Annotated in this window: 213 protein-coding genes, 4 tRNA genes, 2 rRNA genes and 1 pseudogene (2 of these 220 only partly in view); 141 read left to right on the top strand and 79 right to left on the bottom strand. The window is 71.3% G+C overall.

Annotated elements, in window-relative coordinates:
• The 10 genes from BSL84_RS18875 to BSL84_RS18920 all read left to right on the top strand — a co-directional run.
• Positions 1–2,186, top strand: a 23S ribosomal RNA gene (locus tag BSL84_RS18875); it begins 938 nt to the left of the window's first position.
• A gap of 79 nt (positions 2,187–2,265) precedes the next feature.
• Positions 2,266–2,382 (top strand): 5S ribosomal RNA (rrf, locus tag BSL84_RS18880).
• Positions 2,383–2,513: 131 nt separating this feature from the next.
• The gene (locus BSL84_RS18885; protein ID WP_075970792.1) at positions 2,514–3,167 is read left to right on the top strand and encodes an HAD family hydrolase; all 654 of its coding nucleotides are present in this window, start codon (positions 2,514–2,516) and stop codon (positions 3,165–3,167) included.
• A 43-nt stretch (positions 3,168–3,210) separates the two neighbouring features.
• Positions 3,211–4,443: an MFS transporter gene (locus BSL84_RS18890; protein ID WP_075970793.1), complete on the top strand. Its 1,233-nt coding sequence runs from the start codon at positions 3,211–3,213 to the stop codon at positions 4,441–4,443.
• On the top strand, positions 4,415–5,563 hold the full coding sequence (locus BSL84_RS18895) for an acetoin utilization protein AcuC (RefSeq protein WP_037662667.1): 1,149 nt from the start codon (positions 4,415–4,417) through the stop codon (positions 5,561–5,563). Before BSL84_RS18890 ends, BSL84_RS18895 begins: the two co-directional genes overlap by 29 nt.
• A 99-nt stretch (positions 5,564–5,662) precedes the next feature.
• A complete protein-coding gene (locus tag BSL84_RS18900) occupies positions 5,663–6,493 on the top strand; it encodes a phosphatase (RefSeq protein WP_030029591.1) in 831 nt (276 codons plus the stop codon).
• A gap of 114 nt (positions 6,494–6,607) precedes the next feature.
• On the top strand, positions 6,608–6,817 hold the full coding sequence (locus tag BSL84_RS18905; protein WP_008738568.1) for a helix-turn-helix domain-containing protein: 210 nt from the start codon (positions 6,608–6,610) through the stop codon (positions 6,815–6,817).
• A 142-nt stretch (positions 6,818–6,959) separates the two neighbouring features.
• Positions 6,960–7,058 (top strand): 30S ribosomal protein bS22, encoded by a 99-nt coding sequence (locus BSL84_RS18910; RefSeq protein WP_003948845.1) that lies wholly within the window; start codon positions 6,960–6,962, stop codon positions 7,056–7,058.
• Between the two features lie 95 nt (positions 7,059–7,153).
• A complete protein-coding gene (locus tag BSL84_RS18915; protein ID WP_030029592.1) occupies positions 7,154–8,230 on the top strand; it encodes an NAD-dependent epimerase/dehydratase family protein in 1,077 nt (358 codons plus the stop codon).
• Positions 8,230–9,249, top strand: coding sequence for a lysophospholipid acyltransferase family protein (locus BSL84_RS18920; protein WP_075970794.1), 1,020 nt, complete (start codon positions 8,230–8,232; stop codon positions 9,247–9,249). Before BSL84_RS18915 ends, BSL84_RS18920 begins: the two co-directional genes overlap by 1 nt.
• A 66-nt stretch (positions 9,250–9,315) precedes the next feature.
• On the opposite strand, the gene BSL84_RS18925 is transcribed toward BSL84_RS18920, so the two are convergent.
• The 3 genes from BSL84_RS18925 to BSL84_RS18935 form a co-directional block, all read right to left on the bottom strand.
• Positions 9,316–10,524, bottom strand: a complete 1,209-nt coding sequence (locus tag BSL84_RS18925) for a DUF5667 domain-containing protein (protein WP_030031484.1) — start codon at positions 10,522–10,524, stop codon at positions 9,316–9,318.
• A 235-nt stretch (positions 10,525–10,759) separates the two neighbouring features.
• Entirely contained in the window at positions 10,760–11,578 is an 819-nt protein-coding gene (locus BSL84_RS18930; protein WP_045323617.1) for an ECF subfamily RNA polymerase sigma factor, BldN family, read from the bottom strand.
• Positions 11,579–11,972: 394 nt separating this feature from the next.
• Positions 11,973–12,905 (bottom strand): HAD family hydrolase, encoded by a 933-nt coding sequence (locus BSL84_RS18935; RefSeq protein WP_045323616.1) that lies wholly within the window; start codon positions 12,903–12,905, stop codon positions 11,973–11,975.
• 176 nt (positions 12,906–13,081) lie between these two features.
• Between BSL84_RS18935 and BSL84_RS18940 the strand changes: the two genes are divergently transcribed.
• The 7 genes from BSL84_RS18940 (at position 13,082) to BSL84_RS18970 (ending at position 20,836) form a co-directional block, all read left to right on the top strand.
• Complete coding sequence (locus tag BSL84_RS18940; protein WP_030033557.1) at positions 13,082–13,360, top strand: glutaredoxin family protein; 279 nt, start codon at positions 13,082–13,084, stop codon at positions 13,358–13,360.
• Positions 13,361–13,632: 272 nt separating this feature from the next.
• Positions 13,633–14,442: a redox-sensing transcriptional repressor Rex gene (locus BSL84_RS18945; RefSeq protein ID WP_045323615.1), complete on the top strand. Its 810-nt coding sequence runs from the start codon at positions 13,633–13,635 to the stop codon at positions 14,440–14,442.
• Positions 14,439–16,121: a glutamyl-tRNA reductase gene (locus tag BSL84_RS18950; RefSeq protein WP_075970795.1), complete on the top strand. Its 1,683-nt coding sequence runs from the start codon at positions 14,439–14,441 to the stop codon at positions 16,119–16,121. The genes BSL84_RS18945 and BSL84_RS18950 overlap by 4 nt, the downstream gene beginning before the upstream one ends.
• Positions 16,118–17,086 (top strand): hydroxymethylbilane synthase, encoded by a 969-nt coding sequence (gene hemC, locus BSL84_RS18955; protein WP_045323613.1) that lies wholly within the window; start codon positions 16,118–16,120, stop codon positions 17,084–17,086. The genes BSL84_RS18950 and hemC overlap by 4 nt, the downstream gene beginning before the upstream one ends.
• Complete coding sequence (locus BSL84_RS18960) at positions 17,083–18,750, top strand: uroporphyrinogen-III synthase (RefSeq protein ID WP_045323612.1); 1,668 nt, start codon at positions 17,083–17,085, stop codon at positions 18,748–18,750. Before hemC ends, BSL84_RS18960 begins: the two co-directional genes overlap by 4 nt.
• A 156-nt stretch (positions 18,751–18,906) precedes the next feature.
• Positions 18,907–20,481, top strand: a complete 1,575-nt coding sequence (locus tag BSL84_RS18965; RefSeq protein WP_107484819.1) for an ankyrin repeat domain-containing protein — start codon at positions 18,907–18,909, stop codon at positions 20,479–20,481.
• A gap of 28 nt (positions 20,482–20,509) precedes the next feature.
• On the top strand, positions 20,510–20,836 hold the full coding sequence (locus BSL84_RS18970) for a hypothetical protein (RefSeq protein ID WP_075970796.1): 327 nt from the start codon (positions 20,510–20,512) through the stop codon (positions 20,834–20,836).
• Here BSL84_RS18970 and BSL84_RS18975 read toward each other — a convergent pair.
• Both BSL84_RS18975 and BSL84_RS18980 read right to left on the bottom strand, forming a co-directional pair.
• A complete protein-coding gene (locus BSL84_RS18975; RefSeq protein ID WP_030027038.1) occupies positions 20,814–21,062 on the bottom strand; it encodes a DUF397 domain-containing protein in 249 nt (82 codons plus the stop codon). The two genes, BSL84_RS18970 and BSL84_RS18975, sit on opposite strands and share 23 nt — an antisense overlap.
• Positions 21,059–21,883, bottom strand: a complete 825-nt coding sequence (locus tag BSL84_RS18980; protein ID WP_030027037.1) for a helix-turn-helix domain-containing protein — start codon at positions 21,881–21,883, stop codon at positions 21,059–21,061. The genes BSL84_RS18975 and BSL84_RS18980 overlap by 4 nt, the downstream gene beginning before the upstream one ends.
• Before the next feature lie 176 nt (positions 21,884–22,059).
• Here BSL84_RS18980 and BSL84_RS18985 point away from each other — a divergent pair, with 176 nt between their 5' ends.
• Together BSL84_RS18985 and hemB are read left to right on the top strand one after the other, a co-directional pair.
• Positions 22,060–22,467: an ATP-binding protein gene (locus BSL84_RS18985; protein WP_107484916.1), complete on the top strand. Its 408-nt coding sequence runs from the start codon at positions 22,060–22,062 to the stop codon at positions 22,465–22,467.
• A gap of 42 nt (positions 22,468–22,509) precedes the next feature.
• A complete protein-coding gene (hemB, locus tag BSL84_RS18990; RefSeq protein ID WP_030027035.1) occupies positions 22,510–23,511 on the top strand; it encodes a porphobilinogen synthase in 1,002 nt (333 codons plus the stop codon).
• A 13-nt stretch (positions 23,512–23,524) separates the two neighbouring features.
• Here the strand turns inward: hemB and BSL84_RS18995 are convergent, their stop codons facing one another.
• Positions 23,525–23,896, bottom strand: coding sequence for a hypothetical protein (locus BSL84_RS18995; protein ID WP_045323608.1), 372 nt, complete (start codon positions 23,894–23,896; stop codon positions 23,525–23,527).
• Between the two features lie 100 nt (positions 23,897–23,996).
• Between BSL84_RS18995 and BSL84_RS19000 the strand changes: the two genes are divergently transcribed.
• From BSL84_RS19000 to BSL84_RS19040, 9 genes are all read left to right on the top strand, one after another.
• Positions 23,997–24,602 (top strand): hypothetical protein, encoded by a 606-nt coding sequence (locus tag BSL84_RS19000; RefSeq protein WP_075970797.1) that lies wholly within the window; start codon positions 23,997–23,999, stop codon positions 24,600–24,602.
• Positions 24,603–24,619: 17 nt separating this feature from the next.
• Positions 24,620–25,195 carry a hypothetical protein gene (locus tag BSL84_RS19005; protein WP_075970798.1) on the top strand — a complete coding sequence of 192 codons (576 nt, stop codon included), beginning with the start codon at positions 24,620–24,622 and terminating at the stop codon, positions 25,193–25,195.
• Positions 25,196–25,563: 368 nt separating this feature from the next.
• Entirely contained in the window at positions 25,564–25,953 is a 390-nt protein-coding gene (locus tag BSL84_RS19010) for a WXG100 family type VII secretion target (RefSeq protein WP_030027031.1), read from the top strand.
• A 23-nt stretch (positions 25,954–25,976) separates the two neighbouring features.
• Positions 25,977–26,282, top strand: a complete 306-nt coding sequence (locus tag BSL84_RS19015; RefSeq protein WP_030027030.1) for a WXG100 family type VII secretion target — start codon at positions 25,977–25,979, stop codon at positions 26,280–26,282.
• A complete protein-coding gene (locus BSL84_RS19020; protein ID WP_075970799.1) occupies positions 26,282–28,081 on the top strand; it encodes an RNase A-like domain-containing protein in 1,800 nt (599 codons plus the stop codon). The genes BSL84_RS19015 and BSL84_RS19020 overlap by 1 nt, the downstream gene beginning before the upstream one ends.
• Positions 28,082–28,097: 16 nt before the next feature.
• The gene (locus BSL84_RS19025; protein ID WP_030027026.1) at positions 28,098–28,688 is read left to right on the top strand and encodes a hypothetical protein; all 591 of its coding nucleotides are present in this window, start codon (positions 28,098–28,100) and stop codon (positions 28,686–28,688) included.
• Positions 28,689–28,731: 43 nt separating this feature from the next.
• Positions 28,732–29,031, top strand: a complete 300-nt coding sequence (locus tag BSL84_RS19030) for an RNase A-like domain-containing protein (protein ID WP_037918680.1) — start codon at positions 28,732–28,734, stop codon at positions 29,029–29,031.
• A gap of 12 nt (positions 29,032–29,043) precedes the next feature.
• On the top strand, positions 29,044–29,700 hold the full coding sequence (locus tag BSL84_RS19035; protein ID WP_030851864.1) for a contact-dependent growth inhibition system immunity protein: 657 nt from the start codon (positions 29,044–29,046) through the stop codon (positions 29,698–29,700).
• Positions 29,701–29,866: 166 nt separating this feature from the next.
• Complete coding sequence (locus BSL84_RS19040; protein ID WP_030027023.1) at positions 29,867–30,139, top strand: DUF1876 domain-containing protein; 273 nt, start codon at positions 29,867–29,869, stop codon at positions 30,137–30,139.
• 47 nt (positions 30,140–30,186) lie between these two features.
• Here the strand turns inward: BSL84_RS19040 and BSL84_RS19045 are convergent, their stop codons facing one another.
• On the bottom strand, positions 30,187–30,945 hold the full coding sequence (locus tag BSL84_RS19045) for an ABC transporter permease (RefSeq protein WP_045324392.1): 759 nt from the start codon (positions 30,943–30,945) through the stop codon (positions 30,187–30,189).
• Positions 30,942–31,919, bottom strand: a complete 978-nt coding sequence (locus tag BSL84_RS19050; RefSeq protein ID WP_075970800.1) for an ABC transporter ATP-binding protein — start codon at positions 31,917–31,919, stop codon at positions 30,942–30,944. Before BSL84_RS19050 ends, BSL84_RS19045 begins: the two co-directional genes overlap by 4 nt.
• A gap of 101 nt (positions 31,920–32,020) precedes the next feature.
• On the opposite strand from BSL84_RS19050, the gene BSL84_RS19055 reads away from it, so the two are divergent.
• Positions 32,021–32,812: a TetR/AcrR family transcriptional regulator gene (locus tag BSL84_RS19055; RefSeq protein WP_075970801.1), complete on the top strand. Its 792-nt coding sequence runs from the start codon at positions 32,021–32,023 to the stop codon at positions 32,810–32,812.
• A 535-nt stretch (positions 32,813–33,347) separates the two neighbouring features.
• Here BSL84_RS19055 and BSL84_RS19060 read toward each other — a convergent pair.
• From BSL84_RS19060 to BSL84_RS19075, 4 genes are all read right to left on the bottom strand, one after another.
• On the bottom strand, positions 33,348–34,109 hold the full coding sequence (locus BSL84_RS19060; protein ID WP_075970802.1) for an alpha-ketoglutarate-dependent dioxygenase AlkB: 762 nt from the start codon (positions 34,107–34,109) through the stop codon (positions 33,348–33,350).
• Positions 34,090–35,283 (bottom strand): hypothetical protein, encoded by a 1,194-nt coding sequence (locus BSL84_RS19065; protein ID WP_075970803.1) that lies wholly within the window; start codon positions 35,281–35,283, stop codon positions 34,090–34,092. Before BSL84_RS19065 ends, BSL84_RS19060 begins: the two co-directional genes overlap by 20 nt.
• Positions 35,284–35,765: 482 nt before the next feature.
• A complete protein-coding gene (locus BSL84_RS19070; RefSeq protein ID WP_075970804.1) occupies positions 35,766–36,011 on the bottom strand; it encodes a DUF397 domain-containing protein in 246 nt (81 codons plus the stop codon).
• A complete protein-coding gene (locus BSL84_RS19075) occupies positions 36,008–36,832 on the bottom strand; it encodes a helix-turn-helix domain-containing protein (RefSeq protein WP_075970805.1) in 825 nt (274 codons plus the stop codon). The genes BSL84_RS19070 and BSL84_RS19075 overlap by 4 nt, the downstream gene beginning before the upstream one ends.
• Here BSL84_RS19075 and BSL84_RS35545 point away from each other — a divergent pair.
• Positions 36,831–37,004, top strand: coding sequence for a hypothetical protein (locus BSL84_RS35545; protein WP_420718784.1), 174 nt, complete (start codon positions 36,831–36,833; stop codon positions 37,002–37,004). The genes BSL84_RS19075 and BSL84_RS35545 overlap by 2 nt on opposite strands.
• 125 nt (positions 37,005–37,129) lie before the next feature.
• Here BSL84_RS35545 and BSL84_RS19080 read toward each other — a convergent pair whose 3' ends face one another.
• Positions 37,130–37,927, bottom strand: a complete 798-nt coding sequence (locus BSL84_RS19080; protein WP_030028038.1) for a VOC family protein — start codon at positions 37,925–37,927, stop codon at positions 37,130–37,132.
• An 85-nt stretch (positions 37,928–38,012) separates the two neighbouring features.
• Here BSL84_RS19080 and BSL84_RS19085 point away from each other — a divergent pair, with 85 nt between their 5' ends.
• On the top strand, positions 38,013–38,291 hold the full coding sequence (locus BSL84_RS19085) for a hypothetical protein (protein ID WP_051873144.1): 279 nt from the start codon (positions 38,013–38,015) through the stop codon (positions 38,289–38,291).
• Positions 38,292–38,340: 49 nt separating this feature from the next.
• Here BSL84_RS19085 and argS read toward each other — a convergent pair whose 3' ends face one another.
• Positions 38,341–40,110 carry an arginine--tRNA ligase gene (gene argS / locus BSL84_RS19090; protein ID WP_030028041.1) on the bottom strand — a complete coding sequence of 590 codons (1,770 nt, stop codon included), beginning with the start codon at positions 40,108–40,110 and terminating at the stop codon, positions 38,341–38,343.
• 242 nt (positions 40,111–40,352) lie between these two features.
• Here argS and lysS point away from each other — a divergent pair, with 242 nt between their 5' ends.
• On the top strand, positions 40,353–42,092 hold the full coding sequence (lysS, locus tag BSL84_RS19095) for a lysine--tRNA ligase (RefSeq protein WP_075970806.1): 1,740 nt from the start codon (positions 40,353–40,355) through the stop codon (positions 42,090–42,092).
• 87 nt (positions 42,093–42,179) lie between these two features.
• Here lysS and BSL84_RS19100 read toward each other — a convergent pair whose 3' ends face one another.
• From BSL84_RS19100 to BSL84_RS19110, 3 genes are all read right to left on the bottom strand, one after another.
• Positions 42,180–43,499: a DUF2637 domain-containing protein gene (locus tag BSL84_RS19100; RefSeq protein ID WP_045321424.1), complete on the bottom strand. Its 1,320-nt coding sequence runs from the start codon at positions 43,497–43,499 to the stop codon at positions 42,180–42,182.
• 132 nt (positions 43,500–43,631) lie between these two features.
• A complete protein-coding gene (locus tag BSL84_RS19105) occupies positions 43,632–44,399 on the bottom strand; it encodes a DUF3558 family protein (RefSeq protein WP_045321423.1) in 768 nt (255 codons plus the stop codon).
• 113 nt (positions 44,400–44,512) lie between these two features.
• A complete protein-coding gene (locus BSL84_RS19110) occupies positions 44,513–45,418 on the bottom strand; it encodes a hypothetical protein (protein WP_075972153.1) in 906 nt (301 codons plus the stop codon).
• 190 nt (positions 45,419–45,608) lie between these two features.
• Between BSL84_RS19110 and BSL84_RS19115 the strand changes: the two genes are divergently transcribed.
• Positions 45,609–46,802, top strand: coding sequence for an RtcB family protein (locus tag BSL84_RS19115; protein WP_075970807.1), 1,194 nt, complete (start codon positions 45,609–45,611; stop codon positions 46,800–46,802).
• Between the two features lie 134 nt (positions 46,803–46,936).
• Here BSL84_RS19115 and BSL84_RS19120 read toward each other — a convergent pair whose 3' ends face one another.
• The gene (locus BSL84_RS19120; RefSeq protein WP_030029775.1) at positions 46,937–47,701 is read right to left on the bottom strand and encodes an SDR family NAD(P)-dependent oxidoreductase; all 765 of its coding nucleotides are present in this window, start codon (positions 47,699–47,701) and stop codon (positions 46,937–46,939) included.
• Positions 47,702–47,763: 62 nt separating this feature from the next.
• Positions 47,764–48,099 carry a YnfA family protein gene (locus BSL84_RS19125; RefSeq protein WP_030029774.1) on the bottom strand — a complete coding sequence of 112 codons (336 nt, stop codon included), beginning with the start codon at positions 48,097–48,099 and terminating at the stop codon, positions 47,764–47,766.
• A gap of 116 nt (positions 48,100–48,215) precedes the next feature.
• On the opposite strand from BSL84_RS19125, the gene BSL84_RS19130 reads away from it, so the two are divergent.
• Positions 48,216–48,719 (top strand): hypothetical protein, encoded by a 504-nt coding sequence (locus BSL84_RS19130; RefSeq protein WP_234363482.1) that lies wholly within the window; start codon positions 48,216–48,218, stop codon positions 48,717–48,719.
• A 68-nt stretch (positions 48,720–48,787) separates the two neighbouring features.
• On the opposite strand, the gene BSL84_RS19135 is transcribed toward BSL84_RS19130, so the two are convergent.
• On the bottom strand, positions 48,788–49,516 hold the full coding sequence (locus BSL84_RS19135) for a Mut7-C RNAse domain-containing protein (RefSeq protein ID WP_030029772.1): 729 nt from the start codon (positions 49,514–49,516) through the stop codon (positions 48,788–48,790).
• 61 nt (positions 49,517–49,577) lie between these two features.
• The gene (locus BSL84_RS19140; RefSeq protein ID WP_030029771.1) at positions 49,578–49,994 is read right to left on the bottom strand and encodes a winged helix-turn-helix transcriptional regulator; all 417 of its coding nucleotides are present in this window, start codon (positions 49,992–49,994) and stop codon (positions 49,578–49,580) included.
• 146 nt (positions 49,995–50,140) lie between these two features.
• On the opposite strand from BSL84_RS19140, the gene BSL84_RS19145 reads away from it, so the two are divergent.
• Complete coding sequence (locus BSL84_RS19145; RefSeq protein WP_075970808.1) at positions 50,141–51,037, top strand: NADP-dependent oxidoreductase; 897 nt, start codon at positions 50,141–50,143, stop codon at positions 51,035–51,037.
• A gap of 111 nt (positions 51,038–51,148) precedes the next feature.
• On the opposite strand, the gene BSL84_RS19150 is transcribed toward BSL84_RS19145, so the two are convergent.
• Entirely contained in the window at positions 51,149–52,159 is a 1,011-nt protein-coding gene (locus tag BSL84_RS19150) for a quinone oxidoreductase family protein (RefSeq protein ID WP_075970809.1), read from the bottom strand.
• 513 nt (positions 52,160–52,672) lie between these two features.
• On the opposite strand from BSL84_RS19150, the gene BSL84_RS19155 reads away from it, so the two are divergent.
• The 5 genes from BSL84_RS19155 to BSL84_RS19175 all read left to right on the top strand — a co-directional run bounded on the left by BSL84_RS19155 (position 52,673) and on the right by BSL84_RS19175 (position 57,513).
• On the top strand, positions 52,673–53,056 hold the full coding sequence (locus BSL84_RS19155) for a peptidase inhibitor family I36 protein (RefSeq protein WP_158879852.1): 384 nt from the start codon (positions 52,673–52,675) through the stop codon (positions 53,054–53,056).
• A 71-nt stretch (positions 53,057–53,127) separates the two neighbouring features.
• Positions 53,128–54,072: a hypothetical protein gene (locus tag BSL84_RS19160; RefSeq protein WP_159393532.1), complete on the top strand. Its 945-nt coding sequence runs from the start codon at positions 53,128–53,130 to the stop codon at positions 54,070–54,072.
• A gap of 7 nt (positions 54,073–54,079) precedes the next feature.
• Entirely contained in the window at positions 54,080–55,579 is a 1,500-nt protein-coding gene (locus BSL84_RS19165; protein ID WP_075970811.1) for a peptidoglycan-binding domain-containing protein, read from the top strand.
• Positions 55,572–56,246, top strand: coding sequence for an ABC transporter ATP-binding protein (locus BSL84_RS19170; RefSeq protein WP_075970812.1), 675 nt, complete (start codon positions 55,572–55,574; stop codon positions 56,244–56,246). The genes BSL84_RS19165 and BSL84_RS19170 overlap by 8 nt, the downstream gene beginning before the upstream one ends.
• 40 nt (positions 56,247–56,286) lie before the next feature.
• Positions 56,287–57,513 carry an ABC transporter permease gene (locus BSL84_RS19175; RefSeq protein ID WP_075970813.1) on the top strand — a complete coding sequence of 409 codons (1,227 nt, stop codon included), beginning with the start codon at positions 56,287–56,289 and terminating at the stop codon, positions 57,511–57,513.
• 33 nt (positions 57,514–57,546) lie between these two features.
• Here BSL84_RS19175 and BSL84_RS37040 read toward each other — a convergent pair whose 3' ends face one another.
• From BSL84_RS37040 to BSL84_RS19260, 17 genes are all read right to left on the bottom strand, one after another.
• Positions 57,547–58,728: an NADase-type glycan-binding domain-containing protein gene (locus BSL84_RS37040; RefSeq protein ID WP_234363483.1), complete on the bottom strand. Its 1,182-nt coding sequence runs from the start codon at positions 58,726–58,728 to the stop codon at positions 57,547–57,549.
• An 875-nt stretch (positions 58,729–59,603) separates the two neighbouring features.
• Entirely contained in the window at positions 59,604–60,176 is a 573-nt protein-coding gene (locus BSL84_RS19190) for a phage tail protein (RefSeq protein WP_045321416.1), read from the bottom strand.
• Positions 60,173–62,146 (bottom strand): putative baseplate assembly protein, encoded by a 1,974-nt coding sequence (locus BSL84_RS19195; protein ID WP_075970814.1) that lies wholly within the window; start codon positions 62,144–62,146, stop codon positions 60,173–60,175. The genes BSL84_RS19190 and BSL84_RS19195 overlap by 4 nt, the downstream gene beginning before the upstream one ends.
• Positions 62,146–62,568 carry a GPW/gp25 family protein gene (locus BSL84_RS19200; RefSeq protein WP_030028903.1) on the bottom strand — a complete coding sequence of 141 codons (423 nt, stop codon included), beginning with the start codon at positions 62,566–62,568 and terminating at the stop codon, positions 62,146–62,148. Before BSL84_RS19200 ends, BSL84_RS19195 begins: the two co-directional genes overlap by 1 nt.
• Complete coding sequence (locus BSL84_RS19205; RefSeq protein WP_030028902.1) at positions 62,568–62,885, bottom strand: PAAR domain-containing protein; 318 nt, start codon at positions 62,883–62,885, stop codon at positions 62,568–62,570. Before BSL84_RS19205 ends, BSL84_RS19200 begins: the two co-directional genes overlap by 1 nt.
• Positions 62,886–62,936: 51 nt before the next feature.
• Positions 62,937–64,754 carry a VgrG-related protein gene (locus tag BSL84_RS19210; protein ID WP_030028901.1) on the bottom strand — a complete coding sequence of 606 codons (1,818 nt, stop codon included), beginning with the start codon at positions 64,752–64,754 and terminating at the stop codon, positions 62,937–62,939.
• Positions 64,751–65,479, bottom strand: coding sequence for a LysM peptidoglycan-binding domain-containing protein (locus BSL84_RS19215; RefSeq protein ID WP_030028900.1), 729 nt, complete (start codon positions 65,477–65,479; stop codon positions 64,751–64,753). Before BSL84_RS19215 ends, BSL84_RS19210 begins: the two co-directional genes overlap by 4 nt.
• Positions 65,480–65,591: 112 nt before the next feature.
• Positions 65,592–66,017 carry a phage tail protein gene (locus BSL84_RS19220; RefSeq protein WP_030028899.1) on the bottom strand — a complete coding sequence of 142 codons (426 nt, stop codon included), beginning with the start codon at positions 66,015–66,017 and terminating at the stop codon, positions 65,592–65,594.
• Between the two features lie 34 nt (positions 66,018–66,051).
• The gene (locus BSL84_RS19225) at positions 66,052–69,099 is read right to left on the bottom strand and encodes a hypothetical protein (protein ID WP_075970815.1); all 3,048 of its coding nucleotides are present in this window, start codon (positions 69,097–69,099) and stop codon (positions 66,052–66,054) included.
• A gap of 4 nt (positions 69,100–69,103) precedes the next feature.
• Entirely contained in the window at positions 69,104–69,262 is a 159-nt protein-coding gene (locus BSL84_RS36575; RefSeq protein ID WP_167344733.1) for a DUF6760 family protein, read from the bottom strand.
• Positions 69,259–69,756: a zinc-ribbon domain-containing protein gene (locus tag BSL84_RS19230; protein ID WP_030032001.1), complete on the bottom strand. Its 498-nt coding sequence runs from the start codon at positions 69,754–69,756 to the stop codon at positions 69,259–69,261. Before BSL84_RS19230 ends, BSL84_RS36575 begins: the two co-directional genes overlap by 4 nt.
• Positions 69,753–70,193 (bottom strand): phage tail protein, encoded by a 441-nt coding sequence (locus BSL84_RS19235; protein ID WP_030031999.1) that lies wholly within the window; start codon positions 70,191–70,193, stop codon positions 69,753–69,755. Before BSL84_RS19235 ends, BSL84_RS19230 begins: the two co-directional genes overlap by 4 nt.
• A gap of 85 nt (positions 70,194–70,278) precedes the next feature.
• A complete protein-coding gene (locus BSL84_RS19240) occupies positions 70,279–71,844 on the bottom strand; it encodes a phage tail sheath family protein (protein ID WP_075970816.1) in 1,566 nt (521 codons plus the stop codon).
• Between the two features lie 205 nt (positions 71,845–72,049).
• Positions 72,050–74,179 carry an AAA family ATPase gene (locus BSL84_RS19245; RefSeq protein WP_420718785.1) on the bottom strand — a complete coding sequence of 710 codons (2,130 nt, stop codon included), beginning with the start codon at positions 74,177–74,179 and terminating at the stop codon, positions 72,050–72,052.
• Positions 74,176–74,886 (bottom strand): DUF4255 domain-containing protein, encoded by a 711-nt coding sequence (locus tag BSL84_RS19250; RefSeq protein WP_030033413.1) that lies wholly within the window; start codon positions 74,884–74,886, stop codon positions 74,176–74,178. The genes BSL84_RS19245 and BSL84_RS19250 overlap by 4 nt, the downstream gene beginning before the upstream one ends.
• On the bottom strand, positions 74,883–78,029 hold the full coding sequence (locus BSL84_RS19255) for a DUF11 domain-containing protein (protein WP_075970817.1): 3,147 nt from the start codon (positions 78,027–78,029) through the stop codon (positions 74,883–74,885). Before BSL84_RS19255 ends, BSL84_RS19250 begins: the two co-directional genes overlap by 4 nt.
• A 245-nt stretch (positions 78,030–78,274) precedes the next feature.
• Positions 78,275–79,006 (bottom strand): helix-turn-helix transcriptional regulator, encoded by a 732-nt coding sequence (locus tag BSL84_RS19260; RefSeq protein WP_078848871.1) that lies wholly within the window; start codon positions 79,004–79,006, stop codon positions 78,275–78,277.
• Between the two features lie 187 nt (positions 79,007–79,193).
• On the opposite strand from BSL84_RS19260, the gene BSL84_RS19265 reads away from it, so the two are divergent.
• Positions 79,194–80,561, top strand: coding sequence for a hydrolytic protein (locus tag BSL84_RS19265; protein ID WP_234363484.1), 1,368 nt, complete (start codon positions 79,194–79,196; stop codon positions 80,559–80,561).
• Between the two features lie 312 nt (positions 80,562–80,873).
• Here the strand turns inward: BSL84_RS19265 and BSL84_RS19270 are convergent, their stop codons facing one another.
• The gene (locus BSL84_RS19270) at positions 80,874–81,329 is read right to left on the bottom strand and encodes a hypothetical protein (protein WP_376505318.1); all 456 of its coding nucleotides are present in this window, start codon (positions 81,327–81,329) and stop codon (positions 80,874–80,876) included.
• A 295-nt stretch (positions 81,330–81,624) separates the two neighbouring features.
• Here BSL84_RS19270 and hemL point away from each other — a divergent pair, with 295 nt between their 5' ends.
• The 8 genes from hemL to BSL84_RS19310 all read left to right on the top strand — a co-directional run bounded on the left by hemL (position 81,625) and on the right by BSL84_RS19310 (position 89,948).
• The gene (hemL, locus tag BSL84_RS19275; RefSeq protein WP_030026252.1) at positions 81,625–82,947 is read left to right on the top strand and encodes a glutamate-1-semialdehyde 2,1-aminomutase; all 1,323 of its coding nucleotides are present in this window, start codon (positions 81,625–81,627) and stop codon (positions 82,945–82,947) included.
• Positions 82,944–83,648 (top strand): histidine phosphatase family protein, encoded by a 705-nt coding sequence (locus BSL84_RS19280; protein WP_030026254.1) that lies wholly within the window; start codon positions 82,944–82,946, stop codon positions 83,646–83,648. Before hemL ends, BSL84_RS19280 begins: the two co-directional genes overlap by 4 nt.
• A 199-nt stretch (positions 83,649–83,847) precedes the next feature.
• A complete protein-coding gene (locus BSL84_RS19285; RefSeq protein ID WP_075970820.1) occupies positions 83,848–85,083 on the top strand; it encodes a hypothetical protein in 1,236 nt (411 codons plus the stop codon).
• 78 nt (positions 85,084–85,161) lie between these two features.
• A complete protein-coding gene (locus BSL84_RS19290) occupies positions 85,162–85,788 on the top strand; it encodes a TlpA family protein disulfide reductase (RefSeq protein ID WP_075970821.1) in 627 nt (208 codons plus the stop codon).
• Positions 85,789–85,792: 4 nt separating this feature from the next.
• Positions 85,793–86,566, top strand: a complete 774-nt coding sequence (locus BSL84_RS19295; protein WP_037660637.1) for a cytochrome c biogenesis CcdA family protein — start codon at positions 85,793–85,795, stop codon at positions 86,564–86,566.
• Positions 86,567–86,579: 13 nt separating this feature from the next.
• Entirely contained in the window at positions 86,580–88,328 is a 1,749-nt protein-coding gene (resB, locus tag BSL84_RS19300; protein WP_045321405.1) for a cytochrome c biogenesis protein ResB, read from the top strand.
• The gene (gene ccsB, locus BSL84_RS19305; RefSeq protein ID WP_045321404.1) at positions 88,325–89,407 is read left to right on the top strand and encodes a c-type cytochrome biogenesis protein CcsB; all 1,083 of its coding nucleotides are present in this window, start codon (positions 88,325–88,327) and stop codon (positions 89,405–89,407) included. Before resB ends, ccsB begins: the two co-directional genes overlap by 4 nt.
• 25 nt (positions 89,408–89,432) lie before the next feature.
• Entirely contained in the window at positions 89,433–89,948 is a 516-nt protein-coding gene (locus tag BSL84_RS19310; RefSeq protein ID WP_030026264.1) for an SRPBCC domain-containing protein, read from the top strand.
• Positions 89,949–89,997: 49 nt separating this feature from the next.
• Here BSL84_RS19310 and BSL84_RS19315 read toward each other — a convergent pair whose 3' ends face one another.
• Positions 89,998–90,462, bottom strand: coding sequence for a MarR family winged helix-turn-helix transcriptional regulator (locus tag BSL84_RS19315; protein WP_030026266.1), 465 nt, complete (start codon positions 90,460–90,462; stop codon positions 89,998–90,000).
• A 114-nt stretch (positions 90,463–90,576) separates the two neighbouring features.
• On the opposite strand from BSL84_RS19315, the gene BSL84_RS19320 reads away from it, so the two are divergent.
• Positions 90,577–90,942: a cupin domain-containing protein gene (locus BSL84_RS19320; protein ID WP_234308351.1), complete on the top strand. Its 366-nt coding sequence runs from the start codon at positions 90,577–90,579 to the stop codon at positions 90,940–90,942.
• A gap of 42 nt (positions 90,943–90,984) precedes the next feature.
• Here the strand turns inward: BSL84_RS19320 and BSL84_RS19325 are convergent, their stop codons facing one another.
• Positions 90,985–91,329: a PLD nuclease N-terminal domain-containing protein gene (locus BSL84_RS19325; RefSeq protein WP_030026269.1), complete on the bottom strand. Its 345-nt coding sequence runs from the start codon at positions 91,327–91,329 to the stop codon at positions 90,985–90,987.
• A gap of 90 nt (positions 91,330–91,419) precedes the next feature.
• On the opposite strand from BSL84_RS19325, the gene BSL84_RS19330 reads away from it, so the two are divergent.
• The 4 genes from BSL84_RS19330 (at position 91,420) to BSL84_RS19345 (ending at position 94,936) form a co-directional block, all read left to right on the top strand.
• Positions 91,420–92,877: a menaquinone biosynthesis decarboxylase gene (locus BSL84_RS19330; RefSeq protein ID WP_045321402.1), complete on the top strand. Its 1,458-nt coding sequence runs from the start codon at positions 91,420–91,422 to the stop codon at positions 92,875–92,877.
• Positions 92,874–93,347, top strand: coding sequence for a hypothetical protein (locus BSL84_RS19335; protein WP_030026272.1), 474 nt, complete (start codon positions 92,874–92,876; stop codon positions 93,345–93,347). Before BSL84_RS19330 ends, BSL84_RS19335 begins: the two co-directional genes overlap by 4 nt.
• Positions 93,347–94,267, top strand: coding sequence for a menaquinone biosynthesis prenyltransferase MqnP (gene mqnP, locus BSL84_RS19340; RefSeq protein WP_030026275.1), 921 nt, complete (start codon positions 93,347–93,349; stop codon positions 94,265–94,267). The genes BSL84_RS19335 and mqnP overlap by 1 nt, the downstream gene beginning before the upstream one ends.
• Before the next feature lie 99 nt (positions 94,268–94,366).
• Positions 94,367–94,936, top strand: a complete 570-nt coding sequence (locus BSL84_RS19345; RefSeq protein ID WP_045321428.1) for a Uma2 family endonuclease — start codon at positions 94,367–94,369, stop codon at positions 94,934–94,936.
• Between the two features lie 16 nt (positions 94,937–94,952).
• Here BSL84_RS19345 and BSL84_RS19350 read toward each other — a convergent pair whose 3' ends face one another.
• Positions 94,953–95,558 (bottom strand): rhomboid family intramembrane serine protease, encoded by a 606-nt coding sequence (locus tag BSL84_RS19350; RefSeq protein ID WP_030026278.1) that lies wholly within the window; start codon positions 95,556–95,558, stop codon positions 94,953–94,955.
• 86 nt (positions 95,559–95,644) lie between these two features.
• Here BSL84_RS19350 and BSL84_RS19355 point away from each other — a divergent pair, with 86 nt between their 5' ends.
• Positions 95,645–96,349, top strand: a complete 705-nt coding sequence (locus tag BSL84_RS19355; RefSeq protein ID WP_037660640.1) for a UbiX family flavin prenyltransferase — start codon at positions 95,645–95,647, stop codon at positions 96,347–96,349.
• Here BSL84_RS19355 and BSL84_RS37485 read toward each other — a convergent pair.
• On the bottom strand, positions 96,346–96,480 hold the full coding sequence (locus BSL84_RS37485; RefSeq protein ID WP_257857992.1) for a hypothetical protein: 135 nt from the start codon (positions 96,478–96,480) through the stop codon (positions 96,346–96,348). The two genes, BSL84_RS19355 and BSL84_RS37485, sit on opposite strands and share 4 nt — an antisense overlap.
• 122 nt (positions 96,481–96,602) lie before the next feature.
• Between BSL84_RS37485 and BSL84_RS19360 the strand changes: the two genes are divergently transcribed.
• The 5 genes from BSL84_RS19360 to BSL84_RS19380 all read left to right on the top strand — a co-directional run bounded on the left by BSL84_RS19360 (position 96,603) and on the right by BSL84_RS19380 (position 101,098).
• On the top strand, positions 96,603–97,058 hold the full coding sequence (locus tag BSL84_RS19360) for an Lrp/AsnC family transcriptional regulator (RefSeq protein WP_030026281.1): 456 nt from the start codon (positions 96,603–96,605) through the stop codon (positions 97,056–97,058).
• Between the two features lie 61 nt (positions 97,059–97,119).
• Positions 97,120–98,283: an aminofutalosine synthase MqnE gene (gene mqnE, locus BSL84_RS19365; protein WP_030026283.1), complete on the top strand. Its 1,164-nt coding sequence runs from the start codon at positions 97,120–97,122 to the stop codon at positions 98,281–98,283.
• A 112-nt stretch (positions 98,284–98,395) separates the two neighbouring features.
• Complete coding sequence (locus BSL84_RS19370) at positions 98,396–98,920, top strand: GNAT family N-acetyltransferase (RefSeq protein ID WP_075970822.1); 525 nt, start codon at positions 98,396–98,398, stop codon at positions 98,918–98,920.
• 133 nt (positions 98,921–99,053) lie between these two features.
• Entirely contained in the window at positions 99,054–99,365 is a 312-nt protein-coding gene (locus BSL84_RS19375) for a DUF4229 domain-containing protein (protein ID WP_030026286.1), read from the top strand.
• A 392-nt stretch (positions 99,366–99,757) separates the two neighbouring features.
• Positions 99,758–101,098 (top strand): dicarboxylate/amino acid:cation symporter, encoded by a 1,341-nt coding sequence (locus tag BSL84_RS19380; protein WP_045321399.1) that lies wholly within the window; start codon positions 99,758–99,760, stop codon positions 101,096–101,098.
• Positions 101,099–101,216: 118 nt separating this feature from the next.
• On the opposite strand, the gene BSL84_RS19385 is transcribed toward BSL84_RS19380, so the two are convergent.
• Genes BSL84_RS19385 through BSL84_RS19405 form a run of 5 tightly spaced genes read right to left on the bottom strand, consistent with a single transcriptional unit; the run spans position 101,217 to position 104,012 of the window.
• Positions 101,217–101,537, bottom strand: coding sequence for a hypothetical protein (locus tag BSL84_RS19385; protein ID WP_045321398.1), 321 nt, complete (start codon positions 101,535–101,537; stop codon positions 101,217–101,219).
• A 3-nt stretch (positions 101,538–101,540) separates the two neighbouring features.
• Positions 101,541–101,879: a hypothetical protein gene (locus BSL84_RS36150; RefSeq protein WP_075970823.1), complete on the bottom strand. Its 339-nt coding sequence runs from the start codon at positions 101,877–101,879 to the stop codon at positions 101,541–101,543.
• Entirely contained in the window at positions 101,852–102,172 is a 321-nt protein-coding gene (locus BSL84_RS19395; RefSeq protein ID WP_051873369.1) for a hypothetical protein, read from the bottom strand. Before BSL84_RS19395 ends, BSL84_RS36150 begins: the two co-directional genes overlap by 28 nt.
• On the bottom strand, positions 102,169–103,572 hold the full coding sequence (locus BSL84_RS19400; protein WP_052680488.1) for a hypothetical protein: 1,404 nt from the start codon (positions 103,570–103,572) through the stop codon (positions 102,169–102,171). Before BSL84_RS19400 ends, BSL84_RS19395 begins: the two co-directional genes overlap by 4 nt.
• Positions 103,569–104,012 (bottom strand): hypothetical protein, encoded by a 444-nt coding sequence (locus BSL84_RS19405; RefSeq protein ID WP_234308349.1) that lies wholly within the window; start codon positions 104,010–104,012, stop codon positions 103,569–103,571. The genes BSL84_RS19400 and BSL84_RS19405 overlap by 4 nt, the downstream gene beginning before the upstream one ends.
• Before the next feature lie 157 nt (positions 104,013–104,169).
• Between BSL84_RS19405 and BSL84_RS37055 the strand changes: the two genes are divergently transcribed.
• Positions 104,170–104,805 carry a hypothetical protein gene (locus BSL84_RS37055; protein ID WP_234363659.1) on the top strand — a complete coding sequence of 212 codons (636 nt, stop codon included), beginning with the start codon at positions 104,170–104,172 and terminating at the stop codon, positions 104,803–104,805.
• 42 nt (positions 104,806–104,847) lie between these two features.
• On the opposite strand, the pseudogene BSL84_RS37795 reads toward BSL84_RS37055, so the two are convergent.
• Positions 104,848–105,339 (bottom strand): annotated as a pseudogene (locus BSL84_RS37795) (DUF397 domain-containing protein); the annotation flags it as partial.
• 1,193 nt (positions 105,340–106,532) lie between these two features.
• Here BSL84_RS37795 and BSL84_RS19420 point away from each other — a divergent pair.
• On the top strand, positions 106,533–107,099 hold the full coding sequence (locus BSL84_RS19420; protein WP_030031381.1) for a DUF4291 domain-containing protein: 567 nt from the start codon (positions 106,533–106,535) through the stop codon (positions 107,097–107,099).
• A 199-nt stretch (positions 107,100–107,298) separates the two neighbouring features.
• Entirely contained in the window at positions 107,299–109,173 is a 1,875-nt protein-coding gene (locus BSL84_RS19425) for an AMP-dependent synthetase/ligase (protein WP_030031379.1), read from the top strand.
• 34 nt (positions 109,174–109,207) lie between these two features.
• Here BSL84_RS19425 and BSL84_RS36155 read toward each other — a convergent pair whose 3' ends face one another.
• Together BSL84_RS36155 and BSL84_RS19430 are read right to left on the bottom strand one after the other, a co-directional pair.
• The gene (locus BSL84_RS36155; RefSeq protein WP_159393533.1) at positions 109,208–109,375 is read right to left on the bottom strand and encodes a hypothetical protein; all 168 of its coding nucleotides are present in this window, start codon (positions 109,373–109,375) and stop codon (positions 109,208–109,210) included.
• 1,422 nt (positions 109,376–110,797) lie between these two features.
• Positions 110,798–111,394, bottom strand: a complete 597-nt coding sequence (locus tag BSL84_RS19430) for a dihydrofolate reductase family protein (RefSeq protein WP_075970826.1) — start codon at positions 111,392–111,394, stop codon at positions 110,798–110,800.
• A 407-nt stretch (positions 111,395–111,801) separates the two neighbouring features.
• Here BSL84_RS19430 and BSL84_RS35560 point away from each other — a divergent pair, with 407 nt between their 5' ends.
• Entirely contained in the window at positions 111,802–113,493 is a 1,692-nt protein-coding gene (locus tag BSL84_RS35560; RefSeq protein WP_107484822.1) for a lytic transglycosylase domain-containing protein, read from the top strand.
• A 170-nt stretch (positions 113,494–113,663) separates the two neighbouring features.
• Here the strand turns inward: BSL84_RS35560 and BSL84_RS19440 are convergent, their stop codons facing one another.
• The gene (locus BSL84_RS19440) at positions 113,664–113,867 is read right to left on the bottom strand and encodes a cold-shock protein (protein ID WP_007265804.1); all 204 of its coding nucleotides are present in this window, start codon (positions 113,865–113,867) and stop codon (positions 113,664–113,666) included.
• Between the two features lie 237 nt (positions 113,868–114,104).
• Here BSL84_RS19440 and BSL84_RS19445 point away from each other — a divergent pair, with 237 nt between their 5' ends.
• The 4 genes from BSL84_RS19445 to BSL84_RS19460 all read left to right on the top strand — a co-directional run bounded on the left by BSL84_RS19445 (position 114,105) and on the right by BSL84_RS19460 (position 118,997).
• Positions 114,105–114,968 carry a menaquinone biosynthetic enzyme MqnA/MqnD family protein gene (locus BSL84_RS19445; RefSeq protein ID WP_030030007.1) on the top strand — a complete coding sequence of 288 codons (864 nt, stop codon included), beginning with the start codon at positions 114,105–114,107 and terminating at the stop codon, positions 114,966–114,968.
• A 311-nt stretch (positions 114,969–115,279) separates the two neighbouring features.
• Entirely contained in the window at positions 115,280–117,061 is a 1,782-nt protein-coding gene (locus BSL84_RS19450; RefSeq protein ID WP_075970827.1) for a serine/threonine-protein kinase, read from the top strand.
• Positions 117,062–117,138: 77 nt separating this feature from the next.
• Positions 117,139–118,338, top strand: coding sequence for a cyclic dehypoxanthinyl futalosine synthase (gene mqnC, locus BSL84_RS19455; protein WP_030031269.1), 1,200 nt, complete (start codon positions 117,139–117,141; stop codon positions 118,336–118,338).
• A gap of 14 nt (positions 118,339–118,352) precedes the next feature.
• On the top strand, positions 118,353–118,997 hold the full coding sequence (locus BSL84_RS19460) for a hypothetical protein (protein ID WP_075970828.1): 645 nt from the start codon (positions 118,353–118,355) through the stop codon (positions 118,995–118,997).
• On the opposite strand, the gene BSL84_RS19465 is transcribed toward BSL84_RS19460, so the two are convergent.
• Both BSL84_RS19465 and BSL84_RS19470 read right to left on the bottom strand, forming a co-directional pair.
• On the bottom strand, positions 118,963–119,343 hold the full coding sequence (locus tag BSL84_RS19465) for a response regulator transcription factor (protein ID WP_030031271.1): 381 nt from the start codon (positions 119,341–119,343) through the stop codon (positions 118,963–118,965). The two genes, BSL84_RS19460 and BSL84_RS19465, sit on opposite strands and share 35 nt — an antisense overlap.
• Before the next feature lie 54 nt (positions 119,344–119,397).
• The gene (locus BSL84_RS19470) at positions 119,398–120,306 is read right to left on the bottom strand and encodes a DUF3152 domain-containing protein (RefSeq protein WP_045322788.1); all 909 of its coding nucleotides are present in this window, start codon (positions 120,304–120,306) and stop codon (positions 119,398–119,400) included.
• A gap of 352 nt (positions 120,307–120,658) precedes the next feature.
• On the opposite strand from BSL84_RS19470, the gene BSL84_RS19475 reads away from it, so the two are divergent.
• Together BSL84_RS19475 and BSL84_RS19480 are read left to right on the top strand one after the other, a co-directional pair.
• Complete coding sequence (locus BSL84_RS19475; RefSeq protein ID WP_030037343.1) at positions 120,659–121,351, top strand: demethylmenaquinone methyltransferase; 693 nt, start codon at positions 120,659–120,661, stop codon at positions 121,349–121,351.
• 23 nt (positions 121,352–121,374) lie between these two features.
• Entirely contained in the window at positions 121,375–122,286 is a 912-nt protein-coding gene (locus BSL84_RS19480) for a glutaminase (RefSeq protein WP_030037342.1), read from the top strand.
• Between the two features lie 55 nt (positions 122,287–122,341).
• Here the strand turns inward: BSL84_RS19480 and BSL84_RS19485 are convergent, their stop codons facing one another.
• Positions 122,342–122,911 (bottom strand): GNAT family N-acetyltransferase, encoded by a 570-nt coding sequence (locus tag BSL84_RS19485; protein ID WP_030037341.1) that lies wholly within the window; start codon positions 122,909–122,911, stop codon positions 122,342–122,344.
• A gap of 98 nt (positions 122,912–123,009) precedes the next feature.
• Between BSL84_RS19485 and BSL84_RS19490 the strand changes: the two genes are divergently transcribed.
• Positions 123,010–124,293 carry a geranylgeranyl reductase family protein gene (locus tag BSL84_RS19490; RefSeq protein WP_030037340.1) on the top strand — a complete coding sequence of 428 codons (1,284 nt, stop codon included), beginning with the start codon at positions 123,010–123,012 and terminating at the stop codon, positions 124,291–124,293.
• A 32-nt stretch (positions 124,294–124,325) separates the two neighbouring features.
• Here BSL84_RS19490 and BSL84_RS19495 read toward each other — a convergent pair whose 3' ends face one another.
• Together BSL84_RS19495 and BSL84_RS19500 are read right to left on the bottom strand one after the other, a co-directional pair.
• Positions 124,326–124,595, bottom strand: a complete 270-nt coding sequence (locus tag BSL84_RS19495) for a hypothetical protein (RefSeq protein WP_030037339.1) — start codon at positions 124,593–124,595, stop codon at positions 124,326–124,328.
• A gap of 228 nt (positions 124,596–124,823) precedes the next feature.
• Positions 124,824–125,654, bottom strand: coding sequence for a C40 family peptidase (locus BSL84_RS19500; RefSeq protein WP_030028255.1), 831 nt, complete (start codon positions 125,652–125,654; stop codon positions 124,824–124,826).
• Positions 125,655–126,433: 779 nt separating this feature from the next.
• Here BSL84_RS19500 and BSL84_RS19505 point away from each other — a divergent pair.
• From BSL84_RS19505 to nuoN, 14 genes are all read left to right on the top strand, one after another.
• Positions 126,434–126,793 carry an NADH-quinone oxidoreductase subunit A gene (locus BSL84_RS19505; RefSeq protein ID WP_030028256.1) on the top strand — a complete coding sequence of 120 codons (360 nt, stop codon included), beginning with the start codon at positions 126,434–126,436 and terminating at the stop codon, positions 126,791–126,793.
• 15 nt (positions 126,794–126,808) lie between these two features.
• Entirely contained in the window at positions 126,809–127,363 is a 555-nt protein-coding gene (locus BSL84_RS19510) for a NuoB/complex I 20 kDa subunit family protein (RefSeq protein WP_030028258.1), read from the top strand.
• A 62-nt stretch (positions 127,364–127,425) separates the two neighbouring features.
• Positions 127,426–128,109, top strand: coding sequence for an NADH-quinone oxidoreductase subunit C (locus BSL84_RS19515; protein ID WP_030028259.1), 684 nt, complete (start codon positions 127,426–127,428; stop codon positions 128,107–128,109).
• Positions 128,109–129,449 carry an NADH-quinone oxidoreductase subunit D gene (locus tag BSL84_RS19520; RefSeq protein ID WP_030028260.1) on the top strand — a complete coding sequence of 447 codons (1,341 nt, stop codon included), beginning with the start codon at positions 128,109–128,111 and terminating at the stop codon, positions 129,447–129,449. The genes BSL84_RS19515 and BSL84_RS19520 overlap by 1 nt, the downstream gene beginning before the upstream one ends.
• Complete coding sequence (gene nuoE / locus BSL84_RS19525) at positions 129,446–130,201, top strand: NADH-quinone oxidoreductase subunit NuoE (RefSeq protein WP_030028261.1); 756 nt, start codon at positions 129,446–129,448, stop codon at positions 130,199–130,201. Before BSL84_RS19520 ends, nuoE begins: the two co-directional genes overlap by 4 nt.
• Positions 130,201–131,577, top strand: a complete 1,377-nt coding sequence (gene nuoF / locus BSL84_RS19530) for an NADH-quinone oxidoreductase subunit NuoF (protein WP_075970830.1) — start codon at positions 130,201–130,203, stop codon at positions 131,575–131,577. The genes nuoE and nuoF overlap by 1 nt, the downstream gene beginning before the upstream one ends.
• Positions 131,574–134,078 carry an NADH-quinone oxidoreductase subunit G gene (locus tag BSL84_RS19535; protein ID WP_075970831.1) on the top strand — a complete coding sequence of 835 codons (2,505 nt, stop codon included), beginning with the start codon at positions 131,574–131,576 and terminating at the stop codon, positions 134,076–134,078. Before nuoF ends, BSL84_RS19535 begins: the two co-directional genes overlap by 4 nt.
• Complete coding sequence (gene nuoH / locus BSL84_RS19540; RefSeq protein WP_030027724.1) at positions 134,075–135,427, top strand: NADH-quinone oxidoreductase subunit NuoH; 1,353 nt, start codon at positions 134,075–134,077, stop codon at positions 135,425–135,427. Before BSL84_RS19535 ends, nuoH begins: the two co-directional genes overlap by 4 nt.
• A gap of 3 nt (positions 135,428–135,430) precedes the next feature.
• Positions 135,431–136,033: an NADH-quinone oxidoreductase subunit NuoI gene (gene nuoI, locus BSL84_RS19545; protein WP_030027722.1), complete on the top strand. Its 603-nt coding sequence runs from the start codon at positions 135,431–135,433 to the stop codon at positions 136,031–136,033.
• Positions 136,030–136,836, top strand: coding sequence for an NADH-quinone oxidoreductase subunit J (locus tag BSL84_RS19550; RefSeq protein ID WP_030027721.1), 807 nt, complete (start codon positions 136,030–136,032; stop codon positions 136,834–136,836). Before nuoI ends, BSL84_RS19550 begins: the two co-directional genes overlap by 4 nt.
• The gene (gene nuoK, locus BSL84_RS19555; protein ID WP_030027720.1) at positions 136,833–137,132 is read left to right on the top strand and encodes an NADH-quinone oxidoreductase subunit NuoK; all 300 of its coding nucleotides are present in this window, start codon (positions 136,833–136,835) and stop codon (positions 137,130–137,132) included. Before BSL84_RS19550 ends, nuoK (BSL84_RS19555) begins: the two co-directional genes overlap by 4 nt.
• 9 nt (positions 137,133–137,141) lie before the next feature.
• Entirely contained in the window at positions 137,142–139,037 is a 1,896-nt protein-coding gene (gene nuoL / locus BSL84_RS19560) for an NADH-quinone oxidoreductase subunit L (protein WP_030027719.1), read from the top strand.
• A 1-nt stretch (position 139,038) separates the two neighbouring features.
• The gene (locus BSL84_RS19565; protein ID WP_075970832.1) at positions 139,039–140,631 is read left to right on the top strand and encodes an NADH-quinone oxidoreductase subunit M; all 1,593 of its coding nucleotides are present in this window, start codon (positions 139,039–139,041) and stop codon (positions 140,629–140,631) included.
• On the top strand, positions 140,628–142,283 hold the full coding sequence (gene nuoN, locus BSL84_RS19570) for an NADH-quinone oxidoreductase subunit NuoN (protein ID WP_045322793.1): 1,656 nt from the start codon (positions 140,628–140,630) through the stop codon (positions 142,281–142,283). Before BSL84_RS19565 ends, nuoN begins: the two co-directional genes overlap by 4 nt.
• A gap of 67 nt (positions 142,284–142,350) precedes the next feature.
• Here the strand turns inward: nuoN and BSL84_RS19575 are convergent, their stop codons facing one another.
• The 3 genes from BSL84_RS19575 to fahA all read right to left on the bottom strand — a co-directional run bounded on the left by BSL84_RS19575 (position 142,351) and on the right by fahA (position 145,163).
• A complete protein-coding gene (locus tag BSL84_RS19575) occupies positions 142,351–142,965 on the bottom strand; it encodes a Uma2 family endonuclease (RefSeq protein ID WP_030027715.1) in 615 nt (204 codons plus the stop codon).
• A 125-nt stretch (positions 142,966–143,090) separates the two neighbouring features.
• Positions 143,091–143,705 carry a hypothetical protein gene (locus BSL84_RS19580; protein WP_030027714.1) on the bottom strand — a complete coding sequence of 205 codons (615 nt, stop codon included), beginning with the start codon at positions 143,703–143,705 and terminating at the stop codon, positions 143,091–143,093.
• Between the two features lie 234 nt (positions 143,706–143,939).
• Positions 143,940–145,163, bottom strand: a complete 1,224-nt coding sequence (gene fahA, locus BSL84_RS19585; RefSeq protein ID WP_030026973.1) for a fumarylacetoacetase — start codon at positions 145,161–145,163, stop codon at positions 143,940–143,942.
• Between the two features lie 141 nt (positions 145,164–145,304).
• Here fahA and BSL84_RS19590 point away from each other — a divergent pair, with 141 nt between their 5' ends.
• Positions 145,305–146,123, top strand: a complete 819-nt coding sequence (locus tag BSL84_RS19590) for an HAD family hydrolase (RefSeq protein WP_075970833.1) — start codon at positions 145,305–145,307, stop codon at positions 146,121–146,123.
• Positions 146,124–146,169: 46 nt separating this feature from the next.
• Here the strand turns inward: BSL84_RS19590 and BSL84_RS19595 are convergent, their stop codons facing one another.
• The gene (locus BSL84_RS19595) at positions 146,170–148,176 is read right to left on the bottom strand and encodes a CocE/NonD family hydrolase (protein WP_075970834.1); all 2,007 of its coding nucleotides are present in this window, start codon (positions 148,174–148,176) and stop codon (positions 146,170–146,172) included.
• Between the two features lie 240 nt (positions 148,177–148,416).
• On the opposite strand from BSL84_RS19595, the gene BSL84_RS19600 reads away from it, so the two are divergent.
• The 4 genes from BSL84_RS19600 (at position 148,417) to BSL84_RS19615 (ending at position 151,600) form a co-directional block, all read left to right on the top strand.
• Positions 148,417–149,427 (top strand): polyprenyl synthetase family protein, encoded by a 1,011-nt coding sequence (locus BSL84_RS19600; RefSeq protein WP_030026971.1) that lies wholly within the window; start codon positions 148,417–148,419, stop codon positions 149,425–149,427.
• 240 nt (positions 149,428–149,667) lie between these two features.
• Complete coding sequence (locus BSL84_RS19605; protein ID WP_030026970.1) at positions 149,668–150,879, top strand: LolA family protein; 1,212 nt, start codon at positions 149,668–149,670, stop codon at positions 150,877–150,879.
• A gap of 104 nt (positions 150,880–150,983) precedes the next feature.
• Positions 150,984–151,187, top strand: a complete 204-nt coding sequence (locus BSL84_RS19610) for a ribbon-helix-helix domain-containing protein (RefSeq protein WP_225884906.1) — start codon at positions 150,984–150,986, stop codon at positions 151,185–151,187.
• Positions 151,184–151,600, top strand: a complete 417-nt coding sequence (locus tag BSL84_RS19615) for a hypothetical protein (protein ID WP_234308470.1) — start codon at positions 151,184–151,186, stop codon at positions 151,598–151,600. The genes BSL84_RS19610 and BSL84_RS19615 overlap by 4 nt, the downstream gene beginning before the upstream one ends.
• 81 nt (positions 151,601–151,681) lie before the next feature.
• On the opposite strand, the gene BSL84_RS19620 is transcribed toward BSL84_RS19615, so the two are convergent.
• From BSL84_RS19620 to BSL84_RS19650, 7 genes are all read right to left on the bottom strand, one after another.
• Entirely contained in the window at positions 151,682–152,998 is a 1,317-nt protein-coding gene (locus tag BSL84_RS19620; protein WP_030026967.1) for a M28 family metallopeptidase, read from the bottom strand.
• Between the two features lie 234 nt (positions 152,999–153,232).
• Entirely contained in the window at positions 153,233–154,177 is a 945-nt protein-coding gene (gene rarD, locus BSL84_RS19625) for an EamA family transporter RarD (protein WP_037660968.1), read from the bottom strand.
• Positions 154,178–154,346: 169 nt separating this feature from the next.
• Positions 154,347–155,426: a 2-oxoacid:ferredoxin oxidoreductase subunit beta gene (locus tag BSL84_RS19630; protein WP_030026965.1), complete on the bottom strand. Its 1,080-nt coding sequence runs from the start codon at positions 155,424–155,426 to the stop codon at positions 154,347–154,349.
• A complete protein-coding gene (locus BSL84_RS19635) occupies positions 155,419–157,362 on the bottom strand; it encodes a 2-oxoacid:acceptor oxidoreductase subunit alpha (RefSeq protein WP_030026963.1) in 1,944 nt (647 codons plus the stop codon). Before BSL84_RS19635 ends, BSL84_RS19630 begins: the two co-directional genes overlap by 8 nt.
• A 151-nt stretch (positions 157,363–157,513) precedes the next feature.
• Positions 157,514–158,173 carry a response regulator transcription factor gene (locus tag BSL84_RS19640; RefSeq protein ID WP_030026962.1) on the bottom strand — a complete coding sequence of 220 codons (660 nt, stop codon included), beginning with the start codon at positions 158,171–158,173 and terminating at the stop codon, positions 157,514–157,516.
• A 359-nt stretch (positions 158,174–158,532) separates the two neighbouring features.
• Complete coding sequence (locus tag BSL84_RS19645; RefSeq protein ID WP_045322796.1) at positions 158,533–159,834, bottom strand: sensor histidine kinase; 1,302 nt, start codon at positions 159,832–159,834, stop codon at positions 158,533–158,535.
• Between the two features lie 434 nt (positions 159,835–160,268).
• Positions 160,269–161,450 carry a sensor histidine kinase gene (locus tag BSL84_RS19650; protein ID WP_030037399.1) on the bottom strand — a complete coding sequence of 394 codons (1,182 nt, stop codon included), beginning with the start codon at positions 161,448–161,450 and terminating at the stop codon, positions 160,269–160,271.
• A 147-nt stretch (positions 161,451–161,597) separates the two neighbouring features.
• Here BSL84_RS19650 and BSL84_RS19655 point away from each other — a divergent pair, with 147 nt between their 5' ends.
• The 13 genes from BSL84_RS19655 to BSL84_RS19715 all read left to right on the top strand — a co-directional run bounded on the left by BSL84_RS19655 (position 161,598) and on the right by BSL84_RS19715 (position 173,857).
• Positions 161,598–162,005, top strand: coding sequence for an NADH-quinone oxidoreductase subunit A (locus BSL84_RS19655; protein WP_030037398.1), 408 nt, complete (start codon positions 161,598–161,600; stop codon positions 162,003–162,005).
• A complete protein-coding gene (locus BSL84_RS19660) occupies positions 161,996–162,589 on the top strand; it encodes an NADH-quinone oxidoreductase subunit B (RefSeq protein ID WP_045323938.1) in 594 nt (197 codons plus the stop codon). Before BSL84_RS19655 ends, BSL84_RS19660 begins: the two co-directional genes overlap by 10 nt.
• Positions 162,586–164,010 (top strand): NADH-quinone oxidoreductase subunit C, encoded by a 1,425-nt coding sequence (locus BSL84_RS19665; RefSeq protein WP_075970836.1) that lies wholly within the window; start codon positions 162,586–162,588, stop codon positions 164,008–164,010. The genes BSL84_RS19660 and BSL84_RS19665 overlap by 4 nt, the downstream gene beginning before the upstream one ends.
• On the top strand, positions 164,007–164,975 hold the full coding sequence (locus BSL84_RS19670; RefSeq protein WP_030033145.1) for a complex I subunit 1/NuoH family protein: 969 nt from the start codon (positions 164,007–164,009) through the stop codon (positions 164,973–164,975). Before BSL84_RS19665 ends, BSL84_RS19670 begins: the two co-directional genes overlap by 4 nt.
• On the top strand, positions 164,975–165,586 hold the full coding sequence (locus BSL84_RS19675; protein ID WP_045323939.1) for a NuoI/complex I 23 kDa subunit family protein: 612 nt from the start codon (positions 164,975–164,977) through the stop codon (positions 165,584–165,586). The genes BSL84_RS19670 and BSL84_RS19675 overlap by 1 nt, the downstream gene beginning before the upstream one ends.
• A gap of 14 nt (positions 165,587–165,600) precedes the next feature.
• Entirely contained in the window at positions 165,601–166,200 is a 600-nt protein-coding gene (locus BSL84_RS19680) for an NADH-quinone oxidoreductase subunit J (RefSeq protein WP_107484918.1), read from the top strand.
• Positions 166,200–166,571 (top strand): NADH-quinone oxidoreductase subunit NuoK, encoded by a 372-nt coding sequence (nuoK, locus tag BSL84_RS19685; RefSeq protein ID WP_030031732.1) that lies wholly within the window; start codon positions 166,200–166,202, stop codon positions 166,569–166,571. The genes BSL84_RS19680 and nuoK (BSL84_RS19685) overlap by 1 nt, the downstream gene beginning before the upstream one ends.
• Positions 166,568–168,628, top strand: a complete 2,061-nt coding sequence (locus BSL84_RS19690) for an NADH-quinone oxidoreductase subunit L (protein WP_075970838.1) — start codon at positions 166,568–166,570, stop codon at positions 168,626–168,628. The genes nuoK (BSL84_RS19685) and BSL84_RS19690 overlap by 4 nt, the downstream gene beginning before the upstream one ends.
• A gap of 38 nt (positions 168,629–168,666) precedes the next feature.
• A complete protein-coding gene (locus tag BSL84_RS19695) occupies positions 168,667–170,220 on the top strand; it encodes a complex I subunit 4 family protein (RefSeq protein WP_030029553.1) in 1,554 nt (517 codons plus the stop codon).
• Entirely contained in the window at positions 170,217–171,761 is a 1,545-nt protein-coding gene (locus BSL84_RS19700) for an NADH-quinone oxidoreductase subunit N (protein WP_107069732.1), read from the top strand. Before BSL84_RS19695 ends, BSL84_RS19700 begins: the two co-directional genes overlap by 4 nt.
• 206 nt (positions 171,762–171,967) lie before the next feature.
• The gene (gene htpX / locus BSL84_RS19705) at positions 171,968–172,831 is read left to right on the top strand and encodes a zinc metalloprotease HtpX (protein WP_030029556.1); all 864 of its coding nucleotides are present in this window, start codon (positions 171,968–171,970) and stop codon (positions 172,829–172,831) included.
• A complete protein-coding gene (locus tag BSL84_RS19710) occupies positions 172,828–173,220 on the top strand; it encodes a YccF domain-containing protein (protein WP_030029558.1) in 393 nt (130 codons plus the stop codon). Before htpX ends, BSL84_RS19710 begins: the two co-directional genes overlap by 4 nt.
• Before the next feature lie 112 nt (positions 173,221–173,332).
• Complete coding sequence (locus tag BSL84_RS19715) at positions 173,333–173,857, top strand: SMI1/KNR4 family protein (RefSeq protein WP_030029560.1); 525 nt, start codon at positions 173,333–173,335, stop codon at positions 173,855–173,857.
• Here BSL84_RS19715 and BSL84_RS19720 read toward each other — a convergent pair.
• From BSL84_RS19720 to BSL84_RS19730, 3 genes are all read right to left on the bottom strand, one after another.
• Entirely contained in the window at positions 173,841–175,076 is a 1,236-nt protein-coding gene (locus BSL84_RS19720) for an APC family permease (protein WP_045323946.1), read from the bottom strand. The genes BSL84_RS19715 and BSL84_RS19720 overlap by 17 nt on opposite strands.
• A gap of 86 nt (positions 175,077–175,162) precedes the next feature.
• Positions 175,163–176,590, bottom strand: a complete 1,428-nt coding sequence (locus BSL84_RS19725; protein WP_030030283.1) for a SulP family inorganic anion transporter — start codon at positions 176,588–176,590, stop codon at positions 175,163–175,165.
• A gap of 221 nt (positions 176,591–176,811) precedes the next feature.
• On the bottom strand, positions 176,812–177,300 hold the full coding sequence (locus tag BSL84_RS19730) for a YajQ family cyclic di-GMP-binding protein (RefSeq protein WP_030030284.1): 489 nt from the start codon (positions 177,298–177,300) through the stop codon (positions 176,812–176,814).
• A gap of 292 nt (positions 177,301–177,592) precedes the next feature.
• On the opposite strand from BSL84_RS19730, the gene BSL84_RS19735 reads away from it, so the two are divergent.
• Positions 177,593–177,674: transfer RNA gene (locus tag BSL84_RS19735), tRNA-Tyr, on the top strand.
• A gap of 161 nt (positions 177,675–177,835) precedes the next feature.
• Positions 177,836–178,234: a DUF3574 domain-containing protein gene (locus BSL84_RS19740; RefSeq protein WP_051873278.1), complete on the top strand. Its 399-nt coding sequence runs from the start codon at positions 177,836–177,838 to the stop codon at positions 178,232–178,234.
• A 73-nt stretch (positions 178,235–178,307) separates the two neighbouring features.
• Here the strand turns inward: BSL84_RS19740 and BSL84_RS19745 are convergent, their stop codons facing one another.
• Together BSL84_RS19745 and BSL84_RS19750 are read right to left on the bottom strand one after the other, a co-directional pair.
• Positions 178,308–178,964, bottom strand: coding sequence for an SDR family oxidoreductase (locus BSL84_RS19745; RefSeq protein WP_030030286.1), 657 nt, complete (start codon positions 178,962–178,964; stop codon positions 178,308–178,310).
• 47 nt (positions 178,965–179,011) lie between these two features.
• Positions 179,012–180,286 (bottom strand): amidohydrolase family protein, encoded by a 1,275-nt coding sequence (locus BSL84_RS19750; RefSeq protein ID WP_199838735.1) that lies wholly within the window; start codon positions 180,284–180,286, stop codon positions 179,012–179,014.
• Between the two features lie 355 nt (positions 180,287–180,641).
• On the opposite strand from BSL84_RS19750, the gene BSL84_RS19755 reads away from it, so the two are divergent.
• The 10 genes from BSL84_RS19755 (at position 180,642) to BSL84_RS19800 (ending at position 186,429) form a co-directional block, all read left to right on the top strand.
• Positions 180,642–180,714 (top strand) — tRNA-Thr (locus tag BSL84_RS19755).
• A gap of 48 nt (positions 180,715–180,762) precedes the next feature.
• Positions 180,763–180,835, top strand: a tRNA-Met gene (locus BSL84_RS19760).
• A gap of 88 nt (positions 180,836–180,923) precedes the next feature.
• Positions 180,924–181,088 carry a 50S ribosomal protein L33 gene (gene rpmG / locus BSL84_RS19765; protein WP_007265873.1) on the top strand — a complete coding sequence of 55 codons (165 nt, stop codon included), beginning with the start codon at positions 180,924–180,926 and terminating at the stop codon, positions 181,086–181,088.
• Between the two features lie 139 nt (positions 181,089–181,227).
• Positions 181,228–181,680 carry a MaoC family dehydratase N-terminal domain-containing protein gene (locus tag BSL84_RS19770; RefSeq protein ID WP_030030445.1) on the top strand — a complete coding sequence of 151 codons (453 nt, stop codon included), beginning with the start codon at positions 181,228–181,230 and terminating at the stop codon, positions 181,678–181,680.
• 1 nt (position 181,681) lies between these two features.
• Positions 181,682–182,110 carry a MaoC family dehydratase gene (locus BSL84_RS19775; RefSeq protein ID WP_030030444.1) on the top strand — a complete coding sequence of 143 codons (429 nt, stop codon included), beginning with the start codon at positions 181,682–181,684 and terminating at the stop codon, positions 182,108–182,110.
• 133 nt (positions 182,111–182,243) lie between these two features.
• Entirely contained in the window at positions 182,244–182,813 is a 570-nt protein-coding gene (locus BSL84_RS19780; RefSeq protein WP_030030443.1) for a TetR/AcrR family transcriptional regulator, read from the top strand.
• Positions 182,814–182,896: 83 nt separating this feature from the next.
• Positions 182,897–184,345, top strand: coding sequence for an MFS transporter (locus BSL84_RS19785; RefSeq protein WP_075970840.1), 1,449 nt, complete (start codon positions 182,897–182,899; stop codon positions 184,343–184,345).
• 116 nt (positions 184,346–184,461) lie between these two features.
• Entirely contained in the window at positions 184,462–184,860 is a 399-nt protein-coding gene (locus BSL84_RS19790; protein ID WP_030031344.1) for a DUF3291 domain-containing protein, read from the top strand.
• Positions 184,857–185,996 (top strand): UDP-N-acetylmuramate dehydrogenase, encoded by a 1,140-nt coding sequence (locus tag BSL84_RS19795; RefSeq protein ID WP_267886700.1) that lies wholly within the window; start codon positions 184,857–184,859, stop codon positions 185,994–185,996. The genes BSL84_RS19790 and BSL84_RS19795 overlap by 4 nt, the downstream gene beginning before the upstream one ends.
• A 61-nt stretch (positions 185,997–186,057) precedes the next feature.
• A complete protein-coding gene (locus tag BSL84_RS19800; protein WP_234308619.1) occupies positions 186,058–186,429 on the top strand; it encodes a hypothetical protein in 372 nt (123 codons plus the stop codon).
• Here the strand turns inward: BSL84_RS19800 and BSL84_RS19805 are convergent.
• Together BSL84_RS19805 and BSL84_RS19810 are read right to left on the bottom strand one after the other, a co-directional pair.
• Complete coding sequence (locus BSL84_RS19805) at positions 186,419–187,438, bottom strand: adenosine deaminase (protein ID WP_030031341.1); 1,020 nt, start codon at positions 187,436–187,438, stop codon at positions 186,419–186,421. The genes BSL84_RS19800 and BSL84_RS19805 overlap by 11 nt on opposite strands.
• Before the next feature lie 353 nt (positions 187,439–187,791).
• On the bottom strand, positions 187,792–189,018 hold the full coding sequence (locus BSL84_RS19810; RefSeq protein ID WP_030026641.1) for a pyridoxal phosphate-dependent aminotransferase: 1,227 nt from the start codon (positions 189,016–189,018) through the stop codon (positions 187,792–187,794).
• Between the two features lie 193 nt (positions 189,019–189,211).
• Between BSL84_RS19810 and BSL84_RS19815 the strand changes: the two genes are divergently transcribed.
• The 11 genes from BSL84_RS19815 to BSL84_RS19870 all read left to right on the top strand — a co-directional run bounded on the left by BSL84_RS19815 (position 189,212) and on the right by BSL84_RS19870 (position 203,543).
• Positions 189,212–189,284: transfer RNA gene (locus tag BSL84_RS19815), tRNA-Trp, on the top strand.
• A gap of 106 nt (positions 189,285–189,390) precedes the next feature.
• On the top strand, positions 189,391–189,672 hold the full coding sequence (gene secE / locus BSL84_RS19820; protein ID WP_030026642.1) for a preprotein translocase subunit SecE: 282 nt from the start codon (positions 189,391–189,393) through the stop codon (positions 189,670–189,672).
• A gap of 83 nt (positions 189,673–189,755) precedes the next feature.
• Positions 189,756–190,664 carry a transcription termination/antitermination protein NusG gene (gene nusG, locus BSL84_RS19825; RefSeq protein ID WP_075970841.1) on the top strand — a complete coding sequence of 303 codons (909 nt, stop codon included), beginning with the start codon at positions 189,756–189,758 and terminating at the stop codon, positions 190,662–190,664.
• A gap of 184 nt (positions 190,665–190,848) precedes the next feature.
• A complete protein-coding gene (rplK, locus tag BSL84_RS19830) occupies positions 190,849–191,283 on the top strand; it encodes a 50S ribosomal protein L11 (RefSeq protein ID WP_030026644.1) in 435 nt (144 codons plus the stop codon).
• Between the two features lie 90 nt (positions 191,284–191,373).
• Positions 191,374–192,102: a 50S ribosomal protein L1 gene (gene rplA, locus BSL84_RS19835; protein ID WP_030026645.1), complete on the top strand. Its 729-nt coding sequence runs from the start codon at positions 191,374–191,376 to the stop codon at positions 192,100–192,102.
• 205 nt (positions 192,103–192,307) lie between these two features.
• Positions 192,308–193,171: an LppX_LprAFG lipoprotein gene (locus BSL84_RS19840; protein ID WP_075970842.1), complete on the top strand. Its 864-nt coding sequence runs from the start codon at positions 192,308–192,310 to the stop codon at positions 193,169–193,171.
• A 112-nt stretch (positions 193,172–193,283) separates the two neighbouring features.
• Positions 193,284–194,195, top strand: a complete 912-nt coding sequence (locus tag BSL84_RS19845) for a hypothetical protein (protein ID WP_159393534.1) — start codon at positions 193,284–193,286, stop codon at positions 194,193–194,195.
• Positions 194,196–194,465: 270 nt separating this feature from the next.
• Positions 194,466–194,996 (top strand): 50S ribosomal protein L10, encoded by a 531-nt coding sequence (rplJ, locus tag BSL84_RS19850; protein WP_030026650.1) that lies wholly within the window; start codon positions 194,466–194,468, stop codon positions 194,994–194,996.
• 111 nt (positions 194,997–195,107) lie between these two features.
• On the top strand, positions 195,108–195,494 hold the full coding sequence (gene rplL / locus BSL84_RS19855; RefSeq protein WP_030026651.1) for a 50S ribosomal protein L7/L12: 387 nt from the start codon (positions 195,108–195,110) through the stop codon (positions 195,492–195,494).
• Positions 195,495–196,059: 565 nt separating this feature from the next.
• On the top strand, positions 196,060–199,542 hold the full coding sequence (gene rpoB, locus BSL84_RS19865; RefSeq protein WP_030026653.1) for a DNA-directed RNA polymerase subunit beta: 3,483 nt from the start codon (positions 196,060–196,062) through the stop codon (positions 199,540–199,542).
• 101 nt (positions 199,543–199,643) lie between these two features.
• Positions 199,644–203,543, top strand: a complete 3,900-nt coding sequence (locus tag BSL84_RS19870; RefSeq protein WP_030026654.1) for a DNA-directed RNA polymerase subunit beta' — start codon at positions 199,644–199,646, stop codon at positions 203,541–203,543.
• A 98-nt stretch (positions 203,544–203,641) separates the two neighbouring features.
• Here BSL84_RS19870 and BSL84_RS19875 read toward each other — a convergent pair whose 3' ends face one another.
• On the bottom strand, positions 203,642–206,131 hold the full coding sequence (locus BSL84_RS19875; RefSeq protein WP_234363485.1) for a YfhO family protein: 2,490 nt from the start codon (positions 206,129–206,131) through the stop codon (positions 203,642–203,644).
• 368 nt (positions 206,132–206,499) lie between these two features.
• Between BSL84_RS19875 and rpsL the strand changes: the two genes are divergently transcribed.
• The 4 genes from rpsL (at position 206,500) to tuf (ending at position 210,861) form a co-directional block, all read left to right on the top strand.
• Entirely contained in the window at positions 206,500–206,871 is a 372-nt protein-coding gene (gene rpsL, locus BSL84_RS19880; protein WP_007265893.1) for a 30S ribosomal protein S12, read from the top strand.
• A gap of 2 nt (positions 206,872–206,873) precedes the next feature.
• Complete coding sequence (gene rpsG / locus BSL84_RS19885) at positions 206,874–207,344, top strand: 30S ribosomal protein S7 (RefSeq protein WP_007265894.1); 471 nt, start codon at positions 206,874–206,876, stop codon at positions 207,342–207,344.
• 39 nt (positions 207,345–207,383) lie between these two features.
• On the top strand, positions 207,384–209,516 hold the full coding sequence (gene fusA / locus BSL84_RS19890; protein WP_030026471.1) for an elongation factor G: 2,133 nt from the start codon (positions 207,384–207,386) through the stop codon (positions 209,514–209,516).
• A gap of 151 nt (positions 209,517–209,667) precedes the next feature.
• On the top strand, positions 209,668–210,861 hold the full coding sequence (gene tuf / locus BSL84_RS19895) for an elongation factor Tu (RefSeq protein ID WP_030026472.1): 1,194 nt from the start codon (positions 209,668–209,670) through the stop codon (positions 210,859–210,861).
• A 175-nt stretch (positions 210,862–211,036) separates the two neighbouring features.
• Here tuf and rfbC read toward each other — a convergent pair whose 3' ends face one another.
• Both rfbC and rfbA read right to left on the bottom strand, forming a co-directional pair.
• Complete coding sequence (gene rfbC / locus BSL84_RS19900; RefSeq protein WP_045322747.1) at positions 211,037–211,636, bottom strand: dTDP-4-dehydrorhamnose 3,5-epimerase; 600 nt, start codon at positions 211,634–211,636, stop codon at positions 211,037–211,039.
• Positions 211,633–212,508: a glucose-1-phosphate thymidylyltransferase RfbA gene (gene rfbA / locus BSL84_RS19905; RefSeq protein WP_030026474.1), complete on the bottom strand. Its 876-nt coding sequence runs from the start codon at positions 212,506–212,508 to the stop codon at positions 211,633–211,635. Before rfbA ends, rfbC begins: the two co-directional genes overlap by 4 nt.
• 81 nt (positions 212,509–212,589) lie before the next feature.
• Between rfbA and rfbB the strand changes: the two genes are divergently transcribed.
• The 11 genes from rfbB to rplC form a co-directional block, all read left to right on the top strand.
• Complete coding sequence (gene rfbB / locus BSL84_RS19910) at positions 212,590–213,567, top strand: dTDP-glucose 4,6-dehydratase (RefSeq protein ID WP_030026475.1); 978 nt, start codon at positions 212,590–212,592, stop codon at positions 213,565–213,567.
• Complete coding sequence (rfbD, locus tag BSL84_RS19915; protein ID WP_030026476.1) at positions 213,564–214,487, top strand: dTDP-4-dehydrorhamnose reductase; 924 nt, start codon at positions 213,564–213,566, stop codon at positions 214,485–214,487. The genes rfbB and rfbD overlap by 4 nt, the downstream gene beginning before the upstream one ends.
• Positions 214,484–215,818: a lipopolysaccharide biosynthesis protein gene (locus BSL84_RS19920; RefSeq protein WP_199838736.1), complete on the top strand. Its 1,335-nt coding sequence runs from the start codon at positions 214,484–214,486 to the stop codon at positions 215,816–215,818. The genes rfbD and BSL84_RS19920 overlap by 4 nt, the downstream gene beginning before the upstream one ends.
• A gap of 68 nt (positions 215,819–215,886) precedes the next feature.
• A complete protein-coding gene (locus BSL84_RS19925; protein ID WP_030026478.1) occupies positions 215,887–216,576 on the top strand; it encodes a glycosyltransferase family 2 protein in 690 nt (229 codons plus the stop codon).
• Positions 216,573–216,989 (top strand): DUF2304 domain-containing protein, encoded by a 417-nt coding sequence (locus BSL84_RS19930; RefSeq protein WP_030026479.1) that lies wholly within the window; start codon positions 216,573–216,575, stop codon positions 216,987–216,989. The genes BSL84_RS19925 and BSL84_RS19930 overlap by 4 nt, the downstream gene beginning before the upstream one ends.
• Before the next feature lie 5 nt (positions 216,990–216,994).
• Positions 216,995–217,894: a glycosyltransferase family 2 protein gene (locus BSL84_RS19935; RefSeq protein ID WP_075970844.1), complete on the top strand. Its 900-nt coding sequence runs from the start codon at positions 216,995–216,997 to the stop codon at positions 217,892–217,894.
• Between the two features lie 32 nt (positions 217,895–217,926).
• The gene (locus BSL84_RS19940; protein ID WP_030026481.1) at positions 217,927–219,735 is read left to right on the top strand and encodes a hypothetical protein; all 1,809 of its coding nucleotides are present in this window, start codon (positions 217,927–217,929) and stop codon (positions 219,733–219,735) included.
• Between the two features lie 140 nt (positions 219,736–219,875).
• Positions 219,876–222,479: an N-acetylmuramoyl-L-alanine amidase gene (locus BSL84_RS19945; protein WP_051873052.1), complete on the top strand. Its 2,604-nt coding sequence runs from the start codon at positions 219,876–219,878 to the stop codon at positions 222,477–222,479.
• Between the two features lie 88 nt (positions 222,480–222,567).
• Positions 222,568–223,689, top strand: a complete 1,122-nt coding sequence (locus BSL84_RS19950; RefSeq protein WP_045323410.1) for a hypothetical protein — start codon at positions 222,568–222,570, stop codon at positions 223,687–223,689.
• Between the two features lie 475 nt (positions 223,690–224,164).
• The gene (gene rpsJ / locus BSL84_RS19955; protein WP_003948644.1) at positions 224,165–224,473 is read left to right on the top strand and encodes a 30S ribosomal protein S10; all 309 of its coding nucleotides are present in this window, start codon (positions 224,165–224,167) and stop codon (positions 224,471–224,473) included.
• Between the two features lie 14 nt (positions 224,474–224,487).
• Positions 224,488–224,731 carry the beginning of a 50S ribosomal protein L3 gene (gene rplC, locus BSL84_RS19960; RefSeq protein WP_007265899.1) on the top strand. Its footprint extends 401 nt past the window's final position, so only the first 244 of its 645 coding nucleotides appear in the window; the start codon lies at positions 224,488–224,490; the stop codon falls past the right edge of the window.

A 224,731-nucleotide genomic window follows, 5' to 3' on the forward strand; every position in this document is an offset into this window, starting at 1 on the left:
CAGCGTCGTGTGTTTCTTGCCGGAGGTAGAGCACTGGATAGGCGATGGGCCCTACCGGGTTACTGACCTTAGCCAAACTCCGAATGCCGGTAAGTGAGAGCACGGCAGTGAGACTGTGGGGGATAAGCTCCATGGTCGAGAGGGAAACAGCCCAGAGCATCGACTAAGGCCCCTAAGCGTACGCTAAGTGGGAAAGGATGTGGAGTCGCAGAGACAACCAGGAGGTTGGCTTAGAAGCAGCCACCCTTGAAAGAGTGCGTAATAGCTCACTGGTCAAGTGATTCCGCGCCGACAATGTAGCGGGGCTCAAGCGTACCGCCGAAGTCGTGTCATTGCAGCAATAGGGCCAACGCCCGCTGTGATGGGTAGGGGAGCGTCGTGTGCCGGGTGAAGCAGCAGCGGAAGCTAGTTGTGGACGGTTCACGAGTGAGAATGCAGGCATGAGTAGCGATACACACGTGAGAAACGTGTGCGCCGATTGACTAAGGGTTCCTGGGTCAAGCTGATCTGCCCAGGGTAAGTCGGGACCTAAGGCGAGGCCGACAGGCGTAGTCGATGGACAACCGGTTGATATTCCGGTACCCGCTTTGAAACGCCCAATATCGAATCAGGCGATGCTAAGTCCGTGAAGCCGTCCTGGATCCTTCGGGTGAAGGGAAGTGGTGGAGCCGACGAACCAGACTTGTAGTAGGTAAGCGATGGGGTGACGCAGGAAGGTAGTCCAGCCCGGGCGGTGGTTGTCCCGGGGTAAGGGTGTAGGCCGAGGGGTAGGCAAATCCGTCCCTCATACAAGGCTGAGACCTGATGCCGAGCCGATTGTGGTGAAGTGGATGATCCTATGCTGTCGAGAAAAGCCTCTAGCGAGTTTCATGGCGGCCCGTACCCTAAACCGACTCAGGTGGTCAGGTAGAGAATACCGAGGCGTTCGGGTGAACTATGGTTAAGGAACTCGGCAAAATGCCCCCGTAACTTCGGGAGAAGGGGGGCCATTCCTGGTGATCGGATTTACTCCGTGAGCTGGGGGTGGCCGCAGAGACCAGCGAGAAGCGACTGTTTACTAAAAACACAGGTCCGTGCGAAGCCGTAAGGCGATGTATACGGACTGACGCCTGCCCGGTGCTGGAACGTTAAGGGGACCGGTTAGTGACCTTTCGGGGTTGCGAAGCTGAGAACTTAAGCGCCAGTAAACGGCGGTGGTAACTATAACCATCCTAAGGTAGCGAAATTCCTTGTCGGGTAAGTTCCGACCTGCACGAATGGCGTAACGACTTCTCGACTGTCTCAACCATAGGCCCGGTGAAATTGCACTACGAGTAAAGATGCTCGTTTCGCGCAGCAGGACGGAAAGACCCCGGGACCTTTACTACAGTTTGATATTGGTGTTCGGTTCGGCTTGTGTAGGATAGGTGGGAGACTTTGAAGCCCCAACGCCAGTTGGGGTGGAGTCGACGTTGAAATACCACTCTGGTCGTGCTGGATGTCTAACCTCGGTCCGTGATCCGGATCAGGGACAGTGTCTGATGGGTAGTTTAACTGGGGCGGTTGCCTCCCAAAGGGTAACGGAGGCGCCCAAAGGTTCCCTCAGCCTGGTTGGCAATCAGGTGTTGAGTGTAAGTGCACAAGGGAGCTTGACTGTGAGACCGACGGGTCGAGCAGGGACGAAAGTCGGGACTAGTGATCCGGCGGTGGCTTGTGGAAGCGCCGTCGCTCAACGGATAAAAGGTACCCCGGGGATAACAGGCTGATCTTCCCCAAGAGTCCATATCGACGGGATGGTTTGGCACCTCGATGTCGGCTCGTCGCATCCTGGGGCTGGAGTCGGTCCCAAGGGTTGGGCTGTTCGCCCATTAAAGCGGTACGCGAGCTGGGTTTAGAACGTCGTGAGACAGTTCGGTCCCTATCCGCTGTGCGCGTAGGAATATTGAGAAGGGCTGTCCCTAGTACGAGAGGACCGGGACGGACGAACCTCTGGTGTGCCAGTTGTCCTGCCAAGGGCATGGCTGGTTGGCTACGTTCGGGAGGGATAACCGCTGAAAGCATCTAAGCGGGAAGCCTGCTTCAAGATGAGTATTCCCACCTCCTTGAGAGGGTAAGGCTCCCAGTAGACGACTGGGTTGATAGGCCAGATGTGGAAGCCCGGTAACGGGTGGAGCTGACTGGTACTAATAGGCCGAGGGCTTGTCCTCAGTTGCTCGCGTCCACTGTGTTAGTTCTGAAATAACGAACGGCTGTGAGAACACCAGCATGTTCAGAATTTCATAGTGTTTCGGTGGTCATAGCGTTAGGGAAACGCCCGGTTACATTCCGAACCCGGAAGCTAAGCCTTTCAGCGCCGATGGTACTGCAGGGGGGACCCTGTGGGAGAGTAGGACGCCGCCGAACAATCATTGTGGGAAAGCCCCGCACCTTCTGGTGCGGGGCTTTTCTGCGTTCACGGGCCGGTCGGGTGACCCGCTACCGGGGTGGGCACGGCGGAACCGCTCGGCATCCCCTTTCCTCCGTAATGTGGGTGTATGGGCTACGACCTCGTCATCTTCGACAACGACGGCGTGCTGGTGGACAGCGAGCCGATCGCCAACACCGTCCTCGCCGGGTACCTGACCGAGCTGGGGCACCCGACCACGTACGAGGAGTCGGTCCGCGACTACATGGGAGCCTCCGTGCGCCGTGTGCACGAGCTCGTCCTGGAGCGGAGCGGGGAGCGGCTGCCGGCGGACTTCGACGAGACGTTGCACGCACGGATCTGCGCCGCGTTCGAGCAGGAGCTGAAGCCCGTCCCCGGCGTGGAGGAGATCCTCGGTGCGCTGACCGCCCACGGCATCGGGTACTGCCTGGTCTCCGCGAGCGGCCACGAGCGGATCCGGGTCGGGCACCGGGTCGCCGGCCTCGACGGGTGGTTCGAAGAGGAGTGGATCTTCAGTGCGGACGACGTGGGCCTCGGCAAGCCGGCGCCCGACCTCTACCTGCACGCCGCACGGCACATGGGCGTCGAGCCCGCCCGGTGCGCCGTCGTCGAGGACAGTCCCCGCGGGGTCCGGGCCGCCGCGTCCGCCGGGATGGACGTGTACGGGTACACCGCGCTGCTGCCCTCGGACGAGCTCCCCGGCGCCACCGGCTACTTCGGCGACATGATGCAGCTCCCGCTGCTCCTGCAACTCCCCGTGTGATCTCTCTACCCACGGGTAGTGCCGAGGCCTACGCTGACCCGCCATGACCGATGATGTGCGGCTGCGCCGCGGCCGCGGCGCGCTGGGGTTCAGCTTCTTCGTCCAGGGCGTCACCTTCGCCCTGCTCGTCACCCGGATCCCGGCCATCCAGGACCGGTACGCGATATCCGACGGGCTGCTGCCCGTGTTCCTCGCCGCCGTCCCGGTCCTTGCGGGCGTGGCGAGCGTCGGCACCGAGCACCTGGTCAAACGGGTCGCGCCGAGTGTCGTACTGCGGTGGGCCCAGCCGCTGGTCCTGCTGTCCCTGCTCGGGGTGGGCGCCGGCGAGCGGCTGTGGCACGTGGCAGTCGCCCTGGGGGCGTTCGGCCTGTCGGTGGGGGCGCTGGACGCCTCGATGAACATGCTCGGGGTCAGCCTGCAGCGGGCGTACGGCCGCAGCATCATGCTCGGCTTCCACGCCGCCTACAGCCTGGGCGGGATCCTGGGGGCGTCGGCCGCCTGGTACGGGGCGCACGCCCAGCTGGGCCTCCTGGCCGGCTACCTGCCGGCGGTGGCCGTGCTGCTGCCGCTCGTGCTCCTGGGCAGCCGCCACTACGCCGACCGGGCGGACCGCGCCGCCACGGACGCCCAACCGGAGAAGGGGCTCGGCGCCGGGGGGTTCGCGCTGCTGCTGCCGCTGTGCCTGGTCATGGCGTGCGCGTACATCGGGGACTCGACGGTGGCGAACTGGAGTGCCAAGTACCTCCAGGACGTGCTCGGGAGCTCGGAGCAGACGGCGACCGTCCCCTACAACGTCTACATGGTGACGACCCTGGTGGGCCGGGCCGTCGGGGACCTGGGTGTGCGGCGGTTCGGGGCCGTGGCCGTGGTGCGCGGCGGGACGCTGGTCGCCGCCTCCGGGTTCGCGGTCGTGGCGGCGGCACCCGGGGTGTGGACGGGGATGCTCGGTTTCACGCTGCTGGGGATCGGGCTGTGCGTGATCGTGCCGCAGACGTTCGCGGCCGCCGGGCGGCTGTTCCCGGGCGCCTCCGACACGGCGGTCGCGCGGCTGAACATCTTCAACTACGTCGGTTTCCTGATCGGTTCGCCACTCGTCGGCGCGATCGGGGACGCCTGGAGCTACCGGGGCGCGATGCTCGTGCCGATGGTCCTCGTGCTGGTCACGCTGTTCCATGCCCGCTCGTTCGGACCGCGGGAGGCCCGATACGGTGTCGACCATGAGCGGCGAGCCGGTGACCGGGCTGTTGATGTGGGACGAGGCGGTAACGGGGTATGACTTCGGGCCGAGCCACCCGATGGACCCGGTGCGCCTGGCGCTGACCATGGGCCTGGTGCGCGCCTTCGGGCTGGACCGGGCGCTGGAGGTACGGGCGGCCCCCGCGGCCGGGGAGTCGACGCTGAGGCTCGTCCACCGGGAGGACTACGTCGCCGCGGTGCGGGAGGTGTCCGCCGACCCCGGTGTCGCGGACGGCTCGTACGGGCTGGGCACGATGGACGATCCGGCCTTCCGGGGGATGCACGAGGCGTCCGCGCTGATCGCGGGGCAGTCCGTGGCGGGCGCCGAGGCGATCTGGCGGGGTGAGGCCGGGCACGTGGTGAACTTCGCGGGCGGGCTGCACCACGCGATGCCGGGCGGCGCGGCCGGCTTCTGCGTGTACAACGACGCGTCGCTGGCCATCGCCCGGCTGCTGGAACTGGGCGCGGAGCGGGTGGCCTACGTGGACGTGGACGTCCACCACGGGGACGGTGTGCAGGCCGCCTTCTGGGACGACCCGCGGGTGCTGACCGTCTCGCTGCACGAGCATCCGAGGACGCTGTTCCCGCAGACCGGCTGGCCGGAGGAGACGGGCGGGACGGCGGCGGAGGGGTCGGCCGTGAACGTGGCGCTGCCGGCCGGGACCGGTGACGAGGGGTGGCTGCGGGCGTTCCACGCGACGGTGCCCGAGCTGCTGGCGGACTTCCGGCCGCAGGTGCTGGTGACCCAGCACGGGGCCGACACGCACTTCGAGGACCCCCTCGCCCACCTGGCGGTGTCCCTGGACGCCCAGCGGGCCGTGCAGGAGGCCTGCCACGACCTGGCGCACGAGTACGCGGACGGGCGGTGGCTGGCACTGGGCGGCGGCGGGTACGCGGTGGTGGACGTCGTACCGCGGTCGTGGACGCATCTGGTGGGGATCGCCGCGCACCGGCCGGTGGATCCGCAGGCGGCGGTCCCGGCATCGTGGCGCGACGAGGTGTACGCCCGGACACGGCAGGTGGCGCCGGGGCGGATGACCGACGGGCGCAGTCCGTCGTGGCTGGACTGGGAGGCGGGCTACGACCCGGCGGACCGTACGGATCAGGCCGTTCTCGCGACGCGCCGGGCGGTCTTCCCGCTGCGGGGCATGCTGGCCTGATCGCGGGGGGCGGGACGGCAGTGATGCATCGTTACGCCAACTGTGGGGCTGTTCGCCGGAATTGATGACCCGACAGGTGCGGTGGGGGAGCATCGGAGGGTGTTGAGCACCGGCGCGCTGCGTGCGCATCTGCTGGCCGCCCGGTTGGCCGGGCCGATCGCCACCTCCCGGGAGGAGAGCCTGCGCAGCTACCGGCTGTTCGCGGCGCGGGACCCGCGGGTGCTGCTGGGGCTGGACCCCGAGCGGGGCTGGGGCGAGGGCGAGCTGCTGCGGCTGATGGCGGACAAGTGCGGTGTCTCGGCGGACCCTTCGCACGTCAGCGGGCCGGACGTGATCGATCCTGAACGTACGGTGGCGGCGCTGGAGGCGTTCGCGGGGCGGTTGCGGGAGGCGGTGCGGGCCCGGTCGCACGTGCTGTTCGGGACGGGTCATCCGCATCGGCTCCTGGGCTTCTACGCCGGTTTGGCGGAGGCGATGTCGGCGGCGGGATGTGTTGTCCTCACCCCGGCGCAGGGGGCGTGTGTCGACATGGCGACCCGGTTCGGCGTACGCACGCACTGCATCGCCTACGTACGGGGGGTCGCACTGGTGCGGGAACCCGGCGTGCGGGCGCCGGGGAGTGCGACCGGCGTGCACAGCCATTCGCCGCTGCCGGTTCGGCTGGCGCTGGGGGCGCTCGCGGAGGCCGGGGGGCCGCTCCCGGACCTGGTGGTCGGGGATCACGGTTGGGTCTGCGGCGCAGGTCAGCTCGGCGTGGAGGCGATCGGGCTGGCGGACACGGACGATCCCGCGCTGTTCGTGGGGGAGGCCGAGGGGCGGGTCTCGGTGGCCGTTCCGCTTGATGACGCCGTGCGATCGGACTACTACCATCCGCTTGCCCGGTTCGTGTTGGGCCGGGCGAGTCTGACGGGGCGACAGGAGTGGCCGTAGCTCCTCTTCCCCACTCGTATCACGCGCCCCTACTCTGGGGAGTGAGCGTGCGACGACGAGGAGTAACCGGAGGGGAAGCCGGTGCCCGTCATGCGCGGAAGGTCAAGGTGTGTCATGGCTGCTGGCGAGAGGCCTCTCAGTGAGGTTCAGTTCCTGACCGTGGCGGAGGTCGCCTCGGTGATGCGAGTGTCGAAGATGACCGTGTACCGGCTGGTGCACAACGGTCATCTGCCCGCAATCCGGGTGGGCCGGTCCTTCCGGGTCCCCGAGAACGCGGTCCACGAGTACCTCCGAGAGTCCTATGTGGGGGTGGAGTCGGCCTGAGACTGACGGCTCCCGACACCTTCGTAACCCCTGGGAAGCACTCGGATTACGGGCTCGGAGCTTGGGCGGGTAGGCTAGGCCGACGTAGGTCGTGTGGGCCCAGACGCCCCGCACCAGTGAAGAGAAGTGAGCGAGGGTAGTCGTGGGCTCTGTTATCAAGAAGCGGCGCAAGCGGATGGCTAAGAAGAAGCACCGCAAGCTGCTCAAGCGCACCCGCGTCCAGCGCCGTAACAAGAAGTAAACGGCAGCTGTACGTGTTCTCCGCAGCCCCTCCACCATCCTTGGTGGAGGGGCTGCGGTGCAGCCGGGTACTTCTTCGAGGGAGGCGCTGAGCTCGTGGGGAAGGTCGTACTCGTCACCGGGGCTGCCCGGCAGCTGGGCGGCCGCTTCGTGCGCCGCATCCAGCGCGACCCGGAGGTCGAGCGGGTGATCGCGGTGGACGCCGTGGCACCGCCGCACCGGCTGGGGTCCGCGGAGTTCGTCCGTACGGACATCCGGCAGTCGTCGATCGCCAGGGTGCTGGCCGAGCACGCCGTGGACACGGTGGTCCATCTGGCGGTCACCGGCGGCCGGCCGGTCGCGGGCGGCGCGCACAGCGCGGTCAAGGAGACCAACGTCATCGGGACGATGCAGCTCCTCGGCGCCTGCCAGAAGTCGCCGACGGTAAGCCGTCTCGTGGTGAAGTCCAGTACCAGCGTGTACGGGGGCACCCCGCGGGATCCGGCCGTCTTCACCGAGACCACGCAGCCCAAGTCGCTGCCGTCGGGCGGTTTCGCCAAGGACGCCGCCGAGGTCGAGGGCTATGTACGGGGCTTCGCGCGCCGGCGGCCGGACGTCGCGGTGTGCGTGCTGCGGTTCGCGAACATCCTGGGCCCCTTCGCCGATTCGGCGCTCGCCGAGTACTTCTCCATGCCGGTGATGCCGACCGTGCTGGGCTACGACCCGCGGCTGCAGTTCGTGCACGAGGACGACGTGCTGGAGGTGCTGACGCTGGCCGCGCGGGAGCCCCGGCGTGGAACGCTGAACAGCGGGACCTTCAACATCGCGGGTGACGGCGTACTGCTGCTGTCGCAGTGCTCGCGGCGGTTGGGGCGGCCCACGCTGCCGCTGCTGCTGCCCGCGCTCACCTGGGTGGGGTCCGCGCTGCGGGCGGTCGGGGCCACCGACTTCTCACCCGAGCAGATGCGGCTGCTCACGCACGGCCGGGTCGTGGAGACCACGCAGATGCGCGAGGTCCTCGGCTTCGAGCCGCTCTACACGACCACCGAGACCTTCGCGGACTTCGCGCGCAGCCGCGGCAACGGGCTGCTGCCGCCCGAGCGGGTCGGGCGGGCCGTGGACCGGATGGCGGACATGCTGGACGCGCAGGGCCCGCGGGACGACGTCGAGACGGTTGAGGGAGCGAGACGATAGTGGCGGACGCCAAGGTCATTCCGTTCGACGAGGACCGGCCGCGCCGGCGGATGCCCCGACGGGTGCGGTCCGTGCCGCCGCCCGAGCCGGTCGCGCAGGAGCCGGCGCTGCGGGAGCCGGTGCCGGGGGAGCCGGCCGCTTCCGGGGCGGAACCGGAGGCGGCCCCCGCGGGGCGCGGTGACGGCTGGGACCGGCGGATCGCCGGCGGGCTGGCGTTCCTGCGGCGGCGGGTCACCGGCGAGTACGAGGTCGACGACTTCGGCTACGACAAGGAGCTGACGGACCAGGTCCTGATGTCCCTGATGCGGCCCCTGTACGAGAAGTACTTCCGGGTCGAGGTCAAGGGAATCGAGAACATCCCGGCCAAGGGCGGTGCGCTGATCGTGGCGAACCACTCGGGGACGCTGCCGCTGGACGGGCTGATGCTCCAGGTGGCGGTGCACGACCACCACCCGGCGGAGCGTCACCTGCGGCTGCTGGCGGCGGACCTGGTGTTCATGCTGCCCGTGGTCAACGAGCTGGCCCGCAAGGCGGGACACACCCTGGCGTGCGCGGAGGACGCGCAGCGGCTGCTGGAGGCCGGGGAGCTGGTCGGTGTCATGCCGGAGGGCTTCAAGGGGATAGGGAAGCCGTTCGGGGACCGGTACAAGCTCCAGCGGTTCGGGCGCGGCGGGTTCGTGTCGACGGCGCTGCGGGCGGGCACGCCGATCGTGCCCTGCTCGATCGTGGGGGCCGAGGAGATCTACCCCATGGTGGGGAACGCGAAGACGCTGGCGCGGCTGCTGGGGATCCCGTACTTCCCGATCACGCCCACCTTCCCGTGGCTGGGGCCGCTCGGGGCGGTGCCGCTGCCGACGAAGTGGACGATCCAGTTCGGGGAGCCGATCCCGACGGACGGGTACGCCGCGGAGGCGGCGGAGGACCCGATGCTGATGTTCAACCTGACGGACCAGGTGCGGGAGCAGATCCAGCACACGCTGTACAAGCTGCTGGTGCAGCGGAGATCCGTCTTCTTCTGACGGGTTGCAGTGACGTGCGGTGGTGGGCCGGGGCGCTGCCCCGGCCCACCACCGTTCCGCCTGCTGCTACTCCGCGTCCTCCGCGTTGAGGCCCAGACCCGGGAGGAGACCCGGAAGCAGGGGCGGGAGGGTGATCTCCGGCTTCGGATTCGTCGGGGTGCCCGCCGAGGGCTGCGCCGACTGTCCCGCGGGCGGGTTGAGCAGGTCGCCCGTACCGCCGAGGAGGCCGCCGTCGGCCGGGGGCCGGGTGCTGCCCGAGGGGGACGGGGCGGGGCTGCCGCCGGACGGTGTGCCCGCCGCGGGGCTGGACTGCTGGGCACCGCCGGGAGCTTCCGGCTTGGCGGGGGAGCCCGACGAGCCGGCGCCGCCGCGGCTCTGCTCCGGCGCCTTGGGGAGCAGGCTCTGGAGCGGCGCCACGTCTTCGTCTATGGCCTGGAAGACCGAGTCCACCTCGCCGCCGACGTCGGTCAGCTGCACGGGCAGCTTCTCGCGCAGCTTGCCCCACGTGTCGCGGTGGGAGCGGGAGAACGACGACAGCGTCTGGATCGGGCCGAGTGAGCCGTCCCGGTCGTAGGCGGCCTGAAGGAGGCGGTGGCCCTCCTCGGCGTCGTGCTTGACGCCCGAGAGCGCCCGCCGGATCGCGCCCAGGGACTCGTGGTCCAGGCTGCCCGTCCGACCCCGCTCCATCAGCCTGCGGGCCTCCGACAGGCGGTTGGAGGCCCGGTCGAGATAGAGCTCTCCGCGCTCGGCGTCGTCGTCGGCCATGCCCAGCTTGAGGTCCTCCATGCCCCGCTTCACGGGGTAGAGGTGGTCACCGGGCAGGGCGTCGGAACTGGCAGCGGCCACTCCGCTGAAGGCCCCCGCGGCCACACCCACGGTGAGGCCGCCCGCTGCGATGCCCTTGGACCAGCGGGAGCGGGGCCGCAATTTCCGGAGCGGGGTCGCCCGGTGGGCGCCGCGGCCGGTCCGCTGCTCGGGCACCAGAGGGTCCGAGGCGGCACCGCCCCCGGCCCTCTCCTCCAGCACCATGGCCTCCATGGCCGCAACGAGCTGCGCTCGCTGCACCACTTTGACCTCGGGGTCCAGCACTGGGCGCGGCATTCGTTCGCCGAGCACGCTCGCCAGGGCCAACAACCGGTCGTGGTCAGCAGATTCGGCAGGTGCCTCGGACTGCTCGGCCGCCGGGTCCGGTTCCGAAAGGTCGGATGGGTTCCGATCCTCCAGGGCCTGGGCGAAGGCGTTCGCCCGCCGGTGCGGGGTCACGTTCGCGATCACTGGCGGCACCTCCTCTCGTCATGACGATCGACTCCCCAAGGTGTCCGGAAGGTTGCCTTCCTTGAGCACACCCACACTTTCGAGTGAGCGGCTTCAGTCAGGGCGTGTCCACAGGGAGCCTGCATTCCGCACAACGAGCGTCGCGGCAGTTGGGTTACGGACGAAGGATGATCGGACCACAGCGTCATCGAGGGGTCACCGGATGTGAGGTCGGGTGTGTTGTCTGGGCGGTCCGTCAGCGGGCGTCTTCGGGGAGGAGGCGGGCCAGGGTGCGGACCGCCCGGTACTGCAGCGTCTTGATGGCGCCTTCGTTCTTCCCCATCACCCGGGCCGTCTCGGCGACCGAGAGGCCCTGCAGGAAGCGCAGGGTCACGCACTCCTGCTGCTGCGGATTCAGTTTCCGTACGGCCTCCAGCAGGGCCGCGTTGGAGAGGGACTCCAGGACGGAGTCCTCGGGGCTGCGCTCCACCTCGTTGGCGTCGAGCATCTCACCGGTGGTCACCTCCAGCCTGAAGCGGCTGGACTTGAAGTGGTCCGCCACCAGGTTGCGGGCGATCGTCACGAGCCAGGCGCCGAAGTCGCGGCCCTGCCAGGTGAAGGTGGAGATGCGGCGCAGGGCGCGCAGGAAGGTCTCGCTGGTGAGATCCTCCGCGGTCGCCTTGCCGCCGACGCGGTAGTAGATGTAGCGGTAGACCGTGTCGCTGTACTGGTCGTAGAGGCGGCCGAAGGCCTCGGCCTCTCCGGCCTGGGCGCGTTCGACCAGGTCCATCATGCGGGCCTGGTCGCTGTCCGCCAGGGGGCGGCGGGGGGCGGCCTGGGTGCCCGTGCCGGCTGCGCCGCTGGAGCCGCCGGCGGCCGGGCGCCCTCGTCTGCCCACCGTCGCCCCGCCGTCGGTCAGGGCGTAGCAGGGACCGGCCGGGCCGAGGCCGGCAGGAACCGCGGCGGCGAAGGCGGGGGCGGTGTACGCGGTGGGGACGAAGCCGCGCAGGTGGTCGAGGACCGTTGCGCGCAGCTGAGCCAGGCCCGAGGCGTCAACCCCGACAGGTGGGTACACGGGACTCCCAGAGGCAGAGCTTCCATCACGTGCAGTGCGGGACCGTTCATCCGTCGTGGCGACAGATGGCCGGTGGCATGCGTTTGAGGAGAATAACGCTTCGTACAGGCAGCGCTACACCCAGTTGCTCAAATCACCGGTTCCGACACTTCTGTTGCGTGTCGAGGGCATATTCAGTCGCGGTTGGTGATCGATTCTTGATCGCTTGGGTACGCGGAATGGACGCTTCCAAGGGGGCCTGCGACCGAGTGGGGCAGGGCGGAGTGCCGCGCCCGGGGCGCGGGTAGGGGTGACGAATGCCCGGGGCAGGGGCGGGGGCCGGGGAGGGTGTGGTGCCGGGCGGCCGGGGGCGCGGTGCGGGGCGCCGTGTGGCCTGGGCCTGGGCCGGGAGCGGCTACTTGCGGCGCCGGTGCATGGCGACGGCCGCGGCCGCGCCGCCGGCGATGGCGCCGACTCCGGCCGCCGCCGGGACGCCGACCTTCACGGCCTTGCGGCCGGTCCGATAGTCGCGCAGCCGCCAGTCGTTGGTCCGGGCATGCTTGCGCAGTTTTGTGTCGGGATTGATCGCGTACGGATGTCCGACCAGTGACAGCATCGGGATGTCGTTGTGCGAATCGCTGTAGGCGGCGCAGCGTTCGAGTTCGAGGCCCTCGGCGGCGGCCAGGGCGCGGACCGCCTCGGCCTTGGCGGGGCCGTGCAGCGGCTCGCCGACCAGGCGGCCGGTGTAGACGCCGTCGACGGATTCGGCGACGGTGCCCAGGGCGCCGGTCAGACCCAGTCGGCGGGCGATGATCGTGGCGGTCTCCACCGGGGCGGCGGTGACGAGCCACACCTTCTGGCCGGCGTCGAGGTGGGCCTGGGCCAGGGCGCGGGTGCCCGGCCAGATCCGCTCGGCCATGTACTCGTCGTAGATCTCCTCGCCGATGGCCATCAGCTCGGAGACCTTGTGGCCCTTGACGATGGACAGGGCGCTGTCTCGGGCGTCCTGCATGTGCTCGGGGTCCTCGACCCCGGCGAGCCGGAACCAGGCCTGCTGCCAGGCGAAGCGGGCGAGTTCGCGGCGCCGGAAGAACTCCCGCTTGTAGAGGCCGCGGCCGAAGTGGAAGATCGCGGCGCCCTGCATGACGGTGTTGTCGAGGTCGAAGAAGGCGGCGGCGAGGTCGTCGCCGGCGACCGGGAAGACGGGCTCGGCTGCCGGAGCCTCTGCGGCACCGGCGGTTTCGGCCAGCGCGGTCTTGCGGGCGGCTTCGGCAGAGGCCTCTCCCGCCAGCACGCTGCGTGCTGTGGCGGAGCGCCTGCGAGGGGAGAGCCATCCGGGAGCGGCCATGACGCGAGCATAGCCACTGTGTTCGGGAGTTCCCGAACCGGTGGGAAACGGAGGCGTCAACTCTGCGCGGCGCCGCCGGGAAGCAGCCCCGCCGCCCCGCCGGGCGCGGCCTGCGGCTCGGGCGGGTGCCGGGCAGGCGCGGCCGGCGGGGCGGGCGGGCGCGGGAGAATGGGGGCATGAGCCCTTTGTTGCGCCGTAAAGAGAAGAAGAGCCCCGGTGAGCGCATGGTGACGCTCATCGGGAAGCCGGGGTGCCACCTGTGCGACGAGGCCGAGGAGGTCGTCGCGACGGTGTGCGCCGAGACCGGTGCGCGGTGGGAGAAGAAGGACATCTCGCAGGACGAGGAGCTCTACCGGCTCCACTGGGAGCAGATCCCGGTGGTCCTGGTTGACGGCGAACAGCACACCTTCTGGAGGGTGAACCCCGACCGGCTCCGGCGGGCATTGGGGGGCTGAGCCTCTTCCCGGTTACCATCATGGGCGATTTGTGGGGTCTGGGGGCGTATCTGTGAGGAGTGTGCACGGTTTTGCCCCCTTTGGTATTTGAACGGGTTCGGCGCGGCTTCGGTTCCGTGATGGGGCGCCGATGTCGCGTGACCCCGGTCACTTTGGTCGGACAAAGCGGACACAATCTTTGTGCACGCGTTCACAAAGGCATAGCCTGCTGTCGACGGGGCGGTCCTGGGACAAGAGGCCGCCTGCAGCCCCGCTCATCCCGCAGGAGCATCGTGGCAACTGGCCGAACTCACCGACCGGCGACCCGCAGCCGAGGTATTCCCGAGGCCACTGTCGCCCGGCTTCCGCTGTACTTGCGTGCCCTGACCGCGCTCTCCGAGCGATCGGTCCCCACGGTGTCCTCCGAGGAGCTCGCGGCCGCGGCCGGAGTCAACTCCGCCAAGCTGCGCAAGGACTTCTCGTACCTGGGTTCCTACGGCACCCGCGGCGTCGGCTACGACGTCGAATACCTCGTCTACCAGATCTCCCGCGAGCTCGGCCTGACCCAGGACTGGCCGGTAGTGATCGTCGGTATCGGTAACCTCGGCGCCGCCCTCGCCAACTACGGCGGCTTCTCCGCGCGCGGCTTCCGCGTGGCCGCGCTGATCGACGCCGACCCGGCCATGGCCGGCAAGCCGGTCGCCGGCATGGCCGTCCAGCACACCGACGACCTGGAGAAGATCATCGAGGAGAACGGCGTCTCCATCGGTGTCATCGCCACGCCGGCCGGCGCCGCCCAGCAGGTCAGCGAACGGCTGATCGCCGCCGGTGTCACCTCCATCCTGAACTTCGCCCCCACCGTGCTGTCCGTGCCCGACGGCGTCGACGTACGCAAGGTCGACCTCTCCATCGAGCTCCAGATCCTCGCCTTCCACGAGCAGCGCAAGGCCGGCGAGGAGGCCGCCGCGGCCGCCACCGAGCCCGGCTCCACCGCGGGCGGCGCGGCCCCCGCCGCGGCCGTCGTCCCGCCGGCCGGGCGCACCGCCGCCGAAGCGCGCAAGGGCGGCCCCGACGGAGACGTCCCGGCGGTGATGCCGGCATGAGCCTGCTCGTCGTCGGGCTGAGCCACCGCAGCGCACCCGTGAGCGTGCTGGAGCGCGCCTCGCTGTCGGCCGACGCCAAGACCAAGCTGCTGCACGACACCCTCGCCGCCGAACCGGCGACGGAGGCGACCGTGCTCGCCACGTGCAACCGCATCGAGCTGTACGCGGACGTGGACAAGTTCCACGCCGGCGTCGCCGAGCTGTCCACGCTGCTCGCCCAGCACAGCGGTGTCGCGCTGGAGGAGCTCACCCCCTACCTCTACGTGCACTACGAGGACCGGGCGGTGCACCACCTGTTCTCGGTGGCGTGCGGACTGGACTCGATGGTCGTCGGCGAGGGGCAGATCCTCGGCCAGATCAAGGACGCCCTCGCACTGGGCCAGGAACTGCACTCCGCCGGCCGGCTGATCAACGACCTGTTCCAGCAGGCGCTGCGGGTCGGCAAGCGGGCGCACTCCGAGACCGGCATCGACCGCGCCGGCCAGTCGCTGGTGACCTTCGGGCTGGAGCAGCTCGCGGTGCGCACCCCGGTCGCCGAGTGGGCCCACGGCAAGCGGGCCCTCGTCATCGGAGCCGGATCGATGTCCTCGCTGGCCGCGGCGACCCTCGCCCGGGTCGGCGTCGCCGAGGTCGTCGTGGCGAACCGCACCGCCCAGCGGGCGGAGCGACTCGCGGAAATTCTGGTTGCCTCAGGCACGGGTGTGCGGGCTTCGGCCATCCCGATGGCCGAGGTCGCCGACGAGCTGACCCGGGTCGACGTGGTCGTCTCCTGCACCGGGGCCACCGGGCTCGTACTGACCGCCGACGACGTGCTCGCCGCCGTCGCCTGGGACGCCGCCCCCGACCCCGCACCCCACCCGCCGGCCGGGCCGGAGCCGACCGCCGCCACTCCCGCGCCGGCGGGGCTGGACGCCGACGTGCTCGCCCGGCTGGTCGCCGCGGCAGCAGCCGGCGGCCGGATCGCGGACGCCGGGGCCGCGCGGACCATCACCGCCGCCCCGGAGGCCGACGGGTGCCCCGTGGGCCCCGACGGACGCTCCGCGCTGACCGGCGTCGACGCCAACTCCCTCGAACTGCACGGCACCTGGGCCGACCAGGGCGAGGCCGCCGCACAGCGGCAGCCCCGCAGGAGCGCCCGTACCCACACCGACGCGACCGCCGTCCGTCTCGCGCTGCTCGACCTGGCCATGCCCAGGGACATCGACGCGGCCGTGCACCGGATCCCCGGCGTCCGCCTCGTGGACATAGAGTCCCTCGCGGAAGCCTCCGCCGACGCCCCCATGGCGGCCGACGTCGACGCCGTACGCGGCATCGTCGCCCAGGAGGTCGCCGCCTTCGGCGCGGCGCAGCGGGCCGCCCACATCACGCCCACCGTCGTCGCCCTGCGGGCCATGGCGGCCGAGGTCGTGGCCATGGAAGTGGCCCGCCTCGACGGACGGCTCCCCGACCTCGACGAGCGACAGCGCGCCGAAGTCACCCAGACCGTGCGCCGCGTCGTGGACAAGCTCCTCCACGCGCCGACCGTGCGCGTCAAGCAGCTCGCCAGCGAGCCCGGCGGCGCCGGGTACGCCGAAGCGCTGCGTGAACTCTTCGACCTCGACCCTCAGACGGTTGCCTCCGTCAGCCGGGCGGACGCGGCCGATCCGAAGAACGACGACGACCCAGGACGGGCATCATGAACACACGTCCCGACCAGCCGCTGCGGCTCGGTACGCGGCGGAGCAAGCTGGCCATGTCCCAGTCGGGGCACGTCGCCGACGCGGTCCGGGCGATCACCGGCCGACCCGTCGAGCTCGTGGAGATCACGACCTACGGCGACGTCTCGCGCGAGCACCTCGCCCAGATCGGGGGCACCGGCGTCTTCGTCACCGCGCTGCGCGACGCGCTGCTGCGCGGCGAGGTCGACTTCGCCGTGCACTCGCTGAAGGACCTGCCGACCGCCCAGCCCGACGACCTTGTCATCGCGGCCATGCCGCGGCGCGAGGACGCCCGCGACGCCCTCGTCGCCCGCGACGGCCTGACCTTCGAGCAGCTGCCCGACGGCTCCCGCATCGGGACCGGCTCGCCGCGGCGCACCGCGCAGCTCAACCACCTGGCGCGCTCGCTCGGGAAGCGGATCGAGACCGTCCCGATCCGCGGCAACGTCGACACCCGCATCGGCTTCGTCCGCGACGGCGAACTCGACGCCGTCGTCCTCGCCGCCGCCGGCCTGAACCGGATCGGCCGCGGCGACGAGGCCACCGACCTGCTGTCCGTCGACAGCATCCTCCCCGCCCCCGGCCAGGGAGCCCTGGCCGTGGAGTGCCCCGCGTCCTCCACGGACCTCATCGCCGCGCTCGGCCGGCTCGACGACCCGCACACCCGGGCCGCCGTGACCGCGGAGCGTTCTCTGCTCGCCGCCCTGGAGGCCGGCTGCAGCGCACCCGTGGGCGCGTTCGCCGACCTGCTGGCCGACGGACGGAATGTCAATGAAATGCGCCTGCGCGGCGTCGTCGGAACCCTCGACGGCTCGACGCTGGTGCAGCTGTCCACCACCGGTCCCGTGCCCCAGTCGTACGACGAGGCCATGGCGCTCGGCCGCGAACTCGCGGACGAGATGCTGGCCAAGGGCGCGGCCGGTCTGATGGGGGAGCGATCGCTTTGAACCCCTCAATTCCGACCACCTCCGCTTTTCCGGCCGTCGCCGCCCACGGGCGGGTCACCTTCCTCGGCGCCGGCCCGGGCGACCCGGGTCTGCTGACGCTGCGCGCCGTCGAGGCGCTCGCCGCCGCGGACGTACTGATCGCGGAGCCCGAGGTGCTCGAAGTCGTACGGACGCATGCGCGCGCGGGTGTCGACACGCCGCAGCTGACGGTAGCTGACGAAATGTCAGCAGCCGCCGGGGTCCCGGTGATCCGGGACGCGGCCAATCTTGTCATGGAGGCCGCACGCTCCGGCAGGCGGGTCGTGCGTGCCGTCACGGGCGACCCCGGACTCGACGGCAACGCCGCCGAGGAGATGCTCGCCTGCGCGACGGAGGGGATCCCCTTCGAGGTGGTGCCCGGCGTCGCGACCGCCGTCGGCGTACCCGCGTACGCCGGTGTCCCGCTGCGCGACAAGCAGGGCGCGGACGTGCGGTTCGTCGACGCGAAGACCGCCTCGGCGCGCTGCTGGAGCGAGGCCGGCACCAGCGACGGCACCCTCGTCGTCTCCGCCACCCTGGAAACCGTCTCGGCCGCGGCCGCCGAGCTGGTGAGCGCCGGGCGCAAGCCCGACACCCCGCTCACCGTGACGGTCTCCGGCACGACGACGCGGCAGCGCACCTGGTGCGCGACCCTGGGCACCATCGCCCAGGTGTTCAAGCAGGGCAAGGTGCTGCCCTCGCCCGAGGGCGCCCGCCCCGTCATATGCGTGGTCGGCGAGCACGGCGCCGCCGCGCGCCGCGAGGACCTGTCCTGGTTCGAGTCGAAGCCGCTCTTCGGCTGGCGCGTCCTCGTACCGCGGACGAAGGAGCAGGCCGCCTCGCTCTCCGACCAGCTGCGTTCCTACGGCGCGGTGCCGCACGAGGTGCCGACCATCGCCGTGGAGCCGCCGCGCACCCCGCAGCAGATGGAGCGCGCGGTGAAGGGCCTGGTGACGGGCCGCTACGAGTGGATCGCCTTCACCTCGGTCAACGCCGTGAAGGCCGTCCGCGAGAAGTTCGAGGAGTACGGGCTCGACGCGCGCGCCTTCGCGGGCATCAAGGTCGCCGCGGTCGGCGAGCAGACCGCGGCCGCACTGGTGGACTTCGGCGTCAAGCCCGACCTCGTCCCGAGCGGCGAGCAGTCCGCGGCCGGGCTGCTCGACGACTGGCCGCCGTACGACCCGGTCTTCGACCCGATCGACCGCGTCTTCCTGCCGCGGGCCGACATCGCCACGGAGACGCTGGTCGCCGGGCTCATCGAGCTCGGGTGGGAGGTCGACGACGTCACCGCCTACCGGACCGTGCGCGCGTCGCCGCCGCCGGCGGACACGCGCGAGGCGATCAAGGGCGGCGGCTTCGACGCCGTTCTCTTCACGTCGTCCTCGACCGTCCGCAACCTGGTGGGCATCGCGGGCAAGCCGCACAACGTGACCGTCATCGCCTGTATCGGCCCGGCGACGGCCAAGACCGCCGAGGAGCACGGCCTGCGGGTCGACGTCCTCTCCCCGGAGCCGTCGGTGTCGAAGCTGGCGGAGGCCCTCGCCGAGTACGGCGCGGCCCGCCGCGAGGCGGCCAAGGCGGCCGGCGAGACCGTCTTCCGGCCGAGCGAGCGCCGCCCGGGCGCGCGCAGGCGTCGTACGACGTGAGCGGCTTAGGTGGCCGGACGCGGTCCGAAGCAGTGGTCGAGGGGCCCGGGTGCACACGCGCCCGGGCCCCTCGCGCGTAATCCCGTTGTGCGGGCGGTCCCGGCCCGGTGAGGATCACCGCCGGACGGTACGGGTGACGGGGTGACGGGGGAGCGGATGACGGACCGGGACGCACGGCTGGCGGCGGCGGTACGGGCGGGGGACCTCGCGGAGGTCCACGGTGTGCTGTGGGCGGGGGCGGACCCCGGCACGGCGGGGGAGGACGGTCTGCCCGTGCTGGGTACGGCGGTGACCGCACCCGGCCCGGGGATGGCCGAGGCGCTGCTCGGGGCCGGAGCCCCGCCGGACGCGACGGACGCGCAGGGCCTGCCCGTGCTGTACGCGGCCGTGGCCGCCGGGAACGTGGAAGTCGTCCGAGCCCTGCTGCGGGCCGGAGCCGCCCCGGACCCGGCGGACGGGAGCGGGCTCCCGGTGCTGTGCACGGCCGTCGCGGAGTTCGAGCACCGGATCGTCGAAGCCCTCGTGGAGGCCGGCGCCGACCCTGACCGGGTGCTCCCTGACGGCACGACCCCGCTGCTGCGGGCCGTCGAGGGCGGCTCCCCGGCCACGGTCACGGCGCTGCTGTGGGGGCAGTCTCTCCCGGCGACGGAACTGCCCCTGGCGCAGCCGGTGCGCGAGCGGCTGCTCGCCGCGGCCCGCCACTGGTACGAGACGGGCGCGGAGGCGGAACTGCGCCGCCGCACCGGCGCCACCGGCCCGGCGAAGACCTCGACCGTCGACGACGACTGGCACGAGGTCGAGCAGATCACGCTCGGCGGGCGGACCGTCCGCGCCGGACACGGCGCCGTCCTGACCACCCTGGAGGCGGCCTTCGGCGTCCCGACCCCGCTGACGGAACTGGTGGCCCGCGCCATCCGGCACCCGGACCCCCGCCATGTGGACTGGGCCGAGTCCAGCACCCTGCTGGGCAGACGCTCCGACGAAGAAGTCCGGGAACTGGTGACGTCCCTGCGGCACCATCCGTCCTCCGACCATCGGCGCTTCGCCGCCGACGTGCTGGCGTCCCGCCAGTACTTCCTGAACGGCACGGCCTACCCGCACCACGAGGACGACCGCGACTTCCTCGCCGCCTGGGCGGAGACGGAGACGGAAGCCGTGGTCCTCGCCGAGGTGCTCCGGGCCCTCACCGAGCACGCCGAGGAACACCCCCGACTGGAGGCCATCGGCCTCCGGCACGCCGGCCACCCCGATCCGCGGGTGCGCCGGACGGTGTCCGACTGCCTCTGGTGGCCCGACCGGCACCTGACGGTCGAGGCCGCTGCTGCGCTACGGGCCCTGACACACGATGCGGATGCCGAGGTGCGCTTCCAAGCCGCGCTGATCCTGGTCGGGGACGAACGCCAAGACCCGGACGGACCCCGGGCTGTCGTACGGGACCTGGTCCGCGACCCGCACAGCCCGATGCGCGGCGGAGCCGCCGAGGCCCTGGCCGACTCCGACGACGACACGGCCGACGCCACGGAGCTGCTGCTGTCTCTCCTGGACACCGACGACCGCATCCTGCGCCTGGTCGGAGCCTACGGCCTGGCCCGGCGGGACGACCCTCGCACCCCGGAGGCGTACGCGCGGGTGGAGGAACTCGGCCCGATCCACCTGCCCGACCACCGGGCGAACGCGCTCGAAGACTGGCTCGGACGCAATGAGGCGTTGCCCCACGGGGGGAACGGATGACGGAGGGGGACGCCGCATTGCGGCGGCGGTGTTCGCGTACGGGGTCGCCGGGGCACTGGTCGCGGCAGGCGCCGACCCGGACCAGCGACTGCCGGACGGCACGACCCCGCTCCTGCGGGCGATCGAGGCGTCCGAGGCTGCTTGCGCCACCGCTCGGGGCGCGGACCGCGCGCCGGAGATCACCGAGGCCCAGGACGTCCGGCTCAGCGCCGCCTACGGCCTGGCCCTGCGCGACGACCCGCGCACGGTGGAGGCGTACGCGCGCGTGGGCCGCCTGGACCGCCCGGAGTGCGAGCACGACCCCCGGGCGGACGGCCTGTGGCGCTGGAAGCTCAGGAACGAACCCAGCCCGTGAGCCCGGCCCAGGCGGCGGGGGCGAGGGTGAGGACGGGCCCGTCGGTGACCTTGGAATCCCGGACGTGGACCTGCTCGGCGGCGCAGGTGCAGGCGGCGACCTCGACGCAGGCCCCGCCCTCGTCACCGCTGTAGGAGGACTTCCGCCAGGCGAAGGCGGCCTCCAGGCAGGCCCCGCCCTCGTCGCTGCTGTAGCTGGACTTGAACCACTTCAGTGGGGTGCTCATGCCTCTCCTAGCAACCGGTCCAACAGGTCCTTCGTCTCGGCGAAGTTGAGGGCCTGTGACCGCAGCATCGCATACTTCTGGGAGAGGATGCTGACCTCGTTCGGGTCCCTGACGAGGAAGCTCCCGCGCTGGGTTTCCGAGTAGGCGAGGTGCTGGAACTCAGGTGTCTCCAGCACGATGAAGGGGCCTGCGAGGCCTGCGTGGGCGGTGAGCCCGAGGGGCAGCACCTGGAGGGAGAGGGCCGGGCGGTCGGCGCAGGCGCGCAGGTGCCGGAGCTGCTCCCGGTGGACCTCGTCCCCGCCGATCCGGTCCCGCAGGGCCGCCTCCCAGACCACGAAACTCAGGGTGGGCGGGACGGCGCGGCGCAGGATCTCCTGGCGCTTCATCCGGTGCGCGGTCTGCAGCTCTATCTTCTCCTCCCCGACGAAGGGGACGCGGCAGCCGAGGACGGCGCGGGCGTAGGCCTCGGTCTGGAGCAGCCCCGGAACGGTCAGGGTGTCGAACCACGACAGCGCCAGGGCCTCCGCCTCCCGCGCCATGTACTCCTCCGCCCAGGCCGGGACCATGTCCACCTCGGGGAGGCGGTTGGCCGCGACCGCCAGGAGGCCGGGCAGGGCGAGGGCGCGGTCCATCTTCTCGGCGACGTTGGGCATCAAGGTGCGCCTGCCCTGCTCGATGGAGGCGATGGTCTCGACGTCCATGTGCAGCGCCTCCGCGAAGGCGCGTTGGGTCAGTCCTCTGGCGATGCGTGCGGAGGCGACCTGAGCGCCGACCATCTTCATCGCCGTCTCGTTGGGCCGTGGCCTCTTGCGTGGTGGCATGTCCCTTGAACTCCCCGCCGTTGTGCGAGAGATACCCGTGCCGACTCGTACTCATCAAGGAGTACGAGTGGCGCGACTCCTCCACGCTAGTCACGCAGGGCGACGATCGGCGGGTGAATGTGGAAATCCAACCGGCTTTGCTGCGCGAGCGGTTCTATCCCCGCAGCCGCCAGACTGTGCGTCCTGCCAGGGAGTTCGCGGCAGAGACATTGCACGCGTGGGGTGTCACATGCCGCCACGACGAGGTGTTGCTCTGCGTGAGCGAGCTGGCGACCAACGCCCTGCTGCACGGCGTCCCGCCCGGCCGCGGCTACCGGCTGCGGATGCTGAGGTTCGAGGGGGTCGTACGGGTCGAGGTGCACGACAGCGGCGGCGGCCGGCCGCGCATCGGGCGCGGGAACCGGAGCGCCGAGGGCGGTCGCGGGTTGCTGCTGGTGGCGGCGGTCGCGGACCGGTGGGGGACCATGCCGCGCGTGCCGGGCAAGGTGGTGTGGTGCGAGTTCGCCGTCGGGGCGGACGGGGAGGTCGGGGAGGGAGGTGAGGGCAGGGCGGTCGGCGCGGGCGGGCCGCCGGACGGGCTCTAGGCTTGGTGCGACTGCTGTCGAAGCTCGAAGAGGCGACTGAAGATGAGCGCGTACGGATCCTTCCCCGGTTCGCGGCCCCGCCGGCTGCGCACCACCCCGGCGATGCGGCGGATGGTCGCGGAGTACCGGCTGCACCCCTCGGACCTGATCCTCCCGGCCTTCGTGCGCGAGGGCATCAGCGAACCCCTCGCCATCTCGGCGATGCCGGGCGTGGTCCAGCACACCAGGGACACGCTGCGGAAGGCGGCCGTGGAGGCGGTCGAGGCGGGCGTCGCGGGGATCATGCTCTTCGGCGTCCCGGCGGACGAGAACAAGGACGCGCTCGGTACGGCGGGCACCGAGCCGGACGGCATCCTGCAGGTCGCGATCCGCGACGTGAAGGCCGAGGTCGGCGACGACCTGGTGATCATGTCGGACCTGTGCCTCGACGAGTACACCGACCACGGCCACTGCGGCGTCCTCGACGACAACGGCCGCGTCGACAACGACGCGACGCTGGAGCGCTACGCCGAGATGGCGCAGGTCCAAGCGGACGCGGGCGTCCACGTGGTCGGCCCGAGCGGAATGATGGACGGGCAGGTCGGCGTCATCCGCGACGCCCTCGACGAGACCGGGCACGAGGACGTCTCGATCCTCGCCTACACGGCGAAGTACTCCTCCGCCTTCTACGGCCCCTTCCGCGAGGCCGTCGCCTCCTCCCTCCAGGGCGACCGCAAGACGTACCAGCAGGACCCGGCGAACGCCCGCGAGTCCCTGCGGGAGCTGGCCCTCGACCTGGAGGAGGGCGCCGACATGGTGATGGTCAAGCCGGCCGGCCCCTACCTCGACATCCTCCACCGGGTCGCGGAAGCCGTGGACGTACCGGTGGCGGCGTACCAGATCAGCGGCGAGTTCGCGATGATCGAGGCGGCGGCGGAGAAGGGCTGGATCGAGCGCGACCGCGCCATCCTGGAGACCCTGCTCGGCATCAAGCGCGCGGGCGCGGACACGATCCTCACCTACTGGGCGACCGAGGTCGCGGGCTGGCTGCGCGAGACCCGCTGACGCTCCCTTCGCCCTACGGCCAGTCGACGAGGCCGTGGAAGACGGCGAAGTCGAGGACGACGGCGGCCGGGGCGGCCACGGCCAGACACACCCTGGCGGCGGCATTGCCCCGCCGCCAGGGCAGCGCCCACGCGGAGAGCAGCACGACCAGGACCACCACCAGGCCGAACCCGAACACGGGGAAGGCGAGGTTGTAGGAGGCGTCGAACCGGTCACTCACCTCGTCCCCGCAGGAGTCGCAGGCCATCGGAGCCAGCCCGACGAAGAAGAACGCGACGGCCGCCATCGGCAGCGTCAGCAGGGTGGAGACGAGCGGCGCGACGAACGCGCGCGGGTGCCGGTGTCCGGGGTCGGGGTCATGGCTCCAGTGAACTCGGCGACGCACGCCTGAACATGAGTGCCCGTACTCAGGCGCGCGGCTGCGCGGTCTGTGAACCTCATAGGCATACGTGCGCACTTGGCACGTCGATACCGAGAGGTTCTGTATGCAGGCTGAGCACCTGTCCGCCGTCGACCAGGTGTCCTGGGAAGCCACTATCCGGCACCTGTACGAGGACGCGTTCACGTTCAGTGCGACCGGCCCGCGCGCGCACGAGGACTGGCGGGCCGACGTGCTCGCCGTCATGGCGCGCGCCGTCCCCGACCCGCGTGGCTGGGCGGGGCTCGATGACACAGCGAACGAGCGCTCTCAGGAACACCCGGACTTCCCGTTCTGCCGGCCGGCCGTCAGGGACGATCCGTCCCGCCCGCTCACCCCGGCCGACATCGGGGAACGGTTGCACGAGATCAACCGTGCGAGTGCCGAAAACCTCCTGTTGGCGCTCACCGACGGCGGCTGCACCCTGCGGAACCTCGAACGGTTCACCGAGAGCTTTGACGAGCTGCAGGACATGGCCCGCACCATCCTCGCCCGCTACGGGGACACGTGCACGTGCTACACCAACGTAACGGTCGGCGCGCGCAAGGACGACACGCTGGACTTTGGGGCGTCCCACTGGGGCTACACCCCGATGACCTTCTACTGGGAGGACGCCGGCCTGGTCGTCGTCTCCGACACAGAGGTCGGGTTGTTCTGGACCTTCGCCTGCTGAGCCGAAAGGAGAAATCCATGCAGACACGATCCACCGATGCCGCCACCTGGGAAGCAGCGCTGATACGGCTCCTGGAGGAGGTCTACACCTTCGCTTGGAGCGGGCCTCGGTTGCACGAGGACTGGGCCGAGGACGTCTGCGCCGTCATGGAGCGGTCGGTCGCCGACCCACGGGGGTGGGCCGTCCTGGAAACGCACACGCACAAGGTGGGACGGGAGAGCGGCTATCCCTCTTATCCATTCCATGCGCTGACTGTCGAGGAATTGCGGGCCGGGCTCCGGCCGATCACGGCCGGCGCCGCCGTCGAGCTGCTCGCCTCGCTTGCGCAGGAATGGTTCTTCGAGAGCAACCCGGTCCGGTTGAGGGAAGACCGGGACATGGTGCTCTCGGACGCCCGGACCCTGCTGGACCGCTTCGGCCCGGACGCGGCGTTCTGGACGTCTTCAGATCTGGCCCGTACCTGCGACGCGCCCGACTTCCTGGCACGGGAGCTCGAAGGCGGCCACATTTTCACCGACTACATGATGGATCTCGGCCTGGTCGCGGTGTCCGCGGACGAGGTCGGCGTCTTCTGGTCGTTCAACGCGCTGTGAGCGTGGGGCGGTGAATCGGCCGCTACGCGCTCCTCGACGACCGCGTCTGCCTCTCATCTGAGCTGACAGGGGCAGACCGGGCGGGCGGAAGGCTGATTCATCGGCCGGTTCGGAAGGCGCGGGCGAGCCGGCCGGAAGCCTGAGTAGCACGGCTTCCCGTGAGACCGGGTCGGCCACACCCAGATCCCCGGCTTGCAGCAAGAACCCTTCGAGCGTCGACGTGTCAAGTACGCATGTGGGCCTGTGAGGTTCACGCCGTCTCTGGCCGACACGCCTGAGTACGCGCACTCAGGCGTGCAGTTCGACAATATGCGAACCTCTAGGCAGTACGTACGAATTCGGCACGGCAGTGCCGGCGAGGGGTGGACATGCAGGACAGCGATCTGAGGGTTTCGGAGGACGGCCTCACCCGGCTCGCTGACGACCTGGACAAGATGCAAGGCCATCTGGAACGGCAGATCCGCGACATGGACCGGGTGGTCGACAGCATCGCGGCCGGCTGGCAGGGTCCCACGGCTACGGCCTACCGCTCCTTGCATCGGGGGGCGGCAGAGGACGCCGTGCGGATCCGGCAGGTGCTCGCCCTCCTCGAAGAGGCCACCCGGGCCGCTCGTGACGGCTTCACAGCCCAGGAACTGGAGATCCTGGCCGCGTTCAAGCAAGTGCAGAGCCAGGAGGACGTGGCGGCGTCCGCCGAGGAATTGACCGTGCCCGACCAGGCTCCAGCGGCTCCGCAGAGCCGTCTGCAGGACATCTGAGAGCAGCGAGGAACAGCACCACCATGTCGGACGACGACCGTATAACCGTCGATTTCGCCACCCTGCAGCGCCTTTCCGGCGACCTGGAGGAGATCCTCAAGAACCTCAACGAGAAGCTCGACCTGCTCTATGAGCGCACCAAGAAGGCCGTTCTGAGCTGGGACGGTGAAGCCCGGCAGGCCTTCATCGACGAGCTCGACAAATGGGATCGCTCGGCCCAGGACCTCAAGGCCGCGCAGGCCTGGCTCCACGAGGTCGTGGTCAAGGGACACCTCAACTACGCGGCGGCGAACAAATCCGTGCTCCAGGGCTGGGGAGGCGGTGCCTGATGGCCGGCCCCACCCCGGGCCCCACCCCGGCGCAGCCGCCTGCCGGAGGCGGCAACATCGACGTCAAGCCGTCGAGCTTGTGGACCGTCTCCGGCCGGGTCGCCGGTCAGCAGGACCCCATGATGCGAGGTGGGAACACACTCGTGCAGGAGCTGCAGAAGTACCCGGACGCCGGTGGGGCGGGCACCAGCGCCGAGAAGTTCGCGCAGGCCTACAAGAAGATAGGCAACCGCTGGCTGGAGGTGTTGGGCAAGAGCGTGGTCAGCATCGGGGGTGTCGCCGTCGGCTTCACGGAGACCGCCAACGCCTACACCAAGGCCGATGCGGCGGCCCACCCCAAGCCCGGGAAGGCCGCGGAGCAGCGCCCCCTGCCCACGGTCATCGACAAGGACCCCAAGTTCGCCAGCGTCCCCGACATCAAGTGGGGTGATGACGACGGCGGAGACGACCTGATCCGCGGCGCGATGGAGGGCATACCGGAGATCGTCCGGGATGTTCTGCAGCCCGCCGCGAAGAACATCTTCCGCGTCGGCAAAGTGGCGGACGTCCACCCCTTCCCGCAGCAGCACTACCTCAACTCGCACTGCCACAGCTGGATGAACGCCTCGACCGTCCCGGGCAACACGGCGGCCGAGCTGACGAGCATCATCGGCACCATCACCAACCACGGCCGGGCCGACTGGGAAGCCGCCATGCGGACGTTCTGCAGTGCGCTGTGGGGCGCGACGGCCTGGGGGCAGTCCGGTCCGTCCCGGCACGGCTACCAGTGGGCGCACACCACCGGCCCGCACGGGGCACAGGTGGCCACGGGCAGTCAGCCGGTGATGGCCGTCCTGGCCGACGTGGCGATCAAGATCAGCGACTGTCTGCGCGAGTATGCGGAAGCCGCCGTCGAGCTGAACCACGACATCTCCGAAGAGCTCAAGCGAGCCATGAAGAAGGCCGCCATGAGCATCATCGACGACCTGGAGAAGGCCAAGGAGAAGCCCAGTCTCAAGACCATCGCCGGCGCCGTCACCAGCGTGGCCAGCGGGGCGGGTGGCGCCGTCGGGCTCCTGCTGAAGTTCGACGTCAACACGGTCCTGAACCTGGACAAGGCCAAGCTCAACCGGATCGTGGACGAGTACACCGGCATCGTGGACGGCCTCACCACGCGCATGGAGGCGCTCCAGAAGGTCCTGGACGAAGCGCACATGAGTGCCCCGAAGTTCGAGGCCGGCGTAGCCCGCGCCCACGGCTTCGGCGCCCGGTCCCTGGAGGACTTCAAGAGCACCTCGCAGACCTGGCTGAAGATCGACTCGGCCACCGGCAAGTACGTGTTGGACTTGGCGGCCAACGAATACATGGCCGACGGCCACACGCTGGACAAGCACGTGGGGAAGACGGACGAGCAGCTGGCGCAGCGCCTGCGCGACCAGCAGGATCCACCTACGAACGCCTGGCCTCACGGGAAACCGACGATGAGAGCCTCCTCGGCCTTCCCGAACTATCAACGGGCACAAGAGCTCACCCAGTACAACCTCAACCACAACGCTGCAGCGATCGATGCGTGGATCAAGGGTCCGCCGCCACCGCCCCAAAATGACGTGAGGACCTTCACGGCTACGGCGCCCAACGGCGAGATCAGCGGCCGCAGCGTGAGTAAGCAGCCGACCGACCCGACCGAACCGCTGTCGGGTTACAAGCAGGGTGGCCTACTTGCCAGGGCCGAGGAAGTGACAGGTATCGACACGAGGATCAGGTACGACAGCAACCGAAATCCTCCCTTCACCGTCATGACGTCCATGCCCAGCAAGTGAGAAAGGCTCTTCGAATATGTCCATCGACCAGGCGTCCTGGGAAGCGGCGGTACGGCACCTCTATGAGGACGCGTTCTCGTTCAGTGCCACCGGTCCGCGTCAGCACGATGACTGGCAGGTTGACGTGCTCGCCGTCATGCAGCGCGCCGTTCCCGACCCGCGTGGCTGGGCCGGGCTCGACGACACCGCGAACAAGCGCTCTCAGGAGCACCCCGACTTCCCGTTCTGCCGTCCGTCTTTCAGGGACGATCCGTCCCGCCCCCTCACCCCAGCCGATGTCAGGGAACGTTTGTACGGGATCGACCGTGCGAGCGCCGAGAACCTCCTCCTCGCACTCACCGACGACGGCTGCACCCTGCGGAACCTCGCAAGGTTCACCGAGAGCTTCGACGAGCTGCAGAACATGGCGCGCACCATCCTCGCTCGCTACGGGGACACGTCCACCTGCTACACCAACGTCAGCCATATCGGACGCATCGGCACGCTGGACTTCACGGCCGCGACCAGCCACGGCTGGTCGCCGATGACCTTCTACGGGGAGGATTCCGGCCTGGTCGTCGTATCCGAGGCCGAGGTCGGTCTGTTCTGGACATTCGGTGACTACTGAGCGCGCCTTCTGGTCGTTCAACGCGAATTGAGACAATGATCCGATGCTGACCCGATCCGCCACCTACCCCGACCGGGAGACCGCACAGTGGGCCACCCAGCAGGTGGTGACCGCCAATGAGCAGGTCATCCACCGCTGGCTCGCCCAGGGAACGCGGGCCCGACTCACCATCGAGGCCGCCTGGCCGTCCCGTGAGGAGCCCGTCGGCCGGGTGCAGTTGGAGGCCATGCTCCTTGCCGGACAGGGGCCCGTCGACGTCCGCGCCGCCCGCGTCGTCCTGCGTCGCGAGCCGGACAGCCCGTACGGATTCGTCGTCCAGACCACCGTCCCGTTCTACCTGTAGAGGCAACCGACCGTGCCCATGAAGCCCCTCGAACACGACCGGCGCTACGGCGAGCTCGATCAGGTGATGCGTGCCTACCTCGGCCAGCAGGGGGAGGACACGGCCGAGCGTCGCAGCCCTGCGCTGGACGCCTATCTGCGCCACACCTGGCACACCCGCCCCTGGGCGATCGCGGAGGCGGAGCGCCAGCTGCGCGAGTACAGCCGGAATCCTCCGGGGCGCCTGCGGATCGACCTCGGCGAGTTCTACGCCGTCCCCGACGTCGGGATTCCGCAGGCCGCGATCGGCGACTGGCTGCTCGTGCTCGCCGACCACCTCAAGCAGAGCGTCGAGGACGGCGAGGTGCCCCCGCCGGCGATCCCGCAGACGCACTGGGAGTGGCACGCGCGGTTCCCGGAGGCCGCCCAGCTGCTGGGCGGCTGGTTCTCGCAGGACATCGTCGACGAGTTCCCCGACCACGAGGCTGCGGTCGCGGACTACGCCGCCACCACCGACCCGCAGCTCGTCGCCCGTCTTGTCGGTGAGCTCCACGAGCTGATCGCCCTCCCGCTGGACGAGGGCGACTACGCCCTGGCCGCGGCGGAACTCGGCATGGAGGTCAACCCGCCCGAGCCGTTCTCGTACGGGGCGTGGTTCCAGTCGGTGGCGACCAGCCTGGCCGGCGGCTGACCAGCCCGAAGAACCGCCGTACGCGGCTTCGATGCTGCCCGGCCGTGCCGCCGGCCTGCCGATTTCGCCTGCCCCCCGTACCGCCGGCCCGGTGTGGTTCCGGTCGCGGGCGTCGGGGCGTAGGCGCACTCTGGAGGGAACGGGTGACCCCTGGAGGTGATGCACCATGGCCACGCTCGTCGGGTGGCATGTGGAGCTCGAATTCACCGAGGAGGGCCACCGCACCAGTGCGGCGGCCCTGGTAAGGCTCGGGGACGGCTCCGAGATCAGGGCGCGGGGCTACGCCTTGCGTCACCCCTCCGACCCGGAACAGATGAGGGTCGGGGAAGAGATCGCGGGTGCTCGTGCGCTCATGGATCTCGCGCAGCAGATGTTGCAGAAGGCCCACTCGGAGATCGACGAGGCGACGGGCCGTCATTCATATCCGCTCAACCGCTGAGCGGCGGGCGGACCACCGGCCCGCTGAGGGGCTCCTGCCGGAGCCGCTCAGCGGGTCCTGCCGCGGAACAGGACGCCGGCCAGGGTGACGGCCGCGGCGGTGATGCCGGCGCACCAGGCCAGCGCCGTCCAGGGGGTGCTTCCGGCGGGCTGCGCGAGGAGCAGTGCGCGCAGGGACTCGATCACCGGGGTCAGCGGCTGGTTCTCGGCGAAGCCGTGCAGCCAGCTCGGCATGGTGTCGATCGGGACGAAGGCGCTGGACGGGTACGGCAGGAACATCATCAGGAAGGTGAAGCCGCCCGCCGCCTCCGGCGTCTTCGCGAGCAGCCCGAGCGCGGCGGCCAGCCAGGAGATCGCCGTGATGTACGCCAGCAGCAGGCCGGCGGCGGCCAGGAAGGCGGCCGGTCCGGTCTGGGGCCGGAAGCCGATGGCGAGGGCTACGGCGAGGACGAGGGTGGTGGAGAGCAGGTTGCGCAGGACGGAGGCGGCGACGTGCCCCGCCAGGATGGGGATGCCGCCGATGTCGAGGGTGCGGAAGCGGTCGATGACACCGGTCCGCATGTCGTCGGCGACGCTGACGGCGGTGGAGGCCGCGCCGAAGCCCGCGCAGAGCAGCATGGCGCCGGGGACCACGTACGTCACGTACTCCGTGCCGGTGTCGATGGCCCCGCCGAAGAAGTAGACGAAGATCAGCATCAGCATGACGGGCAGCATCAGCGCGGCGATCAGGGCGTCCGGGCTGCGGCGGCTGATGCGCAGGCTGCGGCCGGCGAGGGCGAGGGCGCTCACGGGGGTGGCGGCGGTCATCGGTCGGCTCCCGTCAGGGTGAGGAACACGTCGTCGAGGGTGGCGGTGCGGACGGCGAAGCGGTCCACGGTGGTGCGGTCGGGGTCGAGTTCGTCGAGCAGGGCGCGGACGTGGCCGGCGCTCCCGTCGGTGGCGACGCCGAGCGTGAGCTCGTCCGGGGCGAGGTGGACGGCGCGCGGGGCCAGGGCGTCGTAGGCGGCCTGTGTGGTGAGGGTGAGGTCCAGCCGGTGGCCGGCGACGCGCGCCTTGAGCTCGGCGGGCGTCCCCTCGGCGGCGATCCGTCCGTCGGCGAGGACGACGACGCGATCGGCGAGCCGGTCCGCCTCCTCCAGGTACTGCGTGGTGAGCAGCACGGTCGTGCCGTCGGCGCGCAGCTCCCGTACGAGTTCCCACAGGTCCTGGCGGCTGCGCGGGTCGAGGCCGGTGGTCGGCTCGTCGAGGAAGATCACCTCGGGTCGGGAGACGAGGCTCGCGGCGAGGTCGAGGCGGCGTCGCATGCCGCCCGAGTACGTCTTGGCCGTGCGCGCGGCGGCGTCGGCGAGTCCGAAGCGGGCGAGGAGCTCGTCGGCTCGAACGCGGGCGGCGCGCGGGGTGAGCCCGCTGAGCCGGCCCATCATGCGGAGCGTTTCGGCGCCGGTCTGGAGTTCGTCGACGGCCGCGAACTGTCCGGTGAGGCTGATGCGTTCGCGGACGCGCGCCTGTGCGGTGGCGGTGTCGTGGCCGGCGACGCGGGCGGTGCCGGCGTCGGGCGCGGTGAGGGTGGCGAGGATCCGGACGGTGGTGGTCTTCCCGGCGCCGTTGGGGCCGAGGAGGGCGAGGACGCTGCCGCGGGGGACGGCGAGGTCGATGCCGTCGAGGACGCGGACGTCGCCGTAGGACTTGGTCAGACCGGTGGCCTGGATTCCGAGGGTGTCGGCGCCGGTGGCGCGGGGGCCAGGTGCGCCGGTGACGCGTCCTGAGGCGTGCGTGGTCATGAGGGATGTGCTCCCTTCTCCCTCTTCTGCGTATGCCTTACGCTCTTCTGTGTAAGTAATACACAGAACTAGGATGGGGGTCAATCGAGGAGTGGGCGGTCATGGCGGAAGAGGACGACGAAGGCGCCGAGAACGGCGGTACCGGGCTTCCGGCCAGCCTGGAAATGGCCTGGGGCCTGCGCGAACGCCCCGGCAAGGGGCCGCGCCCCACGCTCACGCTGCCGCGCATCGTGGAGACGGCCGTGACACTGGCCGCCCGTGAGGGCATCGACGCCGTCTCCATGGGGCGGGTGGCCAAGGAGCTGGGCGTCTCGACGATGTCCCTCTACCGGTACGTCACGGCCAAGGAGGAGCTCTACATCCTCATGTCGGACGCGGGCGTCGGCGCCCCGCCGGCGCTGCCGCCGGAGGCGGCGGGGTGGGGCTGGCGCGAGCTGCTGACGCAGTGGGCGTACGCGCAGCGGGCCGTCCTGATGGCCAACCCCTGGATTCTGCGTATCCCGATCACCGGGGCGCCGGTCAGCCCGAACCAGCTGGCCTGGATGGAACGCGGGCTCGCGGCGCTGGCGGGCACCGGCATGAGCGAGGGCGAGAAGATCTCGACGATCATCCTCATCGGCGGCCTGGTCCGCAACGAGGCGACGATGGCCGCCGACATGATGGACGCCATCATCAAGTCGGGAGTCTCACCGGACCAGGTCCTGGGCCAGTACGTACGCACGCTGCGGCTGATGACCGCCCCGGACACCCACCCGGCGGTGACGCGACTGCTGGAGTCGGACGCCTTCACGGGCTCCGACGAACCGGACTTCCAGTTCGGCTTCGGCCTCGGCCGCATCCTGGACGGCCTGGCGGCCCTGGTCGCGGGTCGGGAAGGGGCGGGGGAGGGCTGAGGGGGAGGGGGGAGGGCTTAGGGGGCGGGGCTTCGGGAGGTGGGGCGGTGGCTTCGAGGGGGCGGGAGCCACCCCGGGCGGTGTCGGTGAGGTTCTGGGGGTTTCCCGTCAGTCCCATCGTCTCTCCGCGTCGGGCCGGCCCGTCAAGGGCGCTCCCGTTGGTCGCGTCGCTATGCGAGGGCCTTCGGCCCCCCTTGACCGACCGTCCCGCCACGGAAATCCGAAAGACTGCCGGGAAGCCCCCAGAGGAACGGGCCGGCCATCCAGAGACACCCAAGGCGGTCGGCGCCGCGCACCCGGAGCCAGGAGCGCCCCAAATCGCTACGCGCTCCCGAAGGATGGCGCCTGCGAGTCCCTGGGGCTGGGCATAAGCCGCCCCAGATCGCTACGCGCTCCTCGATCACGCGTCCGCAAGCCTCTTGGGCTGGACATAGGCCGCCAGCGATCGCTACGCGCTCCTCGTCGACCGCGTCCGACCCGCCGAGTGTGTGCGGCTGCCCTGGCACGGGTGGACTTCGCCTCGGGCGTCACCCCCTCAGACGGGCGGCAGCAGGTCGCTTTCGCTGACGGTGTAGGTGAGGGAGGGGTACAGGAAGTCGGTTTCGTGGTTCTCTCGGCGCCGAAGCCGGTAGAACTCGCGGCTCTGATCCTCGTCGGCCAGCGTGAGGCGCCCGCCCTGGGGGAGATGTGCGTGTCCGTCGTGGAAGCGAACGAGGGTCTTCGACGTACGGAACGTCACGCCCAGCCATTCGTTCTCCGCCGCCGGAGCATCCAGCACGATCTTGTGCTTGAGCCGCCGGTTCGAGGCCACGGAAAAGACGACCACGCTGTGGTGGCTGAGGGGCAAGTCGAATGTGGCGTCGGACTCCTTGGATTCGAAGACCAGCTTCCTTGGCGGGCCGGCTTCGGGGTGCCGGTAGCAGGAGAAGACGGCGATGAAGGAATCGTCGGCCAGATCCAGGGCCTGGTCGGAATGGCTGCCCATGGTTCGGTAGGCGTTTGTGTAGCTCTCGATGAGAGCATTGTTGAAACCGACCGGGAGGGCCGCACGCTCTTGGATCTGTTGCGCCAGCCATTCGTGCACCGGGCTGAAACGCTGGGTCGGATTGCTGTACCGAGTGGTGGTGCGTACGAGGGGCGTACCGTGCTCGTCGGCCCTCGTGAGCGTGCCACCTCGGCGGCCCTTTCCCACGTCCTCCCAAGGGGCCGACTCGGACAGTTCCGCAAAGAGGTTCCGCTCGAATGAGAGGGCGTACGAGCTGACCTCGTCCGTAATCCTAGGCGCGGGGGGCAACATAGTCTCCCGAGTTCATGCTGAAGAGGAACTTGTCGCCGTAGTCGATGAAGGACGCAGTCCTGTTCTCCTCGGCGTACAGCCTGCGCAGCTCGTCCATGCCCTCCGGCGTCGGCGGCCCCAGTTCCACCAGATCGTCAGCCTTCTTGACAAATGTCCGGCCGTCCTTGTGGACGGCTTCGGTGCTCGAACAGCGCACCACGTATCCCAGCCGCGTCGGGAGCGCCTCGGCGTTCAGGGTCGAGGGTCGGATCTCGTGCGTATACAGGCGGTTGGTGGAGAGCGGCATGAAGAATACAGAGCCGGGATAGAGGGTCAGCGTGAACGAGGAGGGCAAAGCGCCCGCATCGTCCTTGAGGCGGAAGTGGAGTCTGGTCAGCCCGCTGGTGCGCTTCAGGCCGTAGTCGAAAACATCGTCCGCCATGGGCTGCAGTTTGTCGAGCCCGTCATAGAAGGTGCAGAAGGCCATGATGCCGTTATCGGGCATGTCTTTGGTCTTGTCGGCATGGGCCGATATCTTGGCCTTGGACTGTTTGCGCTCAGCCGTGGCGAGCGTGTTGTGGTAAACCTGCGCGAGAACGTGATTCAGCGGCGCATGGTTCCGGAAAGCGGAAGCCGCCTCACGGTTCAGAGCGTCGACGATTTCCGTGTCCGTCGCACGAAATCCCTCGGTCGGCCCCGACAGATTCGTCGAGCACCGGAGCAGACGGAAATGCAGCGCGTCCCCGTCCTGCGTGACGGGAGTCAGATAGATTCCGCTGCGACGGGCCGTGCCGGGCTTGGTGGACTCCGTCAGTGACTGGAAGGCGTGCTCCGCCTGGATCCGTCCGAAGTGATCTGCGTCAAGGTCGAAGAAGCGGCGGTAGTACACGCCGACGCCGTGCACCCGGACAGGAACCCGGCCGCCTTCGACGACCGTCCAGGGCTGGTCCGGCCCGTAACCACGAGACAGCTCCCGGATGACGAACACCCTGGCAGCTGAACGAAGCCGTCCGCCGTCGACCCCTGACACATCGCCACACATGTAGACGGTCCTGTCCGCGATGTCCGCCGAGGCGAACTCCGCAGGCGTGATCGTGGTCCCGAAGAAGTCCCTGATCAGGTCGTGGTCCCACAGCGTCGAAGGCGCAACCAATATGTTGCTCGCATCGTCGATGCGGGCTTCTGTCGGGTACATCAACGGCACCTGTCCTTCGCAGAGATGGATGTGTCCTCGAACATCGTCTCTCAACCAGCCCCGGACGGGCCGCAGTCGCGTGATCGAGGAGCGCGTAGCGATCTGGGGCGGCCTATGTCCAGCCACAGGGGTCCGCTGACGCCGTCCTTCAGGAGCGCGTAGCGATTTGGGGCGTACCCGGCTCCCGCTGCGCGGCGCCGACCTGCCCGAGGGATGTCTCGATGGCCGGCCCGTTCCTCTGGGGGCTTCCCGGCAGTCTTTCGGATTTCCGTGGCGGGACGGTCGGTCAAGGGGGGCCGAAGGCCCTCGCATAGCGACGCGACCGGAGGGAGCGCCCTTGACGGGCCGGCCCGACGCGGAGAGACGATGGGACTGACGGGAAACCCCCAGAACCTCACTGATCCTGGTCAGGAGCATCCCGCCCCCGTGCCGCCGCTGCGGGTCGAGGCACGCCTCCGCTGTCTGCCGCCCCTGGCCGGGGCCTATCGAGCGAGCCAGCCCGTCAGTGCCGCCCAGCTCGCCGGGGCGAGGGCCAGCACCGGACCGTCCTGGACCTTCGAGTCCCTGACGTGCACGGTGTCCGGGCCGGTGGCCACCTCAAGGCAGGCGCCGCCTTCGCTGCCGCTGTACGAGGACTTGCGCCAGCTCAAGGCGACCTCAAGGCAGGCGTCGCCATCGCCGCCGCTGTAGCTGGACTTGAACCACTTCAGTGCGGTCGTGGCACTCATGTCTCTCCTGCCAGGCGGTCCAACAGGCCACATGTCTGCTCGGTGTTGAGGGCCTGAGTCCGCAGCATCGCATACTTGCGCGCCAGGATGCTGACCTCATCTGGGTCCGAGGTGAGGTGGCTGCCGCGTTGGGTTTCGGTGTACCCGTGGTGCTGATGGTTCGGAGTTTCCAGGAGGATGAACGGGCCGTCGAGAGCGGCGTGAGAGGTCCGTCCCAGCGGCAGTACCTGGAGGCTCACGTCTGGCAGGCCCGCGCAGGCGCGGAGGTGGCGCAGCTGCTCCGCGTACACCTCGTCACCGCCGAGCCGGTCGCGGAGTACGGCCGCCCACACCACGAAGCTCAGTGTCGGCGGGGTGCTGCGGCGAAGGATCTGCTGGCGGGCGAGGCGGCGGGTGGTCAGGGCCTCGATCTCCGCCTCCGGGTGGGCGGGGACGCGGCACCGGAAGACGGCCCGGGCGTAGGTCTCCGTCTGGAGAAGGCCTGGTACCACCTGGTTGTCGAACCAGGAGAGCGTGATCGCACGGTGCTCAAGGTCCATGTACTCCTCCGCCCACGGCGGGGTTGCGTCGATCACCGGCATGCCGTTGGCTGCCAGCGTCAACAACCCCGGCAACCCCAGGTGCTGGTCCATCAGCTCGGCGACGTTCGGCATCAGGGCGCGCCGCCCTTGCTCGATCGACGCGATCGTCTCCGCGTCCAGGCGGACCAGTTCGCCCAGTTGTCGCTGGGTCAGGTTCTTGGCGATGCGGCCGGCGGCCACCTGCGAGCCGACCATCTTCATGGTCGTCGCGTTCGGCCGTACTCGTTTCCTCGGTGGCATGACTGCGAACTCCCCGCCTGTACACGTGGGCTACCCCGTGCGGACCCGTACTCATCTCGTCGGGGCGCTCGCCGACGACTGGGGTGTGGTGGGCAGGTCGCCCGGAAAGATCGTCTGGTGTGAGTTCCGGCTCGGATGCGGAGGCTTCGCCGGGGCCGGCCGGGAGGTGTGACTTCGGCGGGCCCTGGCACAGAGCCCAGCGCAGAACGCACCGCACACCGCACACCGCACACCGCACCCCCCCGGACCGTCGGAAGCGGCCGGGGGTGTGCGGCTCGGGGTGCGGAGCCTCGTGCGTCAGGCGGGCTGTTCCGGCGCGGTCGCCTTGATCACCGAGAAGACGCCGCCCTGGGGGTCGGCGAGGACGGCCATACGGCCCGCCACCATGTCGAAGGCCGGAGCCATGACGCTGCCTCCGGCGCGCTCCGTGGCGGCCTGGATCTCGTCGACGTCGTCGACGTGGAAGTACGGCATCCAGTGCGGCGGTACGCCGTCCGGCAGGTTGGCGAGGTCCATCATGCCGCCGACGGCGCGGTCGCCGACCTTGAACTCGGTGTACTCGCCGGCGCCGGGCATCTGGGACTTGGCCGTGGTGACGGGGAGGATCGAGGTGTAGAAGGCGGCCGCGGCGGGGACGTCGCCGGTGTTGAGTTCGCTCCAGATCAGGGCGCCGTGCTCGTTGACGATGCCCGCGCCGTCGAAGGTGCCGGCCTGCCACAGGCCGACGGCGGCGCCGGTCGGGTCGGTGATCACGGCCATCCGGCCGAGGTCCATGACGTCCACCGCGCCCAGCATGACCGAACCACCCGCGTCGGTGACGGACTTGAGGGTGGAGTCGATGGAGTCGGTCGCCAGGTACGTGGTCCACGCGGTCGGCGGCATCGGGTCGGGCACGGTCCCGTCCGGGTTCATCGCCTTCATGATGCCGGCGACGGGCTTGCCCTTGAGGAGGCAGACGGAGTATCCGCCCTGTTCGGCCGGTCCGACCTCGCCCTGCCAGCCGAAGAGGTCGCAGTAGAAGTCGAGGGCCGCCTGCTGGTCGGGGACCATCAGGTCGATCCAGCACGGGGTGCCGGGCTTGTAGGGGCCGTTCATGTCGGGCACGGATGCCTCCGCTGAGGGATGGGGAAGGACGCGCCGTCCCCTACCCGGGCCCTACGACCCGAATCGACCCGTTCGGGTGACGGCGGCGGTCGGCGGCCGGCCCGCCTACTACGAGGCCGGTGACCTGCTCCGCGCTGTCTTCCCCTACTGGGCGGCACACGATGCGGTGTGGGCCGAGACGGAAGCCCTCCAGCGGCAGCTCGCGGACGCGGGTGCGCACCAGTGCGCGAGCCCCGTGGACCTGCTCGTGGCCGTCATCGCGCGGCAGCACGGGCTGACGGTCCTCCACCAGGACGCCGGCTTCGAGACGATCGCCAAGGTCACGGGCCGGCCGGTACGGCGCATCCTCGGCTGAAACGGAGCTGCTCCCGGCCCGAAGGCCGGGGGCAGCTCCGTCGCACCGGTCAGAGCTTCTCGGGGGTGCGGATGCCCAGGAGGGACATGCCCTTCGAGAGGGTGCGGGCCGTCAGCTCGCACAGGAACAGGCGGTTCTCGACCTGCTCCGGAGTGTCGGCCTTGAGGACCGGGCACTCCGAGTAGAACGACGTGTACAGCGACGCCAGCTGGTACAGGTACGCCGCCAGCTTGTGCGGGGCGTGCTCCGCGGCCGCCTCCGCGATCAGCTCGCCGAAGGCGTCCAGGTGCAGACCCAGCGCCCGCTCGGTCGGGGCCAGCGCCACCTCCGGGTGGGCGGCCGGGGTCGCGTCACCGGCCTTGCGCAGGATCGACTGGATACGGGCGTACGCGTACTGGAGGTACACGGACGTGTCACCGTTCAGCGAGACCATCTGGTCCAGGTCGAACTTGTAGTCCCGGGCGGCGGACGTCGACAGGTCGGCGTACTTCACCGCGCCGATGCCCACCTGGGCGCCCCGCTCGGCGATCTCGGCCTCCGTCAGGTCCTGGGCCTTCTCCCGGACCACGGCCGAGGCACGCTCGATCGCCTCGTCCAGCAGGTCCACCAGCCGGACCGTCTCGCCCTCACGGGTCTTGAACGGCTTGCCGTCCTTGCCGAGGACCGTGCCGAAGGCCAGCTGTACGGCCTTGACGTCGTCGTTCAGCCAGCCCGCCCGGCGCGCCGTCTCGAAGACCATCTTGAAGTGGAGCGACTGCCGCGCGTCGACCACGTAGATCAGCTCGGTGGCGCCGAGGTTGGTCACGCGGTCGCGGATCGCCGACAGGTCGGTGGCGGCGTAGCCGAAGCCGCCGTCGGACTTCTGCACGATCAGCGGGGTCGGGTTGCCGTCCGGGCCCTTGACGTCCTCGAAGAACACGCACAGCGCGCCGTTGGAACGGACCGCGACGCCCGACTCCTCCAGCAGCTTGCACGTCTCGACCAGCATGTCGTTGTAGCCGGACTCGCCGACCACGTCCGGGTCCTGGATGTCCATGTCCAGCTTGTTGAAGACCGAGTAGAAGTAGATCTTCGACTCGTCCACGAACCGCTGCCACAGCGCCAGCGTCTCCGCCTCGCCCGCCTGGAGGTCCACCACCCGGGCCCGGGCCCGCGTCTTGAACTCCTCGTCGGAGTCGAACAGGGCGCGCGAGGCCTTGTAGAGGCGGTTCAGGTTGGACATGGCCTCCTCGCCGGAAGCCTGCTCGTCGTCCCCCGCCGACTTGTGGTCCAGCTCGTGCGGGTGCTCCAGCAGGTACTGGATGAGCATGCCGAACTGGGTGCCCCAGTCGCCGATGTGGTGGCGCCGGATGACCTTCTCGCCCGTGAACTCCAGGATCTCCACCATCGCCGCGCCGATCACGGCGGACCGCAGGTGCCCGACGTGCATCTCCTTGGCGACGTTCGGCTGCGCGTAGTCGATCACCGTCGTGCCGGCGGACGCGTTCAGCGGGACGCCGAGCCGGTCGTCGGCCGCGCGGGCCGCCAGCGTCGAGACGATCGCCGAGTCCGCGACGGTGATGTTCAGGAAGCCGGGGCCCGAGACCTCGATCTCCTTGATCAGGTCACCGGCCGGGATGCCCTCGACCACGGTCGTGGCCAGCTCGCGCGGGTTGGCCTTGGCCTTCTTCGCGAGCGCCAGGATGCCGTTGGCCTGGAAGTCGGCCCGGTCGCTTCGTCGCAGCAGCGGGTCGGCGCCACCGGCCTCCGGCAGCGCGGAGGCGAGGGCGTCGGCGACGCGCTGGTTGACGGACGAAGCGAGCGAAGGGACCGAGGCCATGAGCTGCCGTTCCTGTGAGGTTCTGAGGTTCTCTACCGGGGTCGTGCTGGGTCGTGCTTGGGGTCGTGCCGGGGTGCTGCTTGGTTCGTACTCCGTCGGACTTGGGTCTTCCGACAAGAGCCGAGTATCCCACGCGGCCGCCATCCCTTTCGCGGGATATCACTGGGTGGAAGCAACCCCAAAGTGACCCGTTCCGTCTGGGAGAATGGCCGAAGCCAGCATTCGAGATAGAAGGACGTGTCGTGGCTCAGAGCGCGCAGAGCAGCACCGAGACCGACTGGGTCTCCCGTTTCGCGGACGATGTCATCGCCGAGGCGGAGCGCCGAGCCCCGGGCAAAGCAGTGGTCGTCGCCTCCGGCCTCTCGCCCTCCGGCCCGGTCCACCTGGGCAACCTGCGCGAGGTCATGACCCCGCACCTGGTCGCCGACGAGATCCGCCGCCGCGGCCACGAGGTCCGCCACCTCATCTCGTGGGACGACTACGACCGCTTCCGCAAGGTCCCCAAGGGCATCCCCGGCGTCACCGAGGAGTCGCACGCCCGGCACATCGGGCGCCCGCTGACCGCCGTCCCCGCCCCCGAGGGTTCCGCCTACCCGAACTGGGCCGAGCACTTCAAGGCCGCCATGGCCGAGTCCCTGGCCGAGCTCGGCGTCGAGTACGACCCGATCAGCCAGACCGAGCAGTACACCACCGGTGTCTACCGCGAGCAGATCCTGCACGCGATGAAGCACCGCGGCGACATCGACGCCGTCCTCGCCCAGTACCGCACCAAGGCCAAGCCCGGCGGCAAGAAGCCCCAGCAGAAGCAGGTCGACGAGGCCGAGCTGGAGGCCGCCGAGGGCTCCGGCGCCGCCGCCGAGGACGACGGCAGCGCCGGCGAGGGCGGCTACTTCCCGTACAAGCCGTACTGCGGCCAGTGCGGCAAGGACTTCACCAAGGTCACCTCGTACGACGACGAGACCACCGAGATGACCTACGTCTGCACCGAGGACGAGTTCACCGAGACGGTCAAGCTCAGCGAGTTCAACCGCGGCAAGCTCGTCTGGAAGGTCGACTGGCCCATGCGCTGGGCCTTCGAGGGCGTGATCTTCGAGCCCTCCGGCGTCGACCACTCCTCGCCCGGCTCCTCCTTCCAGGTCGGCGGCCAGATCGTCCACATCTTCGGCGGCGAACAGCCCATCGGCCCGATGTACGCCTTCGTCGGCATCAGCGGCATGGCCAAGATGTCCTCCAGCAAGGGCGGGGTCTTCACCCCCGGCGACGCCCTCAAGATCATGGAGCCGCAGCTCCTGCGCTGGCTCTACGCCCGCCGCAGGCCCAACCAGTCCTTCAAGATCGCCTTCGACCAGGAGATCCAGCGCCTCTACGACGAGTGGGACAAGCTGGAGGCCAAGGTCGCCGACGGCTCCGTACTGCCCGCCGACGCCGCCGCCCACAGCCGCGCCGTCCGCGTCGCCTCCCACGAGCTGCCGCGCACCCCCCGCCCGATGCCCTACCGCACCCTCGCGTCGGTCGTCGACATCACCGCCGGACACGACGAGCAGACCCTGCGCATCCTCTCCGACCTGGAGCCGGACAAGCCCCTCACCTCCCTCGACGAGGTACGGCCCCGCCTGGACCGCGCCGAGAACTGGATCACCACCCAGGTCCCCGCCGACCAGCGCACCCTCGTACGCGAGGACCCCGACACGGAGCTGCTGACCTCCCTGGACGACGAGGGCCGCGAATCCCTGCGCCTCCTCCTCGAAGGCCTCGACTCCCACTGGTCGCTCGACGGACTCACCACCCTCGTCTACGGCGTCCCCAAGGTCATGGCCGGCCTCGAACCCGACGCCAAGCCCACCCCCGAGCTCAAGGTCGCCCAGCGCACCTTCTTCGCACTGCTCTACCGGCTCCTCGTCACCCGCGAGACCGGGCCGCGCCTGCCCACGCTGCTCCTCGCCGTCGGCGCGGACCGCGTGCGCAAGCTGCTCGCCGTCTGACACCCCGCCGCCGGAGGCGCACATGCGCGAGGGCCCGCACCCCGAGGGGTGCGGGCCCTTGCGCATACCGGTGTCGCCGGCCTGCCACTACGCGGGCTCGGCCTCACGGTCCTTGTGGTGCTGCTGACGGAACGACGAGATCATCCGCCGCAGCAGAGAACCACTACGCGGGTGCGTCACGCCGTAGCGGTCCGCCAGCATTATGTCGAGGGCCTCAGCGGTCGGATAGTCCTGCGTCTCCTCGGCCAGCGCACAGAACACCTTGTACGCGATCTGCGCGAACTCGACCTCGTCCGGAGAGTCCACCACCGGCACCTGCTCCGGGAACTGCCCGTCCGCCGCCGCCTCGTGACGCGGCTCCGGAATCGGAAGCTGCTGCGCCTGCGGCTCCTCCGGACCCATCGGGGGCAGAACCGGCGTCGGCTCCAGTCCCTCCACGTACTGCGGGTTGTAGCCACCCTCGTACGCGGCCTGCGGGGCCTTCGGAGCAGCGAACCAGGCACTGTTGTGGGCCGCCGGCATCGCCGTCGGATCCACCGCGAACGCCGGCGGGACATGGGCGGCGACCGCCCCGGGCGCACCCTGCTGCACAGCAGACTGCGGAGCCTGGACCGGCTGCTGCGCCTGGGCCTGGAGCGGGTCGGCGGCGCCCGCCGCCGACACCTCAAGCGCCGGAGCCGAACCCGCGAGCTGCTGCTCCAGCGGCGGCAGCACCGCCGGATCGATCCCCGTCGCCGCCAGCGCGTCCGGGGCGGTCTGCGAGAGCGGCACACCGATCCGCGCCAGTTTCAGCGGCATCAACGCCTCCACCGGCGCCTTCTGCCGCCAGAACCGCCCGTACCGCGCCTGCAGCCGCGCCTGGTAGATCAGCCGGTCCTGCTCCATGCCGATCGCCTGCTCGTACGAACGCAGCTCCCACAGCTTCATCCGTCGCCACAGCTTGAACGTCGGCAACGGCGACAGCAGCCACCGCGTGATGCGTACGCCCTCCATGTGCCGGTCCGCCGTGATGTCGGCGATCCGGCCCACCGCGTGCCGGGCGGCCTCCACCGTCACCACGAACAGGATCGGGATCACGGCGTGCATGCCGACACCGAGCGGATCCGGCCACGACGCCGCACCGTTGAACGCGATCGTCGCCGCCGTCAGCAGCCACGCCGTCTGACGCAGCAGCGGGAAGGGGATCCGCATCCACGTCAGCAGCAGGTCCAGCGCCAGCAGCACACAGATACCGGCGTCGATACCGATCGGGAACACCAGGGAGAAACTGCCGAAGCCCTTCTTCTCCGCAAGTTCGCGCACCGCGGCATAAGACCCCGCGAAACCGATACCCGCGATGACGACGGCTCCGGCGACCACGACACCGATGAGTATTCGGTGCGTACGAGTCAGCTGCATCGCGGCCACCCGCGATCCCCTCCCCTAGTCGAGCACAAACCGAGCGCTTACCGCGCCTTTACACAGCCGCGGCAGGCACAGCGTACGGGTGACTCGAAGTCAGCGCCCCAGGAGGCCCCGCCCCGAGATCCGCCGCCGCTCCTACTGGGGCTGGGGGGACTCCGGCTGCGGCTGCTCCGCCGGCTTGTTGGCCGTACCGATCGAGGCCACGGCCTCCTTCGCCGCCGTCAGCGCGTCCTGCAGCAGCTTCGCCTGGTCCGGAGCACCGGCACCCTCGTACGCCGCACCGTTGTAGTCGAGGGTGACCACCACGTTCTGGGAGCGCGCGACCACCGTCGTGTTGAAGAAGTCGACGTCCTTCTTCACCGAGTAGACGACCGACGTGCCCTGGTCGCCCAGGCCCTCGACCGGCTCGGCCTTCACGTTCTGCGCACCCTCGGTGGCCTTCGCCGCCTCGACCTGCTTGCCGTACTGCTCCTCGGCCCGCTTGTTGGCGCTGCCGAGCGACGCGTGCGAATCCGTGCGGAAGAAGGACAGCGACAGCCAGCGGTACTGCGAGCCCTTCAGGCCGTCCTCGTCCAGACCGTTCCAGGAGCAGCTGGCGCGGGTGGCCAGGTCGTTCGACTTGGTCGCCGTGCCGTTCTTGTCCTTCGCCTCCGGCACGAGCGTTTCTATCGTCGCCGTCTGGATCGCCTTGCAGGGATCCGGGAGCGCGGCGAACGCCGCCTTCTCCAGCTCCGGCTTCTTCGCCTTCTCGCCAGGCTTCGAAGAAGCGGACGAACCGGACTTCTTGTCGCCCTTCGAGGCCGAGTCCTTGCCCGAGTCGGAGGAACACCCGGCCACGGTGAGGATCACCGGGACGGCTGCGCAGGCGAGAACGCGGGTGAGGCGCGAGGCTGATCGGTGCATGGTTCCTTCAGTGCTCAGGGGGTCTTCTTCGGACACGGGACCCGGTCAACGGTAGCCCGATCGGGTGCCGGACTGCTGTGCGGGCCGTCACGCCGGAGCGCGGCGCGCACCGCTCACTCGTTGAAGCGGTCGACCAGCGCCAGCGCCAACTGCCGTGCTTTGTCCTGGATTTCGGCGCTCGGCGGGACCGTTCCGGGCAGGGCCGGCTGCACGCTGTACTCGACCTTGACGATGACATTCGAGGTACGGAACACAATCCGCACGGTGCGCGACTGCGCGGCCGTGGCCCCGGCGGGGCTCAGCTTGTCGTCCAGGAAGGCCTCGGTGCCGAGGCCCTCCAGGACGCGCGAGCCGAGCTCGGGCTGGGAGGACGGGCTCGCGCCGGGGGCCGGAGTCCCCGCGGCCGGCGCCCCGGCGGACGGCGCGCCGCTCGCGGGCGGTGCGGCATTCGCGGGCGGTGCGGCATTCGCGGGCGGAGGGGAGGAGGCGGGCGGATTGGCCGGATTGGCCGGATTGGCTGCGCCAGGGCCGGGGGTGGTGGCCGGCCCGGGGAAGGGCAGGTGGGCGTCCGTGAGCAGGCGTACGTAGACCTGCTTGGCCTTGTCGTCGTCGCTGGTGGTGGCCCGGTCGTAGGAGACGACGCGCTCGAAGCCGACCGACAGCAGCCGGGTCTCCTCGGGGGTCTGCGCCGTCCAGCGGCAGCCGACGTGCCGGTCGCCGTCGTAGGAGGAGTCGGCGACGCCGGCGTACAGCTGGTCGAGCTGTTCGGGGGTGAGTCCGTCCGGTTCGGGGAGCATGGCCTTGAGCTTCTTGCTGTCGGCGGCCGCCCGGCAGGGTGCGGGCAGGCTCCGGTACTTGCCCGGCTGGGCGGGTGCGGCGGTGCCGCCGCCGGCCTTCGAGTCGCTGGTACCCGCCCCGTCGCCTCCGCCGGTGCACCCGGTCAGGCCGGCCGCACCGGCCGCGAGCGCGGTGAGCATCGCGATGCCGGGCAGGACTCGCCGTACCGCTTTGCGCTGCACGTCCACTGGCTCCCTTCGACCGGCGGGCCCCCCGACGGTCAGGAAAATGCGTTGCCGCGACTTGGGCGCGGCTGGACACAATGTCTATCGCACACGCTGGTGCTGGCGCCGGTCCCCTGTCGTCTTTGGGATCAAGAGCGAGGCTTTTGCGTAATCTCACCTTTCTGTTGGTTTCGGGGGATTGATCCTTATGTCGTATGTAGAGGTACCGGGGGCGCAGGTCCCGATCCGGATGTGGACGGATCCGGCGTCGGTCGAGGCGGGGGCGATGCAGCAGCTCCACAACGTCGCCACCCTGCCGTGGATCAAGGGTCTGGCCGTCATGCCGGACGTCCACTACGGCAAGGGCGCCACGGTCGGCTCGGTCATCGCCATGAAGGACGCGGTCTGCCCGGCGGCGGTGGGTGTGGACATCGGCTGCGGCATGTCGGCGGTGAAGACGTCCCTGACGGCGAACGACCTCCCGGGCGACCTCTCCAAGCTCCGCTCGAAGATCGAGCAGGCGATCCCGGTGGGGAACGGCATGCACCGAGAGGCGGTGGATCCGGCACGCCTGTACGGGTTCACCGAGGCGGGCTTCGGGGACTTGTGGGAGCGCTTCGACTACGTCGCGGATGCGGTGAAGTTCCGGCGGGATCGCGCGATGCGGCAGATGGGAAGCCTTGGCCAGGGCAATCACTTCTGTGAAGTTTGTATCGATACATCCGGTTCGGTGTGGCTCATGCTGCACTCGGGCTCAAGGAATATCGGCAACGAGCTGGCTGCCTTCCACATCGGCGTTGCCCGCGGGCTGTCCCACAACCAGAACCTCGTCGACCGCGACCTGGCGGTCTTCCTCGCGGCGACGCCCGAGATGGAGGCGTACCGCAACGACCTCTTCTGGGCTCAGGAGTACGCGAAGTACAACCGGGCCGTGATGATGAGCCTGTTCAAGGAGGTCTTCCGCAAGGAGTTCCGCAAGGCCAAGGTCTCCTTCGACCGGGAGATCAGCTGCCACCACAACTACGTGGCGGAGGAGCGGTACGACGGCATGGACCTGCTGGTCACCCGCAAGGGCGCGATCCGCGCCGGCAGCGGTGACTACGGGATCATCCCCGGTTCGATGGGCACCGGCTCGTACATCGTCAAGGGGCTCGGCAACGAGAAGTCCTTCAACTCGGCCTCGCACGGTGCGGGCCGGAAGATGAGCCGGACCGCGGCGAAGAAGAAGTTCTCGGCGCGGGACCTGGCGGAGCAGACCAAGGGCGTCGAGTGCCGTAAGGACTCGGGCGTGGTGGACGAGATCCCGGGTGCGTACAAGTCGATCGAGCAGGTCATCGACCAGCAGACGGACCTCGTCCAGGTGGTGGCCAAGCTCAAGCAGGTCATCTGCGTCAAGGGCTGAGGCCCAAGGCCCGGGCGCGGCTGCAGGGGGAGTGGAGGGGCCCGGACCGATCACGATCGGTCCGGGCCCCTGCATGTGCATCAGCCCGCGGTGCCGTCGAGGAGGAGGCCGACGGGGACATCCAGGGCCGGGGGTCAGAGTTCGCGGTGGACCTTGGTGTTGGAGGCCTGGGCGCGGGGGCGGACCACCAGGAGGTCGATGTTCACGTGGCTGGGGCGGGTCACGGCCCAGGTGACGGTGTCGGCTACGTCGTCGGCGGTGAGGGGTTCCGCGACGCCCTCGTAGACCTTCTCCGCCTTCTCGGCGTCGCCGCGGAAGCGGGTCTTCGCGAACTCGTCGGTCTTGACCATGCCGGGGGCGATCTCGATGACGCGTACGGGCCGGCCGACGATCTCCAGGCGGAGGGTCTCGGCGAGGACGCGGGCGCCGTTCTTGGCGGCGACGTAGCCGGCGCCGCCCTCGTAGGTGGCGTGGCCCGCGGTGGAGGAGAGGACCACGACCGTGCCGTCGCCGGAGGCGGTGAGGGCGGGCAGCAGCGCCTGGGTGACGTTGAGCGTGCCGATGACGTTGACCTCGTACATGGTGCGCCAGTCGGCGGGGTCGCCGGTGGCGACGGGTTCGGCGCCGAGGGCGCCGCCGGCGTTGTTGACGAGGACGTCGCAGCGGTCGAGGGAGGCGGCGAGGGCGTCGACGGCGGCGCGGTCGGTGACGTCGAGCGCGTGGGCGGTCGCGGCGTGGCCGGCCTGGGTGAGCTCGGCGGCGAGGGCTTCGATGCGGTCCTTGCGGCGGGCGGTGAGGACCACGTGGTAGCCGGCCGCGGCGAGCTGCCGGGCGGTGGCCGCGCCGATGCCGCTGCTCGCACCGGTGACTACGGCGGTTCGGGTGGCGGCCGTGCTCATGTGCGGGCTCCTCGGTCGTTCGTACGGGCGATTACCCGCCAGCATAGGCGCGGGCGGCCGGGTCAGCGGCCGCGTGGGGCGTACATGATCACGGCCATTCCGGCGAGGCAGACGAGGGCGCCGACGATGTCCCAGCGGTCGGGGCGGTAGCCGTCGGCGACGGCGCCCCAGGCGAGGGAGCCGGCGACGAAGACGCCTCCGTAGGCGGCGAGGACGCGGGCGAAGTCGCCCTGGGGCTGGAGGGTGGCGGCGAAGCCGTAGAGGCCGAGGGCGATCACGCCGGCGCCGATCCAGGCCCAGCCTCTGTGTTCGCGTACGCCTTGCCAGACGAGCCAGGCGCCGCCGATCTCCAGGAGGGCGGCGAGGGTGAAGAGGGCGATGGAGCGGGCGATCAGCATGGCTCAAAGGTTTGCATGGCAGATGGGGGTGGGCGCGCCCTCGTTCGTGTGATGGTCCGACCGGTGGGGGGTGGTGCGGGGCTAGCCTCCGCGCGAGACGCGAGGAGGTGGTGGCGGTGCGCCGTGTCGCCGTACGGAGTGTGGTGGTGGCGGGGTTGCTGGCGTGCGGGGCGGGAGTGCCCGGTCCGGCGCAGGCGTCGGCGGGGGCTCCGGCGCAGGTGTCGGCGTGGGCGGGGCCGGAGGCCGATGTGTCGTACCACGGCCGGGTCGCCTTGTCGGGGGCGCGGTTGCGGGTGTGGCTGGTTCCGGAGAACGACGGGCCGGCGGCGCTGCCGAACGCGACGCTGCGGGTGCGGCTGTCGGCCGACCTGGCGGACCGGCAGCAGCTGGCGCAGGGCTGTGCGCGGGCGGGTCTGCGTGAGGTGGTGTGCGAGACGGGGCCGCTGCCGTCGCACGGGCGGGGACGGCACGTGGGGTTGGCGCTGGAGCTGCGGGAGCGGGTGCCTGAGGTGGCGGTGCGGGTGGACACCTGGTGGAACGGTGGCGCGACGGACCGGAACCACGCGAACGACGATCACGTGGTGCTGGCCCTGGACACGGGTGACGCCTACGCCTTCTGAGGGCTGTCGCCGCCTTGTCACGCCTTGTCGCCGCCTTCCGGAGCGGGCGTCCGCCCGGGTCGCTCGCGTCAGGCGGTGCCGAATTCGACGAGTGCCTCGTCGACGATCCGCTCCAGGCGGGCGTGGTGGGCGCCGCGCCAGTAGACGCGCTCGCATTCGGTGCACTGGGCGAAGACGTCGTAGGAGCGGTGCGTGCCGTGTTCGAGGCGGTCGCCGACGCTCTCCTTGTCGGCTTCGTGGAGGGGCCCGTTGCAGGCGGTGCAGCGGGTCCACGGGGCGAGGGCGGGGGCGAAGCGGCTGAGGACGTCGCGTAGTTGCTCGTCGGGATTGTCGCTGTAGACGTAGGCGCCGGCGAAGATCTCCCGGCGCCGGAGCAGTCCGCGGTCGCGGGAGAGCAGGACGCGCCGTTCGGCGGCGGAGCGGGTGGCGAGGGCGGGGTCGCCGATGTCCTCGTTCTCGTAGGCGGCGTCGACACCGAGGAGGCGCAGGCGGCGGGCGAGCGTGCCGAGGTGGACGTCGAGGAGGAAGCGGAGGGGGGCGCCGGGGACGTGCTGGGGGCGTTCGACGCCGAGCACCTCGACGTTCTGGCCGTCCTGGGGCACGTAGGAGGTGGCGACCTCCTGGCCGTCGACGAGGAGGCGGCCGACCTCGGTGAGCGGGACCCCGGCGGATTCGACGACGTGGCCGAGGCTGGAGGCGCCGTCGGTGGCGGTCGGTACGCGGTCCGTGCGCCGGCTGGGCGGGGCGAAGAGGCGCAGTTCGGGGGCGAGGGTGAGCTGAATGCCGGGTCCGTTCACCCTGCCAGCATGCCATTGCGGGGTGGGGGGCCGCGCCTGAATTCGGGGCGCCTTACGCGCCTCAGGCGTCGGCGGTGGACCGGTCGTAGGCGGCGCGGTGGGCGTTGACCTCGTCGAAGTGGTTCTCGGCCCACGTCTTCACGGAGGAGAGCAGGCAGCCGAGGCTGCTGCCGAGGTCGGTGAGGCGGTAGTCGACGCGGACGGGGACGGTGGGTGTGACGTGGCGGGTGACGAGGCCGTCGCGTTCGAGGGAGCGCAGGGTCTGGGTGAGCATCTTCTGGCTGACGCCGGGGATCCTGCGGCCGAGGTCGCTGTAGCGCATGGAGCGGTCGTCGGCCTCGCCGAGGGCGCTGACGATGAGGCCGACCCACTTGTCGCTGATGCGGGCGAGGAGCTGGCTGGTCGGGCACTCCCTGAGGAAGGCGTCGTAGGCGGTACGGGCTTCCTCGCGGCGGGCTGCGGCGGTGCTGGTGGCCATGGGTCCCCACTTCCAGGTCCGGTACGCACCTTGGAGTGCGTACTTACGAAAAGAGAGTACCTCTCCCTAGGTTAGTGGTCATCAGAACGGCGCGGGGAGCGCCGGCCGAGAGACGCAGAACGGGGAGAGCGATGAGTGAGCGGACGATGCTGGCGGCCGTGGTGACCGGTTTCGGCGGCCCGGAGCAGGTCGGCCTGGAGCAGGTGCCGGTGCCGCGTCCCGCGGCCGGGCAGGTGCGGATACGGGTCGCCGCGGCGGGGCTCAACCCGGTGGACGGCGCGGTCCGCGCCGGGGTCTTCGGCGGGGCCGGGCAGCGGCTCGGCCTCGGCTGGGACGTGGCGGGGGAGGTCGACGAGACGGGCCCCGGCGTGACCGGCTGGAGCCGCGGTGACCGGGTGGTGGGCCTGCACTACGGCCCGGTGAAGCCGCTGGGCACGCACGCGGAGTACGTGGTGCTCGACGCCGGCGCGGTCGCCGCGGCACCGGCCGCGGTGGACGTGCCGACCGCGGCGGCCCTGCCGCTGGCCGGCCTGACCGCGGCCCGGGCCGTGGACCAGCTGGGGCTCGCGCCCGGCTCGTCCGTGCTGGTCACCGGTGCGGCCGGCGTGGTCGGCGGGCTGGCGGTGCAGCTCGCGGCGCGGGTCGGCCTGGTGGTGACGGCCCTGGCGGGTGCGGGGGACGAGGAGCTCGTACGGTCGCTGGGCGCGGCTGCCTTCGTCCCGCGCGGCGGGGCTCCGGACGGGCCGGTGGACGGGGTCCTGGACGCGGCCGTGCTGGGTGGTGACGCGCTGGCCCACGTCCGTGACGGCGGGGTCTACGTCGGCCTGATCCCGAACCACGCCCCGGCGGCGGAGCGCGGCATCCGCATCGAGGAGCAGGAGGTCGCCGCGGACGGTGAGCTGCTGGCCCGTCTGGTGTCGCTCGTGGACGAGGGTGCGCTGACCCTGCGGGTCGCGGAGGTCTTCCCGCTCGCCGAGGCGGCGAAGGCGCACGAGCGGCTGGCGGTGCCGGGCGTGCGCGGCCGGATCGTCCTGACGCCGTGACGGGGCCGGCGGCCCCACCCGCAGGCGCCGGTGGCGGCTCGGGTGGGGCATGCCGGGCGGGCATGCCCTCGACGTCTCGGTCTCCGGGATCCCCGACCTCGTCACCCGCGATCAGGTGTGCGTCCCATCGCGGCGTCCAGCAGCGGCCGCATCGGGTAGGAGGAGCAGCTTGCCGGTGGTACGCCGAGCCTCCAGATCGCTGTGGGCCCGGGCGGCCTCGGACAATGCGTAGCGGCCCGTCACGGTGACCTCAAGCGCCTTGGAGCGAACCCACTCGAACACATCGGCGGCCCGTCGGAGCAGTTCGGACCGATCGGCGATGAAGTCCCCGAGGCTGGGCCGGATCAGGGTCAGCGAACCGCCGTGGGCGAGCCGCATCGGATCGAACGGAGGCACGGCACCACTTGCCGCGCCGAAGAGCACGAGGTGGCCGCGGGTTCGCAGGCCGGCGAGGCTCGCGTCGAAGGTGTGCGCGCCGACGCCGTCGAAGACAACCGGCAGTCCCTGACCGCCGTTGAGCCGCCTCACCTCGGCTGCGAGATCGTCGACTGCGGAGGGAACGATCACCTCGGCGGCCCCGGCACGCTTCGCCAGCTCGGCCTTCGCCGTGGTCGACGTCGTGCCGATCACCCTGCCGCCGAGGTGGGTGATGAGCTGGGTCAGAAGCAGCCCCATGCCACCGGCAGCCGCATGCACGAGCACCGTGTCGCCCCCCTGAACCGGGTAGGCGTCCTTGACGAGATAGTGCGCGGTCATGCCTTGGAGGAGCACGGCGGCGGCTGTCTCGAAGCCGATGTCGTCGGGCAGCGGCACCAGCCGGGAGGCGTCCACGACGGCCCGCTCGGCATACGAGCCGGGGATCTCCACCCAACCGACCCGGTCCCCGACTGCGACGTCGGTGACGTCGGGTCCGACTTCGACGACCGTGCCGGCGCCCTCGGTGCCCGGGGTGAAGGGCAGCGGGAGGCTGTACCGGCCTTCGCGGTGGTAGACGTCGAGGAAGTTGACCCCGGATGCGGCGACCTCCACGATCGCCTCGCCCGGACCCGGCCGCGGCTGGTCCACCTCGGCCTCCTGCAGCACCTCGGGACCGCCCACTTCGTACACCTGAATCGCTCGCATGGCCCTCCAATGTCGGCTCATCCCCCACCAACCCCGTTGACGGCACTCCGATTCCCGAACCCCCGTACGGAGCTGCCGACGTACGACGGGCTGCGCGCCGCCGAGGCCAAGGGGCAGCAAGGGCGGGCGCCGCCCCGCGGTTGCGGCCACGAAACCGACGGGGTTCCCCGAGGCCGGGCGCCGAGATTTTCTTGCGCATGTTCGTCGGTGGTCCGGGTGGTGCGGATCCGGACAGTGTCCGCCTGGGGTGCTCCGCCGTGCTGCGGGTGCGGCTGACCTGCGCCGGGCCCTTGGCCGGGGTGCGGGGGGCGCGCCGAAATGGAGGGCCGCCAGGCCGGATATCGAACACTGAATGATCAATTCCAAGTGCCAACAATCGCTGTGGCAAAGGGAATTGACCTTTGACTTCCGATCGGCGTGGCCTAGCCTGGCTCTCAGCCGACCGGGGGGAAGGGCTTCGGCTGCCCTGCCCTCTCACTGCATCAGTCACCACCCGACGAGGGGGAGTAACGAGTGCTCAGTAAGAGGATTTCGGCCGGATTCATCGCGATGGCGGCCGTCGCCGGCGTCGTCGCCGCGGCACCGTCCGCATCGGCCGTGGACCGTACCTGCTACGACGGCAATTTCTGCATCTACAAGGACCGGGACTACTCCACCAACAACTCGATGTACCGGACGAAGTACGAGTCCGCGCGCTGGGACATCGACATGCCGGCCGTGTACGAGGCCGACAGCTCCTGGTGGAACCGGCGAGGTCAGTCGTCCAAGACCTACGGCGGTCGCTGGATGTCGCTCGGCGTCGAGATCTGTCTCATTCCCGGTGGTTCCGTGAACTACTACTGGGACGCCAACGACGATGGTGCGAGCAACACGCTGAACGACGGCTCCCGCTGCTGACCATCGCTCGAAGGCCGGGCCGCCCCCGCAGCGCGGGGGCGGCCCGGCCGCACCTTCGGAGGACACGGACATTGAACAAGCGCATCCGGGTTGTGACGGCGATCGCGGTGGCGGCGGTGCTGACGGGCTCCGTCTCCGCCTGCTCGGAGGAGTCCCCCAAGGACATGGAGACGGCCCGCAGGGCCCAGGCCGCGCTCGACAGTGCGAACGAGGCGCTGGAGCAGGAGCGTGAGGCCGAGACCAAGCTGATCCGCAAGTGCATGAACGACCAGGGTTTCAAGGTGTTCCCGTCCGACGGCGCCAACAGCAGCAAGGCCGGCAAGCGCAGCGAAGACCTCACCCCGACGCCCGAGACCGCGCGCACCGTGGGCTACGGCGCCGATCCGCGCCGTTCGGACAACCAGAAGACCCAGGAGGTCGGCGACGACTTCGACGCGCTGCCGGAGGACGTCAAGCGGGCCCACAGCATGGCCATGGACGGCTACGTCGACAAGCCCGAGGGCGGGGTCGAGTTCGACTTCGGCGGTGGCAAGGTCATGGTGCCGTCGAAGGGCTGCCGCGGCGAGACCCTGAAGGCCGTGTACGGGGACGTGAAGGAATACCTGCGGCTCAACTGGACGGTGTACAACACCGTGAAGCAGGACAGTGCGCACATTCTCGCCGACGACGACGCCTATCAGAAGGCATTGTCGGAATGGGCTTCCTGCATGAAGGCCGGTGGTTATCCGGAGATTCCGACTCCCGAGAAGGCCAGGGAGGCGGCGCTTTCGCATTACGCGAATGTCGCGGACGGCGATACAGTCGCCCTCGACAACGCGCAGCGCGCTGAGATCAAACAGGCCACCACTGATGCCGATTGCGGTACGAAGGTCGGGCTCAACACGAAGGCGCGGGAGGCCAAGAGCAAGGCGTCCGCCGATTCGCTGGTGAAGCACGAGGCGGAGATCACCGCCTGGCTGGAACTCGTCACCAAAGCCAAGGGCAGGGCACAGGAACTACTGCGAGAGACGTCGTAACACCGTGATGAGCCTTGAACACCCCGAAGGGGCCCAGGAGGCCGAGCCGTCCGGCGGGCGGGCCCGTCACCGGTCCAGGCGGGGCCTCGTCATCGCCGCCGCCGTCGTGGTGCTGTTCGGAAGTTCCGGATCGGTCTGGTGGATCGCATCCCAGGCCAGAACACCCGAGCAGCGTGCCTCGAACGCCGCCGCGCCCCCGCCTTCGCGGATCACGGGGAAGGTCTCCGACGAGCAGCTCGTCGAGAAGATGGACCTGACCGGGAAGGTCGAGACGGCCTCCCGGACGACCGTCACCGGCACCATGCCGCAGGGCACGAGCCGCGCGGTCGTGACGGGCCTGCCCGCGACGGCGGGCAAGAGCCTGAAGGCCGGTGCGGTCGTCGCCGAGGTGTCGGGCCGCCCGGTGCTGCTCCTGCCGGGCCGCTTCCCCGCGTACCGGGACCTGAGGGCGGGCGACAAGGGCCCCGACGTCCGGCAACTGCAGCGCGCGCTCAAGCCCCTGTACGGGACGGCCGTGAGCGGAACGTACGACCGGGCCACCGTCGAGGCGGTGCGCAGGCTGTACGCGGCGGCCGGGTACGAGGGGCCGTCCGGACAGGGGCAGGGCGGCGGCGCGAGCGGCGGCGGCGCGAGTGCCGGCTCGGCCACCGGCCGGCCCGCCGGCGGCGCCGCCCCCCGCGGCGGCGCGGAGACCGACGGCGGCACGGGCGCGGCCCCCGCCGCGAACGGCGCCCCGAGCGCGGCGCCCGACAGCGGCTCCGACGCGCCGCCCGCCGCCGGACCGGCCAAGCCCGGTGAGACGCTGCCGGCCGCGGAGGTCGCGTACGTCGGCACCCTCCCGGCCACGGTGGTGCAGGTCACCGCGGCGGTGGGCGACGCGGCCGACAAGCCGCTCGTCGTCCTCGGCAGCGGCGGCCGCCAGGTACGGGCGCCCCTCACCGCGGACCAGCGCACCCGCTTACGCGACCTGCCGAACGACGCGGTCATCCGCTTCGGCACCGGCCCCTACGCGGGGCGGGAGGGCAGCCTCGGCTCCCTCACCGGGGTCCCCGACGCCAAGGGCGGCGGCGACCAGCAGGGGAACGCGAAAACGGGCGGGCAGGACGGCGGTGACACGTCCGGCACCGCCGGCACCACAGGTACGGGCACCGCGGGAAGCGGCGGCGGGGCAGGCGGCGGGACACGGCACGAGGCGCTGTTCGTCCCCAGCGGCGCGGAGGCCGAGGAAGGGGCGGTCCAGCAGATCAGCGTCGAGCTGCGGCGCAGCCCCAAGGGCGCGCTGACCGTTCCGGTGTCGGCCGTCTGGACCGACCTCGGCGGCTCGTCCACGGTCACCGTCACCGAGAACGGCAAGGAGCGCAACGTCCCCGTCGAGGTGCTGTTCACCCATGACGGCCTCACCGCCGTCAACGCGATCGACTCGAACCTCGGCGCCGGCCAGAGCGTCGTCCTCGTGCGCCGCGGCAAGGCGGCGGACAGCTCCGACGGGGGCGGCGGCGATGACTGATCCGGCCCCCGTCATCGAGATGGCCGGCATCGCCAAGACGTACCCGGGGCCGCCGCCCGTGCGCGCGCTGACCGACGTCACGCTGACCATCAGGCCCGGCCGGCTCGCCGCCATCGTCGGCCCGTCCGGCTCGGGCAAGTCCACGCTGCTGAGCGTGCTCGGGCTGCTCGACGTACCCACCCGCGGCCGGTACCTGCTGGGTGGAAGGGACACCACCGACCTGTCGGAACGGGCTCGCACCGCCCTGCGGGCCTCGACGCTCGGCTTCGTCTTCCAGGCCTTCCACCTGGTCCCGCACCTGACGTGCGTACAGAACGTGGCCCTTCCGCTCGTCCACCTGGGCGTGCCCCGCGCGGCGCGGCGGCCGCAGGCCGTGGCGGCCCTGGAATCCGTGGGCCTCGGGCACCGGCTGGACGTCAGACCCACCACGCTGTCCGGTGGCGAGCGGCAGCGCGTCGCCGTCGCGCGGGCGATCGTCCACCGGCCGGCCGTCGTGCTGTGCGACGAGCCCACCGGCAACCTCGACACCGCCAACTCGGCCCGCGTCATGGACCTGTTGACAGGACTGGTGGCGCAGGACCGGGCCGTCGTCGTGGTCACGCACGAACCCGACGTGGCGGCCCGCGCCGACCACGTGTTCAAGGTGGTGGACGGCCGTGTTTCGTAGCCGCGGGACGCGTGAGCCGTCCGACGGGGAGACGGGGCGTATGGAGCGGAAGGCGGCCCCCGCCGCTCCGCGGACGTCCGCCGTGGACCTGCTCGTGCAGGCCTTCCTGGCGCTGTTCGGCCGCCGGTTCCGCACCCTGCTGACGATGGTGGGCATCTCCGTGGGGCTGGCCGCGGCACTCGCCACGCTCGGTATCACCGCCAGCGCGGCCGGTGCCGTGTCCGACCAGTTCGACGCACTCAAGGCGACCCGGGTGACGGTCAAGTACCCCTCGGAGCCCGTCGCCGGGATCCGGCCCCGGCCCGACGGCGGCGACACCGAACGGGTCCGGGGCCTCAACGGGGTCCGTACCGCGGGTCTGCTCAGCAAGGCCGGTGAACAGCCGGTGGTCTCCCGCCTGCGGTCGGGCACGTCGAACGACCTGCCCGAGGGCACGGTGCTCGCCGCGCAGCCCGACGCCCTGCTGGCCATGTCGGCCGAACTCACCCAGGGCCGGTGGTTCGACACCGGGCACGATGCGCGGCGGGAGCGGGTGGCCCTCCTCGACACCGCAGCCGCGTCCCGGCTGACCGTCGACGGCGGCGCCGGCAACTCCGTGATCCACCTCAACGGCGTCCCGTTCAGCGTGGTCGGGGTCTTCCGCGCCCCCTCCGGAGACACGAACCTCACCGGTTCCGTCGTCGTCCCCTACTGGGCCGCCCTCCAGGACCCGGCCGGGCTGGGCTTCGCCCCCGCGGAAATGATCATCCGTACGGATCTGGGCGCCGCCGACCAGATCGGCGCCGAAGCCCCCTTCGCCCTGGCCCCGGGCGCCCCGGACAAGCTCGTCGCGCTCGTGCCGCCGGACCCGCGGTCCCTGCGCCAGGGCGTGGAGTCGCAGACCCGGGCGCTGTTCCTGGGACTGGCCGCCGTCTCCCTCGGCGTGGGCGCGCTCGGCGTCAGCAACACCGCCTACGTGTCCGTGCTGGAGCGCCGCTCCGAGATCGGACTGCGCCGTGCCCTCGGCGCCTCCCGGAGGGCGGTCGCCGGGCAGTTCTGCATCGAGAGCGGGCTGGTCGGGCTCGCCGGCGGGGTCGTCGGCACGGTCCTGGGCATCCAGATCACCGCGGTGACGTGCCTGGCCAAGGACTGGCTGGTGGTCCTCGACCCCGCCCTCACGTCGGCGGGGCCGCTGGTGGGCCTCGTGGTGGGGCTGGCCGCAGGGCTGTACCCGGCCCTGGCGGCCGCCCGCATCCTGCCCGCCGAGACGCTTCGGGCGGGCGTGTAGGAGGGGCGGTGCCGCGTCGGCGGTGCTCGTGCTTCAGCCGCGCTGGAAGAACTCCACCTCCGCCAGGGCGAGATGGTGCTGCGGTGCCGAACCGGCGGGCTCCTGGAGGGTCAGCCGGACCGTCGCGACATCGCTGATGCCGGTGGGGAAGGTCTGCGGACCCGGCTTGTCGCTGAGGTGGAGCTCCTTGTGGACCGTGGTGCCGTCCCGGTCCGTCACCTCCATGTCGATCCGCAGCGCCCGGCCCTGCCTCGCGTACTCCTCGGGGGCGGGCGAGGCGCCGTTCGTGACGATCACGGCGACCAGGCGGAACGGCTTGCCGAAGGTGTACGTCGCCGAGGCGCCGGGGCCGGGCGCGGCCCAGTAGCGGTTGCTGAGGCCGTCCGTGCTCTGGCCCACGGGGTGCCCGGGGAGTTCGGCGCCGGCCTGGGCCCGGGTCGGGGTGACGGCCTTGGCCTTGCCGAGCTTGTCCAGGGTGTCCTGCACCAGGTGGCGTCCGGCGGGCAACAGCAGGAACCCGGCCGCGCCGAGCGCCAGTACGACTGCCAGCACCACCAGGAAGCGGACCAGGCGGCCGGAGCCGGCGCGGGTGCGGCGGCGCAGTGGCCAGACGGTGCGCCACCACGGCAGGGGTGCCGCGACGGTGGTGGGCGTCAGCGGTGTCGCACAGCGGCGGCAGAAGCGCCGGTCGGGCGGGTTCGGCGTGCCGCAGGCAGGGCAGGGCGCGCCGGTGACGTTGTCGGCGGCGGGGAGGGGACGGACGACGGGGCGCGGCGCGGCGGCCCTGGCGGGCAGCACCGGAGCCGGGGACGCCGCCGCCGGGTGCACGGGCGGCACCGGTCCGCCCCCGCCCGGGGCCTCCGCCGCCGGCCCGGGGGCCACCGGTCCGGTCCCGCCTGCCCGTTCCGGGCTGAGGGACTGATCCGCCGTGGGGGTGTCCGCCGCCGGCCCGGGGGCGGCCGCGGGTGCGGGTGCGGCCCGGTCCGCCGTGCGGGCTTCCGGGGCGGGCGGGCTCGGCCGCCTGAGCACCCGGGACAGCCACCGGTTCGCGGCGGCGGCCGCGGGCGCGCCGGGCTCCGCCCCGGTGCTCGTGGGGGAGTCGGAGGAGCCGTCCGGCTCCGGGACCTCGCCGCCCTGTGCGTCAGCCTCCCGGGCTGCGGGCCGTTGGGGAGTACCACCGTGCGGACCGCCCTGGGCGGCGGCCGCACCGGGCATACCCTGCCGGGGCGCGTCGCCCGAAGGCGTTGCCTCCTGGGCGGTGCCCCGTCGGGCCGTGGCGCCCGGGGCCGTGGCGCCCGGGGCGGCGGCCGCACGGGCGGCCGCGCCAGGCGCGCCCTGCCGGGGCTCGCCGCCCGAAGGCGTTGCCTCCCGGGTGGTGCCCCGTCGGGCCGTCCCGCCCGCCGTGGGGTCTTCCGGGGGCGCCCCGCCCGGAGCCGTGGCCTCATGGGCGGTGGCTTCTCGGGACGTGCCCTCCGAGGCCGTGTCCTGCCGAGGCGTGCCGGTCTGGGGCGCGGCGGCCCAAGAGGTGGCCCTCTCATGGGTGCCCTGGGGGGCGGCCGCCTCGGCGGTGTCTGCCCGGCGCGTTCCGCCCGGGGCGGCGGGTTCGCCGGGTGTTCCGCCCGGAGGCGTCGCTTCCGGGGCCGTTCCCCGTGGAGCGGTTCCGCCTGGCGTGGCGCCCTCCGGGGCCGGCCGTCCCGGCGTGGGGTCTTCCGGGGGCGCACCGCCGGGAGCCGTGCCCCCATGAGCGGTGTCCTCCTGGGCCGTACCGCCCGCGGCCGTGGCTCCATGGGCGGTGGCATCCCGGGACATGCCTTCCCGGGGCGCGCCCTGCCGAGGGGCGCCGGTCCGGTCCGTGCCGGTCAGGGGCGCGTCGGTCCGAGGGGTGGCCCCCAGGTCCCCCCGCGGCGTGGGCTCCTGGCGGGGCACGCCCGGCCGAGGGGCGTCGCCTTCCGGGAGGTCCGGGAGGTCCGGGGCGGTCCGGGGTGCGCGGCGGGCGGGGGAGGACCAGTTGAGGTACGCGCCGCAGTGGGGGCAGAAGTCGTCTGTCGGGGCGGTGGACGCCCCGCAGGAGGGACACGTGCGCATCGCCGTCAGCTCCCTTCGGCCGTGGGCGGCCCGGGCAGGATCTCCACCCGGCACGCCGTGTGGACGGGGCACAGGCTGTGGACGAGGGCGCGGACCCGGTCCGCGTCCACCTCGTACGCGGCGCCCGGGCCGCGCGGCCACACCCGTACGAGGACTTCGCCGGCCGGTGGCGGGGGCGGCTCGGAGCCGGCCGTGCGGGACCAGACGGCCGTGCCGTCGCCGCTGACGTCGGCGGACACGCCGAGGACCAGGCGCAGGGCCTCGACCAGGCCGCGCCGGGTGCCGCGCCACCGGTGGAGTTCCACCGCGCGGGCCACCGCCTCCCGCCGCAGGGCGGTCGGCCAGTCGGGGTCGTCCGCGGCGCCGACCCAGCCGGCCAGCCAGGCCAGGAAGTCGGCCGGGGCGAGCCGGGGGTCGAAGTAGGAGGGCAGGTTGTCGAGGGTCGTGAACACCGGGGCCAGGACGGTGTCCAGGCCGGCCGTGAACCGCTGGGCGAAGTCGTCGTCGGCGTACAGGGCGGGCAGTTGCCCGCCGATGGGGTGCCGGCTGGGCAGGCCGGGTACGGCGGCCCGGCTCATGCGCCCGCCTCCGGCTCCGTCACGACGACCTGGTGCTGGTAGGAGAAGACGAGCGTGCCCGTGCCGATGTCGACGCGGTCGACGGGGGCGCCGCGCCGTCCCGTGATCGGGTCCGCGGCGAACATCCGGATGTCCTCCACGAGGACGTCCCCGATGGCGCGTTGCAGCACGCCGAACACCTCGCCGTACTGCACGGGCCGCCCGAACGGCCAGCCGGTGCCGTCGGGTCCGCCGTGCAGCGGGTTGAGGTGCCGGTACAGCGCGGCGAGTGCCGCGTCGCGGACCCGGTCGGCGTCCGCGGCGGGTGCCGCCAGCCGGGCGACGACGGTGATGCCCTGGTAGACGGGCGGTTCCACGACGAGGTTGGTGCCGATCAGGCGGCGTTCGCCGAGGGTGTCGGTGATCGCGGTGAGGACCTGGTCGGAGGGGATCAGCTGCTCGAAGCGGAGCCGGTCGCCCTCGTCGGCGACGGCGTCCGGCACGACCAGGACCCGTACCGATCCGGCGCCGCGTCCGCCGTCCGTGGCGGGTAGGCAGCGGACGCGGCGTACGGAGGGTGCCGCCCGCCGGGCGAGGATCTCGTAGTCCTCGGCGGTCACGGCGCGTTCCTGCATGCGCAGGGCTTCCGGGGCGCGCAGCTTGGCGTTGTCGACGGTCTCCCCGGCGACGCCGCCGCGGGCCGCCTCACGGTTGGCGACGCGGGCTACGTACGGGACGGAGCTGCGCAGTACGGAGATCGCGCCGCGGGAGACGTTGCCGGCCGGGCCGCCGCCCGTGCGGTAGCGGGTCACGCGGATCCGGGAGCCCTTGGGCGGTACGGCGCCGCAGGCGCGCAGGGTGCCGTCGGCCTCCCGCAGGACGGGCGGGAAGGAGAACTCGCCCGTGGTGGCGTCGACGCGGACGTGCCGGTCGTCGGGTGCGGAGCGGCCGAAGTGCTCGACGACGTCCCAGCGCTGCCAGCCCGCGGGGGAGGACACCTCCACCACCGGGGGTTCCCCGTCGAGCAGTACGGGCGGCCGGCCGAGGCGGAAGCTCTGCCCGGCCACGCCCTCCGACGCGCCGAGCGGTACGTCGGCCACGCGCTCGGCGTGTTCCACGGTCATGGTGCCGCCGACGGTGAAGACGGAGGCCTCGCGGACGGTGGGGGACTCGGAGTAGAAGGGCTGGCCCGGCTCGGGCTCGGTGACCCGGCAGCGCAGCCAGCCGGCGCGGGTTCCGCCGATCACGGACGCGGTGTGTCCGGCGGGCACGTAGACGATGATCTCGCCGGGCCGGTTGAGGCCGCCGGTGCTGTCGGAGTCGGTGGCGCAGCGCTGCCAGCGGCCGCCGTCCCAGGCCTCCCACACCAGCGGGGGCTGGCGCGGGTCGACGCCGACGCCTTCGACGCGGCTGTCCAGGCGTACGGCGACGACGCAGCGCGGCACGGCTGTCGGGAGGCCGAAGAGCAGGGCGTCACCCGGTTCGGGCGTCGCCTGGAAGCACGGTATGTCGCGGCCTTCGGTGAGGGCGCCGGTCCGGTCGGCGGGTTCGCCCGCGCGGGGCGCGGTGACCAGCCTGGTCAGTTCGCTGGGCAGGATCCGCAGGTCGTCGGTGGTGGCGAAGACGACGGCTTCCCCGGTGTCGCCGGCCGAGGTCGTCACTTCGGTCGCCACCTCGGTGCCCGCGGGCAGGGTGACGGTGTCGGGCTGGGGGGCCGACAGCCAGAAGTCGACGTCGGCGGTGGCCGCCGACGGCGGGTACAGCTGGATGCCCAACAGGTCCAGGAAGGCCAGGTAGTTCTTGTCCGGGACCCGGTTGAGCCGGTACAGGAGCTGGTCGACGAGGTAGGCGAAGGTCTCGATGAGGGTGACGCCCGGGTCGGAGACGTTGTGGTCGGTCCACTCGGGCGCGCGCTGCTGCACGTACCGCTTCGCCTCGTCGACGAGCTGCTGGAACCGTCGGTCGTCCAGGTTGGGGGAGGGCAGGGCCATCAGTCCGCGACCATTTCCTCGGTCCCCTCCTCGGAGGGGATCGTGTAGAAGGGGAAGACCAGGTTGCGCCGGTCGTTGGTGGTGCGCACCGTGTAGTGCACGTCGATGTAGAGGGTTCCCGCCTCGACGGCGTCGAAGGCGACGACGACGTCGTCGACGGTGATCCTCGGCTCCCAGCGCTCCAGGGCCTCGCGGACCTGCTGGGCGACGCGGCCGGCGGTGTCGCCGTCGCCGGGGGCGAAGACGTACTCGTGGATGCCGCAGCCGAAGTCGGGCCGCATGGGGCGTTCGCCGGGGGCGGTGCCGAGGACGAGGCGGATGGCCTCCTCCAGTTCGCGTTCGCGGTCGACCATGGCGATCCCGCCGGTGGGTCCTACGCGCAGCGGGAACGCCCAGCCGCGGCCGATGAACCGTTCGCTCATCACATGCCTCCGATCAGGACGTCCATGGCGCCGGTGAGGACCTGTGCGCCGCATGTGGTCTGGTCGCGGGCCCGGGCGGCGGGCAGTCCCCCGATGAGGACCGTGCCGGAGGTGAGGGCGGCCGGGTTGGGGACGATCACGTTGGCCGGGCCGAGGGCCGCGTGCGGCGGTACGACGCACACGTGCAGGCTGCCGACGACCGCGGCGGGCCGGCCGCCGATCAGCACCGTGGCCACCGCCGCGGCGGCGCCGGGCGGCGGGGTGGCGAGCCGGCCACCGTGGTTGGTGGGGTCGCCGGTACGGGCTGCGGCTGGCATCGGGGGCTCCTCGGGGACGGCGGTCGTGGTGCGAAGGGCGGACGGGCAGGGTCAGTTGATGCGGATCAGGCGGGCCTTGAGGACGGCGAGCAGCCCGCCGTCGACGGTGACGTCGGAGGTGCCGGACACCTTCACCGACCGGCCGCCGATGCGGACCCCGGCGGTGCCGTCGATGTCGACCTGCCGGCCGGAGACCTTCACGGTGCCCTTGCGGGCGTCCAGGGTGATGCCGTCCTTGTCCAGGAGGACGGAGGTCAGCGGCCGGCCCCGGCCCGCGTACACGGTGAGCTCGATGCGGTCCCGGCGGTCGTCCATGCGTACTTCGAGGCGCTCGTCCCCGGTCACCAGCCGCAGCCCGGAGGGGCCCGGGGCCGCCGCGTCCAGCAGTTCCACGCGGTGGCCCGAACGGGACACGATCGAGCGGCGGTTGACCTTGCCGCTGGTCTTGTCGACGAGCGGGACGTCGTGTGGTGAGGGCTGGTCCACGCCGTTGTAGAGGCCGCCGATGACGTACGGGCTGTCGAGCAGGCCCTGTTCGAAGCCGACCAGCACCTCGTCGTTGACCTCGGGGCTGACGACACCGCCGCCGCCCTTGCCGCCCCACTGGACGGTACGTACCCAGTCGGTGGTGTAGGTGTCGTCCAGCCAGGGGAACTTCAGGCGGACGGCACCGCGTTGGGAGCCGTTCGGTTCGCGTACGTCCGTCACCACGCCGATCGCGAGGCCCGGGATGCGCCCGCCGCGCGCGGGCACGCCGGCGCCGGCCACCAGGCCCGTCAGGGAGCGGTCCGGACTGGCGCTGACCCACACGGTGGTGCGGAAGCCGCCGTGCGGCTCCAGGACGTGCTGGACGGCGGTCGCCGTGTACCGGCCGGAGAACGCCTGCCCGACGTTGCCGAGGGCGACCGGCTTGCCGGCACGCAGCAGCGGGTTGCCCTCGGCGACCGCCTCCAGCTCGCCGAAGCCGGAGCTGATCTGCGCGGCGGCCGCCTTCGCGACCGCCGTCGTCTCGGCCTGCGTGCGGTAGGGGGTGTCGGTGACGGCCACGGCGGCCGCCCCGAACCGTGCGGCGGTCTGCGGGCCGAGGCCCGGTACCACCGTGTCGCTGACCACGGACGGCTGCTCGGCGACGAGCGGCCGCTTCGTGGTCACGTCCCAGCCGCGTACCTGCACCTTGGAGGCGCCGTCGGCAGCCGTCAGCGCGGCCCGCAGGGCGAGCAGGTTGCGCCCGTACTCCAGGACCATCGGGTCGCGGACCGCCGACGTCGAGGGGGCGGGCGCCCCGGACGCCTGCACGGGCCGGGTGAACTGGAGCAGGCCCTTGTCGTCGACGCGTACGTGTGCGCCGCTCTCGCCGGCGAGGTACTGCAGGAAGTCCCAGTCGGAGACGTTCGCCTGGGACAGCTGCTTGTAGGTGACCGGCGCGGCCTCCACCTTCCCGACGGCGAGGCCGGCGCCGGCGGCCACCTTGCGGACGATGGCGGCGGCCGTCATGTTCCGGTAGGCCACCACCTTGCGGCCGCGCTGGAGGCGGTGCGCCTTGGAGTAGGCGCGTACGACGGTGAACGAGCCGGTGCGGTCCCGGTCGATCTCCAGAGCAGTGACCTCACCGTTGAACAGCCGCTCCCGGGACTGTCCCTTCACGGTGGCCACCGACACCCGCAGCGGGGTGCCGATGGTGACGCCGGTGGCGCGCAGGAACTCGTGGTCGGGGTCGCGGTAGGTGAGCACCGCGGTGTCGGGCAGGCCCACGTTCTCGTCGACCACGCAACTGACCAGCTGTGCCGCCCAGATCTGCGGCAGTTCGCCGGGGGCTTCCACGATGGGGTCGGCCGCGAAGGACCGCCCGCCGGGCTCGGACCCGCTCACCGCTGTTCCTCCTCGCCGTACTGGTCCCGTACACCCGGTACGACGATCTCGCTGCCGGGGACCAGGGCCATCGGGTCGTCCATGCCGTTGGCCTCGGCGATGACCCGCCAGGCCGTCGCGTCGCCGTACTCGCGCCAGGCCAGCATGGCCAGGCTGTCGCCCGCCACCACGGTGTGCGTGCTGCGGGCGGTGCGTGAGCCGGAGGTCGGGTTCTGGCCGGGCGGGTCGACGCTCGCCTCCTCGATGGACAGCGAGCAGGTGGCCCGCAGCGGCTTGCCGTCCACGTCGAAGAGCGTGTACGACACCGACAGGTTCGACAGGACCCCGTCGAAGGAGGTCGTGCGCGCGCTGCCCCACTCGAAGCGCACCCAGGGGCTCGCCGGCTTCTTGCGGCCGAGGCTGGCCGGGGTCGGCACGCACGCCTTCATCAGCTTCTCCACGGCCTGTTCCACCGAGTTGTCGTGGGTGGCGGTGGCGTCGAGGAACACCTCCAGGCTCAGCGTGCGCGGGCCGCTGCCCACGAACTCGGGCAGCGCCGACTGGCCTGCCATCCGGGACGGGGAGCGCCGCCATTCGGTGGTCTTGCCCAGTTGCAGCGTCGACGGGTTGAACTGCAGGTCGAGCCGGGCGATCGTGCCGCCCGGCTTGGCGCCGACCGAGGCCGGGGGCTCCTTGAGGGTGAGCTGGGCCCGGGCGCGGCTGGCGCGTGATGCCGAGGAGGCCATGCCGTGTCCTTCCTTCCGGGGCGGCGGCGAACGGTACGAGGGGAGGGGGCGGGGGAGAGGGGGCCCGGCGGTCAGGAGCCGGAGGTCGGGAGCCGGGGGTCGGGAACCGGGGTCAGGAGGGCAGCAGGCCCGCGTGGGCGATCTCCAGGGTCTCCACGGCCGCCGCGGAGTTGGCGGGGTCGAAGGACGGCCCCTGCCAGCGCACCGGGACGATCCCGAAGACCTGCCAGCTGATGATCCGGCTGAGGTCGGGCCGTAGCGCCACGATCTCGCCGTCCTTCGGCTCGACCCGTCGCAGCGTCTCGTCCAGCCAGCGGCCGATCTTCGCCGTGTCGGCGGTGACGGGCCGGGTGAGGGTGATGTTCGACCAGGTCACGCGGCCGGGCAGCTGCCACGTGAAGCCGTTGTTGCCGCCCTCGGCATAGCTCTCCATCTCGACCTCGGCGCCCATCCCCGAACAGGTGTGGAAGGCGCCCAGGTCGTCGCCGCCGATCGCCAGCCGGAAGAACACGCTGGTCGCGAAGATGTTGTCCGTCATCGGTCCGTCGTCCGTTTCTCGTTCGTACGTGGTCTCAGCGGCGGCCGTCGAAGGGCCTGCCCGCGCGTTCCCGGCCGCGCCGCAGCTCGGTGCGCAGGAGGCGGGCGACCGGGTCCAGCAGACGGCGCGCCAGGTCGTCCAGGTCGAGGTCGGCGCCGCCGGACGCGGCCGCGTCGCGCGCACCGTCCGGCCGGCCGGCCGTGGTCCCGCCGGGGTGGGCGCGGGCCGGGCCGAGCGGGCCGGAGCCGGTCCGGCCGCCACCCGTGTCCCGCTGCACCGGGGGCGGCGGGGCGGTCGGAGGCAGGGGTACGGGGACGGGTGCCTGCGGGGAGGCGGCCGGGGCCGAGGACCGGGGCCGTACGACGGGCACGGATCCGGCGACCGGAGCGGCGGGCGCCGGCTGGACCACCAGCGGGGACGTGTACGGACCGGTCACCGGCAGGGGGGTTGCGGTGGCGCGGGCCGCGGCGGCGGGCGCCGGCCGTACGGCGTGCGCGGCGTGCACGGCGTGGGCGGGACGGGGGCCGGGGCCCGGCGCGGGGGTGCGGGCGGCGGGTGCCGAGGCCCGCTGTACCGGCTGCTGCGGTGCCGCGGCGGACGCGGCGGACGCGGCGGACGGGGCGGACGGGGTGGCCCAGCGCGCCGGGACCACGGGGCGGCTCGCCGGACGGGGTGCGGCGGCGGGTGCGCTCCCCATGCCGGCCGCGTCCTGGGTGCCGAGGGTGAGAGGGCGCGCCGCCAGCAGCTGGAGGGACGCGGGCGCCCCACGGGCCGCGCCCGCCCCGGCGACGGCGCGGGCGGCGACGAGCGGGACCGGACCGGAACGCCGCGGAGAGGCGGTGGCCCGCTGCACGGGCGGCCGCGCCCCGGCAGGCCCCTTGGCGGCCGACGGCGCGGTGGGCGCGGCGGGTACGGCGGCACGCGCGGGCATCGACGGCAGGGGCGCCCCGAGTCCGCTGCGCACGCGCGGCCCGCTCGGCGGGTTCGCCGGTACGGCGGTGGGCGGGAGCTGGGTGAGGGGTTCGCCGAGGGGCGCGCGGGTGCGCATCCGCTGGGCGGGCGCCGCTGCTGCCGGGGCGCTGCTCGGGGCGGGGTCCGCCGGGCGTTGGGCGGTGGGCAGGGCGGCCGGGGCCGGTGTCGCCGCCGGGGCGGGAGTCACCGGTGCGGCGGTGGGAGGGAGTTGGGTGAGGGGTTCGCCGAGGGGTGCGCGGGTGCGCATCCGCTGGGCGGCTGCCGGTGCCGGCGGGGTTTCGGTGTGCGGCGCGGGGGTGCGCTGTGCCGGCGACCCCGGAGTCGGCGCGGTGGCCGCGGGTTCCGTGTGCCGCTGCACGTGCGGCAGGGCCGGGGCCGGGGCGGGAGTCACCGGTGCGGCGGTGGGAGGGAGTTGGGTGAGGGGTTCGCCGAGGGGTGCGCGGGTGCGCATCCGCTGGGCGGCTGCCGGTGCCGGCGGGGTTTCGGTGTGCGGCGCGGGGGTGCGCTGTGCCGGGGACCCCGGAGTGGGCGCGGTGGCCGCGGGTTCCGTGTGCCGCTGCACCTGCGGCAGGGCCGGCGCCGGGGTGGCCGCCGGGGCGCTCGCGGTGGGGTCCGCCTGGCGCTGCACGGTCGGCAGGGCCGGGGCCGGGGTGGCCGCGGTGGGGGTCGGCGGAGTGACTGCCGACGGGGTGCGGTCGTGCGGCGTGGGCGGAGCTTCGCCGAGGGGAGCGCGGGTCCGCATCCGCTGCGCGGGCGGCTCGGCAGGAGCCGGGCTCGGCGGCGCGGTGAGCGGCGAGCCGGTGCGCTGGAGCGGCGCGTCCGCGGCGGCCGGGGCCGCCCCTGAGGGTTCCGCCTGCCGCTGCACCGTGGGCATGGCCGGTGCCGGAGGCGTCGCGACAGGGCTCGACGGCGGTTCGGCGGGCGGGAGTTCGGGCAGCGGGCTGCCGAGCGGGGCCCGGGTCCGGGCGCGCTGCACGGACGCGTCCGGGAGGACGGTGTCAGGGGCGGCGCTGGGGGCGGTGCCCGGCGTGGCGGAGGGGCGTACGGCGGGCACGTGGCGCCGGGGCGCGGCGGGGACCCGCGCGGTGGTGAGTGTCCGGCCGACCGGGCGCGGCCGGACCGTCGTGGCCGCGCCCTCGCCCGTACGCCCGGCCTGTGCCTGCGTACGGGCGGCAGTGCGCTGGACCGGTGCGCCGGCCGGGCCCTCGGCGGATGCCCCGGGGACCACCGCGATACGGCGGACCACGGGGAAGGACGCGGGCGTGGGCGCGGTGCGGCCGGTCTGGGCAGAGGGGGCTGTGGCCCGCTGTACGGCGGGTGCGGACGCCCCGAGCGCGGCCGCGGAGCGGGTGGCCGCGAGGTCCCGCGTACCGGACGCTGCCGACGGCCGACCCGGCGCCGCGGCGCCGCGAGCCACGGACGCGGCGGTGCCGGATGTGGACGGGGTCTCCGGATCCGGCGACGTTACGGGCCGGCCCGGGCGTGACGCGGGCGGGCCGGCGTCGGGGCGGGCGACGGCGCGCGAGACGACGGGACCCGGTGCGCCGCTGTTCGCGTCGTGGCCCGCGGCCGGGGTCGGCCGTACGGCGTCCGGGGCGGACGCCGGCGGGCTCGGCGAGGCCGCGCCGGGGCGCGTACGGCGCGAGATGTGCGGCGGGTGCTGGGCGTGCCGCGTGTCGCGTGCCGGTGCCGGCCCGTGCCCGGCCCCGGGCTCCGGTTCCGCGCCGGGCGCGGTGGGCAGCGCCCGCAGCAGCAGCGGGCCGCCGCCGCTGTGGGTGGGGCGGGCGGTGGCGGGGCCGGCGACCCCGCGGACGAGACCGGCCGGGGCGGACGGCAGCAGGCCGTGGCCGAGCCCGGTGTCGAACGACGGGTCGCGCCACGCGGCCAGGCCGGATCGGAAGGCGAGCCCGTCGCTGACGCCGGCGGCCGACCGCGAGACGGTCAGCGCGGGTGGCGCGGTCATCCGCCAGCCGCCGTCCCAGTCACCGGGTACGGCGGCCGGCACACCGGCGCCGGCGGCCCCGCCGGCGTCCGGGGCCGTCACCGCGGCCGCCGACGCCCCGGGGTCCGGCACGGCGGCGCGCCGGCGCAGCCTGTCCCGCCATGCCATCTGCTCAACCGCCTTCGTTCACACGGGTGTTGATACGAGCTATCTCGGTGACCCAGTCCTGCCGCTCGCCGTGGGTCAGGTCGAGGATCTCGTCGCGCCGCCAGTGGAAGTGGTAGGCGATGTACGCGATCTCCTCCCGGAGCCGGGGGAGCGCGTACGTCACGATTCCCCCAGGCGCCCACCGGAGAGGTCGACCTCGAAGCCGCCGTCGCAGTGCGGGCAGGTGACCGCCGCGCGGGTGTGGCCCTCGCTGTTGACCCGCCGGTAGAAGTCCTGGAGGAACGCCACGTCGGTCGCGTACATCCGCTCGACGATCCCGGCGTGCACGTCGGTGACGGTGCCGAGCCGGGTGATCACCTGGCTCAGCAGCACCACGCTCAGGTACGCCGGGTTCTCCTTGACCCGCAGGTCGATCTGCGGGCGGAGCTCGTCGCGCGCGGTGGCCAGGCGCATCGCGCCGTGCCGGTGCACCGTGCCCGCGTCGTCCACGTAGCCGCGCGGCAGCTCGAACTCGAACTCCGTGCGCAGCCCGTGGTCCTCACGGGGGGCCGGAGCGGCGGCGGCCGGGGGAACCGCCGCCTGCTCCGGGGTCTGGGCGGGCGCCGTGACCTGGAGGATCTCCTCCAGGCTGCCCGCGGTCACGGTACGGCGCCTCATTCGACGATGATCTCCTCGAACACGATGGTCACGGACTCGGTGGCCGCGGCGGACTCGCCGGCCTTGAGGGAGGGGCCCTCCCACTTGGAGGCCCAGCCCTGCATCAGCTGGATGCGGCGGATGGTCGCGCCCGTGGAGTCCTTGATCTCGATCGTGAGGTTCTGCCGTGCGGTGTCGACGGCGCCGTTGTTGAGGGTTTCCTTGATCCACTTGGTGAACTCGCTGCTCTTGTCGAGTCCCCGGGTGATCGTGACCTCGCCCGCCTGGCGTGCGCCGGGCTGCTTGCGGATGATCTGCTTGCCCTCCGCGCTGACCTGGCGGACCTCGACGACCTCTTCCTCGACGGTCAGGCCGCTGATCTCCTGGATCGACTCGACCAGGTAGCCGCCGAGCTGCACGCCGAAGATATGGGTGGAAAGAGCATCGCCCTCTGCCATGACTGTTCTTCACCTTTCCTTGCTGCTGCGCTGCTTCTGGTCCGGCCGGCGCCGGCGCCCGTGCCCGTCTCCGTGTCCCGGACGGTCACTCGTCGACGAGGCTGGTGCTGTCGGAGAACTGCGCCAGCCGGAACACCACGAACTCGGCCGGCTTGACGGGCGACACGCCGATCTCGCAGACGACCCGGCCCTGGTCGATCGACTCCTGCGGGTTGTTGTCGCGGTCGCACTTGACGTAGAACGCCTCCGCCGCCGTCCGGCCGAACAGGGCGCCACGGCGCCACTCCTCCGTCAGGAACGCGGTGACGTTGCGCCGGATGCTGGACCAGAGCCGGTCGTCGTTCGGCTCGAAGACCACCCACTGGGTGCCCAGGAGGATGGACTCCTCCAGGTAGTTGAAGAGGCGGCGCACGTTCAGGTAGCGCCACGCCGGGTCGGAGGAGAGGGTGCGCGCGCCCCAGATCCGGATGCCGCGGCCGGGGAAGGCCCGTACGCAGTTCACACCGATCGGGTTGAGCAGGTCCTGCTCGCCCTTGCTCAGCCGCAGCTCCAGGTCCACCGCGCCGCGGATCACCTCGTTGGCGGGAGCCTTGTGCACACCGCGCTCGGCGTCGCTGCGCGCCCACACGCCGGCGATGTGGCCGCTCGGCGGGACGGTCGTGTTGCGGCCGGCGGCCGGGTCGAAGACCCGCACCCACGGGTAGTAGAGGGTGGCGTAGCGGGAGTCGTAGCCCGCCTCGTCGTTGCGCCAGGTCCGCACCTGCTGGGCGGTCAGGCCCGGCGGGGTGTCGAGGACGGCCACCCGGTCGCCCATCTGCTCGCAGTGGGAGATCACGGCGAGCTGTACGGTGCGCACGCCCTCGGAGTCGATGTCGCCGCGCTCGTAGGCGCTCATCAGGTCGGGAACCGCGACCATGGTGATCTCGTCGATGGTCTCCAGGCCGGCGAAGCCGGTCCGGGCGCCCGCGTCGCCGACGTACTCGGCCGGGTCCAGCCGGGACACGGCCGTACCGCCGGTCGCGGCGGGTACGGCGGGCAGGGCGTCGGGCACGGCCAGGCTCTGGACGGCCGGCCGGGTCTGGGCGGCGGACCGCTGCTCCGTGACCTCGATCAGCTTGGAGGCGCGGGCCTGGGTGACGAGGTAGCCCTTGACGTTCTTGCGGGCGGAGGCCTCGAAGGTCTCCGCGACCTGCTCGCCCTGGCGGACCAGGAGCTTGAAGCGGTCCTCCGGCGGGTTCTCCCCGTCCGCGTCGGCGATCTCCACGGACACGCCGGTGACGCCCGGACGCGCCGTGATCAGGAAGCCCCCGAGCTCGACGGGCTCCGCCGCGCGGGGCGGGGGGACCGCGCCCGCGGCGGCCGGCCCGGCGGAGGCGCCGGCGCGGTCGGATCCGCCGACGCGGACGACGTACGCGGCGCCACCGCCGTTGGCGAAGTAGCCGTAGACGGCGTGGGGCAGGTAGGCGCCCTCGGTGAAGCCGCCGAAGTGCTGCGAGTACTGGTCCCAGCTGGTGACCAGCGTCGGTTCGTGGAAGGGCCCGCTCTGGGCGAACCCGACGAACGCGGCGACGGCGGTGCCGACCCCTTCGATCGGGCGAGCACCGGACTGCACCTCCTCCACGTACACGCCCGGGGTGAGGTACGTCGGCATGCTCGCTCCTTCGTCACGGCTGACAATCAGGTCCGGTCACAGCCTCGTGCGCGGGCGACGCCGCCGGCAGGGGCGTGCGGACCTGGTCAGGGGCAAGTGCGCTGCCCTCGTGGTCGTTCCGGCCGGGCCGGCCAGGCAGCGCCCCCACCCCCCGCGCACCCCGTCCGATGGCCGCCGGCACGCCCCGGCATGCCCCGGGCGGGGCTCACACGTCCGTGACCTGGCCCAGGTACGGTCCGAACTCGCCCTCCAGGACCAGGCGGCCGAGCTTGCGGTACTCCTGGGCGACGGCGGTCACCACCTGGCGCATGGTCAGGGGCCCGTCCGACGCGGCCGCGAAGTAGGCGGCCGTCACCGCGCAGGACCGGATCGAGCCGCCGGCCAGATCGAACCGGGTGGCGCAGAAGCCGAGATCGACGTCGTCGGCCCGGGGCAGCCGGTCGCCCAGGCAGCGTTCCCACAGGGCCCGGCGCTGGGCGGCGTCCGGCACCGGGAAATCGGCGATCACGTCGAGGCGGCGGGTGAACGCCTCGTCGAGGTTGGCCCGCAGGTTGGTGGTCAGGACGGCGATGCCGTCGAAGGACTCCATCCGCTGGAGCAGGTAGGCCGACTCCATGTTGGCGTGCTTGTCGTGGGAGTCCTTCACGTCCGAGCGCTTGCCGAAGATCGCGTCGGCCTCGTCGAAGAGCAGCACCGCGTTGACCGCCGAGGCCTCCGTGAAGATCCGTTCGAGGTTCTTCTCGGTCTCGCCGACGTACTTGTCGACGACCGTGGACAGGTCCACCACGTACAGGTCCATGCCCAGGTCGGCGGCCACCACCTCGGCGGACATGGTCTTGCCGGTGCCGGAGGAGCCCGCGAACAGGGCGATCACCCCGCGGCCCCGGCCGCCGCCGGGGCGCATGCCCCACCGGCCGAGGACCTGGTCGCGGTGGCGTGCGCGCACCGCGAGCTCGCGCAGCCTGCGGTGGGTGGGAGCGGGCAGCACCAGGTCGTCCCAGCCGACGGCGGGCTCCACCCGGCGGGCGAGGCGGGCCAGGCCCGCGCCGTTCTGCGCCCGTACGGCGGCGCGCAGGTCCGCGGGGGAGACGGGCCGGCCGTCGAGCGCGGCGGTGCGCGACGCCGTGTCGGCGGCGCGTCGCAGCTGCCCGGCGTCGAGGCGGTGTGCGGACACCGACCGGGCGAGCATGTCCGCCCCGCCTCCCTCTCCGTGGTTCCCGTGCTCGGCGGCGGCCCGTTCCAGTGCGTGCCGCCAGCGCACGGCCTGCCGGTCGGGGGAGGGGGCGGCCACCGTCAGGGAGACGGGGGTGGCGGGTGCCCAGGCCGGCTCCCAGCCGCTCGCGCCGTGCGTGAACAGGGGGATGCCGCTCAGTGCCGTGCACAGTGTGCGCAGTACGTGCGCCCGTTCACCGGGATGGTCGGGCAGCTCCTCCAGCGGCCCGAGCAGCACACCGGCGCCCAGCAGCCGCGCCTCGCGGGCCGCGGCGCGGGCGAGTGCGGGCAGGGCGCGGGCGTGGCGGGTCAGCGCCGACGGGTCCAGGACCAGGGGGTGCAGCCCGCGGGCCCGCAGTGCGGCGGCGGCCAGCCCCTCGGGGTCGCCGCCACGGGCGCGCAGGTGGACGTGGCCGGTGCCGCCGGCGGCCGCGGCGGCGGCCCGGTGCAGTTCCTCGGGGTCGACAGCCGGGTCGTCGGCGGCCTCGCCGAGCACCTCGGCCAGCTGGGGATCGGGCGCGCGGTCGCCGAGCAGGTGGGCGGTGACCCGGTCCGGTACGGCCAGCACCCGCGACAGGGGCGGCCGTTCGGGTTCGGTGACCTCCAGCAGGCCGCCCGCGACGAGCGGTGCGCCGGGCGCGAGCCGGAACCGTGCGGCGGGCGCCTGGCCGAGGCCGCACAGTTCCAGGGCGAGCCCGACGGTGGGCCGGCGGCGCGTCAGGTCGTCGTTGAGGTAGCCGTAGAGCCGTTCGAACCGGGCGTCCAGGTCCGGGGCGAGCGCCACCAGCAGCAGGTCCACGTCCGGCGGCTCCAGGCCGAAGCGCGTGGCGAGCACGTCGAGCGGTGAACCGGGCGGCGGCGGGCCGGCCGCGGCGAGCGCGGGCAGGTCGGCGGCCGGTTCCCCGTCCAGGAGCCGGTCGACCGCCTCGGGCGTGAGGTACTGGCCGCGGTAGGGGTCGTCCGGGTCGGGGTCGGCGGCGCGCCGCAGCCGCACGGCCAGCCGGACCCGTTCCTCGACGAGGCGGAGCCGCGTCCACAGGTAGGGGAGTTCGCCGTCGGCGGTCCCGTCCCGGTCCGGGCCGGCGGCCTGCTCCGGGGCCGGGGGGTGCAGGGTGTGCGTCACGGCTGGCGTTCTCCTCGTCGCCGGCGGGCGGGGGCACCGGGCCGTTCCCGGGACCCGCCGAAGCCTTCCGGCCCGGTCGCGCCGAGCTCGACGTAGCGCAGCCGGCGCGGACTCCCGCCGGCGTCCCCGTCCGGCTGGGCCTGCGGTACGGAGTCCACCACCAGGCCCTGGGTGACCGGCTGGGCGGTGACCCTGTCGATGCCGGCCAGCGGTGCCTTCACGCGCAGCCCGAGGGACGGCTTGAGTTCGCCGCCGAGCGCCGACCACACGTCGGAGGCGGCCGGCGCGTCCATCCCGGTGCCGCCCGCGTCGACGTCCACGAGCAGGCCGAGGTCGGCGAGGGTGCCGGTGAGCAGGCGCGGCGGCAGCGTGTCGGTGCTCACCAGGCAGGCGAGGACCTGCGACAGCAGCCGGTGCTCGTCCTGCGGCCGTCCCGCCCAGGCGGTGACCAGGTACGTCAGCTCGAACCAGCGCGGCGGTGTGCGGCGCGCGACGACGAAGCCGTCGGCGTCGTACACCACGCCCGTGCCGCTGCCGCGCCGGGTCGGGTCCTCCCGGATGTCGTACAGGAACACGCAGACGGTGGGGGCGCTGCGGCGGGCCGCCCAGTCCCGGGTCGGCGCGTCGAAGACGACCTCGACGCCCGACGCCTCCAGGCCCGACTCCGCCAGCAGCCGGCGCAGTCCTTCGTCGACCTCGTGGATCACCGGCGGGCCACCTCGTCGGGCGGCTGCACCGTGCCGTTGACCACGAGGAAGTCGGTCTGCACCGGGGAGAAGCCGGGACCGCTCGCGGTGATGACGCGGGGGCCGGTCTGGTCCTTGGCGAGGATCAGCAGCTGGCCGATGAAGGTGCCGTCCGCCTGGGGCACGGTCGGTGCGGCCGCCGCGGTGATGCCCGGCTTCCACGCGAACCGCACCGGCGTGCCGGGCGGGAAGTCCTCGCCGCGTACCGAGGTGACGAAGCCGGGCCTGCCGATCGGCGGGACCGCGACGATACGCGGCTGGAGGATGCGCAGCTGCTGCCGGGCGGTGTTGTCGCCCGGGTCGGCGTCCGTGCCGGTGGTGGTGAGGGTCGCGGTGATCTCGGCGGTGAGCGCCTTGTCGGGGCTGAGGACGACCCGCAGGACGGTGCGGGCGCCCGGCGCCAGATCCGGCAGTGCGCACGTCCAGTTCCGGTCGCAGCCCGGCGGCGGCCCGTCGTGGGGGACGCCGCCGGGCAGGCCGATGCGCAGCCGCAGGCCGGTGGCCAGGGCGCTGCGGCCGTTGGCGACGGTGTACGTGGCGACGACGCGGCCGCCGACGTAGCCGGGGTTGGGCTGCGCGGTGATGCTCACGCCGGGGCCGGCCTCGGGTACGGGCGGCTGCGCGGGCGGGGCCGTCGGGGTCGTCGGGGTGGGCGTCGGCGCGGGGCCGGGCGGGGGCGTCGGCGCCGGGGTGGGCATCGGCGTGGGTGTCGGCTTCGGGGGTACGGGGACCTCCCGCACCGGCACCACCGTCCGGCCGGCGTTGTCGCTGGGGCGGGGGTCGAGGACGGTGCCGGTGACCGACCACTCCACGGGCTGCTCGCCGGGGACGACGCCGGTGAGGGTGGCCGTCACAGGGACGGTGGCGCCGGGGCGGACCACGCCCAGGGTGCAGGTCAGGGCGGCGGCGTCGCAGGCTGCGCCGGGGGCGGTGAGCGCGGTGACGCTCACGCCGAGCGGCGGTGCGACGGTCAGCCGGGTGCCGGGGGACGCCGCCGGGCCGTGGTTGACGACGTCCACCCGGACGGTGGCCGAGCCGCCGACGGTGAGCGGCGGGGCCTTCTCGGGCGCCCGCACCGCGAGGTCCACCGACTGCTGCACGGCGGGCTCCTTCTGACGCCCCGGCAGGCCGGTGACGAGCAGGTTGTGCGCGCCGGTCGCCACGTTGACCAGCTTCAGCTTCTCCGGGCTGTTGACGGCCCGGTCGCCGCGGCCGGTGAGGACGAGGGACTTGCCGTCGGCGGTCCAGGCGGCGTCACGGGGCTGGTAGGGGCCGTTGCCGGTGGTCTCGGGCAGTTCGCGGCCGCAGGCCCCCGGCTTGTCGCGGGCGGCGTCGGGCAGCAGCACCCGGCAGGTGCCGCCCGTCGCGGCGGCCAGCAGGATCCCGCCGCGCTCGTCGACGCGGCCGCCGCCGCTCTTGCGGTTGAAGGCGATGGTGGCGCCGTCCGGGGAGAACGCCGGGCTGTCGTCGATGACGTCGCAGGCGCCGGGGCACATGGTGGCGCTCAGGTCGCGCTGCCGGTCGAGGTGGTCCACGGGCACGGTCCAGACGTGCTTGTTGCCGCCGTGGCCGTTGATCACCAGGTTGCGGGTGAAGGCGAGGGTCGTGCCGTCGGAGGACCACGTGGGCTGGGCGTCCCCGCCCCGCGGATGGCCTTCGGGCGGGGTGACCTCGCTGCGGATCGCGCCGGTGGCGGCGTCCGCGATCAGGATGCGGGCGGGGCCCGCGGCCTCGCCGACGCCGCCGGGCGAGGTGCGCGTGAAGGCGAGGTACCGGCCGTCGGGTGAGAACGCGGGGTCGGTGTCCCAGTCGCGGGGGCCGCGGCCGGCGAGCGGCAGGACCGAGGCGTTGGACCCGTCGGCGTCGGCCGTCCAGATCCGCTGGATCCGGGCCCCGGGATCGCCCTCGAAGCGGGTCACCACGATCCGGCGCCCGTCGGGCGTGTAGCTCTGCCGCTCCGTCCACGGGTCGTGCCCGGGCCCGGGCCGGAACAGCGGGTCCCTGGCCGGGTCGGTGTTGGTGTCGGCCTCGGGGTCCTCGTCGAGGATGGTCAAGCCGAGGTCGCGCGGGTCGGAGCCGTCCGTCCGGGCGTCCTGCAGGGTCACGGCGTGCGGGCCGGCCGCCGAAATCCGCTCGACGACGGCGCCGCCGCCGTCGAGGGGGCCGAGCCAGGTGGGCGAGCCGATCTCGCGGTTTTCGCTGTAGACCAGTTTCGGGGTGTCCGCCGAGTGCGCGGCCACCTGGAAGACGTGGTCCCAGTCGCCCTTGCCGTCGCAGGTGCGGTCCGGGCTGAGGAAGAGCAGACCGTTCCCGTCGGGCAGCCAGGCTGCCCCCCGGGTGCGCCAGCCGGCCTGGGCGCCGGCCAGCAGCTCCCCGTCGGCGCGGCCGTTCGTCCAGCGCAGGCGGGGGCCGGAGCCGCCGGTTGCGGTGTAGGCGATCACGTCGCGGTTCGCGGCGTCGTCGACCGGGTTCCACACCGGCTCGGTGGCCCGCCCGTTGGCCGGGTCGGTGAGCCGGGTGGCCGCGCCGCCGCGCAGGGGGCGTACGTAGACCTGCCGGCCGGCGGCCCGGTCGCCGTCGGAGGAGTACGCCAGGCGTCCGCCCTCCGGGGAGACGGTGGGGTGCTCCTCGTTCGCGGGGGTGTCGGTCAGCCGGGTCAGGCCGGTGCCGTCGGTGCGTACGAGCCACAGGTCGCGCTGGACGCCGCCGGTCGCCGCGCGCTGGGCCGAGTCGAAGACGACCGCCCGCCCGTCGGGGGTCAGCCGCGGGTTGGCGGCGTCCATGCCTCTGGTCAGCCGGCGTACCGAGCCGTCGGCGGACCGCAGGTAGACCTGCGGGGCCCGCTCGTCGCGCCGGCTGGCGAAGACGAGCCGGTCGCCCAGCGCGGCGGGCTGGACGTCGAGGTGGACCGGTCCGTCACCGAAGAGCGGGGTACTGGTGTCGGACTTGCCGCTCACCACCCGCCCGAGGCTGCGGTGGCGCGTACCGGCGTACGCGACCCGGCTCTCGCCCGCGTCGGCCGCGCCGGACGCGAGGGGGCGGGCCCCGGCGTCGTCCGGTCCGGCTGCCGCCGTCACCGCGAGCAGGGGCGCCAGCAGCAGCATCGACGCGCCGGCCCTCCCCCAGCGGTGTCGCCGGCGGCCGGACCCATCCGTGCCCCTCACGGCCCACCTCACAGTCCGGTCCCGCGTGCTGCCTGTCACCCCGCCACCCTGCGGGCGGGCGCCGCGCGTGCGACAGGGCCGCGGGGCCGGATGCGGGGGAAGCGCGCGTTGCGCTTTCGGGCAGTGGCGGGCGTCCCGCCCCGCCCGCCCGCCGCTGCCCTGCGGCCCGCCGGGCGGGCGGGCGGTCAGATCAGCCCGTTGCGCAGGGCGTAGCCGACCGCGTGTGTCCGGTTGCGCAGCTGGAGGCGGGTGATGACCTCGTGCAGCACGTTCTTGACGGTCCGTTCGGAGTAGGACGTCTTGCGGGCGATCTCCGCCGTGTCCAGGCCCTCCGACACCAGGCGCAGCATGTCCGCCTCGCGGGCGGTCAGGGTGGACAGGGACACCGAGCGAGGATCGAGCGCCGAACGCTGCAGGCTGCCCACGTGGTCGAGGAGCTTCGCGAGGAGGTCGCCGGGCAGGACGCCCTCGCCGTTCGCTATCGCCAGGACCAGCCGCAGCAGCCGGTCCTGGTCGGCCTCGGCGCGCCGCAGCACCGCGCTGACACCGCATTCGATGGCGCGCTGCAGTGCGTCCCCGGATTCGAAGGTGCCGACCACGAGCCCGGTGCGGGTGTCGGGGTTGTGCCGCAGCCGGTACAGCAGGGCGGCCGTCTCGTCGTCGACGCTGTCCACGGTCACCAGCGACACCTGCGCGGTGTCGGCGTCCAGGTCGGGGACGAGTTCTATCTCGGGGCGCTGGCGCAGCTGGTGGACGACCCCGACGCGCAGGATCGGGTCCGACGCGTACACGGCCACGGTCACCCTTCGGCCGGTTCTGCGGGGTACGGCGGGCGCGGGGGCGGGGGCCGGTGCGTGCGGCCGGGGCGCGTGGGCGGGGGACGTCGGGACGGGGCTGTTGGTGTCAGCGCAGCGCATGTGTCGTACCTGTTCCGTGATGCGTGTGTGGGGTGACGGAAGGGACCGGCCTGTGCGGATCTCGACGCTGAGACCCAACCGGTGGTCGTACGTGAGGAGTTGGAGAGCCCGTGGGGGCATCGGGACTGCCCGGGGCCTTGCCCCCGCGTCCGTGGGGGAGGGGGCGGTGCCGGCGTAGCGTCGCGGCGTGACATCCCCAGCCGCATCTCCCAGCCCTGGCGCGCCCGTCCTCGACATCGAGCCGGTGTCGGTGATGCCGGGCGGTACCGCCACCACCAGCCTGACCGTCCGCAACGACAGCGACATCGTCGAGGCGTACCGTCTGGAAGTCGTCGGCGACTGCGCTGCCTGGACCACGGTGGAGCCCGAACGCGTTTCGCTGTACCCGGGTACGTCGGAAACGGTGACGATCCGTCTGGCGCCGCCCCGCTCGCCCCAGGTGCGGGCCGGGGAGGTACCGCTCGCCGTGCGCGTGCTGCCGACCGAGCAGCCCGAGGCGGTCCGGGTCCCCGAGACCACCGTGCACGTGGAGGAGTTCCGGGAGCTGAGGGCGGAGAGCGCTCCCAGACGCCGTCGCGGCTGGCTCCGCGGGCGCTACCGCATCGCCGTCCGCAACGAGGGGAACGCCCCGGTGCGGGTGGGATTCACGCCCGCGCAGCCCGGTGAGGACCTGAAGTTCGACTTCGCCCCGGCCGCCCTGAAGCTGGAGCCGGGCGAGTCCGCCGAGGTGGTGCTGAAGGCCCGGGCCGGCGGCCCGGTGTGGTTCGGCTCCCCCGTGACCTGGCCGTTCACCGTGGAGGTGGCCGAGACCGAGGACGGTGAAGAGGCGGACGGCGCCACGGCGCGGACCGGCGCCACGGCGCGGACCGGGCCGGAGAGCGTACGGGCGCCGCTGGAGGTGGAGTTCGTCCAGATCCCGATCTTCCCGACGTGGCTGCTCGCCGTGCTGGCCGCGCTCCTCGCGCTGCTGCTCGCCTGGTTCATGCTGGTACGCCCGGCCGTGCGCAGCACCGCCAAGGAGGCCGCCGCCGAGGCGGCGAGGAATCCGGCGCCCGCCGCGGACGGGGCGGGGCAGACCCCGGTGGCCGGAAGCGGCACACAGCCGGGCGGCGCGGGCACGGCCCCCGGCGCGGCGAAGGGCGACCGGCCCACCGGAGGCGGCGCCACGGGCGGCGGCGGAACCGCCGGTGCCGGGGGCGGGCTCCAGAGCTCGGCCACCATCGACCTGCAGACGGCGGGCGGCCAGTCCAAGACGGGTACCTACACGGTGCCCGCGGGCAAGGTGTTCGGGATCACCGACCTCGTCGCGGCGAACTTCCAGGGCGACGAGGGCGTGGTGACGATCACCTTCGGCGACCGCAAGATCACGACGATCGCGCTGGAGACGTTCCGAAACCAGGACTACCACTGGGTCACCCCCATCAGCATCACCGAGAGCCAGACTGTGACCGTCCAGGTGACCTGTGCAAAGCCGGGCACGCCGGCCACCGGCCGTCAGGCGCAGGAGTGCCACGAAGTCCTCAACGTGAGCGGTGTGCTGAGCGACCTCAGGTGACCCGAGCGGCACGGACATCGTCCGTCAGGCTCGCCCAGGAACAAAGCGGACCCGCTCCGGTCCGTCCGGAAAGTGCTTACCGGGCGGACTGGTGACGGGTCGTCGGCATTGAAGCGTTCCGGTGCGGTTACGCCGTTCCACGGCTATTGCCGCCCTACTGGGCGGTAGCGGCGCCGCCGGAGAAAACATGGCCGTATTTCGATGTTCGAACACAACTGCCCGTCCACCGCTCCCGCTCCCACCGGGCGCCGGAGGCGGGCACCGCCACGTTCCGGCCGCAGCACAAGCCGCCGGGCTCGCGAAACGTCGGGGTCAGGGCCAGACCAGGCAGTACGGCTGGTGTCCCGCCTCGTGCAGGCGGTGGCTGAAATCCTGCCACTCGTGGAGCAGCTGGTAGACGTTGAAGGCGTCGCTCGGGCCGCCGCGGTCCGGGACCGTGGACCAGATGAAGGCCGCCGCGCCCACGGACTCCTCGCCGATGCCGCGCAGCGGGTCGACCACCGTCATGGGGAGCTTGACCACCGCGTAGTCGGGGTGGAGGACGACGAGCTCCAGCGGGGGCACCTTGTGCAGGGGTATGCCCTCGATGCCGGTCAGGACCATCGCGGCCACCGTCTCCGGCTTGATCTTGGTGAAGAGGCCGCCCATGCCGAGCTCGTCGCCGCCGAGCTCCTCCGGCCGCATCGTCACCGGGACCCGCGCGGCCGTCGCGCCGTCCGGGGCGCCGAAGTACTTGTACGTCACTCCCATGCCGCGGCCCCTGGGCATGTCCTGCGGATCAGGTGCGGGCTCCGGTACGGCGTCGGCCGCCTCGGTGGCGCGCCGGCGGTGCCTGCCCCGGCGGCGGGCCTCGCGGGCCTCACGGGCTTCGCGGGCGCGCTGCGGATCGAGGCCGTCCGTACCCTCGCCCGGTCCACCACCGCGTTGCATATCTCCACCCGACTGGTCTTGCTCGCCACGGCCCCGCGGCCCCCGCCACGCAGCCTGATCATCATGGCAGTGACCTCCCCCGCGGCGACGCGGTGAAACGCCCGCCCGCAAGTCTGTCGCAGCCTCTGAGACCATGGCTGGTGTGAGCTACCCGTACCCGTATGAAGCCCCAGTTTCGCAGACGCTCTTCGAGCGCGCCTCCCTCGTGACCCCCGGCGGCGTGAACTCTCCCGTGCGCGCCTTCCGCGCCGTGGGCGGTACGCCCCGGTTCATGGTGTCCGGCACCGGTCCGTACCTGACCGATGCCGACGGACGCGAGTACGTGGACCTCGTCTGCTCGTGGGGGCCGATGATCCTCGGCCACTCCCACCCCGAGGTGATCGAGGCAGTCCAGGCCGCCGTCGCCCGCGGTACCTCCTTCGGCACGCCCGGTGAGGGCGAGGTGGCGCTCGCGGAGGAGATCGTCGCGCGCGTCGCCCCCGTGGAGCAGGTGCGGCTCGTCTCCTCCGGGACGGAGGCGACCATGTCGGCGATCCGGCTGGCACGCGGCTTCACCGGTCGCGCCAAGGTCGTGAAGTTCGCCGGCTGCTACCACGGTCACGTGGACGCGCTGCTCGCCGCCGCCGGTTCCGGTTTGGCGACTTTCGCTCTGCCCGACACCCCCGGCGTCACAGGTGCGCAGGCCGGCGACACCATCGTGCTCCCCTACAACGACCTCGAAGCGGTACGGGCGGCCTTCGCCGCGCACCCCGGCGAGATCGCCTGCGTGATCACCGAGGCGGCGCCCGGCAACATGGGCGTGGTCACCCCCGCCGAGGGCTTCAACCAGGGACTCGCGGACCTCTGCCGCGAGAACGGCGCGCTCTACGTCTCCGACGAGGTCATGACCGGCTTCCGGACCTCCCGCGCCGGCTGGTACGGCGTCGACGGCGTCAGGCCCGACCTGATGACCTTCGGCAAGGTCATGGGCGGCGGCTTCCCCGCCGCGGCCTTCGGCGGCCGCGCCGACGTCATGGGCCACCTCGCGCCCGCCGGGCCCGTCTACCAGGCAGGCACGCTCTCCGGCAATCCCATCGCCACCGCCGCGGGCCTCGCGCAGCTGCGCCTGCTCGACGCGGCCGCGTACGAGAAGGTCGACGCCGTCTCGGCGCAGATCCAGTCCCTGGTCACCGGGGCGCTCGCGAAGGAGGGCGTGGCGCACCGCCTGCAGACCGCGTCCAACATGTTCTCCGTCTTCTTCACCGAGGACGTGGTGCGCGACTACGACGACGCGAAGAAGCAGGAGAGCTTCCGCTTCAACGCCTTCTTCCACTCGATGCTGGCGCAGGGCGTCTACCTGCCGCCGTCCGCCTTCGAGTCCTGGTTCGTCTCCACCGCCCACGACGACAAGGCGATCGAGCGCGTCGCGGCCGCACTGCCGGCCGCCGCCCGTGCCGCCGCGGAGGCCACCGCATGAGCCAGGACGGCCGCGACCCGAAGCCCGCCTCCGACCTCACCGTCGTGCACCTGGTGCGCCACGGCGAGGTGCACAACCCGGACGGGGTCCTGTACGGGCGCCGTGAGGGCTACCACCTCTCCGACCTGGGCCGCCGGATGGCGGACCGGGTCGCCGAGCACCTTCGGAGCCGGGACATCGCCTACGTGGTGTCCTCCCCGCTGGAGCGGGCGCAGGAGACGGCCGAGCCGATCGCCAAGGCCCACGGCCTGGACCTGGCGACGGACGCCCGGCTGCTGGAGGCGGAGAACGTCTTCGAGGGCAAGACCTTCGGCGTCGGGGACGGCGCGCTGCGCAAGCCCGGCAACTGGAAGCACCTGACGAACCCGTTCAAGCCCTCCTGGGGCGAGCCGTACGTCGAGCAGGTGGTCCGGATGATGAGCGCGCTGGAGGCCGCGCGCGACGCGGCCCGCGGCCGCGAGGCGGTGGCGGTCAGCCACCAGCTGCCGATCTGGATCGTGCGCAGCTTCGCGGAGAAGCGCCGGCTGTGGCACGACCCGCGCCGCCGGCAGTGCACCCTGGCGTCCCTGACGTCCTTCACGTTCCAGGGCGAAAAGCTCGTCTCCGTGGGCTACAGCGAGCCGGCCCGGGATCTGGTCCCGGCCCACCTCCTGGCCGGTGCGAAGCCGGTGAAGGGCGCGTCCAAGGCGTTCGGCGCCTGACCCGACACCCGACCCGGCCTGCCCCGGCGCGGCCTGACCAGGCGACACCTGATCCGACGGTCTGTTACGGACCGTTACAGGCCTGTCTAATTAAATACAAGATGCGCGGGAATCACCGTGTCAGCACACATGTCCGGTCCGTTCGCCCGTTTCCACGGGCTGCGGGCCGGGGCGTGTCGACGACGAGGGGGACGGTGACATGCGCGACGACAGGGGAGTCAGTCGGAGGGGGCTGCTGGGACTGGGGCTTGGCGCCGCGGCCGCGATGGGAGTCGCCGGCTGCGGCCTGCCCGACGTGTCCGGTCCCGGCGCTCCCGGGCCCGTGAAGACCCCGAAGCCCGGCGAGCGGCCGCCGGGCAAACCCATCGGTGACGGCTCCACCGCCGACACCGGCCCGCAGCCCCACCAGCCCGACCGGCCCGTGCCGCTCCAGCCCGGCGAGACGCCGCCGCAGTTCGTGGTCTTCAGCTGGGACGGTGCGGGCGAGGTCGGCAACGGCCTCTTCCCTCGCTTCCTCAAGCTCGCCAGGGACCACGGCGCGTCCATGACCTTCTTCCTCTCCGGCCTCTACCTGCTGCCCGAGTCGAAGCGGAGTCTGTACCGCCCGCCGAACAATCCCGTCGGCGCCTCCGACATCGGCTACCTCAAGGACGAGAACATCCGCGCCACCCTCGCCTGCGTTCGCGAGGCGTGGCTCGACGGGCACGAGATAGGCACGCACTTCAACGGCCACTTCTGCGCAGGCCCCGGCTCCGTCGCCCGCTGGACCCCGGCCGACTGGGAGAACGAGATCGACCAGGCCGTGTCCTTCGTCACGGGCTGGCGCACGAACACCGGCTTCACCGACCTACAGCCCCTGCCCTTCGACTACCGCAGGGAACTGACCGGCGCGCGCACCCCCTGCCTCCTCGGCCGGGACGGCCTCCTGCCCACGGCCCGGAAGCTGGGCTGGCGCTACGACTCCAGCTCGCCCGGCGGCCTCCAGGTCTGGCCCGAGCGCCGGTCGGGCGTATGGGACCTGCCGCTGCAGTCCCTCCCCTTCCCCGGGCACTCCTTCGAGGTGCTGTCGATGGACTACAACATCCTCGCCAACCAGTCGAAGAACACCACCCGGGGCGTGCCCGCCAACTACCCGGCCTGGCGCTCCCAGGCCACGGCCACCTACCTCGGCGGCTTCCGCCGGGCCTACGAGACCAACCGCGCGCCCCTCTTCATCGGCAACCACTTCGAGGAGTGGAACGGCGGCATCTACATGGACGCGGTCGAGGAAGCCCTCAAGGGCATGGCGGACAAAAAGGACGTAAGGCTCGTGTCCTTCCGGCAGTTCACCGACTGGCTGGACGTCCAGGACCCCAAGGTGCTCGCCCGGCTGCGCACCCTCGGCCCCGGCCGGTCACCCGCCGGTGGCTGGAACACGTACCTCACCGCCGCCTGACACATCGCCTGACCAGGGCGTTGACACCCGGCCGGGGGGTGCGGAAAATCCGCGAATTGCTCATGCGAAACTTTTCACATGAGCCTTAGCCGCGCCCCCCGCCGCCGCTCAACCAGCGGCCGCGCCCTCCTGCTGACCGCGGTGACCGTCACCGGCGCCCTCACCCTCACGGCGTGCGACGGTTCGGACAGCGGCAAGCCGACCGGCAGCGGCGGCAACTACGTCACGGGCGCGAGCGGCATCTCCACCGCCGCCAAGGGCGAGCGCAGCGAGGCCCCGGGGCTCGACGGCGAGACCGTCGACGGCAAGGCCCTCGACACGGCCGCCCTCAAGGGCAAGGTCGTCGTCCTCAACGTCTGGGGCTCCTGGTGCCCGCCGTGCCGGGCCGAGGCCCCCGCCTTCGCGAAGGTCTCCAAGGAGTTCACCGACGCCGGCAAGGACGTCGTCTTCGTGGGCCTCAACGTCCGCGACTACAGCAAGCAGAACGCCGCCTCCTTCGAGGAGACCTTCGGCGTCCCCTACCCGAGCCTCTACGACCCCGACGGCAAGCTGCTGCTCCGCTTCCCCAAGGGCAGCCTCTCCCCGAACGCCATCCCCTCCACGCTCGTCCTGGACCGGGAGGGCAAGATCGCCGCACGCACCCTGGCCCCCCTCGGCGAGGACCAGCTGCGCTCCATGATCGACCCCGTCCTCGCGGAGCAGTGACCTCGTGGTCGACTACGTGCTCGCCGCCGAGGCCACCGGGGTGAACGAGACGGTCCTGAACGGAGCGCTGCTGCTGGCGCTGCCGATCGCGCTCCTCGCCGGACTGGTCTCCTTCTTCTCGCCCTGCGTCCTGCCCCTGGTCCCCGGCTACCTCTCCTACGTGACCGGAGTCAGCGGCGCCGACCTCGCCGAGGCCCGGCGCGGACGCATGCTGGCGGGCGCGCTGCTGTTCATCGCCGGGTTCACCGCCGTCTTCGTCTCCACCGGCGCGCTCTTCGGCTTCTTCGGCCAGACCCTCCGGGAGAACAACGAGATCATCTCCCGCGTCCTGGGCGCCGTGGTGATCCTCATGGGCCTCTTCTTCATGGGCGCCATCCCGGGGCTGACGATGCGGGAGTTCCGCTTCCACCGGAAGCCGGCGGCGGGCCTGCTCGGCGCGCCCCTGCTCGGCGTGCTCTTCGGGGTCGGCTGGACCCCCTGCATGGGCCCCACCCTCGCCGCCGTCACCACGCTCTCCCTCGACCAGGCGAGCGCCGGCCGCGGCGCGCTGCTGACCGTGGTCTACTGCCTGGGCCTGGGCGTGCCCTTCGTCCTCGCCGCGATCGCCTTCCGCAAGGCGCTCGGTGCGTTCGGCTGGGTGAAGAAGCACTATGCGTGGGTGATGCGCATCGGCGGCGGCATGCTGATCCTCACCGGCCTGCTGCTCGTCACAGGTTTGTGGGACAGCATCGTCACCGACATGCAGGCCTGGACCCAAAGCTTCACGGTGGGGATCTGAGGAACCGACGGACATGAGTACGACTGACAAGGCGTCCAGCGAGGCGTCGCACGAGCCCGTCCCGGCGGACGCCGCAGAGGCCGCGGCCCCGGCGGACGCCGCAGAGGCCGCGGCCGGCTCCCAGCTGTCCACCGCCCCCGCCGAGGACGGCGGTCCCGTCGGCATCGGCGTGATCGGCTGGGCCCGCTGGTTCTGGCGGCAGCTCACCTCCATGCGGGTGGCGCTGATCCTGCTCTTCCTGCTGTCCCTGGGAGCCATCCCCGGCTCCCTCGTCCCGCAGACCAACGTCGACGCGATGAAGGTCGCCGAGTGGAAGCGGGAGCACTCCTCCTACGTCGGCGTCGCCGAGGCGCTCCAGCTCTTCGACGTCTACAGCTCGGTGTGGTTCTCCGCGATCTACCTGCTGCTGTTCGTCTCGCTGATCGGCTGCATCATCCCGCGCGCCTGGCAGTTCGTCGGCCAGCTCCGCGGCCGCCCGCCGGCCGCCCCCAAGCGGCTCGACCGGCTGCCCGCCCACACCACCTGGCGTACGGACAGCACCCCCGAGGAGGTCCTGTCGTACGCGCGGACGATGCTCGGCCGGAGGCGCTTCCGCACCGAGGCGGGCGGCTCCCACGTCGCGGCCGAGAAGGGCTACCTCCGCGAGGCCGGCAACCTCGTCTTCCACGTCGCGCTGATCGTGATGCTCGTCGCCTTCGCCTGGGGCCAGTACTTCAAGTCCGAGGGCGGCAAGCTGGTCCTGCGCGGCAGCGGCTTCTCGAACACGCTCACCCAGTACGACGACTTCAAGCCCGGCACGCTCTTCCACCCGGACGACCTGCCGCCGTTCAGCTTCACGCTGGACCGCTTCGACGCCACCTACGAGATGTCCGGCCCGCAGCGGGGCACCCCGCGCGACTTCAAGGCGTACGTCACCCTCAGCGAGGGCGCCCACGGAACGCCGCAGAAGCGCGAGATCCAGGTCAACGAGCCCCTCGAAATCGACGGGTCCAAGGTCTACCTCCTCGGCCACGGCTACGCGCCGATCATCTCGGTGACCGACCCCACCGGGAAGGTGATCTACAAGGACGCCGTCCCGGTCCTCCCGCAGGACGGCAACCTCACCTCCACGGGAGCCGTCAAGGTCACCGACGGCTACAAGGACAAGAACGGCAAGGCCGAGCAGCTCGGCTTCACCGCCGTCTTCGTCCCGACCTTCGCCGGCGAGGGCAAGGGGACGATGTTCTCCCAGTTCCCCGCCCTCCTGAACCCGCAGCTCATGCTCAACGCCTGGCACGGCAGCCTCGGCGTGGACTCGGGCCTGCCGCAGAACGTCTACCGCCTCGACACCTCCAAGATGGAGATGTTCAAGGACGAGTCGGGACAGCAGCTCATCAAGAGGCTGGCGCCCGGCGAGACGATGGCCCTGCCGGACGGCGCGGGCACCGTGAAGTTCGAGGGCATCGAGCGCTGGGCCACCTTCTCCGTCACCCGGCAGCCCGGCAGCGGCCTCGCCCTCGCGGGCGCGATCGCCGCCATCGCGGGCCTGGCCGGGTCGCTGTTCATCCAGCGCCGCCGGATCTGGGTGCGCGCGGTGACCGGCGAGGACGGCGTCACCGTCGTCGAGATGGCGGGCCTCGGCCGCAGCGAGTCCGCCAAACTGCCGCAGGAGCTGGCGGAGCTCGCCGCCACGCTGCACGAACAGGCGCCGACCGCGACGCCCGCCGGCCCCGCAGATTCCTCGAAACGTGTCGAAGAAACCCCCGAAGGAGAGCGCGGATGACGCCGCTCGCTGCCGCAGCCAACGAGAACCTGGCTCAGATCAGCAACTACCTGATCTATTCGTCGATGGCGGTCTACACGCTCGCCTTCTTCGCGCACATCGCCGAGTGGACCTTCGGCAGCCGCAGCAAGGTGGCCCGTACGGCCGCCGCGCTGACCGGCCCCACGGAGGCCGTGGCCCCGGCCGTGCAGGTCCGGGGCAAGGGCGGCGCCACCGCCGTCCTGGACCGGCCGAAGGTCACCACCCGCTCCGGCGCCGGGACCCGTGACGTCCCCGACGGCCCCGGCGCCGCCGGCGGCACCGCGCAGGGCGACCTGTACGGCCGGATCGCGGTCTCGCTGACCGCGCTCGCCTTCCTCGTCGAGGCGGCCGGCGTCGTCACCCGCGCCATGTCGGTCGAGCGGGCCCCCTGGGGCAACATGTACGAGTTCTCGATCACCTTCTCCACGGTGGCCGTCGGCACCTACCTGGTGCTCCTCGCCCTGAGGAAGAACGTCCGCTGGCTCGGCCTGATCCTGGTCACCACCGTCCTGCTCGACCTCGGCATCGCCGTCACCTGGCTCTACACCGACAGCGACCAGCTGGTCCCGGCCCTGCACTCGTACTGGCTGTGGATCCACGTCTCCACCGCCATCTTCTGCGGCGCCGTCTTCTACCTCGGCGCGGCCGGCACGGTCCTCTACCTCTTCCGCGACGCCTACGAGGGCAAGCTCGCCGGAGGCGGCACGCCGGGCAGGATCGCCTCCTCCGTCCTGGAGCGGCTGCCGTCCGCGGCCTCGCTGGACAAGTTCTCGTACCGCATCAACGCGGCCGTCTTCCCCCTGTGGACCTTCACGATCATCGCGGGCGCCATCTGGGCCGGCGACGCCTGGGGCCGCTACTGGGGCTGGGACCCCAAGGAGGTCTGGTCCTTCGTGACGTGGGTGGCGTACGCCGCCTACCTGCACGCCCGCGCCACCGCCGGCTGGAAGGGCCGCAAGGCCGCCTACCTGGCGCTCTTCGCCTTCGCCTGCTGGATCTGGAACTACTACGGCGTGAACATCCTGCTCAGCGGCAAGCACTCGTACGCGGGCGTCTGACCGGCGGGAGTGGGACGCTGGTGGCATGTCCCTCGTGAGCCATGCCACCAGCGAACGGCGCGGCGAGAACCACTGGCTGCTCCGCTTCGAGCTCCACCTGCCCTACTCCTACGAGGCCCTCTGGCACGCCGTGACCACACCCGACGGGCTGCGCGGCTGGCTGGCCGCGGCCGACGTCCTGGAGCGGCACCTCGGCGGGGCCGTCACCCTGCGCTGGCCGAACACCGGGACCGTGGCGAGCGGGCACGTCTCGGCCTGGGACGTGGAGCGCGTCGCCGAGTACACGGTGAGCGGGCACGGCCGGATCCGCTTCCACCTGGAGGCCGTGGGCACCGACTCCACGGTCATCCGCTTCCTGAACGAACGCGGCGGGTCCGACGAGGACCGCCTGGACTGCCTGGCCGGCTGGCACGAGCACTTCGAGCTGCTGGAGGCCGCGCTGGCGGGGCAGCCGGCGGACTGGTCCGCCTGGACGGGCCGCCGCTGGGCCGACCTGCGCGCTTCGTACGCCTCCTTCAGCGAGGTCCGCAGGGCGTCCTGAGACCCCGCCCCGGCGCGGATCGCGGTCGCCCTCCCGGGGTGCCGCGCGCTCACCACACCGGGCGCAGGGGCGGCAGCCCGTCCACCCCGTGAAGCGCCCGCACGACATGGCCCAGCTCCCGGCGCAGGGCGGCGAGGTCGGCGGTGCCCGCGAGCTCGTCCTCCAACCGGTGCAGGACCCGCCCGGCGACGGAGAGGTGTTCCCGGGCCGCTCCCGTGAGGACCACCAGCTTGCGGCGTCCCCCCTCCGGGTGAGGCTCGCGCCGGACGTATCCGCGCGCCTCCAGGTCGTCGACGATCTGCCCGGCGGCCTGCTTGGTCACCCCGAGCCGTTCGGCGAGCTCGGTGGCGGTGGCGCCGCCGCCCTTCAGGGCCTGGAAGGCCATGCCGTGCACGGGCCGCAGGTCGCCCTGCCCCACCTCGGCCAGCCGCCGGGTGAACTCGCCCAGCACCAGCTGGAAGCCCAGGCCGAGCAGGAACGTCAGCTCGACGTCGGCGTAGTCGTCTCTCGTCACGCGAAACATGGTGACACGGCGGGGTCAAGCTGCTTTACTCGGTGCGAGTAAAGCAACTTGACTCACTGGTCGGAAGAACCGGAAGAACCGGAAGAAACGAGGCCCGCCTTGCACGTGATCGCCACCACCGCCGACGACGTCACCACCACCCCGAACGCCACCATGACCGCGCTCGCCACCCCCAGCCGCGGCAGCTCCGAGCTCAGCACCTGGCACGTCGACATGCCCGCCGGAGCCACCGGCCCCGAGCACTCCGTCAGCCGCGAGCAGGTCTGGACCCTGACCGCCGGCTCCCTGGAGGTCACCTGCGGCGACCGCACCGAGAAGGTCACCGCAGGCCGGACCCTGGTCCTGCCCGCGGACGCACCGCGCAGGATCCACGCCCCCGAGGCCTTCCAGGCCTACGTCGCGATGCGCGCGGACGGCGTGGTGACGGTGACGGGCGAGGACGGCACCCGCGTCCTGCCCTGGGCGCGGTGAGGACCGCCGCCCGTCGACCGGTCCGGCCGGCCCGAACAGGGGTCAGTCGGAGTCCTTGTCCTTGTCCCGGTCCTTGTCCCGGCCCTTGTCCCGGTCCTCCCGGTCCTTGTTCTCCTGCTCCTCGCGCAGGGACTTCAGGAACTCCGGGTTGTCGTCGGGGGCCACCCACTGGCCGCGCCCCCGCGGGCCGCGCCCGCCGCCGGAGGCCACCCGCTTCTTGCCCGCGAACAGCCACACCACCGGCCCCACGACGGAGAAGAGCAGGATGATGAGCACCCACATCGCCTTGGGCAGGTGCTTGACCTCCTCCTCCGGCGTGTTCAGGCAGTCGATGAAGGCGTAGATGGTCAGCGCGATGATCAGCAGGAACGGCAGATAGCGCAGCACGGTGTGGGACCGACTCCCGGGCAGTGACGGCGGGCCCGCAGGGGGCCCCGGTGACGCTCCCAGCGTAGTTGGTGACGGATACTGACCCCTATGGCTTACGACGATCTCCGCTCGCTGCTCCGGGCTCTGGAGCGAGAGGGCGACCTCAAGCGCATCAAGGCCGAAGTCGACCCGTACCTGGAGGTCGGGGAGATCGTCGACAGAGTGAACAAGGCGGGCGGTCCCGCGCTCCTCTTCGAGAACGTCAAGGGCTCGGCGATGCCGCTGGCCATGAACGTCTTCGGTACCGACCGCCGCCTCCTGAAGGCCCTCGGCCTGAAGTCCTACGCCGAGATCAGCGAGAAGATCGGCGGCCTGCTCAAGCCGGAGCTGCCGCAGGGCTTCATCGGGGTCCGCGAGGCCTTCGGCAAGCTCGGCTCGATGGTCCACGTCCCGCCGAAGAAGGTGAAGGGCGGCTCCGCGCCCGTCCAGGAGGTCGTCCTCACCGGCGACGACGTCGACCTGGACCTGCTGCCGGCCCTCTTCACCTGGCCCAAGGACGGCGGCTCCTTCTTCAACCTCGGCCTGACCCACACCAAGCACCCCGAGACGGGCGTGCGCAACCTCGGCCTCTACCGGCTGCAGCGTCACGACAAGCGCACCATCGGCATGCACTGGCAGATCCACAAAGACAGCCGCAACCACTACGCCGTCGCCGCCGCCAAGGGCGAGCGGCTGCCGGTCGCGATCGCCTTCGGCTGCCCGCCCGCCGTCACGTACGCGTCCACCGCGCCGCTGCCGGGCGACATCGACGAATACCTCTTCGCCGGCTTCGTCGCGGGCAAGCGGATCGAGATGGTCGACTGCAAGACCGTCCCGCTCCAGGTCCCGGCCAACGCGGAGGTCGTCGTCGAGGGCTGGCTGGAGCCCGGCGAGATGCTGCCGGAGGGCCCCTTCGGCGACCACACCGGCTTCTACACCCCGCAGGAGCCCTTCCCGGCCCTGAAGATCGACTGCATCACGATGCGCAAGCGGCCGCTGCTCCAGTCGATCGTGGTGGGCCGCCCGCCGACCGAGGACGGCCCCCTGGGCCGGGCCACGGAGCGCTTCTTCCTGCCCCTGCTGAAGATCATCGTCCCGGACATCGTGGACTACCACCTGCCCGAGTCCGGCGGCTTCCACAACTGCGCGATCGTCTCGATCGACAAGAAGTACCCCAAGCACGCGCAGAAGGTCATGCACGCCATCTGGGGCGCCCACATGATGTCGCTGACCAAGCTGATCATCGTGGTGGACAAGGACTGCGACGTCCACGACCTGCACGAGGTGTCCTGGCGGGCGCTGGGCAACACGGACTACTCCCGCGACCTCACCGTCGTCGAGGGGCCGGTGGACCACCTCGACCACGCCTCCTACCAGCAGTTCTGGGGCGGCAAGGCGGGCATCGACGCGACGAAGAAGCTGCCCGAGGAGGGCTACACCCGCGACGGCGGCTGGCCCGACATGGTCGAGTCCGACCCGGCCACCGCCGCCCTCGTGGACCGCCGCTGGAAGGAGTACGGCCTGTGAGCCCGATCGCCGTCGAGGGCCCGGAACTCAACCTCGGCACCGCGCAGGCGTACGTGGTCCTGGCGCGGCCGAAGATCGACCCGACCCAGCCCGGCGTGATCGCGGCGGCCCGGGAGGCCGGCGTGAGCCCGGAGGAGTTCGCCGGCCCCGGCGACGTCTGGGCGCTGATGTACGACGCGGACGGCGACGGGGACGGCTTCGAGCTGCCCGGCGCCCGGGACACGGAGGCGGACGCCTTCGCGGAGCAGGTGCAGCAGGCCCTGGCCGCGGCCGAGCCCTTCACCGTGGAGGCCGGCAACTTCCTGCGCCTGGACGCCCGGCCCGCCGGCGCGGACTGGACGGTCACCGCGCACATCACCCCGCCCGAGGGCGACGAGGACGGCCCCGCGGCCCGGACGCTGGAGCTCGGCGCGCTGCCGGCGGCGGAACTGCTGGCCGAACTCGAACGGTTCCGGGGGGAACTCGCATGATGACCACCGCCGACGGAGTGGTCGGACAGGGGCCCGCGCCGGAGGCCGCCGGCAAGGTCAGGGCCTTCCTGCGGCTGGTGATGATCGAGCACTCGGTCTTCGCGCTGCCCTTCGCCTACATCGCGGCGCTGACCGCCATGTTCCAGCTCGACCGGACCGTGCACTGGGGCAGGCTGCTGCTCGTCACCGTGTGCATGGTGGGGCTGCGTACCTTCGCCATGGCCGCGAACCGGATCATCGACCGCGAGATCGACGCCCGCAACCCGCGGACGGCCGGCCGCGAGCTGGTCACCGGCGCGGTCTCGGTCCGTTCGGCCTGGACCGGCGCGGGGATCGCGCTGGTGGTCTTCCTGGGCTCGGCGGCCCTGCTCAATCCCCTGTGCCTGGCGCTCGCGCCGGTCGCCGTGATCCCGATGGTGGTCTACCCGTACGGCAAGCGGTTCACGGACTTCCCGCACGCCATCCTGGGCCTGGCCCAGGCGATGGGCCCGGTCGGGGCCTGGCTGGCGATCACCGGCGAGTGGTCCTGGGACGCGGTGATCCTGGGCCTCGCGGTCGGCGTGTGGATCGGCGGCTTCGACCTGATCTTCGCCTGCCAGGACGTGGCCGCCGACCGCGCGGAGGGCGTCAGGTCCGTCCCGGCCCGCTTCGGCGTCCCGGCCGCCCTCTGGGGGGCGCGCGGCTCGCACGTCGTGACCACGGCCCTGCTGGCCTGGTACGCGCTCGCCACGGACGCGGGCCCCCTCTTCTGGGCCGGCCTCGCGGTCGTCGTCGCCGCGTTCGTCTACGAGCACACCATCGTGACGCCGCACGACCTGTCCCGCCTGAACCGTGCCTTCTTCACGGTCAACGGCTTCATCGGGATCGCCCTGTTCGTGTGCGCCCTGGCCGATCTGGTGGTCCGCGGCCTGACGGTGTAGTAGCTCCATCGGGTGGGTCGATCGGCATCTGGTCGTTCGGGGTCTGACCTTCTCGCTACCGTGCGCCCTAACATCGAGTGCATGGACAGGGAGGCCGACGTGACCATCTCGGATAGCGACCGCCTGCACTCACAGCTCAGCCGGTACGAGGACATGTTCCCGGGGTACCGGACCGAGATTGTCGAGGGTGCCATCGTGATGAGCCCGGTCAAGCCCCACCACAACGAGACGATCTGGGACGTGCGGGACTTGTTGAAACCGCAACTCCCGACCGGGTGGGCCTTCATCTCCGATGTCGCGGTCCCCTTCGACGAAAGCAACGAGTTCTGCCCGGACCTCGCCGTCATTCCGGATGCCGAGCGCCGTAAGAACCTCAGCGCCTACCCGCCCGACCTCATCGAGCTGGCCGTCGAGGTCGTCTCCCCGAGCAGCGTCCGCAACGACTACGAGGTGAAGGACCGGGCCTACGCCCGGCGCGGCATCCCGCACTACCTGATCTTCGATCCGTACAAGGCGCACTGCGTGACCCTGTGGAACCCCGGCCCCGACGGCTACCGCGGCCGGGACACCATCCCGTACGGCGGGAGAGTCGCGGTCGAGACGGGGATCGGCAAGCTGCTGATCGACACCGCGGGCCTGCCCGTGGATCCCGGCGCCGTCAGCCCGTGAGGGCGGCCGGCTGCCGTCAGGCCGTGACGGCCGGGCGTCGGGCCGGGCGGCGGAAGTACAGGGCCGTCACGACGCCCGCCACCAGTCCGCACAGGTGGCCCTGCCAGCTGACGCCCGAGTCCGTCGGGAGGACGCCGGAGACGATCGTGGTGCCCCAGACGGCCGCGACACCGACGGCCACGGCGATGCCCAGCGCCCGGCGCTCCACGAAGCCCCGTACGAGCAGGTAGCCGAAGAGGCCGAAGACGATGCCGGAGGCACCCAGCGTCATGGTCCCGGACGGGGATATGAGCCAGGTGCCGAGGCCGTCGGCCAGCATGATCAGACCGCACACCGCGAGGAACCGGCGGATCCCGGACAGGGCGGCTATGAAGCCGAGGACCAGCAGGGGCACGCTGTTGGACGCGACGTGGTCGAAGCCGAAGTGGAGGAAGCCCGCGGAGACGACGCCGGTGAGGCTGCCGGGGTCGCGGGCGACGATGCCGTACTGGTCGAGGGCGTGGCCGGTGGCGTGGTCGACGACTTCCAGGATCCACAGCAGCGCGACCCAGCCCAGCATCAGCTGGGCGGCGGCCTTCGCCCGCCCGGCCCGCGTCCAGCCGGTATCCACCGTCGTGTTCATCTTCGCCCCCTTCGCGGCTCCCCTCACGGGAACGTCCGGTCACCTTACTGAGTGCCCGCCGGGCATGGCCGGATAGTCTCGGAGGTATGACAGAGCGCAATCGCACCCCGTGGGTGGTGGGGGTTTCCGGAGCATCCGGGACGCCGTACGCGGCGGCGGTGCTCCGCGGGCTGCTCGCCGCGGGGGAGAGCGTCGACCTGGTCGTGAGCCGGGCCTCGCGCCTCACCCTGCTGGACGAGACCGGGATCGCCTTCCGCGACGCGCACTGGCGCGAGGACCTCGCGGAGTGGCTGGCACACGGGGCCGACGGGAAGCCGGGGACCTTCGAGGGCCTGGGCGCGGACGCGGACGTCCGCTACTGGGGCGCCGGGGACCTGGCCGCGGGCCCGAGCTCGGGCTCGTACCCGGTCAAGGGGATGCTGATCGTCCCGGCGTCCACGGCCTGCGTGGCGGGGGTGGCGCTCGGGCTGTCGAAGGACCTGCTCCAGCGCGTCGCGAGCGTGACGCTCAAGGAGCGGCGCCGGCTGGTGGTCGCGGTGCGGGAGACCCCGCTGAACGGTCAGACGCTGAAGCACCTGGTGGCGCTGGACGAGGCGGGCGCGGTCGTGCTGCCCGCCTCTCCGGCCTTCTACGCGGGTGCGACGCACATCCAGGATCTGGTGGACTTCGTCGCCGGGCGGGTGCTGGACGCGGCAGGGGTGCCGCACCGGCTGTACCGCCGCTGGGAGGGGGAGCTGGGAGGCTCCCGCTCCCCCCGAGGGGAGAACGGTGGTGACGCGGTCGGTGACTAGGCCTTCTTGCGGCCCAGCGGCTTGCGGGCCTTGTCGACGCGGACGGCCGCGGCGGGCTGGTGGGCTCGGGATCGGTTGGCCAGCTCCTGGAGCTGTCGCATGTGTGCGTGCGCCATCTCGATCGTGAACACGGTGTACCACTCCTGAAGATCGTCGCTGATCTGATGAAAGCAATCGCAGGGTGTTGACCCTGTGTGCCTTAGATTCTATACCTAGACTTGCAGGATCGCCGAATAATGGAAGGCTCCACGTAATGGACACGGTGGACAGGCAGCTCATCCAGGCACTCCGGGAGAACGGGCGCGCCTCGTACGCGGAGCTGGGCCGTCTCGTGGGCCTCTCCGGCCCGAGCGTCACCGACCGCATCAACCGTCTGGAGACGGCCGGTGTCATCACCGGCTACCGCGCGACGGTCGACTCGGCCTCGCTCGGCCTCGGCGTCACGGCGCTGATCGGCATCTCCCTCTCCGACGCCGCCGACCACGAGGACGTGGCCCGGCGGCTGCGCGACCTCGCGGAGATCGAGGACTGCTGGTTCATCGCCGGCGACGACTCCTACATGCTCAAGGTCCGCGCCAGCGACGTGGACGGCCTGGAGAAGATCATCCGCAAGCTGTCCGGAACCAAGGGCGTCTCCCGCACCCGCACGACCATCGTGCTGTCCACGAAGTGGGAGAACCGGGTCGGGGAGCTGCCCGAGGAAGCCTGAGAGTACGGTTGGTCAGGGTTTGCAGGACAGGCAAGAGGCATCTAGAGGAGGCGACCGGTACATGGACGCTGGGCTCAAGCGTGAGCTGGAGGAGAAGGTCCGCTCCGGCGAGCGGCTGACCCGTGAGGACGGCATCGCCCTCTACGAGTCGGACGACCTGGCCTGGCTCGGCGGCCTCGCCCACGAGGTGCGTACGCGCAAGAACGGTGACGTCGTCCACTTCAACGTCAACCGGCACCTCAACATGACCAACGTGTGCACCGCGTCGTGCGCGTACTGCTCCTTCCAGCGCAAGCCGGGCGAGAAGGACGCGTACACGATGCGCATCGAGGAGGCCGTCCGCCTGGCCAAGGCCATGGAGACGGAGAACCTGACCGAGCTGCACATCGTCAACGGCCTGCACCCGAACCTGCCGTGGCGCTACTACCCGCGCTCGCTCTCCGAGCTGAAGAAGGCGCTGCCGAACGTCTCCCTGAAGGCGTTCACGGCGACCGAGATCCACCACTTCGAGACGATCTCCGGCATGTCGGCCTCGGACATCCTGGACGAGCTGATCGAGGCGGGCCTGGAGTCCCTGACCGGCGGCGGCGCGGAGATCTTCGACTGGGAGGTCCGCCAGCACATCGTCGACCACCGCACCCACTGGGAGGACTGGTCGCGCATCCACCGCCTCGCGCACTCGAAGGGCCTCAAGACCCCCTCGACCATGCTGTACGGGCACATCGAGGAGCCGCGCCACCGCGTGGACCACGTGCTGCGCCTGCGCGAGCTCCAGGACGAGACCGGCGGCTTCCAGGTCTTCATCCCGCTGCGCTACCAGCACGACTTCGTGGACATGCAGGACGGCAAGGTGCGCAACAAGCTCCAGGCGCGCACGACGATGGCCACCGGCGCCGAGGCGCTGAAGACCTTCGCCGTCTCGCGGCTGCTCTTCGACAACGTGCCGCACGTGAAGGTCTTCTGGGTGATGCACGGCGTGCAGACCGCCCAGCTCGCGCTCCAGCACGGTGCGGACGACATGGACGGCTCGGTCGTCGAGTACAAGATCACCCACGACGCGGACAACTACGGCACCCCGAACAAGCTGGGCCGTGAGGACCTGCTGGAGCTGATCCGCGAGGCCGGCTTCCGCCCGGTCGAGCGCAACACGCGCTACGAGATCATCCGCGAGTACCCCGGCCCGGACGCGGACCTGCGCGAGACCCCGCAGGCGATGCGCGTCTGATCCGCGCCGACCCCGTCCTGGCACGTCGACCCCGGCCCGAAGGGCCGGGGTTCGGCCTTTCCTGGACGGCTCCTGCTGGACGGGCCGATTGGGTAATAGATAAAGTGAGTGAATGGCCCTTACATTCACCCTAGATCCGGTCGTCGGCCCCACTCTGCACGCCGGAGTCCTGGAGCTCTGGACCGACGTGTCCAACGCGGGCGGAGCCGTGGGCTTCGTACCGCCGGTCACCCGTGACGACGTCCGCCCCTCGCTCGACAAGCACCTCGCCGGCGTCGCCGAAGGCACCTGCAGGCTCCTCGTCGGGCACGACGGGGACGGCACGGTCGCCGCGGCCGCCTTCCTCGCCCACAACACGCACCGCCTCCAGCGGCACTGGCTGTGGGCCTACACGGTGATGGTCCATCCGCGTCACCAGGGCAAGGGCTTCGGCCGCGACCTCATGGCTGCGACCGAGGCCGCCGCCCGCTCCATCGAGGGCATCGACGCCATCCGCCTCACCTGCCGCGGCGGCCTCGGCCTGGAGCGCTTCTACTCCTCCTGCGGGTACAAGGAGGTCGGCCGCGTCCCCGGCGCCATCCGCGTGGCCCCCGGCGACGACCGCGACGACATCGTGATGCTGCTGCCGCTGCACTGACGGGCCGCCCCCGCACCCCGCCGGGCCGGGGCCGGGCCCGGGCGTGCTTCACTGGACGGGCACCGTGCCGCGTACGACGTACCGACCACGACCGCGACGACCGCCACGCAACGACGAGAGAAAAGGGGTCACCGTGTCCCTCAAGCCGAGCGCAACGATCCGATACACCGCGATGCGCCTGGGCATCTTCGTCGGCTGCCTCGCCGTCGTCGCCGTCCTCGTCCGGCTCCGCTGGGTGCCCGCCGGACTCGGCGACGCCAACGGCGCCTGGGTCGTGCTGCTCGCCCTCGTCCTCTCCGCCCCGCTCTCCTTCGTCCTCCTGCGCAAGCAGCGCGACGAGATGTCCGCGCAGATCTCCGGGCGCGTCGCGGGCGCGAAGCAGAAGCTCGCCGCGAACCGCAGCCAGGAGGACCAGGCCGACGACGCGGCCCGCGTCGGGTCGTGACGCCGTAACGCCCCCGTTGGCTTCGTCACACAGCCGCACCCCCCACGCAACGCCCCAGCACCGGGTACACCGCCCGTGAACGCTGGGGCGTCGGTGTTTCTCCGGCCCGCGCAAGAGGGCCCCGTGCGCCGCTGTCTCAAAGGGCCCCTTTGAGAATCCCAAAGGGAAGGTGTTAGCGTGTTCAACATGTTGACCTCAGCTGCGCACCCGATGATCGCGAGCGTCCCGCTCGTGACGCGCCTGCACGTCGACCTCTGCCGCCGCGCGTCCGCGGCCTGTTGCTGTTGAGCTGAATCGATACAGCAGCGGTCCCGGCCGGCCCTTCCTGGCTGCTGCCGCACCGCATCACCACGCAGAACCACCCCCCTCACTTCGTGCGCCACCTCCGGAGAGTGTCCGTGTCCGCGACCCCACAGGCCCCTGCCAAGGCCTCGTTCAAGTTCCCCTTCTGGGCCCAGATCGTCGCCGGTCTCGCCCTCGGCGTCCTCTTCGGCTGGATAGCCCGAAGCCAGGACGTCAGCTGGCTCGCCACCACGCTGGAGAAGACCGGCGACATCTTCGTCCAGCTGCTCAAGCTGGCCATCGCACCGCTCGTCTTCTTCGCGATCCTCGTGTCGATCACCAACCTGCGGAAGGTGAACAACGCGGCGCGCCTCGCCTCCCGCACCCTCCTCTGGTTCATGATCACCTCGCTGATCGCGGTCGGTATCGGCATCGGCATCGGCCTGCTGACCGACCCCGGCGCGGGCACCGGCCTCACCGCCGCCGACGGCAAGGACCCGAAGAAGACCGGCTCCTGGATCGACTTCCTGACCGGCATCGTGCCGACCGACATCGTCACGCCGTTCACCGAGCTGAAGGTCCTTCAGATCGTCTTCCTCGCCGTGGTCGCCGGCATCGCCGCCCTCCAGCTCGGCGCCAAGGCCAAGCCGGTCCTCGACCTGGCCGAATCCGCCCTGGAGCTCCTCCAGAAGGCCCTGTGGTGGGTCATCCGCCTCGCCCCGATCGGCACCGTCGGCCTCATCGGCACCGCGATCGCCACGTACGGCTGGGACCTGATCGGCAAGTACGCCACCTTCACCGCCGACATCTACATCGGCTGCGCGCTCGTGATGTTCGGCGTCTACCCGCTGCTGCTCGCGACGGTCGCCAAGGTCAACCCGCTCCAGTTCTTCAAGGGCGCCTGGCCGGCCATCCAGCTGGCCTTCGTCTCCCGCTCCTCCGTCGGCACCATGCCGGTCACCCAGAAGGTCACCGAACGCCTCGGCGTCCCGAAGGAGTACGCCTCCTTCGCCGTCCCGTTCGGCGCGACCACCAAGATGGACGGCTGCGCCGCGATCTACCCGGCGCTCGCCGCGATCTTCATCGCGCAGATCTTCGACGTGCAGCTGGGCATCAAGGAGTACCTCCTCATCGTCTTCGTCTCGGTCATCGGCTCCGCCGCGACGGCCGGCCTGACCGGCGCGACCGTCATGCTGACGCTGACCCTCTCCACCCTCGGCCTCCCGCTCGCCGGCGTCGGCCTGCTGATGGCGATCGACCCGATCCTGGACATGATCCGCACGGCCACGAACGTCGCGGGCCAGGCGCTGGTACCGGTCATCGTCTCGGCTCGCGAGGGCATCCTGGACAAGGAGGCCTACGCGACCGCTTCGGGGGGCTCCCCGCTGGACGAGCCCGACGCCCCGGCCGTCATCGACGCCACCCCGCAGCCGGCCGCCGCGACCGCCTGAATCGCCCGGCCCGCCGGGTCCCCGGCCGCACACCCGCCGCAGCCCCCGCCCCCGTCCGGGCGGGGGCTGCGGCGGGTCAGCCGACAGATCGCCGGCCGGGCGAAGCCCCGGCGGCGGCTCAGCCGAGCGTCGCGGCTCGGATGTACGCGATCAGGCCGAGGGCGAGGGGCGGGGCGAGCCACCACGGGCCCATGGTCCGGCGCACCCTGGGGATGAGGGTGATCAGCAGTCCCAGCGCGCTCAGGTGCAGGGAGACGAAGCACATCGCGGCAACGCCCGCGTAGCCCTGGTGGTCCCACTCGCCCTGCGGCCCGGCGAACAGGGCCCCGACCACGGCGATGGTGTTGAGCAGGTGGATGATCCCGAGCGGCACGCCCAGTACCCACCGCAGGCACCCCTGGTCCTCGGGCAGGTCGATTGTCTCGCTGCGGTCGGTCATCGATCAGACCGTGACCGATCGGACGTACGCGACGGCGGCGAGCAGCAGCGGCAGGATGTACCACCACTTGCCCATGGTCCGGCGGAACACCGGGGTGAGGGTGAGCAGCAGGCCGACGGCGCAGAGGGTGATGGAGAAGTAGGCGAGGTACTGCATGTCCGAACGCAACGGGTGATCGCGCGGACTCGGCCGCGAAGCCAAGGCCAGGTAGCAGCAGTAGGCGGCGAACGCGTAGATCAAACCGAGCGGCACGCCCAGTACCCACCGCAGGCACCCCTGGTCCTCGGGCAGGTCGACGTTCTCGCGGCGGAGCCTCAGTCGAGCGTTGCGATACGCACCCATGTGATCACCCCCAGGACGACGGGCGGGAGGAGCCACCACAGGCCGAGGGCCCTGCGGACGGGCGGGACGAGGGTGATCAGCAGCGTGACCACGCTGAGGATGATGGCCAGGAAGGCGCCGGCGGCGGTCCCTTCGTACCCCGCAGTGTCCCATTCGCCCGCCGGTCCGGCAGAGACGATGGCATACACGATCGCGGCGTTCAGTGCGTGCAGGAGCCCGAGCGGGACTCCGAGTACCCAGCGCACCCACCGAAGGTGCTTGGGCAGGCCGATGGCCTCGCCGCCGTCTGTCATCGCATTGCCTCTCTCACCTTGCCGAGGTTGTCGACGAACTCGTTGCCGTAGTCCTGCCCCTTCTTCGACTCCCAGTACGGCCCACCGTTGTATCGGGCGGCGATCTCCTGCATCTGGGCCGGGGTCAGCTGATCGGCCGGGACGTCGGCGTAGGCAGTCTCCGCCTTGATCTGTGCCAGGAAGCCGGCCGCGATGAACGCGTTCTGCTTGGGGTCCTGGAGCGCTCCCTGCACCACGTGCTGCTGTCGCTCGGTGAGGTTCTCGGGATCGTAGCCGAGCACCTCGGCGCCGCGCCGGAGCTGAATGGCGATCGGTCCGAACGAAGTCTCGTCCACGTTTCCGCCGAGCCGCGACGGCAGATTTTCCGCAGTGACGGGAAACAATCCCCAGGGTGTGTCGTCGGCCGACCTACGGGCGAAGTCGACGGCGTTGTCGGCAAAGCCGGGCTGCCCGGCTATCTCCTTGTACGCGATACCCGCCACGAGTTCCTCGGGCAGCCCCGCGTGCTGGGCGGCCGCCCGCAGGATCTCCTTGTTCTGCCCGATCCACGCGGACTTCTCCCTGTCACCTTCCGGAGCGCGCCAGAAGGTGTCGGCCGCTTCGCCGGGCAGTCCCGCCACCCGCATTCGGATGTCCCGCAGTTGAGGTGAGATCAGGGTGTCCGGGCCGACAGGGCTCGGCGTCTCCCGCTTCGGGCCGCCGCCCGGGAGGTGCGTCAGCGGGTTGGCGGCTGCTTCCGCCGCCTCCCGGCGGATATCGGCCATCGCCGCGTACAGGTCGGGTCGAGCGCCGCCGCCCTGCAGCTTGAACTCGGGCAGCAACTCGTAGGCTTGCTTCAGCGCATGCACGCAGGTACCGCGCGCCTCCTGCTCAGTGGTCTTCGCGAGACGGAAATTGCCGCCCGCGGCGTCGTGGAGTCGGTTGGCCTCGTCGCGGATGTCGTCCACGTCCATGGTGAGCTCGGCGAGCCCGTCCAGAAACCCGGTGGTCGCCCGCATGTCCTCCCACTGCCGCATCGGCTCAGCCTCCTGCGCCGTGCGGGTGATCGCGGTGCCCTTCGTGGCGATCAGCCCGGCGAGCGCCCGCTCCGCTCTCCTGCCGTTGAGGTAGTGCGACTTGGCGGTGGCCATCGCAGCCGCATAGGCATGCAGAGCACTGGCAGCCTTGTCGTACCCCTGGGCCATATCCGCCACCAGCCGACGGGCCTCGGTGAGGCGCTTGGTGTACGTGTGGCTGCCGTCGCTGTGCCACTCCGTACGGGTCTCCGCGCGCCGGGCGGGTTCCTCGACCTGCACGAGGAGGTCGCGCAGTCGGCGGAACTCTGCAGCATTGCGCTCGACGAGTGCTGGGTTGCACTCCTCCAGGAACTCGACATCCTTGCGGTAACTCAGGCCGCTCACTTGGCCTCCGGCTTCACGTAGGCCCCGTACTCCAGAACGCGGTCGAGGAAGTTGCGGGCCGTGCCGTGATCCACCTGGGCGAAGCTGGTGCCGGTGGTCTTCAGGCGGGTGGCCAGGCCGGCGAACAGGGCGATGGTGTCCTTGAACTGGTCGTCGGCGAATCGGGCGAAGCGGAAGACTTCCTTCGAGACGTCCTCGTGCGCGCGGGGTGCGCGGGCCATGGTGCTCGCGTCGCCGTCCGGGCGGCCCTCGTGGAGCAGCGCGGCGATCTCGATGAGGAGGTTGGCGTTGCCGTTGATGGACGGGGCCCCGGCCACCAGAGAACCGGCCGCGCCGCCGCCGCCCGCGTCGGGCGCCACCTGGTTGAGCCGCATGGCGGGCGACTCCCGCCCGGCCAGGGCGGCGGCCTTGTGCCCGGCCCATTCTTCGTCGAACGACATGTATCCCCTGGAGAGTTGTCTGCCGGAGATGACCGCGATCCGGTGGTCATGTCCATGCATGGGGGACGCTCAAAAAGATCACGCGGTTCTGCAGCCTTCGCGCACGGACGCCCTATAGTCGACGGCTGTTGATCAACTGGCTTGTCGTGGAGGGCTGATGGCGATACGGGAGATACGCGCGGCGGCGCAGATCATCGGGCGGCGCAACGCCCTGCGCTACCTGGCGATCGGCGTCGCCGGCTCGCTGGTCGCGGCGTGCGGGGGCAAGGACGGTGGTACGGCGGCCCCGGCGGCGGCGGGGGCTTCGTCCGCCGGGCCCGCGTCGTCACCTCCGGCCCCGGCGCCGACGTCCGCGAGCCCGATCGCCCGGGCCTTCGACGCGTTCATCGGGGGCGCCTGGAAGCTGGAGTCGACGACCCCGGGCAGCAAGCCGGTGCACGGCACGGCCACCGTGACGGCCCCGCCCGGGGGCAACGGCGGCTTCACCATCCTCTGGGACGCCGACGGCGAGTCGGTCACGTGGACCGGACAGTGGCTGCTGCGCGGCGGCCACCTGAGCTACCACCTCTTCGTCGGGGGCAAGGAGATGCCGAAGCTGAGCGGCGGCGAGGCCCTCACCGTCCCGGGGACGGTGGAGGACACCGTCTCGCTGACCCTGCCGTGGAAGCCGCCGGAGTCGCGCCGTGCGGTCAGCGGCCAGCAGCTGAAGGTGACGTACAAGAGCAACGTCCTGCGGATCGTCCACGACGACGGCCACGGGAGTGAGTCGGTGCACGTGTGCACCCGGGCCTGAGTGTCTGTCGTTGGCCCTCAGATGCCGCCACGCGTGGGCCACGAAACCGGCCCACGCGTGGCGGCCGATGGTGAGGGGGGCAGGCGGGTCCTTGGAGTCCCGGACGAGAACGGCGGTGGGCGCGGCGGCCACCTCGACGCAGTCGTTGCTGTCGCTGCTGTCGCTGATCGGCGCAGATGGTCGACAGCCGGGCTCTTCCGTACCGTCACTGTCCACGCTCATGCGCACCCGCCTCCGCCGGACCGAACTCCTCAACGCTCCGTTCCCCAGGCCTGGGCAGGACAGCCGGGAACAGGACCGGACAGCGTCCGGACAAAGGCCGGACGCAAGGGAAGGGCCGGGTGGCGCTGAGCGCCGGGTCCCGGGGGCCCGCGACCCGGCGTGCTTGGACGTATAAGGCTTCAAAGAAACGGGAGAAAAAACCAACCCACCCCACCCCACCGTCTTCAGTCCCTCGGTCGGGTGAATCGCGCCAACTGGACTGGATTTCGGGCCGGTTGCCGGGCATATGCTCGGCCCGACAACAGCAGACATGAGACGGCCCCCGGCGGGACTGGCATCCCGGCGAGGGCCTGACCAAGCAGGAAGAAAGCCCTTCCTTATGGCTCCCCAGCACCTTAGCGCGCCCTCGCGCGCCTCGTCCCGCGTTCACGCCGGGACCGCTCGATCCGGTGTCACCCACGTCAACGCGCCGCACAAGAGTCACTTCACCGTGGTCGGCAACCACCTCCTCCAGCACCGCCAGATGTCGGCGACGGCGATCGGGGTCGGTGCGTACATCCAGTCGCTGCCCGAGGGATCCCCGGTCGGCGTGAAGGTGCTCGCAGAGCGGTTCCCGGAGGGCGAGATCCGCATCGGGTCGGCGCTGCGGGAGCTGGAGCGGCACGGCTACCTGGAGCGGCGGCGCGAGCGGCTGGACTCCGGGCGGTTGGTGACCCGGACGTACTCGTACAACAGGCCGACGACGTCCACCCCGGCCCCGCACGCCCCGCCGCCGCTGCCCCCGTCCCCACCCCCGCCGTCCCCACCCCCGCCGCCTCCGCCCCCACCGCCCGTGCCCCCGCCGCCGCGCGCCCTTCCCCCGGCCCGGGAACCCGTACCGGCTCCGGCACCGGTGCCAGTACCGGCACCCGAGCGCGCACCCGACCCGGCCGAGGCGCCCGAGCCCGTACCGGCGCCCGTACCCGAGCCCGTACCGGCGCCCGTACCCGAGCCCGTACCGGCGCCCGTACCCGAGCCCGTACCGGCGCCCGCCCCCGACGACCCGCCACCGCCGACGCCGCTGCACCCCGGGGCGGCCGACCTGCTCGCCGGACTGCGACGTTACGACCCGCAGCTGCTGCTGTCAGAACACGACGTACGGTGGCTCGCGCCCCTCGTGTCGACCTGGCTGGAACGCGGCGTCGAGCCCGGCGCCGTCGAGCGGGCCTTGTCCTTCGACCTGCCCGCGGGAATGCGCCGCCCCGCGGCCGTCCTCGCGTACCGGCTGACCAACCTGCTCCCGCCGCCCCTGCCGCCCGCCCCGCCGCCGCCCCCGGAGGTCCGGCCGTCCAGACGGCCGGACCCGTACCAGAACTGCGACGGCTGCGACCGCGCCTTCCGCGCCCCGGCCCCGGGCCGCTGCAGAAAATGTTCGCTTGAGGCCGCGTAGGGCCTGCCTGCCTGCGGGCGGCCCCGGCGGCCGAAATCGGCGCGCGGGGGACACGGGCCGGATGGCAGGGTGCGGTATGGCATCCCCGTATCAGATCCGTGCCGACCACGACGACCGCACGATCGTGGTGTACCAGGCGTACGCGCCCGCCATCGCCGACCCGGCGCTGCGGGCGGGCCGCTTCGTCGAGCCGTTCTCGTTCCACCGGATGACGTGGATCAAGCCGTCGTTCATGTGGCTGATGCACCGCAGCAACTGGGCTCGTAAACCAGGTCAGGAGCGCGTGCTCGCCGTCCGCATGACGCGCGAGGGCTGGGAGGAGGCCCTGTCCCGGGCCGTGCTCACGACCGCGGACCCGGCCGCCGTGGCCCGGGCGGCCGTACACGTCCAGTGGGACCCGGAGCGCTCACCGCGCGGCGCGGCGCTGAACCACTACAGCATCCAGGTCGGCATCGGCCGCCATCTGATCCGTACGTTCAACGACGACTGGATCGTCGGTCTCACCGACCTCACCGCGCAGGTCCGCAAGGGCGCCGCACTGCTGCAGACCGGACAGGCCGCCAAAGCCCGGCGGCTGTTCCCCGCGGAGCGCGTCTACCCCCTCCCGCCGGCCCTGGCGGACCGCCTGGCCCGAGGCGCCTGAGGAGCGGTGGAACGCGCCCCCTCGGCGGGCCCGGTGTCCCCGGCGGTGGGGCACGCGCGGCGGGCCTCCCCAATTCCCTCGCGCGGTGCGGTGGCGGCGGTGGCCGCGTGGAGCGTCGGTGAAGAACGGCTCCAGGGGCTGGTCCGGCGCGGTACCCCCTCCGTAGATTACCGGCGGTAACACTCGTGTGAGCCGAGGAGTGTGGGCCGTGGAAGCGGAGCCGAAGCTGGTGGAGCCCGTCCGGACCGTCGTCGACGGAGTGGTGCGCGAGGTGCGGGTACCCGCACTCGCCGCGACCCCCGCGCACGGCTCCCTCGGGGACATCCCCTTCGAGAACGCGGCGCAGGCACCGCACGAGGCCGTACTCGCCCGCAAGCAGGCCGACGGGACCTGGCGCGACGTCACGGCCGCCGAGTTCGCGGCCGAGGTCCTCGCCGTCGCCAGGGGCCTGATCGCCGAGGGACTGCGTGAAGGCGACCGGCTCGCCATCATGGCCCGTACGACCTACGAATGGACCCTGCTCGACTTCGCCGGATGGGCCGCGGGGCTGGTCACCGTACCGATCTATCCCACCTCCTCTGCCCTCCAGGCACGCTGGATCATCCACGATTCCGGCGCCGTGGCCTGCGCCGTCGAGGACACCGCACAGGCCCGCATCATCAGCGCCGAGCGGGGCAACCTGCCCTGGCTGACCCACCTCTGGGAGTTCGACACCGGCGCGATCGGCCGACTGGTGAAGGCGGGGGAACGCATCCCCGACGCCCTCGTGCACGCCCGGCGGGCCAACCGGACCCCGGACGCCGTCGCGACCCTCATCTACACCTCCGGCACCACCGGGCAGCCCAAGGGCTGTGTCATCACCCACGCCAACTTCTTCGCCGAGGTCGACAACTCCATCGAGCTGTTGCACCCCGTCTTCAAGTCCGCCAGCAAGGACCCCGCCTCGACCCTGCTGTTCCTCCCGCTCAGCCACGTCTTCGGCCGCATGGTCGCCGTCGGCTGCCTGCGGGCCCGCGTCAAGCTCGGACACGCGCCCAGCATCCGTACCGAAGACCTCCTCGCCGACCTCGCCGGCTTCCGCCCGACCTTCCTGCTCGCCATCCCCTACGTCCTGGAGAAGGTCTACAACACCGCTCGCGCCACCGCCGAGAAGATGGGCCGCGCCTCCTCCTTCGACCGGGCCGCCCGCATCGCCCGCCGCATCGGCGAGAGCGTCGAGGGCAAGGCCCCCGGGCCGGTGCTGCGCGCCGCCCGGGCCCTGTACGACCCGCTCGTCTACCGGCGCATCCGGGCGGCGCTCGGCGGCCGCGTCCGCTACGTCCTGAGCGGCGGATCACCTCTGGGGCGCAGACTCGCCGCCTTCTACACCGGCGCGGGCATCGAGGTCTTCGAGGGCTACGGCCTCACGGAGACGACCGGAGCCAGCACCGTCACCCCGCCGCAGCGCCCCCGCCTCGGCACCGTGGGCTGGCCGCTGCCCGGCACGGCGGTACGGATCGCACCGGACGGGGAGGTGCTGCTGGGCGGGCGGCACGTCTTCGCGGGCTACTGGAACAGCGGGCAGGCGCTCCCGCACGGCAGCTGGCTGGCCACCGGCGACATCGGGGAACTCGACGCCGACGGATACCTCACCATCACCGGCCGCAAGAAGGACCTGATCATCACCTCCGGCGGGAAGAACGTCGCCCCCGCGCCGCTGGAGGACTGGCTGCGGGCCCACCCGCTCGTCGGGCAGTGCATGGTGGTCGGCGACAACCGGCCGTACATCGCCGCGCTGATCACCCTGGAGCCGGACGGGCTGTGGCACTGGCGCCAGATGCGGAAGAAGCAGAACGTGCCGATGCGGGACCTCGTCCGGGACGAGGAACTGCTCGCCGACCTCCAGCGGGCCGTCGACGACGCGAACCGGCTGGTGTCGCGGGCCGAGTCGATCCGCCGGTTCGCCGTCCTGCCGGGCGACTTCACCGAGGCCCGCGGCCACCTGACCCCGTCGCTGAAACTCCGCCGCGCCGCGATCGCCCGCGACTACGCGGACCGCATAGACGAGCTGTACCGGGGCCCGCGGGAGGGCTGAGGCTGCCGGACCGGCCCCGGGCGGCAGGCACGTGTCAGGGCCGCACAGGGCGCTCGGGTGCACCCCGGGTGGCGGGCCGCATGGGAACGAGCGCGCCGGTGGTGGCGCGCCTCCTGGAGTCGCCGATCGCGGCGGGCGCCACACGCAGGGCTCCGACGGCGATGGCGGCCTTGAGCAGGGCGAGACGGTGGATGCTGGCCATGACGTACTCCTCGGGCTGCGGGTGAGCGGTGCCTCCGGCCGGCCGCCGCTCTGAAGGGGCCGGACCTCGTACGACCATTGCGCCCCGCCGCCCCCGCATCGTCACGCCCCGGCATGTCGTGTCTTGACAGCGCGAGCACGGCGTGCGGGCGGGGCGGGCGGGGGCTTCGGAGGGCCGGTCGCGGGGGCGGGGGTGGGAGGCGCGGCGGCGGCTTCGGGGGGCGGGATCCACTCGGGCGGGTTCGGAGATGTCCTGGGGGTTTCCCGGCAGTCCCATCGTCTCTCCGCGTCGGGCCGGCCCGTCAAGGGCGCTCCCTTCGGTCGCGTCGCTATGCGAGGGCCTTCGGCCCCCCTTGACCGACCGTCCCGCCACGGAAATCCGAAAGACTGCCGGGAAGCCCCCAGAGGAACGGGCCGGGTGTCCAGGACCGAGACGGGCCGTTGGCGCCGCGCAGCGGGAGCCAGGTACGCCCCAAATCGCTACGCGCTCCTGCCAGGCGGCGTCAGCGAGCCTCTTGGGCTGGTCATAAGCCGCCCCAGATCGCTACGCGCTCCTCGATCACGCGTCCGCAAGCCTCTCGGGCTGGACATAGGCCGCCATCGATCGCTACGCGCTCCTCGACGACCGCGTCCGCCCCTCGTTCGGGGCCGGGAAGGGCCAAGTCGAGGGCCAGGAAGGAGATCCATCGGCCCAGCCGAACTCAACCCCCGTCAAGCCCACGACGAGATCCCACCCGTCGGTACAGACGGGGGTAATTGGGGCGAATTGACGATTTCTGGGGTACGCACTCGCCCAGACCTGGATTGGCATCGGCTCGGCCGTCTTTTCCCTCTCCTGGGCTGCTCAGTCGGTAGGCGCGAGGTTGCCGACCGAGGTGGTGAACTCACGCCCGGATGGGCCCCGGACATAGGCCAACTCCACCCAGTACTCGGCGCCGGGCGGTCTGCGTCCAGCCCAAGAGGCTGGCAGACGCGTGATCGAGGAGCGCGTAGCGATCGCCGGCGGCCCATCTCCAGCCCGAGAGGCTCGCAGACGCCGTCTCGCAGGAGCGCGTAGCGATTGGTGGCGGCTTATGACCAGCCCAAGAGACGGGGGGACGCCATCGGGCAGGAGCGCGTAGCGATTTGGGGCGCTCCTGGTTCCGGGCGCGCGGCGACGACCGCCCTGGGTGTCTCTTGATGGCCGGCCCGTTCCTCTGGGGGCTTCCCGGCAGTCTTTCGGATTTCCGTGGCGGGACGGTCGGTCAAGGGGGGCCGAAGGCCCTCACGAAGTGACGCGACCAACGGGAGCGCCCTTGACGGGCCGGCCCGACGCGGAGAGACGATGGGACTGACGGGAAACCCCCAGGACATCTCCGACCCCGCCCGCGTGGATCCCGCCCCCCGAAGCCACCGCCGCGCCTCCTGACCCCGCCCGCTGCGGTCAGCCCTGGCGGGACGGGCGGTATGTGCAGACGTGGACGCCCCTCGGGCTGATGGTCGTGGCGGTCAGTTCGAGGGTGTGCAGGCCGCCGTCCTCCGGGAAGATGGACTTTCCGCCGCCCAGCAGCACCGGCATGATCATGAGCCGGAGTTCGTCGACGAGGCCCTCGCTCAGCAGGGTCCGTACGAGGGTCGGGCTGCCCATGACCACCAGGTCGCCGCCCGCGCCGTCGCGCAGCTCGCGCACGCGGGCGATCGCCTTGGCGCCGTCGATGCGCGTGGTGTTGCTCCAGGTCAGTTCGTCGTCGCCGAGGGTGTCGGACACGACGTACTTCGGGAGGGCGTTCATGCGGTCCGCGAAGGGGTCGCCGGCCCGCTCGGGCCAGGCCGCGGCCATGTTCTGCCAGGTGCGGCGCCCGAAGAGCAGCGCCTCGGCCTTCTCCAGGGCCTCGGTGAAGGAGCCGCCGACGACCTCCGGGTCGAAGAAGGGCTGCGACCAGCCGCCGTGGGCGAAGGCGCCGTCGTTGTCCTCGCCCTGACCGCCCGGGGCCTGCACGACGCCGTCGAGGCTGATGAAATCGGTGATGACGATGCGCATGGGGTCGTTCCTCTTCCGTCCGGGTCCGTGGGTACGCAACCAAGACCGGCGGGCGCTGCGGAACGCATCGGTCTTCGCGGCGCTTTCCGAGTGATGTGGGTCACATCGTCGTGGGTGGGTCGCGTGGGGCGCGCGGGGCCGTTTCCGAGCGCCGTGGGGGTGTAGGCGTGCTTCGGCCGCTCCGGTGGATGGGTCTGGCTGGAAACCGGTTGTCATCAGGCCATTTCGGGCGGAGAGTTGACAGCGTTGTCCGTTCTGTCGTCAGCCCCCGGTGAAGGCGAGACGAATGGTGCGTCACATCTGCCGGGCGCACGGCGAGTCGGGTCGGAATACCTGATAGACAGTGGATATTCACGGTCGCTCCGGCCGTATACATCTGAACGGCTCCTTGGGGGGATTGCCGCACTGTGAAGCCGCTTCACCGCCACCTCGTCAACACCTCGCGCAAGGTCCTGTGTACGGCCGCGCTCGCGGCCAGCCTGACCACTGCCGCGGTCGTGTCCACTCCGTCGACCGCGGACGCGGGAGAGTCCGAACCGACCCCGGACAGTCCGCAGGCCACCGACCGCGGTGACGCCCGGCTGGACCTGCCGGACATCGTCGCCGACCCGCCGCCCGCCGCGGGCACGGGTACGGGCACGCAGGAGGGCGCGAGCGGGATACCCGCGACCGCCCTCGACGCCTACAACCGTGCCGAGGTGGCCGTGGCGGCCGCGCTCCCCAACTGCAAGCTGCCCTGGCAGCTGCTCGCGGGCATCGGCCGGGTCGAGTCCGTCCACGCCTCCGGCTACGGACTCAAGACCGACGGCTACACCGAGAAGCCGATCCGCGGCCCGCGCCTCGACGGCAACGGCTTCGCCGAGATCCGCGACACCGACCGGGGCGAGTACGACGGGGACGTGGTCTACGACCGTGCCGTCGGCCCCATGCAGTTCATCCCCTCGACCTGGGCCACCTGGGGCGCCGACGGCAACGGCGACGCCAAGCGGGACCCCAACAACATCTACGACGCCGCGCTCGGCGCCGGCCTCTACCTGTGCGGGGGAGACCGGAACCTGTCCGTGGCCGCCCAGCTCGACAGGGCGATCCTCAGCTACAACAACTCCCGCGAGTACGTGAACACCGTGCTCGGCTACATGCGCCAGTACCAGCAGGGCGCCACCGAGGTGACCAACCCGCCCGTCGGGGACTACCCGCCGGCGCAGCCGGGCACCCTGCCCACGCCCCGCCCGCAGAACCCGGTCACGCCGACGCCGGCCCCCAAGCCGACGCCGACGCCCACCCCCAAGCCGACGCCCACCCCGACACCCACGCCCACCCCGACACCCACGCCCACCCCGACCCCGACTCCGACCCCGGAGAAGCCGGCCCCGCACCTGGCCGAGCTGACGGTGCTCGACGGTCCCGGCCTCGCCGCCGAGGCGGGCACGGCCTTCACCACCGTCCCGCGGGTCAAGCTGCTCCTCAGCGACGGCAAGCCCGCCGCGGGCCGGGAAGTGATCTTCGCGGTCGAGGAGGACGCCACCGGCACCCTCTTCGGCACGGCGAAGTCCCTGGTGGTCAAGACCGGCGCCGACGGCATCGCCGCCGCGCCCGGCCTGAAGGCCGGCGCCACGGCGGGCACCTTCACCCTGCGCGCCTCGGCCTACGACACCACGAGCCGGCTCATCGTGAACTTCACGGGCAAGGTCACGGCTCCGGCCGCCGACCTGCTCGCCCGCCCGGACGGCTCGAAGCCGCCGACGGCGGTCGCCGGCAAGAGCATCAAGGGCATCGAGGTCCGCGCCACCGCCAAGGGCAAGGCCGTCGCGGTGTCCGGTGTCCTCGCGGGCTTCGGCCAGGAGAAGGACGGCAAGTGGGTGCCGGCCGACCCGGCGACCGCGAAGGGCCCGTACTTCAAGGACGAGGCCGGCGAGAAGGTCTTCGGCCTCACCCTGCCGGACACCGCCGCCGACGGCCGGATCGTCCTGCCGGAGCTCTTCACGGACGCGGACCTCGCCCCGGGCACCTACCAGCTCCGCCTGGTCACCCCGGAGGACGTGACCCTGGTCATCGACATCGAGATCACGGCCCCGGCGCCGGCCGCCACCCCGAAGTAACCGCTCCACACCCCTCGGGCCCGCACCGTCCACACGGTGCGGGCCCGAGGCCGCCTACGCCCCGCCCCGGGGACGGGGAAAGGCAGGAGCCCTGCCGCTCTGCTCGCGCAGAGGGGACAGGGCTCCTTGGGTACTGCTTTTCCAACCCGCGATGAGGTTGGCCCTGGCGACTAGGCCGGGGTGACGTTCTCCGCCTGCGGGCCCTTCGGACCCTGCGTGACGTCGAAGTTGACCTGCTGGTTCTCCTCAAGGGAGCGGAAGCCAGAGGCGTTGATCGCGGAGTAGTGGACGAAGACATCCGGGCCGCCGCCGTCCTGGGCGATGAAGCCGAAGCCCTTTTCAGCGTTGAACCACTTCACGGTTCCGGTAGCCATGAGCCCTCCTATGGGCCAAAGGGTCGCCCTGCTCCAGAACCTGCTAAGAAGTCTGAAAACTACAAAAGCCTGCGGGTCACATTCTCCGCAGGCCTCGTACTGCAAGGGAAACCAAACTGCAACTTGCGGCGAGCCTAGCACGCACCATGCGGCCGAGACCAGAGGGAAAGATCACGTCACCCGGACGTTTGAGACCCGCCTCAAGGCTGACGCAGACCGTGGGACTAGTCTCGCGATGTGGACGTCTACCGCAGCCGGCCCCGCGTCGGCCACATTCAGTTCCTGAACTGCCTGCCCCTCTACTGGGGGCTCGCCAGAACCGGCACGCTGCTGGACCTGGAGCTGACCAAGGACACCCCCGAGAAGCTCAGCCAGAGGCTCGTCGACGGGGAGCTGGACATCGCCCCGATCACCCTCGTCGAGTTCCTCCGCAACGCCGACCGGCTCGTCGCCTTCCCCGATCTCGCGGTCGGCTGCGACGGCCCCGTGATGTCCTGCGTGATCGTCTCGCAGGTTCCGCTGGAGCAGCTCGACGGAGCCCGCGTCGCCCTCGGCTCGACCTCCCGTACGTCCGTACGCCTGGCCCAGCTGCTGCTCAGCGAGCAGTACGGCGTACGGCCCGACTACTACACCTGCCCGCCCGACCTGGGCCTGATGATGCAGGAGGCCGACGCCGCCGTGCTGATCGGCGACGCCGCGCTGCGGGCCTCGCTCCACGACGCGCCCCGGCTCGGACTGACCGTCCACGACCTGGGGCACATGTGGAAGGAGTGGACCGGACTGCCGTTCGTCTTCGCCGTCTGGGCCGCCCGCAAGGACTACCTCGACCGGGAGCCCGCCGTCGTGCAGAAGGTCCACGAGGCCTTCCTCGCCTCCCGCGACCTCTCCCTCGAAGAGGTCACCAAGGTCGCCGAGCAGGCGGCCCGCTGGGAGGCCTTCGACGCGGAGCTGCTGGAGCGGTACTTCACCACGCTCGACTTCCGCTTCGGACCCGACCAGCTCGCAGGCGTACGGGAATTCGCGCGGCGGACCGGACCGACGACGGGCTATCCCGCGGACGTGTCCGTGGAGCTGCTGAGCACGATGGTCCCGGAGTGCTGACCGGGTTTACCGCCGGGTAGATCCAAAGCGCCCGGCAGGTGAATGCCCGGTTTCCCGGGAATTCCCGCCCTTTCCGCATTTCTCCGCGCCGGACCGGGGAAATGCATACGGGGGGCCGGGGCCCTCGTGGCCGTCCCGCACGCCCCGAGGCGGACCAGGGCCTTCCCCGTCACCCCCAAGGGCTGTCCCGTAATCCCTGGCGGATCAGCGTGCGGCGCCGCGCGCCCGCCGGGGACTACGGGACAGCCCTTAGGCTGCTGCCCGGCCGGGTGCCACAAGGTTCCCGGGATCACGGGGAATTGGGGGGCGCGATGCATCCGCTGGAAGCCGGCGAGCCGCGGGCCATCGGCGCGTACCGGCTGCTCGGCCGGCTCGGCGCCGGCGGCATGGGCCGGGTCTACCTCGGACGCAGCGCGGGCGGCCGGACCGTCGCCGTCAAGATCGTGCACCCGCACTTCGCCTCCGACGAGGAGTTCCGGGCCCGGTTCCGCCGCGAGGTCGAGGCGGCCCGGCGCGTGGGCGGCGAGTGGACCGCGCCCGTCCTGGACGCCGACCCGGACGCCGCGGTCCCGTGGGTGGCCACCGGCTATGTGGCGGGCCCCTCCCTGGCTCGTGCCCTCGCCTCCCACGGGCCGCTCCCCGAGGCGTCGGTACGTGCCGTCGGCGCGGGCCTGGCACGGGCCCTGGTGGCCGTGCACGGGCTCGGCCTGGTCCACCGGGACGTGAAGCCGTCGAACGTGATGCTCACCCTCGACGGCCCCCGGCTGATCGACTTCGGGATCGCGCGGGCCACGGACGGCACCGCCTCCCTCACCTCCACCGGCGTCTCCATCGGCTCGCCCGGCTACATGTCGCCCGAGCAGATCCTCGGCAAGGGGATCACCGGCGCCGCCGACGTGTTCTCGCTCGGCGCCGTCATGGCCTTCGCGGCCACCGGCCGGCCGCCCTTCACCGGGGACAACTCCGCCACCCTCCTCTACAAGGTGGTCCACGAGCCGCCCGAACTCGACGGGCTCCCGGCCGGGGAACTGCGCGACCTCGTCGCGGCCTGCCTGGCCAAGAAGGCCGCCGACCGGCCCGCGCCCGAGGCCGTCGCCGACGCCCTCGGCGGGGCGCTCGGCGCCCCCGGCTGGCTCCCCGCGCCCCTGGTCGAGGAGGCCAGCCGGGCCGCGGTGGCCCTGCTGGACCTGGACGCCGAGCCCGCCGACGACGGCCCGGACGCGGGACCGGCTCCGGCCGGGGCGGGCGTGGCCGCCGCTGCGGAGGCCGCCTCGGGGCCGGTCCCGTTCACCGCGGGGTCCTACGGCCCCGCCGGCGGCGGCTTCGGGGCGCCGGACCCCTCGTACGGCAGCCAGGGCGCGGGCTCCGCGTACGCCGCCCATGCCGCGGGCCCCTACGGCAGTCCCCCCGCGACCGCGGGCGCGGCCCCCGGAGCCGGCGGCGCCGTGCCGCAGCAGCGGACCGCGGCCGACCCGGCCGACGGGCGGCAGGTCACCGTCCGTGCCGCGGGGCGCCGGTTCAGCTGCACCGTCGTCCTCGCCGCGGCGGCCGCCCTCGCGGTGCTGTCCGGCGGGATCTACTTCCTGGACCTGCTCCCGGGCCGCGGCGGCCAGCGGGACCTGGCCGACGGCAGTGCGCGGCCCTCCGCCTCCTCGCCCGCCCCGGGCGGCCCGGCGCCGTCGGCCGGGGCCACCGGCGGCGGCGCCGCGACGCCGTCGCCGTCCGGAAGCCGTACCGACGTCCCCAAGGAACTCGTCGGCACGTGGAAGGGCACGGTCACCACCGCCCGCGCCGGGCTCTCCACCGAGTTCGAGATCACCATCAAGGCCGGCAAGGTCGGTGAGGTCGTGGGCCGGGACAAGTCGATCCTCCCGTTCTTCGGGACCGACTGCAGCGGGGACTGGAAGCTGGCCTCCGCCACCGACCGCTCCCTCGTCCTGGACACCTCCGGCGGCCCCAACCCCGCCCCCGGCGTGTGCTCCAACGGGTCCGCCGACGAGCGCTTCACCCTCAACCCCAACGGAACGCTCCACTACAAGTCGGGCGACGCCCCGGCCGGAAACCCCGAAGGAGACCTCACCCGCAGCCCCTGAAAACCCCCGCCAGGGGCTGGCGTAGGCTGGATCGGTCCGGACCTTGACACAGACACACCGCCGAAAGGTGACTCCCGGTGACCGACCAGGCCGTTCTCCAGTCTGTCCTCGACCGCGCCGCAGCGGGGGGCCGGATCACCAAGGAAGAGGCGCTCGACCTCTACCGCCACGCGCCGCTGCACGCACTCGGCCAGGCCGCCGACGCGGTGCGCCGCCGCCGCTACGCCGGCACCGAGCACATCGCGACGTACATCATCGAGCGGAACATCAACTACACGAACGTGTGCGTCACGGCGTGCAAGTTCTGCGCCTTCTACGCGGCCCCCAAGGACACGAAGAAGGGCTGGTCCCGCGACCTCGACGACATCCTGCGCCGCTGCGCGGAGACCGTCGAGCTCGGCGGCACGCAGATCATGTTCCAGGGCGGGCACCACCCGGACTACGGCGTCGAGTACTACGAGCACCACTTCTCCGCCATCAAGAAGGACTTCCCCCAGCTGGTCATCCACTCCCTCGGCGCGTCCGAGGTCGAGCACATGGCCCGCATCTCCGGCGTCTCGGCGGAGGAGGCCATCAAGCGCATCCACGCCGCGGGCCTCGACTCCTTCGCGGGCGCCGGCGCCGAACTGCTGCCGGCCCGGCCGCGCAAGGCGATCGCCCCGCTCAAGGAGTCCGGCGAGCGCTGGCTGGAGATCATGGAGATCGCCCACAAGCTGGGCGTGGAGTCCACCTCCACCATGCTGATGGGCACCGGCGAGACCAACGCCGAGCGCATCGAGCACATCGCGATGATCCGGGACACGCAGGACCGCACGGGCGGCTTCCGCGCCTTCATCCCGTACACCTACCAGCCCGAGAACAACCACCTCAAGGGCCGCACCCAGGCGACGATCTTCGAGTACCTGCGCATGATCGCCATCGCGCGCCTGTTCCTCGACAACATCGCCCACATCCAGGGCTCCTGGCTGACCGTCGGCAAGGAGGCGGGCCAGCTCTCGCTGCACTACGGCGCGGACGACCTCGGCTCGATCATGCTGGAGGAGAACGTCGTCTCCTCGGCCGGCGCCAAGCACCGCTCCAACCGCCAGGAGATCATCGACCTGATCCGCAAGGCGGGCCGCACGCCGGCGCAGCGCGCGACGACGTACGAGCACCTGCTGGTGCACGACGACCCGGCGAACGACCCGGCCGACGACCGCGTCGTCTCGCACATCTCCTCCACCGCCATCGAGGGCGGCACCGCGCACCCCGAGCTGAAGCTCATCTCCGCGAACTGACGCCCGGCGACACGATGCTGACGCTGCACACCGCCGAACTCCTCGTCACCGGAGCGGGGTCCGCGCCGACGAAGGGCGGTGCGGTCCTCGTCGACGGGGACCGGATCACCCACGTGGGCCGGTACGAGGACCTCGGCGCGGCCCACTCGCACGCCCGCGTCCGCCGCTGGCCGGGGGTGCTGACCCCGGGGCTGCTGGTGCGCGGGGCGGACGAACTGCTGGAGCGGACGTACTACCCGGACGACCCGTACGAGGTCACGGAACTCGGCGCCGACCCGATCAGCGGCGCGGAAGCGCTGGACGCCCTGAAACTGACCGAGGCGCGGTGGGGCAACAGCGCCCGGCGCGGCACGCAGCGGCTGCTGGCCCGCGGGGTGGTGGCGGTGTGCGGGCGCTTCACCGTCCCGGCGGTGCGCACGGCGGTGTCCCGTTCGGGTCTCACGATCCTGCCGCCGGCGCCCTACGAGGGCCGGCCGGCCCTGGATCCGTTCGCGGGCCGGGAGTCGGCGGAGGAGGCCTTCCACGGAGTGCTGGAGCCGGGTGCCGCGGCGCGTTTCGCGGTGTTCGCGGTGGCGGACGTGGCCGAGCTGCCGGCGCGGGGCGCGACCACGTGCGTGGCCACGGTCATCGGGGGACGGCTGCTGCACCGCCGTCGCTGAGCGTGGCGCCGGACCCGTCGCCGGGCTCGGCGGCGGAGGCGGGGCTGGGGTCCGCGGGGAGGCCGCCCTCGCGGGCGAGGGCGGCCAGCAGGCATGCCTGGAGCCGGCTGATCCCGCCGAGCTTGGCCCGTATGTTCACGACGTGGAACTTGACCGTGCTGACGGACAGTTGGAGCTCCCCGGCCAGTTCACGGTTGGAGGCGCCGGTGGCCAGGCACAGGAACACCGCGGACTCCTGCTCGGTCAGCAGCGCCTCGGCCGGAGCGCCTTCGTGCGACGCCGACGGCGTGCCCGGCTCCCCGTACGAGGGGAACCACGCGGGGACGCTGAAGCTGACGACGCGCACGGTTCCCACTCCTCGATGGCCCCCGGGCGGCCCTTCCGGCGGCCGCCCTCCGTCCTAGAGGACGGACGGACCGGACAGGTAGGTTCCATCCGCGTCGTACGGCCAGGCATTGGACTTGCACCCGGCCAGGCCCTTGATCTGCTGCATCATCGCCGGGGCGGGCTTTCCGGGGCCCGGGCAGCCCTCGTGGCCGCGGCCGATCTCGTGCCCGACCTCGTGGTTGACGATCAGCGCCCGGTACTCCTCCACGGAACCGCTGAACTGCGGCGAACCCTCCTTCCAACGCTTGAGGTTCACCACCACGGTGTGCCCGACCCGGCAGTTGGTCTCGCCGATCAGCTCCGGGGTGACCACGTCGCACAGCAGGTCGGTGGTCTTCGGCGTCGCGATCTTGACGGTGAAGTCCACCGGCTGGCCCGGTCCCACGAGCTGGAAGCCGTACTGGGGGTCCCTGGTCCAGCCGCGCGGATCCCCGAGGATCGCCTCGACGGAGCGGGCGGCCGCCTCCGGGTCGATGCCGCTGCCCTCCTCGACCTCCAGCCGCCAGCGCCGTGTCTTCCCCTTGCCCTGCGCGCTGCCGGAAGCGGAGGACCCGGAGAAGGTGCCGGGCTTGCCGGGCGTGGCCGAGGCGCCGGCGGACGCCGGCGGCGAGGCCGCCGGCTGCTGCGAGGGGGCGGCCGGCGGCGGTGCGGCCTCGGGGGACTTGGCGCCGCCCTGCGGGAGCGGATTGCCCGCGGCGTCGGTGCCCTCGCCGTCCGGTGCGTCGGGCTGGGCGGCGCTGCGGCCCTTGGCGGCCGTGGTGGTGTCGTCCTCGGGCAGCAGCGCGTAGGCGGTCGCCGAGACGGCGACCAGCGCCGCCGAACCGATGAGGATCGTGCGCCGCAGCCGCCTGCGCCGCTCGGCCCGGCGCCTGGCGCGCGGGCCGTCACGGCGGGAACGACCGGTGGAATGGCCTGCCGGCATCGTGAAGCTTCCTGTTCGCGGCGGCCACTGCCGGACCCGCCCACGGTTCGCGGTCCTGATCCGGTGGGTGACCCTCACCGGGCCGCACCCTGGCAGTCAACGCGCATGCGGCGTAGAAGCGTAACTGTCCTTCGGAACAGTTCTACGGTCGGGTACGGAACCGGCACGGCGCGCTAGGGGGTGTCGTCGAAGTGGCGTCGGCCGCCCGCGAGCATGCGTGCCGGGCTCCGCCACCCAGACGGCACCTTGCCGACACCCCCTGGCGCGGAGCCCGCGCCCGGCGGCCCGGGCCGGCCTGAGAGGATGGGGCCGTACCCGCCGATCCGCATCGCAACACGAGGGGCGAACGCCAGTGACAAGGGCCTCCCTGGACAAGCAGCCGCACGAAGTCGCCTCCATGTTCGACAGGGTCGCGGCGAACTACGACCTGACCAACGACGTCCTCTCCCTCGGCCAGGACCGGGTGTGGCGCAAGGAGGTCGCCAAGGCGGTCGGTGCGCGCCCCGGTCAGAAGGTCCTCGACCTGGCCGCCGGTACGGCGACGTCCTCGCTGCCCTTCGCCGCGACCGGCGCGTACGTCGTCCCGTGCGACTTCTCGCTCGGCATGCTCATGGAGGGCAAGAAGCGGAACTCCTGGCTTCCGCTGACCGCCGGCGACGCGACGAAGCTGCCGTTCAGGGACGACGTCTTCGACACCGTGACGATCTCCTTCGGCCTGCGCAACGTCCAGGACACCGACGCCGCCCTGCGCGAGCTGTACCGGGTGACCAAGCCGGGCGGCCAGGTCGTGATCTGCGAGTTCTCGCAGCCCACCTGGGCGCCCTTCCGGACCGTCTACACCGAGTACCTGATGCGCGCGCTGCCGCCCGTCGCCCGCGCGGTGTCGTCCAACCCCGACGCGTACGTGTACCTCGCCGAGTCCATCCGCGAATGGCCCGACCAGCCGGCGCTGGCCGGCCTGCTGCAGAAGGCCGGCTGGTCCAAGGTCGCCTGGCGCAACCTCAGCGGCGGCATCGTCGCGCTGCACAGAGGAACCAAGGACTGACCGCCGTGCCCGACGCCGCACCCGTGGACTACGGCCCGCTGCTGGAGCGGATCGCCGCCGACGTCGCCCCGCTGCTGGGCAGCGGTACGCCCGCCGAGTACATTCCGGCGCTCGCCGCCGTGGACAGGCGGCAGTTCGGGATGGCCGTCGCCGATCTCGACGGCAACGTCTTCGGGGTGGGGGACTGGCAGGTGCCCTTCTCCGCCCAGTCGATCACCAAGGTGTTCGCGCTGGCCCTGGCGCTGGCCGGGGGTGGCGACAGCCTGTGGGAGCGGGTCGGCCGGGAGCCCTCGGGCAACCCGTTCAACTCGCTCGTACAGCTGGAGTACGAGAACGGCATTCCGCGCAATCCGTTCATCAACGCGGGCGCCCTCGTGGTCACCGACCGGCTCCAGACCCTGACGGGCGACGCGAGCAGCGAAGTGCTGGAGTTCCTGCGGCAGGAGAGCCAGAACCCGGACATAGCGTTCGACGCCGCGGTCGCCGCCTCCGAGCAGGAACACGGCGACCGCAACGCCGCCGTCGCCCACTTCATGGCCTCCTACGGGAACATCGACAACCCGGTGCCCGCCCTGCTGGAGCACTACTTCTGGCAGTGCTCCATCGAGATGACCTGCGCCGACCTGGCCCGCGCCGGGCGCTTCCTGGCCCGGCACGGGCTGCGCGCGGACGGCTCGCGGCTGCTGACGCGCAGCGAGGCCAAGCAGGTCAACGCCGTGATGATGACCTGCGGGACGTACGACGCGGCAGGCGAGTTCGCCTACCGCGTGGGGCTGCCCGGCAAGAGCGGGGTGGGCGGCGGGATCGTCGCCGTCGTCCCCGGGCGGTGCACGCTCGCCGTGTGGAGCCCGGGCCTGGACGCCCGGGGCAACTCGGTCGCGGGCGTGGCGGCGCTGGACCGCTTCACGACCCTGACGGGCCTCTCCGTCTTCTGACCCCGTGATCCCGGCACCCGGGGCCCGGCATCCCGGGCCGGACGGGGTCAACGGATCAGCGGGGCCGCGGCACGTCCCGCAGGTCCAGTACGTAGCGGCGCGCGGGGTTCCCGCCCGGTGTGGTGAACTCCTCGGCCAGGGTCATGCCCAGCCGCTCCGCCACCGCCACGGAACGGGCGTTGCGGGCGTGGATCATCGCGCAGACCCGTTCCAGGCCGGCCGCCCGGACGCGTGCCACGGTCGCCTCCGCCGCGGCCGTGGCATAGCCCTTGCCCCAGTGCTCCCGGCCCAGCCGCCAGCCGATCTCGACCTCGCCGACCGGGCCCCACGCCTTGTCCGCCGGCCACGGCTGGGCGCCGGTGAAGCCGACCACCGCGCCGTGCTCGTCCAGCAGCGTCCACAGGCAGTAGCCGAGCTGTGCGTCGTGCATGCGCTGGCGCGCGGTGAACTCCTCGTACGCCGACAGCTCCGCGGGACCGCCGAGGAACTCCATGACGTCGGGATCGGCGAAGACCTCGTGCCAGGCGTGGGCGTCCTCGTCGGTGGGCACGCGCAGCAGCACCGCGGGGAGCGGCAGCCGGGGCGGCGAGGCCGGGGAGGTCTGCGAGGTCGGCGAGCTTGTCAACGTGGGTGGCCCTTCTGATCGCGATCTCTCTCGCTGCATAGACTGCACATGTCCGGTGCCGTTGGGCACCCTTTATCGAGCCTTCGGGAGACCCCGCAGTGACCGAGCTCCTCTCCGAACACTCCGCGGACGTGATCGTCGTCGGGGCCGGGCCAGCCGGCTCGACCACCGCCTACTACCTCGCCAAGGCCGGATTGGACGTCCTGCTCCTGGAGAAGACGGCGTTCCCGCGCGAGAAGGTCTGCGGCGACGGACTGACCCCCCGTGCCACCAAGCAGCTGGTGGCGATGGGTATCGACATCTCCGAAGAGGCCGGCTGGCTCCGCAACAAGGGCCTGCGGATCATCGGAGGCGGACAGCGGCTCCAGCTGGACTGGCCGGAACTCGCCTCCTACCCGGAGTACGGACTCGTCCGCAAGCGCGACGACTTCGACGAGACCCTCGCCCGCCAGGCGCAGAAGGCCGGCGCCCGGCTGTACGAGCGCTGCAACGTCGGCGAGCCCGTCCGCGACGCCCGCACCGGCCGCATCACGGGCGTGCAGGCGAAGCTGGGCGAGGAGAAGACCCCGGTCACCTTCCACGCCCCGCTGGTCGTGGCCGCCGACGGCAACTCCTCCCGGCTCTCCCTGGCGATGGGCCTGCACCGGCGCGAGGACCGCCCGATGGGCGTCGCGGTGCGCACGTACTTCACCTCGCCGCGGCACGACGACGACTACCTGGAGTCCTGGCTGGAGCTGTGGGACCGGCGCGGCCCCCAGGACCGGCTGCTGCCCGGCTACGGCTGGATCTTCGGCATGGGCGACGGCACCTCCAACGTCGGCCTCGGCATCCTGAACTCCTCCTCCGCCTTCAAGGAGCTGGACTGGCGCGAGGTCCTCAAGGCCTGGTGCGCCTCGATGCCGGAGGACTGGGGCTACACCCCGGAGAACATGACGCAGCCGATCCGCGGCGCGGCCCTGCCGATGGCCTTCAACCGGCAGCCGCACTACACCAAGGGCCTGCTGCTGGTCGGTGACGCGGGCGGCCTGGTCAACCCGTTCAACGGCGAGGGCATCGCCTACGCCATGGAGTCCGGCCAGATCGCGGCCGACGTCATCGTGCAGGCGCAGGCCCGGTCGACCCCGGCGCAGCGCGAGCTGGCGCTGCACAACTACCCGAAGGTGCTCAAGGAGACCTACGGCGGCTACTACACGCTGGGCCGCGCCTTCGTGAAGCTGATCGGCAACCCGAAGGTCATGAAGGTCGCCACCCAGCGCGGCCTGACGCACCCGCTGCTGATGAAGTTCACCCTGAAGATGCTCGCCAACCTGACCGACCCGGCGGGCGGCGACGCGATGGACCGCATCATCAACGGCCTCTCGAAGGTGGCTCCGAAGGCCTGACGAGCGCCCGACGAGCGCCTGACGGCGCCCGGCTACGCGCGGCGGTCCCGGATCCCCCGGCCCTCAGGGGCGGGGGATCCGTGCACGGTGCGCACGCACCGGGCGAGCAGGACCAGGCCGCACACCAGCAGCGCGCCCGACACGGTCCAGCCGGCCGCCAGCAGGAGGGGGTGCCCCGGCCTCTGCCAGGGGCGGGCGGTGTTCAGCAGCCAGCCGCCTGCGGCGAGGAGGGCGAGCCCCAGGGCGGCCCGGACCGCGGTCGGGTCGCCGGCCTCGTGGTGCTCGTACGGCTGTGTGCCCACGGGACCACCACCTCCAGGGTCTGACGCTCGGGGCTTGCGCCGCCATCTTCGCAGGACCCGGCGGCTGCGGTGGCGTCCGCCCGGAAGACCGGCGCCCGCCGCCCGCGAGGCACGACGGCAACGGCAACGGCAACGGCCCCAGGGCCGGTACTCCACCCCCGAGCGGGGGAGTACCGGCCCTGCGGCCGTGTAGGGGTGCCGTGGCCCGAGCGGGGCTCGGGAGCGGGCTCAGAGGACGCGGACGGCGCCCGTCGGCCTGTCGTAGCTCAGGTTGCGCTCGACGATGCCCGTGCTGGGGTTCTGCGCGCCGACGAACTTGCCGCCGCCGACGTAGATGGCGACGTGGTAGGCGCTGCCCTTGGAGCCCCAGTACAGGATGTCGCCCGGCTGAAGGGCGTTCAGGGAGACCGAGGTGCCGGCCGAGGACTGCGCCTGGGACATGCGCGGCAGGGAGATGCCGGCCTGGCGGTAGGCGGCCTGGACGAGGCCGGAGCAGTCGAAGGAGGACGGGCCGGTGCCACCCATGACGTAGGCCTTGCCGACCTGCGCGCGGGCGAAGTTGACGATGGCGGCGGCGGAGCCGGTCGCCGGGGCCGTCACGGTGCCGGTGCCCTGGGGGGCCTTGGCGGCGGCCGAGGTGCTCTTGAGGGAGGTGCGGTCGGAGTCGCGGGTGGCGCGCTCGGCCTCGGCCTTGCGGTCCGCCTCCTCCTTCGCCTTCTTCTCGGCGGCCTTCTGGGCCGTTTCCTTGGCCTGCTTCGCCTCGGCGGCGGCGCCGGTACGGGCGCTCTCCTCCTGGGCGGTCAGTTCGCCTTCCACGGCGGCCAGACGGGTGTTCTCGGCGGCCGTGGTGACGGCGGAGGAGACCTCGGCCGCCAGGTCCAGGTTCAGGACCGGCATTTCGAGCGTCGTCTCGGCCACGGGCTCGGACGGGGACGCGCTCGCGGTGCCGGCCATGGCCAGGGTGCTGAGGACGCCACCGGCAACTCCGGCGCGGACCGCGAGCTTCGAGGCGCTGCGGCGGGGCTTCCGGTGGCTGGGTATGTGAGCGGTGTGGGACATGAGAACAACCGCTATCAGGGCGTCAGGGTTCCCTTCAAGAAACGTGGGGTGCGCCACAGTTGCTCGCGAAGCGCGCGAACCGGGCGCGTCCCGCCTCTTATTGACGCCGTAACGGGCGAAACGGACACGCTCTCACAAGCCTGTGATCATGGGGTTTCAGAATTTAGTCCGAATTGATCCACGGACTACCATCCCGCTGCACTGATGGCCAAGCCCGCTTTCGGAACGCCTGATTCATAGTGGCGCAGGTCACAGGAGGATCACGCCATGCGGACCCTGTGGCCGGCTCGTGACCTTCCTGTGAAGCGCCCCGGGGCGGCTCGTGAACGGATGCACGCACTCGGCGGTCCGCCGCGCCGTCCCCGCCCCGCGTCCACCTCCGTACGCGGGCCCTCCCCCGACCGGGCGACGCGGATTCCCTTACCACCGGTGGGGCTTCCAGGCCAATTTGCCTGCACCGGCCACCGTTTGATAGAGCGGCGCGCCCTTCACCTGCGGGAACGGGCTCGAATGTCACCTTTGGTGATCATGCGGCTGCTTCGCGTACGAAGATCACCACTCATCGGGCTTCATGATCGTTCGTCAGGTGGTGGAGATCACAAACTCGGTGTTGTTACCCGTGTCGCAGATCACAGACGAGCAGGCATAAGATGCGCACCAGTCCGGCTTGTGAACTGCCTCACATGCAGCGCTTGATCAAGAGCGTCGTCTTCGCGAGGCGGGACACGCGGCGCCGGCGGCGGTCCAACGGTCAAGGACGACTGGAAGGAGCGAGGAGCGTGAATGCGTACGCGCCCATCCTCGTGCTCGGCGCCCTCGGCGCAGGGTTTGCGATCTTCTCCGTGGTCATGGCCACGCTGATCGGTCCAAAAAGGTACAACCGGGCGAAGCTCGAAGCCTACGAGTGCGGTATCGAGCCCACGCCGACGCCGGCCGGCGGCGGCCGCTTCCCGATCAAGTACTACCTGACGGCGATGCTCTTCATCGTCTTCGACATCGAGGTTGTCTTCCTCTACCCCTGGGCCGTCACCTTCGACTCCCTGGGGATCTTCGGGCTCGTCGAGATGCTGCTCTTCGTGCTCACCGTCTTCGTCGCCTACGCCTACGTCTGGCGCCGCGGCGGCCTGGAATGGGACTGAGGGGCTGAATTTCCCATGGGACTGGAAGAGAAGCTGCCGAGCGGCTTTCTGCTGACCACCGTCGAACAGGCCGCGGGATGGGTGCGCAAGTCGTCCGTCTTCCCGGCGACCTTCGGCCTCGCCTGCTGCGCCATCGAGATGATGACGACCGGAGCGGGCCGCTACGACCTGGCCCGCTTCGGCATGGAGGTCTTCCGCGGCTCCCCGCGCCAGGCCGACCTCATGATCGTGGCCGGACGGGTCAGCCAGAAGATGGCGCCGGTGCTGCGCCAGGTGTACGACCAGATGCCCGCTCCCAAATGGGTCATCTCCATGGGGGTTTGTGCGTCTTCAGGCGGAATGTTCAACAACTACGCGATCGTCCAGGGCGTCGACCACATCGTCCCGGTGGACATCTACCTCCCCGGCTGCCCGCCCCGCCCCGAGATGCTGATGGACGCGATCCTCAAGCTCCACCAGAAGATCCAGGGCGGAAAGCTCGGCGTGAACCGGGAGGAAGCGGCCCGCGAGGCGGAGGCGGCGGCCCTCAAGGCGCTCCCCACGATCGAGATGAAGGGGCTGCTCCGGTGAGCGAGACCCAACAGCCGCGAGGCGGCGACGGCAGCGACACCCCCGGCACCGACGGCGGCGGCCTGCCCGCCCCGCGCGCCCAGGGACCCGAGGTCATCGGCGTCCGCAAGGGCATGTTCGGCGCCGCGGGCGGCGGGGACACCAGCGGCTACGGCGGCCTGGTGCGGACCGTCGCCCTGCCCGGCGCCACCAGCCGACCGTACGGCTCCTGGTTCGACGAGGTGGCCGACGAACTCGAAGGCGCCCTGGAGGAACAGGACCTGCTCCCGGAGAACGCCATCGAGAAGACGGTCGTCGACCGGGGCGAGCTCACCTTCCACATCGCCCGCGAGCACCTCCTGCGGGTCGCGCGGACCCTGCGCGACGACCCCGCCCTGCGCTTCGAGCTGTGCACCGGCGTCAGCGGGGTCCACTTCCCCGGGGACAAGGGCCGCGAACTGCACGCCGTCTACCACCTGCGCTCGCTCACCCACGGCCGGATCGTGCGGCTGGAGGTGTCCGTACCGGACGCCGACCCGCACGTCCCCTCGCTCGTCTCCGTCTACCCGACCAACGACTGGCACGAGCGCGAGGCCTACGACTTCTTCGGCCTGGTCTTCGACGGGCACCCGGCCCTCACCCGGATCATGATGCCGGACGACTGGCAGGGCTTCCCGCAGCGCAAGGACTACCCGCTCGGCGGCATCCCCGTCGAGTACAAGGGTGCCCAGATCCCGGCTCCCGACCAGCGGAGGTCGTACAGCTGATGTCCCCCACCACGAACGACGCAGGCAGCCACTCCTCCGCCCGCGAGACCACCGAGGGCACCGTCTACACCGTCACCGGCGGCGACTGGGACGAGATCGTCCAGTCGGCGGCCAAGGCGGACGACGAGCGGATCGTCGTCAACATGGGCCCGCAGCACCCGTCCACCCACGGCGTGCTGCGGCTGATCCTGGAGATCGACGGCGAGACGGTCACCGAGGCCCGCTGCGGCATCGGCTACCTCCACACCGGAATCGAGAAGAACCTCGAATTCCGCAACTGGACGCAGGGCACCACCTTCGTCACGCGCATGGACTACCTCACGCCGTTCTTCAACGAGACGGCTTACTGCCTCGGCGTCGAGAAGCTCCTCGGCATCACCGACCAGATCCCGGACCGCGCCACCGTCGTCCGCGTCCTGCTGATGGAGCTCAACAGGCTCTCCTCCCACCTGGTCTGCATCGCCACCGGCGGCATGGAGCTGGGCGCCACCACGATCATGATCTACGGCTTCCGCGACCGCGAGCTGATCCTCGACATCTTCGAGCTGATCACCGGGCTGCGCATGAACCACGCGTTCGTCCGTCCCGGCGGCCTCGCCCAGGACCTCCCCCCGGGCGCCGTCGACCAGCTGCGCGAGTTCGTGAAGACCATGAAGAAGAACCTGCCGGAGTACGACAAGCTCGCCACCGGCAACCCCATCTTCAAGGCCCGCATGCAGGACGTCGGCTACCTCGACCTCTCCGGCTGCATGGCGCTCGGCGCCACCGGCCCGATCCTGCGCTCCGCCGGCCTGCCGCACGACCTGCGCAAGTCGGACCCGTACTGCGGCTACGAGACCTACGAGTTCGACGTGCCGACCACCGAGACCTGCGACTCCTACGGGCGGTTCCTGATCCGCCTGGAGGAGATGCGCCAGTCGCTGCGGATCGTCGAGCAGTGCCTGGAGCGGCTGGAGCCCGGGCCGGTGATGGTCGCCGACAAGAAGATCGCCTGGCCGGCGCAGCTCGCCATGGGCCCCGACGGCCTCGGCAACTCGCTCGACCACATCAGGAACATCATGGGCACCTCCATGGAAGCCCTCATCCACCACTTCAAGCTGGTGACCGAGGGCTTCCGGGTGCCCGCCGGGCAGGCGTACGCGGCCGTCGAGTCACCCAAGGGCGAGCTCGGCGTCCACGTCGTGTCCGACGGCGGCACCCGCCCCTACCGGGTCCACTTCCGCGACCCGTCCTTCACCAACCTGCAGGCCATGGCCGCGATGTGCGAGGGCGGCCAGGTCGCCGACGTCATCGTCGCCGTCGCCTCCATCGACCCCGTGATGGGAGGCGTCGACCGATGACCGCCAGTCCTGAGAACCGAGGGGTCTCGCTGGGCATGCCCCAGCTGCCCGCCCCCGACTTCCCGGCGGAGGTGCGCGCACGCCTCGAAGCGGACGCGAAGGAAGTCGTCGCCCGCTACCCCGACAGCCGCTCCGCGCTGCTCCCGCTGCTGCACCTGTGCCAGTCGGAGGAGGGCCACGTCTCCAAGACCGGCATCCGCTTCTGCGCCGAGACCCTGGGCCTGACCACCGCCGAGGTCACGGCCGTCGCGACCTTCTACACGATGTACCGGCGGGGGCCCTCGGGCGACTACCAGGTCGGCGTCTGCACCAACACCCTGTGCGCGGTCATGGGCGGCGACGCCATCTTCGAGGAGCTCAAGGAACACCTCGGGGTCGGCAACAACGAGACCACCCCCGACGGCAAGGTCACGCTGGAGCACATCGAGTGCAACGCGGCCTGCGACTACGCCCCCGTGGTGATGGTCAACTGGGAGTTCTTCGACAACCAGACCCCCGAATCCGCCAAGGCCCTGGTCGACGACCTGCTGGCCGGCCGCGAGGTCGCCCCGACCCGGGGCGCGCCGCTGTGCACGTACAAGGAGACCGCCCGGATCCTCGCCGGCTTCCCCGACGAGCGCGCGGGCGCCGTCGAGGCGAGCGGCGGCGCCGGACCGGCCTCCCTGATCGGCCTGCGCATCGCCCGCGGCGAATCCCCGCACACCCCGATCGTCCACCCGCGCGGCGAGACCCGTACCGAGGGAGGGGAGTGATGAGCGTGTCCTCCAAGGAAAGTCATGGGGGCACCTCCCAGCCGGAGGCTGGGGGAGGCACCAGCCCGGAGAAGCTGCTGGCCCCGGTCCTGTCCGCCTTCTGGGACGAACCCGAATCGTGGACGCTGGAGACCTACCGGCGCCACGAGGGCTACGAGGGCCTGCGCAAGGTCCTCGCGATGACGCCCGACGAAGTGATCGCCTACGTGAAGGACTCGGGTCTGCGCGGACGCGGCGGCGCGGGCTTCCCCACCGGCATGAAGTGGCAGTTCATCCCGCAGGGCGACGGCAAGCCGCACTACCTCGTCGTCAACGCCGACGAGTCGGAGCCGGGAACCTGCAAGGACATCCCCCTCCTCTTCGCCAACCCGCACTCCCTCATCGAGGGAATGATCATCGCCTGCTACGCGATCCGCTCGCAGCACGCCTTCATCTACCTGCGCGGCGAGGTCGTACCGGTCCTGCGGCGCCTGCACGAGGCCGTGCGCGAGGCGTACGAGGCCGGATACCTCGGCAAGGACATCCTCGGCAAGGGACTCGACCTCGACATCACCGTGCACGCGGGCGCGGGCGCCTACATCTGCGGCGAGGAGACGGCACTGCTCGACTCCCTCGAAGGCCGGCGCGGCCAGCCCCGGCTCCGTCCCCCCTTCCCCGCCGTCGAGGGGCTCTACGCCTGCCCCACTGTCGTCAACAACGTCGAGTCCATCGCCTCGGTTCCCGCGATCCTGAACAAGGGCAAGGACTGGTTCAAGGCGATGGGCACCGAGAAGTCCCCCGGCTTCACGCTGTACTCGCTCTCCGGCCACGTCGCCGGACCCGGCCAGTACGAGGCCCCCCTCGGCATCACCCTGCGCCAGCTCCTCGACATGAGCGGCGGCATGCGGCCCGGGCACCGGCTGAAGTTCTGGACCCCCGGCGGCTCCTCCACCCCCATGTTCACCGACGAGCACCTCGACGTCCCCCTGGACTACGAGGGCGTCGGCGCCGCCGGCTCCATGCTCGGCACCAAGGCCCTCCAGTGCTTCGACGAGACCACCTGCGTGGTGCGGGCCGTCACCCGGTGGACCGAGTTCTACGCCCACGAGTCCTGCGGCAAGTGCACACCCTGCCGCGAAGGCACCTACTGGCTGGTCCAGCTGCTACGCGACATCGAGGCCGGCAAGGGCGTCATGTCCGACCTCGACAAGCTGAACGACATCGCCGACAACATCAACGGCAAGTCCTTCTGCGCCCTCGGCGACGGTGCGGCCAGCCCGATCTTCTCCTCGCTCAAGTACTTCCGCGAGGAGTACGAGCAGCACGTCACGGGCAAGGGCTGCCCCTTCGACCCCAGGAAGTCGACCCTCTGGGCCGACACGGAGGTGAACGCATGACCGTCACCACTACGGCCGCCTCCGGGGGAGGAGCGGCCGTCCCGCCGGAGGACCTGGTCTCGCTGACCATCGACGGCGTCGAGCTCTCCGTGCCCAAGGGCACCCTCGTCATCCGCGCCGCCGAACAGCTCGGCATCGAGATCCCCCGCTTCTGCGACCACCCCCTCCTGCCCCCGGCCGGCGCCTGCCGCCAGTGCATCGTCGAGGTCGAGGGCCAGCGCAAGCCGATGGCCTCCTGCACCATCACCTGCACCGACGGCATGGTCGTCAAGACCCAGCTGACCTCCGAGGTCGCCGACAAGGCCCAGCGCGGGGTGATGGAGCTGCTGCTCATCAACCACCCGCTGGACTGCCCCGTCTGCGACAAGGGCGGCGAGTGCCCGCTGCAGAACCAGGCGATGTCCCACGGCAACGCCGAATCCCGCTTCGAGGGCAGGAAGCGCACCTACGAGAAGCCCGTCCCGATCTCCACCCAGGTCCTGCTGGACCGCGAGCGGTGCGTACTCTGCGCCCGCTGCACCCGCTTCTCCAACGAGATCGCCGGCGACCCGATGATCGAGCTGCTGGAACGCGGCGCCCTCCAGCAGGTCGGCACCGGCGAGGACGACCCCTTCGAGTCGTACTTCTCCGGCAACACAATCCAGATCTGCCCGGTCGGCGCCCTCACCTCGGCCGCGTACCGGTTCCGCTCCCGCCCCTTCGACCTCGTCTCCTCCCCGAGCGTGTGCGAGCACTGCGCGGGCGGCTGCGCGACCCGTACCGACCACCGCCGCGGCAAGGTGCTGCGGCGCCTCGCCGCGGAGGACCCCGAGGTCAACGAGGAGTGGGTCTGCGACAAGGGCCGCTTCGCGTTCCGCTACGCCCAGCGCCCGGACCGGCTGACCACCCCGCTGGTGCGCAGCGCCGCCGGGGTGCTGGAGCCGGCGAGCTGGCCCGAGGCCCTGGAGGCCGCGGCCAATGGGCTCGCAGCCGCCCGCGGCCGGGCCGGCGTTCTCACCGGCGGCCGGCTCGCCGTCGAGGACGCCTACGCGTACGCCAAGTTCGCCCGAGTCGTGCTCGACACCAACGACATCGACTTCCGGGCCCGCGTGCACAGCGCCGAGGAGGCCGACTTCCTGGCCGCCACCGTCGCCGGCACCGGCAAGGACCTCGACGGCGACGGCGTCACCTACACCTCGCTGGAGGCGGCGCCCGCGGTGCTGCTCGCCGGCATCGAGGCCGAGGAGGAGGCCCCCGGCGTCTTCCTGCGGCTGCGCAAGGCCCACCGCCGGCACAAGCAGCGGACCTTCGCCCTCGCCCCCTTCGCCACCCGCGGACTGCAGAAGGCCGGCGGCACCCTCCTCGCCGCCGCCCCAGGCACCGAGCCCGACTGGCTCGACGCGCTGTCCTCACGGACCGGCCTGGAGGCGGGCGGCGCCGACGCCGCCGAGGCACTGCGCGCGCCGGGCGCCGTCATCGTCGTGGGGGAGCGGCTCGCCGGGGTGCCCGGCGCGCTGACCTCCGCCGTACGGGCGGCCGCCGCGACGGGCGCGAAACTGGTGTGGATCCCGCGCCGGGCCGGGGAGCGGGCGGCCGTCGAGGCCGGCGCGCTGCCGTCCCTGCTGCCGGGCGGGCGCCCCGCGACCGACCCGCGGGCCCGCGACGAGGTCGCCGCCGCCTGGGGCCTGGACGAACTCCCGCACCGCTACGGCCGCGACACCGGCCAGATCGTCGAAGCCGCCGCCACCCGGGAGTTGTCCGCCCTGCTGGTCGCGGGCGTCGAGGTCACCGACCTGCCGGACCCGGCCCGCGCCCGGACCGCCCTCCAGGAGGCGTTCGTGGTCTCCCTGGAGCTGCGGCCCTCCGAGGTCACCGACCACGCGGACGTGGTCCTGCCGGTCGCCGCGGTCGCCGAGAAGGCGGGCGCGTTCATCAACTGGGAGGGCCGGGTCCGGCCGTTCGAGGCCGCGCTCAAGCCCGACCAGATGACCCGCCGGCTCGCCCCGGCCGACGCCCGCGTGCTGCACATGCTGGCCGACGCCGCCGACCGGCCGATCGCCCTGCCCGACGTGCACGCCGTACGCCGGGAGCTGGAGCGGCTCGGCCCCTGGGAGGGCGGACTCGCCGCCGAGCAGTCCACCGACCCGGTGCCGCTGCCCCGGGCCGGCGCCGGCGAGGCGGTCCTCGCCGGCCACCGGCTCCTCCTCGACCAGGGCCGGCTCCAGGAGGGCGACGAGGCGCTGGCCGGCACCCGCCACGAGGCGAGCGCCCGGCTGTCGGCCGCCACGGCCGCCGAAGCGGGCGTCAAGGACGGCGACGTCCTCGCGGTAACCGGCCCCGCCGGCACCGTGGAACTCCCGCTCCGGATCACCGACATGCCCGACCGCGTCGTCTGGCTCCCGCTGAACTCCACCGGCTCCGGCGTCCTCGCCGACACCGGAGCCCGCCCGGGCACCCTCGTACGCATCGGCCCGGCGACCCCGGCCGGCGCAGGCGACACCACTGCGGAGGTGGGCGCGTGAACACCGTTCAACTCGCTGCCGAGGACCTGTCCCTCTTCGGACGGGACGTCTGGTGGCTCGTCCTCCTCAAGGCGGTGTTCTGCTTCGCCTTCCTGATGGTGACGGTGCTCTTCTCCATCGTGTGGGAGCGCAAGGTCGTCGCCTGGATGCAGCTGCGCATCGGCCCCAACCGGCACGGCCCCTGGGGCATGCTCCAGTCGCTCGCCGACGGCGTGAAGCTGATGCTCAAGGAAGACATCGTCGTCAAGCGGGCCGACAAGGTCGTCTACGTCCTGGCCCCGATCATCGCGGCGATCCCGGCCTTCATGGCCATCGCGGTGATCCCCTTCGGCCCGGCCGGCAACGAGGTCTCCATCTTCGGCCAGCGCACCTCGATGCAGCTGACCGACCTGCCCATCGCGATGCTCTACATCCTCGCGGTGGCCTCGGTCGGCATCTACGGCATCGTCCTGGCGGGCTGGTCCTCCGGTTCGACCTATCCGCTGCTCGGCGGCCTGCGCTCCTGCGCGCAGATGATCTCCTACGAGATCGCGATGGGCGCGGCCTTCGCGTCGGTCTTCCTCTACTCCGGGTCGATGTCGACCTCGGCGATCGTGGAGGCCCAGCAGGACCGCTGGTTCATCGTGCTGCTGCCGGTGTCCTTCATCATCTACGTCGTCACCATGGTCGGCGAGACGAACCGCGCCCCCTTCGACATGCCGGAGTCCGAGGGCGACCTCGTCGGCGGCTTCAACACCGAGTACTCGTCGATCAAGTTCGCGCTGTTCATGCTGGCCGAGTACGTCAACATGGTCACGGTCTCGGCGGTCTCGGTCACCCTGTTCCTGGGCGGCTGGCGGGCCCCGTACCCGATCAGCTCCTTCTGGGAGGGCGCCAACCACGGCTGGTGGCCGCTGCTCTGGTTCGTCCTGAAGGTGCAGCTGCTCCTCTTCTTCTTCATCTGGCTGCGCGGCACGCTCCCCCGCGTGCGCTACGACCAGCTGATGAAGCTCGGCTGGAAGGTCCTGATCCCGGTCTCCGTGGTCTGGCTGATGATGGTCGCCACCGTCCGGGCCCTGCGCAACGAGGCGTACGAGATCGCGGACATCGCCCTCTACGTCGGCGGTGCCGTCGTGGCGATCCTGCTGCTCTCCCTCGTCGCCGACGTCTTCCGCGACCGGCGCGAGAAGGCCGCGGCCGCGGAGGCGGCCAAGGACACCGAGCCCTTCGACCCGCTGGCGGGCGGCTTCCCCGTACCGCCCAAGCCCGGCCAGCACCTGGCACCCGTACCGCGCAGGCGGCCCCGCAGCGAGCGGGAGCTGATCGCCAGCGGCGGAACGAACCCCGACAGCGACCGAGAGGAGGCTTGAGAAATGTCTGACGAGAAGTGGCAGAACCCGGTGGCCGGCTTCGGCGTGACCTTCAAGGCCATGTTCAAGAAGCGCCTCACCGAGCAGTACCCGGAGCAGCAGAAGACGACCGCCCCGCGCTTCCACGGACGGCATCAGCTCAACCGGCACCCCGACGGTCTGGAGAAGTGCATCGGGTGCGAGCTGTGCGCCTGGGCCTGTCCCGCCGACGCCATCTACGTCGAAGGCGCGGACAACACCGAGGAGGAGCGCTACTCCCCGGGCGAGCGGTACGGCCGCGTCTACCAGATCAACTACGCCCGCTGCATCCTGTGCGGGCTGTGCGTCGAGGCGTGCCCGACCCGGGCGCTGACCATGACGAACGAGTTCGAACTGGCCGACGCCAGCCGCGAGTCGCTCATCTACACCAAGGAGCAGCTGCTCGCCGGGCTGAGCGAGGGCATGGTCGAGGCCCCGCACTCGATCTTCCCCGGCACCGACGAGCAGGACTACTACCGCGGACTGGTGACGGGGGCCGCCCCGGGCACGGTCCGGCAGGTGGCGGTCTCCAAGGGCGAGGAGCCGGCGGACGCGGCCGGCGGCACCGCGGCGGAGGTGGGGGCATGAGCGCCATCGCCGCGACCGCCACCTCCGGCGGTGAGGCCGTGCAGTTCTGGATCCTCGGCACGATCGCCGTCATCGGCGCGCTGGCCACGATCCTCATGAAGAGGGCCGTGCACAGCGCACTCAGCCTCGCCGGGACGATGATCATCCTGGCCGTCTTCTACCTCGCCAACGGTGCGTACTTCCTGGGCGTCGTCCAGGTCATCGTCTACACCGGCGCGATCATGATGCTCTTCCTCTTCGTGGTCATGCTCGTCGGCGTCACCGCCGCCGACTCCCTGAAGGAGACCATCAAGGGCCAGCGCTGGCTGGCCGTCCTGTGCGGCCTCGGCTTCGGCATCCTGCTGTTCGCCGGGATCGGGCACGCCGGACTGGGCCAGTTCAACGGACTCGGCCGGATCAACTCCGCCGGGCACGTCGAGGGCCTGGCGCAGCTGATCTTCACCAAGTACGTCTTCGCCTTCGAGATCACCGGCGCGCTGCTGATCACCGCAGCCGTCGGCGCGATGGTGCTCACCCACCGCGAGCGCACCGAACGGGCCGCGACCCAGCGTGAGCTGGCCGAGCGCCGCGTACGCGAGGGCGTGCAGCTCCCGCCGCTGCCCGCGCCCGGCGTCTACGCCCGGCACAACGCGGTGGACGTGCCCGGCCTGCTGCCGGACGGCACCCCGTCCGAGCTGACCGTCAGCAAGACGCTGCGCGCCCGCGGCCAGATCCGCGACGTCTCCGGCGAGGCGCTCGACGACCTCAAGGCGCTGGAGCAGCGCTCCGCGGAGCGCCTCGGCCGTGAGGAGGCCTCGAAGTGAATCCGGTCAACTACCTGTACCTGGCGGCCCTGCTGTTCACCATCGGCGCCACCGGAGTGCTGATCCGCAGGAACGCGATCGTGCTGTTCATGTGCGTCGAGCTGATGCTCAACGCCTGCAACCTCGCCTTCGTCGCGTTCTCGCGGATGCACGGCAACCTCGACGGCCAGATCATCGCCTTCTTCACGATGGTCGTCGCCGCCGCGGAGGTCGTGGTCGGCCTGGCGATCATCGTGTCGCTGTTCCGTACCCGCCACTCGGCCTCGGTCGACGACGCCAGCCTGATGAAGCTGTAAGGGGTCGCTGTGGAGAACCTGATTGCGCTGCTGATCGCGGCGCCCCTGCTCGGAGCGGTGGTGCTGCTCTGCGGCGGCCGCCGCCTCGACAAGACCGGCCACTGGCTCGGGACGCTGCTCGCGGCCGTCTCCTTCGGGATCGGCGTCGTGCTGTTCGCCGACATGCTGGGGCGCGGCGCCGACGACCGGACGCTGACGCAGCACCTGTACACCTGGATCCCCGTCGAGGGATTCCAGGCGGACATGGCCTTCCAGCTGGACCAGCTGTCGATGACCTTCGTCCTGCTGATCTCGGGCGTCGGCACGCTCATCCACGTGTACTCGATCGGGTACATGGAGCACGACGAGCGCCGCCGCCGCTTCTTCGGCTACCTCAACCTGTTCGTCGCGGCCATGCTGCTGCTGGTCCTCGCCGACAACTACCTGCTGCTGTACTTCGGCTGGGAGGGCGTCGGCCTCGCCTCGTACCTGCTGATCGGCTTCTGGCAGCACAAGCCCAGCGCGGCCACCGCCGCGAAGAAGGCCTTCCTGGTCAACCGCGTCGGCGACATGGGCCTGTCGATCGCGATCATGCTGATGTTCACCACGTTCGGGACCTTCGCCTTCACGCCGGTGTTCGGCGCGGTCGGGGAGACCTCGGAGGGCATGCTCACCGCCATCGGCCTGATGCTGCTGCTGGCCGCCTGCGGCAAGTCGGCGCAGGTGCCGCTGCAGTCCTGGCTCGGGGACGCGATGGAGGGCCCGACCCCGGTCTCGGCCCTCATCCACGCCGCCACCATGGTGACCGCCGGCGTCTACCTGATCGTCCGCTCCGCGGCGGTCTTCAACGGCGCACCGGACGCGCAGCTGGTCGTCACCGTCGTGGGCGCGGTCACGCTGCTCTTCGGTGCGATCGTCGGTTGCGCGAAGGACGACATCAAGAAGGCCCTGGCCGGCTCGACGATGTCGCAGATCGGCTACATGATCCTCGCCGCGGGCCTCGGTCCGATCGGGTACGTCTTCGCGATCATGCACCTGGTGACGCACGGCTTCTTCAAGGCCGGTCTCTTCCTCGGCGCGGGTTCCGTGATGCACGGGATGAACGACGAGGTCGACATGCGCAAGTACGGGGGCCTGCGGAAGTACATGCCGGTCACCTTCGTCACCTTCGGCCTCGGCTATCTGGCGATCATCGGCTTCCCGGGCCTGTCCGGCTTCTTCTCCAAGGACATGATCATCGAGGCGGCGTTCGCGAAGGGCGGCACCGAGGGCTGGATCCTCGGCGGGGTCACCCTGCTGGGCGCCGGCATCACCGCCTTCTACATGACCCGCGTCATGCTCCTCACCTTCTTCGGCGAGAAGCGCTGGCAGCCCGACGCGGACGGCCACGAGCCGCACCCGCACGAGTCCCCGAAGTCCATGACCATCCCGATGGTCATCCTCGCCTTCGGCTCGGTCTTCGCCGGCGGCTTCTTCGAGATCGGCGAGCGCTTCCTGACCTGGCTGGAGCCCGTCACCGGCTACTCGCACGGCAACCCGCCGGTCAGCGCCATGACGGTCACCGCGGCCACCATGGTGATGCTCCTCGCGGGCGTCGGCACCGCCTGGGCCATGTACGGCAAGCGGCCCGTCCCGGTCGTCGCCCCGCGCGGCTCCTTCCTCACCCGGGCGGCCCGCCGCGACCTGTACCAGGACGACTTCAACCACGTCGTGCTGGTGCGCGGCGGGGAGCACCTGACCCGCTCCCTCGTGTACGTCGACCACAGCCTGGTCGACGGCGTGGTCAACGGGACGGCCGCCTCGGTCGGCGGCCTCTCGGGCCGGCTGCGCAAGCTGCAGAACGGCTACGCCCGCAGCTACGCGGTCTCGATGTTCGGGGGAACGGCGATCCTGATCGCCGCGACCCTGCTGATGAGGGCGGTGTGACATGAACTTCCCGCTTCTGACGGTCACGGCCGCGGTGCCCGCGGTCGGCGCGATCCTCACGGCGGCCGTCCCGGCCGCCCGCCGGACCGCCGCCAAGTGGCTCGCGCTGCTCTTCTCGCTGGCGACACTGGCCCTGGCCGTACTCGTCGCCGTCCGCTTCGAACCGGGCGGCGACCGCTACCAGCTCACCGAATCCCGCCCCTGGATCGCCGACTTCGGCGTCCGCTACGAACTGGGTGTGGACGGGATCGGCGTGGTCCTCATCGGACTCACCGCGCTCCTGATCCCCTTCGTGATCGCGGCCGGCTGGCACGACGCCGACCCTCTGGAGACCAGCTCCAAGCGCTGGCGCCCGACCCAGGGCTTCTTCGCCCTGATCCTGATGGTCGAGGCGATGGTGATCATCTCCTTCGAGGCCACCGACGTCTTCCTCTTCTACATCTTCTTCGAAGCCATGCTCATCCCGATGTACTTCCTCATCGGCGGCTTCGGGGACCGGGCCCACAGCGGCTCCGACGAGAACGCGGCCGCCCAGCGCAGCTACGCGGCGGTCAAGTTCCTCCTCTACAACCTGGTCGGCGGCCTGATCATGCTGGCCGCCGTCATCGGCCTGTACGTGGTCGCCGGGAACTTCTCCCTCCAGGAGATCACCGCCGCCCGCGCCGCGGGCACCCTCGACATGGCGACCAACACCGAGCGGCTGCTGTTCCTCGGCTTCTTCTTCGCCTTCGCGGTGAAGGCCCCGCTGTGGCCGCTTCACACCTGGCTGCCGAACGCGATGGGCGAGTCCACCGCCCCGGTCGCCGTCCTGATCACCGCCGTCGTCGACAAGGTCGGCACCTTCGCGATGCTCCGCTTCTGCCTCGGGCTGTTCCCCGACGCCAGCAAGTGGGCCACGCCGGTGATCCTCGTACTCGCCCTGGTCTCCATCGTCTACGGAGCACTCGTGGCCGTGGGCCAGCGGGACATCAAGCGGCTGGTGGCCTACGCCTCCATCTCGCACTTCGGCTTCATCATCCTGGGCATCTTCGCGATGACCTCCCAGGGCCAGTCCGGCGCCACCCTTTACATGGTCAACCACGGCCTGTCGACGGCGGCGCTGATGCTGGTGGCCGGCTTCCTGATCTCGCGGCGCGGCTCCCGCCTCATCGCCGACTACGGCGGCGTCCAGAAGGTGGCCCCGGTCCTCGCCGGGACCTTCCTCATCGGCGGCCTCGCCACCCTCTCGCTGCCGGGCCTCGCACCCTTCGTCAGTGAGTTCCTGGTCCTGGTCGGCACGTTCGCCCGCTACCCGGTCGTCGGGATCATCGCCACCGTCGGCATCGTGCTGGCCGCGCTCTACACGCTCGTCCTGTACCAGCGCACGATGACCGGGCCCGTGAAGGAGGAGGTCCGCACCATGCCGGACCTGCGCCTGCGGGAGGTGCTGGTGGTCGCACCGCTGGTCGCGCTGCTGATCGGGCTGGGCGTCTACCCGAAGGTCCTCACGGACATCGTCAACCCGGCGGTGGAGCACACCATGTCGGACGTGAAGCAGACGGACCCGCAGCCCGAGGTGGCCGTCGAAGCCAAGAACGGGGAGGAGGCGAAGTGAGCACATCGACTTCCGCCCACAGCCTGTGGACACTGGCGGCCGACACCCCGGCCGACCGCATCCCGGCACCGGTCATCGAGTACGCACAGCTCGCTCCCACACTGATCGTGGTGGGCGCGGCCGTCGTCGGGATCCTCGTCGAGGCCTTCGTGCCCCGCCGGTCCCGCTACCACGTACAGGTCTTCCTGGCCGTCGCCGCGCTGGCCTCCGCCTTCGCGGCGGTGGTCGGCCTCGCGGCCGGCGGGTACGGCTCGTCCAAGGCCCAGGTCGCCGCGATGGGCGCCCTCGCCGTGGACGGCCCCGCGCTCTTCCTGCAGGGCACCATCCTGCTGGCCTCGGTCGTCGCCGTGTTCACCTTCGCCGAGCGGCGCCTGGACCCGGCCGCGCACGGCAACCGGGTCGACTCCTTCGCCGCCCAGGCGGCCTCGGTACCGGGCAGCGACAGCGAGAAGGCCGCCGTCAAGGCGGGCTTCACCACCACCGAGGTCTTCCCGCTGGCCCTGTTCGCGATCGCCGGCATGCTGATCTTCCCGGCGGCCAACGACCTGCTGACGCTGTTCGTCGCCCTGGAGGTCTTCTCCCTCCCGCTGTACCTGCTCTGCGCCGTCGCCCGCCGCCAGAGGCTGATGTCGCAGGAGGCCGCGGTGAAGTACTTCCTGCTGGGCGCCTTCTCCTCCGCCTTCCTCCTCTTCGGCATCGCGCTGCTCTACGGCTACGCGGGCTCCATGTCGTACGCGGTCATCGCCGACGTGGTCGACGGCACCGTCACGAAGATCGACCCGGCGCTGGCCGGCACCATGGGCAACGACGCGCTGCTGCTCATGGGCGGTGCGCTGATCCTCACGGGCCTGCTCTTCAAGGTCGGCGCGGTCCCCTTCCACATGTGGACCCCGGACGTCTACCAGGGCGCCCCGACCCCGGTCACCGGCTTCATGGCGGCGGCGACGAAGGTGGCCGCGTTCGGCGCGCTGCTGCGCCTGCTGTACGTGGTCCTGCCGGGGCTGCGCTGGGACTGGCGCCCGGTGATGTGGGCGGTGGCCATCGTGACGATGCTCGCGGGCGCGGTGATCGCCGTGACCCAGACGGACGTCAAGCGGCTCCTGGCGTACTCCTCCGTCGCGCACGCCGGCTTCATCCTGGCCGGTGTGATCGCCACCTCGGCGGAGGGCGTCCAGTCCGTCCTCTTCTACCTGCTCGCCTACTCCTTCGTGACGATCGGCGCGTTCGCGGTGGTCACGCTGGTGCGCGACGCGGGCGGCGAGGCGACTCACCTGTCCAAGTGGGCCGGTCTGGGGCGGCGTTCGCCGCTGACGGCGGCCGTGTTCGCGGTGTTCCTGCTGGCCTTCGCCGGCATCCCGCTGACGTCGGGCTTCACCGGCAAGTTCGCCGTGTTCAGCGCGGCGGCCGAGGGCGGCGCGGGCGCGCTGGTCGTGATCGGTGTCCTGTCGTCCGCGATCGCCGCGTTCTTCTACATCCGGGTGATCGTCCTGATGTTCTTCAGCGAGCCGAAGGCCGACGGCCCGACGGTGGCGGTTCCGTCGCCGCTGACGATGACGACCATCGCGGTGGGCGTCGCGGTCACCCTGGTCCTGGGCCTGGCCCCGCAGTACTTCCTGGACCTGGCGGGCCAGGCGAGCACCTTCGTCCGCTGACCGGTCCGCCGCACAACCCAGGGCCCGGCCCCCTTCGGGGGGGCCGGGCCCTGGGTTGTGTGCGGGGCTACTCGGGCAGCCCCTTCGGCTTGATGGTGGTGAGGTCGAGGTCGATGGGGAAGGGCACCGACACCTTCAGCCGGTCGTGGAAGATGCCCGTTGCGACGTAGGCACGCGTGGCCGGTTCGAGCTCGAACACGTAGACCACCGCCCGGTCGTCCTTGTTCTCGACCCGCCAGTAGTGGGGGATTCCCGCCCGGGCGTATTTGGCCGGCTTGGTCTCGCGGTCCCTGCCGATCGAATCAGGAGAGACGACCTCGATGGCCAGCCGGACGGAGGCGGCGGGGACCCGTGTCTGCTGCTCGGTGCCCTGGGCCAGTTCCTCGTCGACGACGAGGATGTCCGGCTCGGGCCGGTTCCCCCGGTCGATGTCGACGGTGAACTCTCGCATCACTTCGAGTCCGTCCGGAACCAGTGATTCGAGTTGCCATTCGAAGAATCGCAGGGCTCGCATGTGGAAACGGGTTTGCGGACTCACGAAGATCAGGCTCCCGTCGATCAGCTCCGTGTGCGGAGGCAGGTTGGGAAGCCGGTCAAGGTCGTCGGCCGTCCACCCGCCCGCGGGCGGGACGGGCCAGTGCTGGGCGGGCTCCTGCTCAGGGGTCCCGGGATCGACGCTCATCGGTAGTGCTCCCATGCCACGGAGTCTCGCGAGTTCGACCAGCGTATCGCCCGGGATTTCCGAAGAGACCGCCCTCACGGGTGAGGCATATGCGCGCGGCACTTGACCGCACGGGTCGGCGCCGACTAATGGCCGTGCGCGTTGGCGGCGGCGGCCGGCTTGCCCGGGGTGGGAGCCTTGTGCGGGCAGGTCAGGGCCGGGTTCCAGTTGTGGAAGCGGCCGGCCGGGTTCTTCTTGTACGCCCACATGTGCAGGTCGTAGTGCTTGGGCATGCCCGCCCAGTGGCCCGGCATCGGCCCGTCGAACGGCAGCCCGAACATGCTCGGCCGGTCGTCGGCGGTCTTCAGGTCCTGGTCCCGGTCGGTGGCCATCCACTCCACCGTCTCCAGCCGGCGGCGGCCGTTCTTGTCCTTCTCCCGGCTGTAGAGGAGCGCGGTGGGCCGCGCGGGGTCCATCGAGCCCCAGTTGGCCTGCTTGACGTAGTGGTAGTTCATGGCACCGACCCCGAACGGGTTGGTCATGCACTCCGCGCCCTTCGGGACGTACCCGTCCTTGAGGGCCTCCCGCTCGTCCGCGTACCTGGCGGTCGCCGCCATCGCCGTCGCCATGTCCCGCATGGCCTTCGCGTTGCGCGGATCCGGCGCGGGCCCCTCGACCGCCTGGGCCGGGGCCACGGCGGTCAGTCCGAGGGTCACGGCGGCCGCGCAGGTGACGACGGACTTCAGGGTGCGCAGGGTCATGGCGGCTCCTCGCGGTGGGGGTACGGGGTACGGGTTCCCGACCCCGCTCGTCCGTCCACCATCCCGGTCCGCCCCGCCCGCCGCACGCCGCGCGCCTCCGAACGGGCGGGTCGGGCCCGTCCGGAGACGCGGGGCAGAAGAAGAGCGGCCAGGGGTGTCGTCGAAGTCCCGTCTGGGTGGCGGGGCCCGGCACGCACGCTCTCACGGGCGGCCGACGCCACTTTGACGACACCCCTAGGCGGCGCCCACGATGCGGCCCACGACCTCGCCGAGGCCGACACGCGTGCCGTCCGGGCCCGGGGCCCAGGCGGTCAGGGTGACGGTGTCCCCGTCCTCCAGGAAGGTGCGCTTGCCGTCGGCGAGCTCGATGGCGTCGCGGCCGTTCCAGGTGAGCTCCAGCAGCGAACCGCGCTGGCCCACCTCGGGCCCGCTGACGGTGCCCGAGCCGAAGACGTCCCCGGTGCGCAGGGAGGCGCCGTTGACGGTCATGTGGGCGAGCTGCTGGGCGGCCGTCCAGTACATCGTCGCGAACGGCGGCTGAGCCACCTCCTGCCCGTTGACGGCGACGCTGATGTGAAGGTCGAAGCCGCCGGGGCGGTCGACGGCCGTGTCGTCCAGGTAGGGCAGGAGCGGGAAGTCCCGGGCGGGCGGGGTGACGCGGGCGGCGTCCAGGGCCTCCAGGGGGGTCACCCACGCGGAGACGGAGGTGGCGAAGGACTTGCCGAGGAAGGGGCCGAGTGGTACGTACTCCCAGGCCTGGATGTCGCGCGCCGACCAGTCGTTGAGCAGGAACAGCCCGAAGACGTGGTCCTCGAACGCCCCCAGCGGCACCGGGCGGCCCAGCTCGGACGGGGCGCCGACGACGAAGCCGACCTCGGCCTCGATGTCGAGCTTGACGGACGGCCCGAAGACGGGCGCCGGGTCGGTGGGCGCCTTGCGCTGGCCGGAGGGCCGTACGACGTCGGTGCCGGAGACCACGATCGTGCCGGAGCGGCCGTGGTAACCGATCGGCAGGTGCTTCCAGTTGGGCGTCAGCGCGTCGCCGTCCGGGCGGAACATCCGCCCGACGTTGGTCGCGTGGTGCTCGCTCGCGTAGAAGTCGACGTAGTCGGCGACCTCGTAGGGCAGGTGCAGCGTGACCTCGTCCAGCGGCAGCAGGTGCGGCTCGACCGTGGGGCGGTGGCCGGGGTCGGTCACCCACGCGGTCAGCGCGCGCCGCACGTCGCGCCACGCGGTCCGCCCGGCGGCCAGCAGCGGGTTGAGGCTGGAGTGGCCGAGCAGCCCGGCGTACGGGGAGCCGAGCGCGACCGCGGCGGCTCCCGCGTCGAGCACGTGCCCGCCGATGCGGACACCGATCCGGCGGCGTTCCTCACCGGCGGCCGAGAAGACGCCGTAGGGGAGGTTGTGCGGCCCGAACGGGTCGCCCTCGGGTACATCGAGGGGGCTCTGCTGGGGCATGGGGTACTGCCTCGCTTTCGACGCGGTCCGGGGGTATCCCGGGGGCTTGTTGACACGTTACGTGTCCGAGGGGGCGCGTGGGAGGCCGGATTCGCGCTCTATTTGTAGGACTTGTCCAAAGGGGTCCGTATCCTTGGCGCCGTGACTTCCGCGCCTCTTCCGGCCCTCCCCTTCGCCTTGATCGCCACTGACCTGGACGGGACTCTGCTGCGTGCCGGGGACACCGTTTCGGCCCGTTCCCAGGCGGCTCTCGACACCGCCAGGGCGGCCGGCGCCCGGCACGTCATCGTCACCGGCCGTCCCGTCCCGCAGGTCCGACACGTCTTCGACGGACTCGGCTACACAGGGCTCGCGGTGTGCGCGCAGGGCGCGCAGGTGTACGACGCGGCGCGCGGCCGGCTGCTGCACTCCGTGTCCATGGACCGGGAGCTGGCGGAGGTGGCCCTCGGCAAGATCGAGGCGGAGGTCGGCGAGGTCTACGCGGCCGTGAACCAGGACGGCCTGGACGCGGAGATGCTGATGGGCCCGGGCTACCGGATGTGGCACCCGCACCTGCCGACGGTCCGGGTGGCCCGGCGCTCGGACCTGTGGGCGGCGCCGATCAACAAGGTGCTGCTCCAGCACCCACAGCTGGACGACGACGAGCTGACCCGGGTCGCGCGGTCGGTGGTCGGGGACCTGGTGAACGTCACGATGGCCGGGGAGTACACCGTGGAGCTCCAGCCGCCGGGCATCGACAAGGCCGGCGGGCTCGCCCGGGCTGCGGACGTGCTGGGGGCGTCCCCGGCCGGGGCGATCGCCTTCGGGGACATGCCGAACGACATCCCGATGTTCGCGTGGGCGGCGTGGGGGGTGGCCATGGCCAACTCGCACCCAGAGCTCGCGGCGGTGGCCGACGAGGTGACCCTGTCCAACGAGGCCGACGGGATCGCGGTGGTGCTGGAGCGGCTGTTCGGCTGACCCCGGCCGCACGTGACCGCCGGCGGCACGCGGGGGCGGTGCGCGCTCAGCCCGCCGCGCGCGGGATCCGGCGCTCCCACGTGCGGTGGAAGACGACCTCGTCCCCCTCCCGGCACACCACCTCGTCCGCCGTCAGGAAGCCGCCCTCGTCGCACCGGATCTCCGAGCTGGTCTCCACCCGCGCCTCCCAGCCCGAGTCCGGCCGGTGGAGCCGGATCCGCCACTGCGAGCGGGCCCGGGCCGACAGCGGGTCCCCGTCCTGGATCTCGTACACCTCCGTCGCCTCCTCGCCGTACTCCAGGCCGTCCGGGTAGACCCGGGTGCCGCCGTAGCGCGGGTCGACCTCCAGCCGCCAGGTCCCGCGCGCGACGTCCCGTACGACCAGCCGCTCCGGGCCCGGCTCGTCCAGCGTGGCCGGGACCGAGACGCCCAGGGGCGGCGCCTGCTCCGGCGGCTCGAAGACGATCCCGGCCTCCCCGGCCGGGGAGGCCGCCCGCACCGGCAGGGTCACCGAGCTGCCCACCGGGTCCAGCGTCCAGCCGGCCTCGGAACCGGCCCGCGGCCAGATCCACGGCCAGTACGCGGAGGACACCGCGAGGCGGATCCGGTGGCCCGGGGGGAAGGCGTGGCCGATGCCGTTCAGCTCGAAGGACACGTCCTCGTACGAGCCCACCGGCCACGGCACGGCCCGGTCCCGGCCCTGGCGGGCGGAGAGGTTCAGCGCGCCCCGCGTGACCAGCGTGGAGGAGCCGTCCGGGGCGACGTCGCACAGCCGGGCCACGACCTGCCCGTACGGCACGTCGAGCCGCAGCCGCAGGGTCACCGACGGGCGGCCCAGGATCTCCACCGGCTCCGCTCCGCTCACCGGGAACTCGAAGCAGGCGGACTTCGCGTCCTCCTCCCGCTGGTCCGGCGGCAGGTCGGCGTCGTTGCCGAAGGGGAAGAAGCGGCCCGCGTCCAGTCCGGTGTGCTGGGGGGAGGCGACGGCCACCGGCGGGCCCTGGAAGACGTACGGCACGGGGATCACGGTCGGCGAGGGCCAGGCCCTCTCGCCCACCCAGCGCCCCGGCAGCTCCTCGTACACGGTCGCCGGCGGGTGCGCGTCACTGATCCAGGCGCGCAGCAGGGGCTCCTCCAGCACCGCGGTGTCGGCCCCCTTCAGCCAGTGGTCCCACCAGCGCAGGGTCTCCTGGAGGAAGCCGATCGCGGGCCCCGGCGGCAGCCCACGGTCCGGGTACTGGTGCGACCAGGGGCCGATCAGGCCCCGTACGCGGTCCTTCGGCAGGTGCTCGACCAGCCGCAGCACGGTGTCCCGGTACGGGTCGTGCCAGCCGCCGACCGCCAGCACGGCCGCGCCGATCGCCCCGTAGTCCTCGCAGACGCTGCCGTGGCGCCAGTAGGCGTCGCGGGTCTGGTGCGAGAGCCAGGTGTGGATCAGCGGTTCCACCGCCTCCAGCCGGTCCAGCCACTGCGCGCGCCAGCCGTCCCCGGCGTGCAGCGGGTCCGGTGGCCGGGAGGCGAAGGCCAGCATGGTCGCCGCCCACGCGTGCATGTCCACGGCGAGCACCGACCCGCCCATGTAGTGCACGTCGTTGTCGTAGCGGTCGTCGGTCGAGCAGACGGTGACGACCGCCTTGAGGGGCTCGGGGGCGAGAGCGGCGATCTGGAGGGCGTTGCACCCGCCCCACGAGATCCCGAACATCCCCACCGACCCCGTGCACCACTCCTGCGCCGCCAGCCACTCCACCACCGCGACCCCGTCGGCGAGCTCGCGGGCGTCGTACTCGTCACCGGGCTGGCCGCCGCTGCACCCGTGCCCGCGCACGTCCACCCGTACGGAGGCGTAGCCGTGGCCCGCGTACCAGGGGTGGCGCTGCCAGTCGCGCGGCGCGGTCCAGTCGGTGAGCCGGTACGGCAGGTACTCCAGCAGGGCCGGTACGGGCTGGTCGGTCACGGGGCGCCAGATCCGCGCGTACAGCTCCACACCGTCGGGGAGCGGGATCCGGACATCCTCGCGGGTGGTGCCGTACGGGAACTCGGTTCGGATGATCATCGGTTCTGCCGCCCATCGCCTCGCCGCAGCCTCAGTGGAGTTCCGGGCAAAACGTACGCTCCGGTTGTTCCAGCTCTTCCCGAACATACCGGTGCTCATCGGGCAGTGTGGGGAGGGTGGCCGGGAAGGCCCTCTCGGTGATCGAAAACAGACCCGATACGCTGGCTTGAGTGATGGCAGCGACACATCGACAATCCATGTGATCGTCAGCGTGATCGTCAGCAGACAGGAGTACCCCTCGTGACCGTCGTCGGGCCGTTCGGACTGAGCGTGCGGGACCAGGCTCTTGAGACCGATGTCCAGGCCGGACTGGCCGCCGTCGAGGCGGGTCTGCTGGAAGCCACCAAGAGCGAAGTCCCCTTCATCACCGAGGCCGCGCAGCACCTGGTCCGGGCCGGCGGCAAGCGGTTCCGGCCGCTGCTGGTCATGCTCGCGTCCCGGTTCGGCGACCCCTACGCGCCCGGGATCGTCCCGTCCGCGGTGGTCGTCGAGCTCACCCACCTGGCGACGCTCTACCACGACGACGTCATGGACGAGGCCGACGTGCGCCGCGGCGTGGAGAGCGCCAACGCCCGCTGGGGCAACTCCGTGGCCGTCCTGACGGGTGACTTCCTCTTCGCCCGCGCCTCGCACATCCTGGCCGACCTCGGACCCGAGGCCGTCCGCATCCAGGCCGAGGCCTTCGAGCGGCTGGTGACGGGCCAGATCCTGGAGACGGCCGGCCCGCGCGACGGCCGCGACCCCGTCGCCCACTACCTCGACGTCATCGCCGGCAAGACCGGCTCGCTGATCGCGGTCTCCGGCCGCTTCGGCGCGCTGATGTCCGGCGCCGACGAGTCGGTCGTCGACATCCTGACCCAGTACGGCGAGCGGCTCGGCACCGCCTTCCAGCTCGCCGACGACGTCCTCGACATCGCCTCCGACGCCCACGAGTCCGGCAAGACCCCGGGCACCGACCTGCGCGAGGGCATCCCGACGCTGCCCGTGCTGCGGCTGCGCGAGATGGCCGCGCGGGACGGCCGTCCGGAGGACCTGGAACTCGTCGCGCTGCTGGACGGCGACCTGACGGACGACGCCCGGCACGCCGAGGTGCTGACCCGACTGCGGGCGCACCCGGCCCTGGAGCAGGCCCGGCGCGACACCATCCGCTACGCGCAGGACGCGCGCGCCACGCTCGCACCGCTGCCCGAGTGCTTCGCGAAGGCGGCTCTGGAGGAGCTGTGCGACGCGGTGGTGCACCGCGCCGGCTGACCCCCGCGAACGGGCGGCCGACGCCCGACGGCGCCGGACGGGCCCTCCGCCCCCGGACCCCTACGGGTCGGGGGCGGAGGGCCCGTTCCATGTCATCCCACGGTCGTACGCCCAGTTGCTTCCGGGGACTGACGCCCCGCAGCCGCCGTTTTGGTCAGATTGATTCATCAACCCCACCGGATCGGGTGAGCGCGGCGACACCCGGATCGCCGCAGTCGACACAGAGGGCAGGGCACTGACATGGCAGCGAACACCAAGACTTCTCGCAAGGCCGCCCGGTACGCGGTACCGGTCGCGGTGGCGGGTGTCGCCGCGGCGAGCGTGGCGATGGTCCCGGCCTTCGCCAACTCCGGCGGGCCCGACCTGCCCAAGGTGACGGCGCAGCAGCTGATCGAGAAGGTCGCCGCCTCGGAGGTGGAGCAGCTGTCGGGGACGGCGAAGATCAGCACCGACCTCGGCCTGCCGAAGCTCGCCTCCGGGCTGCTCGGCGGCGGCGGTGTCGCGGGCGGCTCGGCGAACCCCGAGGACAAGGTCGCGCAGCTGGCGAACGGCACCCACACCTTCCGCGTGGCGGCCGACGGCGAGGACCGCCAGCGGCTGACCTTCCTGGACGGCAAGGACGAGTACAGCCTCATCCACAACGGCGACGACGTGTGGGGCTACGACTCCAAGTCGAACGAGGTCTTCCACGAGAAGGCGTCCTCCGCGGACCGGGCCGGCAAGGGCGAGGGCAAGGAGCACAAGACCGGCGACCGGCTCGCCGCCTCCCCCCAGAAGCTCGCCGAGGAGATCCTCGCGGCCGCCGGCCCCACCACGGACATCAGCGTGGGCGAGACCGCGCAGGTGGCCGGCCGGGACGCCTACCAGCTGGTGCTCAAGCCGAAGCAGGCCGGCTCGACGGTCGGCTCGGTGCAGATCGCGGTGGACGCCGGCAACGGCGTGCCGCTGCGCGTGCGGCTGCTCTCGGCGCAGGGCGGCAAGCCGATCGTGGACGCCGGATTCACCAAGGTGGACTTCGCCAAGCCGTCCGCCGACACCTTCGCCTTCACCCCGCCCAAGGGCGCCAAGGTGACCGAGGGCGCGGACGGGCACGGCCAGGGCGACAAGGGCGGCGCGTTCAAGGCACTGGAGTCCTTCCCCGGCCTGGACGGCCTCGCCGGCGGCCCGGGCGGCAAGGGCGACGTGAAGGTGCTCGGCGAGGGCTGGGCGACGATCGCGCGCATCGACTCCGGTGCGGGCAGGAGCCTGAAGGACCTGGAGAACGACAAGAACGCGCCCAAGGAGGCCAAGCAGTTCCTCGACTCCCTCGGGGACAAGGTCAACGGGAAGTTCGGTGAGGGCCGGGTCATGTCGACCCGCCTGTTCAACGTCCTGGTCACCGACGACGGCAAGGTCTACGCCGGCGCGGTCACCAAGGACTCGCTGGTGAAGGCGGCCGACGCCGACAAGTAGCCGCCGCGTGCGGTGAGCGCCGAGGGTGGGCGGGGACTGTGTCCCTGCCCACCCTCGCGTCGTTACCGGTGCCCGTACAGCGCGCCCGCTGTACGGTGTTGGGCATGTCGAGACACGTCACCATCCGCCTGGACGAAGAGTTCCACGAGCGCCTCAAGGCGCGCGCGGCGGCACTGGGGACGACGGTCACCGCCCTGATCACAGAGGTCACGGAGCGTGAACTCGACGAGGACCGGAAGAACTTCCTCTCCGGTATAGAGGAGTTCGCCGATCACTGGGGCTACTTCCAGGAGCGGTTCGGCAATTGAAGATCACCATGGAGTGGGCCTGGACCGCTCTGGCCCACCATCTCCCGTCAGATCCCGCCGTGTGGGATCCCTCCGGAGTGGCCGCCGCGGTCGCCCGGCACCAGAACGACCTGGTCATGGTGCCAGAACAGCCCGCCCCGGACACCGCGTGGCGGGCCGCCGCGTTTCTGCACACCCTCGCGGTCTGCCCGGCGCTGGAATCACCGATGAACGAGTTCTACGCCGCCGCCGCGACCCGCTCGTACCTGCGCGTGGCAGGCGCCGCGAAGCTGCCCTCGCCGGAGGAGCTGGGCGACCTGGTCGAGGCGGCGAAGCTGGGCCGCGCGGACGTCGCCGCGGTGGCCGCGGAGCTGCGCGCCCGGATGAGGGAGCCGCTGGAGGCCTCGTCCCGGGGCCGCGCCGAGGACGCCTGAGCTCCGGCACGATCCGGGCGGATCGTGCCGGAGCCCGAGGAGGGACAGAGGCCCGTGGAGGGGCCGGTGCCTCCCGTACGGCTAGAAGGTGATCTTCCAGCTGTTGATGTAGCCGACGTCCTGGGCGGCGGAGTCCTTGACCCGGAGCTTCCAGATGCCGTTCGCGACCTCGCTGGAGGCGTTGACCGTGTACGACTGCACGAGGTTGTCGGCGCTGCCGCCGGAACGGTTGTGCAGGTTGTAGACGGTTCCGTCCGGGGCGAGCAGGTCGACCACCAGGTCACCGCGGTAGGTGTGGACGATGTTCACGTCCACCTTGGTGGTGGCCGGCGCGTTGCCGGCGACGCCCGAGACCGTGATCGGCGAGGTGACCGCCGCGGCGGGGGAGTCCGGGATGGCCACGTCCGCGGTGTTCTCGAAGGACGGGCCGGGCGGGACCGGGGTGGACGCGCCCAGGTTCCAGATCGCGTAGGCGATGGCGTCCGCGTTGCGGTCCAGGGCGGTGTCGTTGATGTTCGAGGTGTTGTCGCAGGAGGAGTGGTAGCAGCGGTCGAAGGACTGGCCGGCGGTGCCGCCCCACTTCTGCGCCTGCGCGGAGGACTTGGTGTTGCTGGCGCCGGTGAACAGGCCGCCGACGGGGATGCCCACGTTCTTGAACGAGGCGTGGTCGGAGCGCCCGTCGCCTTCGGTCTCGATCTCGGTCGGCACGCCGATGCCGGCGTAGTAGTTCTTGAAGGTCTGCTCGATCGTCGGGTCGTCGTCGTAGACGAAGTAGCCCGGGTTCGGCGAGCCGATCATGTCGAAGTTGAGGTACCCGGCGAACTTGGCCCGCTCGGCCGTCGGCAGGTTGTTGACGTAGTACCTCGACCCGATGAGGCCCAGCTCCTCCGCGCCCCACCAGCCGAAGCGCAGGTGCTTGGTGGGCTGCAGCCCGGCCCGGGAGACGGCGAGGGCCGTTTCCAGGACGGCCGCGCTGCCGGAGCCGTTGTCGTTGATGCCCGCGCCGGAGGTCACCGAGTCCAGGTGCGCGCCGGCCATCAGGACCGAGTTCGGGTCGCCGCCCGGCCAGTCGGCGATCAGGTTGTAGCCGGTGGAGCCGCTGGAGGTGAAGGTCTGCAGCGTCGTGGTGAAGCCCGCGGCGTCGAGCTTGGCCTTCACGTAGTCGATCGAGGCCTTGTAGCCGGGCCGGCCGTGGGCGCGGTTGCCGCCGTTGTTGGCGGCGATGGTCGACAGCTGCGACAGGTGGGCCTTGACGTTGGCCAGCGGTATGTCGGGCGGGGTCGGCGCCGCGGCGACCGCCGTGGGGGCGGCGAGGGCGGCGGGGGCGGCGGAGGCGAACAGGCCGGCGACCGCGAGGGCGGTCACGGCAGCGAGGCGCCGGGAGACGGACAGGCTCATGTGGGGGCTCCGGGATTCCGCTGGGGATATGACGGAACGAGCGAGATAGAGCGGGTGAGCGTTAGTGCGTCAGTGCGTCAGTGCGAGCCTGATGGTCAGCGAGAGTGTGACGGTCCGTCAAGACCATCATTCGGTCAGGGCGGTTCGGAAAACGGACGATCCCCGGTACGGAGGTTCCGTACCGGGGATCGTGGGGCCGGGGGCGTTTGCCGGTGCGTGCCCCGCGGGCGGTCGTTACGCGGGTTCGCGGGCCGGCGCCGGGACGGCCGCGGGGGCCGCCTCCAGCCGGGCGCGGGAGCGCCGCGCCGTCCGCAGGGCGTCCCAGGTCAGGATCGCCAGCGCGGCCCAGACCAGGGAGAAGCCGGCCCAGCGCTCGGGCGGCATGGCCTCGTGGAAGTACAGGACGCCGAGCCCGAACTGGAACACCGGGGCCATGTACTGGAGCAACCCCAGGGTGGACAGCGGGACCCGGATGGCGGCCGCCCCGAAGAACACCAGCGGGATCGCGGTGACCAGGCCGGTCGCCGCCAGCAGCAGCGCATGGCCGACGCCCTGCGAGGCGAAGCTGGACCGGCCCTGCGCGCCCAGCCACAGCAGGTAGCCGAGCGCCGGCAGGAACAGCATGGCCGTCTCGGCGGCCAGCGACTCCAGCCCGCCCATGTTCAGCTTCTTCTTGATCAGCCCGTACGTCGCGAAGGAGCACGCAAGGGCCAGGGAGATCCACGGCGGCCGCCCGTAGCCCACGGCCAGCACGAGGACGGCGACGGCGCTGACGCCGACGGCCACCCACTGCGCGCGGCGCAGCCGCTCGCCCAGCACCAGCACGCCCATGGCAATGCTGACCAGCGGGTTGATGAAGTAGCCGAGGCTCGACTCGACGACGTGGCCGTTGTTGACCGACCAGATGTACAGGCCCCAGTTCACACTGATCACCGATGCGGCCAGCGCGGTCAGGCCGAGCTTGCGCGGCTGGCGCGCCAGTTCCCGGATCCAGCCCCAGCGGCGCACCGCGAGCAGCGCCAGCCCGACCACGGCCAGGGACCAGGTCATGCGGTGGGCCAGGATCTCCACGGCCCCGGCGGGCATCAGAAGGGGCCAGAAGAGGGGCACCAGCCCCCAGATCCCGTACGCGCCGAATCCGTAGAGCAAACCCGCGCGCTGCTCGTTCTCCGCCTTCACGGGGCCTCCTGTGCGACTTCCAGCCAACTTCGACGACGGTATCGCCGTACGCCCCGGATGTCATGTCCGTAATCGAGAGATACTCATGACAGTTCCCCTGTCGTACACGCCGAAGCCCGGACCCCTGGCGGGGTCCGGGCTTCCGGCGGCCGTCAGTCGCGGGGGCGGGTCAGCCGACGACGGTCCAGGTGTCGTTTCCGTTCAGCAGGGCGCCGAGGTCGCCCTTGCCGCCGCGGTCGACGGCCGCGTCGAGCTGGTCGGCCATGAGCGTGTCGTAGACCGGCCGCTCGACGCTGCGGAAGACGCCGATCGGGGTCCGGTGCAGGGTGTCGGGGTCGGCGAGGCGGGAGAGCGCGAACGCCGTGGTGGGGCTCGCCGTCCGTGCGTCGTGGACCAGGACCTGTCCCTCGTTGGCGGGGGTCACCTCGACGACCTCCAGCTCGCCGGTGGCCTGGTTGCGCACGACGCCCTTCTCGTCGTCCGCGCCGAACCGGATCGGCCGGCCGTGCTCCAGCCTGATCACCGCCTCGCGGGCCTGGTCCTTGTCCTTGAGGACCTCGAAGGCACCGTCGTTGAAGATGTTGCAGTTCTGGTAGATCTCGACGAGTGCCGTGCCCGGGTGGTCGGCGGCCTGGCGCAGCACCTCGGTGAGATGCTTGCGGTCGGAGTCGACCGTGCGGGCGACGAAGGAGGCCTCGGCGCCGATCGCCAGCGACACCGGGTTGAAGGGCGCGTCGAGCGAGCCCATCGGCGTCGACTTCGTGATCTTGCCGATCTCGGAGGTGGGGGAGTACTGGCCCTTGGTCAGCCCGTAGATCCGGTTGTTGAAGAGCAGGATCTTCAGGTTGACGTTGCGGCGCAGGGCGTGGATGAGGTGGTTGCCGCCGATGGAGAGCGCGTCGCCGTCACCCGTGACCACCCACACCGACAGGTCGCGGCGGGAGGTGGCCAGACCCGTCGCGATGGCCGGGGCCCGGCCGTGGATCGAGTGCATCCCGTAGGTGTTCATGTAGTACGGGAAGCGGGAGGAGCACCCGATGCCGGAGACGAAGACGATGTTCTCCTTCGCCAGCCCCAGCTCGGGCATGAAGCCCTGGACCGCGGCGAGCACGGCGTAGTCGCCGCACCCCGGGCACCAGCGGACCTCCTGGTCCGACTTGAAGTCCTTCATCGACTGCTTGCTCTCGGCCTTGGGTACGAGCGAGAGCAGGGTCCGCGCCCCGTCGGTCGCCTCCGTCACCTCAGTCATCGATGGCCTCCTTGAGAACCTTGGCGAGCTGCTCGGCCTTGAACGGCATTCCGTTGACCTGGTTGTACGACCTGGCGTCGACCAGGTATTTCGCCCGGATCAGGGTGGCGAGCTGCCCGAGGTTCATCTCCGGCACCACTACCTTCTCGTAACGCTCCAGGACCTCGCCGAGATTCCTGGGGAAGGGGTTGAGGTGGCGCAGGTGGGCCTGCGCGACGGGGAGTCCGGCGCCCCGGACCCGGCGGACCGCGGCGGTGATGGGGCCGTAGGTGGAACCCCAGCCGAGGACCAGGGTGGAGGCGCCGTCCGGGTCGTCGACGTCGAGCTCGGGCACCTCGATGCCGTCGACCTTGGCCTGGCGGGTGCGGACCATGAAGTCGTGGTTGGCCGGGTCGTAGGAGATGTTGCCCGTGCCGTCCTGCTTCTCGATGCCGCCGATGCGGTGCTCCAGGCCGGGCGTGCCGGGCACCGCCCAGGGCCGGGCCAGGGTCTGCGGATCCCGCTTGTAGGGCCAGAAGACCTCGGAGCCGTCGGCCAGGGTGTGGTTCGTGGCGGCGGCGAACTTCACCTTCAGGTCCGGCAGGTCCGCGACCTCCGGGATCCGCCACGGCTCGGAGCCGTTGGCGAGGTAGCCGTCGGAGAGCAGGAAGACCGGCGTCCGGTACGTCAGCGCGATCCGGGCCGCGTCCAGGGCGGCGTCGAAGCAGTCCGCCGGGGTCCTCGGCGCCACGATCGGGACGGGTGCCTCGCCGTTGCGGCCGTACATGGCCTGGAGGAGGTCCGCCTGCTCGGTCTTCGTCGGCAGGCCGGTCGAGGGGCCGCCGCGCTGGATGTCGACGATCAGCAGCGGAAGCTCCAGCGACACCGCGAGACCGATCGTCTCCGACTTGAGCGCCACACCCGGCCCGGAGGTGGTGGTCACCCCGAGCGCCCCGCCGAAGGCCGCGCCGAGCGCCGCCCCGATGCCGGCGATCTCGTCCTCGGCCTGGAAGGTCCGCACGCCGAAGTTCTTGTGCTTCGACAGCTCGTGCAGGATGTCCGAGGCCGGGGTGATGGGGTAGGAGCCCAGGTAGAGGGGCAGCTCGGCCTGCTGGCTCGCGGCGATCAGGCCGTATGAGAGGGCCAGGTTCCCGGAGATGTTGCGGTAGGTGCCGGTGGGGAAGGCCTGGGTCGCGGGCGCCACCTCGTAGGAGACCGCGAAGTCCTCCGTCGTCTCCCCGAAGTTCCAGCCGGCTCGGAAGGCCACGATGTTCGCCTCGGCGATCTCGGGCTTCTTCGCGAACTTCTGCCGCAGGAAGCTCTCGGTGGCCTCGGTGGGCCGGTGGTACATCCACGACAGCAGGCCCAGCGCGAACATGTTCTTGCTGCGCTCGGCCTCCTTGCGGGAGAGCCCGAAGTCCTTCAGCGCCTCCACCGTCAGCGTGGTCAGCGGCACCGGGTGCAGGTTGTAGCCGGCCAGCGAGCCGTCCTCCAGCGGGGAGGTCTCGTAGCCGACCTTGGCCATGGGGCGCTTGGTGAACTCGTCGGTGTTGACGATGATCTCCGCGCCGCGCGGCACGTCGGCGATGTTCGCCTTCAGCGCGGCCGGGTTCATCGCCACCAGCACGTTCGGCGCGTCACCTGGCGTGAGGATGTCGTGGTCGGCGAAGTGGAGCTGGAAGGAGGACACACCGGGCAGGGTGCCGGCGGGGGCGCGGATCTCGGCCGGGAAGTTCGGCAGCGTCGACAGGTCGTTCCCGAACGACGCCGTCTCCGAGGTGAACCGGTCACCGGTGAGCTGCATACCGTCACCGGAGTCACCCGCGAACCGGATGATCACCCGATCGAGACGCCGTACTTCCTTGCCGTCCGGACTCCCCGGAGTGCGCTGCCCACCGACAGTCGCGCCCCCGGCCCCGTCGGCCTGCTCGGCTGGGCTGCTGACCTGGCTGGTCACTGAACTGGACCTCCTTCGAGGCGTGAGCACCCCCATAACCCACCCTACGTCGGTAGGGATCGGGCCCCCAGGAGCGACCACATTCTGGACCGTAGGACCGCCCCTTGAGACGGCCCTGCCGGTATGCCGTATCTGACAGAGTGTCAGTCGATCAAGATTTCAGGTAGGTGAGAACGGCCAGAACCCGCCGGTGATCCCCGTCACTCGGCGAGAGGCCCAGTTTCATGAAGATGTTGCTGACGTGCTTCTCCACCGCTCCGTCGCTCACGACCAGCTGCTTCGCCACGGCGGAATTCGTACGCCCCTCGGCCATCAGCCCGAGCACCTCGCGCTCCCGCGGCGTCAGGCCCGCCAGCACGTCCTGCTTCCGGCTGCGCCCGAGCAGCTGGGCGACGACCTCCGGGTCCAGGGCGGTACCGCCCCGGGCGACCCGGACCACCGCGTCCAGGAACTCCCGTACCTCGGCCACCCGGTCCTTGAGCAGATACCCCACTCCGGTACTGGAACCGGCCAGCAGCTCCGTGGCGTACTGCTCCTCCACGTACTGCGACAGCACGAGCACGCCTATCCCGGGGTGATCGCGGCGCAGCCGTACGGCGGCCCGTACCCCCTCGTCGGTGTGCGTCGGCGGCATCCGCACGTCCGCCACCACCACGTCCGGCAGCGCGTCCTCGGCGGCCAGCTCGGCCACCGTCTTGATCAGGGCTTCCGCGTCCCCGACGCCCGCCACGACGTCATGCCCCCGGTCGGTCAGCAACCGGGTCAGGCCCTCACGCAGCAGCACTGAATCCTCGGCGATGACCACCCGCACCCTGTCTTCCACGACTCAGCAGCTCCCGCGTCACTCGTTCCCGTACCGGCCCGACCCAGCCAAGCATCCCAGCCTTAAGTCCCGGTGAAGGCAGAGCCGGGACAACACGTGGGCGTACGGGGGGAGTTTTCGCATGCCGGATGCCGCCGAGCAGGCCCTTCCAGCCACGCGGGCGTTCGAGGCGCGGGGTCTTGGTCCGGACTCGGGAGTGGGCGCCGGCCCATTTCCGGCCTCGCGGGCGTTCGAGGCGCGGGGTCCGGGGCAGCGCCCCGGGAAACGGCGCGGCACCGGACGTGCGCGGGACTCCCGCCCACCCCGGACGGGAGTCCCAGCGCCGCACCCTGCCCGGCTGCCGCGGGCTACGCCCGCCACGGCAGCTCGGCGGTCACCGTCGTCCCCCCGCCCTCGGGGGAGTCCACCACCAGCACCCCGTCCACGGCGTCCAGCCGCTCGGCCAGCCCCGCCAGCCCGCTTCCGCCGGACGCGTGCGCCCCGCCCCGGCCGTCGTCGGAGACCTGGAGCAGCAGCCGTTCCCCGGACTTCCACACGTCCACCGTGGCCGACCGGGCCCCGGCGTGCCTGCTGATGTTCTGCAGCAGCTCCGAGACCGTGAAGTAGGCGATCCCCTCGATCGCGGCGGCCGGCCGGGCCGGGAGGTCCACGGCCACCCGTACCGGCGCGGCGCACCGCGAGGCCACGGCGGACAGCGCCGCGTCCAGTCCGCGGTCGGTCAGCACCGCCGGGTGGATCCCGCGGGCCAGGTCCCGCAGCTCCTGGAGGGCGATCTTCACCTCGCCGTGCGCCTCGTCCACCAGGCGGGCGGCGGCCCGCGGGTCCGCGGCGAGCTTCTCCCGGGCCATCCCCAGGTCCATGGCCAGCGAGACCAGCCGGGCCTGGGCGCCGTCGTGCAGCTCCCGTTCGATGCGCCGCAGGTCGGCGGCGGCGGTGTCCACGACGACCCCCCGGTCGGACTCCAGCTCGGTGACCCTGCTGTCCAGCCGGGACGCCCCGAGCAGCCCGCCGACCATGACCCGGTCGACGGTGGTCAGCGCCCTGATCACCCACGGGGTGGCGAGGGTGAAGGCCAGCCCGACCAGGCAGGTGAGGGCGATCTCCGCGGGGGAGTCGAGGTAGAGGGAGTAGTCGTCGTTCTGGAAGAGCTGCAGCCCGGGCTGGTCGGTGAAGGCCGGGAAGACCCAGAACCACACCGGGTACAGCAGATACGCCCAACCAGCCGCCCAGAACGTCAGTGCCAGACAGAAACCGAACACCGCCCACGGGAAGTGGATCACCGAGTACAGCAGGTGCCGCCATGCGCTCCCGCTCATGAGCACCGCGCCCATGGCTGCCAGCGGTCCGCTCTTCTTGGCCCGGATCGGCGCCGGCTCGGCGATGTCCGCCCCCAGCAGCGCGCGCACCCGGGCCCGCTCCAGCCGCCCGAACCCCCGGCACATCGCGAGGGTGCCGGCCAGGACCGGTACGCCGAGGAAGGTGACGAGCAGTCCGGCGCCGAGGCTCACGCCCGTGATGGCGAGCGAGAAGTACAGCGTGCTCAGCGGCATCCCGACCAGCAGGTACGCGAACTCCCGCCAGGTCCGCCCCGCCACCGGCGCCCACAGCACCGCCCCGGCGCCACCGCGCCCGCTCTTGCCGTCGTCCATCTCCCGACCCGCCCTTCCGCTCCTCGCCTACAGCCCCACCCTCCCGCCCACCCCCACCCCGGGACCATGCGGCGAGTAGGCATCTCCACCCGGGGGATAACCCCACCCCGCCCCTCCGGGCTCGGTGGCCTGTTCTTGCGGGTCCGGCCCCGCCATTCCAGCCCCGTCGGCGTTTGAGGCGCGGGGTCCGGGGCGGCGCCCCGGGAAACGGCGCGGCACGCGCTGAAGGAAGCGGGACTCTCGGCCTGGTCCTCCGGGCTCGGCCGCGCAATCTCAGCCCCGCCGGCGTTTGAGGCGCGGAGTCCGGGGCGGCGCCCCGGGAAACGGCGCCGCACCCGCGCAACGAAGCGGGACCCCCACCCACCCGGGAGGGAGCCCCGCTCAACACCGATCAACCGCCACCGCCGGCAGGCCACCCGCGGCCCGGCCGAAAATCAGCCGCGCCCCCGCCACGGCAGCTCCGCCGTCACCACCGTCCCCTCCCCCTCGGGGGAGTCCACCACCAGCACCCCGTCCACCGCGTCCAGCCGCTCCGCCAGCCCCGCGAGCCCGCTCCCGCCGGACGTGCCCGCCCCGCCCCGCCCGTCGTCCGACACCCGGATCAGCAGCCGGGCTCCCGCCCGCCACACCTCCACGGTCGCGCCCCGCGCCCTCGCGTGCTTGCTCACGTTCTGCAGCAGCTCGGACACCACGAAGTACGCGATGCCCTCGATCGCCTCCGCCGGCCGCGCCTCCTGCCCCGACGGCAGGTCGACCAGCACCTTCACCGGCACCACGCACCGCGCCGCCACCGACGACAGCGCCGCGTCCAGCCCCCGGTCGGTCAGCACCGCCGGGTGGATGCCGCGCGCCAGGTCCCGCAGCTCCTGAAGGGCCAGCTTCACCTCACCATGGGCCTCGTCGACCATCGCCGCCGCACCCTCCGGGTCCTCCAGCAGCTTCTCCTTCGCCAGGCCCAGCCCCATCGCCAGCGCGACCAGCCGCGCCTGCGCCCCGTCGTGCAGGTCCCGCTCGATGCGCCGCAGGTCCGCCGCCGCGGTGTCGACCACCACGCCCCGGTCGGACTCCAGCTCCGCGATCCGCCGCTCCAGGTCGTCCGAGGGCGACAGGAGCCCCCGTACCATCGCCCGGTCCGCGTTGGCCAGCAGCCGCACCAGATACGGCAGCACCGGCCACAGCACGAACAGGCCGGTCAGGACTACCGTGAAGGTGAGTACCCCCCACGGCAGCCGGATCAGCTGGTACAGCACGGTCCGCCAGCCGACCGGATCCTTGATGCTCGTCCACAGCCAGGGAAAGAATCCGCCGGACCGCCGCGGTCCGGGGATCGGGGTCGGCTCCTCCACCCGTACGCCCAGCAGCCACCGGGCCCGGCCCCGTTCGAGCCGTCCCCATTGCCGGGACAGAAAGAGACCGACCGCCAGCAAAGGAAGTCCGATCGCGGTCACGGAAAGACCGCCCGCGGTGGAAACCATGACAACCGCGTAAACGAATCCGATGATCCCCTCCGGCAGGTTGCTCACCAGATGGGCGATTTCCTTCCATGTGACGGCACTGAACACGGGCCGTACGGGAGGAGGCCGGTCGTTGTCGGGGACGGCATGGCTCATGGTCATGGCCCACACCCTGTCAAGCCAGGTCGCCCGATGCCATGGGGTGTCCGGGGTGCTGTGAACGGGGGATAACCCCACCCCGTGTGAGGCAGGCCCTAGACTCCCGTCCGTACCAGATCGTCGACAGTGACCGAGGAGCGAGGAACGGACGTGTCCGAACCAACGGTATCGACCGTAACCGTGCTCGCGGCGGACTACTTCCGGAGTTATTCGGTCGTCGGTCTGCTGGCGGCCCTCGGTGTGCTCTTCGTGGCCGTCGCCTTCGGTGCCGGCCGCCTCCTGCGGCCCGTCGTACCGACCCGCGAGAAGCTGCTGACCTATGAATGCGGCGTGGACCCCGTCGGCGAGGGCTGGGCGCACACCCAGGTCCGCTACTACGTCTACGCCTTCCTCTACGTCATCTTCGCCGTCGACTCGATCTTCCTGTTCCCGTGGGCGACGGTGTTCGCCGCCGCCGGCTACGGCGCCACGACCCTGGTCGAGATGTTCGTCTTCCTGGGCTTCCTGGCCGTCGGCCTGCTCTATGCGTACAAGAAGGGCGTCCTCGAATGGACGTGACACCTCAGCCGGAGCTGCTCCCGGAGCCCAAGCGCCTCGGAGTCCTCTCCCGTCTGGCCCCGGAACCGATGAAGGTGGTCCTGAACTGGGGCCGCCGGTACAGCCTGTGGGTCTTCAACTTCGGCCTCGCCTGCTGCGCGATCGAGTTCATCGCCGCGTCGATGGCCCGGCACGACTTCATCCGCCTCGGCGTCATCCCCTTCGCACCGGGTCCCCGCCAGGCCGACCTGATGATCGTCTCGGGCACCGTCACCGACAAGATGGCCCCCGCCGTCAAGCGGCTCTACGAGCAGATGCCGGAGCCGAAGTACGTCATCTCCTTCGGTGCCTGCTCCAACTGCGGCGGCCCGTACTGGGACTCGTACTCGGTGACCAAGGGCGTCGACCAGATCATCCCCGTCGACGTCTACGTGCCCGGCTGCCCGCCGCGCCCGGAAGCGCTCCTCCAGGGCATCCTCAAGCTCCAGGAGAAGATCGCCCGCGAGTCGCTGGCCGAGCGCTACGCGACGGCACCGTCCGTCTCCCAGCTGACCAGCGGCCTTGTCACGCCCCCGCCGGCGCCCACCGGGGAGGCGGGCGCGTGAACCTCTACGACTCGCTGCCCGACGCCGCGCCGACGGTCTTCGGCGCCGAGGCCGTCGCCGAGCTCTCGTACGACGTCCTCACGGTGGACGTGCCCGTCGGCAGCTGGATCCCCTCCCTGGAGATCGCCCGGGACAAGCTGGGCTGCACGTACTTCGACTGGCTGAGCGCGGTGGACGAGCCCGGCACCGGCTTCCGGGTGTGCGCGCACGTCGCCTCGCTGGAGAACGGCCGTGTGCGCCGCCTGCTGCTGCGCACGACCGTTCCGCACGGCGCCCCCTCCCTGCCGTCGGCGGTCGCCGTCTACGCGGGGGCGGAATGGCACGAGCGCGAGACGTTCGAGATGTTCGGGATCACCTTCACCGACCACCCGAACCTGGTGCACCTCCTGCTCCCGGAGAACTTCGAGGGCCACCCGCTGCGCAAGGACTTCGTGCTGGCCGCGCGCGTCGCGAAGGCCTGGCCGGGAGCGAAGGAGCCGGGCGAGGCCCACGACCCGGACGCCCCGAAGCGCCGTCAGATGCTCCCGCCGGGCGTACCGGACCCCAACGACTGGGGTCCGCTGAAGGGCCAGCTCCCGCCGGCCCCGGCCCGCCCGGCCCGTACCCCGCGCGCCGCGGGAGCGGCGGGCGCCGCCGCCCGTACCCCGCGCGAGGGCGCCCCCGTCCGCCGGACCCGCTCGGTCGCCGAGGGCTCGGCGACCCAGGCCGGCGAAGCCGCCGTCCCGGAGGCCCCGGCCCGCCCGCCGCGCCGTACCCGCTCGGTGGCCGACGGCTCCGCGAGCCAGGCCGCCGCCGGGGGCACGCAGACCCCGGGCGCCGGCGGCCAGGCAGACGCTCCGGCCCGCCCGGCCCGTCGTACCCGGTCCGCCGCGGACGGCTCCGCGAGCCAGGCGCCGGACGCCGCTGCCGCGAACGATGCCGTGAACGATGCCGCGCCGGGCACGGAGGCCCCGGGCACGGAGGCACCGGGCGCGCAGGCCCCGGACGGCCCGGTTCCGGACGCCCCGGCCCGCGCGCCGCGCCGTACCCGCTCGGCGGCGGACGGCTCCGCGAGCCAGGCCGCCGAGGCCGCCCCTGGTACGGACGCGGCAGGGCCGGACACCGGCGCTCCGGCAGCGGAGCCCGCCGCACGCGCCCCACGCCGAGCGGCCCCCCGCAGCTCCGACGCTCCCTGGCACGACCCGAAGCCCGCCTTCGACGAGCCGGCCCCCGGACCGGCCCCGAAGGCGGCCCCGGAAGCCGGGCCCGCGCCGGAGCCCGAGGCCGGGCCCGCGCCGGAGCCCGAGGCCGGGCCCGCGCCCGAAACCGAGGCCGGGCCCGCGCCCGAAACCGAGGCCGGGCCCGCGCCCGGGCGGCGTCCGACCGAGCCGGAGACCGAAACCCGGACCGACCCCACCACCGACAAGGGAGGCGACGCGTGAACGACGTCCTGGACGTCGCCCTGCGGCTGATCGTCGTCTTCGCCGTCTTCCTCGTGCTCCCGCTCGTCGTCGGGCAGACCGAGCACAAGGTGATGGCCCACATGCAGGGCCGCCTCGGCCCCATGTACGCCGGCGGCTTCCACGGCTGGGCCCAGCTCGTCGCCGACGGCGTCAAGTTCGCGCAGAAGGAAGACGTCGTCCCGGCGGGCGCCGACCGCCGGATCTTCCAGCTGGCCCCCGCCGTCGCCCTGCTGCCGTACCTCCTCGTCCTCCTCGCCATCCCGATCGGCCCCGGCGAGGGCGCGGTCGGCCAGGCCATCGACGCCGGCGTGTTCTTCGTGCTCGCCGTCATGGGCGTCGGAGTCCTCGGCTCCCTCATGGCCGGCTGGGCCTCCGCGAACAAGTTCTCCCTGCTCGGAGGCCTGCGCACCGCCGCGCAGCTGCTCGCCTACGAGCTCCCCATGCTGCTCGCGGCCGCGTCCGTGGCGATGGCCGCGGGGACGGTCTCCCTCAACGGCATCGTCGAGGGCTTCGAGTGGTGGTGGCTGCCCTGGCAGATCACCGGCGCGCTCGTCTTCTTCACCGCCGGCCTCGCCGAACTGCAGCGGCCCCCCTTCGACATGCCCGTCGCCGACTCGGAGATCATCTTCGGCGCGTACACCGAGTACACCGGCCTGCGCTTCGCGCTGTTCCTGCTCGCCGAGTACGCCGGCATCGTCGTCCTCTGCTTCCTCACCACCGTCCTCTTCCTCGGCGGCTGGCACGGCCCCTTCGGCGCCGACGGCCTCGGCTGGGTCTGGACCCTGCTCAAGACCGCGGTCCTCGCCTTCGTCGTGATCTGGCTCCGCGTGAGCTACCCGCGCCTGCGCGAGGACCAGCTCCAGAAGCTCGCCTGGACGACACTCATCCCGCTCGCGCTCGCCCAGATCGCGCTCACCGGCATCGTGAAGGTGGCGATCCAGTAATGCCCATCCCCGGATCCGGTCTCGCCAAGGGCCTGGCCGTCACGCTGCGCACGATGACGAAGCGCTCGCACACCGCCCAGTACCCCGAGGTCCAGCCCGAACTCCCGCCCCGCTCCCGCGGAGTCATCGGCCTGTTCGAGGAGAACTGCACGGTCTGCATGCTGTGCGCCCGTGAATGCCCCGACTGGTGCATCTACATCGACTCCCACAAGGAGACGGTCCCCGCCTCCACCCCCGGCGGCCGCGAGCGCAGCCGCAACGTGCTCGACCGCTTCGCCATCGACTTCTCCCTCTGCATGTACTGCGGCATCTGCATCGAGGTGTGCCCCTTCGACGCCCTCTTCTGGTCGCCGGAGTTCGAGTACGCGGAGACCGACATCCACGAGCTGACCCACGAGCGCGACAAACTCCGCGAGTGGATGTGGACCGTCCCGGCCCCGCCCGCCCTGGACCCGGCCGCCGAGGAGCCCAAGGAGGTCGCCGCCGCCCGCAAGGCCGCGGAGAAGGCCGAGGCAGCGGCTGTGGCGGCAGCCGCCGCAGCCGCCGCCGAGACCGCGCAGGCCGCCGACGACGAACCGCCGACCACCCCGACCGCGGAGGGAGACGCGTGACCCCCGCCGCCACCCTGGCCGCAGCCGCCACCGCCGGGCCCGGGTTCCTGTCCCCGACCGGCGTCGAGATCGCCTTCCTCCTCGTGGGCCTCGCCACCTTCGGCGCGGCCCTCGTCACGGTCACCACCAGGCAGCTGGTGCACGCCGCCCTCTGGCTGGTCGTCGCACTCGGCGGCATCGCCGTCGAGTACCTGCTGCTGACCGCAGAGTTCATCGCCTGGGTGCAGGTCCTGATCTACCTCGGTTCCGTGATCGTCCTCCTCCTCTTCGGGCTCATGCTCACCAAGGCTCCCATCGGCCGCTCACCCGACGCGGACTCCGGCAACCGCCCGGTCGCGCTCGGCGTCGCCGTCGTCGCGGCCGCGGCCCTCGTCTGGGTGGTCGTCGACGCCTTCCGTACCACGTGGATCGACCTCGACGGACCCGTCCAGGGCTCCACCAAGGTCTCCGGCGAGATGCTCTTCCAGCACTGGGTGCTGCCCTTCGAGGCGCTCTCCGTCCTCCTCCTCGCCGCCCTGATCGGCGCCATCGTGCTGTCCCGCCGCAACGACCCCGCCGATCCCGCCGCCAGTGACACCGGTGGCGCCGCCGCCAGAGACAAGGGGCAGCGCTGATGCACCTCGCCTACCCCGCCGTGCTCGCGGCGCTCCTCTTCTGCACCGGCCTGTACGGAGTACTCGCCCGCCGCAACGCCATCCTGGTCCTGATGTCCGTCGAGCTGATGCTCAACGCCGTCAACCTCAACCTGGTGGCCTTCGACGTGTGGCTGCGCGACACCCTGCACGCCGGCCAGGCCCTCACCCTCTTCACCATCGCCATCGCCGCCGCCGAGATCGGCATCGGCCTCGCGATCGTGCTGATGGTGTACCGCAACCGGGGCACCTCGGACGTCGACCGCCTGCGCGACACCGCCGAGGGCCACGAGCCCCACCCGAACGACGCCGGAGACAGCACCGGCACCGCCCGGCCGGAGGTCGCCGCGTGAGCACCACGACCCTCGCCGTCCTCGTCCCGCTACTCCCCTTCCTGGGCGCGGTCGCGGGCCTGCTGCTCGGCCGCACCGCCCCCGGATTCGTCCGCCCCCTCGCGATCCTGCCGACGCTCGCCGCCGCCGTCCTGGCCGTGACCGTCGCCGTCCGCCAGGGCGGCGGACAGCCCATCAGCACCGCGACCGAGCTGACCCCGACCGGCTCCGTACCGATCGACCTCTCGCTCTACATCGACGGCTTCGCCGCACTGGTCGCCGTCCTGGTCGGGGTCGTCGCCACCTGCGTACAGCTGTACTCCACGGCATACCTCCGTGAGGACCCGCGCTACCCGTCCTACGCCGCCCTCGTCTCGCTGTTCACCTCCGCCATGCTGCTCGTCGTCTACTCCGGCGACCTGATGGTGCTGCTCGTCGGCTGGGAAGTCATGGGCATCTGCTCCTACTTCCTCGTCGGCCACTACTGGGAGACCCGAGCAGCCCGCTCCGCCTCCCTGAAGGCCTTCCTCGTCACCAAGCTCGGCGACGTCCCCTTCCTGATCGGCCTGTTCGCGCTCGCCACCGACGCCGGCTCCTTCCGGATCACGAAGATCCTCGGGACCGTCGCCGCCGGCGGCCTCGACCACCCGACGCTGATCGCGCTCCTCCTCCTCGCAGGCGTCGCCGGGAAGTCCGCGCAGTTCCCGCTGCACACCTGGCTCCCCGACGCCATGGCCGGCCCCACCCCCGTCTCCGCGCTGATCCACGCCGCGACGATGGTCGCCGCCGGCGTCTACTTCATCGCCCGCCTCCTGCCCGTCTTCGCGGCCTCCGCCGCCGCACTCGTCGTCATGGCCGTCATGGCCGCGCTCACGATGGTCGGCTCCGCCCTCGCCGCCCTCGCCCAGGACGACATCAAGCGGGTCCTCGCCTACTCCACCATCGGCCAGCTCGCCTACATGACCGGTGCCCTGGCCGTCGGCGACCGCGGCGCCGCCGTCTTCCACCTCCTGTCCCACGGCGCCTTCAAGGCGCTCCTCTTCCTCGGCGCCGGCGTGATCATCCACGCCGCCGGTACGAACTCCCTGGCCGCCATGTCCCGGATGGACGGCCTGGCCAAGCGCATCCCCGACGCCTTCTGGACGATGACGCTCGCGCTGCTCGCGCTCGCCGCCATCCCGCCCTTCGCCGGCTTCTTCTCCAAGGAAGCCGTCCTCGTCGCCGCCGAGCAGACCGCCACCGGCCACTCCGACCTCGCCCCCGAAGCCGCCGGCTGGCTGGTCCTGGTCGCCGGCGTGCTCACCGCCCTCCTCACCGCCGCCTACGCCGCCCGGCTGTGGCTTATGGCCTTCCGCGGCCGGGGCGCCGCCGCCCCCGACCACGGCAGGGAGCCCCTCGCCATGACGGGCGTGCTGTGGCTGCTGGCCGTCCCGACGGTCGCCTTCGGCCTCGCGGCGGGCCCGATCGCCGACTGGTTCGACGGCGGGGCGCTCACCCCGACCGTGGCCACCTCGGTCCTCGGCACGGGCGCCGCCGTCATCGGCGCGATGCTCACCTACGCCCTCTGGCAGCGCGCCGGCGCGAAGGCCGCCGCAGCACCCGCCGGCCAGGCACCCGTAGGCCGAGCCGCCGGTGAGCCGGCCGCCGAGCAGCCCGCCGCCGTCGCCGCCACGGTGTCCGCGGCCACCGCCGCCGCCGAGTCCGCGGCCGAGACGCCCGAGGTCGCCGAGGTCACCCACGAGCACCCCGCCGTTCCCGCGGGCCCCGCCGCCGACCCCGGCCGGGCACTCCTGGGCCCCCTGCACCGCCACGCCGCCGACGGCTTCCACCTCGACGCCGTCTACGACCGGCTCTTCGTCCGCCCCGTCCGCGGCGCCGCAAGCCTCGTCCGCTTCCTCGACCGCGAGGTCGTGGACACCTACGTCCGCGGCGCGGGCAGCGGCACCCGGCTGCTCGGCGGCCTCGTACGCCGCGCCCAGACCGGCAACGTGCAGAGCTACCTGAGCGCCCTGCTCGCCGGCGCCGTGGTCCTGGCGATCGCCACCGCCGTCCTCGCCAACGTCAACGCCGGATCGTGAGCCGTGAGTCAGCCGTGATTGATATCAGCCCGTCCGTGATGCAGTTCCTTCTGGCGTTCATGCTGGCCGCACCACTCCTCGGCGCCGCCGCGGCCCTCCTGCCGGCCCCGCCCGGCCTCAAGGGCCGCAGCCCCGAGCAGGCCGTGCTCCGCCACGGCGTGACCGTGACCGGCGTGATCCTCGCCGCGGCGTCGGCCCTCACCCTGGGCTTCGACCACGACGCCCCGTCGCGCTTCCAGGCGACGACGGACATCAGCTGGATCCCCGCCCTGGACGTCCGGATCCACCTCGGTGTCGACGGCATCTCGCTCCCCCTCCTCCTGATGACCGCGCTGCTGTTCTTCCTCTGCGCGCTCTACAGCTACTTCAAGCTCCCCGCGGGCCCTTCCCCGAAGGCCTTCGTCGCGCTGCTCCTCGTCCTCGAATCCGGCACCCTCGCGACCTTCGCCGTCCTCGACCTGCTGCTCTTCTTCCTCGCCTTCGAGATGGTCCTCATCCCGATGTACTTCCTCATCGCCCGCTGGGGCGGTGCCCAGCGGCAGGCCGCCGCCTGGAAGTTCATCCTCTACACGCTCCTCGGCTCCGTCGTCATGCTGCTCGGCCTCCTCCTCATCGGTGTGACGGCGGACACATTCGACATGGTGGCACTCGCCTCTGACAACGGCCGCGAACTGTCCCGCACCACGCAGCTCCTGGCCGTCCTCGCCATCGGCCTCGGCCTCGCCGTGAAGACCCCGATGTGGCCCCTGCACAGCTGGCTCCCGGACGCCCACACCGCCGCCCCCACCGTCGGATCCGTGCTGCTGGCGGGCGTCCTGCTCAAGATGGGCACCTACGGGTTCGTCCGCATCCTGCTCCCCGCCACCCCCGACGGCATGGCCGCCTTCGCCCCCTACCTGGGCGCCTTCGCCGTCGTCGGCATCGTCTACGGATCGCTCGCCTGCCTCGCCCTGGCCCGCAAGGGGAACAAGGGCGACCTCAAGCGCCTCATCGCCTACTCCTCCGTCGGCCACATGGGCTTCGTCCTCCTCGGCATCGCCTCCATGACCCCCACCGGGGTCAACGGCGCCCTCTTCGCGAACATCGCCCACGGCCTGATCACCGGCCTGCTCTTCTTCCTGGTCGGCGCCCTCAAGGACCGCTACGGCACCGCCGACCTCGACACCCTCGCCGGAGCCACCGGCGCCGCCCTCTACGGCCGCGCCCCCCGCCTCGGCGCGCTCCTCGCCTTCGCGGCCGTCGCCTCCCTCGGCCTGCCCGGCCTCGCCGGCTTCTGGGGCGAGATGCTGGCCCTCTTCGGCGCCTTCGACCCGGCCCAGGGCCTGCCCCGGGCCGCGTTCCTCACGTACACGGCCGTCGGCGCGTTCGGCACCCTGCTCACCGCCGCCTACCTGCTGGTCGTCGTACGGCGCGTCTGCATGGGAGACCCGAAGGCCGGCCCCGAGCTCACGGTCGCGGACGTCCACCGCTACGAGTACGCGGCCTGGACCCCGCTCGTCGCCCTCACCGTCCTCGCCGGCCTGTGGCCCGCGCTCCTCCTCGGCCTGACCGACCCGGCCGTCCAGCAGCTCCTCGCAGGAGGCAACTCATGACGGCCCTGACGGTCCTCGCGGCCGAGACCCCCAGCCTGGTCCAGTCCGTCGACTGGCTCGCCATCGCCCCCGTGGTGATCACCGCCGTCGTCGGCCTGGCCGTCCTCGTCGCCGACCTCTTCACCGCCGAACGCCACAAGACCGCCCTCGGCTGGATCTCCGTGGCAGGCCTGGCCGCCGCGACCGCGACCCTGTTCCCGCTGCGCGCCGGCGACCGCTCCACCTTCTGCCTCACCGCCGACCCGGAGGCCTGCAGCTACACCGCCGACCACTTCACGGTCGTCGTGCAGTTCCTGGTGCTGGCCGGCGCCCTGCTCACCGCCCTGCTGTCGGTCACCGCCGTACGCGACACCCGGATGCCCGCCGGCGAGTACTGGTTCCTGCTGCTCTCCTCCGCCGCGGGCGCCGCCCTGCTGCCCGCCTCCCGCGACCTGGCCACCCTGATCGTCGCGCTGGAGGTCGCGTCCCTGCCCGCCTTCGCCCTCGTGGGCATGCGGCGCGGCGACCGGCTCTCCTCCGAGGCCGCCCTGAAGTTCTTCCTGTCCTCCGTCACCGCCACCGCCGTGTCGCTGATGGGCGTCAGCTTCGTCTACGCCGTCACGGGGTCGCTGCACCTCACCCAGGTCGCCGACCGGCTCGAAGACGTCCCCGGGCAGTTCGACACCCTCGCCATGGCCGGCGTCGCGCTCACCCTGGTCGGCTTCGCCTTCAAGACCGCGGCCGTCCCCTTCCACTTCTGGGTCCCCGACACCTACGTCGGAGCCCCCCTGCCCATCGCCGGCTACCTCTCGGTGATCGGCAAGGCCGTGGGCTTCACCGGCCTCATCCTCGTCACCGTGATCGCCTTCCCGGCGTACGCGCAGGTCTGGGGCCCGGCCATCGCCGTCCTCGCCGCACTCACCATGACCCTGGGCAACGCCGCCGCCGTACGCCAGTCCGCGGACCGCCCGAACAGTGCCGTACGGCTGCTCGCCTGGTCCTCGGTCGGCCAGGCCGGCTACCTGCTGGTCCCGATCGCCGCCGCCGCGTACTCCGAGCGCGACCAGATCGGCTCCACCCTCGCCTACGCCCTCATGTACGCCGCCGTGAACCTCGGCGCCTTCGCCGTGGCCGCCCTCGTCGCCCGTACGAAGCCGCTCAACCGGATCAGCGACTACCGAGGCCTGTACGCCGAGCGCCCGCCGGCCGCCCTCTCCCTGGCCTTCTTCCTGCTCTGCCTGGCCGGACTGCCGCCCGGCATCATCGGCCTCTTCGCCAAGGTCACCGTCTTCCAGTCGGCCGTCGACGCGGGCCTGGGCTGGCTGGCCGTGCTGATGGCGGTCAACGTCGTCATCGCCCTGTACTACTACCTGCGCTGGACGGCGCTGCTCTTCCGCGCACCCGACGGCGCCGAGGCGCCGGAGGGCGCCGCACCGGCACGTACGAAGGCCCCCTGGCCGGTCGCGGCGGCCATCGTCGCCACCGCGGTCACCGCGGTCGTCCTCTCGGGCGCCCCGCAGATCGTCCTTCGCTTCGCCTCGGGGAGCCTCTTCACGCAGTAGCCGGTCCCGGGCCGGCTGGCCCGTACGGAGCAACGCGCACGGCGGCCCGCCGCCGCCCCCAGGGGGTGTCCGGCGGGCCCGCGTGCCGGCACGCCCTGGGAACCAGACGCGCTCACCTCGCGTTGACCAGGAAGGGAGGGTCCACTGGACCGTAGACCCTCAAATCCATGACGGGCTCCCCTGCCGCACCACTTGGAGGGCGTACCGTGCACCGCCGGCACAACGGGCTCAAGACCGCCGTACTCCTCGGCGGGCTGTCCGCACTCATCATCGTCATCGGCAGCTTCTTCGGCCGGACCGGCCTGATAGTCGCCGTCCTCGTCGCACTCGGGACGAACGCCTACGCGTACTGGAACAGCGACAAACTCGCTCTACGCGCGATGCGTGCCCGTCCCGTCAGCGAATTCGAGGCGCCCCAGCTCTACCGCATGGTGCGTGAGCTCTCCACGTCCGCGCGCCAGCCCATGCCACGCCTCTACATCTCGCCCACCGAGGCCCCGAACGCCTTCGCCACCGGCCGCAACCCGCGCAACGCCGCCGTCTGCTGCACCGAGGGCATCCTGCGCATCCTCGACGAGCGCGAGCTGCGCGGGGTCATCGGCCACGAGCTCAGCCACGTCTACAACCGCGACATCCTCATCTCGTCGGTGGCCGGAGCACTCGCCTCGGTGATCATGTTCCTGGTGAACTTCGCCTGGCTCATCCCCGTCGGCCGCTCCAACGACGACGAGGGCCCCGGCCTGCTCGGCATGCTGCTGATCATGATCCTGGGGCCGCTGGCCGCGTCGGTGATCCAGCTGGCCATCAGCCGCTCGCGCGAGTACGAGGCCGACGCCTCCGGCGCCCAGCTCACCGGGGACCCGCTGGCCCTCGCCAGCGCCCTGCGCAAGCTCGACGCGGGCACCAAACAGCTCCCGCTGCCGCCCGAACCACGACTGGAGACGGCGAGTCATATGATGATCGCCAACCCCTTCCGCCCCGGTCAGGGGCTGACCAGGATGTTCTCGACCCATCCCCCGATGGCCGAGCGCATCGCCCGGCTCGAACAGATGGCAGGCCGCCGCCAATGAAGACAATCCTGAACGTCATCTGGCTCATCCTCAGCGGCATCTGGCTGTTCCTGGGATACCTGCTCGCGGGTGTGCTCCTCTGCATCACCATCATCGGCATCCCGTTCGGCATCGCCGCCTTCCGCATCGCCGTGTACGCCCTCTGGCCCTTCGGCTACACCACGGTCGAGCGCCACGACGCGGGCGCCCCCTCCTGCATAGGCAACGTCCTGTGGCTGGTGCTGGCGGGCTGGTGGCTGGCCCTCGGCCACATCGTCACGGGCATCGCCCTCTGCGTCACGATCATCGGCATCCCGTTCGGCATCGCCAACTTCAAGATGGTCCCCCTCTCCCTGCTGCCGCTGGGCCGCGAAATCGTCCCCACGGACGCCCCGTTCGCCACCCGCTGACGACACCCGACACCCACACACCGACACCGCGCCGCGGACGGGCCAGGCCCGTCCGCGGCGCGGTTGTCCACAGGCCGGGCGGGCTGTCAGTGGCGTGCGTCACCATGAAGGCATGAACGAGACCGAGCAGTTGCTGCAGCAAGTCGCACACCGCGCGCGCAACTCCGCACGCCGATACGGAAAGGCCCTGCCGGCGCCTCTGGGCGCCGGGGAGATCGCCCGCTCCGAGGGCATACTCGGCTTCCCGCTGCCGCCCCTGCTCGCCCTGCTCTACACGCGCGTGGGGGACGGCGGATTCGGCCCCGAACAAGGCCTGTTGCCCCTGCGCCGGGCCGTCGGGGCCTACCGGGCCCAGCGCGAGTCCGGGTGGCGCTGGCCCGAGGGGGTCCTGCCCGTGGCCGACTTCGGCTGCGCCATGTACGCCTGCGTCGACTGCAGGTCCCACACCGCCCAGGTCCTGCTGTTCGACCCGAACCCGGGCGAGCCCGACCTCGCCTGGTCCGTCGACACCGCCGGCCTGGAGGACTGGCTGCGCGGCTGGCTCGACGGAACAGCCTGGTTCTGCGAGGAATCGGACGCGGGGGACGCCTACGACCTGGAACTGCAGCCCTGGGCGGAGTTCAGATCCCGGATCTGAGCCGGCCGCGCACCCCGTACGCCAACGCGCCCACAGCCAGCACGGCGGCCCCCGCGCCCACCGACGCGAGGGGCAGCGCACACGCCAGCACCACACACCCGGACAGCCCGACCGCTGCCACGGCCCGCCCCTTGACACCTGAATCGAGAGTCCACGCGGAGGCGTTCGCGATCGCGTAATAGGCGAGCACGCCGAAGGAGGAGAAACCGATCGCGCCCCGCACGTCGACGGTGGCCGCGAGCACCGCCACGACCGCCCCCACCGCCAGCTCGGCATGGTGCGGCACCCGGTGCCTGGGATGTACGGCGGCCAGCGCGCGCGGGAGACGGCCGTCCCGGGCCATCGCCAGCACCGTCCGCGACACCCCGAGCACCAAGGCCAGCAGAGAGCCCAGCGCGGCCAGGGCCGCGCCCACCCGGACGACCGGCGCCAGCCCCGGCACACCCGCCGCCCGGACCGCGTCGGCCAGCGGCGCCGACGACCCCGCCAACCCCTCGACGCCCAGCACCGACAGCAGCGCCACCCCCACCGCCGCGTACACCAGCAGGGCGATCCCCAGCGCGATCGGCACCGCCCGCGGGATCGTCCGCACCGGGTCGCGCACCTCCTCGCCCAGGGTGGTGATCCGCGCATAGCCCGCGAAGGCGAAGAACAGCAGACCGGCGCCCTGCAACAACCCGAAGGCGGCCCAGTCCGGCCCGCCCAGCCGCTCCGGTGCCGCCGCATCCGAGGATAGGCACACCACGACCACCCCGGCCAGCACCGCCAGGACCGCCGCCACGATCAGCCGGGCCACCCGGGCGGACTTCTGGACACCGCCGTAGCTCGCGGCCGTGACCGCCACCACCGCCGCCACCGCCACGGCGTGCTCCCGCCCCGGCCACACGTAGGCGCCCACCGTCAGCGCCATCGCCGCGCACGACGCCGTCTTGCCGATCACGAACCCCCAGCCCGCCAGATACCCCCAGAAGGGGCCGAGCCGCTCCCGCCCGTACACGTACGTGCCCCCGGAGGCCGGATAACGGGCGGCCAGCCGCGCCGACGAGTGCGCGTTGCAGTAGGCCACGACGGCCGCCACCGCCAGAGCAGCCAGGAGCGCCCCGCCCGCGGCCGCCGCGGCCGGGGCGAACGCCGCGAAGACCCCGGCGCCCACCATCGCGCCGAGTCCGACGACGACCGCGTCGAAGACGCCCAGGGTCCGCTTCAACTCATCAGCCACGGGCGGAGGGTAACGGAGCCGGTGCCGACGCCGGAAAGGTGCGCGGGACCCGGCGGACCCTGCCGCCGCGGCGCTACCGGACAACCTCAGCTGACACCCTCCCGGCGGGGAAGCGGCGTCCGGGTGCGCTCCCACCCCTCCAGGGCGGTCAGACAGGCGTGGTCGAGGTGGCGCAGACCGCTCAGGTCGAGCCGCACCGGCTGCCCGTGCGGCAGCGCCTCCAGTGCGTCGAGCAGCTTCGGCAGCCGCAGGAAGCTGGCGTTCCCCACGACCCGCACGCACAACTCCCCGTCCTCCCACACCTCCTCGACGTGCACGTGGGAGGTCTCCCAGGCCGCCTTGGCAATGGCCAGCCCCAGGCCGACCAGCACCCCTTCGAAGAGGTTGGTGACGACGATCGCGCCGGCCGTGGAGACCAGCACCACCGCCTCGCCCCGGTGCGTACGCCACAGCGCCGCCACCGCCCTGACCGGCAGCAGCTTCCAGCCCGCGTACAGGAGCACCCCGGCCAGCGCCGCGAGCGGCACCGTCTCCAGCACCTGGGGGAGGAGCACCGCGAAGAGCAGCAGCCAGCCGCCGTGCATCACCCGGGCCGCCCGGGTGCGGGCGCCGGCCTCCACATTGGCGGCGCTGCGCACGATCACGGCGGTCATCGGCAAGGCCCCGAGCAGCCCGCACACACCGTTGCCGACGCCCTGGGCGATCAGCTCCCGGTCGTACTCCGTCCGGGGCCCGTCGTGCATCCGGTCCACCGCGGCGGCGCTGAAAAGGGTCTCGGCGGAGGCGATCAGCGCCAGCGCGATCACCGTCCCGACCGCGCCGGCGGAGGCCAGCACCCCGAACTCCCCCCAGGCGGGCGGTGACACGGCCTCCAGGACCCCCGTCACCCGCACCCGCTCGACGGGCAGCCGCAGCAGCACGGCCGCGGTGGTGGCGGCGGCCACCCCGACCAGCGCGCCGGGCAGCAGCCGCAGACGGGCCGGCACCCGCCGCCAGGCGACCATGACGGCGATGGTGCCCACCCCGAGCAGTACCGCGGCCCAGTCGGCCCGCGCCACCAGCCCGTGCACGCCGCCCAGCTTCGCCAGGGTCTGTCCCGGTGCCTGCGCGTCGCCCAGGGCGTACAACTGCCCGGAGATCAGCACGAGACCGATGCCGGCCAGCATCCCGTGCACGACGGCCACGGAGATCGCCCTGAACCACCGCCCGAGCCGCAGCACCCCCATGCCCAGCTGCACCGTGCCGGCGGCCAGCACCAGCACCCCGAGAGCGGCCGCGCCGTACGCCTGCACCGCCTCGTAGACCAGCACGGTGAGCCCGGCGGCAGGCCCGCTCACCTGGAGGGAACTGCCCCGGAACCACCCTGTGACCAGCCCCCCGACCACCCCGGTGACGATCCCCAGCTCGGCGGGGACCCCCGAGGCGACCGCCACCCCCACGCACAGGGGTACGGCGACCAGTGCGACGACGACGGACGCACCGAAGTCTGCGCGGAACGTGCCGGCCCCAGGCATGCGAGATCCCCCTGCCACGCGGTGATGTGATGCCACCACCGTGCTGGGCGCACCCCCCACCGCCCAAGTGGCCATGGGAGCCCGCGGCAGCGCGCGCGCCGCACGCGCCCGGCACGCACGCCCCACGCACCCCGCCGACCACCGCTGACCACCGCCGACCACCGCGGCCCGGCGGTCGGTGAAGACCGCCGGGCCGGCGTGGTGAGGATCGGGGACCTGCGTCAGCGGTAGTTCACGAACTGGATCGCGAAGTCCAGGTCCTTGCCCTTGAGGAGGGCCTGGACGGCCTGGAGGTCGTCGCGGCTCTTGGAGCTGACGCGCAGCTCGTCGCCCTGGACCTGGGCCTTGACGCCCTTCGGACCCTCGTCCCGGATGATCTTCGCGACCTTCTTGGCGTTCTCCTGGGAGATGCCCTCCTCGATCGTGGCGAAGATCTTGTACTCCTTGCCGGACAGCTGCGGCTCACCGGCGTCCAGCGCCTTGAGCGAGATCCCGCGCTTGACCAGCTTGGTCTCGAAGACGTCGAGGACGGCCTTGACGCGCTCCTCGGAGTTCGCCTCCATGAGGATCTTCTCGCCGGACCAGGCGATGGTGGCGCCGGTGCCCTTGAAGTCGTAGCGCTGCGAGAGCTCCTTGGCGGCCTGGTTGAGGGCGTTGTCGACCTCCTGCCGCTCGACCTTCGAGACGATGTCGAAACTGGAGTCGGCCATGTGCTGTGGCTCCTTGAAGTCGATTGCGATCACCCCGGAGGGCACGGCCGGACATCCCCGGACCGCTCGGCAAAGCCTAGTGCTGCGACCGCACAGGTCCACCGGGTCGCGGCGCCCGGTACGGCGCCTCGCCGCGTGGTCGGACCACGCGCGTACGTCCGGGCGGCACCGGCCGCCGCACCCACGCGCGGCGCTGATCAATCCGGTGGCGAAGCACCCCCGGTCATCAGGTATCGTTTACGTCGTTGCCAGGGAGAACCGCTCACGAGCGGCCTCGAAGGCGACATCCCATGGCGGTGTGCCCGAGTGGCCAATGGGAGCGGACTGTAAATCCGTCGGCTTAGCCTACCCAGGTTCGAATCCTGGCGCCGCCACGCGAGTGGAACCCCCGTTCATCTGCGGAAACGCAGTGGACGGGGGTTCTTTCGTACACCTGGGGCGGGGTGTGGCGCTGGCGGCCGCATCGTCGGGGGCCCGCGGTCGTTCACCGGGGGTGAAATGGACATCTGACACGCGGGGAAAGGTCGGCGGCGGGGTGCTCATCGCGCTGCTCGGCGCGGGGATTCCGGCTCTGATGGGAGCCGCCCTGCATACGGACACGGGAGAGCCCTACCGGGAGACCCGGCTGTACTTCGGCACGGAACGGACCGACGGCGGGAACCCGGTCGCGGAGCGCGAGTTCATGCGGTTCCTGGACCAGGAGATCACCCCCGCCTTCCCCGAGGGGCTGACCCTCCACGACGGGTACGGCCAGTGGCGCGGCGGGAACGGCAAGATCGTCCGTGAGGCGTCCTACGAAGTGGTCCTGCTGTACCCGGAGAAGGACGCCGACGACCGCAGCGTGCGCATCGAGCGGATCCGCGACGCGTACGAGAGCCGCTACCAGCAGGACTCCGTCGGCCGCTCCGACGACAAGGTCGCGGCGCAGTTCTGACCGACCGCGGGGAGGCCGGCCCCGCGGGCCGGCAACCGGTACCGGCCCCCGAGTCGGCCTCCCCGCCGGGCCCTCAGTTGCCCGCCACGTCCTTCACGGCCACGTCGACCGGCGTCGAGCCGGAGACCAGCTCCAGCGTGAGGCCCGCCGTCGCGGGCGTCTCCACCAGCTCGGCCAGCACCGCCGCCACGTCGTCACGCGGCACGGCCCCCCGGCCCGTCCGCGCCTCCAGGCGGACCTGGCCCGTGCCCGCGTCGTCGAGCAGCGAGCCTGGGCGCAGGACCGTCCACTCCAGGCCCAGCCGGGTCCGGACGTGGTCGTCGGCCTCGCCCTTCGCCCGCAGGTAGACGTCGAACACCTCGTCGCCTTCGTGATGGGCGTCCGCGCCCATCGAAGAGACCATCAGGAAGCGGCGCACACCGGCCCGTTCGGCCGCGTCGGCGAACAGCACCGCCGCACCACGGTCCACCGTGTCCTTGCGCCCGACACCGCTGCCGGGGCCGGCGCCCGCCGCGAACACCGCCACGTCCGCGCCCTGCAGGATCCCCGCGACGTGCTCCACCGTGGCCGACTCCAGGTCGCACAGCACCGGTTCGGCGCCCGCCTCCCTGAGGTCGTCGCCCTGTTCGAGGTCGCGGATGATGCCCGCGACCTCGTACCCGCGCGCGGCGAGCAGGCGCTCCAGCCGCAGCGCGATCCGACCGTGTCCACCCGCGATGACGATGCGCATGCCCCGACGGTACGACGAGCCGGGCGCCCCCGCCCGGGAAGACACCCTTACGGGCCGGGCTCCGTGCGGCCCTGCCGGGGCAGGTCCAGGGCCACCGCGACGGCGGAGTCGCAGTACTCCCGTACCGCGCTCGTACGGGCCACCACCCGCCCCCGGTGGATCACGATCCGGCTGTAGGCCAGGGACAGCACGCCCGCGATCCGGTCGCCGCGCACGGCGAGCAGCTCCGCCGGGAAGCCGGCCTCCACCCGCACCTGCGGCAGGCCCATGGCCTCGCGGGCGCAGGCGCTGACGGAGTCGTAGGCCTCGCCGGGGCGCAGGCCGCCCTGGGAGGCCAGCAGGTACGCGGCCTCCAGCGGGTCGCCCCGGCCGACCGGGTTCCCGGCGTCCCGCAGCGCCCCGCTGCCCGCCGCGACCCGTACGCCGGCGGCCCGCAGCAGCCGTACGGGGGCGGCGCGCAGGCCGCGGCGCTCCAGGGCCGCGCAGTCGCCCTGGGGCAGGCAGGTCACCCGTACCCCGGCCGCGGCCAGTTGGTCGGCGGCGCGGGCGGCCGCGTCCGGGGGGAGCCGGGACAGGCCACCGCAGGGGCCGATGGCCACCCCGGGGCGCAGACCGCCGGCCATCGCCGCGAGCCGGGCGAGGCGCGCCGGGTCGGCACCGTCCGTGTGCAGGTCCACTGGGCAGCCGTGCTCGTCGGCGAGGTCCAGGACGGCTTCGAGGAAGCCCGTCGGGTCCGGATCCAGGTCCGGGCAGCCCCCGATCACGGAGGCGCCCATCTTGACCGCGTCACGCAGCATGGCCAGCCCGTCCGCGCCCGCCACCCCGGTCAGCAGCCGGGGGACGGCCACCGCGGTCAGGTCGGCGAGCCCGCGCAGGGAGCGCCGGGCCTGGAGCACCGCCTCCAGGGGGCCGAGACCGTGGACGTCGCCGATGCGCACGTGGGAGCGCATGGCGGTCGCGCCGTGCCCGAGCTGGAGCAGGGCCGCTTCGGTGGCCCGGCGCTGGACCTCGTCGGGCGCGTACGAGACGGGTCCGTCGCCGTCGGCGGTCAGCGCGGTGTCCCCGTGGGCGTGCGGCTCGGCGGGCGCCGGGAGCAGCAGGTAGCCGCTGAGGTCCACCCGGGACAGCACGGGGGAGGAGAGGCTGCCGGTGGTCCCGACGGCCTGGATCCGGCCGCCGCCGAGGCGCACGTCGACGGTACGGCCGTCAGTGAGGCGTGCCCCGGCGAGGAGCAGGGTGGCGGCCTCGGCGGCGGCCGCACCGCTGTTGGCGTTGCCGCCGCGGGAGGACGGGGACGGCTGCTGCGGCGGGCTGTCGGACATCGCGCTCCTGCGGTGGCTCGGGCGGTTCCTGGGGCCGTGGCCGCGGCCCGCACCCCCAAGATCACGCAGCGTGCTCAGAGCCTAGGGTGCGGCGCACGCCGCTTCGCGGAAGAGGGCAATAGTCGTACCGGTGTGGTGCCCGGCGGCGCCCGCGCCCGCTCGTGCGCCCCCTGTCGTCCTGGCGCCGGCCGGTCTGCGGCGCGTGTGATGTGTGAGCCCGCGCACAAACCACGTGAGAAGTGGGGCGGGAGTGGCCTGCGGGTTGATCAAGAGGGGCGTCCGACGCCCCTCGGAGCCCAGCTCCCGCAAAGGATTTGGGCGATCGGCGGGCAACCGTGTAATGTCTTCATCGCTCGCCCCAATAGCTCAGTCGGTAGAGCGTCTCCATGGTAAGGAGAAGGTCTGCGGTTCGATTCCGCATTGGGGCTCTGGTGAGAGAGGTTCCCCACCCTCGGGTGGGGAGCTGATCACATCAAAGCGGCGTAGCTCAGTCGGTAGAGCAAGCGGCTCATAATCGCTGTGTCACCGGTTCAAGTCCGGTCGCCGCTACCCACAGTAGCCGATTGCGGGGTCGGTCTCCCGATCGGCTACTCTTTTATGCGTTCATCCGTCCCATAGTCCGTCAAGGAGCACTCACGTGGCTGCCACCGACGTCCGCCCGAAGATCACGCTGGCCTGCGTGGAGTGCAAGGAGCGGAACTACATCACCAAGAAGAACCGGCGTAACAACCCGGACCGCATGGAGATGAAGAAGCACTGCCCGCGCTGCAACTCGCACACCGCGCACCGCGAGACCCGCTGACCCCAGCGAAGTCTCGAATACAGGCACCGTCATGAGGTCGTCCCCTTCATTGGGGGCGGCCTCGTGTCGTTTTCAGCACTGATCTCTCCAGTCTTTGTCCCTGTGTGTTTCGTGTCCCTTCAACAGGAGGTAGTGAGTCATGGCTCTCGACCAGTCCTTCGTGGGGCGGAGCTACCCGCCCACCGATCCGTACGAGGTCGGCCGGGAGAAGATCCGCGAATTCGCGGTCGCTGTGGGTGACACCAATCCCGTCTACACCGACCCGGAAGCGGCGAAGGCCTACGGCCACTCCGATGTGATCGCTCCGCCGACTTTTGTGTTCGCCATCACTTTCAAGGCGGCCGGCGAGGTCGTCCAGGATCCGCAGCTGGGCCTGGACTACGACCGCGTCGTACACGGCGACCAGAAGTTCGCGTACTCCCGCCCGGTGCGGGCCGGTGACCGCCTGACGGTGACCTCGACCATCGAGGCCGTGAAGTCGATGGCCGGCAACGACATCATCGACGTCCGCGGCGAGGTCCACGACGAGAGCGGCGAGCACGTGGTGACGGCGTGGACGAAGCTCGTCTCCCGCGCCCCCCAGGAGGCCTGACATGGCAGCGCAGATCAAGTACTCCGACGTCGAGGTCGGCACCGAGCTGCCGGCGGCGGCCTTCCCCGTGACCCGCGCCTCGCTGGTCCAGTACGCCGGCGCCTCCGGCGACTTCAACCCGATCCACTGGAACGAGAAGTTCGCCAAGGAGGTCGGGCTGCCGGACGTGATCGCGCACGGCATGTTCACCATGGCCGAGGCGATCCGCGTGGTCACCGACTGGGTGGGCGACCCGGGCGCGGTGGTCGAGTACGGCGTGCGCTTCACCAAGCCCGTCGTCGTCCCGAACGACGACCAGGGCGGCCTGATCGAGGTCACCGGCAAGGTCGCGGCGAAGCTGGACGACAACCGGGTGCGCGTCGACCTGACCGCCATGAGCGCCGGCCAGAAGGTCCTCGGAATGTCCCGCGCGGTGGTCGCGCTCGCCTGAGGGCCTGTGCACCGGGCGTGAGCGTGCGAGGGGGCGGGCTGCCCGTCCCCTCGCCGCCGGCCCTGCGGCCCGTTTCGGAAGACCGAGGCGACCACCCTTGACGTAGTTAGTGATTGAGCACTAACTTATGCGCATGGCAAGGATGAGCGCAGAGGAGCGGCGCGAGAGCGTCATCCGGGCGGCGATGCACGAGTTCGCCCGGGGCGGGTACCACGGGACCTCCACCGAGGCGATCGCCAAGCGGGTGGGCGTGTCGCAGCCGTACCTCTTCCGGCTCTTCCCCAACAAGCAGGCGATCTTCCTGGCCGCGTCGGAGCGCTGTCTGCGGGACACGCGTGAGGTGTTCGCCGCCGCCGTCGAGGGACTGAGCGGCGAAGAGGCCGAGCACGCCATGGCCGAGGCCTACACCCGGCTGATCACGGAGGACCCGGACAAGCTCCAGATGCAGCTCCAGATGTACGTGACCGTCGCCGCCGCCGAGGCGGCCGGCGACCACGAGCTCGGCGAGCTGGTCCGCCAGGGGTGGATGGAGCTCTGGGACACCGTCCACCTGCCGCTGGGTGCGGACCCGCGGGAGACGACGACCTTCATGGCCTACGGCATGCTCATCAACACCCTGGCCGCGATGGGCTTCCCGCCGGGGCACAGGGTGTGGGAGGGGTTCTATCCGTCGGCCCGCACCACCGGCCGCCCGGAGAAGTGAAGGATGCGCGCGTCGCGTGATCGCGCGCATTCGCATGCGCAGCAAAGTTAGTCAGTGATAACTAACAACTCGCAGGGGGAACCGTGCACACGCAAGACGCCGACACCAAGCTCCGCGGCCCCGCCGTCTGGGCCCTCGTCCTCACCGGCACGGCCGGCTTCATGGCCGCGCTCGACAACCTCGTCGTCACCACCGCCCTCCCCGCCATCCGCGAGGACCTCGGAGGAGGGCTGGAGGACCTGGAATGGACGGTGAACGCCTACACGCTCACCTTCGCCGTCCTCCTCATGTTCGGCGCCGCCCTCGGCGACCGTTTCGGCCGCCGCCGGCTGTTCGTCGCCGGCCTCGCCGTCTTCACCGGCGCCTCCGCCGCGGCCGCCCTCTCGCCCGGGATCGACGCGCTCATCGCCGCCCGCGCAGTGCAGGGCGTGGGAGCGGCCGTCATGATGCCGCTCACCCTCACCCTCCTCACCGCCGCCGTCCCGGCCGCCCGCCGCGGCATGGCCCTCGGCATCTACGGCGCCGTCACCGGCCTCGCCGTCGCCAGCGGCCCCCTCATCGGCGGCAGCCTCACCGAGCACATCTCCTGGCAGTGGATCTTCTGGCTCAACGTCCCGGTGGGCCTGGCCCTGATCCCGCTCGCCCGCCTGCACCTCGCCGAGTCCACCGCCCCCGGCGCCCGCCTCGACGTCCGGGGCACCCTCCTCGTCAGCGGCGGCCTCTTCGGCATCGTCTACGCCCTGGTCACCGCCAACGCCGAGGGCTGGACCAGCGCACCCGTCCTCACCGGACTGATCCTCGGCTCCGCCCTCGTCGCGGGCTTCGTCCACCACGGCCGGACCCACGCCGACCCCATGCTCCCCATGCGGCTCTTCCGCGACCGCGGCTTCCTGGGGATCAACCTGGCCAGCCTGCTGATGTTCCTCGGCATGTTCGGCTCGATCTTCCTGCTCAGCCAGTTCCTCCAGGGCGTCGCCGGCTACTCGCCCACCGAAGCCGGCCTGCGCATGCTTCCCTGGACCGGCATGCCGATGATCGTGGCCCCGCTCGCCGGCATCCTCTCCGACCGCATCGGCGGCCGCCCCGTCGTCGCCGCCGGGCTGGCGTTCCAGGCGCTCGGCCTCGGCTGGTTCGCCGCGATCCTCAGCACCGACGTCTCCTACGCCGCGCAGCTGCCCCCGCTGATCCTCAGCGGGATCGGCATGGCGCTCTACTTCGCCCCCGCCGCCAACGTCCTCATGTCCACCGTGCGCCCAGCCGACCAGGGCAAGGCCTCCGGCACGAACAACGCCCTACGCGAGCTCGGCGGAGCCCTCGGTGTCGCCGTCCTGGCCTCCGTCTTCTCCGCCCAGGGCGGATACGAGTCCCCGCAGGCCTTCACCGACGGCACCGTCCCCGCCCTGTGGATCGGCGCCGCCGCGGTCGCCCTCGCCGCAGCGCTGGCCCTCCTGGTGCCCCGCAGGTCCGAGGCAGCACCGCTCCCCGCGAGCCGCCCCGCCCACGCCCCGCAGAAGGTCCCGGCCGCCCACTGAGCCGCCGCCCGCCCCGGCCCGCCCCGCCCGCCGCCCCCGGCCCCGGCCCGGCGCGCAGCCCCGTACGACGTACCACCGACCCGGATCCGCACCCAGGAACGCAAGGAGAGCACGTCATGCCCGACATCCCCTGGTCCACGCCCACCCCCGCCGAGCCCGGCGCCCAGGCCTACGTCATGGCCTCCCGCTTCGAGACCGCCACCCTCCTCGGCGCCGTCAGGTTCTTCCTCAAGTCCCCCGGCATCATCCGCCAGATCCGCAAGGCCCCCGGCGCCCACGGCTCCGCCCTCCGGGCCCGGGTCCTGCGGCGCACCTTCTTCACCCTGTCCGCCTGGGAGGACCGCGACGCCCTCCACCGCTTCGCCCGCGCCGAGCCCCACCGCACCAGCGCCCGCGCCGCCGGCGCGTACATGAAGGAATCCGTCTTCACCTACTGGACCGTGCCGGCCGCCGAACTGCCGATCACCTGGGCCGAGGCCGAACGCCGCCTCGCCCAGGAGGAGGCAAGCCGCTGACCCCGCCGGCACGGGGGACGAACGAGTACGGTCCGTGGCCCCGCAGGGATGCGAGGGGCACGGACCGTACTCTTGTCCACGTGCAGGAACTCCACGAAGCCCCCCTCGCCCCGCTGACCACCTTCCGCCTCGGTGGTCCCGCCGCCCGCCTGGTCACCGCGACCACCGACGCCGAGGTCGTCGCCACCGTGCGCGCCGCGGACACCGACGGCACCCCGCTCCTGATCATCGGCGGCGGCAGCAACCTGGTCATCGGCGACCAGGGCTTCGACGGAACCGCCCTGCGCATCGCGACCACCGGCTTCACCCTCGACGGCACCACCCTCGAACTCGCCGCCGGCGAGAACTGGAGCGACGCCGTCGCCCGCACCGTCGACGCCGGCCTCGCCGGCATCGAATGCCTCGCCGGCATCCCCGGCTCCGCCGGCGCCACCCCCATCCAGAACGTCGGCGCGTACGGCCAGGAAGTCTGCGACACCATCACCGAGGTCGTCGCCTACGACCGCACCACCGGCGAAACGGTCACCCTGACCGCCGCCGAGTGCGCCTTCCGCTACCGCAACAGCACCTTCAAGGACCAGCCCGACCGCTACGTCGTCCTGCGCGTGCGCTTCGCCCTGGAGGACGCCGGCGGGCTCTCGGCGCCGATCAAGTACCCGGAGACCGCCCGCGCCCTCGGCGTCGAGGCCGGCGACCGGGTCCCCGCCGCCACCGCACGCGAGACCGTCCTGCGGCTGCGCGCCGGCAAGGGCATGGTCCTCGACCCCGCCGACCACGACACCTGGTCGGCCGGCTCCTTCTTCCACAACCCGATCCTCACCGACGAGGACTACGCCGCCTTCCTCGCCCGCGTCCAGGACCGCCTCGGCCCCGACACCGCCCCGCCCGCCTACCCCGCCGGCGAAGGCCGTACGAAGACCAGCGCGGCCTGGCTCATCGACAAGGCCGGCTTCACCAAGGGCTACGGCACCGGCCCCGCCCGCATCTCCACCAAGCACACCCTCGCCCTCACCAACCGCGGCGAGGCCACCACCGAGGACCTCCTCGCCCTGGCCCGCGAGGTCGTCGCGGGCGTCCACGCGGCCTTCGGCGTCACCCTCGTCAACGAGCCGGTGACGGTCGGCGTCAGCATCTGAGGAGCCCCCGCCGCCCATGCTCTGTCCCCGTCACGGGGCCGGTACGGACCCCACTCGGCTCGTGGGTCGCACGCTCAGCAGGGTCGTCGCGTCCTGGCACGTCAGTGACGGCGAACGCTCCGAGTCCCCCCTCGACGTCTGGCTGATCGACAGCGTCGGCGACTCCATCCGGATCACCACCGGGTCCGACTGGTGCCTCATCGTCGAGTCCGCGCCGCCCCATGCCCCCTACGACATGGGGGAGTGGGGACGCGTCGAGGTCGGCGAGGACCTCGGCGACCACCCCTTCCTGCGACACCTCGGCGAGACCGTCTCCTCCGTCGCCGAGTTCGCGCTGCCCGAACAGGGCCGCACCCACCTGGAGATCGGCTTCCCGAACGGCCGCCGCGTGCGCGCCGACTGCCACGAAGGGGACCTGCGGCTCACCCGGTGAGCCAGTGGTCGATCCCCGCCAGCAGCTTGGCCTGTACGTCGTCCGGCGCGGCGCTGCCGCGCACCGACTGGCGGGCCAGCTCGGCGAGCTCCGCGTCCGTGAAGCCGTGATGGCGGCGGGCGATCTCGTACTGCGCCGCCAGCCGGGAACCGAACAGCAGCGGGTCGTCCGCACCCAGCGCCATCGGCACCCCGGCCTCGAAGAACGTGCGCAGCGGGACGTCCTCCGGGCGCTCGTACACGCCCAGGGCGACGTTCGACGCGGGGCACACCTCGCAGGTGATCTGCCGGTCCGCGAGCCGCTTCAGCAGCCTGGGGTCCTCCGCGGCCCGCACGCCGTGCCCGATGCGGGCAGCGTGCAGGTCGTCGAGGCAGTCGCGCACCGAGGACGGGCCGGTGAGCTCACCGCCGTGCGGGGCCGCCAGGAGCCCGCCGTCGCGGGCGATGGCGAAGGCCCGGTCGAAGTCGCGGGCCATGCCCCGCCGCTCGTCGTTGGACAGGCCGAAACCGACGATGCCGCGGTCGGCGTAGCGCACGGCGAGGCGGGCCAGGGTGCGGGCGTCGAGGGGGTGCTTCATGCGGTTGGCGGCGATCAGGACCCGCATGCCGAGGCCGGTCTCGCGGGACGCGCTGTCGACGGCGTCGAGGATGATCTCGACCGCCGGGATCATCCCGCCGAGCAGCGGGGCGTACGAGGTGGGATCCACCTGGATCTCCAGCCAGCCGCTGCCGTCCCGGACGTCCTCCTCCGCGGCCTCGCGGACCAGCCGCCGGATGTCGTCGGGCTCGCGCAGGCAGGAGCGGGCGGCGTCGTACAGCCGCTGGAAGCGGAACCAGCCGCGCTCGTCGGTGGCGCGCAGCTTGGGCGGCTCCCCGGCGGTCAGCGCGTCGGGGAGGCGCACGCCGTACTTGTCGGCGAGCTCCAGGAGGGTCGACGGTCGCATCGACCCGGTGAAGTGCAGGTGGAGGTGGGCCTTCGGCAGAAGCGTGAGATCGCGTACGTGCTCCATCAGGTGATCCTGCCGTACCGCTGCGCTCGGCGGGAGGGGGTTTTACCGATCGGGGGCTTGCGCGAACGGGTGAGCGGGCGCCCGATCCGCCGCGCGGGAGCTTTCCGGGCGCCGCCCGGACCCGCGCCTCAAACGCCGGCGGGGCTGAAGGATCGGGGCTCCGCCCCGGACCCCGCGCCTCAAACGCCGGCGGGGCTGGAAGGGGCTCGGCGGGGCGTGGAAAAGCGGCGGCACCCCGAAGGGTGCCGCCGCCGGGACGTGCGTCAGGCAGGGGCGTCGTCGAAGTAGCGTCGGCCGCCCGTGAGGGCGTGCGTGCCGGGCCCCGCCACCCAGACGGGACTTCGACGACAGCCCTAGGCCTTGGCCTCGGCCAGGAGCTTCTGGATGCGGGACACGCCCTCGACCAGGTCCTCGTCGCCCAGGGCGTACGAGAGGCGCAGGTAGCCCGGGGTGCCGAAGGCCTCGCCGGGGACGACCGCGACCTCGGCCTCGTCCAGGATCAGGGCGGCCAGCTCGACGGAGGTCTGCGGGCGCTTGCCGCGGATCTCCTTGCCCAGCAGCTCCTTGACCGACGGGTAGGCGTAGAAGGCGCCCTCGGGGGTCGGGCAGAAGACGCCGTCGATCTCGTTCAGCATCTTGACCATCGTCTGGCGGCGGCGGTCGAAGGCCTTGCGCATCTCGGCGACCGCGTCCAGGTTGCCCGAGACGGCGGCGAGCGCGGCGACCTGGGCCACGTTGGAGACGTTGGAGGTGGCGTGCGACTGGAGGTTCGTCGCGGCCTTGACGACGTCCTGCGGGGCGATGACCCAGCCCACGCGCCAGCCGGTCATCGCGTACGTCTTGGCGACGCCGTTCACGATGATGCACTTGTCGCGCAGGGCCGGGACCAGGACCGGCAGCGAGGTGAACTTCGCGTCGCCGTAGACAAGGTGCTCGTAGATCTCGTCCGTCAGCACCCACAGGCCGTGCTCGGCGGCCCACTCGCCGATCGCCTTCGCGTCGGCCTCGCTGTAGACCGCGCCGGTCGGGTTGGACGGGGAGACGAAGAGGACGACCTTGGTGCGCTCGGTGCGCGCGGCCTCCAGCTGCTCGACGGAGACCCGGTAGCCGGTGGTCTCGTCGGCGACGACCTCGACCGGGACACCGCCGGCGAGACGGATCGACTCCGGGTACGTCGTCCAGTACGGGGCCGGGACGATGACCTCGTCACCCGGGTCCAGGACGGCCGCGAAGGCCTCGTAGATCGCCTGCTTGCCGCCGTTGGTCACCAGGACCTGCGACGCCTCGACCTCGTAGCCGGAGTCGCGCAGCGTCTTGGCGGCGATGGCGGCCTTCAGCTCGGGCAGGCCGCCGGCCGGCGTGTAGCGGTGGTACTTGGGGTTGCGGCATGCCTCGACCGCGGCCTCGACGATGTAGTCCGGGGTCGGGAAGTCGGGCTCGCCCGCGCCGAAGCCGATCACCGGGCGTCCGGCGGCCTTGAGGGCCTTGGCCTTGGCGTCCACGGCGAGGGTGGCGGACTCGGAAATGGCGCCGATACGGGCGGACACCCGGCGCTCGGAGGAAGGCGTTGCAGAGGTCATACGGGCAATCGTCCCAGACCGCGCCGAGGCGCGGCACACCGTTTCAGTCAACGGACCGGAGCATGTCAGGACGGATGCTGTTCGACGTCACGGCCCGGTTCACGTACACTCACCTGTCGTTGGACCTCGCCGACCGCTGCAGAGCGTGAGCACTCCGTGCACTCGCCCGGATGCGGTAGGTTGGGGGACGCAAAGGGTCGTAGCTCAATTGGTAGAGCACTGGTCTCCAAAACCAGCGGTTGGGGGTTCGAGTCCCTCCGGCCCTGCTCCACACTCCTTCTCGGATGTGTGTGCGCAGGTACGTACTTTGATGCAACGCCGTGCGGCGCAACCGGGCGCGGTACGGCCACGACCCGGATTCAGGTGAGAGACGTGACGGACGCCCTGGGCTCCATCGACATGCCTGACGCCGAGGACGAGACGCGCGAGAAGAAGGCCCGCAAGGGCGGCAAGCGCGGCAAGAAGGGCCCTCTGGGCCGGCTCGCGCTTTTCTACCGCCAGATCGTCGCGGAACTCCGCAAGGTTGTCTGGCCCACTCGCAACCAGCTCACGACGTACACCACTGTGGTGATTGTCTTCGTCGTCATCATGATCGGTATCGTGACCGTGGTTGACTTCGGTTTCGAGAAGGCCATCAAGTTCGTCTTCGGCTGATCCCCGCGGGGGGCGGCGCCTTGATGGTGTCGCCCGTTTTCGCATGTTCCACCACCTTTTGTATCCAGGAAGAAGCAGCCACCGTGTCTGACCCGAACCTGAACGCGAGCCACGACTCCGTCGAGTCCGTCGAGGACGAGCTCGACATCGTCGAGGCGGCGGACGCTGTGGACCCCGACGAGGCCGAACTCGCCGACGCCGAGGCGGGTGCCGCCGCCGAAGAGGCCGCGCTGCACGTCGAGTCCGACGAGGACGAGGTCGAGGCTGACACCGAGGCCGACGTCGACGCCGAGGTCGAAGAGGCTGCTGACGAGGTCGAGGTCGAGGCCGAGGCCGGCGAGGAAGAGGCCGCGGAGGCCGAGCCCGCCGAGCCGGTCGACCCGATCCAGGCCCTGCGCGAGGAGCTGCGCCTCCTCCCCGGCGAGTGGTACGTGATCCACACCTACGCCGGCTACGAGAAGCGCGTGAAGGCCAACCTGGAGCAGCGCGCCGTCTCGCTGAACGTCGAGGAGTTCATCTACCAGGCCGAGGTGCCCGAGGAAGAGATCGTCCAGATCAAGAACGGCGAGCGCAAGAACGTCCGGCAGAACAAGCTGCCCGGCTACGTTCTCGTCCGCATGGATCTGACGAACGAGTCCTGGGGCGTCGTCCGCAACACCCCCGGCGTCACCGGCTTCGTGGGCAACGCGTACGACCCGTACCCGCTGACCCTGGACGAGATCGTCAAGATGCTCGCCCCGGAGGCGCAGGAGAAGGCCGCCAAGGCCGCCGCGGAAGAGGCCGGCCTGCCCGCGCCCGCCGTCAAGCGCACCATCGAGGTCCTGGACTTCGAGGTCGGCGACTCGGTCACCGTCACCGACGGCCCGTTCGCCACGCTCCAGGCGACCATCAACGAGATCAACCCCGACTCGAAGAAGGTCAAGGGCCTCGTCGAGATCTTCGGCCGCGAGACCCCGGTCGAGCTCAGCTTCGACCAGATCCAGAAGAACTGATCCACTCCGCGTGCGTCACGGCTTCTGAGCCACAGCTTCCGGACAGGTCAGGCCACCCCTCAGGGATGGTCTGACCTGCTCGGTTTTTAGCCCCGCACTGATACCCGTTATCGTGGTGCGGTATGCCTCCATCCGGATGACCGGATCGGCGGCTGAAAACTCTCACTAGGACCCGGAGAGAGCAATGCCTCCCAAGAAGAAGAAGGTCACGGGGCTTATCAAGCTCCAGATCAAGGCCGGTGCGGCCAACCCGGCTCCGCCGGTCGGCCCCGCGCTCGGCCAGCACGGCGTCAACATCATGGAGTTCTGCAAGGCCTACAACGCCGCGACCGAGTCGCAGCGTGGCATGGTCGTGCCGGTGGAGATCACGGTCTACGAGGACCGCACCTTCACCTTCATCACCAAGACTCCGCCGGCCGCGCGCCTCATCCTGAAGCACGCGGGCATCGAGAAGGGCTCCGGCGAGCCCCACAAGACCAAGGTCGCCAAGCTCACGGCCGCCCAGGTCAAGGAGATCGCCGAGCTGAAGATGCCCGACCTGAACGCCAACGACATCGACGCGGCCGTCAAGATCATCGCCGGCACCGCGCGTTCGATGGGCGTCACCGTCGAAGGCTGATCCAGCCACCCCCCTCGTACCACCAGTGGTAGGGCCAAGCGCTGGCCCGCACCACGACTCCATGCCTGAAGCCACAACACAGGAGCAGAAGTGAAGCGCAGCAAGACTCTCCGCGCTGCGGACGCCAAGGTCGACCGGGAGAAGCTCTACGCCCCGCTCGAAGCCGTCCGTCTCGCCAAGGAGACCTCCTCCACCAAGTTCGACAGCACCGTCGAGATCGCCTTCCGCCTGGGTGTCGACCCGCGCAAGGCCGACCAGATGGTCCGCGGCACCGTGAACCTCCCGCACGGCACCGGCAAGACCGCCCGGGTCCTGGTCTTCGCGACCGGTGACCGTGCTGCGGCCGCGGAAGCCGCCGGCGCCGACATCGTCGGCGACGACGAGCTGATCAACGAGATCGCCAAGGGCAACCGCCTGAACGAGTTCGACGCCGTTGTGGCCACCCCGGACCTCATGGGCAAGGTCGGCCGTCTCGGCCGCGTGCTCGGTCCCCGTGGCCTCATGCCGAACCCGAAGACCGGCACCGTCACGATGGACGTCGCGAAGGCTGTCACCGAGATCAAGGGTGGCAAGATCGAGTTCCGCGTCGACAAGCACTCGAACCTGCACTTCATCATCGGCAAGGTCTCCTTCTCCGACGAGCAGCTCGTCGAGAACTACGGCGCGGCCCTCGACGAGATCCTTCGTCTGAAGCCGTCCGCCGCCAAGGGCCGCTACCTGAAGAAGGCCGCCCTCAGCACCACCATGGGCCCCGGCATCCAGCTGGACCCGAACCGCACCCGGAACCTCCTCGTCGAGGAAGACCCGGCTGCCGTCTGATCGGCCCGAGCCTGACGGCTCACCGAGCGACTCGACGGACCCCTCGCCCCCTTCACGGGTGGCGGGGGGTCCGTTTTTCGTTTTCCCGTGCGAGTCCTGTGCGATTACGGTCGGTGTCGAGTCGTACAGTCATACGAGCGGCGCCGCAGGTGGGGACACCGGAGACCATGCGCCGCCACGAAGACACGGGGTGGGGACCACACGCATGAACGCATACCGCAAGAAGACCGTCGCGGCAGTCCTGGCCGCCTTCCTGCTCGCAGGCGGCGCCACGGCCTGTGAGAACGGCAAGGACGCGAAGAAGGAGACGGGGGCGCCCGCACCGGCCAAGCCGGCGGAGAAGCCCGCGGAGAAGCCGGCGGAGGTGACGCCCGCCGCGTACCTGGAGAAGACGAAGAAGAAGTCCGAGGAGATCACCTCCCTCCGCTACAGCATCACCGGTGACGCGGCCGGCCAGAAGATCAACGGCGAGGCCGCCATGCGGATCAAGCCGACCGTGGCCATGTCGATGACGATGGACTCGCCGGAGAAGCCGGGCGAGAAGGTACAGATCCGCCTCCTCGACGGCGCCATGTACCTGGGCACCGAGGGCAAGTGGCTGAAGTTCGACCTCAAGACCCTGGCTCCGGAGCAGGCCAAGGAGCTGGACTCGCTCGGCTCGGCCCAGCAGGGCCAGAACCCGGCCGACACGGCCGACAGCCTCAGCGCCGCCAAGGACCTCAAGAAGGTCGGCGACGAGACCATCGACGGCCAGAAGACGACGCACCTGACCGGCACCGTCTCCGTCGACGAGATGCGCTCCCGCGGCGCCGCCTCCACTCCGGAGGCCAAGGAGCGCCAGGACAAGAACCTCGCGGCACTGGAGGCCCAGGGCATCAAGACCCTGACCATGGACCTCTGGATCGACGAGAACGACCAGGCGAAGCAGGTCCGCACGCGGGGCGCCGGCACGTCCGGCCCGATGGACATCACCGTCAAGTTCCTGGACGTCAACAAGCCGGTCGAGGTCGCCGCGCCGCCGGCCGAGCAGGTCGTCGACCTCGCCGAGATGATGAAGGACGCCGGCTGACGCGTCCTGGCCGCACGACGGCACGACCGCACCGCACGACCGCAGTACCGTCGCGCCGCCGCTCCACCGTGGCGGCGCGGCGCGCAGCAGGACATTCATGGGGGAGAAGCAGATGAACAGCGCTGTCCGGATCCGGGCCGGCGTGGCGATGGCCGGCACCGCCCTGCTCGTGGGCGGTCTCACCGCCTGCGGCGGCGGCGCCGAGGGGGCGGGCGCCAAGGGAGCGGACGCCAAGGCGCACGACCCCGTGGAGGCGGTGAAGGCCTCCTACCTGAAGACGGTGGCCGCCAAGTTCGCCAAGGCGGAGCTGTCCACCGTCGGCACCGACGGCAAGACCAGCGGCCAGTCGGGCACGAAGGGCTGGTACCCGTCCGGCCACGACGTGGTCCTCAAGGACGGCGGCGGGAAGCCCGACACCCGCTCGATCATGACGGGCGACACCGTCTACACCCAGCTGGACAAGCCCCTCAAGGGCAAGACCTGGATGCAGATGGACCTGTCCAAGGGCGGCAAGCCGGGGGTCCGGCTGAACGAGGACCCGGCCGAGTACCTCGCCATGCTGCTGGGCCAGACCAAGCTCACGCACGTCGGTGCCGAGACGACCGACGGCATCGAAGCCCAGCACTACAAGGCCCGCCTCACCAACGCGGAGCTGGTCACGGCGGACGACTCCACCAAGGTCATGGAGGAGAAGAACCGCCAGAACCTCCACGAGGCCGTGAAGCACATCACCGCCTTCGAGGTGGACCTGTGGATCGGCAAGGACGGCTACCCGGTCCGCGTCGACAGCTCCAGCACCGACGGCAAGGGCACGTCGAAGACCACGGCGAAGTTCTCCGACTTCGGCAAGGCCGCCGCCGTCCAGCCGCCGCCGGCCGACCAGGTCGTCACCTTCGACGCCGTGATGAAGGGTGTCGACGCCGACCTGGAGCAGGTCGACAAGGACCTGGAAGCGGCCGACAAGAGCCTCGAAGAAGCCGACAAGACCCTGCGGGACGCCGGGCTGCCGGGCCTTCGCAGCTGAGCTGCCGACTACCCGGCCCGCTGACCGATTTGCCTCGACCGGAACGCTTCACGTAGTCTTCCCCGGAAGCCAAAGACCGCTGGTCGTTGCTGTGCCCGTCAGGGTGCGGTGGCCGAAGGATCCGTTTACTGCGGACGACCCGCGCAGGTGACTGTGGAAGGTTCCCGGAATTCGTTCCGGTCGAGCTACGCCCTGGCGCCTGCGCCGGGGCGTTTTGTATGTGAGCCCCTTCTGAGCGGTCCTCATCACCCGGAAGGAGGCGAACGCACCATGCCGACGCCCAACAAGGCTGCATCGGTGGCCGAGCTCACGGACGCGTTCCAGAGCTCCAACGCCGCCGTGCTGACCGAGTACCGGGGTCTCACCGTCGCGCAGCTCAAGACGCTGCGTCGCTCCCTCGGTGAGAACGCCCAGTACGCCGTGGTGAAGAACACGCTGACCAAGATTGCGGCCAACCAGGCCGGGATCACCGCGCTGGACGAGCACTTCGCTGGTCCGACCGCGGTCGCCTTCATCACCGGTGACCCGGTGGAGTCGGCGAAGGCTCTGCGTGACTTCGCCAAGGAGAACCCGAACCTCATCATCAAGGCCGGTGTCCTTGACGGTAAGGCTCTCTCCGCCGACGACATCAAGAAGCTTGCGGACCTTGAGTCCCGCGAGGTTCTGCTCAGCAAGCTGGCCGGCGCGTTCAAGGGCAAGCAGTCCCAGGCTGCCTCGCTCTTCCAGGCGCTGCCGTCGAAGTTCGTCCGCACCGCGGAAGCGCTTCGCGTCAAGCTCGCCGAGCAGGGCGGTGCCGAGTAATTCGGCTCGCGCATTGATCCGCGCCGCCTAGTGCGCGGGTCGTAGCGGGCCGTTACGCCCGCCTCTATAGACACATCGGCACCTGCCGAATTAGTGGAAGGATCGCCCATCATGGCGAAGCTCTCTCAGGACGACCTCCTCGCCCAGTTCGAGGAGATGACCCTCATCGAGCTCTCCGAGTTCGTGAAGGCCTTCGAGGAGAAGTTCGACGTCACCGCCGCCGCGGCCGTCGCCGTTGCCCCCGCCGGTGGTGCCGCTGGTGGCGCCGCTGAGGCCGTCGAGGAGAAGGACGAGTTCGACGTCATCCTCTCCGGCGCCGGCGACAAGAAGATCCAGGTCATCAAGGTCGTGCGTGAGCTGACCTCCCTGGGCCTGAAGGAGGCCAAGGACCTCGTCGACGGTGCGCCGAAGCCCGTCCTTGAGAAGGTCAACAAGGAGGCCGCTGACAAGGCCGCCGAGGCCCTCAAGGGTGCCGGTGCCTCCGTCGAGGTCAAGTAACACCTCTGAGGCCGCCTGACGGCCTCTCCAAGGGGCGATCACCCGTAAGGGTGGTCGCCCTTTGGCGTATCCGCAGTGCCTGACTTGCCCTGGTCTCGTTGGGGAGTAGGGTGATCATCGTTGCCCCGACGCAGGGTCCGGAGATGATCCGCTCGGAGCAGGGGGCCTTGACGAACGGGACGCGGCGCAGCATTCTCAGACCCGTCGAGAGGTCGATCGCCTCGATCCGGGTTCCGAGGCATGGATCGACTACGAAGAGGGCAGTACTGATACGCGCTCTGTGTACGGAGCCGCAGCGTTGGACGCAGGGTTGAACGACATGGGGAAGGCCTGTTGCCGGTTTCCGGAAACGCGGTCTGGACATCAGTGAGCCGAGTGGCTACACTGACCCTTTGCGCTGCCTGTAGCTGTCCCCTGCCCGTCGCCAGGGACATGCCCACGCTTGAGCACACTTGATTGATCCACCCTGACCTGGTGTTTTGGCCGGAATCGGGGGGCCTCGTCTTCTGTGTCTGCTGGGACCGGTACGCGCGTAGTGAGTCCGAGCCCTCGGAAGGACCCCCTCTTGGCCGCCTCGCGCAACGCCTCGACCAATACGAACAACGGTGCCAGCACCGCCCCGCTGCGCATCTCCTTTGCAAAGATCAAGGAGCCCCTCGAGGTTCCGAACCTCCTGGCGCTGCAGACCGAAAGCTTTGACTGGCTGCTCGGCAATGCCGCCTGGAAGTCTCGCGTCGAGTCGGCGCTTGAGAGTGGACAGGACGTCCCCACCAAGTCCGGTCTGGAAGAGATCTTCGAGGAGATCTCGCCGATCGAGGACTTCTCCGGGTCGATGTCGCTGACCTTCCGCGACCACCGTTTCGAGCCGGCGAAGAACTCCGTCGACGAGTGCAAGGAGCGCGACTTCACGTACGCGGCTCCGCTGTTCGTCACGGCCGAGTTCACGAACAACGAGACCGGAGAGATCAAGTCTCAGACGGTCTTCATGGGCGACTTCCCGCTCATGACCAACAAGGGCACCTTCGTCATCAACGGCACCGAGCGTGTCGTCGTGTCGCAGCTTGTCCGCTCCCCCGGTGTCTACTTCGACTCCTCCATCGACAAGACGTCCGACAAGGACATCTTCTCCGCCAAGATCATCCCGTCCCGGGGTGCCTGGCTGGAGATGGAGATCGACAAGCGTGACATGGTCGGCGTCCGCATCGACCGCAAGCGCAAGCAGTCCGTCACCGTCCTCCTGAAGGCCCTCGGCTGGACCACCGAGCAGATCCTTGAGGAGTTCGGCGAGTACGAGTCCATGCGCGCCACCCTGGAGAAGGACCACACCCAGGGTCAGGACGACGCGCTGCTCGACATCTACCGCAAGCTGCGCCCGGGCGAGCCGCCGACCCGTGAGGCCGCTCAGACGCTGCTGGAGAACCTCTACTTCAACCCCAAGCGCTACGACCTCGCCAAGGTCGGCCGCTACAAGGTGAACAAGAAGCTCGGCGCCGACGAGCCGCTCGACGCCGGTGTGCTCACCACCGACGACGTCATCGCCACGATCAAGTACCTGGTCAAGCTGCACGCCGGCGAGACCGAGACGATCGGCGAGTCCGGCCGTTCGATCGTGGTCGAGACCGACGACATCGACCACTTCGGCAACCGTCGTCTGCGCAACGTCGGCGAGCTCATCCAGAACCAGGTCCGCACGGGTCTGGCTCGTATGGAGCGCGTCGTGCGCGAGCGCATGACCACCCAGGACGTCGAGGCGATCACGCCGCAGACCCTGATCAACATCCGGCCGGTCGTCGCCTCCATCAAGGAGTTCTTCGGCACCAGCCAGCTGTCGCAGTTCATGGACCAGAACAACCCGCTCTCGGGCCTGACCCACAAGCGCCGCCTGTCGGCGCTGGGCCCCGGCGGTCTGTCCCGTGAGCGGGCCGGCTTCGAGGTCCGTGACGTCCACCCGTCGCACTACGGCCGCATGTGCCCGATCGAGACCCCCGAAGGCCCGAACATCGGTCTGATCGGCTCGCTCGCGTCCTACGGCCGCGTCAACGCGTTCGGTTTCGTCGAGACCCCGTACCGCAAGGTCATCGACGGTGTCGTCACCGACGAGGTCGACTACCTCACGGCCGACGAGGAAGACCGCTTCGTCATCGCGCAGGCCAACGCGGCCCTGTCCGAGGACATGCGCTTCACGGAGAACCGCGTCCTGGTCCGCCGCCGCGGCGGCGAGATCGACTACATCGCCGGCGGCGACGTCGACTACATGGACGTCTCCCCGCGCCAGATGGTGTCCGTCGCGACCGCGATGATCCCCTTCCTGGAGCACGACGACGCCAACCGCGCCCTCATGGGCGCGAACATGATGCGCCAGGCCGTTCCGCTCATCAAGGCGGAGGCCCCGCTCGTCGGCACCGGCATGGAGTATCGCTGTGCGGTCGACGCCGGTGACTCGATCCGCGCGGAGAAGGACGGTGTCGTCCAGGAGGTCTCGGCCGACTACATCACCGTCGCCAACGACGACGGCACGTACACCACGTACCGCGTCGCCAAGTTCTCCCGGTCGAACCAGGGCACCTCGGTCAACCAGAAGGTCATCGTCAACGAGGGTGACCGGATCGTCGAGTCCCAGGTCCTCGCCGACGGACCGGCGACCGAAGAGGGCGAGATGGCCCTCGGCAAGAACCTGCTCGTCGCGTTCATGCCGTGGGAAGGCCACAACTACGAGGACGCGATCATCCTGTCGCAGCGCCTCGTGCAGGACGACGTCCTCTCCTCGATCCACATCGAGGAGCACGAGGTCGACGCCCGTGACACCAAGCTCGGCCCCGAGGAGATCACCCGGGACATCCCGAACGTCTCCGAGGAGGTCCTCGCGGACCTCGACGAGCGCGGCATCATCCGCATCGGTGCGGACGTCGTCGCCGGCGACATCCTGGTCGGCAAGGTCACGCCCAAGGGTGAGACCGAGCTGACCCCGGAGGAGCGCCTGCTCCGCGCGATCTTCGGTGAGAAGGCCCGCGAGGTGCGTGACACCTCGCTCAAGGTCCCCCACGGTGAGATCGGCAAGGTCATCGGCGTCCGCGTCTTCGACCGCGAAGAGGGCGACGAGCTTCCCCCGGGCGTGAACCAGCTGGTCCGCGTCTACGTCGCCCAGAAGCGCAAGATCACCGACGGTGACAAGCTCGCCGGCCGCCACGGCAACAAGGGCGTCATCTCCAAGATCCTCCCGATCGAGGACATGCCGTTCCTGGAGGACGGCACCCCGGTCGACATCATCCTGAACCCGCTGGGTGTCCCGTCCCGAATGAACCCGGGACAGGTCCTGGAGATCCACCTCGGCTGGCTCGCCAGCCGCGGCTGGGACGTCTCCGGTCTGGGTGAGGAGTGGGCCGAGCGACTGAAGGCCATCGGCGCCGACCGCGTCGAGCCCGGCACCAACGTCGCCACCCCCGTGTTCGACGGCGCCCGCGAGGACGAGCTCGCCGGCCTGTTCGAGCACACCATCCCGAACCGCGACGGTGACCGCCTGGTCCTCCCGTCCGGCAAGGCGCGCCTGTTCGACGGCCGCTCCGGCGAGCCGTTCCCGGACCCGATCTCGGTCGGGTACATGTACATCCTCAAGCTCCACCACCTGGTCGACGACAAGCTCCACGCCCGTTCGACCGGTCCGTACTCGATGATCACGCAGCAGCCGCTGGGTGGTAAGGCACAGTTCGGTGGCCAGCGATTCGGTGAGATGGAGGTGTGGGCGCTGGAGGCTTACGGCGCCGCCTACGCCCTCCAGGAGCTGCTGACCATCAAGTCCGACGACGTCACCGGCCGCGTGAAGGTCTACGAGGCCATCGTCAAGGGCGAGAACATCCCCGAGCCGGGCATTCCCGAGTCCTTCAAGGTGCTCATCAAGGAAATGCAGTCGCTCTGCCTCAACGTGGAGGTGCTGTCCTCGGACGGCATGTCCATCGAGATGCGCGACACCGACGAGGACGTCTTCCGCGCGGCGGAGGAGCTCGGTATCGACCTGTCCCGGCGCGAGCCGAGCAGCGTCGAAGAGGTCTGACGGGCCTGACGGGGGGCTCACGAACAGAGCCCCTCGTCATCCCCGGGACCGTTCAGACCACTGATCAAGAGACACGACCCCGAAAGAGGGATTGACGCACAGTGCTCGACGTCAACTTCTTCGACGAGCTGCGGATCGGCCTTGCCACCGCGGACGACATCCGAACCTGGTCGCACGGCGAGGTCAAGAAGCCGGAGACCATCAACTACCGCACCCTGAAGCCCGAGAAGGACGGACTCTTCTGCGAGAAGATCTTCGGTCCGACCCGGGACTGGGAGTGCTACTGCGGCAAGTACAAGCGTGTCCGCTTCAAGGGCATCATCTGTGAGCGCTGTGGCGTCGAGGTCACGCGCGCCAAGGTGCGCCGTGAGCGGATGGGCCACATCGAGCTTGCCGCTCCCGTCACCCACATCTGGTACTTCAAGGGCGTCCCGTCGCGCCTTGGCTACCTGCTGGACCTCGCGCCGAAGGACCTTGAGAAGGTCATCTACTTCGCCGCGTACATGATCACGTTCGTCGACGACGAGCGCCGCCAGCGCGACCTGCCGTCGCTGGAGGCCCACGTCTCCGTCGAGCGCCAGCAGATCGAGAACCGCCGTGACGCGGACCTCGAAGGCCGTGCCAAGAAGCTTGAGTCCGACCTGGCCGAGCTTGAGGCCGAGGGTGCGAAGGCCGACGTGCGCCGCAAGGTGCGCGAGGGTGCCGAGCGCGAGATGAAGCAGCTGCGCGACCGCGCCCAGCGCGAGATCGACCGCCTCGACGAGGTGTGGGCCCGCTTCAAGAACCTGAAGGTCCAGGACCTCGAAGGCGACGAGCTGCTCTACCGCGAGCTGCGCGACCGCTTCGGCACGTACTTCGACGGCTGCATGGGCGCCGCGGCGCTGCAGAAGCGCCTGGAGTCCTTCGACCTCGACGAGGAGGCCGAGCGCCTCCGCGAGATCATCCGTACCGGCAAGGGCCAGAAGAAGACCCGTGCGCTCAAGCGCCTCAAGGTCGTCTCCGCGTTCCTGCAGACCAGCAACAAGCCCAAGGGCATGGTGCTCGACTGCGTGCCGGTCATCCCGCCGGACCTCCGTCCGATGGTGCAGCTGGACGGTGGCCGCTTCGCGACCTCCGACCTGAACGACCTGTACCGCCGCGTGATCAACCGCAACAACCGCCTGAAGCGCCTTCTCGACCTCGGTGCCCCCGAGATCATCGTGAACAACGAGAAGCGCATGCTCCAGGAGGCCGTGGACGCGCTCTTCGACAACGGCCGTCGCGGCCGCCCGGTCACGGGCCCCGGCAACCGCCCGCTGAAGTCCCTCAGCGACATGCTGAAGGGCAAGCAGGGTCGATTCCGTCAGAACCTTCTCGGCAAGCGCGTGGACTACTCCGCGCGTTCCGTGATCGTCGTCGGCCCGCAGCTGAAGCTGCACCAGTGCGGTCTGCCCAAGGCCATGGCGCTGGAGCTCTTCAAGCCGTTCGTGATGAAGCGCCTGGTCGACCTGAACCACGCGCAGAACATCAAGTCGGCCAAGCGCATGGTCGAGCGCGGCCGCACGGTCGTGTACGACGTGCTCGAAGAGGTCATCGCCGAGCACCCGGTCCTGCTGAACCGTGCGCCCACGCTGCACCGCCTCGGCATCCAGGCCTTCGAGCCCCAGCTGGTCGAAGGCAAGGCCATCCAGATCCACCCGCTCGTCTGCACCGCGTTCAACGCGGACTTCGACGGTGACCAGATGGCCGTGCACCTGCCGCTCTCCGCGGAGGCGCAGGCCGAGGCCCGCATCCTGATGCTGTCCTCGAACAACATCCTCAAGCCGGCCGACGGCCGTCCGGTCACGATGCCGACCCAGGACATGGTCCTCGGTCTGTTCTTCCTGACCACCGACGGTGAGCTGCGTGACACCAAGGGCGAGGGGCGCGCGTTCGGCTCCACGGCCGAGGCGACCATGGCGTTCGACGCCGGCGAGCTCGCGCTGCAGTCGTCCGTCGACATCCGCTTCCCGGTGGGCACCATCCCGCCGCGCGGCTGGGTGCCGCCGGTCGCCGAGGAGGGTGAGCAGGAGTTCCAGCCGGGCGACAGCTTCCGCCTGCGCACCACCCTGGGCCGCGCGCTCTTCAACGAGCTGCTGCCCGAGGACTACCCGTTCGTCGACTACTCGGTGGGCAAGAAGCAGCTCTCCGAGATCGTCAACGACCTGGCGGAGCGCTACCCCAAGGTCATCGTGGCGGCGACGCTCGACAACCTGAAGGCGGCCGGCTTCCACTGGGCGACCCGTTCCGGTGTCACCGTGGCCATCTCCGACGTCGTCGTGCCCGAGGCCAAGAAGGCCATCGTCGCGGGCTACGAGGCGCAGGACGAGAAGGTCCAGAAGCAGTACGAGCGCGGTCTGATCACCAAGGACGAGCGCACGCAGGAGCTCATCGCGATCTGGACCAAGGCGACCAACGAGGTTGCCGAGGCGATGAACGCGAACTTCCCCAAGACGAACCCCATCTTCATGATGGTTGACTCGGGTGCCCGAGGAAACATGATGCAGATGCGACAGATCGCCGGTATGCGTGGTCTGGTGTCGAACGCGAAGAACGAGACCATCCCGCGTCCGATCAAGGCGTCCTTCCGTGAGGGCCTCACCGTTCTGGAGTACTTCATCTCCACGCACGGTGCCCGTAAGGGTCTGGCGGACACCGCCCTGCGTACCGCCGACTCGGGTTACCTGACCCGTCGTCTGGTGGACGTCTCGCAGGACGTGATCATCCGCGAGGAGGACTGCGGCACCGAGCGCGGCCTGAAGCTGAAGATCGCCGTCCGCGGCGAGGACGGCGTGCTGCGCAAGGCCGACGACGTCGAGACCTCGATCTACGCCCGCATGCTGGCCGAGGACGTCGTCATCGACGGCAAGGTCATCGCGCCGGCCAACGTCGACCTCGGTGACGTCCTCATCGACGCCCTGGTCGCCAACGGCGTCGAGGAGGTCAAGACCCGCTCGGTCCTGACCTGTGAGTCCGCGGTCGGCACCTGTGCCTTCTGCTACGGACGCTCCCTCGCCACCGGCAAGCTGGTCGACATCGGTGAGGCGGTCGGCATCATCGCCGCCCAGTCCATCGGTGAGCCCGGTACCCAGCTGACGATGCGTACCTTCCACACCGGTGGTGTGGCCGGTGACGACATCACGCAGGGTCTGCCGCGTGTCGTCGAGCTCTTCGAGGCCCGTACCCCGAAGGGTGTCGCCCCGATCTCCGAGGCCGCCGGCCGCGTGCGGATCGAGGAGACCGAGAAGACGAAGAAGATCGTCATCACGCCCGACGACGGCAGCGACGAGACGGCGTTCCCGATCTCCAAGCGCGCCAAGGTCATCGTGCACGAGGGCGACCACGTCGAGGTGGGCCAGAAGCTCACCATGGGTGCCACCAACCCGCACGACGTGCTGCGCATCCTCGGCCAGCGTGCCGTCCAGGTCCACCTGGTCGGCGAGGTCCAGAAGGTCTACAACTCGCAGGGCGTGTCGATCCACGACAAGCACATCGAGATCATCATCCGGCAGATGCTGCGCCGCGTGACGATCATCGAGTCCGGCGACGCGGAGCTCCTGCCGGGCGAGCTGGTCGAGCGGTCGAAGTTCGAGACCGAGAACCGTCGTGTGGTCACCGAGGGCGGTCACCCCGCCTCCGGCCGTCCGCAGCTGATGGGTATCACCAAGGCCTCGCTCGCGACCGAGTCGTGGCTGTCGGCGGCGTCCTTCCAGGAGACGACCAGGGTCCTGACGGACGCGGCGATCAACGCCAAGTCCGACTCCCTGATCGGCCTCAAGGAGAACGTCATCATCGGTAAGCTCATCCCGGCCGGTACGGGTCTCGCCCGCTACCGCAACATCCGGGTGGAGCCCACCGAGGAGGCGAAGGCCGCGATGTACTCGGCCGTCGGCTACGACGACATCGACTACTCGCCCTTCGGCACCGGCTCCGGCCAGGCTGTCCCGCTGGAGGACTACGACTACGGCCCGTACAACGGCTGATCGCTCGTAGAGGGAAGCCCCCCGCAGCTCCGAGAGGAGTGGCGGGGGGCTTCTCCCTTTCCACGGCCGGCAGCCGGGATGCCCCGGCCCCCGTGTGGTCAGCGGCGGCGCAGGCGGCGCAGGCGGGGTGCCGCCGCCACGGCGGTCAGGGTCAGGAGGGCGAGGGCGGCGACGGCCAGGCCGGGGCGCAGGCCCTTCGGGGTGAAGGTGCAGGAGAAGTCCGTCGTGCCCGCGGGAAGGTCCACCGCCAGCAGGCCGTGGAAGGGCTTGACGGGGGCGGAGCAGTTCCAGCCGGGGACGGCCGTGGTGGCGATGACCGCCGTGCCCCGGGTGCCCGCCGGGAGGGTGGCCCCGATCGAGTGACCGCCGACCTCGACCGCGGTGGCGCCGGTGGCCTTCAGCCGGTCGACGGCCGAGCCGAGCGCCGCCCGGTCCAGGCAGCCCACCGGGTGGCTGCCCGCGTCGGCGCCCTTCGTACGGGTCCGCACGGTGACGTCGACCTTCCCGGACGCGGGGACCGGGCCGAGCGGGGTCACCCCCGTCATCTCGTCCTCCAGCGGCTTCTCGGTGCCCCCGGTGCGGAGGGTGCCGTAGAGGGCGGGGGAGTACCAGTACGCCTCGGAGCCGGGCCGGCACTGCGCCGCGTACGTCTGGTTCTCGGGGTCGCCGCCGCGGGTGACCCGCGGGACCTCGTAGACGGTGGCGCCCAGGACGCTCTCCTGGCGGGCGTACACGCTGTCCGCCGGGTTCGGGGAGGCGTACGGGGCGGTGCGGACGGTGACCAGCGGGGGCGCCGGGAAGCGTTCGGCCGTCCAGCTGTCCGGGGCGGTGCCCGGCCGGATCCGGGCGCCGATCGAGAAGATCGCGTCGAGCACCGGGTTGTCGGCGCCGAAGAAGGTCCGGCCGTCGTTCTTGAAGCCGTATCCGAGGGGCTCCAGCGCCCGGTAGGTGGCCTCGGGGAGGTAGCTGCTGTAGTACTGCGGGCCCTCCGAGCGGAGCGCCAGGGCGTCGTTGTACGAGGTCTGCGGCGCGCCCGAGTCGGTGCGGTGGGCGGGCCAGTCCCCGACGCCGCGGACGGCGTCGAAGTGGCCGGCGATCGAGCGGTTGGAGGTGGCGATCGGCTTCGCCCAGCGCTCGCGGGCCCGGCGGGCGTCGGCGCCGGCCGCGGCCGCGGTGGACTCGGCGAGGACGACACCGGCCATCAGCACGGCGGCCACCGGGACCAGGAAGCGGCGCTTCTCACCGAGCCGCAGCAGGACCAGCGCCAGCAGCGACAGGCCCCCGCCGCCGAGCACCGCCGGCCAGGTCCAGCCGCCGAAGTCGTCGGTGCGGCGGAGCACGAAGGCGGCCGCGACCAGCAGGCCGGCCGTCAGGGCCAGGTGCCGCGGACGCGGCCGGTTGGCCAGCGCCAGCCAGGCCAGGACGACCACCATCCCGCTGAAGACGAAGGTCTCGCGGTAGGGGTTGCCGTTCGGCACCGCCAGCCCGTGCCACACGTACTGCGTGGGCGGGAACTGGAAGGACGCCAGGACCAGCGCGGTGGCCAGCGCCCACACCAGGCGGGTCCGCCGCGCGACGGCCGTGTTCAGCAGGAAGGACCCGGCCAGGATCAGGCCGAGCGAGGCCACGTAGAGCCGGGGGCGGCCGCCCCACAGGTGCGTGGCCGGCAGCATGCCCGCGAAGAAGACCTCGATCCGTACGGGGTCGAAGGCGGCGGCCTTGGTCGGCTGCGCGGCTCCGCTGGACAGGAACGACGGCAGGAGCAGCGGGAGCGTGAGCAGGATGCCGGTCGCGGCGGCCGTCGCGGCCCGCCACAGGGCCAGCAGCCGGTCCCGGGCCGTGGTGTCGCGGGTGGCGAGGCGGACCGCCAGCAGGACGCAGGCGGCCATGGTGGCCATCATCGCGGTGTAGAAGTTCCCGAACCAGGCGAGCGCCACCAGCAGCACCGCTCCCGGCCAGCGGCGCCCCTCCAGGCACCACTCGACGGCGATGCCGAGCATCGGGAGGGCGACCAGGCCCCAGAGCCACATCGGGATGTACGAGGCGTCGCTCAGCGCCCACCCGCACAGGCCGTACGTCGCCCCCAGCACCCCCCGCTGCCACCACGGGCCGGGGTGCAGCTTGCCGAGGTACACGGTCATCACGGCGGCCGCGGCGCCCATCGTGAGCGGGGTGACCGCGAAGACGGCGAGGTCGACGTGGGCGCGGGGGACCAGCACGGCCAGCCAGGACAGCGGGTTGCCGAGGTAGGTGTGGTAGTCGGACAGGAACTGCTGTCCGAAGCCGCCGCGCCAGGTGAAGAGCAGGTCGCCGGCGGCCTGCCCGTGGACCAGGTCCCACAGCGCCCGGTGGAAGGGCACGTACTGGTTCGCCTGGTCGTTGAGGGCCCGCCCGGTGTTGCCGAAGGGGAAGGTGCCGCGGGCGGCCCAGGCCGCGCAGAAGGCGGTCGCCGTCAGCAGGAACGCCAGCAGGGGACCGCGCAGGCGGACGGATCCGCGGACCGAGCGGGTGACGGTTCGGCGGACGCCCGACGAGGGGCGGTCCGGAGCGGCGGGCCGGGCGTCGACTGTGGTCGGCTCGGGTGCCACGGTCCCCAATGTGCTGCTCCCTGCTGATCGACTCGCGGGCGCCCAGCGCCCGGGCAAGGTGTCAGTTTAGGGCGCGGGGGCGGGCCGCCGGGCCGAACGGCCCCCCGCCCGCTTGCGCGCGGCGGGTTTTCGTGCTGGGCATTTGTTTTGACCTACCTCTGTGAGGTAGGTACGCTCTGACCTTGTGCCTGGGGTGTGCCCTGGGCTCCCGCGTGCGCTCAGGACCCGCGGTGAGCCGAGAAGACCACACCGCGATCCGTGCCCCTCTCACCTCGGTGGGAGTGTGCAGGATCCGACACACCCGACCGCGTGGGTCGGCAAAGTTCCAGGTTAGCTTCACTACACGGCACACAGAAACCGGAGAAGTAGTGCCTACGATCCAGCAGCTGGTCCGCAAGGGCCGGCAGGACAAGGTCGAGAAGACAAAGACTCCCGCGCTTGAGGCCTCGCCCCAGCGTCGCGGCGTCTGCACGCGTGTGTTCACGACCACCCCGAAGAAGCCGAACTCGGCGCTCCGTAAGGTCGCGCGTGTGCGTCTGACCTCCGGCATCGAGGTCACCGCTTACATTCCGGGTGAGGGACACAACCTGCAGGAGCACTCGATCGTGCTCGTGCGTGGTGGCCGTGTGAAGGACCTGCCGGGTGTTCGTTACAAGATCATCCGCGGTGCGCTTGACACCCAGGCTGTCAAGAACCGCAAGCAGGCCCGCAGCCGCTACGGCGCCAAGAAGGAGAAGTAAGAATGCCTCGTAAGGGCCCCGCCCCGAAGCGCCCGGTCATCATCGACCCGGTCTACGCATCTCCTCTGGTGACCTCGCTCATCAACAAGATCCTCCTGAACGGCAAGCGCTCCACCGCCGAGCGCATCGTCTACGGCGCCATGGAAGGCCTCCGCGAGAAGACCGGCAACGACCCGGTCATCACGCTGAAGCGCGCGCTGGAGAACGTCAAGCCGTCCCTGGAGGTCAAGTCCCGCCGTGTCGGTGGCGCGACCTACCAGGTCCCCGTCGAGGTCAAGCCGGGTCGCCAGTCGACCCTGGCCCTCCGCTGGCTCGTGGGTTACTCCCGCGCCCGTCGTGAGAAGACCATGACCGAGCGCCTCATGAACGAGCTGCTCGACGCCTCCAACGGTCTTGGCGCTGCCGTCAAGAAGCGCGAGGACACGCACAAGATGGCCGAGTCCAACAAGGCCTTCGCGCACTACCGCTGGTAGTCCCACCCCACATCGAGACCGAGAGAAGACCGAAGCCTTATGGCTACCACTTCGCTTGACCTGGCCAAGGTCCGCAACATCGGGATCATGGCCCACATCGACGCGGGCAAGACGACCACCACCGAGCGCATCCTGTTCTACACCGGTGTGTCGTACAAGATCGGTGAGGTCCACGACGGCGCTGCCACGATGGACTGGATGGAGCAGGAGCAGGAGCGCGGCATCACCATCACGTCCGCCGCGACGACCTGCCACTGGCCGCTCGAGGACGTCGACCACACCATCAACATCATCGACACCCCGGGTCACGTGGACTTCACGGTCGAGGTGGAGCGTTCGCTCCGCGTCCTCGACGGTGCCGTCACCGTGTTCGACGGTGTCGCCGGTGTGGAGCCGCAGTCCGAGACCGTTTGGCGTCAGGCGGACCGCTACGGCGTCCCGCGTATCTGCTTCGTCAACAAGCTCGACCGTACCGGTGCCGAGTTCCACCGCTGCGTCGACATGATCAAGGACCGCCTCGGCGCCGTCCCGATCGTCATGCAGCTCCCCATCGGTGCCGAGGCCGACTTCCAGGGTGTCGTCGACCTCGTCCGCATGAAGGCGCTCGTCTGGTCCGCCGAGGCGACCAAGGGCGAGATGTACGACATCGTCGACATCCCGGCCAGCCACACCGAGACCGCTGAAGAGTGGCGCGGCAAGCTGGTCGAGACCGTCGCCGAGAACGACGACGAGATCATGGAGCTCTTCCTCAACGGCGACGAGCCGACCGAGGAGCAGCTGCACGCCGCCGTCCGTCGCATCATCCTCGGCTCCGGCAAGGGCAAGGGCGAGCCCACGATCACCGCGGTGTTCTGTGGCACGGCGTTCAAGAACAAGGGCGTCCAGCCCCTGCTCGACGCCGTCGTCCGCTACCTGCCGTCGCCGCTGGACATCGAGGCCATCGAGGGCCACGACGTCCGCGACGCCGAGACGGTCGTGAAGCGCAAGCCGTCCGACGAGGAGCCCCTCGCCGCGCTCGCCTTCAAGATCATGAGCGACCCGCACCTCGGCAAGCTCACCTTCGTCCGGGTTTACTCGGGCCGCCTGGAGGCCGGCACCGCGGTGCTGAACTCCGTCAAGGGCAAGAAGGAGCGCATCGGCAAGATCTACCGCATGCACGCGAACAAGCGTGAGGAGATCGACTCGGTGGGCGCCGGCGACATCGTCGCCGTGATGGGCCTGAAGCAGACCACCACCGGTGAGACGCTGTGCGACGACAAGCAGCCCGTGATCCTGGAGTCCATGGACTTCCCGGCTCCGGTCATCCAGGTCGCCATCGAGCCCAAGTCCAAGGGTGACCAGGAGAAGCTGGGTGTCGCCATCCAGCGTCTCGCGGAGGAGGACCCCTCCTTCCACGTTCACTCGGACGAGGAGACGGGCCAGACCATCCTCGGCGGTATGGGCGAGCTGCACCTTGAGGTGCTGGTCGACCGTATGAAGCGCGAGTTCAAGGTCGAGGCCAACGTCGGCAAGCCGCAGGTCGCGTACCGTGAGACGATCCGCAAGGCCGTCGAGCGCCACGACTACACCCACAAGAAGCAGACCGGTGGTACCGGTCAGTTCGCCAAGGTGCAGATCGCGATCGAGCCCATCACCGAGGCCGACGGCCCGGCGTACGAGTTCGTGAACAAGGTCACCGGCGGTCGTGTGCCGAAGGAGTACATCCCTTCGGTGGACGCGGGTGCGCAGGAGGCCATGCAGTTCGGCATCCTGGCCGGCTACGAGATGACGGGCGTCCGCGTCACGCTTCTCGACGGTGGCTACCACGAGGTCGACTCCTCCGAGCTCGCCTTCAAGATCGCCGGTTCGCAGGCCTTCAAGGAGGCCGCGCGCAAGGCTTCTCCCGTGCTCCTTGAGCCGATGATGGCCGTCGAGGTCACCACGCCGGAGGAGTCCATGGGTGACGTCATCGGCGACATCAACTCCCGCCGTGGCCAGATCCAGGCCATGGAGGACCGTCACGGAGCCAAGATCGTCAAGGGCCTCGTGCCCCTGTCGGAGATGTTCGGCTACGTCGGCGACCTCCGCAGCAAGACCTCGGGTCGCGCCAGCTACTCGATGCAGTTCGACTCCTACGCCGAGGTTCCCCGGAACGTCGCCGAGGAGATCATCGCGAAGGCCAAGGGCGAGTAACTCTTCGGAGTACACGCTTTAGGCTTGTCACCGGCAGCCTCCGGGGCGACAGGAACCACTCCCGTCGCCCCGGGGACCGGCCGGCTTCCCAGCAAAGATCACCTGGCGCCGATCTGTAAGGCGTACAGAACCACTCTCCAGGAGGACCCCCGTGGCGAAGGCGAAGTTCGAGCGGACTAAGCCGCACGTCAACATCGGCACCATCGGTCACATTGACCACGGTAAGACGACCCTCACGGCCGCCATTACCAAGGTGCTGCACGACGCGTACCCGGACCTGAACGAGGCCTCGGCCTTCGACCAGATCGACAAGGCTCCCGAGGAGCGCCAGCGCGGTATCACCATCTCCATCGCGCACGTCGAGTACCAGACCGAGGCGCGTCACTACGCCCACGTCGACTGCCCGGGTCACGCGGACTACATCAAGAACATGATCACCGGTGCCGCGCAGATGGACGGCGCGATCCTCGTGGTCGCCGCCACCGACGGCCCGATGCCGCAGACCAAGGAGCACGTGCTCCTGGCCCGCCAGGTCGGCGTTCCGTACATCGTCGTCGCCCTCAACAAGGCCGACATGGTGGACGACGAGGAGATCCTGGAGCTCGTCGAGCTTGAGGTCCGCGAGCTGCTCTCCGAGTACGAGTTCCCGGGCGACGACCTGCCGGTCGTCCGCGTCTCCGCGCTGAAGGCCCTTGAGGGCGACAAGGAGTGGGGCGAGAAGCTTCTCGGCCTCATGACCGCCGTCGACGAGGCCATCCCGACCCCGCCGCGTGACACCGAGAAGCCGTTCCTCATGCCCGTCGAGGACGTCTTCACGATCACCGGTCGCGGTACGGTCGTCACCGGCCGTATCGAGCGTGGTGTCCTGAAGGTCAATGAGACCGTCGACATCATCGGTATCAAGGAAGAGAAGACCACCACCACGGTCACCGGTATCGAGATGTTCCGCAAGCTCCTCGACGAGGGCCAGGCGGGCGAGAACGTCGGTCTGCTCCTCCGTGGCATCAAGCGCGAGGACGTCGAGCGCGGCCAGGTCATCATCAAGCCCGGTTCGGTCACCCCGCACACCGAGTTCGAGGCCCAGGCCTACATCCTGTCGAAGGACGAGGGTGGCCGTCACACCCCCTTCTTCAACAACTACCGTCCGCAGTTCTACTTCCGTACCACGGACGTCACGGGTGTCGTCACCCTGCCGGCCGGCACGGAGATGGTCATGCCGGGCGACAACACCGAGATGTCGGTCGCGCTGATCCAGCCGGTCGCCATGGAGGAGGGCCTGAAGTTCGCCATCCGTGAGGGTGGTCGTACCGTGGGCGCCGGCCAGGTCACCAAGATCACGAAGTAATTCGTGTTCTGACCTGGTAGCTCGTTTCGCGAGCACCAAGTTGCACTGAAGGGCCCCGGCCCATCGCCTCGGCGGTGGGACGGGGCCCTTCGGCGTTCCCGGCGAGCGGCACCGGGTACGCAGGAGGGCCGCATCCCCTTCCGGGATGCGGCCCTCGTACGCGGTGCGGGGCCGGTCAGCTCACGCGAAGCGACTCGGTGAACTCGTTGCAGGCGGCGAAGTCCGGGAGCAGCCCGGTCGCGATGGCCTCGGCCAGCGACGGCGCGGCCTCGTCGCGCGCGGACAGCTGCGGGACCTCTGCCGGCCACTCGATGCCCAGGTCCGGGTCGAGCGGGTGGACCGAGTGCTCGCCGGTCGGGTTGTACGTCTCCGAGCACAGGTACGACAGTGTCGCGTCGTCGGTCAGGGCGCAGAAGCCGTGGCCGAGGCCCTCGGGGATGTAGACGGCGCGGCGGTCGGTGTCGTCGAGGCGGACGCCCTCCCACGTGCCGAAGGTGGGGGAGCCGACCCGGAGGTCGACGATGACGTCGAGCACGGCGCCGCGCACGCAGGTCACGTACTTGGCCTGGCCGCGCGGCACGTCGGCGAAGTGGATGCCGCGGACCACGCCGGCGGCGGAGACGGAGAGGTTCGCCTGGGCCAGGTTCAGCGGGTGGCCGACGACCTCCGCCAGGCGGTCGAAGCGGTACCACTCGGTGAACAGGCCGCGCGGGTCGCCGTGCAGCTGCGGGGTCACCTCGAAGGCGCCCGCGATGGAGAGTTCGCGGAACTTCACTTGCCCTCCTCCTCGTCGAGCAGGGCCAGGAGGTAGGTGCCGTAGCCGCTCTTGGTCAGCGGTTCGGCGAGCGCGCGGAGCTGGGCGGAGTCGATGAGGCCGGCCCGCCAGGCCGCCTCCTCGATGCAGCCGATCTTGAAGCCCTGGCGCTCCTCTATCACGCGGACGAACTCGGAGGCCTGGACCATCGAGACGAAGGTGCCGGTGTCGAGCCACGCGGTGCCGCGGTCGAGGATGGTGACGTTCAGTTCGCCGGCCTGGAGGTACGCGTCGTTGACGGCGGTGATCTCCAGCTCGCCGCGGGCGCTGGGCTTGAGCCCCTTGGCTATCTCCACGACCTGGTTGTCGTAGAAGTACAGACCCGGCACCGCGTAGCGGGACTTGGGCTTGACCGGCTTCTCCTCGATGGAGATGGCCTGGCCCTTCTCGTCGAACTCCACGACGCCGTAGGCGGTCGGATCCGCCACCGGGTACGCGAACACGCGGCCGCCCTTGGCGTCCGTGTGCTGGGCCAGGCGGGTGCCGAGGCCGCTGCCGTGGAAGATGTTGTCGCCGAGGATCAGCGCGACGGACTCGTCACCGATGAAGTCGGCGCCGAGGACGAAGGCCTGGGCGATGCCCTCGGGGCGCTCCTGGACGGCGTACTCCAGCCGCAGTCCGAACTGCGAGCCGTCGCCGAGCAGTCGCTCGAACTGGTCGCGGTCTTCAGGGGTGGTGATGATCAGGATCTCGCTGATGCCCGCCATCACGAGGGTGGAGAGCGGGTAGTAGATCATCGGCTTGTCGAAGACGGGCAGCAGCTGCTTCGAGACGGCCCGAGTCAGCGGCCAGAGTCGCGATCCGGTGCCACCGGCCAAAAGGATTCCACGCATGGGTGAACCCTATGCGAGAGGGCTGGGGCGGTCCGACCGTCCGGCGTGTGACGTTCGGCAGGCGGCTAGACTCTTCGTATTATGCGCATCCTCGTGACCGGCGGCGCCGGCTTCATCGGTTCAGAATTCGTCCGCCAGCAGCTCGGTGCAGACGCCACGGCGCAGATCACCGTCTTCGACAAGCTGACCTACTCGGGCGTCGAGGCCAACCTCGCTCCGGTCGCGGACCACCCCGGATACCGCTTCGTCAAGGGCGACATCTGCGACGCCGAGGCCGTCGACCAGGTGATGGCCGGCCACGACGTGGTCGTGCACTTCGCCGCCGAGTCCCACGTGGACCGGTCGATCGCCGGTGCGGGCCCCTTCGTCATGACGAACGTCGTCGGCACCCAGGTGCTGCTGGACGCCGCCCGCAAGCACGGCGTCGGCCGCTTCGTGCACATCTCCACCGACGAGGTGTACGGCTCGATCACCGAGGGCTCCTGGACCGAGGAGTGGCCGCTGGTGCCGAACTCCCCCTACTCCGCCTCCAAGGCGTCCTCCGACCTGCTGGCGCTGGCCTACGCGCGCACGCACGGCATGGACGTGGTCGTGACCCGCTGCTCCAACAACTACGGGCACTACCAGTTCCCGGAGAAGGTCATCCCGCTGTTCGTCTCGAACCTGATGGACGGCAGGAAGGTCCCGCTCTACGGCAACGGCGGCAACGTCCGCGACTGGCTGCACGTCTCCGACCACTGCCGCGGCATCGACCTGGCCATGCGCAAGGGCCGGGCCGGCGAGGTCTACAACATCGGCGGCGGCACCGAGCTCACCAACAAGGAGCTCACCGGCGTCCTGCTGGAGGCCGCGGGCCTGGGCTGGGACATGGTCGAGCACGTCGAGGACCGCAAGGGCCACGACCTGCGCTACTCCATCGACATCAGCAAGATCGGCGCCGAGCTGGGCTACGCCCCGCAGGTCACCTTCGAGGACGGCATCAAGGCCACCATCGACTGGTACCGCGAGAACCGCGCCTGGTGGGAGCCGCTGAAGGCGAAGGCGGCCCTGCAGAAGTGAGCACCAACCCACTGGCCGGGCGCTGGCTCGTCACCGGCGCCGGCGGGATGCTCGGCCAGGACGTCCTGGCCGTCCTGCGGCGCGCCCGCATCGAGGCCGTGGGCCTGCGCCGCGCCGACCTCGACATCACCGACCCGGCCGCGGTCCGGGCCGCGGTCGAGGGTGCCACCGTCGTCGTGAACTGCGCCGCCTGGACGGACGTCGACGGCGCCGAGACCGCCGAGGAGGCCGCGACCGCCGTCAACGGCACCGCCGTGCGCGTCCTCGCCGAGGCGTGCGCCGCCGCCCACGTACGCCTGATCCACGTCTCCACCGACTACGTGCTCCCCGGCGACGCCACGGAGCCGTACCGCGAGGACGCCGAGACCGGCCCGGTCAACGCCTACGGGCGCTCCAAGCTGGTCGGCGAACAGGCCGTCACCGAGCTGCTGCCGCAGGACGGCTACGTCGTACGGACCGCCTGGCTGTACGGCGAACACGGGCCGAACTTCGTCGCCACCATGCTGAAGCTCGCCGCCCAGCGCGACACCCTCGACGTGGTCGACGACCAGCACGGCCAGCCCACCTGGTCCCACGCGCTCGCCCGCCACCTGGTCGACCTCGGCCTGGCCGCCCTCAGGGGCCACGCCATGGGCGGGATCTACCACGGCACCGCGAGCGGCCGGACCACCTGGATGGGACTGGCCCGCGAGGCCTACCGGCTGAGCGGCCTGGACCCCGAGCGGATCCGGCCGACCACCTCCGAGGCGTTCGTCCGCCCCGCCACCCGCCCCGCCTTCAGCGTCCTCGCGCACGACGCGTGGAAGGAGGAGGCCGGCCTGGAGCCGCTCCCCGACTGGCGCGAGCAGCTGGAGAAGGCACTCGCCACCCCCGGCTTCGCCGCCCTCGCGAAGGCGGCCCGGGACGGCCGCACGGGATGAAGGCCCTGCTGAACAAGCTGACCGCGGCGCTGCCGCCGGGCACCGTCGCGGTGGCCGGCGGCACCGTCGTGCTCGGTGCCGCGTCCTACGCCCACCTCGGCGTGGCCGGTCACAGCCTGTCCGACGCGGGCTACGCCAACGTCTCGGTGCTGTGGACGATCGTGATGTCCCTCGGCATCGGCATCTTCTTCCCCCTGGAGCAGGAGCTCACCCGGATCGTCTCCGCCCGCGTGGTCCTCGGCCCCGGCGCGGCCCCGGTGCTGCGCCGCGCCGGCCTGCTGACCGCGGGCATCCTCGGCGCGACCCTGCTCGTCCTCGGCCTCGGCGCCGGCCCCCTCGCCGACCTGCTGTTCCACGGGGACCGAGCCCTGGTGGCGGCGCTCGGCGGGGCCTTCGCCGGCATGGCCGTCTGCTACCTGACCCGCGGTGTGCTGGCCGGCCTCGGCCGCTTCGGCGCGTACGGCGCCCAGCTCGCCGTCGACGGCGGCCTGCGGATCGTGCTCGCCTTCGGGTGCGCCCTCCTCGGACTGCACTCGGCTCTCGCCTTCAGCCTCATCCTGGCCGTCGCGCCCGTCGTCGCGACGCTGGTGACGCTGCCCGCGCTGCTGCGCGCCGTGGGCCCGGGCGAGCAGATCGCCTGGCGGGACCTGGCGGGCGGCCTCGGGCTGCTCGTCTGCGCGACCCTGCTGTCCCAACTGGTCGTCAACGCGGCCGTGATGAGCACCAAGCTGCTGGCCCCGTCCGACAGCGCGCTGATCGCGGCGCTGATGAGCGCGACCGTCCTCGCGCGGGTGCCGCTCTTCGTCTTCGGCTCGCTCCAGGCCTCGCTGCTCAGCGGCCTGACCGCCGCCTTCACCGCCGGCGACCGCGCGGCCTTCTGGGCGATGCTGCGCCGGATCGCCATGGTCGTCGCCGCACTCGGCCTGCTCGGCGGCGTGCCCGCCACGATCCTCGGCCCCTGGCTCATCGAGGTGCTGTTCGGCATCGAGGGCCCGGTGCTGGGGCGCTTCGACTTCTTCCTGCTGTCCGCAGGCACCGCCGCGTACATGTTCGCGATGGTCCTGGGACAGGCGCTGATGGTATTCAAGCGGCACAACCTGCAGTTGCTTGCCTGGGCCGTCGGTACCGCGGTCCTGGCGGGCATCACCCTGATCCCCGGCGAGGTGTCGATGCGCGTGATCGCCGCCTACGCCCTGGGATCGACGGCCACCGTGCTCGCTATGCTGACAGCCCTCAGGCTGAGCTTCTCCGGAGCCGCGGCCGCAGCCGGTGAAGCCCCCCGGCAGACGGCCGAAGCCGACGCCGCGGGCGTGGGCGCGGTCGGGAGATGAGCATGCCGGCCCACGACGTCACACCGATCACCGAGCACTCGTACGTGCCACTTTCCGCTGGAGCTACCGTGTCCCAATACGACGATGTCTGGCTGGTCATACCGGCCTATAACGAGGGCCAGGTGATCGCCGAGGTGGTCGAGGGGGCCCGCAAGACGTTCCCCAACATCGTCGTCGTCGACGACGGCAGCACCGACGACTCGGCCGAGCACATAGCCCACACGGGCGCCCACCTGGTCCGCCACCCGGTCAACCTCGGCCAGGGCGCGGCCCTCCAGACCGGTCTGAAGTACGCGCTCGCCCAGCCCGGCTCCCGCTACTTCGCCACCTTCGACGCCGACGGCCAGCACCAGACCAAGGACGTCGAGACGATGGTCGGCGTGCTGCGGCGGGACGAGGCCGACGTGGTCCTCGGCTCCCGCTTCATCGAGCAGAACGGCCAGGTGCCGTGGATCAAGCAGGTCGTCCTGCGCACGGCCGCCGCCGTGAGCCCCACCGCCCGCAAGCTCAAGCTCACCGACGCGCACAACGGCCTGCGCGTCCTGAGCCGCAAGGCCGCCGAGCAGCTGAACATCACCATGAACGGCATGGCGCACGCGTCCGAGCTCGTCGGCTTCCTGGCGGGCTCCGACCTGCGGGTGACCGAAGTGCCCGTGGACATCCTCTACACCGAATACTCGCGCTCCAAGGGACAGTCCCTCATCAACGGCGTGAACATCATCTTTGACATTTCGCTGCGGGAGCGTGGGCGTCGATGAAGTACTTCTGGATCCAGCTCGTCCTCATCGTCGGCTCCGTGTCGATGGCCCTGGTGTTCATCCGCACGTGGAGCCAGGCGAAGAACCGGGCCTGGAAGCGCATCGCCTTCTCCCTGTTCGTCATCGTCAACGTGTACGCCGTGCTCCGCCCGACGGACGTCACCTGGCTCGCCCAGCAGCTCGGCGTCGGCCGCGGCACCGACCTGGTGCTGTACGTGATGGTCCTCGCCATGGGCTTCCTCACGCTCAACACCTTCCTGCGGTTCCGCTCGCTGGAGAAGAAGATCACCGACCTCGCCCGGACGGTGGCCATCAACGAGGGCATGCGGCACAACGACGAGCGTCTGGGCGCAGAGCCCGACGCCGGCGCGGTCACCAGGGCGGACGCCGACTCCGACTCCGTGAAGGCCTGAGCACCATGGTGACCTTCGACTTCATGCTCCCCTACTACGGGGACGTGCAGCTGATGCAGGACGCCGTCCGCAGCGTCCTGGCGCAGACGGACCGCGACTTCCGCCTCGTCGTCATCGACGACGGCAAGGAGCCCGACGTACCGGGCTGGTTCGCCGGACTCGGCGACGACCGCGTGCACTACACGCGCAACGAGCAGAACCTCGGCATCACAAAGAACTTCCAGAAGTGCGTCCGGCTGTCCGAAGCCGACTACGTCGTCATCATGGGCTGCGACGACATCCTCCACCCGCACTACCTGGAGACCGTCCGCTCGATCATCGACGCCCAGCCGGGCATCGGCATGGTCCAGCCCGGCGTCGAGGTCATCGACGGCACCGGCCAGGTCACCCAGGGCTTGGCGGACAGCACCAAGAAGCGCCTGTACGCCCCGCAGGTCAAGGGCCGCCGCCTGATGGGCGGCGAGGAGCTGGCCGCCAGCGTGCTGCGCGGCAACTGGCTCTACTTCCCGTCGATCGCCTGGCGCGGAGAGGTGCTGCGCAAGGTGAACTTCCGGGACGACTACTCCGTCATCCAGGACCTCGCGCTCGTCGTCGACCTCCTCGAAGGCGGTGAGCAGATGGTCGTCGACAACACCGCGACCGTCTTCCAGTACCGCCGGCACGCCGTCAGCGAGTCGTCGGTCCAGGCCTTCTCCGGCACCCGCTTCGCCGAGGCCGAGCGGTACTTCTCCGCCGTCGCGGCCCGCATGGACGCCCGCGGCTGGCCGAAGGCGGCCCGCGCGGCCCGCTTCCACAGCGCCTCCCGGCTGCACGCCCTGACGATGCTCCCCGGAGCGCTGCGCAGCGGCAACAAGGCGGGCGCCCGCACCCTGGCCAAGCACGCCTTCACCTCCGGCCAGAACTGATCCGCCCCCGCCCCACCACGAAACGGACCGAGATGACACACCTGGCCCCCGAGCAGGTCGGCGACGCCGGCGCCCCGGCCCGGCGTCCTGGCGAACCGGCACAGGGCGAGGACCGCCCGTCCCCCTCGGGGATCCGGGCGTGGATGTCCCGGCGGTGGGTGCAGATCCTGGCCGAGGTCGTCGTCAGCGTGGTGGCGGCCCTCGGATTCACGCTGCTGAGCCGGCACGTCGGCGTCAACCCGATGAACCGCATCGGGCAGGTCAGCGGCCTCGCCAAGCTCCAGCTGTACGCGGCCGTCCTCGGCCTCCCCCTGCTCGGACTGCTGCTCTACACGGCCTACCGCGGCTCCGTCCGACGCCACGAACTCGTCAAGCGGCTGGTCTGCGCCGCCCTTGCCGGACTGGTCACCGGCATCGTGGCCGGCGGCGTCGTCGTCGCGCTGCGCGGCACCCCGCACCCCCTCGGCGGCCAGGAGGGCGACCCGAGCGTCCTGGTCGAGATGGCCAACTCCTTCCTCGCGGGCGAGGGCGTGTCCGGCATCTACCCGCCCGCCTTCCCGGCGCTGATCGCCCTGTGGGCCAAGGTCCGCTACGACGGCCTCGGCAGCTCGGGCTTCGCCCTGCACGACCTCCAGATCGTCTGCAGCGCCCTCGTCGGGCCGATGGCGTACCTGGCGTGGCGGCTGCTGCTGCGCCCCTTCTGGGCGCTGCTGATCGCCGTACCGTCGGCCGTGCTGTTCCTCGACCCGGTCCGCCCGTACAGCCACGTCGTGATGATCGTGCTGCTGCCGCTGCTCGGGTACTGCTTCCGCGAGCTGGGCCGGTCCGCCGGCCGCACCCCGAAGTCCCTGGTGCTGCGCGGCGCGGGCCTCGGCGCGATCTTCGGCGTGCTCTTCCTCTGGTACTCGGGCTGGTTCGTCTGGGCCGCGCCCGGCGCCGCCGTCCTCTTCCTCTTCGTCTTCCCGTGGCGGGCCGGTGCTGCCGCGGTGAAGCGGGCGGCGCTGTTCGTCGCCTCCGTCCTGGCCACGGCCGGGATCATCGGCGCCCCGCTGCTCTACCAGATGGTGCGGCTGGGCTCGCAGACCCCGGACCGGTACGCCTACCTCGGCGTGTACGCGGACCCGGGCTACGTCCTGGGGTGGATCTCCGACAGGACCGGCTACATCAAGTACAACCAGTGGCCCGTCTCCGGGGAGATGGCGGGCCAGACCGGCTTCGCGCTGCTGCTGATCCTCGGCGTGGGCCTCGGCATCGGCCTCGGCCTGCGCAACGTCATGGTCCGCACCGCCGCGGCGGTGCTCGCCGGCGCCTGGCTGGCCCGCTTCTGGTTCGCCTCGCACATGGCGCAGGACAAGGCGGTGCAGCTGTTCCCGCGGACCACCTGGATCATCATGTACGCGCTGATGATCCTGGCGGTCCTCGGCGTGATGGCGGCGGTCCAGCGCGGCTCCGGCTGGACCGAGCGGACCCTGCGGCCGGCGTCCGCCGCCCCGTCCGCGCGGGTCATCCCGCGCCGGACGATCCGTCAGCTCTCGGCCGGCATGGTCTGCGCGGTCGCGCTGTTCGCCACCATGGGCGCCTCCTGGTCGGCCAACCGCTACATGCCGACGCACGAGGACACCGACCTCATGGGCCTCGACGCCTGGCGCGCGCACAACATCAAGCTGCCCAACGGCAAGTGCCCGCGCTTCGCGCCGAACAAGGACTGCGAGGACCTCACCGTCAAGCTGTGGAAGCAGTTCGAGGACGACGGCGAGATCTGGTGCGCCAACATCGTGGCCGCGGAATGGCCCGCGATCTGCGGCCGCAAGGCACCGTTCAAGGACAAGTCGGTGGAATAGCACCGCTGTACGACCGGCCTGCGGCGGGCGTCACGTCCGCAGGCCCGATCCCGCCCTGACGGCCCGTCGCAGCGGCCAGTAGGATCCCGATCCGGCCAGTGCTGTCACCTGGCCGGATCCGCATAGGGGTTGGGGACAACTTGAGAATAGGTCGTGCGCGCGGGACGGCTCTGGCCGCCGCGGTCGGCGTCCTGGCGGTCCTGGGCATCCAGGGCGTCGCCAGCGGCACGGGCGGTTCCGACGAGGGCGCGGTGTCGCCGTACAGCGCCCGCGCCCGCGAGAAGGGGCCGGTCGCGGGGGAGCTGCACAAGCTCGCCCTCAGGCCCAAGGGCGGGGGAGAGGCCGGCCTCTCCCAGCAGGACACCGAGCCGTTCGGGCTCCTCGGCGTCTCCTGGACCGACCCCGAGGCCGAGGTGAAGGGCCGGATCGAGGCCCGCACCCGCGACGCCGACAGCGGCAAGTGGTCGAAGTGGGTCGTGCTGGAGCAGGCCGAGTCCGGCCTCGACGGCAAGCGCCCGGGCCTGCGCGGCGCCACCGAGCCGGTCTGGGTCGGCCCCTCCGACGGCGCCGAGGTACGGGTCACCGGCGGCGGCACCCTGCCGTCCGGCATGGAGCTGAACCTGGTGGACCCGGGCGCCGGCGCCGCGAAGGCCAAGAAGAAGGGCGACCTGGGCCTCGGACCGGCCGCCTTCGCCCTCCCCGCGGAGGACCCCGCGCCGACGACGCCGGGACCGGAATCGACCGCGCCGCGGCCCGACGTGGTCTCGCGCGTGCAGTGGGGTGCCGACGAGTCCCTGAACGACGAGGGCCCGATCTACCTGCCCGGCGGCAGGATCAAGGCGGTCTTCGTCCACCACACCGCCGCCACCGCCCCGTACGAGTGCTCCGAGTCCGCCGCCATCGTCCGCGGCCTGCACGTCTACCACGTACAGGGCAACGGCTGGCGCGACCTCGGCTACAACTTCCTCGTCGACAAGTGCGGAACGGTCTTCGAGGGCCGGCAGGGCGGCGTGGACCAGCCCGTCCAGGGCGCCCACACCTACGGCTGGAACGCCGAGTCGACGAGCGTCTCCGTCCTCGGCGACTACACCGGCGCCGGCGCCTCCGCCGCCGCGCTCGACGCCGTCTCCAAGGTCGCGGCGTACAAGCTGGGCCAGTACGACGGCGACCTGAACGGCACCACGACCCTGACCGCGGGCGTCGACCAGGCCAACTACTTCGGCAAGAAGTACACCGCCGGCCAGCCGTACGAGTTCAGGTCCCTCTCGGGACACCGGGACGGCTTCAACACCCAGTGCCCGGGCAACTCGCTCTACCCGCAGCTGGACGCGCTCCGGCAGACCGGCCCCGCCGCCCAGCTGAAGATCGCCTCGGTGAACGGGGCGACGGCCGAGCCGGGCGCCACCCTCCCGAGCGGCGCCGCCCTGACGGTCGACTGGACCACCAGCACGGCCACCGGCCGGCTGGCCAGGTTCGAACTGCTCGTGGACGGCGAGGTCACCGCCGTCACCGACGCGGCGGCCCGCCGGGCGACCGCGGTCGTGACCGACGGCAGGCACGAGGTCCGGGTCCGTGCGACCGCCGCGAACGGCAAGGTCTCCACGAGCCTCGCGGTCACCGTCGAGGCCGACGTCAAGGGCGCCGAGTTCGTCCCCCTCACCCCCAAGCGCCTCATGGACACCCGTGAGGGCCTGGGCGTCCGCAGGGGCCCCGTCGGCAGCGGCGAGGTCGTCACCCTGCCGGTGGCCGCAGCCACCGGCGGCACGCCCACCGCGGTGGTGCTGAACGTGACGGCGACGAACCCGACGCAGCCCAGCTTCGTGTCGGTGTACCCCAGCGGCACGACCCGCTCCAGCGCCTCGAACCTGAACTTCACCCCGGGGAAGACGATCCCCAACCTGGTGGTCGTGCCGGTCGTCAACGGAAGCGTCAGCTTCTACAACAACCAGGGCACCGTCGACCTGATCGCCGACATCACCGGCTACTTCACCTCGACCGCCGACGGCGCCACCCACACCAACTTCGGTCCGAAGCGCCTGATGGACACCCGTAGCGGCATCGGCGTCCCGGCCGGCCCCGTCGGCAGCGGCGGCGTCGTCACCCTGCCCGTGGCGGGCACCGGCGGCATCCCCGCCACCGGCGTCAAGGCCGTCGTGCTGAACGTGACGGCGACGAACCCGACGCAGCCGAGCTTCGTGTCGGTGTACCCCAGCGGCACGACCCGCTCCAGCGCGTCGAACCTGAACTTCACCCCGGGCCAGACGATCCCCAACCTGGTGGTCGTACCCGTCGTGGACGGCAAGGTCAGCTTCTACAACAACCAGGGCACCGTCGACCTGATCGCCGACATCACCGGCTACTTCTCGGACGGCGACGCGGGCGCCACGCACGCGAACTTCGGCCCGAAGCGCCTGATGGACACCCGTACGGGTACGGGCGTGCGCCAGGGCCCCGTCACCGGGGGCAGCGTCGTCACCCTGCCGGTGGCCGGCGTCGGGGGAGTCCCGGCCACCGGGATCAAGGCCGTAGTGCTGAACGTGACCGCGACCAACCCGACCGAGGCGAGCCACGTGTCGGTCTTCCCGAGCGGCACGACCCGCTCCAGCGCGTCGAACCTGAACTTCACCCCGGGCCTCACGATCCCCAACCTGGTGGTCGTGCCCGTCGTGGACGGCAAGGTCAGCTTCTACAACAACTCGGGCTCCGTGGATCTCATCGCGGACATCACGGGCTACTTCCGCTAGAGAAGAAACGTTTTACGAGGTGAGGGGCCCCACACCACCCGGTGTGGGGCCCTTCGCCCGTCGGGTGGGGAACGGACGAGGACAGGGCATGGGGAAGAACGAGGACAGCACACCGGGCGTCTCCGACGAGGAGTGGTCCCGTTTCATGGAGCAGGCCGCCCAGGGGGCCGGGGACGCGCCGAAGGAGCCCTCCGCGCGGGCTCGCATGGTGACCGAGCGGCTGAGGGCGACCCAGGGCCAGGAACCGCCGGGGTGGCGCACCGGCCCCGCACGGCGCGAACCCCGCCGGCTCGGCCGGCTCAAGGCGGCCGCGGCCGTCGCCGCCATCGCGGCGCTCGCACTCGTCGCCGTACGGCCCGAGCTGGTGATCGACCGCGTCACCGGCAAGGCGCAGGCCCGCGAGGAAGCCGCGAAGGCGGGCCCGCTGCCCGCCGAGTCCACCCGCCCGACCGCCGCGCCCCCGTCGCTGCCGCCGGACCAGCCGACCCTGAGCGAGCCCTTCCGCGGCTCCCCGGCCCTCCAGTGGGCGGACGGCGCCGCCGGCATCGAGATCCCCGAGGCCACTGCCGTGAACGGGGTCAGCCGAGAGCTGGTCGCCCAGGGGCTGGAGCGGACGAAGCAGTTCCTGGTACTCGCCAACCTGGACCCGGCGACGCTCCGAGGGGAGCGCCCCACCGCGGCACTGCAGATGATCGACCCCGGACAACGGCAGATGGTGGACCTGCTGGAAGGCGCCCTGGCCCGCCCGGGACGGGACGCGGACCCGCTCCAGGTGTTCACCCGGGCCGACCCGGCGCAGGTGCGCCTCGTCGGCGACGTGGTCAAGGTGCGCGGCCGGATGACGGTCGAGCCCGGCGAGAGCCCCGGCCAGGTCGACATCATGACCGACTACACCTTCGTCTACCCCCTGGCGCAGGCGAAGAGCGGCGCCGAGGAGGTCAGCCGCACCATCGTGCGCCGGCAGATGGAGTTCACCTTCGCCGATCCCCGCAAGTGGCGGGTCGAGGCGGGGATGATGCAGATAGGGCCCTACACCTACGACATCGCGAACTCCGAGTGCTTCGTCCACGACGGATACCTGCATCCGATGTTCCGGGACGCCCCCGCCGACGGCCCCGTGCCGTCCGGGCCGCCCAGGGACCCGTACGACCGCAGCCAGGCACTCCAGCAGCACGAGGAGGAGGGCTGCGGGACGGTCTCGCGGACCTGACCCGGCCGGGGGAGGGGCCCCGCCCCGCGAAGGGTGCGGCGCAGTTTGACCACTCAGCGTGGCGGGGTATTCTCTTCGACCCGATTGGCCAGGTACGTGTCTCGTATGGCAGACTACTCAAGTTGCTCGGCTGAGTGCCGATGCTGCGCGCCTCCCGCCGGGAGGACCGGAAGCGAGTCCCACAGTACTCGTCGTCCTTAATCTGCCTCTCGGGGCAGCAATGGGGGCGGACGTACGGGAATCTTCTGGGAAGTGTCAGCACGGTGCCCACCAGGCACCCGGTGGGTGTTTCTCCCCCGAACCGCGGTCATGGGACCGCACCCCCTTGGACGAGGGAATTTCCGTATGGGAATTTTCTGTGGAGGGAGTGCGACACGCCCGACCGCGTGGGTCGGAGGAGAGGCGGTGGGACCCCGTCCCACGGCCGACCGGGAGCCAGAGCGTTTCCACACAGAGACAGGACTACGGAGTAGCCATGGCGGGACAGAAGATCCGCATCCGGCTCAAGGCCTACGACCACGAGGTCATCGACTCCTCGGCGAAGAAGATCGTCGAGACGGTGACCCGCACTGGTGCGTCGGTCGCGGGCCCGGTGCCGCTGCCCACTGAGAAGAACGTGTACTGCGTCATCAAGTCGCCGCACAAGTACAAGGACTCGCGCGAGCACTTCGAGATGCGCACGCACAAGCGCCTGATCGACATCCTCGACCCGACGCCCAAGACCGTTGACTCGCTGATGCGCCTGGACCTTCCGGCCGGCGTCGACATCGAGATCAAGCTCTGAGAGGCGTCGAGAAGATGGCAAAGCAGATCAAGGGCGTCCTGGGCGAGAAGCTCGGCATGACCCAGGTCTGGGACGAGAACAACCGTGTCGTCCCGGTGACCGTGGTCAAGGCCGGACCCTGCGTCGTTACCCAGGTCCGTACGAACGACATCGACGGCTACGAGTCGGTCCAGATCGCCTTCGGCGAGATCGACCCGCGCAAGGTGAACAAGCCCCTCAAGGGCCACTTCGCCAAGGCCGACGTGACCCCCCGCCGCC

Origin of the sequence: Streptomyces sp. TN58 (assembly GCF_001941845.1) — a bacterium.
Classification (GTDB): domain Bacteria; phylum Actinomycetota; class Actinomycetes; order Streptomycetales; family Streptomycetaceae; genus Streptomyces.

What these genes read in the sequence shown, in the direction of transcription:
- BSL84_RS18885 (WP_075970792.1), top strand. Translation starts at nt 2,514, where the DNA reads ATGGGCTACGACCTCGTCATCTTCGACAACGACGGCGTGCTGGTGGAC.
- BSL84_RS18890 (WP_075970793.1), top strand. Translation starts at nt 3,211, where the DNA reads ATGACCGATGATGTGCGGCTGCGCCGCGGCCGCGGCGCGCTGGGGTTC.
- BSL84_RS18895 (WP_037662667.1), top strand. Translation starts at nt 4,415, where the DNA reads ATGTGGGACGAGGCGGTAACGGGGTATGACTTCGGGCCGAGCCACCCG.
- BSL84_RS18905 (WP_008738568.1), top strand. Translation starts at nt 6,608, where the DNA reads ATGGCTGCTGGCGAGAGGCCTCTCAGTGAGGTTCAGTTCCTGACCGTG.
- BSL84_RS18935 (WP_045323616.1), bottom strand. Translation starts at nt 12,905, where the DNA reads ATGGCCGCTCCCGGATGGCTCTCCCCTCGCAGGCGCTCCGCCACAGCA.
- BSL84_RS18940 (WP_030033557.1), top strand. Translation starts at nt 13,082, where the DNA reads ATGAGCCCTTTGTTGCGCCGTAAAGAGAAGAAGAGCCCCGGTGAGCGC.
- BSL84_RS18950 (WP_075970795.1), top strand. Translation starts at nt 14,439, where the DNA reads ATGAGCCTGCTCGTCGTCGGGCTGAGCCACCGCAGCGCACCCGTGAGC.
- hemC (WP_045323613.1), top strand. Translation starts at nt 16,118, where the DNA reads ATGAACACACGTCCCGACCAGCCGCTGCGGCTCGGTACGCGGCGGAGC.
- BSL84_RS18965 (WP_107484819.1), top strand. Translation starts at nt 18,907, where the DNA reads ATGACGGACCGGGACGCACGGCTGGCGGCGGCGGTACGGGCGGGGGAC.
- BSL84_RS18975 (WP_030027038.1), bottom strand. Translation starts at nt 21,062, where the DNA reads ATGAGCACCCCACTGAAGTGGTTCAAGTCCAGCTACAGCAGCGACGAG.
- BSL84_RS18980 (WP_030027037.1), bottom strand. Translation starts at nt 21,883, where the DNA reads ATGCCACCACGCAAGAGGCCACGGCCCAACGAGACGGCGATGAAGATG.
- hemB (WP_030027035.1), top strand. Translation starts at nt 22,510, where the DNA reads ATGAGCGCGTACGGATCCTTCCCCGGTTCGCGGCCCCGCCGGCTGCGC.
- BSL84_RS19000 (WP_075970797.1), top strand. Translation starts at nt 23,997, where the DNA reads ATGCAGGCTGAGCACCTGTCCGCCGTCGACCAGGTGTCCTGGGAAGCC.
- BSL84_RS19005 (WP_075970798.1), top strand. Translation starts at nt 24,620, where the DNA reads ATGCAGACACGATCCACCGATGCCGCCACCTGGGAAGCAGCGCTGATA.
- BSL84_RS19010 (WP_030027031.1), top strand. Translation starts at nt 25,564, where the DNA reads ATGCAGGACAGCGATCTGAGGGTTTCGGAGGACGGCCTCACCCGGCTC.
- BSL84_RS19015 (WP_030027030.1), top strand. Translation starts at nt 25,977, where the DNA reads ATGTCGGACGACGACCGTATAACCGTCGATTTCGCCACCCTGCAGCGC.
- BSL84_RS19020 (WP_075970799.1), top strand. Translation starts at nt 26,282, where the DNA reads ATGGCCGGCCCCACCCCGGGCCCCACCCCGGCGCAGCCGCCTGCCGGA.
- BSL84_RS19025 (WP_030027026.1), top strand. Translation starts at nt 28,098, where the DNA reads ATGTCCATCGACCAGGCGTCCTGGGAAGCGGCGGTACGGCACCTCTAT.
- BSL84_RS19030 (WP_037918680.1), top strand. Translation starts at nt 28,732, where the DNA reads ATGCTGACCCGATCCGCCACCTACCCCGACCGGGAGACCGCACAGTGG.
- BSL84_RS19040 (WP_030027023.1), top strand. Translation starts at nt 29,867, where the DNA reads ATGGCCACGCTCGTCGGGTGGCATGTGGAGCTCGAATTCACCGAGGAG.
- BSL84_RS19045 (WP_045324392.1), bottom strand. Translation starts at nt 30,945, where the DNA reads ATGACCGCCGCCACCCCCGTGAGCGCCCTCGCCCTCGCCGGCCGCAGC.
- BSL84_RS19050 (WP_075970800.1), bottom strand. Translation starts at nt 31,919, where the DNA reads ATGACCACGCACGCCTCAGGACGCGTCACCGGCGCACCTGGCCCCCGC.
- BSL84_RS19055 (WP_075970801.1), top strand. Translation starts at nt 32,021, where the DNA reads ATGGCGGAAGAGGACGACGAAGGCGCCGAGAACGGCGGTACCGGGCTT.
- BSL84_RS19060 (WP_075970802.1), bottom strand. Translation starts at nt 34,109, where the DNA reads ATGTTGCCCCCCGCGCCTAGGATTACGGACGAGGTCAGCTCGTACGCC.
- BSL84_RS19065 (WP_075970803.1), bottom strand. Translation starts at nt 35,283, where the DNA reads ATGTACCCGACAGAAGCCCGCATCGACGATGCGAGCAACATATTGGTT.
- BSL84_RS19070 (WP_075970804.1), bottom strand. Translation starts at nt 36,011, where the DNA reads ATGAGTGCCACGACCGCACTGAAGTGGTTCAAGTCCAGCTACAGCGGC.
- BSL84_RS35545 (WP_420718784.1), top strand. Translation starts at nt 36,831, where the DNA reads ATGACTGCGAACTCCCCGCCTGTACACGTGGGCTACCCCGTGCGGACC.
- BSL84_RS19075 (WP_075970805.1), bottom strand. Translation starts at nt 36,832, where the DNA reads ATGCCACCGAGGAAACGAGTACGGCCGAACGCGACGACCATGAAGATG.
- BSL84_RS19080 (WP_030028038.1), bottom strand. Translation starts at nt 37,927, where the DNA reads ATGAACGGCCCCTACAAGCCCGGCACCCCGTGCTGGATCGACCTGATG.
- argS (WP_030028041.1), bottom strand. Translation starts at nt 40,110, where the DNA reads ATGGCCTCGGTCCCTTCGCTCGCTTCGTCCGTCAACCAGCGCGTCGCC.
- BSL84_RS19105 (WP_045321423.1), bottom strand. Translation starts at nt 44,399, where the DNA reads ATGCACCGATCAGCCTCGCGCCTCACCCGCGTTCTCGCCTGCGCAGCC.
- BSL84_RS19115 (WP_075970807.1), top strand. Translation starts at nt 45,609, where the DNA reads ATGTCGTATGTAGAGGTACCGGGGGCGCAGGTCCCGATCCGGATGTGG.
- BSL84_RS19120 (WP_030029775.1), bottom strand. Translation starts at nt 47,701, where the DNA reads ATGAGCACGGCCGCCACCCGAACCGCCGTAGTCACCGGTGCGAGCAGC.
- BSL84_RS19125 (WP_030029774.1), bottom strand. Translation starts at nt 48,099, where the DNA reads ATGCTGATCGCCCGCTCCATCGCCCTCTTCACCCTCGCCGCCCTCCTG.
- BSL84_RS19140 (WP_030029771.1), bottom strand. Translation starts at nt 49,994, where the DNA reads ATGGCCACCAGCACCGCCGCAGCCCGCCGCGAGGAAGCCCGTACCGCC.
- BSL84_RS19145 (WP_075970808.1), top strand. Translation starts at nt 50,141, where the DNA reads ATGCTGGCGGCCGTGGTGACCGGTTTCGGCGGCCCGGAGCAGGTCGGC.
- BSL84_RS19150 (WP_075970809.1), bottom strand. Translation starts at nt 52,159, where the DNA reads ATGCGAGCGATTCAGGTGTACGAAGTGGGCGGTCCCGAGGTGCTGCAG.
- BSL84_RS19165 (WP_075970811.1), top strand. Translation starts at nt 54,080, where the DNA reads ATGAGCCTTGAACACCCCGAAGGGGCCCAGGAGGCCGAGCCGTCCGGC.
- BSL84_RS19170 (WP_075970812.1), top strand. Translation starts at nt 55,572, where the DNA reads ATGACTGATCCGGCCCCCGTCATCGAGATGGCCGGCATCGCCAAGACG.
- BSL84_RS19175 (WP_075970813.1), top strand. Translation starts at nt 56,287, where the DNA reads ATGGAGCGGAAGGCGGCCCCCGCCGCTCCGCGGACGTCCGCCGTGGAC.
- BSL84_RS37040 (WP_234363483.1), bottom strand. Translation starts at nt 58,728, where the DNA reads ATGCCCGGTGCGGCCGCCGCCCAGGGCGGTCCGCACGGTGGTACTCCC.
- BSL84_RS19190 (WP_045321416.1), bottom strand. Translation starts at nt 60,176, where the DNA reads ATGAGCCGGGCCGCCGTACCCGGCCTGCCCAGCCGGCACCCCATCGGC.
- BSL84_RS19195 (WP_075970814.1), bottom strand. Translation starts at nt 62,146, where the DNA reads ATGGCCCTGCCCTCCCCCAACCTGGACGACCGACGGTTCCAGCAGCTC.
- BSL84_RS19200 (WP_030028903.1), bottom strand. Translation starts at nt 62,568, where the DNA reads ATGAGCGAACGGTTCATCGGCCGCGGCTGGGCGTTCCCGCTGCGCGTA.
- BSL84_RS19205 (WP_030028902.1), bottom strand. Translation starts at nt 62,885, where the DNA reads ATGCCAGCCGCAGCCCGTACCGGCGACCCCACCAACCACGGTGGCCGG.
- BSL84_RS19215 (WP_030028900.1), bottom strand. Translation starts at nt 65,479, where the DNA reads ATGGCCTCCTCGGCATCACGCGCCAGCCGCGCCCGGGCCCAGCTCACC.
- BSL84_RS19220 (WP_030028899.1), bottom strand. Translation starts at nt 66,017, where the DNA reads ATGACGGACAACATCTTCGCGACCAGCGTGTTCTTCCGGCTGGCGATC.
- BSL84_RS19225 (WP_075970815.1), bottom strand. Translation starts at nt 69,099, where the DNA reads ATGGCATGGCGGGACAGGCTGCGCCGGCGCGCCGCCGTGCCGGACCCC.
- BSL84_RS19230 (WP_030032001.1), bottom strand. Translation starts at nt 69,756, where the DNA reads ATGAGGCGCCGTACCGTGACCGCGGGCAGCCTGGAGGAGATCCTCCAG.
- BSL84_RS19235 (WP_030031999.1), bottom strand. Translation starts at nt 70,193, where the DNA reads ATGGCAGAGGGCGATGCTCTTTCCACCCATATCTTCGGCGTGCAGCTC.
- BSL84_RS19240 (WP_075970816.1), bottom strand. Translation starts at nt 71,844, where the DNA reads ATGCCGACGTACCTCACCCCGGGCGTGTACGTGGAGGAGGTGCAGTCC.
- BSL84_RS19255 (WP_075970817.1), bottom strand. Translation starts at nt 78,029, where the DNA reads ATGCTGCTGCTGGCGCCCCTGCTCGCGGTGACGGCGGCAGCCGGACCG.
- BSL84_RS19260 (WP_078848871.1), bottom strand. Translation starts at nt 79,006, where the DNA reads ATGCGCTGCGCTGACACCAACAGCCCCGTCCCGACGTCCCCCGCCCAC.
- BSL84_RS19270 (WP_376505318.1), bottom strand. Translation starts at nt 81,329, where the DNA reads ATGCCCAGGGGCCGCGGCATGGGAGTGACGTACAAGTACTTCGGCGCC.
- hemL (WP_030026252.1), top strand. Translation starts at nt 81,625, where the DNA reads ATGGCTGGTGTGAGCTACCCGTACCCGTATGAAGCCCCAGTTTCGCAG.
- BSL84_RS19280 (WP_030026254.1), top strand. Translation starts at nt 82,944, where the DNA reads ATGAGCCAGGACGGCCGCGACCCGAAGCCCGCCTCCGACCTCACCGTC.
- BSL84_RS19285 (WP_075970820.1), top strand. Translation starts at nt 83,848, where the DNA reads ATGCGCGACGACAGGGGAGTCAGTCGGAGGGGGCTGCTGGGACTGGGG.
- BSL84_RS19290 (WP_075970821.1), top strand. Translation starts at nt 85,162, where the DNA reads ATGAGCCTTAGCCGCGCCCCCCGCCGCCGCTCAACCAGCGGCCGCGCC.
- resB (WP_045321405.1), top strand. Translation starts at nt 86,580, where the DNA reads ATGAGTACGACTGACAAGGCGTCCAGCGAGGCGTCGCACGAGCCCGTC.
- ccsB (WP_045321404.1), top strand. Translation starts at nt 88,325, where the DNA reads ATGACGCCGCTCGCTGCCGCAGCCAACGAGAACCTGGCTCAGATCAGC.
- BSL84_RS19310 (WP_030026264.1), top strand. Translation starts at nt 89,433, where the DNA reads ATGTCCCTCGTGAGCCATGCCACCAGCGAACGGCGCGGCGAGAACCAC.
- BSL84_RS19330 (WP_045321402.1), top strand. Translation starts at nt 91,420, where the DNA reads ATGGCTTACGACGATCTCCGCTCGCTGCTCCGGGCTCTGGAGCGAGAG.
- mqnP (WP_030026275.1), top strand. Translation starts at nt 93,347, where the DNA reads ATGACCACCGCCGACGGAGTGGTCGGACAGGGGCCCGCGCCGGAGGCC.
- BSL84_RS19350 (WP_030026278.1), bottom strand. Translation starts at nt 95,558, where the DNA reads ATGAACACGACGGTGGATACCGGCTGGACGCGGGCCGGGCGGGCGAAG.
- BSL84_RS19355 (WP_037660640.1), top strand. Translation starts at nt 95,645, where the DNA reads ATGACAGAGCGCAATCGCACCCCGTGGGTGGTGGGGGTTTCCGGAGCA.
- BSL84_RS19360 (WP_030026281.1), top strand. Translation starts at nt 96,603, where the DNA reads ATGGACACGGTGGACAGGCAGCTCATCCAGGCACTCCGGGAGAACGGG.
- mqnE (WP_030026283.1), top strand. Translation starts at nt 97,120, where the DNA reads ATGGACGCTGGGCTCAAGCGTGAGCTGGAGGAGAAGGTCCGCTCCGGC.
- BSL84_RS19370 (WP_075970822.1), top strand. Translation starts at nt 98,396, where the DNA reads ATGGCCCTTACATTCACCCTAGATCCGGTCGTCGGCCCCACTCTGCAC.
- BSL84_RS19385 (WP_045321398.1), bottom strand. Translation starts at nt 101,537, where the DNA reads ATGACCGACCGCAGCGAGACAATCGACCTGCCCGAGGACCAGGGGTGC.
- BSL84_RS36150 (WP_075970823.1), bottom strand. Translation starts at nt 101,879, where the DNA reads ATGGGTGCGTATCGCAACGCTCGACTGAGGCTCCGCCGCGAGAACGTC.
- BSL84_RS19395 (WP_051873369.1), bottom strand. Translation starts at nt 102,172, where the DNA reads ATGACAGACGGCGGCGAGGCCATCGGCCTGCCCAAGCACCTTCGGTGG.
- BSL84_RS19405 (WP_234308349.1), bottom strand. Translation starts at nt 104,012, where the DNA reads ATGTCGTTCGACGAAGAATGGGCCGGGCACAAGGCCGCCGCCCTGGCC.
- BSL84_RS37055 (WP_234363659.1), top strand. Translation starts at nt 104,170, where the DNA reads ATGGCGATACGGGAGATACGCGCGGCGGCGCAGATCATCGGGCGGCGC.
- BSL84_RS19420 (WP_030031381.1), top strand. Translation starts at nt 106,533, where the DNA reads ATGGCATCCCCGTATCAGATCCGTGCCGACCACGACGACCGCACGATC.
- BSL84_RS36155 (WP_159393533.1), bottom strand. Translation starts at nt 109,375, where the DNA reads ATGGCCAGCATCCACCGTCTCGCCCTGCTCAAGGCCGCCATCGCCGTC.
- BSL84_RS19430 (WP_075970826.1), bottom strand. Translation starts at nt 111,394, where the DNA reads ATGCGCATCGTCATCACCGATTTCATCAGCCTCGACGGCGTCGTGCAG.
- BSL84_RS19440 (WP_007265804.1), bottom strand. Translation starts at nt 113,867, where the DNA reads ATGGCTACCGGAACCGTGAAGTGGTTCAACGCTGAAAAGGGCTTCGGC.
- BSL84_RS19450 (WP_075970827.1), top strand. Translation starts at nt 115,280, where the DNA reads ATGCATCCGCTGGAAGCCGGCGAGCCGCGGGCCATCGGCGCGTACCGG.
- BSL84_RS19460 (WP_075970828.1), top strand. Translation starts at nt 118,353, where the DNA reads ATGCTGACGCTGCACACCGCCGAACTCCTCGTCACCGGAGCGGGGTCC.
- BSL84_RS19470 (WP_045322788.1), bottom strand. Translation starts at nt 120,306, where the DNA reads ATGCCGGCAGGCCATTCCACCGGTCGTTCCCGCCGTGACGGCCCGCGC.
- BSL84_RS19500 (WP_030028255.1), bottom strand. Translation starts at nt 125,654, where the DNA reads ATGTCCCACACCGCTCACATACCCAGCCACCGGAAGCCCCGCCGCAGC.
- BSL84_RS19510 (WP_030028258.1), top strand. Translation starts at nt 126,809, where the DNA reads ATGGGACTGGAAGAGAAGCTGCCGAGCGGCTTTCTGCTGACCACCGTC.
- BSL84_RS19520 (WP_030028260.1), top strand. Translation starts at nt 128,109, where the DNA reads ATGTCCCCCACCACGAACGACGCAGGCAGCCACTCCTCCGCCCGCGAG.
- nuoE (WP_030028261.1), top strand. Translation starts at nt 129,446, where the DNA reads ATGACCGCCAGTCCTGAGAACCGAGGGGTCTCGCTGGGCATGCCCCAG.
- nuoF (WP_075970830.1), top strand. Translation starts at nt 130,201, where the DNA reads ATGAGCGTGTCCTCCAAGGAAAGTCATGGGGGCACCTCCCAGCCGGAG.
- BSL84_RS19535 (WP_075970831.1), top strand. Translation starts at nt 131,574, where the DNA reads ATGACCGTCACCACTACGGCCGCCTCCGGGGGAGGAGCGGCCGTCCCG.
- nuoI (WP_030027722.1), top strand. Translation starts at nt 135,431, where the DNA reads ATGTCTGACGAGAAGTGGCAGAACCCGGTGGCCGGCTTCGGCGTGACC.
- BSL84_RS19550 (WP_030027721.1), top strand. Translation starts at nt 136,030, where the DNA reads ATGAGCGCCATCGCCGCGACCGCCACCTCCGGCGGTGAGGCCGTGCAG.
- BSL84_RS19565 (WP_075970832.1), top strand. Translation starts at nt 139,039, where the DNA reads ATGAACTTCCCGCTTCTGACGGTCACGGCCGCGGTGCCCGCGGTCGGC.
- BSL84_RS19575 (WP_030027715.1), bottom strand. Translation starts at nt 142,965, where the DNA reads ATGAGCGTCGATCCCGGGACCCCTGAGCAGGAGCCCGCCCAGCACTGG.
- BSL84_RS19580 (WP_030027714.1), bottom strand. Translation starts at nt 143,705, where the DNA reads ATGACCCTGCGCACCCTGAAGTCCGTCGTCACCTGCGCGGCCGCCGTG.
- fahA (WP_030026973.1), bottom strand. Translation starts at nt 145,163, where the DNA reads ATGCCCCAGCAGAGCCCCCTCGATGTACCCGAGGGCGACCCGTTCGGG.
- BSL84_RS19595 (WP_075970834.1), bottom strand. Translation starts at nt 148,176, where the DNA reads ATGATCATCCGAACCGAGTTCCCGTACGGCACCACCCGCGAGGATGTC.
- BSL84_RS19605 (WP_030026970.1), top strand. Translation starts at nt 149,668, where the DNA reads ATGGCAGCGAACACCAAGACTTCTCGCAAGGCCGCCCGGTACGCGGTA.
- BSL84_RS19610 (WP_225884906.1), top strand. Translation starts at nt 150,984, where the DNA reads ATGTCGAGACACGTCACCATCCGCCTGGACGAAGAGTTCCACGAGCGC.
- BSL84_RS19620 (WP_030026967.1), bottom strand. Translation starts at nt 152,998, where the DNA reads ATGAGCCTGTCCGTCTCCCGGCGCCTCGCTGCCGTGACCGCCCTCGCG.
- BSL84_RS19630 (WP_030026965.1), bottom strand. Translation starts at nt 155,426, where the DNA reads ATGACTGAGGTGACGGAGGCGACCGACGGGGCGCGGACCCTGCTCTCG.
- BSL84_RS19645 (WP_045322796.1), bottom strand. Translation starts at nt 159,834, where the DNA reads ATGGACGACGGCAAGAGCGGGCGCGGTGGCGCCGGGGCGGTGCTGTGG.
- BSL84_RS19650 (WP_030037399.1), bottom strand. Translation starts at nt 161,450, where the DNA reads ATGACCATGAGCCATGCCGTCCCCGACAACGACCGGCCTCCTCCCGTA.
- BSL84_RS19660 (WP_045323938.1), top strand. Translation starts at nt 161,996, where the DNA reads ATGGACGTGACACCTCAGCCGGAGCTGCTCCCGGAGCCCAAGCGCCTC.
- BSL84_RS19675 (WP_045323939.1), top strand. Translation starts at nt 164,975, where the DNA reads ATGCCCATCCCCGGATCCGGTCTCGCCAAGGGCCTGGCCGTCACGCTG.
- nuoK (WP_030031732.1), top strand. Translation starts at nt 166,200, where the DNA reads ATGCACCTCGCCTACCCCGCCGTGCTCGCGGCGCTCCTCTTCTGCACC.
- BSL84_RS19695 (WP_030029553.1), top strand. Translation starts at nt 168,667, where the DNA reads ATGCAGTTCCTTCTGGCGTTCATGCTGGCCGCACCACTCCTCGGCGCC.
- BSL84_RS19700 (WP_107069732.1), top strand. Translation starts at nt 170,217, where the DNA reads ATGACGGCCCTGACGGTCCTCGCGGCCGAGACCCCCAGCCTGGTCCAG.
- BSL84_RS19710 (WP_030029558.1), top strand. Translation starts at nt 172,828, where the DNA reads ATGAAGACAATCCTGAACGTCATCTGGCTCATCCTCAGCGGCATCTGG.
- BSL84_RS19715 (WP_030029560.1), top strand. Translation starts at nt 173,333, where the DNA reads ATGAACGAGACCGAGCAGTTGCTGCAGCAAGTCGCACACCGCGCGCGC.
- BSL84_RS19725 (WP_030030283.1), bottom strand. Translation starts at nt 176,590, where the DNA reads ATGCCTGGGGCCGGCACGTTCCGCGCAGACTTCGGTGCGTCCGTCGTC.
- BSL84_RS19730 (WP_030030284.1), bottom strand. Translation starts at nt 177,300, where the DNA reads ATGGCCGACTCCAGTTTCGACATCGTCTCGAAGGTCGAGCGGCAGGAG.
- BSL84_RS19745 (WP_030030286.1), bottom strand. Translation starts at nt 178,964, where the DNA reads ATGCGCATCGTCATCGCGGGTGGACACGGTCGGATCGCGCTGCGGCTG.
- BSL84_RS19750 (WP_199838735.1), bottom strand. Translation starts at nt 180,286, where the DNA reads ATGTCCGACAGCCCGCCGCAGCAGCCGTCCCCGTCCTCCCGCGGCGGC.
- BSL84_RS19770 (WP_030030445.1), top strand. Translation starts at nt 181,228, where the DNA reads ATGGCTCTCGACCAGTCCTTCGTGGGGCGGAGCTACCCGCCCACCGAT.
- BSL84_RS19775 (WP_030030444.1), top strand. Translation starts at nt 181,682, where the DNA reads ATGGCAGCGCAGATCAAGTACTCCGACGTCGAGGTCGGCACCGAGCTG.
- BSL84_RS19780 (WP_030030443.1), top strand. Translation starts at nt 182,244, where the DNA reads ATGGCAAGGATGAGCGCAGAGGAGCGGCGCGAGAGCGTCATCCGGGCG.
- BSL84_RS19790 (WP_030031344.1), top strand. Translation starts at nt 184,462, where the DNA reads ATGCCCGACATCCCCTGGTCCACGCCCACCCCCGCCGAGCCCGGCGCC.
- BSL84_RS19805 (WP_030031341.1), bottom strand. Translation starts at nt 187,438, where the DNA reads ATGGAGCACGTACGCGATCTCACGCTTCTGCCGAAGGCCCACCTCCAC.
- BSL84_RS19810 (WP_030026641.1), bottom strand. Translation starts at nt 189,018, where the DNA reads ATGACCTCTGCAACGCCTTCCTCCGAGCGCCGGGTGTCCGCCCGTATC.
- rplK (WP_030026644.1), top strand. Translation starts at nt 190,849, where the DNA reads ATGCCTCCCAAGAAGAAGAAGGTCACGGGGCTTATCAAGCTCCAGATC.
- BSL84_RS19840 (WP_075970842.1), top strand. Translation starts at nt 192,308, where the DNA reads ATGAACGCATACCGCAAGAAGACCGTCGCGGCAGTCCTGGCCGCCTTC.
- BSL84_RS19845 (WP_159393534.1), top strand. Translation starts at nt 193,284, where the DNA reads ATGAACAGCGCTGTCCGGATCCGGGCCGGCGTGGCGATGGCCGGCACC.
- rplJ (WP_030026650.1), top strand. Translation starts at nt 194,466, where the DNA reads ATGCCGACGCCCAACAAGGCTGCATCGGTGGCCGAGCTCACGGACGCG.
- rplL (WP_030026651.1), top strand. Translation starts at nt 195,108, where the DNA reads ATGGCGAAGCTCTCTCAGGACGACCTCCTCGCCCAGTTCGAGGAGATG.
- rpsG (WP_007265894.1), top strand. Translation starts at nt 206,874, where the DNA reads ATGCCTCGTAAGGGCCCCGCCCCGAAGCGCCCGGTCATCATCGACCCG.
- fusA (WP_030026471.1), top strand. Translation starts at nt 207,384, where the DNA reads ATGGCTACCACTTCGCTTGACCTGGCCAAGGTCCGCAACATCGGGATC.
- rfbA (WP_030026474.1), bottom strand. Translation starts at nt 212,508, where the DNA reads ATGCGTGGAATCCTTTTGGCCGGTGGCACCGGATCGCGACTCTGGCCG.
- rfbB (WP_030026475.1), top strand. Translation starts at nt 212,590, where the DNA reads ATGCGCATCCTCGTGACCGGCGGCGCCGGCTTCATCGGTTCAGAATTC.
- BSL84_RS19920 (WP_199838736.1), top strand. Translation starts at nt 214,484, where the DNA reads ATGAAGGCCCTGCTGAACAAGCTGACCGCGGCGCTGCCGCCGGGCACC.
- BSL84_RS19930 (WP_030026479.1), top strand. Translation starts at nt 216,573, where the DNA reads ATGAAGTACTTCTGGATCCAGCTCGTCCTCATCGTCGGCTCCGTGTCG.
- BSL84_RS19935 (WP_075970844.1), top strand. Translation starts at nt 216,995, where the DNA reads ATGGTGACCTTCGACTTCATGCTCCCCTACTACGGGGACGTGCAGCTG.
- BSL84_RS19940 (WP_030026481.1), top strand. Translation starts at nt 217,927, where the DNA reads ATGACACACCTGGCCCCCGAGCAGGTCGGCGACGCCGGCGCCCCGGCC.
- BSL84_RS19950 (WP_045323410.1), top strand. Translation starts at nt 222,568, where the DNA reads ATGGGGAAGAACGAGGACAGCACACCGGGCGTCTCCGACGAGGAGTGG.
- rpsJ (WP_003948644.1), top strand. Translation starts at nt 224,165, where the DNA reads ATGGCGGGACAGAAGATCCGCATCCGGCTCAAGGCCTACGACCACGAG.